204 protein-coding genes, 4 tRNA genes and 2 pseudogenes (2 of these 210 only partly in view) are annotated in these 224,425 nt (G+C 60.2%); 80 read left to right on the top strand and 130 right to left on the bottom strand.

The genetic code is table 11. The features are described 5' to 3' along the window. The 3 genes from ACN19L_RS18555 to ACN19L_RS18565 form a co-directional block, all read right to left on the bottom strand. Positions 1-494 carry the 5' end (the start) of a PQQ-dependent sugar dehydrogenase gene (locus ACN19L_RS18555; RefSeq protein ID WP_426490953.1) on the bottom strand. The gene continues 733 nt to the left of window position 1, outside the view, so only the first 494 of its 1,227 coding nucleotides appear in the window; it begins with the start codon at positions 492-494; the stop codon falls past the left edge of the window. A 74-nt stretch (positions 495-568) separates the two neighbouring features. After that, on the bottom strand, positions 569-1,129 hold the full coding sequence (locus tag ACN19L_RS18560) for a DUF3575 domain-containing protein (protein WP_426490954.1): 561 nt from the start codon (positions 1,127-1,129) through the stop codon (positions 569-571). A gap of 10 nt (positions 1,130-1,139) precedes the next feature. Next, the gene (locus ACN19L_RS18565) at positions 1,140-1,820 is read right to left on the bottom strand and encodes a hypothetical protein (RefSeq protein WP_426490955.1); all 681 of its coding nucleotides are present in this window, start codon (positions 1,818-1,820) and stop codon (positions 1,140-1,142) included. A 162-nt stretch (positions 1,821-1,982) separates the two neighbouring features. On the opposite strand from ACN19L_RS18565, the gene ACN19L_RS18570 reads away from it, so the two are divergent. Continuing rightward, complete coding sequence (locus ACN19L_RS18570) at positions 1,983-4,112, top strand: TonB-dependent receptor family protein (RefSeq protein ID WP_426490956.1); 2,130 nt, start codon at positions 1,983-1,985, stop codon at positions 4,110-4,112. Between the two features lie 228 nt (positions 4,113-4,340). Here the strand turns inward: ACN19L_RS18570 and ACN19L_RS18575 are convergent, their stop codons facing one another. From ACN19L_RS18575 to ACN19L_RS18590, 4 genes are all read right to left on the bottom strand, one after another. Further along, on the bottom strand, positions 4,341-5,498 hold the full coding sequence (locus ACN19L_RS18575; RefSeq protein ID WP_426490957.1) for a Gfo/Idh/MocA family protein: 1,158 nt from the start codon (positions 5,496-5,498) through the stop codon (positions 4,341-4,343). 193 nt (positions 5,499-5,691) lie between these two features. After that, the gene (locus ACN19L_RS18580) at positions 5,692-6,513 is read right to left on the bottom strand and encodes a universal stress protein (protein ID WP_426490958.1); all 822 of its coding nucleotides are present in this window, start codon (positions 6,511-6,513) and stop codon (positions 5,692-5,694) included. 140 nt (positions 6,514-6,653) lie between these two features. Then, positions 6,654-6,926, bottom strand: coding sequence for a hypothetical protein (locus ACN19L_RS18585; RefSeq protein ID WP_426490959.1), 273 nt, complete (start codon positions 6,924-6,926; stop codon positions 6,654-6,656). Between the two features lie 38 nt (positions 6,927-6,964). Further along, complete coding sequence (locus ACN19L_RS18590; RefSeq protein WP_426490960.1) at positions 6,965-7,423, bottom strand: hypothetical protein; 459 nt, start codon at positions 7,421-7,423, stop codon at positions 6,965-6,967. 134 nt (positions 7,424-7,557) lie between these two features. Between ACN19L_RS18590 and ACN19L_RS18595 the strand changes: the two genes are divergently transcribed. After that, entirely contained in the window at positions 7,558-7,854 is a 297-nt protein-coding gene (locus ACN19L_RS18595; RefSeq protein WP_426490961.1) for a GNAT family N-acetyltransferase, read from the top strand. Between the two features lie 130 nt (positions 7,855-7,984). Next, a complete protein-coding gene (locus ACN19L_RS18600; protein ID WP_426490962.1) occupies positions 7,985-8,884 on the top strand; it encodes a universal stress protein in 900 nt (299 codons plus the stop codon). Between the two features lie 206 nt (positions 8,885-9,090). Here the strand turns inward: ACN19L_RS18600 and ACN19L_RS18605 are convergent, their stop codons facing one another. The 3 genes from ACN19L_RS18605 to ACN19L_RS18615 form a co-directional block, all read right to left on the bottom strand. After that, entirely contained in the window at positions 9,091-11,418 is a 2,328-nt protein-coding gene (locus tag ACN19L_RS18605; RefSeq protein WP_426490963.1) for an endonuclease, read from the bottom strand. Between the two features lie 216 nt (positions 11,419-11,634). Beyond that, positions 11,635-12,117, bottom strand: a complete 483-nt coding sequence (locus ACN19L_RS18610) for a fasciclin domain-containing protein (protein WP_426493602.1) — start codon at positions 12,115-12,117, stop codon at positions 11,635-11,637. Positions 12,118-12,497: 380 nt separating this feature from the next. Then, positions 12,498-12,572 (bottom strand) — tRNA-Arg (locus ACN19L_RS18615). A gap of 150 nt (positions 12,573-12,722) precedes the next feature. Between ACN19L_RS18615 and ACN19L_RS18620 the strand changes: the two genes are divergently transcribed. Continuing rightward, entirely contained in the window at positions 12,723-13,214 is a 492-nt protein-coding gene (locus ACN19L_RS18620) for an Ohr family peroxiredoxin (protein ID WP_426490964.1), read from the top strand. An 86-nt stretch (positions 13,215-13,300) separates the two neighbouring features. On the opposite strand, the gene ACN19L_RS18625 is transcribed toward ACN19L_RS18620, so the two are convergent. Beyond that, positions 13,301-14,185, bottom strand: coding sequence for a transglutaminase-like domain-containing protein (locus ACN19L_RS18625; RefSeq protein WP_426490965.1), 885 nt, complete (start codon positions 14,183-14,185; stop codon positions 13,301-13,303). Between the two features lie 123 nt (positions 14,186-14,308). Next, on the bottom strand, positions 14,309-15,514 hold the full coding sequence (gene sucC, locus ACN19L_RS18630; protein WP_426490966.1) for an ADP-forming succinate--CoA ligase subunit beta: 1,206 nt from the start codon (positions 15,512-15,514) through the stop codon (positions 14,309-14,311). A gap of 275 nt (positions 15,515-15,789) precedes the next feature. Here sucC and ACN19L_RS18635 point away from each other — a divergent pair, with 275 nt between their 5' ends. The 12 genes from ACN19L_RS18635 (at position 15,790) to ACN19L_RS18690 (ending at position 31,448) form a co-directional block, all read left to right on the top strand. Beyond that, positions 15,790-16,446 carry an ABC transporter ATP-binding protein gene (locus ACN19L_RS18635; RefSeq protein ID WP_110979954.1) on the top strand — a complete coding sequence of 219 codons (657 nt, stop codon included), beginning with the start codon at positions 15,790-15,792 and terminating at the stop codon, positions 16,444-16,446. Positions 16,447-16,830: 384 nt separating this feature from the next. Further along, positions 16,831-17,622 (top strand): hypothetical protein, encoded by a 792-nt coding sequence (locus tag ACN19L_RS18640; protein WP_426490967.1) that lies wholly within the window; start codon positions 16,831-16,833, stop codon positions 17,620-17,622. 93 nt (positions 17,623-17,715) lie between these two features. Beyond that, the gene (locus ACN19L_RS18645) at positions 17,716-19,638 is read left to right on the top strand and encodes a RecQ family ATP-dependent DNA helicase (protein ID WP_426490968.1); all 1,923 of its coding nucleotides are present in this window, start codon (positions 17,716-17,718) and stop codon (positions 19,636-19,638) included. A gap of 15 nt (positions 19,639-19,653) precedes the next feature. Beyond that, positions 19,654-20,274 (top strand): DUF4304 domain-containing protein, encoded by a 621-nt coding sequence (locus ACN19L_RS18650; RefSeq protein ID WP_426490969.1) that lies wholly within the window; start codon positions 19,654-19,656, stop codon positions 20,272-20,274. 48 nt (positions 20,275-20,322) lie between these two features. Beyond that, positions 20,323-21,159, top strand: coding sequence for a glutamate racemase (murI, locus tag ACN19L_RS18655; RefSeq protein WP_426490970.1), 837 nt, complete (start codon positions 20,323-20,325; stop codon positions 21,157-21,159). Positions 21,160-21,732: 573 nt separating this feature from the next. Continuing rightward, on the top strand, positions 21,733-22,257 hold the full coding sequence (locus ACN19L_RS18660; protein WP_426490971.1) for a CsgE family curli-type amyloid fiber assembly protein: 525 nt from the start codon (positions 21,733-21,735) through the stop codon (positions 22,255-22,257). A 31-nt stretch (positions 22,258-22,288) separates the two neighbouring features. Beyond that, a complete protein-coding gene (locus tag ACN19L_RS18665; RefSeq protein WP_426490972.1) occupies positions 22,289-22,711 on the top strand; it encodes a curli production assembly/transport component CsgF in 423 nt (140 codons plus the stop codon). A gap of 63 nt (positions 22,712-22,774) precedes the next feature. Next, on the top strand, positions 22,775-24,157 hold the full coding sequence (locus tag ACN19L_RS18670; protein ID WP_426490973.1) for a CsgG/HfaB family protein: 1,383 nt from the start codon (positions 22,775-22,777) through the stop codon (positions 24,155-24,157). A 236-nt stretch (positions 24,158-24,393) separates the two neighbouring features. After that, complete coding sequence (locus ACN19L_RS18675) at positions 24,394-25,035, top strand: hypothetical protein (protein WP_426490974.1); 642 nt, start codon at positions 24,394-24,396, stop codon at positions 25,033-25,035. Between the two features lie 175 nt (positions 25,036-25,210). Beyond that, the gene (locus ACN19L_RS18680) at positions 25,211-25,768 is read left to right on the top strand and encodes a hypothetical protein (protein ID WP_426490975.1); all 558 of its coding nucleotides are present in this window, start codon (positions 25,211-25,213) and stop codon (positions 25,766-25,768) included. Between the two features lie 258 nt (positions 25,769-26,026). Next, positions 26,027-27,565, top strand: coding sequence for a carboxypeptidase-like regulatory domain-containing protein (locus tag ACN19L_RS18685; RefSeq protein WP_426490976.1), 1,539 nt, complete (start codon positions 26,027-26,029; stop codon positions 27,563-27,565). 547 nt (positions 27,566-28,112) lie between these two features. Further along, positions 28,113-31,448: a choice-of-anchor D domain-containing protein gene (locus ACN19L_RS18690; protein ID WP_426490977.1), complete on the top strand. Its 3,336-nt coding sequence runs from the start codon at positions 28,113-28,115 to the stop codon at positions 31,446-31,448. Between the two features lie 856 nt (positions 31,449-32,304). On the opposite strand, the gene ACN19L_RS18695 is transcribed toward ACN19L_RS18690, so the two are convergent. From ACN19L_RS18695 to ACN19L_RS18710, 4 genes are all read right to left on the bottom strand, one after another. Continuing rightward, complete coding sequence (locus ACN19L_RS18695; RefSeq protein ID WP_171589552.1) at positions 32,305-32,631, bottom strand: HesB/IscA family protein; 327 nt, start codon at positions 32,629-32,631, stop codon at positions 32,305-32,307. 94 nt (positions 32,632-32,725) lie between these two features. Further along, a complete protein-coding gene (locus tag ACN19L_RS18700; RefSeq protein ID WP_426490978.1) occupies positions 32,726-33,136 on the bottom strand; it encodes a hypothetical protein in 411 nt (136 codons plus the stop codon). 108 nt (positions 33,137-33,244) lie between these two features. Beyond that, complete coding sequence (iscU, locus tag ACN19L_RS18705) at positions 33,245-33,661, bottom strand: Fe-S cluster assembly scaffold IscU (RefSeq protein WP_188558280.1); 417 nt, start codon at positions 33,659-33,661, stop codon at positions 33,245-33,247. A gap of 105 nt (positions 33,662-33,766) precedes the next feature. Next, positions 33,767-34,981, bottom strand: a complete 1,215-nt coding sequence (locus tag ACN19L_RS18710) for an IscS subfamily cysteine desulfurase (RefSeq protein ID WP_426490979.1) — start codon at positions 34,979-34,981, stop codon at positions 33,767-33,769. Between the two features lie 154 nt (positions 34,982-35,135). On the opposite strand from ACN19L_RS18710, the gene mce reads away from it, so the two are divergent. The 4 genes from mce to ACN19L_RS18730 all read left to right on the top strand — a co-directional run bounded on the left by mce (position 35,136) and on the right by ACN19L_RS18730 (position 38,085). Next, complete coding sequence (gene mce, locus ACN19L_RS18715) at positions 35,136-35,540, top strand: methylmalonyl-CoA epimerase (protein WP_426490980.1); 405 nt, start codon at positions 35,136-35,138, stop codon at positions 35,538-35,540. Positions 35,541-35,561: 21 nt separating this feature from the next. Beyond that, positions 35,562-36,137, top strand: a complete 576-nt coding sequence (locus ACN19L_RS18720) for an L-threonylcarbamoyladenylate synthase (RefSeq protein ID WP_426490981.1) — start codon at positions 35,562-35,564, stop codon at positions 36,135-36,137. 136 nt (positions 36,138-36,273) lie between these two features. Beyond that, positions 36,274-36,555 carry a hypothetical protein gene (locus tag ACN19L_RS18725; RefSeq protein ID WP_426490982.1) on the top strand — a complete coding sequence of 94 codons (282 nt, stop codon included), beginning with the start codon at positions 36,274-36,276 and terminating at the stop codon, positions 36,553-36,555. 108 nt (positions 36,556-36,663) lie between these two features. Then, positions 36,664-38,085, top strand: coding sequence for a CCA tRNA nucleotidyltransferase (locus tag ACN19L_RS18730; RefSeq protein ID WP_426490983.1), 1,422 nt, complete (start codon positions 36,664-36,666; stop codon positions 38,083-38,085). 396 nt (positions 38,086-38,481) lie between these two features. On the opposite strand, the gene ACN19L_RS18735 is transcribed toward ACN19L_RS18730, so the two are convergent. Both ACN19L_RS18735 and ACN19L_RS18740 read right to left on the bottom strand, forming a co-directional pair. Then, positions 38,482-41,091 (bottom strand): PspC domain-containing protein, encoded by a 2,610-nt coding sequence (locus ACN19L_RS18735; protein WP_426490984.1) that lies wholly within the window; start codon positions 41,089-41,091, stop codon positions 38,482-38,484. Positions 41,092-41,142: 51 nt separating this feature from the next. Beyond that, positions 41,143-41,550, bottom strand: coding sequence for a PadR family transcriptional regulator (locus ACN19L_RS18740; RefSeq protein ID WP_426490985.1), 408 nt, complete (start codon positions 41,548-41,550; stop codon positions 41,143-41,145). Positions 41,551-41,820: 270 nt separating this feature from the next. Here ACN19L_RS18740 and ACN19L_RS18745 point away from each other — a divergent pair, with 270 nt between their 5' ends. Beyond that, positions 41,821-42,915 carry a PorV/PorQ family protein gene (locus ACN19L_RS18745; RefSeq protein ID WP_426490986.1) on the top strand — a complete coding sequence of 365 codons (1,095 nt, stop codon included), beginning with the start codon at positions 41,821-41,823 and terminating at the stop codon, positions 42,913-42,915. An 83-nt stretch (positions 42,916-42,998) separates the two neighbouring features. Further along, positions 42,999-47,576, top strand: coding sequence for a C25 family cysteine peptidase (locus ACN19L_RS18750; protein WP_426490987.1), 4,578 nt, complete (start codon positions 42,999-43,001; stop codon positions 47,574-47,576). A 219-nt stretch (positions 47,577-47,795) separates the two neighbouring features. Here ACN19L_RS18750 and ACN19L_RS18755 read toward each other — a convergent pair whose 3' ends face one another. The 3 genes from ACN19L_RS18755 to ACN19L_RS18765 all read right to left on the bottom strand — a co-directional run bounded on the left by ACN19L_RS18755 (position 47,796) and on the right by ACN19L_RS18765 (position 50,625). Continuing rightward, positions 47,796-48,281, bottom strand: a complete 486-nt coding sequence (locus ACN19L_RS18755; protein ID WP_426490988.1) for a dihydrofolate reductase — start codon at positions 48,279-48,281, stop codon at positions 47,796-47,798. After that, a complete protein-coding gene (gene fmt, locus ACN19L_RS18760) occupies positions 48,278-49,237 on the bottom strand; it encodes a methionyl-tRNA formyltransferase (RefSeq protein ID WP_426490989.1) in 960 nt (319 codons plus the stop codon). Before fmt ends, ACN19L_RS18755 begins: the two co-directional genes overlap by 4 nt. Before the next feature lie 125 nt (positions 49,238-49,362). Continuing rightward, complete coding sequence (locus ACN19L_RS18765) at positions 49,363-50,625, bottom strand: exo-beta-N-acetylmuramidase NamZ family protein (protein WP_426490990.1); 1,263 nt, start codon at positions 50,623-50,625, stop codon at positions 49,363-49,365. A 51-nt stretch (positions 50,626-50,676) separates the two neighbouring features. Between ACN19L_RS18765 and ACN19L_RS18770 the strand changes: the two genes are divergently transcribed. Next, a complete protein-coding gene (locus tag ACN19L_RS18770; RefSeq protein ID WP_426490991.1) occupies positions 50,677-51,891 on the top strand; it encodes an ABC transporter permease in 1,215 nt (404 codons plus the stop codon). Positions 51,892-52,011: 120 nt separating this feature from the next. Here ACN19L_RS18770 and ACN19L_RS18775 read toward each other — a convergent pair whose 3' ends face one another. Further along, positions 52,012-52,719, bottom strand: a complete 708-nt coding sequence (locus tag ACN19L_RS18775; RefSeq protein WP_426490992.1) for a peptidoglycan DD-metalloendopeptidase family protein — start codon at positions 52,717-52,719, stop codon at positions 52,012-52,014. A gap of 190 nt (positions 52,720-52,909) precedes the next feature. Between ACN19L_RS18775 and ACN19L_RS18780 the strand changes: the two genes are divergently transcribed. From ACN19L_RS18780 to asnA, 9 genes are all read left to right on the top strand, one after another. Next, positions 52,910-54,016, top strand: coding sequence for a 2Fe-2S iron-sulfur cluster-binding protein (locus tag ACN19L_RS18780; RefSeq protein ID WP_426490993.1), 1,107 nt, complete (start codon positions 52,910-52,912; stop codon positions 54,014-54,016). 234 nt (positions 54,017-54,250) lie between these two features. Further along, positions 54,251-55,990: a M3 family oligoendopeptidase gene (locus tag ACN19L_RS18785; RefSeq protein WP_426490994.1), complete on the top strand. Its 1,740-nt coding sequence runs from the start codon at positions 54,251-54,253 to the stop codon at positions 55,988-55,990. 336 nt (positions 55,991-56,326) lie between these two features. Continuing rightward, a tRNA-Lys gene (locus ACN19L_RS18790) sits at positions 56,327-56,402 on the top strand. A 168-nt stretch (positions 56,403-56,570) separates the two neighbouring features. Next, the gene (locus ACN19L_RS18795) at positions 56,571-57,389 is read left to right on the top strand and encodes an SDR family oxidoreductase (protein WP_426490995.1); all 819 of its coding nucleotides are present in this window, start codon (positions 56,571-56,573) and stop codon (positions 57,387-57,389) included. Between the two features lie 101 nt (positions 57,390-57,490). Further along, positions 57,491-60,136 (top strand): MGH1-like glycoside hydrolase domain-containing protein, encoded by a 2,646-nt coding sequence (locus tag ACN19L_RS18800; protein WP_426490996.1) that lies wholly within the window; start codon positions 57,491-57,493, stop codon positions 60,134-60,136. 96 nt (positions 60,137-60,232) lie between these two features. After that, positions 60,233-60,850 (top strand): cyclase family protein, encoded by a 618-nt coding sequence (locus ACN19L_RS18805; protein ID WP_426490997.1) that lies wholly within the window; start codon positions 60,233-60,235, stop codon positions 60,848-60,850. A gap of 104 nt (positions 60,851-60,954) precedes the next feature. Next, positions 60,955-61,950, top strand: coding sequence for an NADP(+)-dependent, decarboxylating phosphogluconate dehydrogenase (locus ACN19L_RS18810; RefSeq protein WP_426490998.1), 996 nt, complete (start codon positions 60,955-60,957; stop codon positions 61,948-61,950). Positions 61,951-62,105: 155 nt separating this feature from the next. Then, on the top strand, positions 62,106-62,822 hold the full coding sequence (locus ACN19L_RS18815; RefSeq protein ID WP_426490999.1) for a PD-(D/E)XK nuclease-like domain-containing protein: 717 nt from the start codon (positions 62,106-62,108) through the stop codon (positions 62,820-62,822). A gap of 448 nt (positions 62,823-63,270) precedes the next feature. Then, positions 63,271-64,278, top strand: a complete 1,008-nt coding sequence (asnA, locus tag ACN19L_RS18820) for an aspartate--ammonia ligase (protein ID WP_426491000.1) — start codon at positions 63,271-63,273, stop codon at positions 64,276-64,278. Positions 64,279-64,513: 235 nt separating this feature from the next. Here asnA and ACN19L_RS18825 read toward each other — a convergent pair whose 3' ends face one another. Beyond that, positions 64,514-65,830, bottom strand: a complete 1,317-nt coding sequence (locus tag ACN19L_RS18825; protein WP_426491001.1) for a flavin monoamine oxidase family protein — start codon at positions 65,828-65,830, stop codon at positions 64,514-64,516. A gap of 171 nt (positions 65,831-66,001) precedes the next feature. Between ACN19L_RS18825 and ACN19L_RS18830 the strand changes: the two genes are divergently transcribed. Further along, positions 66,002-66,352: a DUF3140 domain-containing protein gene (locus ACN19L_RS18830; RefSeq protein WP_426491002.1), complete on the top strand. Its 351-nt coding sequence runs from the start codon at positions 66,002-66,004 to the stop codon at positions 66,350-66,352. 19 nt (positions 66,353-66,371) lie between these two features. Here the strand turns inward: ACN19L_RS18830 and ACN19L_RS18835 are convergent, their stop codons facing one another. The 3 genes from ACN19L_RS18835 to ACN19L_RS18845 all read right to left on the bottom strand — a co-directional run bounded on the left by ACN19L_RS18835 (position 66,372) and on the right by ACN19L_RS18845 (position 68,855). Next, a complete protein-coding gene (locus ACN19L_RS18835; RefSeq protein WP_426491003.1) occupies positions 66,372-67,457 on the bottom strand; it encodes a fatty acid desaturase family protein in 1,086 nt (361 codons plus the stop codon). Between the two features lie 258 nt (positions 67,458-67,715). Further along, positions 67,716-67,838: a hypothetical protein gene (locus tag ACN19L_RS18840; RefSeq protein WP_426491004.1), complete on the bottom strand. Its 123-nt coding sequence runs from the start codon at positions 67,836-67,838 to the stop codon at positions 67,716-67,718. Between the two features lie 3 nt (positions 67,839-67,841). Further along, positions 67,842-68,855 (bottom strand): SMP-30/gluconolactonase/LRE family protein, encoded by a 1,014-nt coding sequence (locus ACN19L_RS18845; protein ID WP_426491005.1) that lies wholly within the window; start codon positions 68,853-68,855, stop codon positions 67,842-67,844. A 184-nt stretch (positions 68,856-69,039) separates the two neighbouring features. Here ACN19L_RS18845 and ACN19L_RS18850 point away from each other — a divergent pair, with 184 nt between their 5' ends. Together ACN19L_RS18850 and ACN19L_RS18855 are read left to right on the top strand one after the other, a co-directional pair. Then, the gene (locus ACN19L_RS18850; protein WP_426491006.1) at positions 69,040-70,089 is read left to right on the top strand and encodes an SMP-30/gluconolactonase/LRE family protein; all 1,050 of its coding nucleotides are present in this window, start codon (positions 69,040-69,042) and stop codon (positions 70,087-70,089) included. Positions 70,090-70,197: 108 nt separating this feature from the next. Then, a complete protein-coding gene (locus tag ACN19L_RS18855; protein WP_426491007.1) occupies positions 70,198-71,997 on the top strand; it encodes a peptidase in 1,800 nt (599 codons plus the stop codon). 88 nt (positions 71,998-72,085) lie between these two features. Here ACN19L_RS18855 and ACN19L_RS18860 read toward each other — a convergent pair whose 3' ends face one another. The 4 genes from ACN19L_RS18860 to ACN19L_RS18875 all read right to left on the bottom strand — a co-directional run bounded on the left by ACN19L_RS18860 (position 72,086) and on the right by ACN19L_RS18875 (position 77,743). Continuing rightward, entirely contained in the window at positions 72,086-74,338 is a 2,253-nt protein-coding gene (locus tag ACN19L_RS18860; protein ID WP_426491008.1) for a xanthine dehydrogenase family protein molybdopterin-binding subunit, read from the bottom strand. Positions 74,339-74,454: 116 nt separating this feature from the next. After that, on the bottom strand, positions 74,455-75,492 hold the full coding sequence (locus tag ACN19L_RS18865; protein ID WP_426491009.1) for an FAD binding domain-containing protein: 1,038 nt from the start codon (positions 75,490-75,492) through the stop codon (positions 74,455-74,457). A gap of 10 nt (positions 75,493-75,502) precedes the next feature. Then, entirely contained in the window at positions 75,503-76,534 is a 1,032-nt protein-coding gene (locus ACN19L_RS18870; protein ID WP_426491010.1) for a 2Fe-2S iron-sulfur cluster-binding protein, read from the bottom strand. A gap of 363 nt (positions 76,535-76,897) precedes the next feature. Next, a complete protein-coding gene (locus ACN19L_RS18875) occupies positions 76,898-77,743 on the bottom strand; it encodes a universal stress protein (protein WP_426491011.1) in 846 nt (281 codons plus the stop codon). A gap of 326 nt (positions 77,744-78,069) precedes the next feature. On the opposite strand from ACN19L_RS18875, the gene ACN19L_RS18880 reads away from it, so the two are divergent. Beyond that, complete coding sequence (locus tag ACN19L_RS18880; RefSeq protein ID WP_426491012.1) at positions 78,070-79,677, top strand: protein adenylyltransferase SelO; 1,608 nt, start codon at positions 78,070-78,072, stop codon at positions 79,675-79,677. An 83-nt stretch (positions 79,678-79,760) separates the two neighbouring features. Here ACN19L_RS18880 and ACN19L_RS18885 read toward each other — a convergent pair whose 3' ends face one another. Beyond that, a complete protein-coding gene (locus ACN19L_RS18885) occupies positions 79,761-80,153 on the bottom strand; it encodes a hypothetical protein (protein WP_426491013.1) in 393 nt (130 codons plus the stop codon). Positions 80,154-80,240: 87 nt separating this feature from the next. Between ACN19L_RS18885 and msrB the strand changes: the two genes are divergently transcribed. Then, positions 80,241-80,690: a peptide-methionine (R)-S-oxide reductase MsrB gene (gene msrB, locus ACN19L_RS18890; RefSeq protein ID WP_426491014.1), complete on the top strand. Its 450-nt coding sequence runs from the start codon at positions 80,241-80,243 to the stop codon at positions 80,688-80,690. 63 nt (positions 80,691-80,753) lie between these two features. Here msrB and ACN19L_RS18895 read toward each other — a convergent pair whose 3' ends face one another. Continuing rightward, positions 80,754-81,332 carry a hypothetical protein gene (locus ACN19L_RS18895; protein ID WP_426491015.1) on the bottom strand — a complete coding sequence of 193 codons (579 nt, stop codon included), beginning with the start codon at positions 81,330-81,332 and terminating at the stop codon, positions 80,754-80,756. A 20-nt stretch (positions 81,333-81,352) separates the two neighbouring features. Between ACN19L_RS18895 and ACN19L_RS18900 the strand changes: the two genes are divergently transcribed. The 5 genes from ACN19L_RS18900 to ACN19L_RS18920 all read left to right on the top strand — a co-directional run bounded on the left by ACN19L_RS18900 (position 81,353) and on the right by ACN19L_RS18920 (position 85,928). Continuing rightward, complete coding sequence (locus ACN19L_RS18900) at positions 81,353-81,964, top strand: hypothetical protein (protein ID WP_426491016.1); 612 nt, start codon at positions 81,353-81,355, stop codon at positions 81,962-81,964. A 240-nt stretch (positions 81,965-82,204) separates the two neighbouring features. Beyond that, positions 82,205-84,742: an excinuclease ABC subunit UvrA gene (uvrA, locus tag ACN19L_RS18905; protein WP_426491017.1), complete on the top strand. Its 2,538-nt coding sequence runs from the start codon at positions 82,205-82,207 to the stop codon at positions 84,740-84,742. Between the two features lie 223 nt (positions 84,743-84,965). Next, positions 84,966-85,232: a hypothetical protein gene (locus tag ACN19L_RS18910; RefSeq protein ID WP_426491018.1), complete on the top strand. Its 267-nt coding sequence runs from the start codon at positions 84,966-84,968 to the stop codon at positions 85,230-85,232. A gap of 29 nt (positions 85,233-85,261) precedes the next feature. Then, positions 85,262-85,603 carry a hypothetical protein gene (locus ACN19L_RS18915; protein WP_426491019.1) on the top strand — a complete coding sequence of 114 codons (342 nt, stop codon included), beginning with the start codon at positions 85,262-85,264 and terminating at the stop codon, positions 85,601-85,603. A gap of 49 nt (positions 85,604-85,652) precedes the next feature. Next, complete coding sequence (locus ACN19L_RS18920) at positions 85,653-85,928, top strand: hypothetical protein (protein WP_426491020.1); 276 nt, start codon at positions 85,653-85,655, stop codon at positions 85,926-85,928. Between the two features lie 133 nt (positions 85,929-86,061). Here ACN19L_RS18920 and purU read toward each other — a convergent pair whose 3' ends face one another. Both purU and ACN19L_RS18930 read right to left on the bottom strand, forming a co-directional pair. Next, a complete protein-coding gene (gene purU, locus ACN19L_RS18925; RefSeq protein ID WP_426491021.1) occupies positions 86,062-86,895 on the bottom strand; it encodes a formyltetrahydrofolate deformylase in 834 nt (277 codons plus the stop codon). A gap of 149 nt (positions 86,896-87,044) precedes the next feature. Further along, positions 87,045-87,923, bottom strand: a complete 879-nt coding sequence (locus ACN19L_RS18930; protein WP_426491022.1) for an SDR family oxidoreductase — start codon at positions 87,921-87,923, stop codon at positions 87,045-87,047. 45 nt (positions 87,924-87,968) lie between these two features. On the opposite strand from ACN19L_RS18930, the pseudogene ACN19L_RS18935 reads away from it, so the two are divergent. Continuing rightward, positions 87,969-88,789 (top strand): annotated as a pseudogene (locus ACN19L_RS18935) (IS5 family transposase). A 296-nt stretch (positions 88,790-89,085) separates the two neighbouring features. Here ACN19L_RS18935 and ACN19L_RS18940 read toward each other — a convergent pair. Continuing rightward, on the bottom strand, positions 89,086-89,511 hold the full coding sequence (locus tag ACN19L_RS18940; RefSeq protein WP_426491023.1) for a Fur family transcriptional regulator: 426 nt from the start codon (positions 89,509-89,511) through the stop codon (positions 89,086-89,088). 718 nt (positions 89,512-90,229) lie between these two features. On the opposite strand from ACN19L_RS18940, the gene ACN19L_RS18945 reads away from it, so the two are divergent. From ACN19L_RS18945 to ACN19L_RS18990, 10 genes are all read left to right on the top strand, one after another. After that, positions 90,230-91,633 (top strand): undecaprenyl-phosphate glucose phosphotransferase, encoded by a 1,404-nt coding sequence (locus ACN19L_RS18945; protein ID WP_426491024.1) that lies wholly within the window; start codon positions 90,230-90,232, stop codon positions 91,631-91,633. Positions 91,634-91,742: 109 nt separating this feature from the next. Next, positions 91,743-92,525: a WecB/TagA/CpsF family glycosyltransferase gene (locus ACN19L_RS18950; RefSeq protein ID WP_426491025.1), complete on the top strand. Its 783-nt coding sequence runs from the start codon at positions 91,743-91,745 to the stop codon at positions 92,523-92,525. 265 nt (positions 92,526-92,790) lie between these two features. Beyond that, entirely contained in the window at positions 92,791-93,684 is an 894-nt protein-coding gene (gene rfbF, locus ACN19L_RS18955; RefSeq protein ID WP_426491026.1) for a glucose-1-phosphate cytidylyltransferase, read from the top strand. Between the two features lie 121 nt (positions 93,685-93,805). After that, positions 93,806-94,897 carry an NAD-dependent epimerase/dehydratase family protein gene (locus tag ACN19L_RS18960; RefSeq protein WP_426491027.1) on the top strand — a complete coding sequence of 364 codons (1,092 nt, stop codon included), beginning with the start codon at positions 93,806-93,808 and terminating at the stop codon, positions 94,895-94,897. Between the two features lie 66 nt (positions 94,898-94,963). Beyond that, a complete protein-coding gene (rfbC, locus tag ACN19L_RS18965) occupies positions 94,964-95,524 on the top strand; it encodes a dTDP-4-dehydrorhamnose 3,5-epimerase (protein ID WP_426491028.1) in 561 nt (186 codons plus the stop codon). Positions 95,525-95,597: 73 nt separating this feature from the next. After that, positions 95,598-96,929: an NAD(P)H-dependent oxidoreductase gene (locus ACN19L_RS18970; RefSeq protein ID WP_426491029.1), complete on the top strand. Its 1,332-nt coding sequence runs from the start codon at positions 95,598-95,600 to the stop codon at positions 96,927-96,929. 66 nt (positions 96,930-96,995) lie between these two features. Continuing rightward, positions 96,996-98,339: a methyltransferase domain-containing protein gene (locus tag ACN19L_RS18975; protein WP_426491030.1), complete on the top strand. Its 1,344-nt coding sequence runs from the start codon at positions 96,996-96,998 to the stop codon at positions 98,337-98,339. Between the two features lie 57 nt (positions 98,340-98,396). Beyond that, positions 98,397-99,725, top strand: a complete 1,329-nt coding sequence (locus ACN19L_RS18980; protein ID WP_426491031.1) for a DUF4910 domain-containing protein — start codon at positions 98,397-98,399, stop codon at positions 99,723-99,725. 34 nt (positions 99,726-99,759) lie between these two features. Beyond that, positions 99,760-100,692: a hypothetical protein gene (locus ACN19L_RS18985; protein WP_426491032.1), complete on the top strand. Its 933-nt coding sequence runs from the start codon at positions 99,760-99,762 to the stop codon at positions 100,690-100,692. A gap of 1 nt (position 100,693) precedes the next feature. Next, positions 100,694-102,070 (top strand): glutamate-1-semialdehyde 2,1-aminomutase, encoded by a 1,377-nt coding sequence (locus ACN19L_RS18990; protein ID WP_426491033.1) that lies wholly within the window; start codon positions 100,694-100,696, stop codon positions 102,068-102,070. 219 nt (positions 102,071-102,289) lie between these two features. Here the strand turns inward: ACN19L_RS18990 and ACN19L_RS18995 are convergent, their stop codons facing one another. From ACN19L_RS18995 to ACN19L_RS19060, 14 genes are all read right to left on the bottom strand, one after another. After that, positions 102,290-104,251 carry a glycosyltransferase family 2 protein gene (locus tag ACN19L_RS18995; protein ID WP_426491034.1) on the bottom strand — a complete coding sequence of 654 codons (1,962 nt, stop codon included), beginning with the start codon at positions 104,249-104,251 and terminating at the stop codon, positions 102,290-102,292. Between the two features lie 32 nt (positions 104,252-104,283). Next, positions 104,284-105,513 (bottom strand): glycosyltransferase family 61 protein, encoded by a 1,230-nt coding sequence (locus ACN19L_RS19000; RefSeq protein WP_426491035.1) that lies wholly within the window; start codon positions 105,511-105,513, stop codon positions 104,284-104,286. A gap of 51 nt (positions 105,514-105,564) precedes the next feature. Beyond that, positions 105,565-106,521, bottom strand: coding sequence for a GDP-L-fucose synthase family protein (locus ACN19L_RS19005; RefSeq protein ID WP_426491036.1), 957 nt, complete (start codon positions 106,519-106,521; stop codon positions 105,565-105,567). A gap of 141 nt (positions 106,522-106,662) precedes the next feature. Continuing rightward, positions 106,663-107,775 carry a GDP-mannose 4,6-dehydratase gene (gmd, locus tag ACN19L_RS19010; protein WP_426491037.1) on the bottom strand — a complete coding sequence of 371 codons (1,113 nt, stop codon included), beginning with the start codon at positions 107,773-107,775 and terminating at the stop codon, positions 106,663-106,665. A 221-nt stretch (positions 107,776-107,996) separates the two neighbouring features. Continuing rightward, entirely contained in the window at positions 107,997-111,383 is a 3,387-nt protein-coding gene (locus ACN19L_RS19015) for an Ig-like domain-containing protein (RefSeq protein ID WP_426491038.1), read from the bottom strand. A 683-nt stretch (positions 111,384-112,066) separates the two neighbouring features. After that, positions 112,067-113,227 (bottom strand): hypothetical protein, encoded by a 1,161-nt coding sequence (locus ACN19L_RS19020; protein ID WP_426491039.1) that lies wholly within the window; start codon positions 113,225-113,227, stop codon positions 112,067-112,069. A 39-nt stretch (positions 113,228-113,266) separates the two neighbouring features. Continuing rightward, positions 113,267-114,106, bottom strand: coding sequence for a glycosyltransferase family 2 protein (locus ACN19L_RS19025; RefSeq protein ID WP_426491040.1), 840 nt, complete (start codon positions 114,104-114,106; stop codon positions 113,267-113,269). 6 nt (positions 114,107-114,112) lie between these two features. Next, positions 114,113-115,432: a glycosyltransferase family 4 protein gene (locus ACN19L_RS19030; RefSeq protein WP_426491041.1), complete on the bottom strand. Its 1,320-nt coding sequence runs from the start codon at positions 115,430-115,432 to the stop codon at positions 114,113-114,115. A gap of 129 nt (positions 115,433-115,561) precedes the next feature. Then, entirely contained in the window at positions 115,562-116,578 is a 1,017-nt protein-coding gene (locus ACN19L_RS19035) for a nucleotide-diphospho-sugar transferase (RefSeq protein WP_426491042.1), read from the bottom strand. A 32-nt stretch (positions 116,579-116,610) separates the two neighbouring features. After that, positions 116,611-117,906, bottom strand: a complete 1,296-nt coding sequence (locus ACN19L_RS19040) for an O-antigen ligase family protein (protein ID WP_426491043.1) — start codon at positions 117,904-117,906, stop codon at positions 116,611-116,613. Beyond that, positions 117,903-119,063, bottom strand: coding sequence for a glycosyltransferase family 4 protein (locus tag ACN19L_RS19045; protein ID WP_426491044.1), 1,161 nt, complete (start codon positions 119,061-119,063; stop codon positions 117,903-117,905). Before ACN19L_RS19045 ends, ACN19L_RS19040 begins: the two co-directional genes overlap by 4 nt. Next, a complete protein-coding gene (locus tag ACN19L_RS19050; RefSeq protein WP_426491045.1) occupies positions 119,063-120,679 on the bottom strand; it encodes a lipopolysaccharide biosynthesis protein in 1,617 nt (538 codons plus the stop codon). The genes ACN19L_RS19045 and ACN19L_RS19050 overlap by 1 nt, the downstream gene beginning before the upstream one ends. 97 nt (positions 120,680-120,776) lie before the next feature. After that, the gene (locus tag ACN19L_RS19055) at positions 120,777-123,173 is read right to left on the bottom strand and encodes a GumC family protein (protein WP_426491046.1); all 2,397 of its coding nucleotides are present in this window, start codon (positions 123,171-123,173) and stop codon (positions 120,777-120,779) included. A gap of 54 nt (positions 123,174-123,227) precedes the next feature. Beyond that, positions 123,228-124,016, bottom strand: coding sequence for a polysaccharide biosynthesis/export family protein (locus tag ACN19L_RS19060; RefSeq protein ID WP_426491047.1), 789 nt, complete (start codon positions 124,014-124,016; stop codon positions 123,228-123,230). 260 nt (positions 124,017-124,276) lie between these two features. Between ACN19L_RS19060 and ACN19L_RS19065 the strand changes: the two genes are divergently transcribed. The 4 genes from ACN19L_RS19065 (at position 124,277) to ACN19L_RS19080 (ending at position 129,911) form a co-directional block, all read left to right on the top strand. Further along, on the top strand, positions 124,277-124,954 hold the full coding sequence (locus ACN19L_RS19065) for a response regulator transcription factor (RefSeq protein ID WP_426491048.1): 678 nt from the start codon (positions 124,277-124,279) through the stop codon (positions 124,952-124,954). Positions 124,955-125,097: 143 nt separating this feature from the next. Further along, positions 125,098-126,498, top strand: coding sequence for a sensor histidine kinase (locus tag ACN19L_RS19070; RefSeq protein ID WP_426491049.1), 1,401 nt, complete (start codon positions 125,098-125,100; stop codon positions 126,496-126,498). A 188-nt stretch (positions 126,499-126,686) separates the two neighbouring features. Continuing rightward, positions 126,687-128,294, top strand: coding sequence for a SulP family inorganic anion transporter (locus ACN19L_RS19075; RefSeq protein ID WP_426491050.1), 1,608 nt, complete (start codon positions 126,687-126,689; stop codon positions 128,292-128,294). A 261-nt stretch (positions 128,295-128,555) separates the two neighbouring features. Then, entirely contained in the window at positions 128,556-129,911 is a 1,356-nt protein-coding gene (locus ACN19L_RS19080) for a hypothetical protein (protein WP_426491051.1), read from the top strand. Between the two features lie 32 nt (positions 129,912-129,943). On the opposite strand, the gene ACN19L_RS19085 is transcribed toward ACN19L_RS19080, so the two are convergent. From ACN19L_RS19085 to ACN19L_RS19120, 8 genes are all read right to left on the bottom strand, one after another. Further along, positions 129,944-130,963: a glycosyltransferase family 2 protein gene (locus tag ACN19L_RS19085; protein WP_426491052.1), complete on the bottom strand. Its 1,020-nt coding sequence runs from the start codon at positions 130,961-130,963 to the stop codon at positions 129,944-129,946. A gap of 300 nt (positions 130,964-131,263) precedes the next feature. Then, positions 131,264-131,842, bottom strand: a complete 579-nt coding sequence (locus ACN19L_RS19090; protein ID WP_426491053.1) for a hypothetical protein — start codon at positions 131,840-131,842, stop codon at positions 131,264-131,266. Further along, positions 131,839-132,033 carry a hypothetical protein gene (locus ACN19L_RS19095; protein ID WP_426491054.1) on the bottom strand — a complete coding sequence of 65 codons (195 nt, stop codon included), beginning with the start codon at positions 132,031-132,033 and terminating at the stop codon, positions 131,839-131,841. The genes ACN19L_RS19090 and ACN19L_RS19095 overlap by 4 nt, the downstream gene beginning before the upstream one ends. A 15-nt stretch (positions 132,034-132,048) precedes the next feature. Beyond that, entirely contained in the window at positions 132,049-132,522 is a 474-nt protein-coding gene (locus ACN19L_RS19100; RefSeq protein ID WP_426491055.1) for a hypothetical protein, read from the bottom strand. Between the two features lie 20 nt (positions 132,523-132,542). Further along, positions 132,543-132,965, bottom strand: a complete 423-nt coding sequence (locus ACN19L_RS19105) for a hypothetical protein (protein ID WP_426491056.1) — start codon at positions 132,963-132,965, stop codon at positions 132,543-132,545. Beyond that, positions 132,958-133,686 (bottom strand): hypothetical protein, encoded by a 729-nt coding sequence (locus ACN19L_RS19110; RefSeq protein WP_426491057.1) that lies wholly within the window; start codon positions 133,684-133,686, stop codon positions 132,958-132,960. Before ACN19L_RS19110 ends, ACN19L_RS19105 begins: the two co-directional genes overlap by 8 nt. 7 nt (positions 133,687-133,693) lie before the next feature. Next, on the bottom strand, positions 133,694-134,020 hold the full coding sequence (locus ACN19L_RS19115) for a hypothetical protein (protein WP_426491058.1): 327 nt from the start codon (positions 134,018-134,020) through the stop codon (positions 133,694-133,696). Between the two features lie 222 nt (positions 134,021-134,242). Next, positions 134,243-135,388 carry an acyltransferase family protein gene (locus tag ACN19L_RS19120; protein WP_426491059.1) on the bottom strand — a complete coding sequence of 382 codons (1,146 nt, stop codon included), beginning with the start codon at positions 135,386-135,388 and terminating at the stop codon, positions 134,243-134,245. Positions 135,389-135,497: 109 nt separating this feature from the next. Between ACN19L_RS19120 and ACN19L_RS19125 the strand changes: the two genes are divergently transcribed. Beyond that, a complete protein-coding gene (locus ACN19L_RS19125) occupies positions 135,498-135,758 on the top strand; it encodes a hypothetical protein (protein ID WP_426491060.1) in 261 nt (86 codons plus the stop codon). 133 nt (positions 135,759-135,891) lie between these two features. Here ACN19L_RS19125 and ACN19L_RS19130 read toward each other — a convergent pair whose 3' ends face one another. The 8 genes from ACN19L_RS19130 to ACN19L_RS19165 all read right to left on the bottom strand — a co-directional run bounded on the left by ACN19L_RS19130 (position 135,892) and on the right by ACN19L_RS19165 (position 148,465). Further along, positions 135,892-137,940 (bottom strand): fibronectin type III domain-containing protein, encoded by a 2,049-nt coding sequence (locus tag ACN19L_RS19130; protein ID WP_426491061.1) that lies wholly within the window; start codon positions 137,938-137,940, stop codon positions 135,892-135,894. 4 nt (positions 137,941-137,944) lie between these two features. After that, positions 137,945-138,805 carry a hypothetical protein gene (locus tag ACN19L_RS19135; protein ID WP_426491062.1) on the bottom strand — a complete coding sequence of 287 codons (861 nt, stop codon included), beginning with the start codon at positions 138,803-138,805 and terminating at the stop codon, positions 137,945-137,947. Between the two features lies 1 nt (position 138,806). Then, positions 138,807-140,621 carry a hypothetical protein gene (locus ACN19L_RS19140; protein WP_426491063.1) on the bottom strand — a complete coding sequence of 605 codons (1,815 nt, stop codon included), beginning with the start codon at positions 140,619-140,621 and terminating at the stop codon, positions 138,807-138,809. Then, positions 140,621-142,810, bottom strand: coding sequence for a hypothetical protein (locus tag ACN19L_RS19145; RefSeq protein WP_426491064.1), 2,190 nt, complete (start codon positions 142,808-142,810; stop codon positions 140,621-140,623). The genes ACN19L_RS19140 and ACN19L_RS19145 overlap by 1 nt, the downstream gene beginning before the upstream one ends. Before the next feature lie 74 nt (positions 142,811-142,884). After that, positions 142,885-143,148: a hypothetical protein gene (locus tag ACN19L_RS19150; protein WP_426491065.1), complete on the bottom strand. Its 264-nt coding sequence runs from the start codon at positions 143,146-143,148 to the stop codon at positions 142,885-142,887. Positions 143,149-143,206: 58 nt separating this feature from the next. Further along, positions 143,207-143,620 (bottom strand): hypothetical protein, encoded by a 414-nt coding sequence (locus ACN19L_RS19155; protein ID WP_426491066.1) that lies wholly within the window; start codon positions 143,618-143,620, stop codon positions 143,207-143,209. After that, complete coding sequence (locus tag ACN19L_RS19160) at positions 143,551-143,976, bottom strand: hypothetical protein (RefSeq protein WP_426491067.1); 426 nt, start codon at positions 143,974-143,976, stop codon at positions 143,551-143,553. Before ACN19L_RS19160 ends, ACN19L_RS19155 begins: the two co-directional genes overlap by 70 nt. A gap of 4 nt (positions 143,977-143,980) precedes the next feature. After that, complete coding sequence (locus ACN19L_RS19165; protein ID WP_426491068.1) at positions 143,981-148,465, bottom strand: phage tail tape measure protein; 4,485 nt, start codon at positions 148,463-148,465, stop codon at positions 143,981-143,983. A gap of 21 nt (positions 148,466-148,486) precedes the next feature. On the opposite strand from ACN19L_RS19165, the gene ACN19L_RS19170 reads away from it, so the two are divergent. Then, positions 148,487-148,660, top strand: a complete 174-nt coding sequence (locus tag ACN19L_RS19170) for a hypothetical protein (RefSeq protein ID WP_426491069.1) — start codon at positions 148,487-148,489, stop codon at positions 148,658-148,660. A 566-nt stretch (positions 148,661-149,226) separates the two neighbouring features. Here ACN19L_RS19170 and ACN19L_RS19175 read toward each other — a convergent pair. The 14 genes from ACN19L_RS19175 to ACN19L_RS19240 form a co-directional block, all read right to left on the bottom strand. Beyond that, positions 149,227-149,302 (bottom strand) — tRNA-Ala (locus tag ACN19L_RS19175). A 97-nt stretch (positions 149,303-149,399) separates the two neighbouring features. Further along, a tRNA-Met gene (locus ACN19L_RS19180) sits at positions 149,400-149,472 on the bottom strand. Positions 149,473-149,604: 132 nt separating this feature from the next. Next, on the bottom strand, positions 149,605-149,868 hold the full coding sequence (locus ACN19L_RS19185) for a hypothetical protein (RefSeq protein ID WP_426491070.1): 264 nt from the start codon (positions 149,866-149,868) through the stop codon (positions 149,605-149,607). Continuing rightward, positions 149,862-150,428 carry a hypothetical protein gene (locus ACN19L_RS19190; RefSeq protein ID WP_426491071.1) on the bottom strand — a complete coding sequence of 189 codons (567 nt, stop codon included), beginning with the start codon at positions 150,426-150,428 and terminating at the stop codon, positions 149,862-149,864. Before ACN19L_RS19190 ends, ACN19L_RS19185 begins: the two co-directional genes overlap by 7 nt. 4 nt (positions 150,429-150,432) lie before the next feature. After that, entirely contained in the window at positions 150,433-150,738 is a 306-nt protein-coding gene (locus ACN19L_RS19195) for a hypothetical protein (RefSeq protein ID WP_426491072.1), read from the bottom strand. Continuing rightward, complete coding sequence (locus ACN19L_RS19200) at positions 150,735-151,175, bottom strand: hypothetical protein (RefSeq protein WP_426491073.1); 441 nt, start codon at positions 151,173-151,175, stop codon at positions 150,735-150,737. The genes ACN19L_RS19195 and ACN19L_RS19200 overlap by 4 nt, the downstream gene beginning before the upstream one ends. Then, complete coding sequence (locus tag ACN19L_RS19205) at positions 151,172-151,486, bottom strand: DUF6527 family protein (RefSeq protein WP_426491074.1); 315 nt, start codon at positions 151,484-151,486, stop codon at positions 151,172-151,174. The genes ACN19L_RS19200 and ACN19L_RS19205 overlap by 4 nt, the downstream gene beginning before the upstream one ends. A gap of 1 nt (position 151,487) precedes the next feature. Next, positions 151,488-152,606, bottom strand: a complete 1,119-nt coding sequence (locus tag ACN19L_RS19210) for a hypothetical protein (protein WP_426491075.1) — start codon at positions 152,604-152,606, stop codon at positions 151,488-151,490. A 125-nt stretch (positions 152,607-152,731) separates the two neighbouring features. Then, positions 152,732-153,811, bottom strand: coding sequence for a hypothetical protein (locus ACN19L_RS19215; protein WP_426491076.1), 1,080 nt, complete (start codon positions 153,809-153,811; stop codon positions 152,732-152,734). Positions 153,812-153,948: 137 nt separating this feature from the next. Beyond that, positions 153,949-154,845 (bottom strand): hypothetical protein, encoded by an 897-nt coding sequence (locus tag ACN19L_RS19220; protein ID WP_426491077.1) that lies wholly within the window; start codon positions 154,843-154,845, stop codon positions 153,949-153,951. A 41-nt stretch (positions 154,846-154,886) separates the two neighbouring features. After that, a complete protein-coding gene (locus ACN19L_RS19225) occupies positions 154,887-155,303 on the bottom strand; it encodes a hypothetical protein (protein ID WP_426491078.1) in 417 nt (138 codons plus the stop codon). Between the two features lie 104 nt (positions 155,304-155,407). Next, entirely contained in the window at positions 155,408-156,076 is a 669-nt protein-coding gene (locus tag ACN19L_RS19230; RefSeq protein ID WP_426491079.1) for a hypothetical protein, read from the bottom strand. Beyond that, positions 156,003-157,820, bottom strand: a complete 1,818-nt coding sequence (locus ACN19L_RS19235; RefSeq protein ID WP_426491080.1) for a hypothetical protein — start codon at positions 157,818-157,820, stop codon at positions 156,003-156,005. Before ACN19L_RS19235 ends, ACN19L_RS19230 begins: the two co-directional genes overlap by 74 nt. Before the next feature lie 180 nt (positions 157,821-158,000). Beyond that, positions 158,001-158,639: a hypothetical protein gene (locus ACN19L_RS19240; RefSeq protein WP_426491081.1), complete on the bottom strand. Its 639-nt coding sequence runs from the start codon at positions 158,637-158,639 to the stop codon at positions 158,001-158,003. 109 nt (positions 158,640-158,748) lie between these two features. Between ACN19L_RS19240 and ACN19L_RS19245 the strand changes: the two genes are divergently transcribed. After that, on the top strand, positions 158,749-159,060 hold the full coding sequence (locus tag ACN19L_RS19245; RefSeq protein ID WP_426491082.1) for a hypothetical protein: 312 nt from the start codon (positions 158,749-158,751) through the stop codon (positions 159,058-159,060). Here the strand turns inward: ACN19L_RS19245 and ACN19L_RS19250 are convergent. From ACN19L_RS19250 to ACN19L_RS19265, 4 genes are all read right to left on the bottom strand, one after another. Continuing rightward, positions 159,057-160,577 (bottom strand): terminase large subunit domain-containing protein, encoded by a 1,521-nt coding sequence (locus ACN19L_RS19250; protein WP_426491083.1) that lies wholly within the window; start codon positions 160,575-160,577, stop codon positions 159,057-159,059. The two genes, ACN19L_RS19245 and ACN19L_RS19250, sit on opposite strands and share 4 nt — an antisense overlap. Further along, positions 160,574-160,813, bottom strand: coding sequence for a hypothetical protein (locus tag ACN19L_RS19255; protein WP_426491084.1), 240 nt, complete (start codon positions 160,811-160,813; stop codon positions 160,574-160,576). The genes ACN19L_RS19250 and ACN19L_RS19255 overlap by 4 nt, the downstream gene beginning before the upstream one ends. Continuing rightward, entirely contained in the window at positions 160,810-161,232 is a 423-nt protein-coding gene (locus tag ACN19L_RS19260; protein WP_426491085.1) for a hypothetical protein, read from the bottom strand. Before ACN19L_RS19260 ends, ACN19L_RS19255 begins: the two co-directional genes overlap by 4 nt. A 244-nt stretch (positions 161,233-161,476) precedes the next feature. Next, a complete protein-coding gene (locus ACN19L_RS19265; RefSeq protein WP_426491086.1) occupies positions 161,477-162,262 on the bottom strand; it encodes a terminase small subunit in 786 nt (261 codons plus the stop codon). 160 nt (positions 162,263-162,422) lie between these two features. Between ACN19L_RS19265 and ACN19L_RS19270 the strand changes: the two genes are divergently transcribed. Next, on the top strand, positions 162,423-162,905 hold the full coding sequence (locus ACN19L_RS19270; RefSeq protein WP_426491087.1) for a hypothetical protein: 483 nt from the start codon (positions 162,423-162,425) through the stop codon (positions 162,903-162,905). Between the two features lie 67 nt (positions 162,906-162,972). Here the strand turns inward: ACN19L_RS19270 and ACN19L_RS19275 are convergent, their stop codons facing one another. From ACN19L_RS19275 to ACN19L_RS19375, 21 genes are all read right to left on the bottom strand, one after another. Next, on the bottom strand, positions 162,973-163,401 hold the full coding sequence (locus tag ACN19L_RS19275; protein ID WP_426491088.1) for an HNH endonuclease: 429 nt from the start codon (positions 163,399-163,401) through the stop codon (positions 162,973-162,975). Beyond that, the gene (locus tag ACN19L_RS19280) at positions 163,398-164,285 is read right to left on the bottom strand and encodes a hypothetical protein (RefSeq protein ID WP_426491089.1); all 888 of its coding nucleotides are present in this window, start codon (positions 164,283-164,285) and stop codon (positions 163,398-163,400) included. The genes ACN19L_RS19275 and ACN19L_RS19280 overlap by 4 nt, the downstream gene beginning before the upstream one ends. Further along, positions 164,282-164,773 (bottom strand): VRR-NUC domain-containing protein, encoded by a 492-nt coding sequence (locus ACN19L_RS19285; RefSeq protein WP_426491090.1) that lies wholly within the window; start codon positions 164,771-164,773, stop codon positions 164,282-164,284. The genes ACN19L_RS19280 and ACN19L_RS19285 overlap by 4 nt, the downstream gene beginning before the upstream one ends. Next, positions 164,773-165,426, bottom strand: a complete 654-nt coding sequence (locus tag ACN19L_RS19290) for a hypothetical protein (RefSeq protein ID WP_426491091.1) — start codon at positions 165,424-165,426, stop codon at positions 164,773-164,775. The genes ACN19L_RS19285 and ACN19L_RS19290 overlap by 1 nt, the downstream gene beginning before the upstream one ends. Then, positions 165,423-165,866, bottom strand: coding sequence for a hypothetical protein (locus ACN19L_RS19295; RefSeq protein WP_426491092.1), 444 nt, complete (start codon positions 165,864-165,866; stop codon positions 165,423-165,425). The genes ACN19L_RS19290 and ACN19L_RS19295 overlap by 4 nt, the downstream gene beginning before the upstream one ends. A gap of 12 nt (positions 165,867-165,878) precedes the next feature. After that, on the bottom strand, positions 165,879-166,124 hold the full coding sequence (locus ACN19L_RS19300; protein ID WP_426491093.1) for a hypothetical protein: 246 nt from the start codon (positions 166,122-166,124) through the stop codon (positions 165,879-165,881). Beyond that, positions 166,121-166,300, bottom strand: a complete 180-nt coding sequence (locus ACN19L_RS19305) for a hypothetical protein (RefSeq protein WP_426491094.1) — start codon at positions 166,298-166,300, stop codon at positions 166,121-166,123. Before ACN19L_RS19305 ends, ACN19L_RS19300 begins: the two co-directional genes overlap by 4 nt. Continuing rightward, positions 166,297-167,394 (bottom strand): hypothetical protein, encoded by a 1,098-nt coding sequence (locus ACN19L_RS19310; protein ID WP_426491095.1) that lies wholly within the window; start codon positions 167,392-167,394, stop codon positions 166,297-166,299. Before ACN19L_RS19310 ends, ACN19L_RS19305 begins: the two co-directional genes overlap by 4 nt. After that, on the bottom strand, positions 167,303-168,364 hold the full coding sequence (locus tag ACN19L_RS19315; RefSeq protein ID WP_426491096.1) for a DUF1376 domain-containing protein: 1,062 nt from the start codon (positions 168,362-168,364) through the stop codon (positions 167,303-167,305). The genes ACN19L_RS19310 and ACN19L_RS19315 overlap by 92 nt, the downstream gene beginning before the upstream one ends. Then, positions 168,361-169,638 carry an SNF2-related protein gene (locus ACN19L_RS19320; protein ID WP_426491097.1) on the bottom strand — a complete coding sequence of 426 codons (1,278 nt, stop codon included), beginning with the start codon at positions 169,636-169,638 and terminating at the stop codon, positions 168,361-168,363. The genes ACN19L_RS19315 and ACN19L_RS19320 overlap by 4 nt, the downstream gene beginning before the upstream one ends. A 44-nt stretch (positions 169,639-169,682) precedes the next feature. After that, positions 169,683-170,123 (bottom strand): hypothetical protein, encoded by a 441-nt coding sequence (locus ACN19L_RS19325; protein WP_426491098.1) that lies wholly within the window; start codon positions 170,121-170,123, stop codon positions 169,683-169,685. A 28-nt stretch (positions 170,124-170,151) separates the two neighbouring features. Beyond that, on the bottom strand, positions 170,152-171,303 hold the full coding sequence (gene dnaN, locus ACN19L_RS19330; protein WP_426491099.1) for a DNA polymerase III subunit beta: 1,152 nt from the start codon (positions 171,301-171,303) through the stop codon (positions 170,152-170,154). Between the two features lie 12 nt (positions 171,304-171,315). Further along, a complete protein-coding gene (gene dnaN / locus ACN19L_RS19335) occupies positions 171,316-172,533 on the bottom strand; it encodes a DNA polymerase III subunit beta (RefSeq protein ID WP_426491100.1) in 1,218 nt (405 codons plus the stop codon). Between the two features lie 10 nt (positions 172,534-172,543). Further along, a complete protein-coding gene (locus ACN19L_RS19340; RefSeq protein ID WP_426491101.1) occupies positions 172,544-172,786 on the bottom strand; it encodes a hypothetical protein in 243 nt (80 codons plus the stop codon). Beyond that, complete coding sequence (locus ACN19L_RS19345; RefSeq protein WP_426491102.1) at positions 172,783-173,172, bottom strand: helix-turn-helix domain-containing protein; 390 nt, start codon at positions 173,170-173,172, stop codon at positions 172,783-172,785. Before ACN19L_RS19345 ends, ACN19L_RS19340 begins: the two co-directional genes overlap by 4 nt. A 3-nt stretch (positions 173,173-173,175) precedes the next feature. Next, the gene (locus ACN19L_RS19350; protein ID WP_426491103.1) at positions 173,176-173,850 is read right to left on the bottom strand and encodes a hypothetical protein; all 675 of its coding nucleotides are present in this window, start codon (positions 173,848-173,850) and stop codon (positions 173,176-173,178) included. A gap of 77 nt (positions 173,851-173,927) precedes the next feature. After that, the gene (locus ACN19L_RS19355; protein ID WP_426491104.1) at positions 173,928-174,074 is read right to left on the bottom strand and encodes a hypothetical protein; all 147 of its coding nucleotides are present in this window, start codon (positions 174,072-174,074) and stop codon (positions 173,928-173,930) included. Next, positions 174,074-174,325: a hypothetical protein gene (locus ACN19L_RS19360; RefSeq protein ID WP_426491105.1), complete on the bottom strand. Its 252-nt coding sequence runs from the start codon at positions 174,323-174,325 to the stop codon at positions 174,074-174,076. Before ACN19L_RS19360 ends, ACN19L_RS19355 begins: the two co-directional genes overlap by 1 nt. 55 nt (positions 174,326-174,380) lie before the next feature. Next, entirely contained in the window at positions 174,381-174,731 is a 351-nt protein-coding gene (locus tag ACN19L_RS19365) for a helix-turn-helix domain-containing protein (RefSeq protein WP_426491106.1), read from the bottom strand. Positions 174,732-174,733: 2 nt separating this feature from the next. Further along, positions 174,734-175,114, bottom strand: a complete 381-nt coding sequence (locus ACN19L_RS19370) for a hypothetical protein (protein WP_426491107.1) — start codon at positions 175,112-175,114, stop codon at positions 174,734-174,736. Positions 175,115-175,201: 87 nt separating this feature from the next. Continuing rightward, a complete protein-coding gene (locus tag ACN19L_RS19375; RefSeq protein ID WP_426491108.1) occupies positions 175,202-175,429 on the bottom strand; it encodes a hypothetical protein in 228 nt (75 codons plus the stop codon). Positions 175,430-175,532: 103 nt separating this feature from the next. Here ACN19L_RS19375 and ACN19L_RS19380 point away from each other — a divergent pair. From ACN19L_RS19380 to ACN19L_RS19405, 6 genes and pseudogenes are all read left to right on the top strand, one after another. Next, positions 175,533-175,745, top strand: a pseudogene (locus ACN19L_RS19380) (helix-turn-helix domain-containing protein); the annotation flags it as partial. A gap of 9 nt (positions 175,746-175,754) precedes the next feature. Then, a complete protein-coding gene (locus ACN19L_RS19385; protein ID WP_426493603.1) occupies positions 175,755-176,420 on the top strand; it encodes a S24 family peptidase in 666 nt (221 codons plus the stop codon). Between the two features lie 68 nt (positions 176,421-176,488). Next, positions 176,489-176,842 (top strand): superinfection immunity protein, encoded by a 354-nt coding sequence (locus ACN19L_RS19390; RefSeq protein WP_426491109.1) that lies wholly within the window; start codon positions 176,489-176,491, stop codon positions 176,840-176,842. Beyond that, complete coding sequence (locus ACN19L_RS19395; RefSeq protein ID WP_426491110.1) at positions 176,842-177,153, top strand: hypothetical protein; 312 nt, start codon at positions 176,842-176,844, stop codon at positions 177,151-177,153. Before ACN19L_RS19390 ends, ACN19L_RS19395 begins: the two co-directional genes overlap by 1 nt. A gap of 279 nt (positions 177,154-177,432) precedes the next feature. Then, the gene (locus ACN19L_RS19400) at positions 177,433-178,380 is read left to right on the top strand and encodes an NAD(P)-dependent alcohol dehydrogenase (protein ID WP_426491111.1); all 948 of its coding nucleotides are present in this window, start codon (positions 177,433-177,435) and stop codon (positions 178,378-178,380) included. A 122-nt stretch (positions 178,381-178,502) separates the two neighbouring features. Next, a complete protein-coding gene (locus ACN19L_RS19405) occupies positions 178,503-179,405 on the top strand; it encodes an NAD(P)/FAD-dependent oxidoreductase (protein ID WP_426491112.1) in 903 nt (300 codons plus the stop codon). 1 nt (position 179,406) lies between these two features. Here the strand turns inward: ACN19L_RS19405 and ACN19L_RS19410 are convergent, their stop codons facing one another. Next, entirely contained in the window at positions 179,407-179,835 is a 429-nt protein-coding gene (locus ACN19L_RS19410; RefSeq protein WP_426491113.1) for an EamA family transporter, read from the bottom strand. Between the two features lie 158 nt (positions 179,836-179,993). Here ACN19L_RS19410 and ACN19L_RS19415 point away from each other — a divergent pair, with 158 nt between their 5' ends. Continuing rightward, on the top strand, positions 179,994-180,956 hold the full coding sequence (locus tag ACN19L_RS19415; protein WP_426491114.1) for a formylglycine-generating enzyme family protein: 963 nt from the start codon (positions 179,994-179,996) through the stop codon (positions 180,954-180,956). A gap of 223 nt (positions 180,957-181,179) precedes the next feature. Here ACN19L_RS19415 and ACN19L_RS19420 read toward each other — a convergent pair whose 3' ends face one another. The 3 genes from ACN19L_RS19420 to ACN19L_RS19430 all read right to left on the bottom strand — a co-directional run bounded on the left by ACN19L_RS19420 (position 181,180) and on the right by ACN19L_RS19430 (position 185,696). Beyond that, on the bottom strand, positions 181,180-182,031 hold the full coding sequence (locus tag ACN19L_RS19420; protein ID WP_426491115.1) for a transporter: 852 nt from the start codon (positions 182,029-182,031) through the stop codon (positions 181,180-181,182). Positions 182,032-182,221: 190 nt separating this feature from the next. After that, entirely contained in the window at positions 182,222-184,690 is a 2,469-nt protein-coding gene (locus ACN19L_RS19425) for a M1 family aminopeptidase (protein ID WP_426491116.1), read from the bottom strand. A 109-nt stretch (positions 184,691-184,799) separates the two neighbouring features. Beyond that, positions 184,800-185,696 carry a DUF5996 family protein gene (locus ACN19L_RS19430; RefSeq protein ID WP_426491117.1) on the bottom strand — a complete coding sequence of 299 codons (897 nt, stop codon included), beginning with the start codon at positions 185,694-185,696 and terminating at the stop codon, positions 184,800-184,802. 163 nt (positions 185,697-185,859) lie between these two features. Between ACN19L_RS19430 and ACN19L_RS19435 the strand changes: the two genes are divergently transcribed. Beyond that, complete coding sequence (locus tag ACN19L_RS19435; RefSeq protein WP_426491118.1) at positions 185,860-186,732, top strand: alpha/beta hydrolase; 873 nt, start codon at positions 185,860-185,862, stop codon at positions 186,730-186,732. A 119-nt stretch (positions 186,733-186,851) separates the two neighbouring features. On the opposite strand, the gene ACN19L_RS19440 is transcribed toward ACN19L_RS19435, so the two are convergent. The 15 genes from ACN19L_RS19440 to ACN19L_RS19510 form a co-directional block, all read right to left on the bottom strand. Then, on the bottom strand, positions 186,852-190,013 hold the full coding sequence (locus tag ACN19L_RS19440; protein ID WP_426491119.1) for an efflux RND transporter permease subunit: 3,162 nt from the start codon (positions 190,011-190,013) through the stop codon (positions 186,852-186,854). Between the two features lie 220 nt (positions 190,014-190,233). Continuing rightward, complete coding sequence (locus tag ACN19L_RS19445) at positions 190,234-191,337, bottom strand: efflux RND transporter periplasmic adaptor subunit (RefSeq protein ID WP_426491120.1); 1,104 nt, start codon at positions 191,335-191,337, stop codon at positions 190,234-190,236. A 53-nt stretch (positions 191,338-191,390) separates the two neighbouring features. Continuing rightward, positions 191,391-192,677: a TolC family protein gene (locus ACN19L_RS19450; protein WP_426491121.1), complete on the bottom strand. Its 1,287-nt coding sequence runs from the start codon at positions 192,675-192,677 to the stop codon at positions 191,391-191,393. Between the two features lie 237 nt (positions 192,678-192,914). Then, entirely contained in the window at positions 192,915-193,685 is a 771-nt protein-coding gene (locus ACN19L_RS19455) for an enoyl-CoA hydratase/isomerase family protein (protein ID WP_426491122.1), read from the bottom strand. Between the two features lie 111 nt (positions 193,686-193,796). After that, complete coding sequence (gene paaZ, locus ACN19L_RS19460; protein ID WP_426491123.1) at positions 193,797-195,857, bottom strand: phenylacetic acid degradation bifunctional protein PaaZ; 2,061 nt, start codon at positions 195,855-195,857, stop codon at positions 193,797-193,799. 87 nt (positions 195,858-195,944) lie between these two features. Beyond that, a complete protein-coding gene (locus ACN19L_RS19465; RefSeq protein ID WP_426491124.1) occupies positions 195,945-196,334 on the bottom strand; it encodes a hypothetical protein in 390 nt (129 codons plus the stop codon). A 65-nt stretch (positions 196,335-196,399) separates the two neighbouring features. After that, on the bottom strand, positions 196,400-196,837 hold the full coding sequence (gene paaI, locus ACN19L_RS19470) for a hydroxyphenylacetyl-CoA thioesterase PaaI (RefSeq protein ID WP_426491125.1): 438 nt from the start codon (positions 196,835-196,837) through the stop codon (positions 196,400-196,402). Beyond that, positions 196,815-197,993: a 3-hydroxyacyl-CoA dehydrogenase NAD-binding domain-containing protein gene (locus tag ACN19L_RS19475; protein WP_426491126.1), complete on the bottom strand. Its 1,179-nt coding sequence runs from the start codon at positions 197,991-197,993 to the stop codon at positions 196,815-196,817. Before ACN19L_RS19475 ends, paaI begins: the two co-directional genes overlap by 23 nt. A gap of 103 nt (positions 197,994-198,096) precedes the next feature. Beyond that, positions 198,097-198,876 carry an enoyl-CoA hydratase-related protein gene (locus ACN19L_RS19480; protein ID WP_426491127.1) on the bottom strand — a complete coding sequence of 260 codons (780 nt, stop codon included), beginning with the start codon at positions 198,874-198,876 and terminating at the stop codon, positions 198,097-198,099. 172 nt (positions 198,877-199,048) lie between these two features. Continuing rightward, positions 199,049-199,552, bottom strand: coding sequence for a 1,2-phenylacetyl-CoA epoxidase subunit PaaD (paaD, locus tag ACN19L_RS19485; RefSeq protein WP_426491128.1), 504 nt, complete (start codon positions 199,550-199,552; stop codon positions 199,049-199,051). Further along, on the bottom strand, positions 199,546-200,343 hold the full coding sequence (gene paaC / locus ACN19L_RS19490; RefSeq protein WP_426491129.1) for a 1,2-phenylacetyl-CoA epoxidase subunit PaaC: 798 nt from the start codon (positions 200,341-200,343) through the stop codon (positions 199,546-199,548). The genes paaD and paaC overlap by 7 nt, the downstream gene beginning before the upstream one ends. A gap of 13 nt (positions 200,344-200,356) precedes the next feature. After that, positions 200,357-200,644: a 1,2-phenylacetyl-CoA epoxidase subunit PaaB gene (gene paaB / locus ACN19L_RS19495; RefSeq protein WP_125432697.1), complete on the bottom strand. Its 288-nt coding sequence runs from the start codon at positions 200,642-200,644 to the stop codon at positions 200,357-200,359. 180 nt (positions 200,645-200,824) lie between these two features. Next, positions 200,825-201,775, bottom strand: coding sequence for a 1,2-phenylacetyl-CoA epoxidase subunit PaaA (gene paaA / locus ACN19L_RS19500; protein ID WP_426491130.1), 951 nt, complete (start codon positions 201,773-201,775; stop codon positions 200,825-200,827). 143 nt (positions 201,776-201,918) lie between these two features. Beyond that, entirely contained in the window at positions 201,919-202,998 is a 1,080-nt protein-coding gene (gene paaE, locus ACN19L_RS19505) for a 1,2-phenylacetyl-CoA epoxidase subunit PaaE (RefSeq protein WP_426491131.1), read from the bottom strand. Between the two features lie 88 nt (positions 202,999-203,086). After that, positions 203,087-203,668 carry a TetR/AcrR family transcriptional regulator gene (locus tag ACN19L_RS19510; protein ID WP_426491132.1) on the bottom strand — a complete coding sequence of 194 codons (582 nt, stop codon included), beginning with the start codon at positions 203,666-203,668 and terminating at the stop codon, positions 203,087-203,089. A 480-nt stretch (positions 203,669-204,148) separates the two neighbouring features. Between ACN19L_RS19510 and ACN19L_RS19515 the strand changes: the two genes are divergently transcribed. From ACN19L_RS19515 to ACN19L_RS19545, 7 genes are all read left to right on the top strand, one after another. Continuing rightward, positions 204,149-204,787, top strand: a complete 639-nt coding sequence (locus ACN19L_RS19515; protein ID WP_125432705.1) for a (2Fe-2S)-binding protein — start codon at positions 204,149-204,151, stop codon at positions 204,785-204,787. Positions 204,788-204,882: 95 nt separating this feature from the next. Beyond that, complete coding sequence (locus ACN19L_RS19520; protein ID WP_426491133.1) at positions 204,883-205,863, top strand: FAD binding domain-containing protein; 981 nt, start codon at positions 204,883-204,885, stop codon at positions 205,861-205,863. Between the two features lie 19 nt (positions 205,864-205,882). After that, the gene (locus ACN19L_RS19525; protein WP_426491134.1) at positions 205,883-208,225 is read left to right on the top strand and encodes a xanthine dehydrogenase family protein molybdopterin-binding subunit; all 2,343 of its coding nucleotides are present in this window, start codon (positions 205,883-205,885) and stop codon (positions 208,223-208,225) included. A 130-nt stretch (positions 208,226-208,355) separates the two neighbouring features. Beyond that, positions 208,356-209,534 (top strand): XdhC family protein, encoded by a 1,179-nt coding sequence (locus ACN19L_RS19530; RefSeq protein WP_426491135.1) that lies wholly within the window; start codon positions 208,356-208,358, stop codon positions 209,532-209,534. 120 nt (positions 209,535-209,654) lie between these two features. Continuing rightward, positions 209,655-210,263 (top strand): nucleotidyltransferase family protein, encoded by a 609-nt coding sequence (locus tag ACN19L_RS19535; protein ID WP_426491136.1) that lies wholly within the window; start codon positions 209,655-209,657, stop codon positions 210,261-210,263. Positions 210,264-210,350: 87 nt separating this feature from the next. Further along, complete coding sequence (locus tag ACN19L_RS19540) at positions 210,351-211,757, top strand: MFS transporter (RefSeq protein ID WP_426491137.1); 1,407 nt, start codon at positions 210,351-210,353, stop codon at positions 211,755-211,757. A gap of 109 nt (positions 211,758-211,866) precedes the next feature. Beyond that, positions 211,867-212,382, top strand: a complete 516-nt coding sequence (locus tag ACN19L_RS19545; RefSeq protein WP_426491138.1) for a DinB family protein — start codon at positions 211,867-211,869, stop codon at positions 212,380-212,382. Positions 212,383-212,499: 117 nt separating this feature from the next. Here ACN19L_RS19545 and ACN19L_RS19550 read toward each other — a convergent pair whose 3' ends face one another. The 3 genes from ACN19L_RS19550 to ACN19L_RS19560 all read right to left on the bottom strand — a co-directional run bounded on the left by ACN19L_RS19550 (position 212,500) and on the right by ACN19L_RS19560 (position 215,502). Then, positions 212,500-214,182, bottom strand: coding sequence for an amidohydrolase (locus ACN19L_RS19550; protein ID WP_426491139.1), 1,683 nt, complete (start codon positions 214,180-214,182; stop codon positions 212,500-212,502). Positions 214,183-214,210: 28 nt separating this feature from the next. Further along, positions 214,211-214,654, bottom strand: coding sequence for a hypothetical protein (locus ACN19L_RS19555; protein ID WP_426491140.1), 444 nt, complete (start codon positions 214,652-214,654; stop codon positions 214,211-214,213). A 74-nt stretch (positions 214,655-214,728) separates the two neighbouring features. Continuing rightward, on the bottom strand, positions 214,729-215,502 hold the full coding sequence (locus ACN19L_RS19560) for an AMP nucleosidase (protein WP_226267404.1): 774 nt from the start codon (positions 215,500-215,502) through the stop codon (positions 214,729-214,731). 188 nt (positions 215,503-215,690) lie between these two features. On the opposite strand from ACN19L_RS19560, the gene ACN19L_RS19565 reads away from it, so the two are divergent. The 3 genes from ACN19L_RS19565 (at position 215,691) to ACN19L_RS19575 (ending at position 218,509) form a co-directional block, all read left to right on the top strand. Then, a complete protein-coding gene (locus tag ACN19L_RS19565) occupies positions 215,691-216,143 on the top strand; it encodes a type I restriction enzyme HsdR N-terminal domain-containing protein (protein WP_426491141.1) in 453 nt (150 codons plus the stop codon). Positions 216,144-216,258: 115 nt separating this feature from the next. After that, positions 216,259-218,091, top strand: coding sequence for a PAS domain-containing protein (locus ACN19L_RS19570; RefSeq protein ID WP_426491142.1), 1,833 nt, complete (start codon positions 216,259-216,261; stop codon positions 218,089-218,091). 4 nt (positions 218,092-218,095) lie between these two features. Beyond that, positions 218,096-218,509: a response regulator gene (locus tag ACN19L_RS19575; RefSeq protein WP_426491143.1), complete on the top strand. Its 414-nt coding sequence runs from the start codon at positions 218,096-218,098 to the stop codon at positions 218,507-218,509. On the opposite strand, the gene ACN19L_RS19580 is transcribed toward ACN19L_RS19575, so the two are convergent. The 4 genes from ACN19L_RS19580 to ACN19L_RS19595 all read right to left on the bottom strand — a co-directional run bounded on the left by ACN19L_RS19580 (position 218,510) and on the right by ACN19L_RS19595 (position 223,291). Beyond that, a complete protein-coding gene (locus tag ACN19L_RS19580; RefSeq protein WP_426491144.1) occupies positions 218,510-220,408 on the bottom strand; it encodes an LTA synthase family protein in 1,899 nt (632 codons plus the stop codon). Between the two features lie 73 nt (positions 220,409-220,481). After that, a complete protein-coding gene (locus ACN19L_RS19585) occupies positions 220,482-221,081 on the bottom strand; it encodes an SMI1/KNR4 family protein (RefSeq protein WP_426491145.1) in 600 nt (199 codons plus the stop codon). Between the two features lie 137 nt (positions 221,082-221,218). Continuing rightward, positions 221,219-222,346 carry an alanine dehydrogenase gene (gene ald / locus ACN19L_RS19590; RefSeq protein ID WP_426491146.1) on the bottom strand — a complete coding sequence of 376 codons (1,128 nt, stop codon included), beginning with the start codon at positions 222,344-222,346 and terminating at the stop codon, positions 221,219-221,221. Positions 222,347-222,517: 171 nt separating this feature from the next. Continuing rightward, the gene (locus ACN19L_RS19595) at positions 222,518-223,291 is read right to left on the bottom strand and encodes a DUF1573 domain-containing protein (protein WP_426491147.1); all 774 of its coding nucleotides are present in this window, start codon (positions 223,289-223,291) and stop codon (positions 222,518-222,520) included. Positions 223,292-223,552: 261 nt separating this feature from the next. Between ACN19L_RS19595 and ACN19L_RS19600 the strand changes: the two genes are divergently transcribed. Continuing rightward, on the top strand, positions 223,553-224,425 hold the 5' end (the start) of the coding sequence (locus ACN19L_RS19600) for a thiamine pyrophosphate-dependent enzyme (RefSeq protein WP_426491148.1). The gene runs 1,551 nt beyond the window's last position; 873 of the gene's 2,424 nt are visible here — the first part of the coding sequence; the start codon lies at positions 223,553-223,555; the stop codon falls past the right edge of the window.

The following is a 224,425-nucleotide window of genomic DNA, read 5'->3' on the forward strand; positions in this document are numbered from 1 at the left end:
GTGCGGTTGGCGTGCTGGCCGGCGTCGGGCAGATCTTTGTACAGGGGCTGAAGCTCGCCCAGGGTGCCGTCGGCCTTCACGTCGGCCACGTACACTTCCCGGATGGCGGCTATGTACAGCTTCCCGTCCTTAAGGGCCAACCCGTGCAGGTGGGGCTTCTGGGCCACCTGCTGGGTCGTTTCCACTTTCCCGTCCTTGTTGGCGTCGCGCAGCAGCGTAACGGTGCCCTTCACCCGGTTGCTAACGTAGGCGTCGCCGTTGGGGGCCACGGCCAGCATGCGGGGCATATCGAGGCCCTCGGCGTATTTGCTGATGGTGAAGCCGGCGGGTACTTGCAGGCTGGCCACCCGCTCGGGCGTAGCGGGCAGCTTGTTGGGCAGGTAGATGTTGCCCGTCATCTGGAACGGGGTGGCGGCCGGGGGCACGTTCTGGGCCGGGGCCGTGAAGCCCGCCAGCAACGCGGCGGCCAGGGGTAGCGTCAGTTTCGGAAGCATCGCGCAGGGAATAGGTTGCGCTGGGCTTAACTGCGTTTTTCCGCCCGGGGTTATGGTTTAGCTTGGTAAACTGCTCATTTGCGCAAGCGCAGACCAGCAGTAAAGCCAGCGCGCAACCATATAAAATAGTCGGTGTCGGGGTAAAGGCCTGAGGTGGTTTGGCGGCGGTAAGCCGGGCCGGCAAACCCTTCCAGCGTGAACCGGGAAAAGACTGCTTGGTATCCGAGCAAGACACCTGCTTCCTGCTCGTACCGGGTGCGTCTGACGGTTGAGTTGAGGTCGTCGCCCGTTCCTAGCCGAAGGCTGCCCGCCCCAATAAACGGACTGATAAAAAGCCCATCATTGGTCTGCGCAGGCTGAACATAGTACCTGTAGTCGAGGTAGAATTTAGAGCCAGTATCTGGCTCCTCATCCTGGTTGCGGAAGTGACGGTAGCTGCCGCTGAGTTGTAGTGCCGAATGAGGCGTAACCCCAACTTCCACGGCCAGCCCAGCCGCTAATGGTACCAATTCCTCTATCTGAACAATGGGGTTCACGCTCAGCTTGGCCGTAATAGTCTGGCCTAGGGCACGTGTGCCGGTACCCGTTAATACACCAGCCATCAGTAGAATACACAGTCGGGAAATAGAAGTCATACTGATTGAGTTAGTAGCGGTAAGCAGCCCGCCACTGCCGCCGCAGTTTCCAGGCGGACAGGGCGGTGAGGAGCAGCAGCAGGAGCCAAGTGTTGCGCCAGTCAACGGCTAGAAAATCGGCTTGGCGGTCAGTAAGCCAGCGTATAATGGTTTCGAAAGAAGTTGGGGCATATGAATAACCGCCGCAAACCCAATTGGAATAATTGGAAGGCTGATTTTCTATTGCATACAACGTGTAAGGTTGGTGCTGAAAATCCATCCAATACTTATGAATACCTAACTCCTGAAGCGTATTATGCAGGTAAACAAAAGAGGCGTACGTAGTAGCATTCTCCATACTGACGCACACGCCTCGCTTCCTCCTGGAATTCTGAAGATCTTTGCTGTAGTACCTCACCAGCCGGAGGGTATGATAATCAGCCCACTGATTGCCCGTCAGCGAGAACGTCTGCCAGGGCCGGAATTGGGCAACTTCCCGCTGGGAAGCATATACTAGGTACCACATCTGCTGTACCTCTTTTGAAGGATGGAGCGGTGGTATCAGAATCTGTAAGATTGTCTGCTTGGTTCTGGATAGTTCGGATGGCGGCACCGCTACGCACCCCAGCCACAGCAGCCCGGCCAGCGCCAGCAAACCCGGCGGGAAAAACAGCGCCCGATACCGGCGGCGAGGGTAGGGCAGGTATAGCATAAGCTCAAGCGTAACAGGAACGATATGAATGGAAGATAAACGGTTTTGCCCTGAAAGTTAGTCTGCGCCCAACCTGAGAGGCCGATTCGGGGTTAGCAGGTCCAGATCAGCGCTTCTTCGCCTCTCCGTTTTCACTTCTGACTTCTCAGTTCTACTACCAGAATGCCCTACCGCTACGCCGTGCCGCTGCTGTTGCTGCCCGCCCCGCTGATTGCCCAAACTGCCCCGCCCGATACCACCCGCGCCGTGCGCCTGCCCGAAGCCACCGTGACAGGCTACGGCCAGCAGCTGCCGCTGCGCCGCACTGCCGCTGCCGTCAGCACCCTCGCGGCCCGCGACTTCGAGCGGTTTCCGCAGAATGCCCTCACCCAGGCCGTAAACACGCTGCCCGGGGTGCGGCTGGAGGAGCGGGCCAGCGGCAGCTACCGCCTCAGCGTGCGGGGCAGCACGCTCCGCTCCCCGTTTGGGGTGCGCAATACCAAGGTGTACTACCAAGGCATCCCGTTCACCGAAGCCAGCGGCAGCACCCCCCTCAACCTGCTCGACCCCGCGCTGCTGGGCGGGCTGGAAGTAGTGAAAGGCCCCGCCGCCAGCGTGTACGGGGCTGGCACTGGCGGGGCCGTGCTGCTGAGTGGCCGCCGGCCCGCGCCCGGCAGCACGGCCGCCGAAGTGGGCTTCACGGCGGGTAGCTACGGGCTGCGGCGCTACGTGGCGAGTGTGGAAACCGGCTCCGCCACCGGCTACCTGCGGGCCACCTACGCCCGCCAAGGCCTCGACGGCTACCGCCAGCAAAGCGCCCTGCGCCGCGACGTGCTGGCCCTCGACGGCGAGTGGCAGCTCACCGAGCGGCAAACCGTGGGCCTGCACGCGCTGTACTCGGATATCAACTACCAATTGCCCGGCGGCCTCACCCGCGCCCAGTTCCGGGCTAACCCGCGCCAGGCCCGCCCCGGCACGGCCACCGCGCCCGGCACCGTGCAGCAGCGCACCTACTACGCCTCCCGCACCGCTTTGCTGGGGGCCACCCATGAGGCCCGCTTTACTGACCGGTTCAGCCTGCGTACCACGCTCTACCTGAGCGGCAGCCGCATCAATACACCGTATTTGATAGACTTCGAGCGTAACACGCTGCTGGGTGGGGGCGGGCGCACGGTGGCCAGCTACCGCACCGCCCTGGCCGGCCGCACCCTGCGCCTGCAAGTCGGGGCCGAGGGGCAGACCGGCTTCGAAAGCTCCCGCAACTACCAGAACCGCGCCGGCCAGCCCGGCGCGTTGCGCTACGACGACGAAATCCGGACGCTCACCGGCTTTGCCTTCGCCCAGGCCGATTACGAGCTGCCCGCCGGGCTGCTGCTCACGGCCGGAGCCAGCTACAACCGCCTCCGCTACCGCATCAGCCGCCTTTCCGATGCCGCCACCAACCCCGCGGGCTACGCGCTGGAGCGCAACTTCCGCCCCGAGGTGTCGCCCAGGGTAGCGCTGCTGCGGGAGTTTGGAACGGGGCTGACGGTGTACGGCAGCCTGAACACCGGCTTCTCGCCACCTACCGAGGAGGAAATCCGGCCTTCCGACGGCTCCATCAACCGGGCCTTACAGGCGGAACGAGGCACCAGCTACGAGCTGGGCCTGCGCGGTGCGGTGCTCCGGGAGCGGCTGCGCTACGACGTGGCCCTCTACGACCAGCGCCAGCGCCAGACCATCACCACCCGCACCACCGACCAGGGCACCCAGCTCTTCGCCAACGCTGGCAGCACCCGCCAGCGCGGCATTGAGGTAGCGTTGAGTGGCTACGTGTGGCAGCCGATGGCAAACGGCAGCATTGCACAGGCCGCTGGCAATGCTGTAACGCCTGTAACGCCAACGGGCCTCCGTGCCTTCGTCAGCTACGCTTACAACCACTACCGCTTCGGGAGCTACGAAAGCGGCGGGCAGGATTTCAGCGGTAACCGCCTCACCGGCACCGCCCCCCACACGCTCACCGCCGGCCTCGATGTAGTAGCTCCGCTGGGCTTTTACCTGAGCCCCACGGTAAACCACCAGGCCCGCATCTACCTCAACGACGCCAACACCGAGGCCGCCCCCGGCTACTGGACGTTTGGCACGCGCGGGGGCTGGCGGCGCAGCTTCGGCGGCTTCTTGGTGGACGTGTTCGGGGGCGGCGAAAATTTGACGGACCGCCGCTACTCCCTGGGCAACGACCTCAACGCCTTCGGGGGCCGCTACTTCCAGCCCGCCCCGGCCCGCAACTGGTACGCGGGGCTGAGCTTGAAGAAAGTCAGCGAAAAAAAGTAAACAATCAAAGCCCGCGTCAGTGCGAGCAGCGAGAAGCAACTCGTTCTTCCCTAGAGCACAAGCCCCGGCTGTCAGTGCGAGCAGCGCGAAGCAATCTGTCCTTTTATGAGCACAGAGCTTGAGATGTAGAAAGCCACTGACATCCGTGCTGACGTCAGGGGCTTTTGAGTAGGTCAAGGATTGATACCCTGTGAAGGATTGCGTCGCGCTGCTCGCACTGACGGGCGGCTACACCTTCACTTTCTTGCCGGTGCGGGCGGCTTCGTAGATGGCCATGATGAGGCGAATATCCTTGAGGCCCTCTTCGCCGGGCGTTTTGGGCGTCTTGTTCTGGAGCACGCACTCGGCCATGTGGTCCAGCTCGGCGGCAAACTGATTGCCTTCCTTGATCTTGGGCTGCTGCTGGCCGTCCTTGTCCCCGATGACCATTTTGTGCTCGTAGTAGTCGGTGGCAGGGTCGAGGTCGAGCCAAGCTTTCTGGCCGAACACGCGGTAGCGCTTCACCCCTTCGGTGCTGTAGGAACTGGTGCAGGTGGCCAGAATGCCGCTGGGGAAGCGCAGCGTGAAGTGAATCCGGTCCTCCACTTCCTTGAAGCGCGGGTCGGCTTGGTCGCTCATTTCCAGAGCGGTTACTTCCACGGGCTCCTCGCCGGTGAGGTAGCGGGTGGCGTTGAGCGAGTAGATGCCCAGATCCATCAGGGAGCCGCCGCCGGCCAGCTTCTTCTGCACCCGCCAAGTGTCGGCCTGGTCGCCGGTGGGGTCCACAATGCGGCCGTGGTCGGCGGTAATCTGCATCACCTTGCCCAACTCGCCCTTGCGGATGCGGGCAATGGCCTCTAGGTTGAATGGCTCGTACTGCGCCCGGTAGGCAATCATCAGCTTTTTACCAGCTTTCTGACAGGCCTCAATCATCTGCTGACATTCTTTTTCGGTGTTGGCCATGGGCTTCTCGCACAGCACATGCTTGCCCGCCTTGGCCGCCCGGATGGTATACTCGGCGTGCAGACCCACTGGTAGCACGATGTACACCACATCCACCGCCGGATTGTCCTTGATGGAATCGAAATTCTGGTAGTTGTAGATGTTTTTGGCGTCCACGCCATACTCGGCGGCCAGCTTTTTCGCCTTATCGGGCGAGCCGCTCACCAGAGCCGTAATGCGGGCATGTTTGCAGTCTTTGAAGGCGGGCATCATCTGCTCCTGGGCAAATTTGCCGAGACCCACGATGGCAAAGCCCAGCTTCTTCTGGTCGTCGTACTGCGTAGTGGAACTAATTTCGGCGAGCGGCAATGCGGCGGCCGGACCGGCTACGGCGGCTAGAGCAGCCCCCAGGCCAGCTTGGCGCAAAAAGTGTCGCCGTGAGTCGGTGGAGTTGTGTGGGTTCATAGTGGCAGATAACCTAGCGTGAACCCTGCTGAACGGCCAACTTCCCGCCATCGTTACTGAATGCCCGATTCTTCTACCACACCTGGCGGAAAACACTCAGCCGGATCATGGTGGAAACGCATCTGGGAACTTCAGGAAGAATGTGCGCCGCGTGGAACCGAAGCCGATAGTCGGCTGACTACCGCCCGTCGCCCTAATCCAGTGCCGGTAACAGCAGCATAGGCAGTCGGCCGTGTAAAATTACCTGAGATGTTACGCTGCGATTAAAGAGCTGCCCCAAAAAACTGCGCCGCCGGGCTACTAATACCAATAAATCGGCATGCGTTTCGTGAGCAGCCAGCAGAATGCCCTCCGGAACGCGGCGGTGTCGTACTCCGTGGCACTGCACGCGGTTTTCAATGCTCCCGAGCAACCCGCTGGCCGATACGGCCTCCAACGCCAACGCGCAGGTGTCACTGTTTTCCGGTTCGGCTACGTGCGCTACCGTCACGTGGGGCCGGAGCTGCCCCAGCAACCCCCGCATAGTCTCCGACTGCGTTTTCAGGCTGATGGGACTGTTATCGGCGGCTATGGTAACGTGCCGGGGCGGAACCTCCATTTGCCCCCCGATGGGAACTACCAGCAGCGGCGTGCGGGTGGCGCGCAGCAGCTTCAGCGAGGTGCTGCTCACCAACTCATCAGGAGTGGTTTCGGTGTCGGGCTTGCCCAGCACTACCAAACTAGCGCTGTGCCGGCGCACCGCATCCGCCACGGCCTCTTCCACCCCATCCACCGCTGATTCAACCACCACAGGTACCCCCAGTGGCTGGATGCGCTCCTGCAGGGCGGCGGCCACTTCTCCCTCACTCAGGTGCCGGATGCTGCCATTGAAAGCATCCGGATCCAGCAGCGTTTCACGGCGAATGTGTACCACTACCAAGGAGGCCTGCACGGCCGTGGCCAAAGCAGCCGCGTAGTGCAGTGCTTGGTCGGCAGCGGGAGTAAAATCGGTGAGGACGAGGAAGGGAGGAGTCATGGGAACAAACGGCTTGGGAGGTGGTGCAGGAAGGTTTATCACCTGAAGTATACGGTAAAAGCACTAGTCCGCTGCATTGGGATATACAAAAAAGGCTCCCACCGTAAGCGGGAGCCTTTTCGTTCCAAACTGCTTCAGGATTACCGGTTATTATCGTCGATGGGATTATTGAAACCGGGGTTCATCAGCTCATCCGTCATGCTGGAGTTATCCGGGTCGGGGCCGGTGGTAGCACTGTCAGTAGGAATGCCAGTGGTTTCTTCCTCCAAGCGGGCAGAAGTATCCAGTGTGCCTTCCTCATCGCGCTTGTAGCTATACAACTCCTCGCGGTGCTTGCGCTGCTCCTCTGTCAAATTCGCGCCTGATTTCGGATCGAGAGCGGCTGCGGGGTCTTGGTTTTTATGAGTAGCCATGTAACAGGTCGGTAAAAAAGCAGGAAAAATTCGACGAGCTATTTGCCTGAACCGGGAATGCCGCGTCCTTCATCGGGGCGGAAGGCACTGAACTCGTCGGGGTTGTCGTTTTTGCCCACATTGGGGTTTTTAGGATGCTCGTCGCCTTCAGGAGCCGGCTCGGTGGTCTGGTTGGCGGGCTCATTGGTGGCCCAGTTGCGGGTACCACCCGCGTAGCGTGGGTCATCAGCCGCCCAGCCTTCACGCTGCTCAAAATACTCAGAGTCTTCTACTTCCCGCACTGCCGAAGGGTCCAGGTTTTGGGGAGTACTGCCGCGCTGCTCGGGAAATGCCGTGGGCGGGGCAACAGCTCCGCCTTCAGTTACGCTATGCTCATTTTGCGCGTGTTGGTGAGCTTCGGCGGTGGTTTGCTTGCCGAACTCGCCGTACTGCGGCGTGTTGCTATTGGGGGTAGGCGAGTCGGGGGCCTGGTCGAAGGTATCGGGTGTAGTCTGCATCGGAAAAAAGGGGTTGGGAGGAGAGTTCAGCAATGGAAGAGGCCCACGTGGTGGCTGCTTCTGCTCTGCATACGTAAACTCCGCTCCGATGGTGAACATCCGTTCAGCATCTTCACCTCATAACAGCACCGCGTATGCCAGTAACCGTCATTCACCACGCTCAAAATCAGGAATTTACAATTGAACAGGAAGGTGGCTCGGCCGAGCTTGCCTATAGCAAGCCCGCGGCCGGCATCCTTGATTTCACGCATACGTATGTAGATGAGGCATTGCGAGGACGGGGGCTAGCGGAGGAGCTGGCGCGCACCGGACTGGCCTTTGCCCGGGAGCAGGGGCTGCGGGTGCGCACCAGTTGCCGCTTTATGCAGAAGTTTATGGATACTCACCCGCAGTACCAGCATTTGCGGGAAGCGCCCGCAGATACACAGTAGCTTACTGTGCGCTACGCTTCAGCTTACCCAAAGTCAAATCTTGTGGTATGTTGCTGATTTTTAATAGCGTCTTAATTTTTGGCGTTCGGTAATCTGATAACTTGGCTTACTGAACACTATCTGTACTGCTTTGCCCGGTTCCACCATCACGTTTCACGTCTTAACCGACTTCTCGGAAGTGGCCGCCAACGCGCTGCACTACGCAGTGGTGCTGGCTCGCCACACGGGCGGAAGCGTGCATCTGTGGCATCTGCTGCCATCTGCCGGCTCGGCGGAGGCAGACATGTTGCGCCGGAAAGGCTACGTGTGGTCGGCGGAGCAGGCCGGAGTGGCGTTGCGGGAGCAGGCGGCCATAGTGCAGGCCTCAGTACCGTGCGCGGCAACCCTGCTTACAGGGGAGGTCCTGCCGCAGTTGGCTGCCGGGTTAGGCCCTGGTCCCGGGCAGGTGGTGGTAGTAGGTAATGCCAATCCGGCAAAAAACATCCGCCACACAGACCATAGCTTCGCGCTCCACTTGGTTCAGACGCTGCTACATCCGCTACTGGTGGTGCCGGTTACGTACCGGGCGGGGGCATTGCCCCGGCGGATTGTGCTTGACACCGACCGACGAGCCGTGCGGCTGCCCGCCACAGCCGTCACCATTCCGCACCTGCTGGAGCAACTCACCTCTTCCCCCGAGCCGCTTACGCTGGGTGCCTCGGCCACTGCCGTGGACTATCTGCTGACGCGAGTTATTCCAGTGGTGGTGGGGCTGCACGTGTACACTACCCAGACTTCGCCTACGCTGAAAGAGGTTGCCTCCAGTATCCGACAGAATGGGCTGTTAGCCGGCATAGCGCACACAGTTACCGCCACCCGGCACCCTTCAATTGAAGAAGGTATCCGGCACGCTGCCACCCGGCATCAGGCCGATATTCTCTCATTCGTAACCCGGCAGCGGCTGTACCCGGGTCAGCATTTCCGCCACAGTGTTACGGCTGGGCTGCTGGCGCACAGCCGCATCCCGGTGCTCACCGTTCCTGAGTGTTAACCCCAAGTTTATTCCCGTAAGCAGATTGTTATTTTTTCCATGTGAGTTCGGGTCCGCACTGCAATGCGGGCCCGTTTGCATTCCGGGGGTAAACCAGCCGCCCACCCCCGAAACGGGCTCCAAAAAAAGCAGCCCCGGCTCTCCTACATGGAAGCCAGGGCTGCTTTTAAGGTTAGAAGCTGGTCAGACTAAGCTTATCAGCGGCTTTAGTGCTGCACCGCTACGCGGCGACTGTAGCGCACCCCATCCACGGTTACGCGCACTGTGTACAGGCCGTTGCTGAGTGTCTGTACGGGTATGCTCCCAGCATCAAGTGCCGAAACCGACTGGGTATGGTGGAAAACCTCCTGGCCCAGTGCATTGAACAGACTGATAGCAGCCTCATGCCGGCCCCGCAGCTCGGGCAGGCGTACCTGCACGCTACCGGTGGCCGGGTTCGGGAATACCTCGATACCAAAGTTCAGCGGGGCAGCTTTAGTAGTTGCCGTCGTAATGCAGCCGCTGGTGTGGCTGCCCACGCCCGAATACACATCGGTACCTACAAACTGCCACTCGCCGGCGGCTAGGCTCCAGCGCTTCTGGCCGGCATTCACGGTGGCTTTGCGCACCAGTGTAGCGTTGGTGGTAGTGCCGCCACCGGGCAGCTGCCAGCCCCCGCTGGGCTGCTGGCCAATTACGCCAATGATGTCCAGCGTATCGGTGCCATCCAGCAGCAAAATGGCGTCGTCGCCGTTGAAGAATCCCACGTTCGACTGCACATCAGCTTGCGCGGCTACGATGGGGGAAACTACGCCGCTATTGGCAATTACGTACACGTCGCCGGGGGCAATGGTGCCGGTGAGGGCCTGCGTGCTGGAAGGTGAAGTGGAGCCGTTGCCAAACAGGCGTACTTCAATGCCCGTAAGATTGATGGGGGCCGGTGAAGGATTATAGATTTCAATGGCCTTGGTGTTGCTGGCACTGCCCTCCACATACTCCGAGAAAAACAAATCGGTGCAGGGGGAGCCGGCCGGGGCCTGGTCATCGTTGGTGATGGTGAGCACGTGGGCTGAAGGTGCGCCCAGCACCGCGCCGCCCGTAGTAGGAGCACCCAGCACCAGACGCACCGTCTCGTTGGGCTCCGGCTGCGCATCACCCACTACCAAAACCGAGACGGGTACCGTCTGCGAAGCTTGGCCGGCCGCGAAGGTTACGGAGGTAGTGGTGAGCGTGTAGTCGGCTGGCGAGGTAGCCGTGGTACCGCTGGTGCTCACCGTTACCGGAATGGTGACGGCCGCCGTGGGAGCACTACCACTCAGGGTTACGTTCACGGTGTAGGTGCTGCTACCGGTGTTATCTTCCGTAACGGAGCCCGTGCCCGTTGCAAACCGAATGGTGGGTGCCGGGCCATCGTCGTTGGTGATGGTCAATTCCTGCGCCGCTGGTCCGCCCACTGCCCCCCCTGAGGAAGGGTTGCTGAGCGTGAGCACTACCGTTTCGTCAGCCTCCGGCTGGGTGTCCCCATTGATGGTGACGGTAACTGTTTGCGAGGACTGGCCGGCGGCGAAGGTTAGCGTCTGGGGCGAGGGGAAAGCAAAATCGGAGCCGCTGATAGCCGTAGAGTTGGCCGCATCCAGTGCCACCTGCACCGTGAGGGCGGAGGTAGGCACCGGTGTTACGTTAACGGTAGCCGTGTAGGTGCTGGTACCGGTGCTGCCCTCCGCACTGCTAGCCGTGGCGGCTGAGAATGAGAACGTAGGCAGCACCTGAAAACCCCAGGCCCGGGCTACCAGATCAGGGTAGGTAATGTAAGGGTTGAAATTGCCCTGGCTTTTGGCCGTGCGGCGGTTGCGCTCCGTTTCGCGGGCGTCCACCGGGTCGGCCATGTGCCATTGATAAAGGGTATTCAGGTCGGCGGCGGCGGTAATTACATCCTTGCCGGGGTCAAACTTTTGCCCCTGGTGCATGGTGTAGAAATAAAAGATGGCCCGGGCCAGGTTGCCCTTATGATCTTCGCGGGGTTCAAACTGAGAGTTCGTATCCTCGCTGTACTCGTCTATGTTGCTGGTCGGAATGGTAGCTTGGCTGGAGGTGCCACGCATCCATTTCTGCGTCTGCGCATCCGGAATTTCTGCAAACGGGTCTGAGCCCCGGTCCGAGTTCCAGGTGTCATAGGTCGGAAACAGATGATGAATGTCGGAGCGCATCCGCACTGCTTCATCAAACCACGACTGCGGCACGGTATGCTCACAATTGATGCGGTTCACCACGCCGGTGCTCGTGCTGCTGGAGTCCAGCCGTACATTCTCGGTATAGCCTGAATATACGCAAACCACACGGCCGTTCTGGTTGTCAATGTAATTGTACATTCTGCCGCGGGCGTCGTTGTAGCTTAGTACTACCCGCTTGCCATCGTACCAGTTTTGCCGCAACCAGTCTTTAAGGTTCTGGCCCTGTAGGTTGGCCGGAGGAGCGGCAGGCAGCGTCTGGGCCGTTGCACCCAGTGCGCTCAGGCTCAACGCAGCTCCCAGCATCCAGGAGAAAAAGTGTTTCATCAACAGGGGGGAAGGTGTGTGAAGAAAGAAAAGAAAACAAATGTCGGATTCTTTTGCCAGACCCAAACGATTGAGTTACAACCGGGTGAACAGCGTAACAAATTAGTAATTCTGCTCCCGAGGAAAGAAGCCAGCTTCTTGTTCGGCCGGTTGCTTAATAAGAAAGCCGGCCTCCTTGCGGAAGCCGGCTTTCTTGCCTGATACTAAACCAACTACTTATTTGGTGGGCATGAGTACCGTGTCGATTACGTGGGTAACGCCGTTTTTCGATACCACATCGGCAATGGTTACATTAGCCATACCACCTTTCGCATCGTGCAGCATTACCATGTTGCCGTTGCGGTGCACAGTCAGCATTTCGCCTTCTACGGTGGTCAGCGTCTGTCCATCACGCAGGTCAGCAGCCATCAGGCGGCCGGGTACCACGTGGTAGGTGAGGATGGTAGTGAGTTTCTGCTTGTTTTCGGGCATCACCAGCGTGTTTACCGTGCCGGCGGGCAACTTATCGAAAGCAGAGTTGGTAGGAGCAAAAACCGTGAATGGACCAGTACCTTTCAGGGTTTCAACCAAACCGGCGGCTTTTACGGCGGCTACCAGGGTGGTGTGGTCAGTCGAGTTTACCGCGTTGTCCACGATGTCCTTATCGGGTGTCATCATGGCACCACCAACCATAACCCCTGACATCTTCATGTTTTTCATGTCAGCACCTTCGCGGGGCTTGGTAGTGGCTTTGATTTTAGCACCGTTATCGGCTTTGCCTTTCACCTTGGTTTTGCCATCGTCGGCTACCTTGGTTTTGGTGCTCATGCCGTCTTCTTTGATTTTAGTTTTTTCGTCGTCCGACTTCATTTTGCCCTGGGCCACGGCCGAGCCAGTGGTGAGGGTAAAAGCCAGTGCCAGCGTCGAGAGCAGGTATTTGTTCATGGTGTAAGCAGGTTGGGGGTAGGGGACCCGATGAGAGAAATGTCCGCCTTGTACGCTACCGCCGTCCGAAAGGATATAGGCTGAACAGTAAATACCTGCCTGTACGCATACACACCTGATAATAAAAAAGCCCTTCAGCAACTGCTAAAGGGCTTTGGTGGTCGCGCTAGGAATCGAACCTAGATCAAGAGCTTCGGAGACTCCCATACTATCCGTTGTACTACGCGACCCGAATTATGAGTGGCAAAACTAGGTAGAAAACCTGCTGCCGCCAAATGATACGCGTGTTTTTCTGCAAAATCCTGCACCGGGTTTTAGTAACCTTCCGTGCGTCAGTACAGTTAGCATACCCATCTGTTCTCCCATTGAATCCATTTTATATGGCTACCACTGAAAAGAAGACTTTGTATACCGCCGATGCTACCGCCATAGGCGGTCGGAGCGGCCACGTTCGTTCCGCTACCGGCATCATCGACCTAGATATGTCGGTGCCTGAAGGGCTTGGCGGGAAAAAAGGGGCTACCAACCCCGAGGAACTGTTTGCTGCCGGCTATTCCTCCTGTTTTCAGCAGGCCCTGCTAGTAATTGCCCAACGGGCCGGCGACAAACTCGACCCTCAGACTGAAGTGAAATGCTCGGTGTCTTTGTTCCAGGAAGGGGAAGGGTATGGCCTCTCCGCCGTGCTGGATGTGGACCTGAAGTCATTTGATCGGGACAAAACCGTAGAAATGGTTCGTCAGGCTCACCGAATCTGTCCGTACTCGGTGGGTACCCGTGGGAACATGGAAGTAGAACTGCGCGTGCAGGGTGAAACTATTTCGGTGCAGGCGGAGGAAAACGCAGGTGTAGCCGAAAAAGGCGGCGTGCAATAGGTTCTGCTACCAGTTGCCGTAAACCTCGCCGCCCGGTTCTGACAGAGCCGGGCGGCGAGGTTTATGGCAACTGGTAGCAGAACCTACTACGGGGTGCTGATAGCCCCTGATTTAGCTGTCATAACAGCTGCGGGAACAGGCGTAGCATAGAACGTAGCCACTGAGTTGGTGTAGCGGATGTTGTGAATAGCTTCGGTGCGCTGAAAAATTACCGGCTTATGCGCGTTGGTGGGCACCAGCATTAACCCGGTGCGCGCCGATTTTACGCCGTAACGGTTGTCCATCACCGTATCGAAGTAAAATAAATACTGGTTTACCCAGTTGAAATAGGACCGGGCTTTGGCTCTGGTAGATGTCAGTACGGTCAGTTCCGGCCGGTCGGTGGCAAGAGCCTGCTGCAGTTCCACGGCGTTGAGCGGGGTAGTGCCCAGCATCGGGATGATATCAGCCTGGGCGTCCACCATTACCCATTTGCCTTGGTCGGGCAGCCAGGCTTCGGCCAACGCGTGGCCAGCGGCAGAGGAGCGGGTTTGTACGTCCTCGGCCTTGAGGTACAGCGGCCGGGCAGGAATACCCACAGCATTGAATGCCGCCGCCAGCACCAGGCCGTACTCCACGCATTGCACCTGCTGCCCGGCCTGGGCCGCTTTCAGAATGGCAAAAGGGTCCTGAGATTTAAACTGCTTGTGCCCATCATGCTCCAGCCGGAAATGCACCCACTGACATAGAGCCCGAGCCCGCCCCAAATCAGTTGTTTCCTGCGCTATTACCTCTTCCAGCCCAAACATTTCCCGAAACCGGGTGAGGTACTGGGAAGAGGCCGGACTAAACTGGAAAGGATAAGCTACCGGGTCGGCAGTGGTCTGGTACGGAAATTTTGGACTGCTCAGCAGCTCCGCGGCCGACTGCCCCAGGCAGGTAAGGCGGCACCCCAGGGCCAACAGGATCAGTGTAAACGTCTTACAGTGCATAGGCTCAGAGAAGTGAACTGCTCTAAACGAAGGCTATTCTTCTGAGGTTGAGGCAGCAGACAACAAAAAGCCCATCCGGTTTACCGGACGGGCTTTCAAATACGCTCTTTTTACGCAGCCGACCTAGGAAATGCCCTGTTCAGCCAGCACTTCTTTTACTTTTTGTGCGGCATCTTTCAGCAACACCGCCGAGTACACTTTCAGGCCACTCTCATCAATGATGCGGGCGCCCTCCTCCGCGTTGGTACCTTGCAGACGCACGATGATGGGTACTTTAATGTCGCCGATGTTCTTGTAGGCTTCTACTACCCCGTTGGCTACCCGGTCGCAACGCACGATGCCCCCGAAGATGTTAATGAGGATGGCTTTCACATTCGGGTCCTTCAGGATGATGCGGAAGCCAGCTTCCACGGTCTGGGCGTTGGCTCCACCCCCCACGTCGAGGAAGTTGGCCGGCTCGCCGCCGCTGAGCTTGATGATGTCCATAGTAGCCATGGCCAGGCCCGCGCCGTTTACCATGCAGCCCACGTTGCCGTCGAGCTTCACGTAGTTCAGGTTCGAGGCCGAAGCTTCTACTTCCAGTGGGTCTTCTTCGTTGGTATCACGCAGCTCCACGAAATCCTTATGGCGGTACAGGGCATTTTCGTCGAGGGTTACCTTGGCGTCAACGGCCAGAATCTTGTTGTCCGAGGTTTTCAACACGGGGTTGATTTCGAACATGGCCGAGTCGGTTTCGTCGTAGGCTTTATAGAGAGCCGTTACAAACTTCACCATCTCCTTCTGCGCGGCGCCGCTGAGGCCCAGGTTGAAGGCAATTTTGGCGGCCTGGAAGGGGCGCAGACCCACGCGGGGGTCCACGTGCTCACGGTGGATTTTCTCGGGATGCGCCTCGGCTACTTCCTCGATGTCCATGCCACCCTCCGTGGTATAGATGATAACGTTTTTACCGGACGTACGGTCCAGCAGCACGCTCATGTAGAACTCCTTGGTTTCTGATTCACCGGGGTAGTACACATCCTGGGCTACCAGTACTTTGTGCACCTTGCGGCCTTCCGGGCCGGTTTGCTTGGTCACCAGCTGCATGCCGATGATCTGGCCGGCAATTTCTTTTACCTGCTCCAGGTTTTTGGCGAGTTTCACCCCGCCCCCTTTCCCACGGCCGCCGGCGTGGATCTGCGCCTTAATTACGTGCCAGCCGGTGCCGGTTTCTTCGGTCAGTTTTTTGGCTGCTTCCACGGCTTCATCCGCCGTATCGGCCACGATGCCTTCCTGCACACGCACGCCGTAGCGCTTCAGAATGTCTTTGCCCTGATACTCGTGAATGTTCATAGAGTCAGTTGAGAGGGGTTTCGGGGTGGTTAACTAGGCGCGAAAGTAGGCAGTTTTCCGTTGTAAGCTGTCAGTACCCGGTTACCAAGCCAAGGATTTTTCATTTACGGGCCCAATCCTCGCCTGAAAAGCCGCTGCTCCTACCGGGTACACCCGCCTCCTGCCGCTGATACCTGGCCGCCGACAACTCACATCTGGCAACGCATAACCCGCGACGCCCTACATTGCGTAGATTTGTTTCCGATTCGCCGGCTCCACTTTATTCATAGCCTGTTTTGCTGCAAGCCATCAACGTCCGCAAAAAATACAACACGCTGGAAGTCCTTAAGGGCATTGACCTCACGATTGAGAAATCGGAAATCGTGTCCATCGTCGGCTCGTCGGGGGCTGGCAAAAGCACTTTGCTGCACATTCTGGGTACGTTGGATAATCCGGATTCGGGTGAAGTACTGTTCGACGGAGAGTCCGTCAGTTCGCTGGGCCGTTCCGACCTGGCCCGGTTCCGCAACCGCCACATCGGCTTTATCTTTCAGTTCCATAACCTTTTGCCTGAGTTTACGGCCCTCGAAAACGTGTGCCTGCCAGCCTACCTGGCGGGCCGCTCCGAAAAAGAAACCCGCGTGCGGGCCCGTGAATTGCTTGGCATGCTGAACCTGGAGCGCCGCGCCGACCACAAGCCCTCCGAAATGAGCGGTGGTGAGCAGCAGCGCACCGCCGTGGCCCGGGCCCTCATCAACTCTCCCGAAATAATCTTCGCTGATGAGCCCAGCGGTAACCTCGACTCCCAGAATGCGCAGGAGTTACACCAGATTTTCTTTCTGCTGCGCAAAGAGTTAGGGCAGACGTTCGTCATTGTTACCCACAACGATCAACTGGCCGAAATGGCCGACCGGAAGATTACGATGAAGGACGGTAATATCTGGGAAGGCTAGCTCGCCGCCGGATACGCAGGAACCAACTTTCATCAACCGGATGTTAATCAGACACCTGGGCTTCGGCTCAGGTGTTTTTTTGTGCCTCGGTCACGCGTCCGCACCGCTCCGGGCCGTGTTGCATAACCCGCTGCCGCGTTACCGGAACGAGGCAGCGGGTTTTCTGTTTTGAGGCTGGTAGCCTATCTGGTATGCCAGGAGGGATGGTTGGAAAAGCTAAAAAACGTGATTAGCTAAAAATTTTAGAATTATTATTTGCAAGTGGCTGATAATCAATACTAAAATTTAGTAAAAATCAGGCTGTTTTTTGCACCTTTTACGTTGGTGAGTCGTTATATTCACGTAAACAAATACGGTACTACAGGACACTAACGGAAAGACGCCATGAGCGAAGCAACTAAAGTCACCAAAGAGCAGGTTCGTAAAACCAAAGTGGAGAGCTACGACATCTCGCGCTCCGATGAAACATTGCATCTGGCGACGGACCTGGCCAAATTCATCAAGGACAATAAGCTCAGCACAACCGTGCAGGGCAAGGAGTTTGTGAACGTGGAAGGCTGGCAGTACGCTGGCTCCCGCCTGGGCATTGTGCCCATCGTGGACCACGTTATCAACGTGAGCAATGAGCAGGAAATAAAGTACCAAGCCAAGGTGACGCTGTTCGACATGCGTAGCGGCCACACGGTAGGGGCGGGCTTCGCCATTTGTTCAAATAAGGAACAGGGCAAGAAGTTCTACCAGGAGTTTGCCATCATGAGCATGGCCCAGACCCGGGCCATCGGTAAAGCTTACCGGAACATTCTGGCCTGGATTATCCGCGCTGCGGGTTACGAGCCTACCCCGGCTGAAGAAATGGAGTATGGTGGCAATACGCCAACTGTACAGCAGCCTGCTATGGCCGCTGTGTCGGCTGCTCCAACTCCTGAAGCTCCGGCTGCCATGAAGGCCATTGCGGCTGAACCGGCAGTGGCTGAGGTAGCCGCTCCCGCCTATGCCTCCGCTTCGCAGAAAGAGGAAATCATCCGGCTGCTGAATCACCCGCTCATCACCCGTCCGGAAAAAACCAAGATGTTGCTTAACATCAACCGTTTGGATGAGGAGCGCGCTACCCAGGCCATCTCTAAGCTGAAGAAGGCCATCGACGACCGGGAGAACGGTACGGCCGCTGCCGCTTAGGTTTGCCTTACTGCTACAAAAAAAGCCCGCCCTTTCAAAACGGCGGGCTTTTTTGTGGACTGATGCGCCGGCTTACCCGTACTTTTGCGGTTGATGTTACCCGCTACCGACGATATACTGCACGTACTGCGCCAGACCTGGGGGCACACGCAGTTCCGGCCGTTGCAGGAGGACATTATCCGCTCGGTGCTGGCCGGGCAGGATACGCTGGCGCTGCTGCCCACGGGCGGGGGCAAGAGCATTTGCTTTCAGGTGCCGGCCCTGGCCCGACCGGGGCTGTGCCTGGTAGTGTCGCCGCTGATTGCCCTGATGAAGGACCAGGTGGAAAACCTGCGTAAGCGGGGCATCAAAGCCGAAGCAGTGTACGCTGGCATGAGCCACCAGGAAATTGATCAGACGCTGGATAACTGCGTGTACGGGCCGGTGAAGTTTCTGTACGTAAGCCCCGAGCGGCTGCTCACGGACATATTCCGGGCCCGGGTGGGGAAGATGAAGGTGAGCCTGCTGGCAGTGGACGAAGCCCACTGCCTTTCCCAGTGGGGCTACGATTTCCGGCCGCCCTACCTGCAAATTCAGGAACTGCGGGAGCTGCTGCCCGGCGTGCCCTGCATTGCCCTCACGGCCACCGCCACCGAGCAGGTACGGCTGGATATTGTGGAGAAGCTGCGATTTGGGTCCTCGCACCGGGTTTTTCAGCAGAGTTTCGCCCGGCCCAACCTATCCTATTCGGTGCTGGCAACCGAAGACAAGCTGAAGCGTTTGCAAGAGGTGGTGCGCGGGGTAGGGGCCGGAAAAACCAGTATCGTGTATGCCCGCACCCGCCGCCAGACGGAGGATACGGCCGCCTACCTGCAGCAGCAGGGCGTGGCCGCCGCCGCCTACCATGCCGGCCTGCCCGCCGAGCAGCGCAGCCGGGTGCAGCAGGATTGGATGCAGAACCGGACAAACTGCATTGTGGCTACCAACGCCTTCGGTATGGGCATCGATAAGCCCGATGTGCGCCTAGTAGTGCACTTGGATGCGCCCGATAACCTGGAGGCCTACTACCAGGAGGCCGGCCGCGCCGGCCGCGACGAGAAATACGCCTTTGCTGTGGTGTTGCAGGGCCCCAACGATACCGATGAGCTGCGCCGCCGTACCCAACAAAGCTTTCCGCCGCTGGATACCGTGCGCCGCGTGTACCAGGCGCTGGCCAATTTTTCGCGCACGGCCGTGGGCGGGGGCGAGCTGGTAGCCTTCGACTTCGATCTGCAGCAGTTTGCCGAAACCTACCGCATCAAGGCCCTGGATGCGCACAACAGTCTGCGGATGCTGCAGCGGGAAGGTTTTGTGCAGCTGAACGAGGCCGTGAATAACCCCGCCCGGGTGCATATTCCCATCGACCACACCGATTTGTACCGGTTTCAGGTCGCCAACGCCCAGCATGATAAGCTCATCAAGAGTCTGCTGCGTTTTCACGGCGGGGAGTTATTTGCCGGTTTTCAGCGGATTTCGGAGAATAGTCTGGCCCAGCACCTGCGGTTGAGCGTGGTGGAACTGCGCCGGATGCTGCTGTTCCTGCACCGTTCGGGCATCATCCAGTACCAGCCCCGACACGAGTCGCCCCAGGCCCTCTTTACCACGCCCCGCTACGATGCCGACAAGCTACCCCTGGAACAGAAGCGCCTATTGCAGCAGCGTGACTTGGCTTTGCAAAAAACGGAATCGGTGATTCGCTACAAAGCGGGGGGGCGTTGCCGCCAGCAGTTGCTACTGGAGTACTTCGGGGAGCTGGACGCGCCGGCGTGTGGCGTCTGCGACTGGTGCCTGGCCCGCAAGAAAGCCGCCCAGCAACCTGTTGCGTCTGCCGAGCTGCGGCAGCAACTGCTGGCGTTAGTACAAACTACTGCGCAAACACCCCGGCAGGTAGTAACACACTTTGCCCCCCACCAGGCCGCCGCCGTAACCGCTTTACTGCGGGAACTGGTAGAATTGGGCCAGTTGCGCTACGCCGAGGATGGGCGGCTGATAGGGTAGGAGTAACAAAAACTAATGCTGCAATCCGACTTACAGCTTCGTTTCAAGCAATTGATTAGCCAAACGCTCTGGCCCGAGTTCCGGGCCATTGGATACACAAGGCAGGGACACAATTTCCGACAGTATTTTCCTGCGAATGGTTGGGGGCGTATTCTGAACGTACAGAAGAGTGCCTTTAATAACTCAGACTGTATACAATTCACCCTGAACGCGGGGCTGTACCTACTGGAAGCAGAACGGGTAAATAACAGGGGGCGCGTTTCAGCGGAGCGGTTTCTGGAGCCGGATTGCCTGGTACGCAAGCGCATTGGCCGGTTGAACAATACACTGCAGGATACATGGTACGAGCTAACGTCGGCTACGCCGCCCGAGGCAGTTGAGCAGCAGGTGCTGGCCGATGTGCACCGGTACGTGCTACCGTATTTGCAACGGGTGCAGTCGGGGCCGGAGCTACTGGCCCGGGTAGTGCATGAGCGGGACCCCAACAGCGCCGATGGCATCCGGGCGGCATTTGTGGGTGGTTGGCCGCAGCAGGCGCTGGCATGGCTGGATGAGGAAGTGGCCGCAACCATTTATCAATACAAAAAAGCAGAACTGCTGCAGCTGAAAGCGCAACTATTGGCCGGAGAGATGTGAGCCAGCGCCGCAGCGCCGTTGCCGCGCACTACGTACCTTCGGGGCACAATGGCTCCAACTTCTTCTGCATCCGACCCGGTCACCCGTCCCATTGGCGTTTTCGATAGTGGCATTGGCGGCCTTACCGTGGCCCGGGCCGTAAACCAAATGCTGCCCCACGAGCGGCTAGTGTACTTCGGCGATACGGCCCACTTACCTTACGGCGACAAAAGCACGGCCGCTATTCAGGCCTACAGCGTCAAAATCTGCGACGTGCTGCTGCGCCAGCAGTGCAAGGTGATTCTGATTGCCTGTAACTCGGCCTCCGCCGCGGCTTACGAGCTGGTGCGGGAGTACGTAGGCTCCAAAGCGCGGGTGCTGAACGTTATCGACCCCATTGTGGCGCATGTGGGGCAGCAGTATGCAGGCCGCACTGTGGGTCTCATTGGCACCAAGCAAACGGTGAATAGCAACGTGTACCGTAAGAAGATTGACGACCTAGACGCGGGCGTGGAGCTGCGTAGCCTGGCTACCCCGCTGCTGGCCCCCATGATTGAGGAAGGCTTTTTCGACAACAGTATTGCCGGCAACGTTATTGAGTCGTACCTCTCTAACCCGGCTCTCAATGACATCGAAGCCTTGGTGCTGGCTTGTACGCATTACCCGCTCATCAAAAAGCAGATTGCCGCTTTCTATCAGGGTCGCACGCAGGTGCTGGACGCTTCCGATGTAGTAGCTGCCCACGTGCGCCAGTATCTGGAAGCGCAGGGGCTGCTGTCCGCTGCTGGGCCGACTGTCCCTGCTCATCACTTTTACGTGTCTGATTTCACCCGTTCCTTTGAGGAAAGCACCCGAATCTTCTTCGGGCAGGAAGTGCATCTGGAGCACTACCCGCTGTGGGAGTAAGGAACTGGCATCTGCTCCAGGTTGTAGGGTAACCAAATGTGATACCCGTTGTGCAGCGCGATGCACCGCTTTCTACGTGCCGACGGCACCACAATAGCTTCGGGTACAGCCTTGGTTTAAGGGCGCTTAGAATAGTTAGACCCATTTTGGTACTTATCTGCGGGTGCATCACTTCTGGTGTAATGCACTGGTAAAGCTGCGTGTTTTTCCTTCATTTTTCCCACACACGGTGAGGCAGCCCTCTGCGTGCTTTGTTATGAGCGGTACGGAATAGTAAGAGTTGTTATCGGTATTATTCAGTTTGAAATAAAATTGATGCAAAAAAATGCAAGTTATTACTTGTACTATTCAATCAAATAATTACATTTATGCCGTCAAACTGTTAGGCGGCAGTGCCTGCAGTACTTCAGCTTCTTTTTTGAACTCTTGCCTCAGCTCCACCTTATGGGGCTGCTGACTCCGTATTGACTTATGCGTCCGTCATCCAAGCAAAATTCTGCCAAGAAACCTGCACCGCGCCCGGTGCTGTGGTGGCGGCCGTGGGTATGGGGCCTGAGTTCCGTGTTGCTTTCTATGTTGGTTCAGCCCGCGGCCCATGCCCAGGCTGAGCGCAAACGGCCCGTGCGGGCCGATGAGAACGGCAAAGCAGCCCAAGTGCCTACCCGGGAAGCCACGGCCGCCCCGCTTTCGGCCAAAAAGCTGGAAGAAGCCTTGCAGCTGCTGCTACGCGCAGACTCGGCCCGAACGCAGTCCGGGGGGAATCGTGGCCCCGAATCAAGCGGGTTAGTCGTCGATCAGACCATCACCAAAATCGGGCATGATTTCTACGACGTTTTTTACGCGCAGTGGGAGCCACCTGCAGGCCTGCAGGATTTTACCATTGTGATATCGGAGCGGCCGGCCCGGGGCAACAGCGCCATTGTGGCCGTGGCCGTGAATGACGCGGAACTGCTGGAAATGCCGCTTCAGCCTAAGTATGAGTTGATTGAGGAAGCCGCTGGTCAGGCCATTGAAGCGGCTTACGCTATGCTACAGGAGCAGCAAAACGTGAGCCGCCAGCTGGAGCGGGGAGAGCTGCGCGGGCTGGAGACCTACTAACTACCATTCTCACCCTTCATCGTAAGCGTTTATGAAACTGTTGTTTACTGTCTTCATCGGAATAGTTGTTGGCCTGATTAGCCATACCGCGCAGGCCCAGGATTTTGTGTATGAGCCTAAGAATCCGGCTTTCGGGGGCGGTAACAGCTTCAACTATGCCTGGCTGCTGAGTGCCGCCACCGCCCAGAATACCCAGGAAGACCCCGCCCGTTCTGCTCAGAATACAGTGGATCCGCTGGGTGATTTCTCCAACAACCTGAACCGACAGATTTTAGCGCAGCTTACCAACCGCTTCATCTCCTCTCAGTTCGGTGACGGACCGGTGCGGGAAGGCAGCTACACCATCGGGGCCTATCAGATTCAAGTAACCCCCGGGCCGAACGGAGTGGCAATTCAGGTAACGGACACCGGCACCGGCAATCAGACTACCGTGACAGTGCCTAATGTGCCTTAAGTAGTCGTTACCGCGTCTGGCCCTGGTTATAGCTGTCCGTTTCCCGCATTTTTCCTTTTCATTATGGTTGCCCGTTTTACATCCGCCGTCCTGCTGCTCTGCAGTGGGTTGCTGGCGCTGGCTGGTTGTGCCCCATACTTTCATCAGCCTTTCACTACCGAGCGGGCCCGTTTGGGGGCAGAAGTAAAAGGCGGGCAGGAGCTGCGGGCTTTGCCTCAGCCCCGGGAGCGGGTGGTAGTAGCCGTGTATAAATTCCGGGACCAGACGGGGCAATACAAACCTACGCTGAATGGCTCCAGCTTTTCCACTGCCGTAACGCAGGGAGCCACCAGCATTTTACTGCGCGCCCTGGAGGAGTCGCAGTGGTTTGAGCCCATTGAGCGGGAAAATCTGAGCAATCTGCTCAATGAGCGTAAAATCATCCGTTCCACCCGGGCCGAGTACAGTGAGCAAACCGGCCAGCGGCAGCCCCCGCTACCGCCTTTACTATTCGCGGGTATCATTCTGGAGGGCGGCATCATCTCCTATGATGCCAATATGCTGACGGGGGGGGCCGGGCTCCGGTACTTCGGGGCGGGGGCCTCGGGGCAGTACCGGCAGGATCGGGTAACGGTGTACCTGCGGGCTATCAGCACCAGTAATGGACGAATCCTCAAAACGGTGTACACATCCAAAACCATCCTGTCGCAGCAGGTAGATGCCAGCCTGTTCCGGTTCGTGAATTTTAAGCGGCTACTCGAAACAGAAACCGGCTTCACCTACAATGAGCCCAGCGAACTGGCCGTGAAAGAAGCCATCGAGAAATCGGTGCAGGCCCTGATTTACGAAGGGATGCAAGGTGGGCTCTGGACCCCGGCCAATGCGGCCGACGTGAAAGGCAGTGCCATGCAGGCCTACCAGCAGGAAAAACAAAATAACCTGCAGGTTGACGTACTCGGCCGCACGGTTATTGACCGGCCCAATGCCTGGTCGGTGGGCGTATCGGGCGCGGTTCAGCAATATTCCGGCGACTATGGCCACTCCCTGCTTCGGCCGGGGGCCGAGCTGTCGTTGCGCTACCAATGGGGGCAGGGGCGCTGGAATACGTTTGTGAACGTAGGTGGCGGGCAGCTGGCCGCCCGAAGGTTCTTCCAGGGAACTATCGGCTACGCCGAAACAGGCTTACAGCTGCGCATTTTACCCCACGATAAGTGGACCCCCTATCTGCTGGCAGGCGCGGGCGTAACGGCCCGCAGCACCTCCGGTATTTCCGGATTCGCCGGCGGCTTACCCCACGTTGTGGCCGGAGGCGGACTCGAATACCAGGTTTCCCGGCGCTTTGCGCTCAATCTGGGGGTAGACAATCACCTGTTCCTGTCCGATAAGCTGGATGAGCGGACGATTGGCAGCTACAATGATTTCTATTGGTCAGGGCGTGGCGGCGTGATCTTTTACCTCAGTCGGTAAGACCTCCAGTATCAGAAATCAATGACAATCAGCTGATTGCTATAAACTTAACTTTGTTCTAACTCAACTATAACTATTCCAAAAAAAAATTTTAACATTTTTTCTATATCAACTATTGACTTGTAAATATTCTCACTTATATTTGTACTGTTCTTCCGGAGAGAGCAAATAAATAACGGTTTAGTTAAGTAAAATTTCCCCATCATTCCTTCTCACATTTTCATTTCCCCAACTCCATGAAAAAGGTATTCGTTTTCGCCGCATTCGTTTTCGCCGCTGGTGCTGCTCAGGCTCAGGTTCCCGGTGCCCTGCTGAATCCCAATGGTACGGCCAATAGCGGCATCTCGATGTCGGGCCCCAGCTCCTCGCCCTCAGCCCTCGTTACTACCCGTCTGATTTCCGACAATGACTCTTACGTACGTCAGGTAGGCGACGGTAACTACGGTAACGTACGCCAAATCGGCCAGATTCACTCGGCTGACCTGCTGCAAAACGGCGACGGTAACGACGGCTGGCAAGAGCAGAAAGGCGAAGGCAGCGCCGTAGGTGTTCGCAACCGCGCTTTCACCCAGACCAACGGTGATAATAACGTATCGGCCCAGAAGCAGGAAGGCGACTACAACCGCGCCGAAATCATGCAGGACGGCGACCGTAACTACGCCATTCAGCACCAGGTTGGCGACAACAACCAGGCCCGTATCGACCAGGACAGCAACTTCAACTATGCTATCCAGAAGCAAGACGGCGACGGCAACTTTGCCGATACCTACCAGGGTGGCAGCGGCGTAGTAGGAGCTGGTACGCTCGGCGCGCAGTGGAGTGCTACCATCCAGCAGGGTGACAGCAACGCTGCCATCGTACACCAAGACCACAACTAGCCTGTCTGCGTACCAGCAGAAGCTACCAGCGCCTGCCGGATTTCCTCCCCTCAATGGGCTGCAGGAAATCCGGCATGGCCGCGTAGTAGCCGGTACGTGGCAGGTTTCATCTGTTTTTTGATGTACGGGTATGAACAGACTCTTTAAGGTACGATACGCATTGCCGGTCCTGTTGATGCTACTGGTTTCCACTGCCTTCGGGCAACGGCTGGAGGGTAGCACCAGCGAGGCGGCTACCGCTGAGCAGCGCCTGGCCGAAACAATCGGGGTTGAGCGGCTGCCCGTTGGCCCGGCTGCAGCTATTGCCGATACCCGCAACCTCGCAATACTGCTGCAGAACGGCAACGATAACCGGGCTACGGCCACGCAGTACAATACCGGCGGCGCGGTTAACCAGGCTTATATTGTGCAGGTTGGTAACTACAACTTGGCCGATGTGACCCAGGACGGTGCGGGCAACACAGCTACAGTGGGCCAGAATGGCAACCGCAATCAGGCCCGCCTCACGGTAGATGGCAACGATAACGCTATTGCCATTACACAGGAGGGAAACCGGAATGTGGTGCAGGGCACAGTTGAAGCAGATGCCCGCCGCTACCAGATTGCGCAGTACGGTAATGGTAATACTCTCACGCAGTTGGAAAATTCCACTGCCTCCCCGCAGGGTTATTCCATCGAAATGAGAGGTCAGGGTATCCGCCTGAGCGTAGAGCAGGGTAGGGTCAGCCCTTGATTTTTCAATGCTGTACTCCAGCACCATGCAAAGCCTCTGCAGCCACCAACGTTGCAGAGGCTTTTTGTTGGCTGATAGGAGAATAATCTAAACGTTTTTGTTGAATAAAATTTGATTTATTTGCACTAATTCGTTTTATTTGTGTAATATTCTACGTGGATTTTAGTGCCCCGAGTGCATATTATCACTCCTTCAAGCTTCGTTACTGCCTCAGCCTCCCTGTCCCGACATCACCCCTTTTCCCACCTTCTCCCTAATATGGCTATTCTGTATTTTGCCCGCACCATCAGTTGGTTGCGTACTGTATTTCTGGCCATTATAACCCTTGGTATGGTGGCCTGCGAAGAAAACAACGTGGATCCGGTAGTGTATGGACAAGTAGAGGGGGTTGTTTCGGACGCACGAACCGGATTGCCGCTGGCCAATGCATCTGTTAGCACTGCACCGGCTACGGGTGTATTCGTGACGGATGCTCAAGGCAAATTTCGGATTGACCAGGCACCCGAGGGCAAGCTGGCCCTCACAGTAAAGCGAGCCGATTATCGGCAGGAAATAGCTACTATCACGGTAACAGCGGAGCAACTCAGTGCCATCAGCGTGCTGTTGGAAAAAACCACCGGAGGGTCCTCGTTGCAGGCTCCGGTACTAGTAGCTCCCACCGATAAAGCCATCAATCAGCCCACTACCCTGCGCCTGAGCTGGCGGCCTCCGGTAGGCTCGACCCGCAGCGATTCGCTTCGCTACGATGTGGTACTGTACGAAAGCAATTCCTCCGACCGCCGACAACTCCTCACTAACTCCCGGGACACGACAGTGCAAGTAAGCGGACTCCGCTTTTCAACGACCTATTTTTGGCAGGTAAGTGTACGCAACGCCTTAAGCCAGACCGCCCGGGGGGATATCTGGAGCTTCCAGACGCGAACAGTACCAGACAACCGCTACCTGTTTACTCGCACTGAAAACGGGAATACGGATATTTTTTCTTCAGATGAAAGTGGTACCAACCTGCTGCGTCTGACAACTTCTGCTTTCATTGAGAATGCCCCGCAGCTAAGCCCTAATCGGGACCGGATTGCCTACACCTCCAATGCCACCGGGCAGTTCCAGATTTATACCATGAATCGGGACGGCTCTGACCAGCGGCAGGTGACGCTCTTGCCCGTTGATGGATATTTCAATACTGGCATTGGCTACCGTTGGTCACCGGATGGTTCCCAGCTTATTTATAGCAGCTACAATAAACTGTACCGCATCAACCGGGACGGCACAGGCCTTACACTATTGGCTACTGCCCCGGCCGACCGGCACTTCCGGGAGTGTGACTGGACGGCCATTGGCAATCGTATCGTAGTGCAAACAGTAGGCGTAAGCGTGTATGATGCGGAATTGTACCTGCTGAATGCCGATGGCTCGGGCCTGACGCAGATCATCGGAAATCTGCCCGGGCGGTTGGATTCGCCTTCTTTTAGCGTAGATGGCCGCCGACTTCTGTACACGCGTGATGTAGATGGGTTTAATGATGGTACCGGTCGACAACTTAATGCCCACATTTTCACGCAGAATCTTGATGGCACCGGACTTGTTGATGTTTCCGCTGGGCCTACTGGGGTAGCAGGGGTAGGCAAGCCATTGGGCTTCAACGACATTGTGCCCCGTTATTCACCCGATGGGGCCAAAATTATCTTTGTGCAGCAGAATAATGTAGCCCAGTCTGTGCCGGACGTATATGTCGTTGATCTTGACGGCCGCAATAGAACCCGGCTGTTTCAGAACGCAACGCAGCCTGACTGGAAATAGTAATATATTTGATTATTAATATATTTTCTGCTCCCCACTCCGTAGTATGCAGAGTGGGGTGTTTTATTTCGGCCGCTTCTGATTCAAAAAGGGACAAGGACACTATAAAAAGAAATAAACATAGAAAATATAAAATAAAAAATTTCTACGCTACTACGGTAACCTGACATTGGCAGCCATGCAGGCTTTACACTAGAAGATTGCCGGATAAGTATTGAACTATCGGAAGCGGTAAGTACCTTTGTGTGTGAATGCCATGCCAAAAACAATGTACGGTTTCAGAGAATGATTTATAACTATGCAAATTTTGCATTGTGTGTAAATGATATAAAATGTTGCAATCTCTCCCTTCTGGCACGGAATATGACAACTGGGCGTTGCACATACGTGTGTTTAATGAAAATTCAAATATTATGATTGCGTCTTGAAAAAATCCTCATCCTTTTTGAGGGTTATCCGTAAACCCCGGCAGATTGGTCAGCTAATAAGCAGCTGCTGACTCACACATATCTTTTTGTTTCAGAAACATTTCCTCTTTCACATAACTATGAAAAAACCTTACAGTGCAGTTGACAAGCCACAGCGCTGGCTTCAACTCTTCGTAGTGTGGATCCTGCTCTTACTGCCGGGACTGGGCTATTCCCAGACTTTCGTGGAAGCAATGGGTTCTACTGCCACCGAAGGGCAGTCCGTAGACTCTTATGAGTCGAACCTGGGTTTCGATAATGATAACGAAAAAGGCTTTTCGTATCAGGCAACTGGCTCCCCACTGCCAGTACTTTCGTTAGCTAATCCTAGTACTGGGTCGGCTGGCCCAAACATTTTGTTTGCTCCCACTTCGGGTACAAACTCAATCTTTTCTATTGCTTCCATCAGCACTGCTGGCTTTTCGTCAGCCTCACTGACGTTTCAACTGAACGCTCCTGCCGGAGCTTTTACTGGTACGGCGGTAACTGCCGGTAACCAGCGTTTCCGGGTGCAGCTGGGTATTGGCACAGTATCCAATACCAATGGTAACGTTTCGTATTCGTATACAAACCTGCCTTTCACGTACGCTCCCGGTTCGGCGGGCGGCTGGGGGCTGGCTACCGTAAACTTGCCTAGCAACGCCATTGGCAACCCTTACGTGGCTATCCGCTTCATCCGGATTAACAATACTTCCAACACCACGGGTGACTACCGGATTGACGATGTGACCCTGTCGGGTACTACTACCGGCGTGGTTACGGCTGTTCCTTCGGCTCTGGACTTTGGCGACGTGGCTGTTGGTACCAACAGCACCCAGCAGGTAGTTCGCGTAAGCGGCCAAGACCTGACGGGTAACGTATCATTGACGGCGCCGGCCGGCTACCAGATTCGGGTGTTCGGTTCCGGTTCTTATGTTCAGTCGCTGACCTTGGCCACCACGAACGGTATTCTTCCCAGTACCCGCATTCAGGTGCGGTTTGCACCCACTGCTGCCGGTCCGGCAGACGGTACCTTGGTGGTGAGCAGCCCTGGCGTGCCGTCGGCGGAAGTGGATCTGACGGGTAACGGCACGGTGCCGACTCTGGCTGCTACGCCTGCTTCACTGGATTTCGGTACTACTTTCGTAGGCCAGACTACAGCTTCGCAGACTGTAACTGTGACTGGTACTAACGTGGTAAGCAATGTAACTGTAACAGCTCCTACGGGCTTCCAGGTACGTCGTACTGCTTCGGATTCGTTTTCGCAGTCTATTGTGGTGACGCCTGCTGATGCAAATGCAGGTTTCACTTTTGAGGCAGTGTTCCAACCTACTACGGCCGGTTCATACTCATCTGCAATCAATATTACCACACCCAATGCGTCGACCTCAGTAGCTGTTACCGGTCAGGCGAATCCGGTGCCTACTGGTCCATTTATTGTAGTAAACCCATCCTCGCTTGATTTCGGAACAGTTTCGGCTACGGGCTCGGCCCAAACGTTGAGCTTCTCTGTTAATGCGGGAAACCTAACGGCTCCGCTGGTGCTGACGGGTTCCAACAACAACATAGTGTTCCGCGATGCTTCGGCTGGTGGCAGCTTTACTAACGGTCCGCTGACCATCAATCCTGTCAATGGTACTGTTTCTACCCGCACGATTGAGGTGCAGCTGACCGGCCCGATTGCCAGCGGCCCCTTTAATGGTTCGATTACTGCTTCGAGCACGGGTGCTCAAAATCAAGTAGTATCCATTACGGCCAACAGCACCGGTAACAACTCGGTAATTAACGCTTCAGGCACACTCAACCAGTTCTCGACTGTACCAGGTGTTCCTTCAGCTTCTCAATCGTATACCTTGTCAGGCTCTAACCTACTGCAGGATATTACGGTATCAGCTCCGCAGTACTTCCAGGTTTCGCAGGATCCTACGTTTGGAGGCAGCACGGTAACGGGTAACTCTATTGTAGTGGCTCGCAATTCGGGCTCGGATGTGACGGCCACTACTATTTACGTACGCTTCATCCCGCCGTCCGCACTCACTACGTCTTCGCTGATCCTGAACACCAGCAGCCCCGCAGTAGCTCAGGGTATTCCCGTCGCAGGTACCAGTGAGCCGTCAATTCAAATTATGAACGCCTTCCAGGAAGTACGTAACGTCGTAATCAATACGGTGTCGGCTTCTCAGTCGCTCATGATTAATGCTCAGCGCGTTTTGCAGCCAGTAACTATTTCTAAAGTACTGTCTACTAACCCGCTGAATCCTGGTAATACTCCTCAGTTTGAACTGTCACTCGATAACGTGACTTTCTCCAACTCGGTAGTATTGACGCCCAACTCGACGACTTACACCATCAACCAGCCGATTTACGTGCGTTACAAGCCCACTTATCTCGGTACAGCCCAGTCGACGCTACAATTCCAGAGCAATGACTTTGCTAATAAATCGGTGCAATCCTTTGGCGCGAATGACCAATTGGCAGGCCGTTCCATTGACACAGAGCCGACGTTGCGGAGCAATGCTACCGTAGTACGAAACGGCACTACAGCTACGGTAAGCTTTAACCTGCCGGCTAACTATGCGCAATTGGGGTATGGAGAAGGTCGTCTGATTGTGGCCAGCACCAATTCTGAACTGCCAGCGGCTAACCAGCCTTCAGATGGGGTATCGTACCAGACAGGCAATCAGACCTACGGCCAAGGCCCACAGATTGCTCCCGGCTATTACGCGGTGTACTCCGGCGCTAACCAGACGGTGGTAATTGACGGCTTGGACCTGGGTACGACTTACTACTTCTACACTTTCGAATACAATAACATTGACAATAGCTTCAATGTGAGCGTAATCGGAGCGGAGAATTACTTGTCGCCGCCTGTACCGAACACCATCCCTGGTATTGTTGCTCCTTCGCCCCTGCCAGTTACGCTAGTGTCCTTCTCGGCCAAAGTAAAAGGCAACCAAGTTGCTCTGAACTGGGTGACTGCTTCAGAATTGAACAATAAGCACTTTGAAGTACAGCGTAGCCGCGACGGCCGCACCTTCGAAACCATTCTGGTGCGGGAAGGTAAAGGCACTACCTCCACTTCCAGCACGTATGCCGAGCTTGATAGCAAGCCGTTGAATGGAGTATCATACTATCGCCTGAAGCAGGTAGATACGGACGGCAGCAGCAGCTTCAGCTCTACAGTAACGGTGAACTTCCTCAGCTCGGGTGATGTAACGATGTACCCAAACCCAGTGGAAGACCTGCTCACTGTTGATATGGGAGGCTCGGCCGCTGGCGTAAGCGCCGTAATTACTGACATGACCGGCCGTGTTATCAGCACGCAGCGGATCGGTAACGACAGTAAGCTAAATATGACGAGCCTGCAGCCAGGTACCTACATGGTGACGGTTGGTTCGGGTGAGGCAAAAGTTACCCGCCGCATCACGAAAAAGTAGGGTAGCTGATACCCCGCTATTTCTTCAAAAAAAGCGTTTCCTGCATTCAGGAAACGCTTTTTTGTTTATATCAACTGTTCAACTATTCAGAGGGCTTCGGAAGCAGAGCCAAATGATTGGTGGTGTGACTTTCTAGTATGCTATCCATTAACAGCTAATACAAGAACGCCAAAGTTTCAGATGCCAAATTTCAGTGCCACTTGCGCCTGTTTGCTTTGGATTTGACAGCCTTTAACAGGGCTTGGCTGACCGGTTTGAGCGTGCGGTTCAGTCAACAACCTCTACCTCTGTTTACGGCGGCGTTTGCAGCAGCTCTGCCCAGTACCAACGGACTTGCAAAGGGCCGTTGGACTGGACGAATCGGACTTCGGCCTGCGCTGGGTGCGGGGCAAACACGAGTGCGGAGCTAGGGAGAAACCACCGTGCTTGTTCAAGCGCGGCGGGTAGGTGTACACCAAATCATTTCAAATTGCCAGGAACAGTACAAGCCATTATTCGAGGCAAAATAGACGTGCCGGTGAAGGTAGATACCGATGGCCGGTGTGGCTATGACGGACTCGTGAACATGAGCTTTAACTGCCACTTTCGCGTCTGCTACGGTTAGGATGAGTTGATGCAGGGTGACTCCCGCATCAACGGTATCTAGCCCCTCTGAAGCCTTGTTAAAGCGCGCCTACAATCGTTTCATAGGGTGTGCTAGACAGCTGAAACATAAGGCTGCAGTAGAAGGTAATACAAGGAATGCCTTGCTACAATCTTGCCTGATAGGCATAGCTTCTTATTATGAAGCTCCGATAAACGACAAAGGCCGCACTGCATATGCAGTGCGGCCTTTGTTGAAATCTATGCCTTGGATTTATACCGAGAAGCTTTCCCCACAACCACAGGTGCGGGAAGCGTTTGGGTTATCAAAGTAAAATCCCTTGCCATTCAGCCCATCAGAAAAATCCAGCTGGGTGCCGGCTAAGTATAGAAAGCTCTTCATATCTACCACTACCTTCACGCCCTTATCCTCAAATTCCTGGTCCATGGGCTTCACTTCGTTGTCGAAGTCAAGCTTGTAGCTCAGGCCGGAGCAGCCGCCGCCCGCCACGGAGGCCCGCAAACGATAGGTAGAATCCAGCTCTGCATCGTGCATGAGCTTCTCAACTTTCTCCTTGGCTTTATCAGAAACGGTAATCATGGCGAAAAAAGGCTAATTCAGGCTGTTGAAACGAAGTCTGAAAGAAAATGTCATCTGTAGAACAGCAAAGATACGGTGCTTGTTCAGAAACATTCTAAGAACTTGGATTCAACACTACGCTAAAGACCGTAATGGTCGTCAGGTCGCGGCCGTAATAGAGCTTATCAAGGGCCTCATACACGTTATGCGCCCGGAAATAAGAAGTCTGCAATTCCTTGTCACCCCGGGTGCGCCACTGTATGGTGTAGGAGCTTTCCTCGTCACGGAACCGCTGTACATACGTCAACATCCGACGTAGTGCGTCCAGCTTGTCGCGGCCCATCTCGTAGCGAAACAGAAAGCTTTGGTGGTGACGAGGGTTCACCGTAATCAGGTCCAGGCGCGTCAGCCCATCCAGTTGCCGGAATTCAAACAGCAGATTGCCCGCACCCAATCCCAGATAGTCTTCTATCTGCCGCTGTATCCGCGCGCTTTCAACGTGTACGTCAGTAGGGGAGAGGTCCATGTTTGTAGAAGCTAGAAATAAGGAGATAAAAAAGGAGCTAGAAGATAGAGCGACTATCCACGAGGGAAAGACACTCTACCTTCTAGCTCCTTTCTTCTAACTACCGGATTAGTGGTGTGACTTGGGCATTTCCAACTCCGGCAGACCGTTTTTCACGCGGTAATCGTTGATAGCCGATTTAATAGCATCTTCAGCGAGTACCGAGCAGTGGATTTTTACGGGTGGCAGAGCCAGCTCTTCCACAATCTCCATGTTGTCGATGGCTAGGGCCTCATCCACCGTCTTGCCTTTCAGCCACTCCGTCGCCAACGACGATGAAGCAATGGCCGAGCCGCAGCCGAAGGTTTTGAATTTGGCGTCGGTGATGGTGTTGGTAGTCTCGTCCACCTCAATCTGCAGGCGCATCACGTCGCCGCACTCAGGTGCACCTACCAGCCCGGTCCCTACGTTCTTTTTGCTTTTGTCCAGCGTACCCACGTTGCGGGGGTTGCTGTAATGGTCGATTACTTTATCGGAGTAAGCCATGATTTTTGGAGGGTATGAGGTTGTGAGGGTAAGCGGGTAGGAGGGCTACGAGGCGAAAAGGTATCAAACGCATACCCTCACACCCTCCTGCCCTCATTCCCTCTATTAATGTTCCGCCCACTCAATGGAGTTCAGGTCGATGCCTTCTTTAAACATCTCCCACAGGGGCGACATTTCGCGCAGCTTGGTAACGGCTTCTTTTACGTGGTTGATGGCGTAGTCAATTTGCTCATCAGTAGTAAAGCGGCTCAAGCCGAAGCGCAAGGAGCTGTGAGCAAGGTCATCGCTGAGGCCCAGGGCTTTGAGTACGTAAGAGGGCTCCAGCGAAGCCGAGGTGCAAGCCGAGCCGGAAGATACGGCCAGGTCTTTCACACCCATCATCAGGCCTTCGCCTTCCACATACTTGAAGCTGATGTTAGCCACGTGGGGCAGGCGGTGTTCTACCGAGCCATTCACGTAGCTTTCTTCCAGGGTCAGCAGCTCTTTTTCCAGCCGGTCGCGCATGGCGCTCAGGCGGGCCGTATCGGCGGCCATTTCCTGCTTGGCCAGCTCGCAGGCTTTGCCCAGGCCCACAATGCCGGGTACGTTGAGCGTACCGGAGCGCATGCCCCGCTCGTGGCCGCCACCATCCATCTGGGCGGTAACTTTCACGCGGGGGTTCTTGCGACGCACGTACAAGGCACCAACGCCTTTGGGACCGTACATTTTGTGCGCCGTAAAGGCCATCAGGTCGATGCCATCGGCAATGACATCCACCGGAATTTTGCCGACGGCCTGGGTGCCGTCCGTCATAAACAACGCACCGTGCTTGTGGGCAATGGCGGCAATTTCACGGATGGGCTGGATGGTACCGGTTTCGTTGTTGCCGTACATGATGGTTACCAGAATGGTTTCCGGCGTCATGGCGGCTTCCAGCTCTTCCAGGCTGATGAGGCCTTCGGCATTAACGGGCAGATACGTCACGCGGCCGCCCAGCTTCTCAATGTGCTTGCAGGTATCGAGTACGGCTTTGTGCTCGGTGGTGGCGGTGATAATGTGGTTGCCCTTCTGGGAATACATTTCAAACACGCCTTTGATGCCGAGGTTGTCCGACTCAGTAGCGCCCGAGGTGAAGATAATTTCCTTCGGGTCGCAGTTAATCAGGCCGGCAATCTGTTCGCGGGCGTAATCCACGGCTTCCTCAGCGGCCCAGCCAAATGGGTGGTTACGCGAAGCCGCGTTGCCGAATACCTCGGTCAGGTACGGCATCATGGCCTCCAGAACACGCGGGTCGAGGGGCGTGGTGGCGTTGTTGTCGAGGTAAATAGGTAGCTTGAGCATGGCTCGGGGTATCTGGTTTCAGCGGAGAATCATTCGCAGGTAGAACACAAAAACTGATCAACAGGTTTTCTTTTCTTCCCACATTTGTACCTGCAAAAGTAGAACAAAACCAACGAAGCCGCGCTATGGCAGTTTCGTCCTTCTCGACTAACTAATGCTCACCAACCTTGAACATTTAGGCCTCGCCGTTAAAGATCTGGAAGCGGCTACCGCTTTGTACACGTCGCTGCTCGGCCAGAAGCCCTATAAAAAGGAGCACGTAGCCTCTGAGGCCGTGGATACGGTGTTTTTTCAGGTGGGCGGCTCCAAGATTGAGCTGCTGGCCGGCACCTCGCCCGACAGCGCCATTACCCGCTATCTTGACAAGAAGCCGGAAGGAATTCACCACGTGGCATTTGAGGTGGATGACATTCGGGCGGAAATGGCCCGGCTGCGGGCCGAGGGGTTTCAACTGCTCAACGAAGAACCCAAGCGTGGGGCCGATAACAAGCTGGTGTGTTTCGTGCACCCGAAATCAGCCAATGGCGTACTGGTAGAGCTTTGCCAGACTATTAAGTAATCGTATAGCAGAGAGTCAGTCATGAAATTCTTTCGTCAGGAAGTAGATGCGGCCGTGGACGCGTTGCTTATGCAACAGGTGATTCTATATCCTACCGACACGGTGTGGGGCCTGGGCTGCGACGCCGAACTGCCCCGGGCCGTGGAACAGGTGTATAAGCTCAAGAACCGGCCCGCCGAAAAAGCCTGCATTGTGCTGGTAGCTGATGAGCAGATGTTTGCCCGCTACGCCGAAGTGGTGCCACCTAATCTGTCGGAACTGCTGGCCCGGCAGGAGCGGCCCACTACCTACGTGGTGCCGGGCAGCCGCCAATTAGCCCAGAATCTGCTGGCACCGGACGGAACCATTGGCCTGCGTGTAGTGCAGCAGGATGAGTTTTGCCGCTTGGTTATCCGGCGTTTGGGCCACGGGTTAGTTTCAACCTCCGCCAATATCAGCGGGGAGCCCACGCCCACCGTGTTCAGTGAAGTCAACCCGGAACTGGTGCGGAAGGTGGATTACGTGGTGAACTGGCGGCAGGACGATGAGACCCGCTCGGCTCCCTCGCGGGTGGTGCGGGTGCTGCCCGATGGCGGATTGGAGGTGCTCCGGGGCTAAGTTGATATTCAAGGAAGGAAGTAGTTGACAGCAACCAACTCTGAATAAAAGCGACCTGGCGGCGGGTTACCTTTTGGGCCTGGCCGGAATGAATCCCCGAATTCAAGATCACCACCACATTAGTTGACTTTTTGCCATGAAATTCTCCTTCAAATCCCTGCTCGTTCTAGCCGCATTTGCTCCTTTCGCCCTGGCTTCGTGCTCGGAAAAGACCCAGGAAAACGCTGAGGCTACCGCCGAAAGCGCCGCCAACGATGCCGCCGCCACCGCTGAGAAAGCCGGCGACGCCGTTGAAAACGCTACCGACAAGGCTGCTGCCGAAGTAAAGGAGGAAACGACCCCCACCGCTGGTGATACGGCCGTAGTAGTGGAGAAAACTACCACTACGGTAGTTGAAGAAACTCCCGCCAAGCAGTAATTCTGCTTCACAGCAACTCTTGGAAAGCTCCTCCAGCATAAGCCTGGAGGAGCTTTTCGTTTTTGATGGCGGGGCGGGGCATCAGGTAGCTCGTGCTACCTTTGCAGTATGAATCAGCCCCAATTACCTAACCTCTCGTTATTTCGTACCATTGCCGATGCCGCCGGTGAGCTGGGCTACCCGGCCTACGTGATTGGGGGCTACGTGCGGGATTTGGTGCTGGGCCGGGAAAGCAAGGACGTGGACGTGGTGTGCGTGGGCGACGGGATTGAGTTGGCTCAGACGGTGGGACGCAAGCTGCCCGGCCGACCCCGCGTAACGGTGTTCCGAAACTTCGGGACGGCCATGTTGCCCACCCCCGAAATTGAAGTGGAATTTGTGGGTGCCCGCAAGGAAAGCTACCGGGCCGAGAGCCGAAAACCCGAAGTGGAAGCGGGCACCCTCGAAGACGACCTGGCCCGGCGTGACTTTACCATCAATGCCCTTGGGCTAAGCCTGAACCCCGATACCTACGGCCAGTTGGTGGACCGCTACGACGGGATGGGTGATTTGCAGCGCAAAATCATCCGTACGCCGCTGGACCCTGACATTACGTTCTCCGACGACCCGCTACGCATGCTGCGCGCCATCCGGTTTGCTACCCAGCTGAATTTCGATATCGACCCCGATACGTTTGACGCGCTGGCCCGCAATAAGGAGCGTATCCGGATTATTTCGCAGGAGCGCATTACCACTGAACTGAACAAGATTATTATGGCGCCGAAGCCCAGCTACGGCTTCAAGCTGCTGTTCAGCTGTGGACTGCTGCAACTCATCTTTCCCAAAATGGCCCAGTTGCAGGGCGTGGAGAAGGTGGGCCAGCACGCGCACAAAGACAACTTTTACCACACTCTGCAGGTGCTCGATAACGTGGTGGCCGCCGGCGGCGACCTGTGGCTGCGTTGGGCGGCCATTCTGCACGACATTGCCAAGCCCGCCACCAAGCGTTACAACAAGCGCGTGGGCTGGACCTTTCACGGCCACGAGGACAAAGGGGCACGCTGGGTGCCCGGCATCTTCACCGACCTGAAACTGCCGCTGGGCGAGGAAATGCGCCAGGTGCAGAAACTGGTGCGCCTGCACCTGCGGCCCATTGCCCTGGTGAAGGAAATTGTGACGGACTCGGCCGTGCGCCGCCTGCTGTTTGAGGCCGGCGACGACATTGACCGCCTCATGCTGCTCTGCCGCGCCGATATTACCAGCAAGGACCACCAGCGCGTGGCCCGCTACCTGCGCAACTTTGATGTGGTGGAGCAGAAGCTGAAGGAAGTGGAGGAGAAGGACCACCTGCGCAACTTTAAGCCCGTTATTACCGGCGAAGTCATTATGGAAACCTTCGGGCTCAAGCCCAGCCGGGAGGTGGGGGAGTTGAAGGAGGCATTGCTGGAAGCCATTCTGGAAGGGAAGGTGCGCAATGAGTATGAAGAGGCTTTTCCGCTACTGCTTGAACTGGGTCAGCGCAAGGGGCTGAGCGTCGTAGGAAGGGAGTAGTTCACGGGGCCAAAAAACCCAAAGCCGCTTGCCCTATACATAGGCAAGCGGCTTTTTTGTGATACAGAACCCACTGTTCAGAAGCATTGAAGGCAGCACCGGCCGTCCTGTTGCAGCAGGAGGGTAGGCCGGGGCTGCCTTCGGGTCTCACCTTTTCACTCACAAATGGACCCAGTAGTGCGGTTATGCTAGCTTAATCAGTAGATGCTGGAAATCAACCATTGGTTGTCTGAACAAGAACTGTTCCAGTAATATTCAGTTTCCAACATGTAAAACGCATGAAAAGCCACAGGGTTGCAGTTGGAAGCACGGTAACTGACGGAGTATCAGCCTGCCGCTACCTGTGGCGGTTTTTGGTTCGGCAGCTTTTTCGGGAGCCGCCGAACCATGGGCCGGTTACCGTTCCAGGGAGCGGATGCTGGCTGCTCCAATAGCTTCGCGCTGCACATTACGGGGACGGCCGCTGTACTCAATGAGGCTGGCTCCGATGGCATTGGCCTTCAGCTCCTCGGTTACCCGCAGGCGTACTTTGGTCGCGCCCACTGCGTCCACATCGGCTTCCCGCACGTTGAAATCCTCGGCGGCTACTTCGCAGGCGCCGGCTCCGCTGATGTTGAGGCGGTCGGCGTTGCCTTGCAGGGCAGCCTGGCAGCCCCCGGCCAGGTCCAGTTTCAGCTCCTGCAGGTTGCCCTGGAAGCGGAACTGGCTGCCCCCAGCCTGCTGCACCCGCAGGTCGCCGGTACCGAAGCCGCTTACCTCAGCGTGGGTGCCGCCTACCAGCTCCAGGTTGTTCAACTCGGGCATTTCAATGGTAAGCAGCACGTCATCCGTATCACCGCGGTCGGAGTCGAACAGGTCCCGATTCCGGGGTGCAATGGTCAGCTTGTCACCGTCGCGCTCTACTCTCAGGTCGCGGAGGGCCCGATCGGGGCCGGCGGCCCGCACGCTGAAAGTGCTGCCCTGGCGGATGAGGGCCCGGTAACCACCCACAATGGTCAGGTGGTCGAAGCCGGATTCGTTGAAGGTCTGGCGTTCCGAGCCGTAGGAATCTTCATCGGTATTAATGGGCTCGATGCTATCGAAGTTCAGTTTTACGTCCGAGTCAGAGCGGCCTTCCTCGTAGTCGTCCCGGTCGGAGCTGTCTGTGTCTTCGTCGCGGCCACGCAGGTCACTTTCCTGGCAGTTTACGCATTCCACCTTGTTGCCCTTCATACGGAATACGAAGTTTTCGGGGTGGTAAGGAGCCTGTCCGTTCACGTAATCTTCGTCGTTCAGCCAGTCGGCAAAGGTTTCCGTCATGCGGAACCGGCGGCCCTGGGGCAGCAGCAGGCGCAGCTGCATGTCCTGGTCCCGGAATTTGGCGCTGGGCTGAAAGGTAAAGTGGTCGTCGATGCTCAGTGTGGAATCATTGAGAATCCGCAGGGTGTGCTGGGTAGAGGTAGCGGCGTTGCGGCGGGCAATGGAGTCGGAAGAGCCTTTGGCCGAGATAATGCGCTCCAACCGCGGGGCCTGGGCACTATCAATACCCACTAAATCCAGATCAACCCATTCGCCGCTGTTCAGCTGCCGACGCTCCAGCACCAGAGTAGGCTTAGTGAGGCCGCCCAGCGTGGTAGTCTGCGTTACTTCTTCCACCCGCTGAAACTCCCGGCCAATCCGGATGCCTGCTACCGTGCTGCCAACTACACCCAGCAGCCACAAGCCCAGCAGGGTAAGCGAGGCCGTGCGGCTGAGAATCGAGCGGCGCAGCAGCAAACCTACACCCATCAGGAGTAGGGCCAGGGCAGGAATGGCCGTCACCAGGAAAAACGACAGTACGGCCCACACCGAAATATCATTGAAGAGCAGGAACGGCTGCAGGGGGCCAAAATCCAGGTCGTCGGAAGAGGAAATGATGCCCAGACCAACACCCAGGGCCATTACCACGGCCAGCAGCAGGCTAAAGCCGGTGAGGGTGAGGATGCCCCCGGCCACCACCCGAATGATGGAGCCGATGCCGTTGATAACCGGCCGCACGTTGCTGAAGGAGTCCTCCAGGAAAGTGCCCACCGGGCGGTTATTCACCGGGCCGGCCTCAGAACCGGCCGCGTAGGGGTTGTTGCGCAGGTTTTCATCCAGGGCTGACAGCGTTACGGCGTCGCCGCGCATGCGGAGCTTGTCGGAGGCGGTTTTCGCCTCCGGCAAGAGAATCCACAGTAATACGTAGAGCCAGAACCCAAGGCTGCCGGCAAACAGCAGGGCCAGGAACACCACCCGAATCACCACCACATCTACCCGGAAGTAGGCGGCCAGGCCAGCCGATACCCCCCCTACCTTGCCATTGTCGGTGTCGCGGTAGAGCTTCTTGAATACCGGGTCCTCATCGGAAGGGGTGGCATCGTACTTTTTGGGCAGCACAATCCACATCACAACGTAGGAGAGAAACGTAATGCCGGCAATCCGCTCGCTCACGCTGTTCAGAGGCGTGTTATCGAACACGGCGGGGATGACGAAGAACAGGAACAGGAAGCCCAGACGTAGCCAGATGGGGTTGATGGCAAAGTAGCGGGCCAGACCGGCAGCTACCCCGGCCACTTTGCGGTTGGCCATGTCCCGGTACAGGCGCTTGGGGCCGGCTTCCTCGGTAGCGTCGGCCGTTTCGTTGGCTGTGGTGCGGGTGCGGGCGCTACCGGCGTACGTGCCCTGAGCCGAGCCAGCGGCTACGGCCTCGGCCAGCAGTTCCTCGTCGTCCTCGGCGTCATCGGCCGACTGAAAGTCACGCACGCGGCCCATTTTGGCGGTCATGGCTTCCACGTCTTCCAGCGTGATGACCTGCTTGAGGCCGGAAAGGCGGGCGGCGAAGAGCTCGGCAATGCGGCTCTCAATGTCGGCCACAATTTCCTCGTGGCCGCGGTAGCCGCTGAAGTGGGCTTTCACTTCCGCCAGGTAGCGGCTAAGCACTTCGTAGCCGTCTTCCTCAATGTGGAAGATCATGCCCTGAAGGTTGATGCTGATGTTCTTTTTCATCTCAGTGCTGCAACTAGTCAAGAATAACTGGTAGGGGGCGGCTGCGCGGGGCTACAGCAGCGGGTCCGGGGCGGAGGGGGCATCCGGCGGAGCCACCTCGAGGCCAGCGGGCGAAACCGCATCCGGAGTGCGCGGCTTCTGGCGGATGATGCGGATGGAATCCTGGACTTCCTCCCAGGTCAGGCGCAGCTGGTGCAGAAATTCCTGGCCGTCGGCGGTGAGGGTGTAGTACTTGCGGGGCGGGCCGGAGGTCGACTCCTTCCAGGTGTAGTCCAGCAGACCGGCGTTTTTGAGGCGGGTCAGCAGCGGGTAGAGCGTGCCTTCCACCACAATCATGCGGGCAGAAGTCAACTCTTCGAGCATATCGGACGCGTACACCTCGCCGCGGGCAATGATTTCCAGAATGCAGAACTCCAGGATGCCCTTCCGCATCTGCACTTGGGTGTTCTCGACTTTCATGGGCTGAGGCAGATATCGGTGAAGAATGAGACAAATATAATAGAAGGTACTATGCAACGCAAGGTACCTGATGAAATATATTTTCAGCCGTGGATATTTCAGCCGTCTGCCAGGATCCGTTGGGGCACTTGAAGAAGGTAAACACACTGTTTCGCGGCCGTTACAGGCTTTTTGGGGAGAAGTTGCCGCCGCCTCGCACTATTAATGAGTATCTTGCGTTCCTGCCACATTCCTGGCCTTTTCCCCGATTTCTATCTGATTACACCCTCTATGCTCCACATTTCCCGTAGTGCGGCCCTGCTGATGGGCCTTGGCGCGAGTGTGCTGGCCGCTGCGCCTGCCCTGGCCCAGGATAAGACGCCCAAGTACAGCAACGAATTCCTCAACATCGGGGTAGGGGGCCGGGCCCTCGGGATGGGCAAAGTGCAGGTAAGTCTGGCCGACGATGCCACGGCGGGCTACTGGAACCCCGCCGGGCTGGTAAACCAGAAAACCAAGTACGACGGCGTGCTGATGCACTCGGAGTTGTTTTCCGGCATCGTGAAGAACGACTACGCTGGCTTCAGCATGAAGCTGGACGACAAAAGTGCCGTGGGCGTGAGCGTAGTGCGCCTGGGCGTGGACGACATTGCCGATACCCGCAACCTGGTAAACGAGTACGGCTACATCGATTACAACAACATCCGCTACTTCTCGGTGGCCGATTACGCCCTGCTGCTGTCCTACGCCCGCCAGATCGGGAACGTGGAAGGCCTGCAGGTGGGGGCCAACGCCAAGCTGATTTATCGCAACATCGGCTCCTTCGCCAACGCCGTGGGGTTTGGGGTAGATGCCGGCCTGCAGTACCGCCGCAACGACTGGCGCCTGGCCCTGATGGCCCGCGACATCACCACTACCTATAACTCCTGGACCATCAACAAGGAGGAGTTTGCGGGCCCGGCCTACGCGCTGGATACCATTCGGGGCGGTACCGAAATTACGTTGCCACTGTTTGTGCTGGGGGCCAGCCGCCGCTTCAAGCTGCCCGGCGAATTCACGGTGCAGCCCGCCCTTGACCTGGAAATCAGCACCGACGGGCAGCGCAACACGCTGGTATCGTCAAGCGTGGTGAACCTGGACCCGCGCGCCGGAGTGGAGGTAGGCTTTAAGGAACTGGTGTACCTGCGCGGGGGCGTGGGCAACCTGCAGCAGGTGCAGTCGTTCACGGGCAAGGAGGAATGGAAAATGCAGCCCAGCCTGGGCGTAGGACTGGCCCTGAGCGGTTTGCGCCTGGATATGGCCCTCACCCGTCTGGCCGTAGAAAAGCTGGGCCAACGCTCCCAGCCCACTTCCATCATCGTATCGTTGGGTTACGGTATTAAATGAGTTGCCAGTTGCGCGTTGTCAGTTGTCTGGACGATACTGGCACCTGGTAACGCTCAACTGGTAACCGATACAGCATATAGCATATGACACAGGCTTACCAGAAATTATGGTTGTTGGTGCTGCTCGTTGTGGCGAGTATTCCGGCGGCTTACGCCCAATCGGGCCCTTATGGCAACGAGTGGATTGTACCCGGGCAGCAGTACTATAAAATCAAAGTGGCCCGCGACGGGCTCTACCGCCTCGATTATCAATACCTGCAGCGGGCCGGCATCAGCGGCGTGAATCCGCAACGGCTGCAGTTGTGGCGGCGGGGTAAAGAGGTGGCCATTCACGTGGGCGGCAACGCGACGGCGCTGGATAACAGCACCTTCATTGAGTTCTTCGGCCAGCGCAATGATGCGGCCCTCGACAAGGGCATGCACCTGACGCCGGCCGACCAGGCCCAGCCCTACTACAGCCTGTTCACGGATACGGCTGCGTATTTCCTCACGTGGTCGAATGCGGCGGCGGGCAAGCGGATGGTGCAGAGCAACCCAGCTGCTACCGGCACGCCCCACGCCAGCCGCATCCGCAAGCCGCTGCAGGTACAGTCGTTCCGCTACAATGTCATCAACGACGAATTCAACACGTACCAGCCCTGGGCGGAACGCGGGGAAGGCTTTATGAGCAACACGTTTGGGGGTACGGATACTGGTTTCTTCATTGATTCTGTGTGGCGGGTAAATACCGCTGCTCAGGCCATGCGGGCCGATATTCAGGTAGTAGGAGCTTCCACGGGACAGCATAGTAGCCAAGTAAGCGTGGCTTTGCCCGGCGGCGGCTCTCGCGTATTGGGGACACTCACGTTTACCAATTTCGACTTTGTGCGTGGTTCTTATGCGCTTTTACCCACCGACCGGGCTGCCAACGGACGAATTACTATTTTGGTAAAGCAGTTACTGGGCACTACCTCCAACCAGTCGCGGGGTGACGTGGCGCGGGTAGCTTACCTGCGTATCTCGTACGCCGAGAACAGCTATTGGCCCCGGAACCGGACGCAACTGCTGTTCTCCAGCGACTCTACGCTGGCGGGCCCCGCCTACTATCAGCTGGATTCGGTGGCCACTGCCTTGCGTGGCTATGATGTGACGGATCCTTATAACGTGCAGCGGGTAGAAGGAACGGCCGGTGCTACTGCTTCGCAACGCCGCTTTGCTTTTACTACTGCCAACGGCCGCACCCGCACCCTGCTACTAGCCGATGCTGAGCGGGCCCTCGTACCAGCCGTGGCCAAACGGGTGTTGTTCCGCACCATCTCGCCGGCGGCGCACAACTTCATCATCGTTTCCAGCCGGGTGCTGATGAAGCCGGCTACCAGCAGCGGCGTAACCGTGCCGAATGCCGTCCGGGCCTACGCCGACTACCGCGCCTCGGCCCTGGGTGGCAAGTGGGATACGCTGGTTGTTACCTCCGAGCAGCTTTATGACCAGTTTCATTATGGAGAGAAATCTGCTTTGGGGATTCGGCAGTTCGCGCAATGGATGCTGGCTGGCAGCAGCCGGCCACAGTCGTTGCTGCTATTGGGCAAAGGCCTTGGCGTAAGCGAAGCTACTGCTTGTGATAAAGTTCTGGGTGGTGCAGCATACCACCGGCAATACCCCCAATTATATGGTGACTGCTCTGGTGCCAGTCCGGTACTGAATCTTGTACCGGCTAGCACCCGGGGCATATCGGATATCTTCTTCACCGCGAATTGGCAGTCGGGCGACTATCGGCCCCGAATGGTAACGGGCCGCATTGCGGCGCAAACTTCACAACAGGTACTGAACTATCTGAATAAATTAAAAGAACACGAAGCTCTGGGTTTTGAGCCTTGGCGGAAGAACGTGGTGCATATCGTTGGGAGCAAGCCATCCGATGTAAATGAGGATCGGGTATACACTGGCTACCTGAATACGTACGCTCAGTATGTACAAAGCCCTCCATTTGCAGGCAAGGTTGTAAAACTGTACCGTCGTATCACTTTCCCAGGAACTCTCCCTGCTGAAGCTACCTTGAATTTGGCTCCCGATTTCAATGCCGGTGTCAGCTTCATCTCATATTACGGGCACGGGGGGCCAAACAACCTGGAATTTAATATTCCAGATATTCGCCAAGCAACGACGGGTTTTATCAACAAGGGCAAATATCCGATATGGTATGTAAGTGGTTGTTCGGCGGGAAATGCTTTCACGGCAGCGGGCTCGTTTGGCGGAGAAAACTACCTCTTAGCTGAGGATAAAGGAATTATCGGCTTCTTAGCTGATTCTGACTTGGGCTTTCCCGCAGAACTACATGAACTGCACACCGAGGTAGTAAAACTGTTGTTTGCCGACAACGACTGGTATGGTAAACCAGTTGCTGAAGTGCAGCGCGAGGCTATTCGGCGTTTACAATCGGGTAATATATCCAACCGGCAGATTGCCAGTCTCATGAACACCATCTGGCAGGGCGACCCGGCTCTGAAGCTGTTCTCACCGCTGCAGCCGGATTTCCAGACGGCCGATGCCCGTCTGCAGATTTCGCCCGCGGTGGTGCCCGCCACGGCCGGGGCCCGCTTTGAGCTAAAAATCGGCGTGAGCAACCCCGGCCGCATTACTACCGGTCAGCTGGCCATCCGGGTAACACGCACGTTTGGCAGCACCACGCTCACCAGCAACTTTTCGGTGCGCCAGGCCCGGCAGGATACTACCTACACGCTCAGTCTCGCCAACCCCGCTACTGGCAGTGTGGCCGGGGCCAACATCTTCCAGGTTGACCTCGACCCCGATAACCTGATTGCCGAATCGGACGAAACCAACAACCGAGCGACGCTGAACTATAGCTTCCTGACGGGCGGGGTTACTACGCTCAGCCCACCGGAGTTTGCCATTGTGGGCAGCCGCGCCGTGCGCCTGGTGGCCCAGAGCAACGTACCTACTATTACCGCCCGCGACTACGACCTGGAAGCCGATACGGTTCAGACGTTTAACAGCCCGGTACTGCAGCGCACCAGGCTAAACGCCGTAATGGTGCCGGAGTGGCAGCCTACGCTGCCAGTATCTATTAGCAAGGATAGCGTGGTGTGGTACTGGCGCGTGCGCCTGAGTACGCCCCAGGGCGATGAAAGCGCCGACTGGGCTACTAGCTCTTTCCGCGTACTCAATGGCCGCACCCAAGGCGGCTGGTCACAGAGCCACCCTGGCCAGTTCCGCCGCAACGAGCGGAACGGGATTGAGGTAGCAGTGCCCGGTGGGCAGTGGACTTACAATGCCGGTACGCAGGAGGCCACCATCACCTCCACCCGCATCGGCCCAGCCCGGCGGTGGGAAACGCTATATCACACCATCCGCACCAGCGCTACCGCCGGCTACACGCTCCGTCTGCTGGGCGTTGATACGCTGGGCGCTACTGTAGTGCTCAATGCCAATGTTGTCAACCGCGCGCATTCGCTCAGCGGTATTTCGGCCAAGCAGTACCTGTATCTGCAACTGCAGGCGGTGCTGCGCGAGGCTACGCCGGGCGTTACGCCGCAGCTGGAACAGTGGCTAGTGACGTATCAGGGGGTGCCCGAGGGCGTGGTACGTCCGTCGGCCACGCCGCTTACGGCCGCTGCGCTGACTCAACAGGCCCAGCAAACCGGTGCTGTAACGGTGCCGGTCAGCTTCCAGAACGTAGCCGACTTCGACTTTACGGCGCCGCTGGTAGGCTACATCGTACTGCGTTCCACTACGGCTGGCGTGCTGCCCCGGGAGCGGTACTACCCGCTGACCGGAGCGGCCCTTACAGCGCATTCGCAACGTACCTACGAGGTGAAGATGGATGTGCGTGGGCTGACCGGCACCCTCTCGGGCGAGGTAGTGCTGAACCCGCGCCGCCAGCCTGAGCAGTACTACTTTAATAATGAGCTAAGCCTGCCGCCCTTTCAAGTATCCAATCAGGATACGCCCCCGGTGCTGGATGTAGCCTTCGACGGCCGCCACCTGCTCAATGGTGAAATTGTGTCGCCTCAGCCTACTATCAGCGTGCAGCTGCGGGATTTGGATAAGCTGCGGCCCATTCAGAACCGCTCCAACTTCATCCTGAGTCTGACCCCGCCCAAGAGCACCACGCCGGTTACCGTGAACCTGAACGCGGCTGGTATTGAGTTCGTGGCCGATTCGGCCAGGGGCACAGCCACGCTCACTTACCGCCCCGGCAACACTGCGCCGCTCCTGCCCGGGGTGTACACGCTGGAAGTACAGGGCAAGGATGGCGCGGGCAACCTGGCTGCTTCTGAGCCCTACCGCATTACCTTCGAAGTTATTGCGGAATCTTCCATTACCAACGTATTCCCATATCCAAACCCTGTCACCAGCAAAACGAAATTCGTGTTCACGCTCACCGGTGCTACACTGCCGCGCAACATGAAAATTCAGATTGTGAGCCTGACGGGCCGGGTAGTGAAGGAAATCATGATGGCCGACCTGGGCCCATTGCGTATCGGTAACAACATCACGGAATATGCCTGGGATGGTACGGATGACTACGGCGACCGGCTGGCCAACGGTACCTACCTCTACCGGGTCGTACTCGACGACCCCGACAACCAGTTCAAGCAGCGCGCCACCGGCGCCGACCGGGCCTTCAAAAAAGACTGGGGCAAGCTGGTATTGCTACGGTGAGTGAGTGAGTGAGTGAGTGAGTGAGTGTCATTGCGAGCGGAGCGAAGCAATCCGTCCTTCTCAAAACGCAAAACGCTGACCTAACAGAAAGCCCCTGACGTCCGAGTTGGCGTTAGGGGCTTTTTGCCATTCAGCGTTTTGCGCTTTGTAAAGGAAGGATTGCTTCGGCTCCGCCTCGCAATGACACGCCGTTCACTCACTCACTCACTCACTCACCGCCTACCGTCGTCTCAGCGTCACAAAACTGAAGGCATACGCGTGTTTCTCATCCGGCTCATGTCTTTCCCGGGCTTCCTCGCGCCAGTCGCTGGCCGTTAGCTCCGGGAAGGTCACGTCGCCCTCAAAGGCGTGATGCACTTCGGTCAGGTACACAACATCGGCGGCCGGTAGGGCCTGGCGGTAGATTTCACCGCCCCCGATTACGAATATCTGCTCATCGGAGGTGCGGGCCATTGCCAGGGCCTGGGGTACAGAAGCCGCCACTTCGCAGCCCGCGGCCTGCCAGTTGGCCTGGCGCGTCACTACAATGTTGCGGCGGTTGGGCAAAGGCCGGCTAATGCTCTCGTAGGTTTTGCGGCCCATGATGATGGGGTGTCCCTGAGTGAGCTGCTTGAAGTGCTTCAAATCCAGCGGCAGGTGCCAGAGCAGGCGGTTCTCGCCTCCAATAACGCCGTTATCAGCAACGGCTACGACAAGTGCGGTCATGCGGTGGCGGGAGGTGTTAGTAAATCCGTATTGAAGCCCCGCAGGAAGTCGCCGATGGCCATGCGTTTCTTGCCTTCCAGCTGCACGTCCAGCAAATCCAACAGGCCGTTGCCGGTTTGAATGCGCAGGTAGGTGCGGCCGTCGGTGAACCAGCGGCCCGCGCCGCCCTGGTCGGGGCCGCTGGCTTCCTCATCGTCGAGGGGCTGGGCCTTGAAGATTTTGAGCGTGCGGCCGTCGGGCAGCTGGGTGAAGGCCGTGGGAATGGGGGAGAGGCCCCGCACCCGATTGGCCAGCGCCGGCGCCGACTCGGTGAAATCAAGCCGGCCGGTTTCCTTGCTGAGCTTGGGGGCGGGCCGCAGCTCCGGCAGGTTTTGCTGCGGAACGCTGGGGGCCGTGCCGGCCGCAATGGCCTGCACCGAGCGCAGGGCCAGGGCCGCGCCGGCCGCTTTTAGCTTCTCGTACAGTGAGCCGAAATCATCCTCCGGGGCAATGTCCACGGCATCCTGGTAAATGAGGTTGCCGGTGTCAATTTCGTGCTGCAGGAAGAAGCTGGTTACGCCCGTCTGGGTGTCGCCGTGGATGAGGGCCCAGTTGATGGGCGCCGCCCCGCGGTACTGGGGTAGCAGCGAGGCGTGGATGTTGATGGAGCCCAGCCGCGGCATATTCCACACCGCCTCAGGCAGCATCCGGAAGGCCACTACTACCTGCAAATCGGCCGCGTAGCCCTTCAGCTCCGCCTGAAAAGCGGGGTCTTTCAGATTGGTGGGTTGCAGCACTGGCAGGCCGTGGGCCTCGGCGGCCTGCTTCACGGCTGAGCCCTGCAGCTGTCGGCCCCGGCCCGCAGGCTTGTCAGGAGCGGTCAGGACGGCTACCACCCGGCATCCTTCCCAGCCCAGCAGGGCTTCTAGTGTCGGCACCGCAAACTCAGGGGTGCCCATGAATATAATGTTCAACATGTCGTTCTTGAGTTGTTAGCCCGCAGAGGGCGCAGTGTTTTCGCAGAGGACGCAGAACTGTTCTGGAACGACTCTGCGTCCTCTGCGAAAAACACTGCGCCCTCTGCGGGCTAATATCAGTAAGGCTACTTGAAATCGGGGTACAGCAGGTACTTTTTGCGCATGGCCTTGTACGCCGTCAGCCCCGGCTCCCAGCCCTGGCGGATTTCGGCCTCCGACTTGCCGGCCATGATTTGCTGGCGCACGGTGGCGTTACCCATCAGCCGGTCGAAGCCCCGGTCGGAGAGGAAGAACTTCTCCTTGTTAGTGCTTTGCTGGTAGTAGTCGAGCAGGTATTTCAGGGTAAAGCCGATGTCGCCCACCTGGCGCAAATCCTGGCCATAGCAGAGCTTGCCGTTCTGGGGCGGGGAGGTGGAGCCGGGGTTAGGGCTGGGCGTGAAGCGGTAGGGGCGGGTACTGGGCTGGGTGGGCGCGCCAATCACCTCAAATGGCAACGCCGTGCCGCGGCCCACGCTCACGTCGGTTCCTTCAAACAGGCACAGGCTGGGGTACAAGGCCACCGAGTGGGCCGTGGGCAGGTTAGGGGAGGGGCGCACCGGCAGCTCGTAGCGGGTGCTGTGGGTGTAGCCGGCCACCGGAATCACCGTGAGCTTACACTGCTTGCCGCCGGCCAGCCACTTCTCACCGTTAATCATGCGGGCCAACTCGCCCACCGTGAGGCCGTGCACCACCGGAATGGGGTGCATACCCACGAAGGTTTTAAACGCCGGCTCCAGCACCGGCCCGTCCACGTACCAGCCGTTGGGGTTGGGGCGGTCCAGCACGATTACCTCCTTGCCTTGTTCGGCAGCGGCCTCCATCACGTAGTGCATGGTGCTGATGAAGGTGTAGAAGCGAGCCCCCACGTCCTGAATATCGAACACCAGTACGTCGATATCCTTGAGCATTTCGGGCGTCGGTTTTTTGGTGGCGCCGTATAAGCTCAGCGCGGGCAGGCCGCTACGGGCATCCTTGCCATCCTTGATGGTGGCTCCGTCGGCCGCTTCGCCCCGAAACCCGTGTTCCGGCCCGAAAATCACCTTTACTCCCACGCCTTTGGCCAGCAGCGTATCTACCAGAAACGACGAGCCCACCCGGGCCGTCTGGTTTACTACTACCCCCACCCGCTTGCCCTTCAGCAGCGGCAGATATTTGTCGAACTGGTCCGCGCCCATTTGGAGGGGGCTGGCGGCCGGCAGCAGCACCTGCGGCGGCGAGGCTACCGTTTGGTGCAACGGCGCATCCGCAGGCATGGAAGCAGCAGTTGTGGCGGCCGATTGGGGCGGCCGGGCACAGTCAGTAAGCAGCAATGACAGGCTGAGCAGGCCCGTAGGCAGGATGGAGTACATAGGCGGGCAGGAAGGATGGGAAACTACCGGGATTCATCTAGCTTTACGCCAGTGAACGTCTCGCAGTACATATCTAACAAGATTGACGGGGCCGATGCCGGGTCATTTACCTCGTCGGTGACAAAGATAGCCATCATCAGCATTGCCATGGGGCTGGCGGTGATGGTGGTATCATTTGCCATTTTGGAGGGATTCCGCAACGAAATCCAGAACAAGATCTTCTCGTTCGGCTCGCACTTGCAGATCAGCAAGTACGATACCAACAACTCGCTGGAGGTAGAGCCCATTGCCGGCCCGCGGCTGGTGCAGGAGCTGCGCCGCAACCCGCAGGTGCAGTCTATGCAGCCCTTCGCCCGCAAAACGGCCATCATCAAAACCAAGGATGAAGTGCTGGGCGTAGTGCTGAAAGGCATTGACGAAAAAGCGGGCAAGTCGCCGATGCGCCAGAACCTGGTGGCGGGCAAGTTCCTGACTTTCTCCGATACGGCCGCCAGCAACGACGTGCTGCTCTCGCGCAAAGTAGCCGACAAGCTGCGCCTCAAGCCCGGCGACAAAGCCCTGTTCTACTTCATCCAGAACCCGCCCCGGGTGCGGCAGTTCACCGTCAGCGGCATCTACCAGACCGGCCTCGACGAGTTCGACGAAGCCTACGTGATTGGCGACATTGGCCAGATCCGCCAGCTGAACGCTTGGCCCGATTCGCTGGTGGGCGGCATGGAGGTGACGCTGCGGAACTTCAACCGCCTCGACCCCGTGGCCGACAACATCTACGAGAACCTGCGCTACGACCTGAAGCTGGACAAGATTACCGACCAGTACGCCCAGCTGTTCGACTGGCTGCAGCTGCTGAACCGCAACGTGGTCATCTTCCTGATTCTGATCATCTTCGTGGCCACGTTTAACATGGTGGCTACTATTTTCATCATGATTCTGGAGCGCACCAACATGATTGGGGTGCTTAAGGCCATCGGGGCCACCGACAACCAGATCCGGAGCATGTTCTTCTTCCGGGGCCTAAGCCTCACCATGCGGGGCATGCTCTACGGCAACCTCATCGGCCTTGGGTTCTGCGCCATCCAGTACTTCTTCCACCCCATTCCGCTGGACCCCGAGAACTATTATATGGACCGGGTTCCGATTCACTGGGACCCCTTCATCATCGTGGTGCTCAACGCGGCTACCTTCCTCACCTCCCTGCTGGCCGTGCTCATTCCCACCTACCTGATTTCGCGCATCAAGCCGGTAGTGGCAATCAAGTTCGATTAGGAGTTCGGAGAGATTTTTAGCCCGCAGAGGACGCGGTGTTTAGCGCAGAGGGCGCAGAGTTGTTCCAGAACAACTCTGCGCCCTCTGCGCTAAACACCGCGTCCTCTGCGGGCTAACTTTTTACAGCCACTTACTCTGCAGAATCAAGTTCGGATCGGGGCAGAGGGCGGCCCAGTATGCTTGCTCTTCTACCAGCCCTACGCCGGGGAAGTCGCCGGAGCGGCCTTGCAGGTCGGCCATAATCTGAAAGTGCAGGTGCGGGGGCCAGTCGCCGTTTTCGGGGGCGGGGCCTATTTCGGTAAACGTGTCGCCGGCTTCCAGCGTCATGCCGGGGCGCAGCAGCAGGGTTTCGCGGCGGGTTAGGTGGCCGTAGAGGGTGTAGAACGTGGTGTCTTCGAGCTGGTGCTGCAGGATGACGGTGGGGCCGTAGTCGCCGAAGCCGGCGTTGTCCTGCACGCTGTGCACCACGGCCGGCAGCGGGGCCAGTACCGGGGTGCCGGCCCGCAGCCACACATCCACGCCCAGGTGCAACGAGCGGGCGGGCACGGCTGGGTTGCCGAACAGGCCCGGGCTGCGGCGGTAAATCACCCGGTTTTCGAGGTAGCCCCCCACGCCGATGTGCGCGTGCTGGGCTTCCAGCAGCCGGGCTACCAGTTCTTCAAAAGCAGGCGTATCGCGCAGGTCGGCATCCTGCAGCAAGGGGTTGGCGGCGGTGAAATCGAGGCGGGCTACGTCGGGGGCGTTTAGGTCGACGGGCAGTACGGGGTGAAACTCGTGCTGGTAACGCTCCAGCAGGGCGGCCAGCGGGGTAGGGGTGGGAGTAGGCATCAAAACCAGAAAAAGGGGGCGCAAACTGAATATCGGGTACAAATACGGGCCAACGCAGCCAGCCAGACAACCCCGCCGCCCGAAAAGCCCAAAAACCTGTACGACCACCGGGCAGCGGCCCACCCCGCAGAATCCCGTATTTTTGCGGCCTGTTTTGCCATATTCCCGATTCTAATTCTCTGCCCCCGATATGAGTAGCCCTTACCTGACGCTGAACGTAGTTGAGCTGACCCAGGAAACTTCCGACGCCGTTACCATTCACTTCGAGCGGCCCGACCGCCAGCCCGTGGCCAGTCAGCCCGGCCAGTTCCTGACCCTGATTCTGCCCTGCGGCCCCGGTGGCAAAAAGGAGCGCCGGGCCTACTCGCTCAGCAGTACCCCCGCCGAAGCCCCGCGCCTGGCCGTTACCGTCAAGCGCGTGCAGGGCGGCCTGGTGAGCAACTACCTGCTCGACACGGTGCGTGTGGGCCAGCAACTGGAGGTAATGGCGCCGCTGGGCAACTTCACACTCACGCCCCAGCCCGGCGCGGCCCGCTCCATTGTGCTGGTGGGGGCCGGCTCGGGCATTACCCCGCTCATGAGCATGCTGAAGGCGGTATTGCGCGAGGAGCCCCAAAGTCAGGTGCTGCTGGTGTACGGCAACCGCAACGAGGACTCGGTAATTTTTGCCCGGCAGCTGCAGCAGCTGGAGCAGCAGTACGCCGGCCGCCTGCAGGTGGAGCACGTGTTCAGCCAGCCGCTGCGCCCCTCCGCCGAGCACAAGCACACCGGCCGCCTCAACCGCACCACCCTGCTGCGCATTCTGGAGCAGCGCGGGGTGCCGGCAGCCCAGGCCGAGTACTACCTCTGCGGCCCTGATGGCATGATGACCGAAGCCCAGGCCGCCCTGGAACTGCTGGCCGTGCCCGCCGGCCGCATCCGCCGCGAGAGTTTCGTGGCCGCCGCCGACTCAGCCGAAACGGCCGCCGCCCAGCCCAACGGCCACGGCGACGTATCGGCCGCTGACGACGACGGCACCATCAAGACCCGCACCGTTACCATTCAGTACGAAGGCGCCGAGTACCAGTTTGCCGTGGAGCCCAGCCAGACCATTCTGGAGGCCGCCCTCAACCAGGACATCGACTTGCCCTATAGCTGCCAGGCTGGCCTGTGCACGGCCTGCCGGGGCAAGTGCCTCAGCGGCAAGGTGCACCTTGATGAGCGCGAAGGCCTGTCAGATGCTGAGATGAAACAGGGCTATGTGCTGATTTGTGTAGGCCATCCGCTCACCAGCGACGTGGTGATTGAGGTAGATTAGCCGGTAGGTTACTGTCGCCTGCCCTGTAAAAAGGCCGCCGATCTGCATAAGTACGGTGGCCTTTTGCTTTCTTGCGCGGTCTATGACTGTGTTCTGCTACTGGCAGCCATTTGGTCATCGGCAAAAAAGAGCGCGAAACAATCGGTATTTGCCGAACCTGCACCCGACGTTCCGGGTATTACTCTTTTGGCCTTGCTGCAAGGCTTCTTTATGTCGATTTCCTCTTTCCCGCCCATGACTTACTCCGCTCCCGCGGCCGACCTGGCAACTGATACGCAACGGCCGTCGCGGCACTACCTGCCCGAAGTATTTACCGTAACCGAATGGTCCGGCATTGAGCCCTATTTTCAGGAGCTGCAGCAACGGGAAATTCACTCGGCGGCGGAACTGGAGCGCTGGCTGCTGGACCGCTCGGAACTGGAAGCCGTGTTGAGCGAGGACTTGGCCTGGCGCTACATCCGCATGACCTGTGACACCCAGGACCAGGGCCGCAGCGAGGCGTTTCAGTACTTTGTGAGCGAGATTGAGCCCAACGTGGCCCCCTACGACCACGCCCTCAATGAGAAGATGATGGCCTCGGAGTTTCTGCCCAGCCTCGACCCGGCCCGCTACCGCGTGTTCATTCGCTCTGTTAGACAGGCGCTGGACATTTACCGGGCCGAGAATATCCCGCTCAAAACTGAAATCAGCACCCAGCAGCAGCAATACGCCGCCATTGTCGGCGCAATGACGGTAACCCTCGACGGCGAGGAAGTTACTCTGCCCCGTGCTGCCGACCGCCTCAAGAGTCCCGACCGCACCGTGCGTGAGGAAGCCTGGCGGGCCATTCAGGCGCGCCGTCTCCTCGATTCCCAGCCCCTGGATGAGCTATTCACCAGCCTCATCGGTCTGCGCCACCAAGTGGCCGTAAATGCCGGCTTCGCCAACTTTCGCGACTACATGTTTGCTGCCCTGGGCCGCTTCGACTATACCCCCCAGGACACCATGAACTTTCATCAGGCCATCCGGGAAACCGTAGTGCCCCTGATCGACGACCTGGACCTGGAACGCCGACAGGACCTGGGCCTGGCCGAGTTGCGCCCCTGGGACCTGGATGTGGACCCCTCCGGCGAGGCCCCGTTGCGCCCTTTCGAAACCGGCACCGAGTTGCTGGAAAAAACTATCACTGTTTTTGACCGCCTTGATCCTTTCCTGGGCCAGTGCCTGCGCACCATGCGCCAAATGGGCAACCTCGACCTGGAAAGCCGCAAAGGCAAAGCCCCCGGCGGTTATAACTATCCCTTGGATGAAACCGGCGTGCCGTTCATTTTTATGAACGCCACCAGCTCCCTGCGCGACGTGGTAACGATGCTACACGAGGGCGGCCACGCCGTGCACAGCTTCCTCACGCGCCGCCTGCCTCTGGGCGCCGATAAGCACCCACCATCCGAGGTAGCCGAGTTGGCCTCCATGAGCATGGAGCTCATCAGTATGGACCACTGGGACGTGTTCTTCCCCAATCCGGAGGAATTACGTCGGGCCAAGAAAACCCATTTGGAAAGCGTATTGGAAACCTTCCCCTGGGTGGCTACCATTGATAAGTTTCAGCATTGGGTATACGAAAACCCCACCCACACCGAGGAGCAGCGCCATCAGCGCTGGGTAGCTTTGTTCGATGAGTTTAACCAACGCACCGTGAGTTGGCAGGGGCTGGAGTTGATTAAGCCCTACCTATGGCAGAAGCAGCTACACCTCTACGAAGTGCCTTTCTACTACATTGAGTACGCCATGGCGCAGCTAGGGGCCATTGCCGTTTGGCGCAACTTTCGCCAAGATCCTCAAGCTGCTTTGCAGGGCTACCAGCGCGCACTGGCCCTGGGTTACACGGCCCCTATCGGCGAGATTTACGCCGCCGCCGGGATTCGCTTCGATTTCAGCACCCAATACCTACGCACCTTGGCCGACTTCGTGCGCGACGAAATGGCCAAGCTGTAAATAAATTCCCTATTAACTGATAAGCCACAAACGGCCACCCAGTTTTTCTGGGTGGCCGTTTCTATCTTATTATAGAGGGTAACAACCGGGCACCAATGAAAAACACAGGAATAGGGCAGTTGCTGGGATGATCCTGAATGGAGTACAATGGTTGCATTGATCATAAAACTTCGTTAGTATATAGTTGCGAACAAAAAAAATCCCTTGAAAATCAAGTAGCTAAAAGGCGGCATGAGTAGGTAGCTAAAATTTTTAATCAAGGGATTTGGAGTGAAAAAGGACTTTGTCTACTTTTGCACTCCCTTCCAGAAAGCAGCCGGCTAATGGATAGGAAATGATTCTGTAGCTCAGCTGGTAGAGCAATACACTTTTAATGTATGGGTCCTGGGTTCGAATCCCAGCGGGATCACCAAAAAGCCTCACCTCACGGTGAGGCTTTTTTATTTTTCACCTGTTATAAAGCAGGAATATGTGAAATATTTTTATTGTATAGCGTTGATTATCAGTGCTTCATTGAAAATTCATGTAACTAAAGCCGGACATTGGCAGTCTAGGAAAGCAGAACCTAGCCTATATCCGCATGCCAGACGTTGCATATTCCCGCCGATTACACAATCAAATTGCCCTGGTAACGGGTGGTAGCTCCGGCATCGGTTCCGGAGTAGCTGAGGCCCTGGCTGCCGAGGGTGCCATTGTCTTTGTGAACTACTCTCACAGCCCCGAGGGTGCGGCGGAAGTAGTGAAAAAGATTGAGCAGGCCGGCGGTACGGCCTATGCCGTGCACGCTGACGTGAGCAAGGAAGACGAGGTGCTGGCTATGTTCGATGAGATTCGGAAGCAGTGCGGCACGCTGCACATTCTTGTCAACAACTCCGGTATTCAAGACGACTCGCCGTTTCTGGAGATGACGCTGGAGAAGTGGCAGAACGTTATCAACGTGAACCTGACGGGGCAGTTTTTGTGCGCCCGGGAGGCGGCCCGGGAATTTGTGCGCAGGGGTCCGCAGCCGGAGATATCCAAGGCCACCGGCAAAATCATCTGCATGAGCTCGGTGCACGAGGTGATTCCGTGGGCGGGCCACGTAAACTACGCCACTAGCAAAGGGGGCATCATGCAGCTGATGAAAAGCATGGCCCAGGAGCTGGCCCCGCAGCGTATCCGGGTCAACAGCATCGGCCCGGGAGCCATTGCCACGCCCATCAACCTCACGGCCCGCGACACGCCCGAGGAGGAAAAAAACCTGCTCACGCTCATTCCCTACGGCCGCATTGGGGAGCCCGCCGACATTGGTAAGGTGGCCGTGTGGCTGGCCTCCGACGAATCGGATTACGTGACGGGTACTACCCTGTTTGCCGATGGCGGTATGACGCTATACCCCGGCTTCGCCGACAACGGGTGAGTTTCCGGTTGTCAGTTGCTGATTGTCAGTAGTCAGGAAAGCTCTGATAACTGACAACTGGCAACGGAATACTAAACAACTGATAACCGGCAACGCAGTACATGAACGAAGAACAACAACGGCAGCAGGAGGCCCGGGAAGGGAAGGCGGCCTGGCACCGGTTTGGCCCCTACGTGTCGGACCGGCAGTGGGGCACGGTGCGCGAGGACTACTCCGCCGATTCTCAGCCCTGGACCTACACCACCCACGACATGGCCCGCAGCTATGCCTACCGTTGGGGGGAGGAGGCCATGGGCGGCGTCTGCGACGAACGGCAGCTGTTGTGCCTGGCCCCGGCGTTCTGGAACGGGCAGGACGCCATTCTGAAAGAGCGGCTCTTTGGCCTCAGCGGCCCCGAGGGCAACCACGGCGAGGACGTGAAGGAGCTGTACTACTACCTCGACAACACGCCCACGCACAGCTACATGCGGATGCTGTACAAGTATCCGCAGCACGCGTTTCCGTACGATTGGCTGGTACAGGAAAACGCCCGCCGCGACCGGCAGAAGCCCGAATTTGAGCTGCTGGATACCTGTGTTTTCCGGGAAAACCGCTACTTCGATATTTTCCTGGACTATGCCAAAGCCGGCCCCGAAGACCTGCTGCTGCAGATAACGGTGCACAACCGCGCTGCCCAGGATGCGCCGCTGCACGTGCTGCCGCAGCTCTGGTTTCGCAATACCTGGGCCTGGGGCTACTCCAACGATAAACCGCGGCTAAGTGCGCCCGTGGATGGTTGCCTGGCGGTGGAGCACGCGAGTCTGCCCAAGCTGTGCCTGTACTACGAGCAGCCGGACGGCCAAACGGCGGAGTTGCTGTTCTGTGACAATGAAACCAACGCGCAGCGGCTGTATGGCACGGCCGGCGCGTCGGGCTTTCCCAAAGATGCTGTCAACGACTACCTGGTGCACGGGCAAACGGCCGCCATCAATCCTGCCCGGGAGGGCACCAAGGCGGCCGTGCATTATCAGTTGACCGTGCCGGCCGGTGAAAGCCGCACAGTGCGCGTACGGCTGGCGGCTCCCGGCCTCGTGGAGCCGTTTGCGGATTTTACGGCCATTCTCAATCAGCGCAAAGCCGAAGCCGACGCCTTCTATGCGGCCCTGCAAACCGGCATCGACAACCCCGATGCCCGCGCTGTGCAGCGGCAGGCCTTGGCTGGCATGCTCTGGAACAAGCAGTTTTACTACTACGACGTGGCCGAGTGGCTGCGCGGCGACCCCGCCCTGCCGCCCCCACCTGAGAGCCGCCTGCAAAGCCGCAACCACAACTGGACTCACCTCAACAACGCCGACGTTATCTCGATGCCGGATAAGTGGGAATACCCGTGGTACGCGGCCTGGGATTTGGCTTTTCACTGCATTCCGCTGGCGATGGTGGATGTGGATTTTGCCAAAAATCAGCTGCACCTGCTCTGCCGCGACTGGTATATGCACCCCAACGGGCAACTGCCGGCCTACGAGTGGAAGCTGGAAGACGTGAATCCGCCGGTGCACGCCTGGGCTACGTGGCGGGTGTACAAAATGGAGAAAAAGCAGCGCGGCCAGGGCGATACGAAGTTTCTGGAGGCCATCTTCCACCGCCTGCTCATCAACTTTACCTGGTGGGTAAACCGCAAAGACCGGCATAACCGCAACGTGTTCGAGGGCGGCTTCCTGGGGCTGGATAACATCGGCGTGTTCGATAGAAGCGCTCCGCTACCTACTGGCGGCCACATTGAGCAAGCCGATGGCACTGCCTGGATGGCCATGTTTGCCCTGAACATGATGCGTATTGCGCTGGAGCTGTCCCGGACCAATCCGGTGTACCAGGATATGGCCAGCAAGTTCTTCGAGCACTTTCTCTACATCGCCTCCGCCATGTCGAGTATGGGCGAGCAGAAGATTGATATGTGGGACGACGAGGACGGCTTCTACTACGACGTGCTGAACACGCCCGACAATGGCCGGTTTTCCCTGCGCATCCGCTCCATGGTGGGGCTGATTCCGCTGCTTGCCGTGGAAGTGCTGGATACCGATACCCTGCACGACGTTCCCCAGTTTATGCGCCGCCTCAACTGGTTTCTGGACCACCGGCCCGAGTTGGCGGCTCTGGTGAGCCGCTGGCAGGAGCCCGGCAAAGGCCAGACCCACCTGCTGAGCCTGCTGCGCGGCCACCGCATGAAGCTGCTGCTACGCCGGATGCTGGACGAGGCTGAATTCCTATCCGAGTATGGCGTGCGGGCGTTATCCAAATACCACTTGGCACATCCGTTTGTGTTTCAGCGCGACGGGGGAGCCAACGCCGTGGTTAATTACGAACCGGGCGAATCTACAACCAGCTTGTTTGGGGGCAACAGCAACTGGCGCGGCCCCATCTGGCTGCCCATGAATTTTCTGCTCATTGAGTCGCTGCAGCGGTTTTACCACTACTACGGGCCTGAGTTCAAGGTGGAATATCCTACCGGTACGGGCCGCTACTGCACGCTGCTGGAAGTTTCGCAGGCCCTGACAAACCGGCTCACCAGCCTGTTCCTGCGCACTGCGGAGGGGGAGCGGCCCTGCTTTGGCTCCGACAAGCAGCTGCAGAACGACCCGCACTTCCGGGACCATTTGCTCTTTCATGAGTACTTCCACGGCGACACGGGCGCCGGACTGGGGGCCAGTCACCAGACCGGCTGGACGGGCCTCATTGCCAAACTGATCCAACCCCGTCACCCCGACGAATAAGTTTCCAGTTATGGGGAGCTAGTTGCAAGTCAGGAATTACCAGCAACTGATACTCCACAACTGGCAATACCCAACTCACAACCGGAAACTGAACCTATGGCTTGGCTTGATTTCACCACCACCATTTCCGATGGCATGGCCTACTGGCCCGACAATGCGCCGGTACACATCAAAAAGACGCTGAGCATTGCCCGCGGCGAAGCTGCCAACGTGACGGAAATGAGCCTGAGCGTACACACGGCTACCCACGTAGATGCGCCACTCCACTTTTTGAAGGACGGAGATGATGTAACGCAACTGGACCTGACGACTCTGCTGGGGCCGGCGCTGCTGGTGGAAATTGAGCACGAGCAGTTCGTCACCAAGGCCGAAATTGAGCACCTGCCGCTGCGGCGCGGCAGCCGGGTGCTGTTTAAAACCCGTAACTCCCGGCAGGAGTGGGCCACTCAGCCCTTTAATCCCGATTTTGTGCGGGTGCGGGCCGATGCCGCCGAGTGGCTCCGTGACCAGGGGGTGGTGTGTGTGGGCGTGGATTACCTCTCCGTAGGCCCCGCCGACACCCACCACGTGCTACTGGAAGCCGGCATCAGCGTGATTGAAGGCCTGGCCCTGCACCACGCCGAACCGGGCGAGTACGAGCTGATTTGCCTGCCCCTGAAAATAGCCGGTGCCGATGGTGCCCCCGCCCGGGTTATTGCCCGCAAAATCGAGTAGCCAACCATCATGCAGAGGCACCGCCGAAGCTTGAGGTTCTGATAGTTCGCTCATAGGTACCCTGCTTTCCCGCATCCTTCCATCCCCTCAACAAACACAACGACATGAGTAAAACGCAGATTGGCGTCATCGGCCTGGGTAAAATGGGCGCTGGCCTGGCCCGGCAGGCCGCTGAAAAAGGCTACCCCGTGACTGGCATGGACTTGCACCCGCGCCCCGACCTGGAATCCGAAAACCTGCACGTGGTGAGCAGTATTGAGGAGTTGGTGCAGAAGCTGCACCGCCCGCGCAAGGTATTTCTCTACATTCCGGCCGGCGCGGCCGTTGATGGTCTGATTGAGCAGCTACAGCCCCACTTGGAAGAAGGCGACATCATCGTGGACGGGGGCAACTCTTACTGGGGCGACTCCATCCGTCGGGCGGCCCGGCTCAAGGGAGAGGGGTTGTATTTCATCGACTGCGGCACCAGTGGCGGCCCCGGCGGGGCCCGTACCGGCGCCTGCTACATGGTGGGCGGTGACGACGCGGCCGTGAATCAACTCAAAGACTTTTTTGTGGAAACGGCCGTGCCCGGCGGCTTTCTGCACACTGGTCCGGCGGGCACCGGCCACTACGTGAAGCTGGTGCACAACGGCATCGAGTTTGGGATGCTGCAGGCCATTGGCGAGGGGATGGGCATGCTCACCCACTTCCGCGAAAAGCTGGATATCAGCGCCATTCTGGGCCTGTGGAATAACGGCTCGGTAGTGCGCAGCTGGCTGGTGGAGCTCATGAAGAAGATGTACGACGAGGAAGCCGGTTTCAACGTGCCGAGCTACATTGAAGACACCGGCGAGGTAAACTGGCTGGTAGCTGACGCCCTGCACATGGAAGTGCCCATTCCGGTCATCACCCAGTCGGTGATGCAGCTTTTCACCTCCCGCGACAAAGACCCTACCTGGGCCAAGGCCATTGCCATGATGCGCCACGGCTTCGGCGGCCACCCTTACGGCGAGGATAAAGGCATTCAGCGGGAGCGGCAGTACGGCCGCGTGGGCGAATACCAAATGCCCGAAGAAACCGGGGAACGGGCCAACCAGGAACCCAGCAGTCCGCAGTAAATTGCCGGGAAGGCAGCGCCCAGCCTGTTTGGGCGCTGCCGCTGGGGCAGCAGGGCAATGCCCGGAGTTTCCGGAAAAAGCCGTATACTCCCCTATCCAAACCCGATCCTGCCTACTTTTCGGAGCCTTTTTCAGGTTTCCGCTGTTCTCTTTACGTGACTGAGCCAACTACTACCCCCGCCCGCCCCGATCTACTCCGGATTCCGTACGACGATTACCGCGCCCTGCCGGCCATTGCTAACTCCGACCTTTCCCGCCTTCGTGACGCTCTGAATGGTCGCCCGCCCCGCCCGCACAACAGCGTAGGGGGGGCCTTGGGCTTGGGTACGGCGTTTCACACGGCCCTGCTGGAACCCGATTTATACCAGCCCGGCGAGCCGGGCATCAACGATACGCTGGTGTGGTGGATGGTGGAAGGCGTGAAGCTCAACCCCGAGGTGAATGCGCTGCTGGAAGCCGGCACGCCCGAGCCCAGCTGCATTTTCACGGAGCCCGTAACGGACACGCTTTGCAAGCTGCGCGCCGATCTGGTGGTGGATCAGCCCGGCCAGCCCTACACCATCATCGACTTCAAAACCACCATGGCCCGCGACCATAACCACTTCGTGGAGCAATGCTCGCAGTACGACTACGACCGGCAGGCCGCTTTTTACGCTGATGCTCTGCAAGCCGACCGGTTTTTGCTGGTAGGGGTGCAAAAGGTGGAGCCATTTAAGGTGTTTGTGTACGAAGTGCCGCCGCTGCTGCGTAACGAGGGCCGGGCCAAATACCTGCGGCTGCTGCGCCTGCTCAAGCCCGACGCGCCGGTGCCTTTATCCGTAGTGCAGGCGGTACGTGACGTACGCGACGCCTTAACCGGCGAAGCTGAATAAATCCCGCATACGGTAGTGTATTGCTGGAAAATAGATTAATACGATTCAGATGCGTGAAAATAATAATGCGGTAATTTTTGGTATTTTAAATTAGGTTTTCTATACTTGCATACATCAGACGAAAAACTGACCCCAATCATGCGTCATTTCCGCAATAATCTCCAGGATAATAACTCGAATAATAATCTTATTCGGGACTGGAAGGCTATTGCTCCCTTGGAGAACTGAAAAATCACTAACTGATTTTCTTTTAAAGCCTTCCGCAGCCCGGAAGGCTTTTTTTGTGCCCGCAGGGTACCCCGGCGCGTGCAGCGGCCAGCAGTCAATCTCACTGGTTGCGCACAACCCATTTCCGAATTTCCGAAAAATAACTCCCGCAGGGGAAAAGGGTATTTGCATGCCTTTTCGAAAATAAAAATCATTTCAAAAACCACACATAATAATTGCCATGACTGCGCAGGAATTATTAAAAACAGAAGAAGCCATCGGCTTTGTAAAGGAAACCTTCGCCGAAGAACTCAGCACGCAGCTGCAGTTAAGCAAGGTGTCGTCGCCGATAGCCGTGCTGGATGGTACCGGCATCAACGACGACCTGAACGGCGTGGAGCGGCCCGTAGGCTTTCCGGTGAAGGCGCTGGATGAGCGCCGCGCCGTGGTGGTGCATTCCTTGGCCAAATGGAAGCGCGTGCGCCTGCAGGAGCTGGGCATTGAGGCCGGCCGGGGGCTGCTCACGGATATGCGCGCTTTGCGCCCCGATGAGGAGTACTCGCCCATTCATTCCATTTACGTGGACCAGTGGGACTGGGAAAAGCACATCCTGCCCGCGCAGCGCACCCCGGAGTTTCTGAAAGCTACCGTGGAGCGCATTTATGCGGCCCTGAAAACCACGGAAGCCCGCGTAGCTGCCGAGTACCCGGAAATTATACCGGTATTGCCCGATAAAATTACGTTCCTGCAGGCTGAAGACCTGCTGAAACAATTTCCTACGCTCACGCCAAAGGAGCGGGAGCACGAAGCCGTGAAGCAGTATGGCGCAGTATTCCTGATGGGCATTGGCGGAGAGCTGAGCCACGGGGAGCCCCACGACGGCCGCGCCCCCGACTACGACGACTGGAGTACCGAAACAGAGGGTGGCTACCGGGGCTTGAACGGCGACATTTTGCTGTGGCACCCAGTACTGCAAACTGCTTTTGAAGTATCCTCAATGGGCATCCGGGTGGATAAGCAGGCGCTGGTACGGCAACTGGCCCTGCGCGGCTGCGAGGACCGGCAGGAACTCTCCTTTCACTCCCGTTTGCTGCGTGATGAACTACCGCAGAGCATTGGGGGCGGTATTGGGCAAAGTCGGGTGTGCATGTTTATGCTGCGTAAGGGGCACATTGGGGAGGTGCAGGTAAGCATCTGGCCCGAGGCAGTGCGGGAAGAGCTGGCAGGGGCCGGAGTAGGGCTGCTGTAAGGCAATCGGAAAATGCTGCCCACGGCAGCGGGGCGGGGAAGCAGGTTTGGCGGCCGTAGCTTCCCCGCTTTTTCGGTGCCGGGTGAGGGCTTTAACTACGGTTACTCCACAAACCACCGCATAATGCCCGCTGAAAAGCTCATTGCAAGGCCCGGTACTGCTGTAAGCGTGACTAATATGCTCTCCTCCGGCACCAGCGGGTCTGTTCTCACCCGGGCAGAGAAACTGTTGGCAGTTACGAAATGGGGGCAGGCGTTTGCAGGATGCGCCGGGCTGCCGCCGCGCCTGTTACCAACGCCGCTTCTACAGTGCCAGTGTAGGGGCCCGAGTACACTCCCTCACCGGCCACAAACAGCGTGTCGGCAACCGGAGCGGAAAGCGTGGCCCTAAACTCCGCTGCACAAATGGTAGGGTAGGAATAGGCGCCTAGGGCCAGCGGGTCAGTGCCCCAGTTGAGTATCTGGTGTGCCTGCAGATGCTGGCGCAGGTAAGCTGGTGTAGTTTGCAGCAGGTATGCCAAGGAGTCCAGTGCTTCAGTGAGCAACTCGGAAGGGGTGAGATGCTGGCGGTGGGCCGCCGCAGGACCGGCTACCCAGCCGGTAAGCAAAGATTGGGAACTGGGTTGCTGACTCCACCAGGTCGGTACTGCAGCATCCGAAAACAGAAAACCCAACTCCGGCATGGCCTGCCCAATATCAGCCGAAACCTGTTCCCAGATGGGCTCCTCGAATTCCAGTAAGTACTTGATGACGGGGCCAAATCCCAGGGCCTGGGCAGCGGCGCGGTGCCCGGGCAGGTCGGGGTGAAGGGGGAGGTACCCGGGCCGACCTTCCGGCGCCTGCCACACGCCCAGCGGTACCGTGAGTAGCAGCTGGGGCGCTTGAAATACCCGCCCATCCTGACTCCTGACGGTTACCTGCCCGGGCTGCCACTCAATGAGGGTCACCTGCGTTCCTAGCATCAGGTGTGCGCCGGCCGCCTCCAGTTCCCGCATCAGGCCCTGCACCAGCCCCGCGTAGCCCCCTTCGGGCCGGGGCGAGTCTTCGGCACCGTTGCCGCTCCACTCCTCGCGGAGGGCAAAGGCGCTGACCCGTCGGGCATCAGCGGCATCGTAGCCTTCAGCAAAAGCAGTGGCCTGTCGGCGCAGCGCAGCGTATTCGGCTCCAGGAAAGTATTCCGTCAGAAAGTTGGCCAACGGCATGTCGTTGGAGAGTTGCTGGAGCGTTGACAGCAGCAGTGGCATTTCTTCCAGAAATGCTTCCGCCTTCCGGGCGTGGCCTTGGCTGACTTCGTAGGTGGTGCCAGCCGTATCATGCCACGGAATGCCGTAGGCTTGCAGCAACTCGCGGGTAAGCGGTACGTCACCGTGCAGGAACTCGGCGCCGGCTTCGGTGGGGGCGCTGAAGCCGGCCTCCGGACCCAGCGAGTATATGCGGCCTCCCGGGCGGGGGCGGGCTTCCAGAATGGTTACGCGTCGGCCGGCCTGGGCCAGGTTGCGGGCTGCCAACAAACCGGCTGCACCCGCACCAATAATCAGAATATCAGGTGACATGCAATGGGAAAACCAAAAGCTACGGCGGTTGTAGATCCGTTAAGAGCGAGCCGCCAATGAATATAAGTTGAGCTAGTGCTCCGGATACGACAACAGATTAAGTCGGGTATCGTTGAAAAACAGGCCGCCTATCAGCCTCACCCCCGCCAACCCCACCCCAACCGCAACCCCATGACGACTACAGCCCAGAATACCCCCGACGATAGTTACACCACGTTCAGGAAAGATGTGAACATGACGGCTGCTGAGCTGGAAAAATGGCTGAAAACGGAGGAGTCCAAATCAGTGGGCCAGGACAGTGGCAACGGCAGCAGCGTAGGTCATCAGTCGGGCGAAAAAATCGTACGGATTCTGCGCAAAAAGAAAGCCGACCTCACCGCCGCCGACCAGGAGCACATGCACAAGGTGCACAGCTACATCAGCCGCCATGCCGCCCAGGGCCCCGAGCATAAAAAAGATGTGGAAACCTCGCGCTGGCGCTACTCCCTCATGAACTGGGGCCACGACCCGCTGAAAAAATAATCCTCGCCGGTGCTGCTGGTTACGCCGCCGGCCGGCCCAGCTTGTGCAGCATACGGTAGTGGGAGCGAAGGGCCGCGACGAAAGTAGGATTTTCCAGGTAGGGCAACCCAAACTCCCGGGCCGTTTCCCGTACAATGCGGGAAAGGGCCGGGTAGTGCACGTGGCAAACGTTGGGAAACAGGTGATGCTCGATCTGCCGGTTCAGACCTCCGCACAGAAAACTGGCCATGGCGCTGCGAGGGGCAAAATTGGCCGTGGTGCGAAGCTGGTGCACGGCCCAGGCCTCCTGCATGTCGCCGCTGGCATCGGGCTGAGGAAAGGCGGTGCCTTCCACCACATGGGCCAGCTGAAACACGAGGCCCAGTACCAGCCCTTCCACAAAGTGCAGCGTCAGGAAGCCCAGCGCAAACTGCCACCAGGTAATATCCAGCACCAGCAGCGGCACTGCCATGAACAGGATATAGTACAGGGCCTTGTAGGCAAACAGATTGATGTACTCGCGGCGCGGGTGGGAGGGCGTGGGGTGTTCCCCGATTTTGCTCTGGAAAAACTTCACGTAATCCTTGCGCAGTACCCAGGAAAGCGACGCCAGTCCATACAGCGGAAAGGCATAGAACCGCTGGTAGCGCTGCCACGGCTTCAGCGGATCCTCGGTGGACAGCCGCACCAGCCCCGGCGCTACTTCAATATCCTCATCGTGGCCCGGAATGTTGGTGTAGGTATGGTGCACCACGTTGTGCGTGATGGTCCACACGTAGGGGTTGGCCCCAATCAGATTGAACAGCAGGCTGAACGCCCGGTTCACGCGCCGGTTGGAGGAAAAGGCATTGTGCAGGGCATCGTGGCAAATGTTGAACCCGATAAAAGCGCAGCAGGCCCCCAGCAGGCCAGCCAGCCCCAGCATCACCAGGGGGCTGAACGAGCCAAACAGGATCAGCAGATACAACGCCACAAAGCTGCCGATAAAGAACAGGGCCTTGCCCCACATGGCCCCGTTGGCGTGGCGGGAGAGCTGCCGGCTGGTGAAGTAGGCATCGGCCCGCTGCCGCACAGTAGCGAAGAACGTCGAACGGGCGACGTTGGTGAATTTGAGCGTGGTACGCATAAACGGAAGGGGAAAGGCTGCGCTAGAGCAGTCCGGACCGCTTCGGCTATGAAAAGGGGAAACGTAAACGTACGGCTTTTCGTCAAGGAGCAGCAGTAAAGGAGCCACAACCCCTCAAGCGTACAAGCCACGTTGCTTCCTCTTCAACCGGGTTGATTACTTATGCGTTCCGTTTGCGGGGCACCCGGCAGATATAAGGCCTGCTTATGGGTCGGGTAGTGCGGGTGTACCAGTACTGCGCTACCTCTCGAATCTTGCTTAAACACCCAGCATATCCAGCATCCGCAGGACCTGGCTGGCATCGGAGTGGCGGAGCTTGTCGCGGAAGGCGGCTGAAGGCAGGGGCGGCAGAAAAAGCGTAAGCCTATGGTTTGAGCGCATAAGCTACCGGCCGCCGGTGGTGCCTTGCACCAGGGTTTTGATGCGGCACACCATGGAGCCAGCCGTGAAGTAGAGGGTGCGCCCATCCTCGCCCCAGGCGCAGTTGGAAACGGGCGCGCCCACATCAAGCGTGCCCAGGTGCTGGCCTTGCGGTGAAACAACCACAAGTCCCCCGTGCCCGGCGGCCCATACATTGCCCGTCCGGTCCAGTTTCAGGCCGTCAGGCACTTCCTTGGCCCGGCGGGGCAGGGGCTGCATATCGAAAAACAGCCGGCCTGGACCGAGCTTCCCATTGCCGCGCACCGCGTACACCCAAATGAGAGGCCGGAGCGAATCGGACTGCGAAACGAACAGCTGACGACCATCAGCCGACAGGGCCAGGCCGTTAGGTGTGGTCAGGTCAGCAATTTCGGGGGTTACGGAGCCATTGGGGCTGCGGCGGTACACGTAGTTGCCGGGCTGCTCGCGCAGGGAACTGCGCGCCCGTTCGGGCAGGCCGTAGGGCGGGTCGCTGAAATATACTGAGCCGTTGGGGTGGGATACGACATCGTTGGGACTGTGGTAGCGGCGGCCCGCGAAGGCATCGGTGAGAGTGCGCTTGCCGCTGGGCTGGCTGAGCGGCAGCAGGGCCACGCGCCGGTCGCCGTGCTCGGCCAGCAGCAGGTTGCCCTGCGCATCCAGCGCGAGGCCGTTGGTGCCGGGCTCTTTGCCGTAGGGCATCCGGCCGGTGTAGCCGCTGCTTTCCAAAAACTTGCTGAGTCCCCGCTGCTCCGACCAGCGGTAAATCGTGCGGGTGGGGGAGTCGGAAAACAGCAGCATGGTGCTGTCGGACACCCACAGCGGGCCCTCGGCGTGACTAAAGCCGGAAGCTATAATTTCGATGGGCGTACCGGGGGCAACGAGTTGGTTGAACGCCGGTACCTGCGCCACTACGCGGCCGATGGTAGTGAACCGCGGAGTTTGAGCCGGAGCCAGCAGGGGCAGCAGCAGCGCGGCGGCGAGAACGGAAAAACGCATAAACAGAGAATGAAGGCCGGAGTCTACAGTACTGTACCGGTAGTTGGGCCGGGAGGTTATAGTAGCCGTTGCCAACCTGCCTGCGGAAGGCCGCGTAGGAACTGACTCACGCCCGCGGCCACACCCCGCGCCGCTCGCCATGAAAATCATCCGTGTTCTGTTGTTGCTAATTGTCTGCTTGTTCATGTCCGCTCCCGATGCTTCCGCCCAACTCACGCAGCCACTTTCCACCTTGGAGCCGGTGGCCGAGTTTGGCCGCCACCAGCCCATCGGGGTGGCCGTGTCCCAGCAGAACCGCATTTTCGTCACCTTCCCCAAGAAGCCGAAGGACTACGACTTCGGGCTGGCGGAAATCGTGAACGGGCAGCGCCGGCCCTTTCCCGATGCTCTGTGGAACCAGTGGGATTCCACGAAAGCCGCCGGCCGCTGGGTGAATGTGCAGGCCTTATTCGTGGACCGCAACGACCACCTGTGGGTACTCGACCCCGCCAACCCCGGCGACGAAGCGCCCCTGAAAGAAGGCGTGAAGCTGGTACATCTCAACCTGGCGACTAATAAAGTCGAGCGGATTTACCGGTTTGAGGATTTGCCCCGGGAACGGTCGGGCCTGAATGACGTGCGCGTGGATACCGAGCAGCAGGTGGCGTACCTCTCCGACCCCAAGCTGGCCGCGCTGGTGGTGCTGGATTTGCGCACTGGCCGCAGCCGGTTGGTGCTGCAGGGCCACAAATCGGTGCTGGCCGCCCCGGGCTTCGTGCTGCGAATTGATGGCAAGGAAGTGAAGGATAAGAACGGCAAGCCCTTCAGCAGCAACGTAAACGGCATTGCCCTCACCCACGATTTCCGCTACCTCTACTACCGCGCCATCAACCAGACCAAGCTCTACCGCATTGCCACCGAAGCCCTGCGCGACGCCAGCCTCAGCCCGGCCCAGGTGGCCGCGCAGGTGGAGGAAATAGGAGAGGTGGGCATCTCGCACGGTATGCTGGCCGATGCTGCCGGCAACGTGTACCTCACCGACTCGCCCCACAACGCCGTGCGCCGCGTAACGCCCGCCGGCCGCTTGGAAACCGTGGTGCAGGATGCGCGCCTGCTCTGGCCCGATTCGTTTGGGTTGGGCCCGGGTGGCTACCTCTACCTCACCGCCGCCCAGATTGAGCGCACGCCCAAGTGGAACAACGGTCAGGACCGGGTGGAGTACCCGTTCCGCTTGTTCCGGATGAAGCTGCCGTAGCCGCTTCCCAAAATCGGGTAATCTTTGCGGCCTGCGCGGCCCGGCTCCAACGCAACGGTTGGGGCCGGGCCGCGTCTGTTAGCGCACTTTTCACCCGTTATATCCTGCATGAATCCGATTTTCCGTTCGGCCGCCCTGGCCGCGTTGCTGGGCCTGGCCGCGCCGGCCCTGGCCAAAGGCCCCAAGGAGCTGACCTACACCGTGAGCATGGACCCGGCCACCAACAGCAACGCCTTTCAGGTGAAGCTGGAGCTGCCCAAGCTCAAGAAAGACCAGGCCATCTACCAGTTTGCGGCAACCGCGCCCGGCACCTACCAGGTCATGGACATGGGCCGCTTCGTGAGCAACTTCCAGGCCTTCGATGAGAAAGGCAAGGCGCTGGAAGTAAAGCAGCTCAACACGAACCAGTGGCAGCTCAGCCAGCCCGACAAAACCCGCGAAATCCGCTACACCATTGCCGAAACCTGGGACACCCCGGTGAAGGAGCACAATATCTACCGCATGTGCGGCTCCTCGCTGGAACTGGACCACGCCCTGCTCAACGGCCAGACGCTGCTGGGCTACCCCCAGGGCCTGCAGGCTGCCCCGCTGCGCCTGAAGCTGCAGTATCCCAGCGGCTGGAAGGCCGGCTCGGTCCTGCAGGCCGATAAGGACGGCTACTATCACCTGAAAAGCTACGACCACGCCGTGGATTCGCCCATTCTGCTGGGCCGCCTCACCGAGGCCAGCACCAAACTGGGCAACGCCGACGTGGCACTCTATTGCTACTCGGCCACCGACAAGGTGCAGGCCGAGCCGCTGCTGGGCTACATGCAGAAGATGCTGACGGCCGCCCAGAGCTTCTTCGGGGGCCAGCTGCCGGTGAACCGCTATGCCTTCCTCTACCACTTCGCCGACCGCTCGGCCGGGGCCTGGGAGCATTCCTACAGCTCCGAGTACGTGCTGCCCGAGCAGCCGCTCACGCCCGAGTCGGCGCAGGGCGTGGTGGACATTGCGGCCCACGAGTTCTTCCACGTGATGACCCCGCTCAACATCCATTCCGAGGTGATTGAGCAGTTCAACTTCGTGCAGCCCACCGGCTCCGAGCATTTGTGGCTCTACGAGGGTACCACCGAGTGGGCCTCGCACATGATGCAGCTGCGCGGCGGCCTGGTGCCCCTGGACGACTACCTGAGCATGCTGCACGACAAAGTGCAGTACGACCGCACCCGCGCCGATACCACGTACAGCCTCAGCCGCCTGGGGTTGAACTCGTTTTCGGATGAGGGCCAGCGCCAGTACGGCAATATCTACCAGCGCGGGGCCCTCACGGCCGGCCTGCTCGATCTGCGCCTGCTGGAGCTGAGCGGCGGCAAGCGCAGTCTGCGCGACGTACTGCTGCAGCTGGCCAAGCAGTACGGTCCCAACAAGCCCTTCAGCGAGAAAACCTTCTTCGAGGATTTCACCAAGCTCACCTACCCCGAAATCGGCGACTTCTTCAAGCGCTACGTGCAGAACGCCGAGCCGCTGCCCCTGGCCGAGTACTACGCCAAAGTGGGTATCACCTATCAACCCATTGTGCACACCGGCAAGCAGGTAGCCACGCTGGGGCCCGTGGGCCTGGCCCCGCGCGAAACCAACGTGTACTTCACCCGCGTAGGCGGTCCATTGCAAGCCGCCGGCGTGCAGGTGGGCGACCAATTGGTGGCCGTGGACGGGGTGCGCAATGACTTCACCGGCCTGCGCCGGGCTGGTAGCCGCGCCCCCGGCTCTGAGCTGCCGATTACCATTGTGCGTAACGGCCAGGAGCAAACGGTGCGCGTGAAGCTGGGCAGCACCGAGGAAGTGAAGCGCTACGTGTTCAGCCAGAACCCCAGCGCCACGCCCGCCCAGGTGGCCCTGCGCGAGGCGTGGATGAAAAACCTGTAGGTTTTTCGCACATTGAATGTTGGTAAAAAGCCCGCCCCGGCTATCCTTTGAGAACCGGGGCGGGCTTTTTACTGCGCGTGGCGCAAGACTACCCTTGCACGATTTTATCGGGGGTGAGGGGCAGGGAGCGGAAGCGGCGGCCGGTGGCGTGGTACACGGCGTTGGTGATGGCCGCCGGGGTGCCCACACAGCCAATTTCCCCGATGCCCCGGGCTCCCAGCTCACTGATGTGCGGGTCGGGGATGTTGAGCCACTCCACTTGGATGTCGGGCGTGTCGGCCATGCTGGGCACGTGGTAGTCGGCCAGGTTGCGGACTACGGCGCGGCCGTTGCGCGGGTCGTACTGAGTTTCTTCCATGAGGGCCGCACCCAGGCCCATGGCCACGCCCCCGATAATCTGGGAGTGGGCGGTGCGGGGGTTCATCAGCCGGCCCACGTCCAGCACGGCGCACAGCTTGTCTACTCGTACGGTGCCCGTCAGCTCATCTACCCGCACCTTCACAAATATGGCCCCAAACGAGTAGAGCGAGTAGTTCTCCCGTTCCTCGCCCGGTTTAGCCTCACCGCTGGCTTCCAAGGAAGGTAGCCCGGCCCGGCGCAGAATGGTACCGTAGTCCTCGGACTGAGCGGGGTTGGCCTTGCGCACCAGCCGTCCGCCGCGGGCCTCCAGGTCATCGGCCGCCGCCTTATACAGCGGCGACTTCGCATCCCGGATAGCCAGCTGTTTTAGGGCGCTCAGCACGTTGCGGCAGGCGGCCAGCGCAGCCGGCCCAATGGTGGCCGTGGTGGCCGAGCCGCCGCTGGTGGGGGCCGCCGGGAGGGCTGAGTCGCCCAACTCAAAACGTACCTGCTCCACCGGCAGTCCCAGTCCGTCGGCGCTGATCTGGCGGAAGATGGTATAGGCCCCGTTGCCCATTTCGTGGGTGGCACTCTGCACCAGCGCGCGGCCGTCGGCGAACAGGGTAGCTTTAGCCTGACCGGGGCGGCGGGCGGCGGGGTACATGGTGGTGGCCATGCCGTAGCCGATGAGGCTGTTGCCCTCGCGCATGGAGCGGGGCTTGGGGTTGCGCTTGCTCCAGCCAATGAGCTCCTGGCCGCGGGCGTAGCACTCGCGCAGGTGCTTGCTGCTCCAGGGCTTGCCGGTTTCGGGGTTTTTCTCGGCGTAGTTGCGCAGGCGCAGCTCCACGGGGTCCAGGTTCAGCTCGGCGGCCAGCTCATCCATGGCGCACTCCAAGGCCCAGCCGCCCACGGTTTCGCCGGGGCCGCGCATGGGGCAGGGGGAGGGCAGGTGCAGGTGGTGAAGCTGGTGGGCAAAGCCCAGGTTGGGCACCGCATACATCATCCTAGAAACCCGGGCGCAGGGCTCGGTAAAGCCGCTCGACTGGGAAGAATGGGTCTGGGTATCGTGTTGCAGGGCGGTGAGCCGGCCGTCGGGGGCGGCCCCGAGGCTGAGCGTCTGGCGGGTGGCGGCGCGTTGGCCGGCCACGGCAAACATGTCCTGTCGCCGCCACTCCATCTTCACCGGCCGCTTCACTACCCGGGCTGCCATGGCCGTGAGCACGGGCGGGGCAAACATCCAGCCCTTGGAGCCGAACGCACCGCCAATGAACGGGCAGACGATGTGCACATTGTCCTTGGGCAGGCTCAGCGAGCTGGATACCACTTCCTGCAGGTTTTCCACGCCGCGGGTGGTGTCGTAGAGGGTCAGGAACTCGGTGCCGTTGCGGGTTTCCCAGCGGGCAATGCTGGCCAGCTGCTCGATGGGGTTGTGGTGGGTGATGCCCGATTCGTACACTCGCGTCAGCTTTACGGGGGCGGCGGCCAGGGCGGTTTTGGGGTCGCCCACGGTTACCTGCAGCTTCTCGTCCTGGTTGCCGGTGAAGGTTTCGGGCAGTGTGCGGCGGGTGGAGGCTTCCAAGGTCAGCTCGGGCGGGCGCACGCCGTAGGTCACGCGCACCAGGCTGGCGGCGTGGCGGGCGCGTTCCAGCGTATCGGCCACCACCACGGCCAGGGGCTGGCCAGCGTACTCCACGGTGGCGTTCTGCAACGGCTGGCGAGTTTCCGTGATGCCGCCCTCGCCCCGGAACAACGAGCCGTTCACCTTCTCGGGCATGGGCTGAAGGCGGGGCGCGTTTTCGTGGGTGAGCACGGCCAGCACGCCGGGCGCGCGCAAAGCCGCCGCGCTGTCGATGGCGCGCACGAAGCCGTGGGCCACGCTGCTACTCACGGTGGCACCGTAGGCGAGGCCTGGCACGTCCCACTCGGCGCTGAAGCGCGCCGCCCCCATTACTTTCAGCCGCCCATCAACTCGTTCAAGCGGTTTGCCGGTTGCTTCTACCATCGTATTGAGCTGTTAGCTACCAGCGGTTGGCTGTTAGCTTTATTGTTGAAGTCTGTTTTTTAGTTGCTTGCCGAAGGAAGCCAACGGCTACTAGCCATTAGCTAACAGCGCAATTGTCATTCGCCGCTTACCCCGCCCACGCTGGCGGCGAAGGCCGTGCCGGCGGGGCCCTGCAAGGGCTGCAAGCCGCTGGTTTCCAGCAGAGCACGCACCAGCAGGTTGCGGCCCATCGGAATTTTGTAAGCGTTGTGCTCCAGCGGTTTGGCATCCGCAAAAGCCGCTTCGGCGGCGGCGCGGAACAGTTTTTCGGAGGGCTTCTTGCCGGCCAGCAGGGCCTCGGCCGCCGGCACCCGCCAGGGCTTGTGGGCCACGCCGCCCAGCGCCACCCGCGCCCGCCGGATCTTCTTGCCCTCCATTTCCAGGGCCACCGCGCACGATACCAGCGCAAAGGCGTAGCTGGCCCGCTCACGCACCTTCAGATAGTGGGAGCGGCCGGTAAAGGCGGGCAAATCAATGCTGGTAATCAGCTCACCGTGGGCTAGCGTAGTGTCCTGCTGGGGCGTGTCGCCGGGCAGGCGGTGCAAGTCGGGGAAGGCAATGGTGCGCGAGCCGGCGGGGCCGGTTACCTGCACCTGGGCATCGAGGGCGGCCAGGGCCACAGCCAGGTCGCTGGGGTGGGTGGCTACGCAGCTATTCGAGGCTCCAAACAGGGCGTGTACTTTGTTGATGCCTTGCAGCGCGGCGCAGCCCGAGCCCGGTTCCCGCTTGTTGCAGGCCTGGGCCGGGTCGCGGAAGTAGGGGCAGCGGGTGCGCTGCAACGGGTTGCCGCCCAGGCTGGCCATGTTCCGGATTTGGGTGGAAGCCCCCGCCAGCAAAGCCTCGCTCACGGCCGGGTAGCGGGCCGCCACCTCGGGGTGCAGCGCCGCCGCCGTGTTCGAGACGCCCGCGCCCAGCCGCAGTCCGCCGTTCAGCGCGCTGATGGTGGTGAGGGGCAGCGCCGTCACGTCCACCAGCAGGCTGGGACGCAGCACGTCTTCCTTCATTAAATCGAGCTGGGAGGTGCCGCCGGCCACAAAGGCCGCCCCGGGAGCCGGGGCCACGGCCGCTACGGCCTGGGCGGGCGTGGTGGCCCGCTGGTAGGTAAATGGGTGCATGGGCAGGCGGCTAGGCGGTTTGAATTTCCTGAATGGCGGCAATGATATTCGGGTAGGCCGCGCACCGGCACAGGTTGCCGCTCATGGCCTCCCGGATTTCGGCGGCCGAGCGGCGCTGCTTGTCCTGCACCAGCGCCGTGGCAGCCATAATCTGGCCCGGCGTGCAGTAGCCGCACTGGAAGGCGTCGTGCTTCACGAAGGCGGCCTGCATGGGGTGAAGCGTCTCACCCTGGGCCAGCCCTTCGATGGTGGTTATTTTCCGGCCCTCGCTCATCACCGCCAGCGTGAGGCAGGATAGCGCGCTGTGTCCGTCAATATGCACCGTGCAGGCTCCGCACTGGCCATGGTCGCAGCCCTTTTTGGTACCGGTGAGGTGCAGGTTTTCGCGCAGCGCATCCAGCAACATCACCCGGGGTTCCACTTCCAGCCGGTGCGCTTCGCCGTTGATGGTGAGGGTAATGGGTACGGTGGCCGCGGCGGGAACTGGCATGGGAGCGGGGGTTGAGGAAGTGGCTGCCGGCCCGGCGGCCTCCGCCACGCCAACAAGCAACAGCAACGCCGCAGTAGCCAGCGTAGCCGTTACGAAGGTGCGACGCGACAAGCCCCCGGTTGGGGCCAAAGCTGCCCCGGCAGCAGCCTCCCGGGTAGGGGCCGCGGGGCGCAATGCCTCCAGGGCAGCCAGTACCTGCCCCGTCCGCAGTTCCTGCCCGGGGCGGATGATAGTCTGCCAGCGTAACAGCCCCTGCTCGTCCAGCACCACCAGGGCCCGCTGACCTGCCAGGCCAAACTGCGCGGCTGCCGGCCCGTGGCAATTCAGGGAGTGCCAGCAGGAAACGGCATCGTCGGGGGCGGAGGTACCAGGGTCGAACGCGCGCAGCAGCTGCGTGAAAATGGTGCTCTGATGGGCTTGGGCCGGATTCCACTCCTCGGGGGCAAAGGCCAGCAGCACGGGCTGGCCGCGCAGCTCGTGCAGGGAACGGCCGTTGGGGAGCAGACAATCGGGGGCGGGCGCTCCAAGCGGAAATCTTGGTTCGTCGGACATACAACAGATCAGGTTCAGATCCGCATACGCGAAACGGCACGGAATGTGGCTGCCCCGTATCAGCCGGCAACAGCCGAAGCTACTGCGGATAGAAGGTTACAAGCCAGCAGTAACAGGCACCAAAAGGCCAGTGGAGCATCAGAAGTAAGTTTTTGGGGGCTCTTGTCATCTGCCGCTCATTGGGGCCCGCGGCATAATTCTGCACGGATAGGTCAGGCTGGAGCTCCGGAATTGGTAGCCCGGCAGCTCACAAAAATGCCCCGGTGGCCAAGACAACCGGGGCAATAGTTGGGCAACGCTCGGCGCTGGCTAGCTTTGCGGGGTGGTCATCACGCAAGCAGGTGTATTTCCCCGGCCTACGTTTCAGGCGTGTACCGTCATCACGGGTTGACGGGCATGCAAAGCCACGGCCTCGGAAGTGCTGCTCTGGAACAGGTGGCTGAGGGCAGAGCGGCCGTGGGTGAGCATTACTACCAAATCAGCGTGGGCCTGTTCGGCAAAGCGCGGAATGCCGGTACTCACGCGGGGGGCGTCAAACACCTCGGCCTCGTAGTGGGTGAGCTGATGACGGCGGGCAAAGTTTTCGATGGCGTGCAAGGCTGCCCCGTGGCGGTCGGCGGAGGGTGTCACGTCCAGCAGATGCAGGGTGGCTTCCGGAAACAGGGTCAGGAGCTGGCGCAGCCCCGGCACGGCCCGGTCGGCCTCCGCTGTAAAATCGGAGGCAAAAACCAAGTGCTGCACCGTGAAATTGGTAGCCGGATGCTTTACGGTAAGCACCGGACAGGAGGCCACCCGCAGTATACGCTCGGTGTACGAATCCAGGAAAAAACGCGTCCAGGAAGTGTGCTCGTGCGCGCCCATCACCACCAAATCAATGTGGTGTTCCCGGATGGTTTCCAGCACGGCCGGCTCAAATTCGGCCGTCAGTACCAAGTCGCGCACCGGTACATCGGGCATCAATTGATGAGCCTCTGCCATCCACTCGTGCATACGGCGCTTGGTGGCCTGCAGCAGCTTCAGCATGTACACGTTACTGAGCCCATCGCCGGGCACCTGGCCGCCCGAGGTAGCAATACCGGCGGCCGGGGGAGCATCCACCACGTGCAGCAGCGTAACGTGGCCGCCGCTCCGGTGGGCCAGTTGCAGGGCGGCCTCAAAGGCGTAGTGCGCCTCGCGGGAGAAATCGGTGGGAACGAGCAGATTTTTCATGATGCAGAAACCAGAAATGGGGTGCAGCGAAAAAAACAGGCAACCGCGTGGCCAGCAGGGGAGTGCACTGGAAAATATAGCACCTTTCTTGCTCAAATACAAATATTACTTGTTGAATTATTACAATCTGTAAACTGATTGGCTACAGACCAGCTCTGGCCTGTCCAACTGGGGCCTGCGGCTCCTACGCACACCTGCCGCCCCCGCCGCCCTGCCGTTCCGGCCCCAGGTGTCGGCCGGTGTATCTCGAAACAATCAAATAAGTTGCTGGTACATACCTTTCCGCTTATCCGGCATTATTCTTCCGGGCCTGCTGTTTACCGCGCATGACTTCACCCCTTCGCTCCCTCGACCAGACCACATTTACCAACTCCTTCGTGGAGGAACTGCTCGGCGACCCGTCCCGCGAGAACGTGCCGCGCCAGGTGCCTGGCTACCACTACTCGCCGGTGCAGCCCACGCCCGTAGCCGACCCGCGGCTGCTGGCCTGGTCGGAGGAACTGGCGGCTTTTCTGGGTGTGGTGCGCCCGCCTGAGCAGGGGCCGGCCGTGGAGCTGCTGGCCGGCAACCGGGTGGCCGCCACCATGCAGCCCTACGCCGCCCGCTACGGCGGCCACCAGTTTGGCAACTGGGCCGGGCAGCTGGGTGATGGGCGGGCCATTTCCTTGGGCGAGCTCCGGGCCACGGATGGCAGCTTCTGGGAGCTGCAATTGAAAGGGGCCGGCCCCACGCCCTATTCGCGCCGGGCCGATGGGCGGGCGGTGCTGCGCTCCTCCATCCGGGAGTTTCTGTGCTCCGAGGCCATGCACCACCTGGGCGTGCCCACTACCCGGGCCCTGAGTTTGGTGAGCACCGGCGACGAGGTGGTGCGCGACATGTTTTATAACGGCAACGCCCGCCCCGAGCCGGGGGCTGTGGTGTGCCGGGTGGCCCCGTCGTTCGTGCGCTTCGGCAACTTTCAGATTCTGCTGGCCCACCAGGAGCTGGACAACCTGCGCCAGCTGGCCGATTACGTAATTCGCCACCACTTCCCGGAACTGGGTGAGCCTTCGGAGGCGGTGTACGCGCAGTGGTTCACGGAAATCTGTCGGCGCACGGCCGTGATGGTGGCGCACTGGATGACGGTGGGCTTCGTGCACGGGGTGATGAACACCGACAACATGAGTATCCTGGGCCTGACCATCGACTACGGCCCTTACGGCTGGCTGGAGCCCTACGAGCCCGGCTGGACGCCCAACACCACCGATTTCAGTACCTACCGCTACGCTTTCGGGCAGCAGCCCCGCGTGGCCCTCTGGAATCTGATGCAGCTGGCTCAGGCCCTCTCGCCGCTGGTCCCGGACGCTACCGAAGCCCTGCGCCCCGCCCTCGACCTCTACGCCGCCACTTTCAACCAGACGCGCCAGGCCCTGCTGCTGCGCAAGCTCGGCCTCACGTCCCAGCCCGACGGCCGGCCGGATTACGCCCTCACCGAAGCCCTGCACACCGCTCTGGAAACCTCCGAAGTTGATATGACGGTGTTCTTCCGGCGGTTGTCGCACTTGGTGCCGGCGCTGCTGGCGGGGGCAGATGACCGGGCGACAGTTTTCCAGGCATTCATCGAAGAAGTCAGCTACAACCCGCTGGGTGCCGTGCACGCGCCGTTACTGGAGTGGCTGGCTCGCTACACCGAACGGCTGCGCCAGGAACCGGCCGCGCCCGAGGCCATCCGGGCCGGTATGCTGGCGGCTAACCCCAAGTACGTGCTGCGCAACTACCTGGCCCAACTAGCCATTGAAGCTGCCGAAGCCGGCGACCTGACCGATCTGGAACGGCTCTATCACGTCCTGAAAACGCCCTTCAACGAGCACCCCGCCTACGAGGACCTGGCCGCCAAACGCCCCGAATGGGCCCGCACCAAACCCGGCAGCGCCACCCTCTCGTGCAGCTCTTAGTGAATGCTGAGTTATGAGAGATGAATTATGAAATGAGTACATCCATTTCATAATTCATCTCTCATAACTCAGCATTCCTAATCTCACATTTGCCGGAGCAGCCAGGCGTAGGCGGCGGCTACATCGTCGAAGAGGAGCACGGTGGGGGCAGTGACGAAGCGCATGGCCGTTTCCATGGATTTGCGGGCGGGCCAGTAGGATGGACAAACCCAGGCCACGTGCCGGATACCTTGCCGGGCCAGCTGGTAGTAGTACTCCATACCTACCCAGCGGGCACCCTGTTCCCAGTCGCTGGTCACTTGGCTGTTATCGTTGAGCATTTTGTGGCAGGGACGCTGCGCTAGGTAATGTAGCACTTCCTCGCCTCCGGTCCGGGCTGAATGGGCATCGTGCGCGCCTCTCCATTCTACATAAAGCCAGGCGTGGGCCGGATCGTAAGAAATGGATAGGGAGGGCGTATCGAATAATTGCTCCATGATGGGGCGAAGAGGGGAGGGTCAGCAAAACCGCGTACTTGCTCAGTACCGGAAGATAAGCGAAAAGTACAACATCTACGAACCTATATGCTCCGTTGGATTGATATACTCACGTTTGCCCGTTATGGCAATCCAGAACCCCGGCAGTCCCTGCGGCTTTCGGAGGCGGAGTGGCAGCAGCGCCTCACGCCGCCGCAGTACGAGGTGCTGCGCCGCCAGGCTACCGAGCCGCCCTACCGCAACGCCTACTGCCGCAGCTACGCGCCCGGCCGCTACCACTGCGCCGGCTGCTACGCCCTCCTGTTCGATGCGGCCACCAAGTACCACGCCATTTCCGGCTGGCCCAGCTTCACCCAGCCCGCCACCCGCGGGGCCCTGCGCTACCACTTCGACGACAGCCACCACATGCAGCGCGTGGAAGTGCGCTGCAACCGCTGCGGCGGCCACCTCGGCCACGTCTTCCCCGATGGTCCCGCCCCGGCCGGCCTCCGCTACTGCATCAACTCTGTGAGCCTGCTGCACCAGGGTGAGCCGTAGCGCGAACCTTGTATTTCGCGCCATTGCTGGCAGACAAGCTGCCTTCTTGCCTAAGGTATGGTCTCAATGGGTCGATACTTCTAACTGTAGGTAACGCTCGTAGGGTGGGCGGCTGGCTACCGGAGCCGGTCGTTGCCAGGAACCGCGCCAGGGTTTGGCCCAGCAGGCAGCGGCCGGGGCCGCTGGGGAAAGAAGCTGGCCGGTTGGCTGATAGGTGGGAGCGGGCGGGAAACAGGTGAAATTGTCGCTGCCGGGCAGGGGCTCCAGTGCCACGAAAATGCCGTGTTCTGGTATCCGTAGCCGGTAGCTGCTCACATTAAACCAGTACCAGCCCTGCCAGCGCGAGGGGCAGATGCTGACGTTTTCCGCCAGTAAATCTTCGCCCGGAGTTTGGTCGGGGCCGGGGGCTGCGTAGAGATGCAACCGAACCGGGAGGTTAGGGGAGCCGGGTGAGCCGAAATAAACACGTACAGCACGTAGCTCAGCGGCGCGGGGTGATGCCACCCAGAATGCCAACTGCCAATCCGGTGCGGAATAGCCCGCGGCCTGCGTTGCCGCCGAAACCCGCTGCTGCGCGTGACCCGTCGCCGCCAACAGCAGGAGTGGCAAGCCAAGTAGCAGGCCGTGACGAAACTGAATCATAGTATTCGCTACTTTACAACATGATGTACGCGTGCCTTCTTACATGTCTAATAGCTGCTATTTTAAGGTGTAATGGTTCAGAAACAATACCCTTTACAGCCATATTAGCGGAGCAACAACAGGCTGCCAGAGCGTTTACAGAGATAACGCAAGCAGTAGGCGCAACCGCAACCGTAAAACCTGCAAAAGGCGGCGCGGCGGCATATCAACAGGCTACTTTCAGCCGGTTAAACTCTAAAATAAAGCAAACTACTACGGGCGTACAAATAGATTTGGACGATAATCGGCTGTTGGTGCTGCGGAATGACCGTGCTGAACAGGCAGAAACGGGTGTGCCTACCTACCGCTACCGGGGCACGGACCACCGGAATCAACTTGTCTGGATAACCAAGAATCTATATGAAGAAACCAGACAGCTGCTTATCAGTCAGGAAACTGGTCGGATAACTGAAATAGCCAATGAGCCCCAACTGAACCTAACCAATACCTTGGTATTCAATCAACAGAATGACTGCTATGGAATGTTTGACGACTGCTATCCAGGCTTTCAATTGTGGCGGATCAACAAGGGAACAGTGAAGCTTATTAAGGAAGTGCGCCTGAAAAACTATGTGGTGGTGAGTGGTGGTTGAATTTCAACTACCACCGTACGGGTGGCAATAGTAAGTCTGCCGGAAATGATGAGTGGAAAGAAAGTAGCCGATATGAAACGGCAGTTTTTTGATGTGACGGTGCGATAAGCATGAAAGTATCGGCCGCATAAGTGCAAACAGCTAAGCCGACTATCGGGAAAGTCTGCTGCCAACGGCTTCATTACTGTGCATTCTTTTTGGCCGCCGCCGTATACTGCCTCTCCCACCGGCCCGATCTGTATGCCTGATTCCTCTCCATTAACTACCAACCAAAATGGCTTCGTGCGGGTGCGCGGGGCGCGGGAGCACAACCTCAAAAACGTGGACGTGGACATTCCGCGCGACGCGCTGGTGGTGTTTACGGGCGTGTCGGGCTCGGGCAAGAGCAGCCTGGCCTTTGGCACCCTGTACGCCGAGGCCCAGCGCCGCTACCTGGAATCGGTGTCGCCGTACGCGCGGCGGCTGTTCCACCAGATGTCGGTGCCGCAGGTGCAGGCCATTGAGGGGCTGCCGCCGGCCGTGGCCCTGCAGCAGCAGCGGGGCACGCCCACCACGCGCTCCTCAGTGGGCTCCGTCACCACGCTCTCGAACCTGGTGCGCATGCTCTACTCCCGGGCCGGCGACTACCCGGCGGGGCAAAGTATCGTCTACGCCGAAGCGTTTTCGGCCAACACGCCCGAGGGCGCCTGCCCCACCTGCCACGGCCTGGGCCGCATCTACGAGGTAACCGAGCAAAGCATGGTGCCCGACCCCACGCTCACCATCCGGGAGCGGGCCATTGCCGCCTGGCCCCAGGCCTGGGGCGGCCAGAACCAGCGCGACATTCTGGTAACCCTGGGCTACAACGTGGATGTTCCGTGGCAGGACCTGCCCCAAAAGCAGCGCGACTGGATTCTGTTCACCGAGGAGCAGCCCGTGGTGCCGGTGTACCCCGGTTACTCGCCCCAGGAAACCCAGCGGGCCCTCAAGCGCCAGGAGCCGCCCAACTACATGGGCACCTTCAGCAGCGCCCGGCGGCACGTGCTGCACACCTTCGCCACCACCCAGAGCCCGCTCATGAAGAAACGGGCCCTGCAGTACATGCTGAGCACCGAGTGCCCCACCTGCCACGGCAAGCGCCTGCGCCGGGAGTCCTTGAGCGTGACATTTGCCGGGCTGGATATTGCCGACTTCTCGGCCCTGCCGCTTAAGCGGGTGGAAGCCCTCATCCGGCCCTTCGCCGAGGGCAAAGCCCGCCCCCAGGCCCACGACCAGGACCACCCCGAGCAGGCCGAGGTAGCCCGCCGCATCACCCAGGATTTGTGCGCCCGCCTCACGGTGCTGCTTGATCTGGGCCTGGGCTATCTGTCACTGGAGCGCAGCACGCCCACGTTGTCGCCGGGGGAGCTGCAGCGGCTGCGGCTGGCCACCCAGCTGTATTCCAACCTGTTCGGGGTGGTGTACGTGCTCGATGAGCCCTCGGCCGGCCTGCACCCCTCCGATACCCAGGCCCTGCTGAAAGCCCTGGCCGGACTGCGCCAGGCCGGCAACTCCCTGTTCGTGGTGGAGCACAACCTCGACGTGGTGCGCCAGGCCGACTGGCTGGTGGACGTAGGCCCCGCCGCCGGCGAGTTGGGCGGTCAAATCCTGTACAGCGGCCCGCCCGCAGGCTTGGCCGATGTGGAGGATTCCCAGACCCGCCGCTTCCTGCACCCGGCCGCTCGCTCAGGTGAGGCTCGCACGGTACGCCACCCGCAGGGCTGGCTGCAACTGGAAGGCGTGCATCGCAACAACCTGCACAACCTGAGCGTGCAGCTGCCGCTGGGCGTGCTCACCACCGTTACGGGCGTGTCAGGCTCGGGCAAGTCCAGCCTCATCAGCCAGGTGCTGGTGGAGCTGGTGGCCGGGCAGCTGGGCCAGGCGGTGGAAGCCGAAGAAGAAACCGAAACCGACCCGCTGGAACGCGCCGCCGCGCCCGAAACCGGTGGCCGCATCGTTGGTGGCCTGGAAACCATCAAGCGGCTGGTGCGCGTGGATCAGAAGCCCATCGGCCGCACGCCGCGCTCCAACATGGCCACTTACACCGGCTTGTTCGACCATGTGCGCAAGCTGTTTGCCGCCACTCCCGAGGCCCGCAAGCGCCGCTACGACGCCGGGCGCTTCAGCTTCAACGTAGCCAAGGGCCGCTGCGAGAACTGCCAGGGCGAAGGGTTTGTGATGGTGGAATTGCTGTTTCTGCCCTCCGTGTACGCGCCCTGCCCGGTGTGCCACGGAGCCCGCTACAACGCCAAAACCCTCGAAATCCAGTACCAGGACAAGAACATTGCCGAGGTGCTGAACCTGACGGTGGACGCGGCCTGGGAGTTTTTCCAGGGCGAAGCCGCCGTGCACCGCGCCCTTACGGTGCTGCGCGAAGTGGGCCTGGGTTACCTGCGCCTGGGCCAACCGGCCACCGAGTTGAGTGGGGGCGAGGCCCAGCGCATCAAGCTGGCCACCGAGCTGCAGCGCACCGGCCGCGGCAACTCCCTTTACGTGCTCGACGAGCCAACCACCGGTCTGCACCCCGCCGACGTGGAGCGCCTGCTGGTGCAGCTCCAGCGCCTCACCGACGCGGGCAACACCGTAGTAGTGGTGGAACACGACATGCGCGTGGTAGCCGCCTCCGACTGGGTGCTGGATATGGGCCCCGGGGCCGGCGACGAAGGTGGCCAGGTAGTAGCCCAGGGCCCGCCCGCCGAGGTGGCCCGGGCAAAAGCCAGCAAAACGGCTCCGTTCCTGCGGCGGTTTCTGGTGGAGTAGCCGGGTGGAGTCTGCCGGATCGGGGAGGAAGACGGGGTGCCGGAAGCCCGGTCCGGCGGTGCCGGGCAGAATTTGCGTATCTTTCAGAAACGGTGTTTTCTTACGGAAGCGCCTGATCCGCGTGCTGCCTGCAACCGGCCACGCGTTACTTGCCGAAGCCGGGTTCCAGGTTCGGTTTACCGCCCCGCCATCCGGTCCGGCGTCCCATTTACGGGTTTCTTCCATGTCCGCCTTCTATCAGCCAACCGCCGCGCTTTTGCGGTCATTTGGCTTCACGCAGTTTGCCTCCCCGGCGGGGCAAACCCGTTTCAGCCGCCCCAGTGAGTGCGGCCAGGAAACCATTGTGCTCTACTCGGATGATGAGCTGACGTTGCTGGAGGCCGTGAATGGGCAGCTATTGTATTGCTTTCAGGGGCGGATAGCGTCGGAAGCCGAGTTCCGGGTACTGCTGCGGCAGGTAAACTGGCCGGCTGAAGTACAGACTACCTGACTTCTATTCATTCTTTTTCATCGATTCACATGACCGATTCTTACCTGCGAAGCCTGGGCTTTGCCGCTACCGACAATGCCCCCAGTGCCCAACGCCCGCCATTTGCCCACGCTTGGCGCTACCAGCACGAAATTCTAGCCCAGGATGGGGCCCGGCTGTTCATTGAGCACCCGTTGGGTATTGAGGCCTGTCGGCTAAGTCTGCTGGCCGCGCCGCTGGCCGCGCAGGATATACTGGCTTCCGTCGGCCTGCACGACCGGCCTGGGCTGGAAGCCGCCGTGCAGGCCTTTTTTGCAGCGCACGGCGGCGTGGGGCAGCCGGCACCGTACGTGGCTCCCGGCATGTTTCGGCCCTACCGGCGGCAGGAGTAGCCAAGGGTTTAGGCTTTTTTCTGGTTTCTGATTTTTGCGTACCTGGTAGATGGATAAGGATTTGCAATTGAGTCTGGCAAATAATGCCAAGGAGTGGCTGGCACTTTCGCTTTCCATTTCATCCGCCGAAAAAGAGGCCTTTACAAAAGTGCACGACGGTTTTTTTGTTACGTATGGTGCCGCATTTATGGCCCACGTGTATCGCCTCACCTTTGAGCAGGCCCTGCAAAGCATGCCGGAGCAGGAGCGGAGTCGGTTGCTGGTCACGTTCCGGGAAGCTATGGGCCGGGCCATTGATGAGCATTACACGTCCACGCCATCGTAGCGGGCGTATCCGGGGGCGGTTGAGCCGGCCTGAAGTTGCCCGCTACTACAATGGCCCTTTTGGCAGCACTGCACAAGTGCTGCCAAAAGGGCCATTGTAGTAGCGGGCTGCGAATGAAGCGGAGCAGATTCGCCTATTCGAACACGATGGTTTTGTTGCGGTGCACGGCTACCTGCTCCCGGAATACCAGCGTGAGGGCCCGGGCCAAAGTCAGTTTCTCCACGTCGCGGCCGGCCTGGGCCATGTCGTGGGCGTTCTGGGTGTGGTCCGTGGGGATGACGCTCTGGGCAATGATGGGGCCTTGGTCGAGCTGGTCGGTAACGAAGTGCGCCGTGGCCCCGATGCTCTTTACGCCCCGGGCATAAGCCTGCGCATACGGACTGGCCCCGATGAAGGCCGGCAAAAAGCTGTGGTGAATGTTGATGAGCCGCTCGGGAAAATTCGCCACGAACTCCGGCGACAAAATGCGCATGTAGCGGGCCAGCACCACAAACTCCGGCTCGTAGTGCTGAATCTGCTGCAGCACGGCCGCCTCGTGCGCCTCCCGCGAAACGCCCTCGGCGCTGATGTGGTGGTAAGGCACATTCAGGCGCTCGGTCAGCCCGCGCAGGTTATCGTGGTTGCTGATGACAGCCAGGATTTCGGCGTGCAGTTGCCCAAAAAAGTGGCGCACCAGCAGCTCCGACAGGCAATGATGTTCCTTGGTGGCCAGTACCACAATGCGGCGGGGCTGGTCGTCGCGCAGCCGGATGCGGGCCGTGGTGGGCAGGGCCGCCCGCAAGTCGGACAGTAGCGCCTCCGGTTCGCAGGCTCCTTCAAACTCAGTGCGCATGAAGAAGTGGCTGTCCTCACGCTCCACAAACTCGCCGTTGCGCAGCACGTTGAGCCTGTGGCGGTACAATACCTCGGTCACGCGGTACACCAGCCCCGGTTCGTCGGGGCAGTCAATTAGTAGAAAATGCAGCATAAGAAAACGCAAAAACGGTGCGAAACCGCAAGATAGGGCCAACGCGCCAGCCACAGCAGCCCCGGGCTGGGGGCGGGCTGCACCTTAAACGCCAGTGGCCCCGCTACGCGCGGGGCCACTAGTAAGATTTCAGCCAGTGTACGCTGTGCTCAGCCGGCCTTGGGCATGCCGCCGGTTACTTCCAGCAGCGCGCCGGTAGCGTAGCTGCCATCCTGGGAGGCAAAATACACGTAGGCTGGGGCCAGTTCTTCGGGCTGGCCGGGGCGGCCCAGATGGGTGTCTTCCCCAAACTTCTTGAGGTCCTCTTTCAGCATGGTGCCCGGGATAAGGGGCGTCCAGATAGGGCCGGGGAGTACGGCATTTACCCGGATTTTTTTCTTGCCCAGGTACGCGGCCAGGCCTTTCGTGAAGGTGTGAATGGCACCCTTCGTGCTGGAGTAATCCAGCTGATGCGGGTGACCCAGCAGCCCCACAATGCTGCCGGTATTAATGATGTAGTCGCCTTCCTTCATGAAAGGTATGGCAGCCTGAGCCATGAAAAAGTAGCCCTTAATGTTGGTGTCGAAGGTGCGGTGAATATTTTCCTCCGGAATAGTTTCAAAGTTTTCGTAGCCCATCTGGTAGGCGGCGTTATTCACCAGAATATTGAAGCCGCCCAACTCGTGGTAGGTGCGGCGCACAGCCTCCCGGCACTCGGTGGCGGAGCGTACATCGCACTGAATAGCCAGAAATTTTCGGCCCTGCGCCTCCACCGCCTGGCCCACTACGGCGGCGTCCCCGGCGTTGGTCTGGTAGAGGATAGCTACATCGGCACCCTCCATGGCAAACGCCAGGGCCACCGCCCGCCCGATGCCGGAGTCGCCGCCAGTGATGAGAGCTACTTTGCCGCGCAGCTTATCTGCCGCCCGGTAATTCGACATATCCCAGTCGGGCTTCACCTCCATGCTCTCCTCGGCGGTGGGGTAGCTGGTGGGTTTAGGGTTGATTTCGTTATTAGTGGGCCGGGGTTCGTTCTGTTCCGTGTTCATACAGCCTAGGCTGTGTCTGAAAAGTGGTGTTGCTTAACTTAGAGTATGGCAGCACGATACGAGTTAACGGATGCGCAGTGGGTCGTGGTGGCAGCCGAGTTGCCACCGCAGCGCACGGGCCGGCCGCGGCGCGACGACCGGCCGCTGTGGAACGCGTTGTTGTGGATCCTGTGCACGGGTGCGGCGTGGCGGGACTTGCCGGCGCGCTACGGCCCGTGGCAAACGGCTTACGAGCGGTTCCGGCGCTGGTCCTCGGACGGCACCTTCGAGCGGGTGCTGGCCGCCTTGCGCTTACGCCTGGACCAAGATGGGCTGCTCGACCTGGACACGTGGCTGGTGGACTCGACCACGGTGCGCGCCACGAAAAGCGCGGCCGGCGGGGCGAAAAAAAAGCCCAGTGCCTCGGGCGCAGCCGCGGTGGTCTGACCACGAAGCTGCACGTGGTCTGCGACGGAGCGGGCACGCCACTGGCCCTGCAGCTCTCGGCCGGGCAGCGCCACGACGCGCCGCAGTTCGAGCCCTTGTGCGAGCAGGTACGCGCCCGCCGCCGACCGCGTCAGCTCATTGCCGACCGCGGCTACGACGCACAGCACATCCGCCGCTGGCTGCGCCGGCGCCGCATTCGCGCGGTCATTCCGCGGCGCCGGCCTGCCGCAGGCCAGCACTGCCGCCGACGCGGCCGCCCGCCGCGCATCGAGCCGCAACGGTATGCCTGCCGCAACGTCGTAGAGCGCTTTTTCGGTTCGCTCAAGGAGCACCGCCGCGTGGCTACTCGCTACGACAAACATGATGCACACTTCCTCAACATGGCCTTGTTGGCCTGTATTCGGCGCATTTTGCAACACCACTTTTCAGACACAGCCTAGTTAGTTGACTAACCAGTACGGCCTTCAGGCTGTAAGGACTGACGAGAGCAGAATATTGTGTGCATGTGGCTCAGGATGCGACAGGCGCACCGGGGGCTTCGCGCCGCTACCGAGGCAGCCGGCGAAGGAATAGCAGTGGCGCGATGTGCCGGAGAATCCCGGGTTGTGTTGCTCCCCACCCGGTCAGGAAGGTACGCTGGCGGGTTTCGTGCCCATGCGCCAGTTGCCCGGTTTGCCCGATTTTGTCAGACACGTAGGCGGGCAGCGGAGTAGGCAGATGAGGGGGCGGCAGACGCTTACGGCTGGCACTGCTGGCACACACCAGCCAGCAGATAGTCGCGGGTCTGAGCCTGAAAGCTGGGCGGCAGCGTCACGGCCGGAATAGCCACTTGGTTGAGGCAGAAGATGTGCTGGCAACTGGTGCATTTGAAATGCACGTGGTCGTCGAAGTGAGCCTGCGCGGTGCAGCCAACGGCGCAGGCCGCGTACCGCACCGTGTCGCTGGTATCAATTACCCGATGAATCAGCCCGCTTTCTTCAAAAGTTTTAAGGGTGCGGTACAGCGTGATTCGGTCTACGTCTTCGCGCAGCTGCTGTTCTACCTCGTGGCCCGATAAGGCAAACGGCGAGCCGGACAATACCTGCAGCACCGCCCGCCGCACGGGAGTGTGGCGCAGCTTGTGCCGGGTCAGAATCTGAGCAATAGAATCGGGAGCAGCCATGATAGCGCAAAGATACGAGGTAAGCAGCAGGCCGCAGTGCAGGTGCTGCTCAGGCCCGGCAATACCTGCAACGCGCCACCACAAAAAAGGCCCCAACTCGTCAGCTGGGGCCTTTGTGTTGCAATAGGAAGCTCTTGCCAGCAGACACACACCTGTAACTGACTGGCAGACGAAACTACGAAAAAGCTCGATAGAGCGTTATATATCCAAGTTGAAAAATAAGATATGTCTTCGTTTTGAATTGATAATGAGTGTTTTGTATCCTGAAAAGAAGGGTATTCAGCTTCTGGCAGACAGTTAAGCTGGCGAACAATCAGGGGGTAGCAGGGGAAATGCCCGGCATTGGGGCAGGGAAGGGGCCATCCCCTGTGCCAGGTGTGTGGAGTTGGCTGCGCTAGAGTCCCATCCCGGCTGTATTTATTCATGCAGAAGTTACCCGGCTTGCTGGTGGTAGCTTACCATAGGGTGCTGAGGTGGTTGGGTAAGAGGACAGGGCGCGCAGGGAACACTCGCGCACGACAAAATCAGTGCTTCAGCTGCCATGCGGATTTAATCAAATAAAGGATTTCTAGTCTTTATTTATAAAAAAGTAATAAAAATTATTGTTTAAAACATAAATATTGCTTCCTTTGTAGAAGTTCGAAGTTGCTTCGATTTGCTCTGTTCTGTTCCCACCATCCTGCTTGAGTCTATTGCGCACACCTCTCCTCTGCATCGCATGGAACGTTACCGGCACTACTCAGACGCTTCCCGCATCATTCTGCCCCTGGTAGATGTGCTGCTTATTTTCGGGGCTTTCCGGCTGGCAGGCTACCAGCACCTGGGGAGCTGGGAGTTTAACAGCTACTACCCGTTTTTCTACGCCATTTTTGCGCTGCTATGGTGGATTCTGTCGGGGCAGTTTGCTAACATCTACCGCACCGACCGGCTGATTACCTACCCGGAAAAACTCCTGTACCTGATGCGCACCTTCGTGTTGCACAGCGGGGTCGTGCTGCTGGCCATATTGCTGCTGGGCCTGTACTGGCCCCCGGCCGAGTACCTGTTTGCCGTGTACAGCTTTGCGGTAACGGGCGTGGTGGCCGGCCGCTTTCTGCTTACGTTTCTGTACCGGGCCTACCACCGGCATCTGGCCCATCCCAGTCGCCGCTTCGTGATTGTGGGGGCCGGGCCCAGCGGGCAGGAACTGTACCGTTTCCTGGAGTCGCATGACCCGATTGGAAACCAGTTTATGGGCTTTTTCACGGATGCGGCAGCAGCTTTGCCCGATGCTCTGCGGCCACTGGTGCAGGGCCGCCTGGCTGAGCTGAAAACCTATTGCCTGCACGAGCAGATCGACGAAATCTACTTTGCCATGCCCCTGGACCGGCGGCAACTGATTGAGGACCTGTCGCGCTTCGCCGACGACCACTTTCTGGCTTTTCGAATCGTACCTGATTTTCGCGGCACCGTCCGTAAAGATGTGAACGTGTACTTCTACGACCACCTGCCAATCCTTACCATCCGGCACGAGCCTCTGGGTATTCAGGCCAATCAGGTGCTGAAGCGGCTGTTTGATATTGCCTTTTCACTGGCCGTTATCCTGCTGCTGTTTCCGGTGGTCCTGTCCGTGCTGGCCATCATCATCAAACTGGATTCGCCAGGCCCGGTTTTCTTTAAACAGATGCGGCCCGGCAAGCGCAATCAGCTGTTTCCGTGCTACAAGCTGCGCACCATGCGCACCAACCACGGCCAGACGGAGCTGCAGGCCACCAAGGGCGACGCGCGCATCACCCGGGTCGGCCGCTACCTGCGCAAATACAACCTCGACGAACTGCCCCAGTTCTTCAATGTGCTGCTGGGCCACATGTCGGTGGTGGGGCCGCGCCCCAACATGATTTCGCAGCTGGAAGAATACAGTAAGCACATCCGCACCTATCAGATGCGCCACGCTGTTACGCCTGGCATTACCGGGTATGCGCAGGTGAACGGCTACCGGGGCGAAACCCGGGAGGCCGGCACCATGGAAAAGCGCGTGGAATACGACCTGAAATATGTGGAAAACTGGTCGTTCGGGCTGGATATGAAAATTATCTTCCTCACCGTATGGAATATGGTACGCGGTGAGAAGAATGCCTACTGAGCAACGAATGCGTAAAGGGGGGAATGCGTGAGCTTGCCATGCACGATACCCTCTTACCAGGTGTTTCGGGTCGTCAGAACTGCCAGCTCACTCATTCCCTCATTCACCGATGCTGCCCAAGCTATCCGTTCTGGATTCGTGGATTTCAACCGGTACTCCGGCTGAGTTCGTGGCCGCTATTCTCCGGCTCGGGGCCCAGCGTGTATCTGCTTACGTATGCTTTGCCAATGTGCATATGGTAGTGGAGGCGCAGCAGGACCCCGGCTTCCGGCAGATTCTGGACAATGCGGCCCTGGTAGCCCCCGACGGTAGCCCAGTGGCCGCCGCCCTGCACCGGCTGAACCCGGGTAGTACCCCCCAACCCCGGGTGGCCGGCATGGATTTGCTGCCGGCCCTGCTGGAAGCAGCGGCCCATAGCGGACAATCAGTGTATTTCTACGGTACTACTGAGGAGGTGCTGGCCGCCATTGTAGCCCGGGCCCGCCGCGAGCTGCCCACGCTACGCATTGCGGGCACCTGCTCGCCACCATTTCGCCCGCTTACGCCCGAGGAAGATGCCGCTGAGGTAGCTGCCATCAATGCCACGGACCCCGACTTGGTATTTGTGGCTTTGGGCTGCCCCCGGCAGGAACGTTGGATGGCCGCCCACCAAGGCCGTATCCGGGCGTGCATGTTGGGTGTAGGGCAGGCCTTTCCGGTGTATGCCGGGCTGGAGCGCCGCTTGCCGGTATGGGCGCGTAAGCTGTGGCTGGAATGGGCCTACCGGCTCTGGCTGGAACCCCGGCGCCTGTGGCGCCGCTACCTACTCACCAACTCCCGCTTTATGTATCTGGTGGCCCGGCGGGTTACTGCCCAACTGGTAGGTAGGCCGCTACCCCGACCGGTAGCGTAGGCCAGCGCCCCTCCGCTTGCGGCCCGATTTCACTGCGGCGTACTCGTGGCAGAACGGGTTGGGCAGGCGTATAGGATATACACAGGATAATAATGTGTTATAATTTACTTATTATTAAAAATAATAATAATTTTTATTGACAATATTATAATATATGGTATATTTCTGAAACCTTAGCCCAGCCTGATCAGGCGAGCAGAAGTGGTTAAGGGTCGTCTTGCTGACTTCTTTTCTGACATCCGTCTCCCTCTACTTCCCAACTCCTATGAAAGCAGTGATTCTGGCAGGTGGCTACGGCACCCGCATTAGCGAGGAAAGCGGCGTACGGCCCAAACCTATGGTGGAAATAGGGGGCAAGCCTATTCTGTGGCACATCATGAAGATTTATGCCTACCACGGCATCCGGGAGTTTGTGGTGTGCTGTGGCTATAAAGGCCATATGATCAAGCAGTATTTTTCTGATTATTTCCTGCATAACTCTGATGTGACGTTCCGCATGGACCGCAACGAGATGCAAATTCACCGCAACCACGCCGAGCCCTGGACCGTGACGCTGGTGGATACCGGCCAGGAAACCATGACCGGGGGGCGCTTACGCCGGGTGCGCGACTACCTTACGCCCGGGGAGCCGTTCTGCCTGACCTACGGCGACGGGGTGGGCGACGTGGACATTCGGGCGGCCGTGCGCTACCACCGGCAGCAGGGAGCCCTGGCCACCCTCACGGCCGTGCGGCAGCCGGGTCGCTTCGGGGTGTTTAATCTCTCGGAAGAAAGCAGCCGCGTGAGCAGCTTTACCGAGAAGCCCGAGGGCGGCGAAACGCCCTGGATCAACGGTGGCTTCTTCGTGCTGGAGCCGGAAGTGCTGAACTACATCACCGACGACGATACCGTGTGGGAAAAGGCCCCGCTGGAGCGCCTGGCCGCCGAGGGCCGGCTGGCTGCTTTCCGCCACACGGGCTTCTGGCAGCCCATGGATACTCTGCGCGACAAAAACATGCTGGAGGAAATGTGGCAGCAGGGCCGCGCCAAATGGAAAGTATGGGATAATGCCCCCGAGCCCATGGAACCCGACCCCGTGCTGGCCGATATCCTGGCCTCCCCGCTGGTAGCACCCCCCTCGGAACGCGTGGCCGCCCCCACCATCATGCCCGCCGACTAAGCGGTGAATTTGTGAAGTGGTGAAATGGTGAGTTTGTCGTCCTGTCGGATCAAACTGCGCTAAGTCATCACCGAACAGCAAACTCACCATTTCACCACTTCACAAATTCACCTTTCACCGTATGCAGCGCATTCTTATCACGGGTAATATGGGCTACGTGGGGCCCGGCGTAGTGCGCCACCTGCGTCAGCAGTTTCCGCAGGCCGAGCTGATTGGCTACGATATGGGCTACTTCGCGCACTGCCTCACCGGGGCCGCGCGCCTGCCCGAGACGCGGCTGGACCGGCAGGTTTTCGGGGACGTGCGCGCTCTGCCGCCGGGGCTGCTGGAGGGTGTAGATGCCGTGGTGAGCCTGGCCGCCATCAGCAACGACCCCATGGGCCAGACCTACGAGCAGGTGACGCTGGACGTGAACTACCACGCCACCATTGAGCTGGCCCGGCAGGCCAAGGCCGCCGGGGTGCGTAGCTTCGTGTTTGCCTCCTCGTGCAGTATGTACGGGGCCGGGGGCGAAGGCGCCAAAACCGAAAGCTCTCAGCTCAACCCGCTCACGGCTTACGCTCGCTCCAAAGTGCTGAGCGAGATAGAACTACGCCCCCTGGCCGACGACAACTTCCTGGTGACCTGCCTGCGCTTTGCTACGGCCTGCGGCTGGAGCGACCGGCTGCGGCTGGATTTGGTGGTGAACGACTTTGTGGCCGGGGCCGTGGCCGCCGGCGAAATCAGCATCCTGAGTGATGGCACGCCCTGGCGGCCCCTCATTCACGTGCAGGACATGGCCCGGGCCATTGAGTGGGCCCTTGGCCGCCCAACTGAAGTAGGGGGCACGTTCCTGGCCATCAATACCGGCTCCGACGAGTGGAACTACCAGGTGCGCGAGCTGGCCTACGCCGTAGCCGACGCCCTGCCCGGCACCCGCGTGAGCCTCAACGCCGACGCGCCCCCGGACAAACGCTCCTACCGCGTCGATTTTAGCCTGTACCGGGAGCTGGCCCCGGCCCACCAGCCCCGCCGCACGCTGGTAGATGCCATTGCCGAGCTGCGCGACGGATTGCTGGCCATGAACTTCCGGGATGCGGCCTTCCGGTCTTCGGAGCTGATGCGCCTGCGCGTGCTTACGGCCCTGCGCAATTCGCAGGAGCTGGGCGACGATCTGAACTGGGTGCGCGCCGGCAGTGCACGCCCGGTGCGGCAGGCGGTGCTGGTTAGCTAGCCGCCGGCCTGTTCCCGGCCACTCTCTTCTCCCACCGTTCTACCATCTACCCAAATCACCACTGCCATGATTTTTACTGAAACCGAGCTGGCCGGCGCCTTTATTATTGATGTGGACCGCATGGCGGATGAACGGGGCTTTTTTGCCCGATCCTGGTGCGAAGATGAGTTTGCCGCTCATGGCATTCTGATGCCGCCGCTGCAAGCCAACGTGTCCTCCAACCCCCAGAAAGGTACCCTGCGCGGGATGCACTACCAGCTGCCCCCCCACGAGGAAACCAAACTGGTGCGCTGCACCCGCGGTGCTATTTACGACGTGATTGTGGACCTGCGGGAGGAGTCGCCCACCTACGGGCAGTGGCTGGGCGTGGAGCTCACGGCCGACTCGTTCCGGATGCTGTTTGTGCCGGGGCGTTTCGCGCACGGCTTCATTACCCTACAGGATAATACTGACGTGTGCTACCAGGTATCGGCCAAGTACACGCCCGGCTCCGAGCGGGGCTTGCGCTGGAATGATCCGTCCATCGGCATTCAGTGGCCCGTTGCCCCCACGCTGATTTCCGAGAAGGACCAGCACCATCCTGATTTTCAGCTGCACCTGCCGGAGCTGGAAGAAGTAAAGGGCTAGGCGGCCTCAACCGGCCGGTCCGGACCATGGCCCCCATTCCGGCTTACATCCCCTCCTTTTTAAACTCAACCCCATGCTCATTATTGATACTGCCCTGCAGAAACGCCAGCGCGAAGGCCGTCCCATTCGGGTGGGAATGGTAGGAGCCGGGTTTATGGCCCGGGGAGTGGCCCGCCAGATTTGCCGCTACGTGCCCGGCATGGAGCTGGTGGCCATTGCCAACCGCACCCCCGAAAAGGCCCGCGCCGTGTACGCCGAAGCCGGCGTAACGGACGTGACCGAAGTAACTACGGTAGCGCAGCTGGAAGCCTGCCTGGAGCAGGGCCGCCAGGCTATTGCGGAGGATGCGCTGCTACTCAGCCGGGCCGCCGGCATTGAGGCCATTATTGAGGTAACCGGAGCCGTGGAGCACGGGGCGCACGTGGTGCTGGAAGCCATCCGGCACGGCAAGCACGTTATCCTGCTGAACGCCGAGCTGGATGGCACCGTGGGCCCCATTCTGAAGGTGTATGCCGACCGTGCCGGGGTAGTGTACACCGTGGCCGACGGCGACCAGCCCGGCGTGACGCTTAACCTGGCCCGCTTCGTGAAGGGGCTGGGGGTAACGCCCGTGCTCTGCGGCAACATCAAGGGCCTGCACGACCCCTACCGCAACCCGACCACTCAGGAAGGCTTTGCCCGTCAATGGGGCCAGAATCCCAGCATGGTGACCAGCTTTGCCGATGGCAGTAAAATCAGCTTTGAGCAGGCCGTAATTGCCAATGCCTTGGACATGCGGGTAGCCCGACGCGGGATGCTGGGCCCCACCGTGGAGCCGGGCACACCCATTACCAAAGCCGCCGAGTGGTACCCGCAGGAACTGCTGCTGAACGGCGGCCCCGGCTTAGTGGACTACGTAGTGGGGGCCGAACCCGGCCCCGGCGTATTCGTGCTGGGTACCCTCGACGACCCGGTGCAGCAGCACTATCTGAAGCTCTACAAGCTGGGGCCCGGGCCACTGTACTGCTTCTACACGCCCTACCACCTGTGTCACTTCGAAACGCCCACTACCGTGGCGCGGGCCGTGCTGTTCCAGGATGCGGCCCTGGCTCCGGCCGGTCCCATGTGCGTGGAAGTAGTAACAGCGGCTAAGGTGCCCCTGCACCCCGGGCAGATGCTCGATGGCATTGGGCACTACCACACGTATGGGCTGGCCGAGAATGCCGACGTAGCGCAGCGCGAAAACCTGCTGCCCCTGGGCGTAGCGGAAGGCTGCATCCTCCGCCACGATGTGCCCCAGGACCAGGTGCTGACCTACGACGACGTGCTGCTGCCCGAAGGCCGACTGATTGACCGGCTGCGGCGCGAACAGGAAGCCTACTTCCGGTCCGCCGCTGTCCTGACCCCCGCCCACTCCACCGTGTAAGTGTCTGCTGCTGCTTGGGCAGCTCTCCAGATTCTTCCGCCTATTATCCTTCCTCTTTATATGGCAATGGAACCACTACCCTCGTTCTCGCCCGTAGCAGCGCGCCCCGATACGGAGGCGCTAATAGTAGGCACTCTGGCAGCAGCAGAACTGCTGTCCAGTCCGGTTGAGCCCCCTGCCAGTCCCTGCCGGTTTTGCGGAGCCCCCCTGGATTTTACGTTCGTGAATCTAGGTACCTCACCGCTCTGTCAGGACCACGTGCGCCCCCACGAATTCAACCGGGCCGAGGCCTTCTATCCGCTGCACGCCCGGGTGTGCCGCGAGTGTTTTCTGGTGCAGCTGGATGAGTTTGTCACGTCGGAGGAGATTTTTCAGAACGACTACGCCTACTTCTCGTCTTACTCGGCCTCCTGGCTGAAGCATGCCCGCCGCTACACTGACCTGATGACCGAGCGGTTCGGGCTGGGGCGTAATAGCCTGGTGATTGAGGTAGCTTCCAACGATGGCTACCTGCTGCAGTACTTCGTGGAGAAGAATATTCCGGTGCTGGGCATTGAGCCGGCAACCAACGTGGCCAGCTACGCGCAGGCCAAGGGCATCAACACGCTGGTGCGCTTTTTCGGGTATGATACGGCCCGCTACGTGGCCGAGCTGAGCGGGCAGGCCGATTTGCTGCTGGGTAACAACGTGCTAGCGCATGTACCGGATATCAACGATTTTGTGGCTGGTATGCGCGTACTGCTTAAGCCGGGGGGAGTCATCACCATGGAATTTCCGCACCTGCTGCGGCTTATGGAAGGCAACCAGTTCGATACTATCTACCACGAACATTTCAGCTACCTCTCGTTCTACACGGTGGAGCAGATTTTCGCCTCCCACGGCCTCACGCTGTTTGATGTGGAAGAGCTGCCCACGCACGGTGGGTCCCTGCGCATCTATGCCCGGCACACGGCCGCCGACTGCCACCCCACAACGGCCCGGGTGGGGGAACTGCGGGAGCGGGAGCTGGCCGCCGGGGTAACGGACCTGGCTTACTATGCCAACTTCGAGGAAAACGCCAAAGAGACTAAGCGCAAGCTGCTGGAATTCCTGATTACTGCCAAGCGCGACGGTAAAACGGTGGTAGGCTACGGGGCCCCTGGCAAGGGGAATACGTTGCTGAACTACTGCGGTATCCGGACTGATTTTCTGGACTATACCGTGGATGTGAGCCCCCACAAGCAGGGCAACTTCCTGCCCGGCACGCGCATTCCCATCTGCCACCCCGACCGGATCCGCCAGACCCGTCCCGATTACGTGCTGATTCTGCCCTGGAACCTGCGCGAAGAAATCATGGAGCAGATGCAGGACATCCGGGAGTGGGGCGGCCGCTTTGTGGTGCCCATTCCGGAAGTACAGGTGTACGAATAATGCCTGCCCGCCATCCTGGCTATCTGGTAACCCTTCCTGTGCTCCTGCCTGTTGCTTATGCCTGCTGCTGCTTTGCCCGTTACGCCCACTGCCCTGGCACCTGCTACGCCCGGCGCAGCCATGCACGCGCTGCTGGAGCGGCTGTACCCCATCTGCCGCAGTCTCACGGGCAACGGCGTGCGCCAGACGCTGGCCATCCTGCGCGAGTATCTGCCGGAACTGCGCGTGCTGGAGGTGCCCAGCGGTACCCCGGCCCTGGACTGGACGGTACCCGCCGAGTGGAACATCCGGGACGCGTGGGTAAAGAATGCGGCCGGGGAGCGGGTTATCGATTTTCAGCAGCACAACCTGCACGTGGTGCAGTACAGCACCCCGGTGAGCGGCTGGTTTTCCCGGGCGGAGCTGGACCAGCACCTGTTCTCGCTGCCCGAGCAGCCCTACCTGATTCCGTACCGCACCAGCTACTACCAGCCTGATTGGGGCTTCTGCCTCAGCCACCAGCAGCGCCTGCAACTCCAGGATGAGTACTACGAGGTCTGCATCGACAGCACGCTGGACGAAGGCGGCTCCCTGACCTATGGGGAGCTGGTGCTGCCCGGAGCCTGCCCCGATGAGGTGCTGCTGTCCTGCCACTGCTGCCACCCTTCCCTGGCCAACGATAACCTGTCGGGGCTGGTGGTGGCGGCGTTTCTGCTGCGGGAACTGGCCCGCCGGCCCCGGCGCTACACCTACCGGCTGGTGGTTGGGCCGGGCACCATTGGCTCCATTGTGTGGCTCAGCCGGCACCCGGATACAGTGGGCCTGATCCGGCACGGGCTGGTGCTCACGCTGCTGGGCGGGCCGGGCCCCTTCACCTACAAACAGAGCCGCCAGGGCACCGCCGAAATTGACCGGGCGGCGGCCCAGGTGCTACGGCACAGCGGCCAGCCCCACGCGGTGCGGCCCTGGCTGCCTTACGGCTACGATGAGCGGCAATACTGCTCCCCCGGCTTCAATCTGCCGGTCGGGTGCCTTTCGCGCACCCCGTTCGGGGAGTTTCCGGAGTACCACACCTCCGCCGATAACCTGCAGTTTGTGCAGCCAGGGCAGCTTGCGGAGAGCCTGCAAGTAACCCTGAGCCTGTGCGAAGCGCTGGAAGCCAACCGTACCTACCGCAACCTTCAGCCCTACGGGGAGCCGCAGCTGGGCCGGCGGGGCTTGTACAAAGGCGTGGGTGGGGGAAGGGAGGGGGCTGAGTGGCAGCTGGCTCTGCTGTGGCTGCTTAACCTCTCCGACGGGCAGCACAGCCTTCTGGCCATTGCCGAACAGGCCGCGCTGCCCGTGCCGCTGCTGCACCGGGCGGCCGTGGCGCTGGAGGGTGTGGGGCTGCTGCAGCCATTCCCCTGACAGAATATGCTTCTTCCTTTCAAGTTTCGGCTGTATGAACACGCTCTTTATTAATCCTGCCCTTTCCGATGATGAGCGCCGGAAACGGCTGTTTGAAGGTCAGGTCTGCGTATATTCTCCGGGGCCCGCGGCACTGGCGCTGGTTGAGTTTGCCCGGCTGATGATTGAGGAAGCCTTCGGCGAGCTGGACCCCGTAACGGCCCAGCATCAGCTCACGGCCCCCGAGTACGAGGCCCTGCTCAACAGCTTCAAGCCGGCGTTCATCAACCATGCACGCTCCAAGGAGTTGGTACAGGCCATTTTGCTGGAAATGGGGTGCGACCCGGAGAAAACCTATTTCGATGTGCCCCGCATGCGCACGGCTACCAGCAACCAGTTTCTGAGCCGGGGTATTGCCTATTCGTTCGAGGCGCACCGCGACACCTGGTTTTCCGGACCCCTGTGCCAGGTGAACTGGTGGTTCCCGATTTACGAGCACGAATCGGGCAATACCATGGCCTTTCATCCCGAGTACTGGGCGCAACCCGTGCCCAACGGCTCTGAGGGCTACAACTGCCACGAGTGGTACACCGAAGGCGCCCGCCTGGCGCAGAACCCCGGCATACCCGACCGGCGGCAGCGGCCCCAGCCGGTGCAGGCGCTGCGCCTCGATCCGCAGCTGCGGGTAATTTCCCCGGTGGGCGGCATGACAGTCTTTTCGGCTGCCCAGATGCACTCCACCGTGCCCAACCACACCGGCAAAACCCGGTTCAGCATTGATTTCCGAACCGTGAACCTGGACGACCTGCTGGCCCACCGTGGCGCTCCCAACTACGACTCCGCCTGTACCGGCACCACCCTGGCCGACTACTACCGCCTCGCCGACCTCCGCCGGCTCCCGCCGGAGCTGATTGCGGAGTATGAGGCCGGCACACCGCTCGAATCAGTTACCTGCGCACCCCAAACGCTCCAGTCGGAGCCCCGCTGATATGCTGTACAACTCCACTGTTGCTCCTCTTGCTCCTCTTGACCCGGCCACCTCATTTGCGCATCAGCCCCGCAATTTTACCCGCTCCAATCTGCTGAAGCGCCGATTTAACGAGGTAATTCCGGGTGGGGGCCACACGTATGCCAAAGGCGACGACCAGTTTCCCGAGTTTATGGCCCCTTATATCGTGCGGGGCAAGGGTACCCACGTCTGGGACGTGGATGGCAACCAGTTTGTGGAGTTTAACGCCGGGTTACGTTCCGTTACGCTGGGCCACGCCTATGCCCCGGTGGTGGAGGCTGCCCAGCGGCAAATGGAGCTGGGCACCAACTTCGGGCGGCCGGCCCTGCTGGAGTTGGAGGTAGCCGAAGAGTTTCTGGCCTGCACCCAGGCCGGCGAAATGGTGAAATTTGCCAAAAACGGCTCCGATGTGACCAGTGCCGCCATCAAGCTGGCCCGCGCCTACACCGGCCGCGACCTGGTGGCCGTGTGCCAGGATCATCCGTTTTTCTCCGTCGATGACTGGTTTATGGGCACCACGCCCGTGCAGGGCGGCATTCCGGAGGCTACCAAGGCCCTGAGCCTGAAATTCCGCTACAACGACCTGCCAGGGCTGGAAGCCCTGCTGGCTACCCACGCGGGTAAGGTGGCCTGCGTGATTATGGAAGTAGAAAAAGACCAGGAACCGGCCCCCGGCTACCTGGCCGGTGTACAGGCGCTGTGCCGCCGGGAAGGGGTCATCCTGATTTTTGACGAAGTAATTACCGGTTTCCGGTGGGACAACCGCGGAGCCCAGTACCAGCACGGCATTCAGCCCGACTTATCTACCTTCGGCAAGGCCATTGCCAACGGATTCAGCCTGGCGGCCCTCACGGGGCGCCGCGAGCTGATGGAGCGGGGCGGCATCTACCACCCGCACGAGCGGGTATTTCTGCTCTCTACCACGTACGGGGCCGAAACCCACGCCCTGGCTGCCGCCCGCGCCGTCATGCAGATTTATCAGGAGGAGCCGGTGGTGGAAAAGCTACACGCGCTGGGGGAGCGGCTGGCGGTTGGTTTCCGGCAGGCCGTAGCGCAGTACGAGCTGCAGCCCTACGTGGAGCTGCTGGGCAAGCCCTGCTGCCTCACCTACGCCACCCGCGACCAGGATGGAATTCCTTCCCAGGCCATGCGGGCCCTGTTTCTGCAGGAAACCACCCGCCGCGGTATCCTGTGCCCGTCCTTCGTGACCAACTATTCCATGACCAACGACATCATCGACCAGACCATCGACAGCCTGTTTGAGGTGCTGGCCATTTACCGCCGGGCTCTGGATGAAGGAGTGGAGAACTACCTGACCGGCCGCCCGCTCAAAATTGTGTACCGGCGCTACAACTAGCGTCGCTTGCCCGGGAATCACCGGCAAGCAGAGGGCATGGTGCCTGCTGTGGTACTGAAGCGGAAACCGGCAACGGGTGCCGTAATAGGTAGCCCGGCCGCCCCTTCCTGTTGGCAATGCCAGGGAGGAGGGATGGCCGGGCTACGGTTGCTTCCGGGGTGGCCAACAGGCCGGTGCTACTGCCAGGCAGAGCGCCTGCTCATGGGCTTGTACACGGGCTTACAGGCTGGGCCGAAGCCAGGAAACAAGCCTGGGTGGGGTAGGAGGGCTCCATCTGACCAAGGTCAGCAGGTGAAGGCCCCAGCGCACGGGAAGCCAGCGCAGGGAAACCGGCAGGTGGCGCAGGGCGGGCAGCTGCAGCAATTGCAGCACCTTGCGCGCCCCGGCGGCATCGTGCTGGCGCAGGGCCCGGGAGGCGCCAGCCAGCACAAACTGATGGAAGAAGTGGGACTCGGCCTGCCGCAGGCGCGACTCAGGCAGCAGATTATGAGTACGAGCCTTCTGGAAAATGCGCAGCAGCAGCTGAATGTTCTGTTCCTGAAACATGCCGGTGGTCAGGGCCCCGTCGTGCACGGAGTACGCGGCCGTTACGGCTGGTACCTGGAGCAGGCCCCCGTAGGCAAATACCCGCAGCCACAGGTCCGTGTCGTCGGTGTCGCGCTGGGTGGGGTCGGGGCCGCCTGTGCGCAGGTAGGCCTCCCGGCTCACTACCAACGCCGGTATCCGCACCAGGGCTGAGTCGGTCAGCAGGGCCTCTACGGCCTGGGCAGGAGGCAAATACGCGGTGTGCCGGGGTACCTGACGCTGCAACTCCTGGCGGCGGCCATCCACTACGCGCACGCCAAACAGCACGGCATGATGCTGATTTTGAACGCGCCGCAGCGTTTGCAGCATCGTGTGCAGCCCGCCCGGCAGCAGGTAGTCATCATCGTGCAGCATCAGAATAAACCGACCCCGGGCCCGGGCCAGGCAGGCAGTCCAGTTGGTGGCCGCGTTGCCGCCCGGGGCATTCCGGTAATAATGCCAGCGGGGGGCAGGCTCCTCGGCCAGTACCTGGGCGGCTACCTGGGCGCTGAGGGCATTGGCGGTGGAGTTGTCGGAAATGATGACTTCCACCCCGGCCGGGAGCCGGCCGATGGAGCGCAGGGCGCGGGCCAGCAGCTCGGGCCGGTGGTAGGTGGGGACGCAGATACTGAGCAGGGGAGCCGGATCCTTCATCGGGATGGAAGGTTGCCAGGGCTGGCGGGCGCGCTGCTGCACCAGCTGGCGGGCGGCCCATACCTCCCGCCAGTGCTGCCACAGGTACCGCAGGGCCTGCAGCGAGCCGCGCTCCGCCACCAGCGCGTAGCCGACAATGGCCAGCTGGCGCGGAATGGCCCGGGCCAGTAACGCCAGGGCGCGGGTGCGGGGAGTGTTCTTGATAAGCAGCAGCCACTGGTTTTTTACGGCGTCCGTCTTGATGGCCCCGTTCAGGCGCCGGCGTAGCCGGAGGTTGGCCGGTTGGAATACGCGCGGGTGCAGGGCCCGGCAGGCGGGCTCGAACAGGGTGTGCCAGCCATACAGCTGCCCGCGCCAGGCAATGTCCCAGTCTTCCTTGTGGGCGAAAAAGCGGGAGTCGAAGAACTCGCCCTCCACCCGCAAATCGTCAATGAAGGCGCGGCGGTACAGGGGCAGAGCTCCATCGGCGCCGTCAACCAGCATAGGCCGCAGCGGAGCTACCTCGCTGAGGCGCTGGCCGTGCAGCCGCAGCCCGAAGCGTCCATCGGGAAGGGCCAGCATTCCGGCACTATCAATGCGCGGGTCGGGCTCGGTGCTTTGCAGCAGCAGGCCGCACACCGTCCCGATGCGCTCATCCTGCTGCATGGCCGCCAGGGCCCGCTGCAGGTAATCGGGCGCCATTTCGATGTCGGGGTTCACCAGCAGCACCATGGGCTGGTCGGTCCGGTCGATGGAAAAGTTGTGGCCCCCGCAAAACCCCCGGTTTTCGGGCAACTTGTGGAGCCGGATGCGCGGGTCCCGGGCGGCCAGCGCCGCCACCCGGGCGCAGGTATCATCCTGGGAAGCATTATCAACTACCCACAGCACAAAATCCGGAAACGTCTGGTGTAGTGCCGATTCCAGGCAGGCTTCAATGGTGGCAGCGCTATTCCAGGTAACCACGGAAAGCAGAACGGCAGGCATAAGCAGGCGGGCAAACAGGCTTCGAGGAAAAATCAGGTCAGGGCGGCCTGCCGGTGCAGGGCCGTTTCCACCAGGGCGCGCAACGCAGCCGGGTCCACGTGCAAATCGTCGCGCTGGGCGTTGAGGCGGCCGGTGCTCACGTGCGGGGAAGTACCCACCAGAAACTGGTAGCCAATGCCCAGGCGGGAAGTAAACTCCAGGTAGTCGGCCACTACAAAGCTGGGCGGAAACAGCTCAATAAGCTGCGCGCCGGGAGGCGAAACGACGAGGTTGGCCAGGCCCGCCCCCACGGAGGCCACTACCACCCGGGCCTGGGCAAACAGGGCAATCTTCTCGGCCTGGGAGTAAGGCGTGAGCACGTGGGTTTCAAAGCCGTATTCCTGCAGCATGGCTTCCAGCTCCGGCTCGTTCAGGATGTGCCGGCCCGGGGCATCCCGGCGGCTGATGTAGACTAACGGGCTGAAGGTGCGCTGCACCGGGGGCGGGGGCAGCAGCGCGCCGCGCAGAAAGGTGCAGGCCCACGCGGGTGTGTGGGTAAGCCGGCCGCGCACGGCCGAGGTAGCCAGCAGCTGCCGGGCCCGCAGGTGGGGCGTGGTGCGCACGTCCAGCAGTCGCTCGGGCCCAATGCCCAGGGCCGCCAGCGTATCCAGCACAAACTGCTTGCGGGCGTCGTATACCACAAAATAATCCACTGCATCGAGCAGGCCGGCCTCCCGCACTAGGTGCAGCCGGGGCAGCGAGTCAATCAGCCAGTGGTAGTAGTTGCCGCTGGCCGCGCCCCCGCCCGACAGCAGGCTGCACACGGTGCCCGCAATATCCCGGGGCTCCTCGAAATACCGCTGCTGAAAGATGTTGTTGTGCTCCGGCGGGGTGAGGTTCCACTCCCGGCTGCTGTACTGAAATGAGGCGTCGCCCACCAGTTGGTTGTCAGCCGTGATGATGGCTACGCTGTCGAAATTATCGGCGTACAGGCGGCCGTTGGTGAGGGTTACCACAAAAGCCGGCGGAATATCTTCCGTGGGGTGCGGCTTATCGTGCAGCCCCGCATACTCCGAAGCCAGGGCGTAGAATTCCGGCGGAATGCGCAGCTCCGAGGTGTAGGCCGGCACCACTTCCTGGTAAGCAACGCCGCTGCCCGGCTGGGCGGCCAGCTCCCGGCTGCTGTAGTGCACGCCGGTGGGGCGCTGGTGCAGGTTGTGGGGTACCCACTCCCGAAACAGACGACTTACTCTGCGCTGGGTCCGGATGACAAGGTCGTGCATGGGTGGACGGGTTGGGAGTGAGAAGGAAAGGCGGGGGCGTAGGCCGGCTACCTACGCCAGCTGGGGCTCCGGGTGCCGGGCGGCCCGTTTCCAGTCGGCCGACTGGAGTACAGCCTCAATGCCCTCGCGCAGCCCAATGGTGTGCTGCCAGCCCAGAGCCGAGAGTTTGCTCACATCCAGCAGCTTGCGGGGCGTACCATCGGGCTTGGCAAAATCGAAGAGGATTTCTCCGGCGTAGTTCGTCAGCTCCGACACCAGGTCGGCCAATTCCTGAATGCTGATGTCCCGGCCGGTTCCGATGTTAACGGGCTCGGCCCCATTGTAGTGCAGCAGCAGGTGCAGGCAGGCATCGGCCAGGTCGTCTACGTGCAGAAACTCCCGCCGGGGCGTGCCCGTGCCCCACACCTGCACCCGGGGCAGGCCCAGGGCCGCCGCCTCCGAAAATTTGCGCAGCAGGGCCGGCAGCACGTGCGAGTTCTGCAGGTCGTAGTTGTCGCCGGGTCCGTAGAGGTTGGTGGGCATTACCGAAATAAAGTTGCAGCCGTGCTGCTGCCGGTAGGCTTCGCAGAGCTTGAGGCCGGCAATTTTGGCAATGGCGTAGGGCTCATTGGTGGGCTCCAGAGGGCCGGTAAGCAGATATTCTTCTTTGATGGGCTGCGGGGCCAGTTTGGGGTAGATGCAGGACGAGCCCAGGAACAGCAGCTTCTTCACCCCGTGGCGCTGGCTCTGGCTGATGACGTTATTCTGAATCATCAGGTTGTCGTACAGAAAGTCGGCGCGGTACAGGTTGTTTGCCTGGATGCCGCCTACTTTGGCGGCGGCCAGCAGCACGTATTCGGGGCTTTCCAGGGCGAAGAAATCCTCCACGGCGGCCTGGTCGCGCAGGTCCAGCTCCTGGGAAGTGCGCGTTACGAGGTTGTGGTAACCGGCCCGCTGCAGGCGGCGCACCAAAGCCGCACCCACCATGCCCCGGTGGCCGGCCACGTAAATTTTGGCGTTGAGTTCCATAAGGGGGAGAGAATGCTTAGTGAAATGGGGAGGTGGTGAAATGGTGAGGTTGATGTTCTGGTGGTCATATCAGGGCAAGCTGCGCAAGTGGCGCAAACAGCCCGTCAAACTCACCATTTCACCACCCCACCATTTCACCGCCTACTCATCGTGGTACATGATCTGGTGGCCGGCTTCCAGCAGCACCGCGTCGCGGCGGAACAGGCGCAAATCGGCCTGCACCATGTCCTGCACCAAAGCTGGCAAATCATACTGCGGCTCCCAGCCCAGCTCGGTTTTGGCCCGCGTGGGGTCGCCAATGAGCAGCTCCACCTCGGTGGGCCGGAAATACGCCGGGTCCACGGCCACCACTTCCTGCCCGGTAGGCAGCTGGTAGTCGGGGTGGTGGCAGGCCGCCACAATGCCCCGCTCGTCCGCGCCCGAACCGCTGAAGCCAATTTCAATACCCAGCTCCGCAAAGGCCAGGCGCACGAATTCGCGCACGGTGGTAGTTACGCCGGTAGCCACCACGTAGTCGCGGGGGTGCTGCTGCTGGAGCATGCGCCACATAGCCTCCACGTAATCCTTGGCGTGGCCCCAGTCGCGCTTGGCGTCCAGGTTACCCAGGTACAGCTTCTCCTGCAGGCCCAGGGCAATGCGGGCGGCGGCGCGGGTAATTTTACGCGTCACAAAGGTTTCGCCGCGCTGGGGGCTTTCGTGGTTGAACAGGATGCCGTTGCAGGCGTACATGCCGTAGGCCTCGCGGTAGTTCACCGTAATCCAGAAGCCGTAGAGCTTGGCCACGGCGTAGGGTGAGCGGGGGTAGAAGGGCGTGGTTTCGCGCTGGGGTACTTCCTGCACCAAGCCATACAGCTCGGAGGTGCTGGCCTGGTAGATGCGCGTTTTGTGCGTCAGGCCCAGAATGCGCACCGCCTCCAGCAGCCGCAGCGTACCAATGCCGTCCACGTCGGCCGTGTACTCGGGCGTATCGAAGCTCACCTTCACGTGCGACATGGCCCCCAGGTTGTACACCTCATCGGGCTGCACTTCCTGCACAATCCGGATCAGATTGGTGGAGTCCGTCAGGTCGCCGTAGTGCAGCTTGAAGCGCACGTGGTCTTCGTGGGGGTCTTGGTAGAGGTGGTCAATCCGCTCGGTGTTGAACATGGAAGAGCGGCGCTTAATCCCGTGAACCTCGTAGCCCTTGCTCAGCAGCAACTCGGCCAGATAAGAGCCATCCTGACCAGTAATGCCTGTAATGAGTGCGCGCTTCATAGATGCGTAGTAAGGAGTGAAGAAGCAAATCAGCCAGATTAGCCCCAGTAGAACTATTACGACAAATAATTGTATTTAAAATCATATATCCAACCAATTCTATCAAAATATTTACGTTAATTATTGTTTAAGGTAAATTAAAGACAGCAGCCACTAAAAAACCCGACTCCTGCATAGGAGCCGGGTTTTCGTAAAGTTCCGGTTAGCTGTGGGCCAGAGCCTTAGCCGAGGCGGGGAGCAGTGCGCTGCCGCTGCGTAGCGGGCAGCGTACCCACCAGCTCCGGCCGCACTACCTGCGGACCCGCCGGCGTACCGGCGGTGGGCAGCAGCACGGTGGCCAGCGACGCGGCCTCGCGCTGGAATGGGTTCAGTACCTGAAAGGCCGTACCCGCCGACTTCTTCCACACTTCCACGCCTGAGAGGTTCAGGTCGCCGCCGGTGCTGGTGAGCGTGAGCGTACCGTTGGAAACGGTGGTCGTGAACGGGCCAATCTTCTTCCAGTTGCCGGCGTTGCCAGTGTTGAAGTTGCTTAGCACCGTCTGGCCGTTCAGGGCCAGCGTTACGGTTTGGGCGGCGTTGTCCTCCCACACGTAGGCGTACACATCGTAGGTACCGTTGGGCACGCTCGTCATTGAGAAGCTCAGGTTGCGGGCGTACACCGAGGACCGAATCATCTGCGAATACGCCGTGGTGGTAGCCGGATTCAGCGAGACGCCCTGGTTGGCAAACGGCGTACCGTTGGTGGTGTAATTAGCGGCGGTGCTGCCCTGCCAGGCGTTGCCGTCCAGGGTGGTAGCTGAGCCGTTCAGGTTAATGGCCCGGTAGAACGTGGCTGCAGCCACTGGGTTCACGGTAACGGCTACGGGGCTGGAGGTGGTGCTGGCTCCGGCGTTGTCGGTGGCTTTGGCCGTGAGCGACACGCTGCCGGCGGCCGTGGGCGTCCAGCTCAGCTGGAAGGGAGCCGACGTGTCCTCGCCCAGCTTGGTGGCGCCGCTGAAGAACTCGACTTTGGCAACCGAGCCGTCGGCGTCAGCGGCGGTGGCCGTCAGGGCCAGGGCCGTATTCACCGGCACAGAAGAGCTGGCCGCGGCCAGGCTCACCGTCGGGGCCTGGTTCTGGGTGGCCGTGTTGGCCTTCCAGATTTCGATACCCGACAGGTTGGGGTGGCCGCCCGAAGTGGCCAGTACAATGTTACCGTCGGTTACGTTGGCCGTGAACGGGCCCAGGCGCTTCCAGGTACCAGCCGAGCCAGTGTTGTAGTTGCTCTGCACCGTCTGGCCTTCCAGTACAATGTTAGTGGTTTCCGGGTTGTTATCCTCCCAGATATAGGCGTACACGCTGTACGTACCGCTCGGTACGTTGCCCACGGTTGCCCCCACGTTGGTACCCCCAATGGCGGTGGTCAGCATACCGGCGCGGGCCGCGTCGGCGCTGGGCTGCAGTGTGGTCGAGGAGTTGCTGAACACCATGCCGCTGAGCTGCACATTCGCCGCGCCTGCGGAGGCTTCCCAGTTATGGCCATCCAGCGTTACGGCCGAGCCGCCAATGTTGATGGCGCGGTAGAACGTGGCGTTAGCCGGCCCGCCAAACGTGGGCGAAGGCGTGGGCGAAGCAGCCGGATTCACGGTAACGGCTACGGCGGCGGAGGTGGTGCTGGCTCCGGCGTTGTCGGTGGCTTTGGCCGTGAGCGACACGCTGCCGGCGGCCGTGGGCGTCCAGCTCAGCTGGAAGGGAGCCGACGTGTCCTCGCCCAGCTTGGTGGCGCCGCTGAAGAACTCGACTTTGGCAACCGAGCCGTCGGCGTCAGCGGCGGTGGCCGTCAGGGCCAGGGCCGTATTCACCGGCACAGAAGAGCTGGCCGCGGCCAGGCTCACCGTCGGGACCTGGTTCTGGGCAGCGGTGCTCGGCTTCCAGAGCTCAAGACCCGAGAGGTTCACCGTGCCCCCAGTGGAAGTCAGGGTCAGGCTGCCATCCGCCACGTTGGCCGTGAACGGGCCCAGGCGCTTCCAGGTACCAGCCGGGCCGCTGTTGTAGTTGCTCTGCACCGTCTGGCCTTCCAGGGCCAAGCTAAAGGTTTCCGCGTTGTTATCTTCCCACACGTAGGCATATACCAGGTAGGTGCCGTTGGTAACTGCCAGGTTAGCCGTCAGGGAGTTGCTGTACGCCGAGGAGCGAATCATGCTGGCGCGGGCGGCGTCGGTGGCCGGGTTCAGGGTAACGCCCTGGTTCGCGAAAGTGGTACCGTTTACCTGGAAACCGGAAGCTGTGCTGCCGGCTTCCCAGCTGCGGCCGTCGATGGTGGCCGCCCCGCCGTTTACGTTAATGGCGCGCACAAACGTGGCATTGGTGGGGTCAACGGGAGCGGGAGCGGGAGCCGGCGTCGGAGCCGGGGCCGGGGCAGGAGCCGGCGAGGTGGTGGTACCGCCCGTGTTGGTGCCGCCTGCGCCAATGGTAATGCCGTTCTGCTGCAGTTTCTGCTGCCACCGGGTCATCTCATCAGCTTCCGTCTGGAGCGTGATGGGGTTAGGCAGGTGCGTGGTGCCTGAGCAGGTAGAGCAGGCCCCGGTACTCAGGTCGTGGCGGTTCGGAAACGGCACGTTATAGCCGTTCTTCACGAAACCGATGGTATTGTTCTGGATGCGGTTACCGTAGAAAACAGAGCCAGGCTGCTGGTAGGCGTTGAACATAGCCGTAGCCGCATAAGTAGCGTTCAGGGCCGAGCCGTCAGCCAGCTGGGCGCTGGTAATCATCCGGTTATCGTGGTAGTAGATGTCGTGGCCGGCGGCAATGTTCATGGCCGCGTTACAGGTGCTGATGAACTGGTTGTTGTAGGCTTCGATGAAGGCGGCCGTAGTAGAGGCCGAAGACCCGTCGCCGTCAGTTGTCATCCCCGTGCCGGTAAAGGTGCTGCCGTTGGCCGGGTAAGGGTAGGCTCCCTTCACAAAGTTATCGTGCACGCGGGCTACACTCTGCTGCACGCCCCCGGAGTTGTAGAAGTTGATGTTATCCTCCACCAAGCTCTGGTTGGGCTCATTGATTACCTGATTCCAGGCAATTTCAATGTTACCCACGTTGCGCACTTGGTTCAGGCCCATAAACTGCACGTACTGGCCCCCGCCGTTGCGGTAGCGGCCGTCAATGTTTTTGGCTTGGTTGTAGCGCACCGTCAGCGTCTGGGCAGCTGAGCCGTCACCGCTCCACTGGTAGGCGGCGATACCCGAAGTGTGCTCAAAATAGTTGTTTTCGATGCGCACCGAGCGGCCGGAGTTCACCTCCACGAAACGACCGTGGCGGCGGTTGTCCACGCTTTGCTGCGTGCCGTAGCCCTTGTTGTTGGTGATTACGAGGGTGGAGCCGCCATTTTTGGCGTCAATCAGGTCGCCGGCACCCACCAGCACGCAGCCGGTAATGGTAACGGGCTGGGTGGTCTGAATGCGGATGCAGGGCGTATTGGAATCGGTGCTGCGAAAGTTACCCGTGTACGTGCCACCCTGGGTGATGGTGATGGGGGCGGAGTACGTGATGTTGGTGGGAAACTGGCCTTGTGCCTGCGAAGTGGCGGGCTTGAGGCTGAACAAGGAAACTGCGGCTGCCAACAGGGGCAGCATGCGGGCGCCAGAGCGGGTGCTTTGAGTCATCAGGTGAAGTGTGGTTCTGAGGGCTTTTTGCATTCTGTGTGCCTTTACACAAGAAAAACTATATAGGAATGATTGACTAAATGCATTCCCCGTCCAATTTGTTCCAGTGGAACAGATAAAATTTGTGCTATTGCTGAGAAGCGCGGGGTTCAGACCTTTCTACGGGGCAAAGAGCACTGCGTACCGGCGTCAATCGGCACCTGATGCGCCTACGGAAGCGTTGCTGCCCAACTCCATATACTGAGCATGGAGTATCCCGAATAAGGCCTAACGTAATGTGGCAAACCATCTTATCACCTAGCACAATCCTGTCTGCTGCCACTCGGGGCCCTGCGTAAGAGCCCGGAACATTCGGTTCTCATTTCCATCCTATGCAAATCCGGGATTCCGGGAAATACAGGTGGTTCTGAAGAATCCTGACCAATTGTATTATTAAAATAATACTAAATTGGTGCCTGAGGTTCATTGCAAATGTATAAAACAAGCTGCATATAGACTCTTCCGGCGCAAGTTCCTGCTTTGTAGTATTTAAAGATGGAGTAGAAAGCAGAACCCCAAAAAAAGGCCCGCTGCTGCCGAGCGGGCCTTTTGTCATTTCCGGCGGATGCCAAAATTATATACCGATACGTGGCAATCGACTGCCACTGAATGGCTTATTCCAGCCGGGATGTCCGCCAGGTTTGCCGCTGGGCCTGCCATCGTAGCCGGGCTTGTTGCTCCGTTTGCAGCGTGATAGGGCCGGGCAGATGCCGAGTATCGGTGCAGGGCGAGCAGGCGTCGGTACTCAGGTCGTGGCGATTAGCGGAGGGGTGCTGCCGACCCCAGCTCACAAACCCGATAGTGTTGCGGTGCATCCGGTTGGCGTAAAAAACGGACGCGGGCTTCTCGTAGGCATTAAAGATGGCCGTGCCGGCGTACGTGGCGGTCAGGCGGCGGCCATCGGGTAGCAGTCCGCTGGTAACCAGGTGGTTGTTGTGGAAATAGTTGTGATGCCCGGCGGCAATGTTCATGGCCGCGTTGCAGGTGCTTACCACCGTATTGCGGTAGGCATCCACGTAGGCCGTCGTCGTCAGTCCCGAGGAGGCGTCGCCGTCGGTGGTGATGCCTGAGCCGGTGAACTTGGGGCTTGTGGCCGGTACCGGATAGGCGCCCTGGATAAAATTATCGTGCACCAGCAGCGGACTGGAGGCTGTACCCGAGGAGTTGTGCAGGTTGATGTTGTCCTCCACCATGCTCTGGTCGGGCTCATTTATTACCTCGTTCCAGCCAATGTCAATGCGCTCTACGCCGTGCACTTCGTTCAGCTGCAGAAAGCTGACTTTGGCCCCGCCCCCATTGCGGTAGCGTCCGTCGATGTTGCGCGCCCGGTTGCCGCGTATGGTGATGGTCTGGGTGGCCGAGCCGTCGCCCTGCCAGCGGTACACGAGCAGCCCACTGGTGTGTTCCAGATAATTGTCCTCCGCCAGCAGCCGCACCCCCTCGTTCAGCTCCAGAAACCGGCCCGAGGCCTGGTTATCAGTAGTAGGCAGCTCTCCAATGCCCCGACAGTTGCGAATGGTGAGGTGGGCTCCCCCCTCCCGGGCGTCTATCAGCAGGCCGGGCCCCCGCAGCTCGCAGTTCTCCAATACCACGGGTTCAGTAGTGGCAATCCGGATGCAGGCCTGGCGGGAACTGGTACTGTGGTAACGGCCGGTGTAGGTGCCGCCATGCCGGACTACCAGCACCGCCTCCGACTCGGACCGCAGGGCGCACGTTGCGCCGGCCAGCAACAGGCCAAGCAGGAGCAGCGTGCGGGGCAGGGCAGTCGGGAGCATGGGAAGGAGCCGGATAAAAGAGCGAAGAAGCCCGGGCAGCTAGTGCAGAAAATACCCTACCAGCCGGCGGGCGTAGCCATTGAGCAGGAAATAGGGGAGGTAGGGTCGGGGGCAGTTTTTCAGGCTGAACCAGGTAAAGTTGCGCAGGTTGCCGCCACCCCGAATGCCGAACAAGTGCTGGTAGTAGCCCCGGACGCTGCGGCGACGGCGGGTAATTTCCTGGCCGCTCTCCTCGGGGTAGGTGCTCAGGTGAGCATCATAGTTGCAGTACACCGGAAAGCCGTGGCGGCGGGCCACGCTGGTATAGTCAAAATCGGCGAGGTAGTGAGGGAGTCGCTTTTCATCGAACAGCCCGATGGTATCCAGTACCACCCGCGGAATCAGCAGGCCCCGGCCGGGCAGGTAGGTAACCGGGTGCAGGCCATAGCGGCGGTGCGTGGGCAGCTCGGCTAGCAAATCGTGGCGGGTATTGGTGCGCCAGTCCAGGGTTTCGCCCCCGTACACGGGCTGTCCGGTGGCAATGTCCAGTTCCAGTGCCCCAAGTACAGCCGTGGGATGTTGCGCTGATTTGGCCAGCATATCGGCCACAAAATCCGGAGCGGCTACCACGTCGTTGTTCAGCGTCATGATGAGGCTGGCCCCATCCTGCAGCGCCCGCCGGATACCTAGGTTCACACCCGCCGTCCAGAACAGGTTGCCGTCGCCCTGTTCCACCAGCACCTCCGCAAAATCCTCCCGCAGCATCTGGGCGGTACCGTCGGTGGAGCCATCATCCACTACCACCACCCGGAACGTGGTGAAAGTCTGGCGGCGCAACGACTGCAGGCAGGCGCGGGTAAACTCTTTGCGGTTGAAAACGGGAATAACAATGTACAGCATGAGGAGTCAGCGAGGATAGGTTGGGAGGGAGGGCCACGCCTGGGCCACGGGGGACTGCCGGGTAGTGGCCGGCGCAGCAACGGCCGGCTCCGCCGGCTGGGGCAGTATCCGGCGCAGCAACGCCTGAAGACGACGGGCCCGCAGTGCCCAGGTGTGGGTGGCGGCAAAGGCGAAGCCCGCCTGACCCGCCGCCACGCGCTCGGCGGGCTGCCGGTAATAGTGCTCCACAGCCCGGGCGAGGGCCTGGGCGGTAGCCTCCGGGGTGGTAACGGGCACTTTGCAGGCGGCAGTGGCCGGAATAAAGTCGTGTGCGCCCTGGTGGTCGAGGGTGATGATGGGCAGGCCGGTAGCCATGGCCTCCAGAAACTGGGAAGCAAAAGAGTCGCGCAGGCTCCCGAACAGGAAGGCATCGTGGGTTTGGTAAGCAGCCCGAACCTGCTGCCAGGGCACGGCCCCGCGCCACGTTACGCGGTTTTGCAGTCCGTAGCGGGCAATCTGGGCCGGCAGCGAATCGCGCAAAGGGCCATCCCCGATGATGGTGAGGTGAAACGGAATGCGCGGATCTACCTGTGACAGCGCTTCCAGTATCAGATACAGGCCCTTGCGCGGAAACAGCCGCCCCAGCCACAGCAGCCGTAGCTCCGGGGTTGCGGGGCGGGGCGGGTAAGCGGGCGGAAAAAAATCTTCGGGCAGGCCGGAATCCAGAAACAGCTCCACGCGCCGGGCCCCCAGCCGGCGGGCCAGAGTAGCCGTTTCAGAATTGGTAGCCAGTACCACCGAGGCGTGCCGCAGTGTCTGGCGCACGTTGGGGTCAAAGGTGACAAGCAGCCAGCCGATAACGTTGCGCATGGTTTCCGATTTAAACCAATCCGGAATAAACCGCCGGAACGCTGCCGGGGCCCGCTGTCCACCGCCCACCGGCCCAAACACCAGGGGCTTGCCCAGGCGCCACATCCAGGAGCCCATCTGCAGGCTGCCATAGGTGGCATGGTGCACGTAGTCGAACTCAACGGACTGGCTGAGCTGCCGGGCGGCCCGCCACGCCCGATACTGCCACACCCCGTAGTGCAGGTACACGCCAAACTGCCACCGGTGCAGAAACTGCACCCAGGCCGGTACATCCACGAAGAGAAACTGGAGCTGCCCGGGGTTCAGCTCCTGCCCGTGCCGGGCCATGAATTCCTCAATGCCCGCCCGTCCGCTGGGGTTGGTGATGCACCATACACGGTGCCCCTGACGGGCGGTTTGCCAGGTCCAGTTGAAGCCAAAGCCATCTTCGCCCCCGAACCGGGGGTTGCAGGCATAAGCGGAGAGCAGAACATTCATGGAGAAGCAGGTGAAGGCCGGAGCAGCCCCGGACCGGATAGAAAGTGAAAGAACGACGGTTGGCCAGGTCCCGGTCCGGGCCGGTAACGTGGGAAGCGTCTTCCGACGAGGGCGGTTGTGCCTGTGCTATCAGGCGTGGGTAGCTGAGGAAAACACGGGCGCGGGAGACTGGTACACGGAGGCCGGCCTGGTACTGGCCGCCACGGGCCGCCGCACGGCCAACTGCCGAAGCCGCGCCATCACGCGCCCCCACAGAAACTCCCGGAACCGACGGTTGTCGCGGCGGCGGTCGGCCAATACGGTGCCGGGGTGACACAGCGGAAAGCTGAGGTCGGTGGTGGGTACGTTGGCAAATTCGTCGTCGGGATTCAGCGTATGGGTGCCTTGTTCCCCAAACCCAATGTTGCCCACCAGATTAGTAGCCGGCACAATGCACAACCCTGAGTTGGCAACAATAGCAAAGTGCCACTGGTAGTCCCATACATCGGGAGGCTGGGGAAGGCGGAGCACGCTTTCTATCTTGCTGAGCCGGTACCGGTTTTCCAGCGGCGTGCCGTACAGCCCCTGCAACTTGCCCTGCTCGCGCAGCTCCTGAAACCGGCTGAGCTGGAAATCATACAGGTGCCAGGCCCGGCGCCAGCTGGCCCAGCCCCAGCTGTTCACCTGAGTAGAGAAATAGTACGACTCAGGTCCGGCCCGGTGCGGGCGGCGGGCCTCCCGGCTGAAATTATTGCCCCCAATGTGCATGACGCGGGTATCGTGGCGGTAGCGGAGCAGCAGCTCCTCGCAGAACCGGAAAAAGCTGGGGGCCGGCACGCAGTCGTCTTCCAGAATAATGCCTTCCTCTTCCTGCCGGAAAAACCAGTCGATGGCGGAGGCGGGCCCAACGCCGCAGTTCAGGTTGGTGGTGCGAAACAGCGTGAATACCTGGCAGGGCCAGTCGATGGCGGCCACCACGGCCCGGGCCGCCTGGCAGCGGGCGGGGTCGTCGGGGTGGGTGGCGCGGGGGCCGTCGGCGGCAATATAGAGGCGGGGAGGGCGAACTTGGCGTACAGCCTCAAACACCCGGCGCGTAGATTCGGGGCGGTTGAAGATCAGCAGCAGTACGGCCGTGCGTAAAGGTGTGTGGGCAGGTGCAGGTTGCATAGCGAAAGCATCAGCGCAGGTGAAGGCAGGAACTAAGCTGGCAGTGGCAGACCCGGACTACCCACCGCCGGGGGAAGCTTCGGGGCGGGCGAGGATACGGGGGGACGAATAGCGGCCGGTACCGGCACCGGGGCCACCACGGCCAGGGTGAGCCCGATGAGGCCGTAGAGGTAAGGCGGCCAGTCGTAGGAAACGCCGTAAAGCAGGGCGCAACTGCTAAAACAGAGCAGTGTGGCGGCTTCCGGCGACAAGGGTACCGGCTGCAACGCCCGCTTGAGCAGTTGCCAGAAGGGCACGGCAACTACCAGCAGCACTCCGAGAATACCAAAGTAAAATAGCCGGTCGAGGTAGAAGCTGTGGAAGTGGTGACCAGTGCGGTCGGCCCACACGGGATGGTCCCCGTCGCCATAGAACTGCATGGGCAATTCAAAACCCTCTAGCCGCATTCCAGCTATGGGATGCTCCTCTACAAAAGACTGGTAGGCTTCCCACTGCTTAAGACGCCAGTTGCCGGTGCCTTGCTTATCGGCGTGGGTAATGTCCTCCACATTGCTTTCAAGCTTGCGCAGCACCTGCGGGTCGTCCAGTACCAGGGCCGTGCCCCCCAGGCCCACTGCCAGCAGAGGCAGCACCAGCATCGGCAGCAGGCGGGGCATCGTCAGCCGGGCACCGGCCAGGCGGGTGGTCAGGCCCAGCAGGGCTATGAGGGCCAGGGCCAAGCCCGTAGTCAGCCACACAGTACGATGCTGCAGGAACACAATCAGGGCCAGCAATACAAAAAATACCCCGAGCCGCAGCAAGCCTCCCTGGGTTAGATACTGCGTGAGATAATACAGCGCCGGCAGCATCAGCAGGAAAGCAGACGTCACGTCGAAGCCTCGTTCGGTATCCAAAAAAGCACTGAGGCTGAGGGCGTCAGGGTGAAAGATGGCCAGGCTGCCGGCCAGCCCCGCCACCAGCAAACCCATCAGCAGGCCCATGGGCAAGGGATGCCGGCGGTAATAGGCATACAAGGCAAAAATGGGCAGCAGAGCCAGCAGCTTGGCAAATACGTGCAGGTACATGAAGGGCGTACCCCAGGTGTTGTACGATTCTAGGGCCAGAGCCCCAATACTGCCCCCAACCACCAGCAGCCAGCGCCGCATCACCGGGCTCAGGTAGCGAAAATACAGGGCCAGTAGCAGCAGGGAAAAGCCCGTAATGGCGTAGTTGTAGAGGCCCAGAGCCGGGTCGTCAGGTTCGGCTACCACAAACTCGGTGAAAGCCCTATCAGTGAGCAGCACCAGCAGGGCAGGCAGTACGTGGCGGAAGCGGAGGTTGACTTTCATAGCTCCAAAGCCGAAACGGTAGTTGTGGGAGCCGGGCGCACCGTCAGGTTGCCCTGGTGGGCGCAGGCAGCTTCGTACACGGCCCGGGTACGGCGGGCCGTGTTGTGCCAGGTAAAATCGAGTAGCCGCAGCTGGCCCAGGTGCACCAGTTCCCGGCGTAACCGGGCATCGGTCAGCAGGCGGGCCAGTTGCTCAGCCAGCACTGCGGGTTGGTCGGGCGGAAAATACAGGGCTGCCTCCCGGGCAATTTCCGGAAAACAGGATGCCTGGCTGAGCACCACCGGGCACTGCTGGCTAAAAGCCTCCAGAATGGGCAGCCCAAATCCCTCGTAGCAGGAGGGGAAGATGAACGCCCGTGCGTGCCGGTACAGGTGCGTAAGCTGCACATCGGAAACGGGGCCGAACTGGTGGGCGCGTTCGGCCCAGCCTGCTTGCCGAAGCAGGGCCTGCTCCTCGGCTGTAAATGAGCCGCCTCCGGCGCATACTAGGTGCATTCCCTGCGCAACGGTGGCCGGCAGCATGGCCAGCGCCTTAACCAGACAGCCGAAATTTTTGTACAATGCCCGGCTGCCGGTAAACAGCACGTACCGCTCCGGCAGAGGTAGAGCCGATGGTCCAGAGGCAGCCGCTGGCTCCGCGTAGCCATGATACACCACCGCTACCTTCTCGGAGGCTACGGGCAATAGCCGCAGCACATCGGCGCGGGTATGTTCCGAAACGGCAATGATACGGTCGGCGCGCTGGGCGATGCGTGCCAGTGTCTGATCGTCCCGGTCAGGATAATGAGCCGGGAACAGCGCCGGAATCATATCATGAATGGTAATAACCAAGGGCCGGCCCGGGGGCAGCAGGTCAAGAAAGTAGTCGTCGTCGGTGAGGGTGGGGTGAAATACGTCGTAAGCCGCCCGGCGCAACGCCCGCCGGGAGGCCCGGTCGTTGAAGAACTGGATAACCCGCCAGCGCGCCGGCAACGAAGAGTTGGGCAGAAACGTGCGGTAGCGGGGGTACTGCTGGTCGCGCAGGTAGAGGTTATTGCTCAACGCCACCGCCAGCTCCGATTGCCAACTGGCGTGGCGGAGCAACTCGTGGTGGTAGCGGGATACGCCCCCGAAATCCTGGAGCGTAAACGCCTGGTGGTCGTATAGAACGCGCATCATTACACCAGTTCAGTTTCGGGGTCGGGGAGCAGGGCCGGGTGAGGACGGGGTGGAGCAGTTGGCCGGGCCGGGCCGGGCCGCTCCCCGTCCAGGTACGCCAACCGAGCCGCAAAACTCCGCAGCAACTGCCGGGACCACCCGGCGGGGGAGCTGTCTTCCAGCAGGCGGTGCAGCAGGTGGCGCATTACCTGTCGCAGCCGCGCGGGAGGCAGACCCACGGCGAAAGCCAGTAGCAGGAAGCAGCCCGTTGCTATTTCCAGCAGCAGTAGGGAGGCCGGTGCCGGGCTGGCTGGTACCAGCCACCGCACCGCGGCGATGCCGGCCGCCACCAGCCCCCCGGCCAGCAGCCCCGGTACGTAGCTGCCCAGCACCGCCGCCGTCGTTACCTGTAGTACCCGCCGCATCAGCCAGAGGTAGAGGCCGGTCCGGATAATCTCCCCGGCTACTACGGCTGCGGCGACGCCCAGCAGCCCAAAGCGGCTAAGACCCATGAACAGGCCCGTAAGGAGTACCACGTACAGCAGATTCAGCCAGAGCTTGGGCGTGAGCGTGGCGGTAGCATCGCACACAACCCCGGCAAACATCGTGACCATGCTGAGGGCAAAAGCGGCGCATATTACCCGCAGCACAGGAATGGCTGCCGTCCAGCCCGTCCCTAACATTACGCGCACAATTTCCGGCGCTGCCACGGCGGCCCCCGCGCAAATAGGAATTACCAGGGCGGCAATCAGCGTGATGCTGCACAGGTACACGGTGCGCAGGCGAGGTCGGTCGGTCTGCACCTGGCTGAAAGAAGAAAACACCACCTTCGATATGCTGGTTGTGAGCAGGTACACGGGCAAGCCAATCAGCATCCAGCCGCGGCTATAGATGCCCAGGGCCGCAGCACCGAGCAGCCGCCCAATCAGCAGCGTATCCAGGGAGCCCGTCACAAACTCCAGAAAGCTGATGACGGACATGCGGCTGCCGTAGGCAACCAGAGGCCGGTAGGCTTCCCACTCAACTAGGGGCCGGATGTCGTGGCGCTCGGCCAGATAGCCCAGAATGGTTAGCAGCAGGTTCTGGCCCAGAGTAGCGGCCACTAAGCTCCACACCCCATAGCCCTGAAGCGCCAGCCCGATGCCCAGGCCGCCGTAGCTGAGCACGTAGGAAATTACCTCGATGCTGGCCAGGGTGCGAAAACGCATGTGGCGGCGCAGCAAGCTCAGGGCCGTAGCATTCAGCCCGGTGAGTACCAAACCGGCCGCCAGTACCCGCACCACGGGTATCACCTCGGGCTGGCGCACAACGCCGGCAGCCAGCGGAGCTGCTGCCACCAGTAGCCCGCCAAATACCAGACTTAATACCACCGAGGAGGTGAAGGCGGCCCGTACATCGGCTCGGGTGAGCGTGGCCTTCTGAATAATGGCCTGCTCCATGCCCATCTGGGCAAAGTAGGAGCCGAACCGCAGAATGACGCCCGCCAGTGCCACCAAGCCAAACGCAGCCGGACTCAGCAGCCGGGCCATAGTGGCCGTGTAGCCAATCTGCAGCAGGGCAGTGGTGATGGTGGCCCCGGTAGTCCATTTAATGCCGTGCACGGCGGCGGTAGTCAGGTTGTCGGTAGAAGATGCCATAGGTGCCATCCGAGTGAAAGGTGCAAGGGACGAAGAGCGGGCGGGAGTGCGGGGCAGGAGCAGGGATGAGCAGGGCCGTGGCCCGGCAGGCGGTACGCTAGTAGCCGTAGGTATAGGCTTTTTCCTTATAGCGGTACTCGTAGGTTTTAGTGAAGTGCATGTCGTTGATGATCATATAGATCTGCTTTACTTTCTGTTCCTCGTGCAGCTCATTGATCTGGCTGATCAGGCCTTTGTCAGTGTAATTCTGACGTACCACATACACGTTGGCATCCAGGTGGCGCAGCAGCATAAAAAATTCGGCCACGTAGCCCGTGGGCGGAGTGTCCACAATCACGTAGTCGTACTCCTGGCGCAGGCGGGCCATCAGTTCTTCCATGCGGGTGCCTTCCAGCAGCTCGGTGGGGTTCTGCGGAATAGGGCCGCAGCAGAGCACATCCAGGTTGGGCACCTGCGGGGCTGGGTGGCGGCATTCCTCAAAGGTGCTCAGCCCCATCAGGTAGCTGCTGAGTCCATGCTCGGCGCAGTCGGTTTGCAGGTTGAAGTAGCCGGCCACCGTGGGGCGGCGCAGGTCGCACTCCAGCAACAGCACCTTCCGGCCACTATGGGCCATTTCGGCGGCCAGGTTCACGGCGCAGAACGTCTTGCCCTCCCCCGGTACCGAGGACGTTACCCCAATCAGCTTCTTATCCAGGCCCGCCGAGAGGTACTGCAGGTTCACCCGGATAGAGCGGAACGACTCCGCAATGGGGCCTTTAGGACTGGAGAGCATTACCTCCTTATCCTGCCTGCTACCGTGGGCCACCACGCCCAGCAGCGGAATGTTGGTAATGCGTGAAAGGTCTTCCTTGCTCTGGATGCGGCGGTTGGCCTTATCAATCACCACCGAAATGCCCAGCGGTAGCACCAGGCCGGCTACCAGCGCAATGAGTAGTACCACACCCGGTTTGGGCACTACCGGCCCGTCGCCGTTCATGGCGGCTACGTCCACTACTTTTTTGTCGGTGGCATTGGTAGCCAGGGCAATGGCGGCTTCAGCCCGCTTCTCAATCAGGAACTGGTAGTTTTTGTCGTTGAAATCGGTCTTGCTTTTCAGGGTAGCCAACTGCCGCTCGTTTTCGGGAAGCTGACTCATCGTGCCACGCACCCGGCCCAGTTGGCTATCCAGGTCGCGCAGGGCAATATCGGCGGCGTGGGTCATGTTGGCCAGTGTCTGGCGCAGGCTTTCCTTGGCCACCCGAATCCGCTCGTCCAGAATAGTCACCATTGGGTTTTCCACCGAGGCATTCACGCCCAGTGCGGCCCGCTGCCCGTTCAGGTCAGTGAGCTGCAGAATCAGGTTGTTCACCACCGGGTCTTCAATGCCAATACTGCTGGGGGCCGCCAGCTGCCCCGCCTCCTGGTGGGAGTTGAGGTAGCTGAGCATGTTCTGGTAGTACTTGCGGTTGGTGGCCACTTTGGCCCGTAGCATTTCCAGCTCATTCTGCTGCTGAATACCAGTGGCTGACTGAGCCCCCACATCTACCACGCCCCGGGCGGCCCGGAAGGAACTGAGGGCTGCCGTGGAGCGCCGCAAGGAGTCGGCTAGGTGCCCGATTTCCTTGTCGAGGAAGGCCACGGTTTTCTGGCCCGTGAGGTTTTTGGTGCGCAGGTCATTTTCCACGTACACCCGCATCAGCGTATCCAGAAACTGGGTTTCCTTCTGGGGCACGGTGCCTTTGGTGGTCAGCTCGATAATGCGCGACTCCCGGTCGATGGGGCGCACTGTCAGCCGCTGCTGGTAGTCGCCCGTGAGGGTGCCTAGGTCGCGCAATTGCACAAAGTAGCGCTCTGTAAGGTTCTGGGGCGGATACCCCGGCTCGGCTTCCAGTACCGCCGTGAGGAGGGGCGTACGCAGGGTATCACCGGAGCGCACGGTTTCATTCAGGTGGGGGTTGAGCACCTCGCGTACCAGCTCGCCGGTGGGCAGGCTGTAGAGGCGGCCCTTGTCGGCATCGGCCTGCACCCGGAAGCGGCCGTCGCCCAGGGGCTCAACGTAAATCCGCACGCCCGTCAGCTGGGGCGCATCGGGCACCGGCCGCAGTCGGAAGGGTACGGCCCCGGCCGGCCGCTCCTGCAACTGAATGTCCCGGGTGGTATTCAGCCAGGTGGTGGGGGCTACGTAATAAGAGGTTTCGAACGGCAGGCGGGCCAGCGCTTGGTGCAGCATCTCGGCCGAGGTCAGCAGCCCGATTTCATCCTCCATCTTAGTGCCTTTCTCCTTTACCTCCAGAATCTTGAGCAGCTCCTGGGCCTGCTTGGAGCCTGTGCCCTGGTCGCCGAGCAGCATGGTGGAGCGAAAGGCATACACGGGTTGCTTTATCCGCAGGTAGAGAAATGCCGCCAGCCCCGCCAGGGCCAACGACACCAGAAACAGTGGCCAGCGGTTGCGCAACCGGAAAAATAACTCGTGCAGGTCAAGCTCATCGGCGGGGGAGTGTGGGCGTTGTTGCATTCCGGAAGGCAGGTAGAGGGTGAAGGGAAGGCGGGATAAGGCATGTTGGGGCGACTAGAGCACTTTCAGATAATTGAGAATGAGTACCAGCGCCGAAACCCCCGAAAACACCAGGGCCAGGTTGTTCACGTTGCCCCGGGTGTTGCGGGCCTGCATGGGCTCCACGTACAGCGCATCGTTGGGCAGCAGATAGAAGTAGGGCGAAGTGAGCAGGTTGGAGTCGGTGAGGTCCAGCAGCACCACCTCCGAGCCCTTGGCCGTCTGGCGGATGAGCTTGATGTTCTGCCGGTTCCCAAACTCAGTTAAGTCGCCGGCCAGTCCCAGGCCTTCCAACACCGTGCACTGGGCATTATACACGAAGTAGCGGCCGGGGCTACGCACCTCGCCCAGCACGGTAATCTTGAAGGAAAGTAGCTTCACCAGCACATTCGCATCGCGCACAAAGGCACTCACCTTCTGCTTCACGGCAGCCTGGGTTTCTTCCACCGTCAGGCCTTCTACTTTCACCACGCCCACCGTGGGCAGGGCAATGTTGCCCGCCTCGTCCACGGAGTAGCCGGTGAGGTAGAGGTTGCCCGGGTCGCCATTGAATACGGCCCGGGCATCCACTGTATTAAACATGTCATTGAGTTGGGGCTGCACACTTTGTACCCGGATACTGAGTACATCACCGGGCTGAATGCGGTATTGCTGCCGGATATTCTCCACCTTCACGGGCGTTCGGGTGGTATAGCTGCTACCCTGCAGGTACGGCAGATTCTTCTGCGCTACACACCCTCCCAGCCCCAGCACCAAGGGCAGCAGCAACAGCACACATAAACGGAAGCAGGTAACGTAGGGCATGTGGTAGGAGAGAGGAGAAAACAGACCATAGAAGCAACGTACTACCTGATAATTACCGACAGCGCAAAGTGCTGGTATTGAATATTTCCATAAACGTATTGGATTGAAAGTGTAAAGTCAAGTAAATTTTAAATTATTCTATTATTTTTTTGTATTAGCTATAGACAGCTTCTAGCAGGCTGTAAATGGCTTTGCGGCGGTGTTTCTCTGAATTCTCGCACTAGTCGTACTACCTTGCCAACAACCAACCTCCTGCACCTATGAAAATCCTGCTGGTTGAAGACGAACCGAAGGTGGCCGCCTTCCTGCACCAGGGCCTCACCGAGCAGCACCACACGGTGGACCTCGCTGCCGACGGTGTACTGGGCCTGCGGCTGGCGCAGTCCAATCCCTACGACCTCATCATTCTGGATACGCTGCTACCTGGGCTAAGCGGGCTGGAAGTGTGCCGGCAAGTGCGCACCCAAGACACGAGCGTGCCCATTCTCATGCTCACGGCGCTGGGCGAAACCGATGATAAAATCCGGGGGCTGGATGCCGGGGCCGATGACTATCTGGTGAAGCCCTTTGCCTTTCAGGAGCTGCTGGCCCGCATCCGGGCCCTTACCCGCCGCCGCCACGACTCGCCCTCCGCCGAATCCATTCTGCGCCTGGCCGACCTGACCCTCGACCCCGGCCGCAAGGTGGTACAGCGGGCCGGGCATACCATCCAGCTCACGGCCCGCGAGTTTGCCTTGCTGGAGTACCTGCTGCGCAACCAGAACCGGGTAGTATCGCGGGTGGATATTCTGGAGCACGTTTGGGAAACGTCCTTCGATACCGGCTCCAACGTCATCGACGTGTACATCAACTTCCTGCGTAAGAAGCTTGATAAGGACTTCACTCCCAAGCTCATTCACACGCTGGTAGGCATGGGCTACGTAATGAAGGAGGAGTAAGTGAGAGTTGAATTCTGAATGACGCGTTATGAGCTGGATGGATGGGTGAGGCAATGGTTCAGAACCCGCACGTTTGAAGTCCCTGCTCAGAAGCAACAGGATAATTCAGCTCTCATAACTCAACACTCATAATTCCCCCTCAGATGTCCATCCGTACCCGCCTGACGCTGCAGTTCGTGGCTATCCTGTTCGTCACGCTGCTGCTGTTTTCGGTGGTGATTTATTTCTTCACCTACCAATCGGGGCGGGAGGCCTTCAGTGAGAGCCTGTTTGCCCGGGCCCGCATTGTGGCCCACGTGTACCTGGATGGCACCCGCCGCAGCGACGAGGCCAGCCGGGCTTCTTACCGGCAGTACTTACGGCAGTTCTACCGCACCCTGCCCAACGAGGAAGTCCGGGTATTTGATGCCCGAAATCAGGTCGTGTTCAAGGAAGGGCTGACAGGCCAGGAGGCCGTGCCGGTGGAGCTGCTGCGCACCGTGCGCGCCAATGCCCGGGAGGTACAGCTGGAAGACAAGTACCGGCAGACCGTGGGCCTGCGCTACCGAGACGCCGTGCGCGGCGACTTCGTAGTGGTGGCGTCCTCCGTGGATACCGACAGCCAGGAAAAGCTGCACAACCTGCTCACGGTACTCACGTTCGGGCTGCTTATCTCCTTTGTAATTGTCGGAATCGGGGGGTGGTTTTTTGCCGGGCAGGCCCTCAAGCCCATGCAGCGCATCATTCAGGAAGTTGACAGCATCACGGCTTCCGACCTGCACCGCCGCCTCTCGCAGGCCGATGGGCAGGACGAGGTATCCTTGCTGGCCCAACGCTTCAATAGCCTGCTTAACCGCCTCGAAACGGCTTTTGCCGGGCAGCGCACTTTCGTGCGCGACGCCTCCCACGAGTTGCGTACCCCACTGGCGGCCATCATCGGGCAGCTGGAGGTGGCCCTGATTCAGCAGGAGCGCACCCAGCAGGAATACCGCCGGGTGCTGCAAAGCACCCTCGATGCGGCCCGTCTGCTCAAGGACCTCACCAACGGCCTGCTGCAGATTGCCCGCGCCTCCGACGACCCCTCGCAGGTGCCCCGCACTCTGGTGCGCCTCGATGAGTTGCTGCTGCAGGCACACGAGGAAGTACACCGCCGTCACCCCACCTGCCGCATCGACCTGGACTTTGCCGAGTCGCCGACGGCCCGGCAGGCGGTGCCGTATGCCGTGCTGGGCAATGAGGCGCTGCTATTGTCGGCGTTTCTGAACATCCTGGAAAACGCCTGCAAGTTCTCCGCTGGCTCTACCGAGGCTGTGCTGGCGACGCTGGCAACATCGCGCCGCCGGGTGCAGCTCACTGTGCGCGACCGGGGTATGGGTATGACGGAGGCTGACCGGCAGCAGGTGTTTGTTCCCTTTTTTCGGGCGGAGGCCGTGCGTACCGTACCCGGCCACGGTATCGGACTGCCGCTTACGGCGAAGATAATGGAGCTGCACGAGGGCGAAATCCGGGTGGAAAGCCAACTGGGCCAGGGCACCGCTGTAACCCTGGATTTGCCAGCCATGTAACGTCGGACAGCACTTTTTCGGGGCGTTGATCTATAGTTTTTTAGATCATTAAAAAGGGGTAAGTGGCTTTTTAACAGTATTTTAATTTGCTTTTAATTAGGTCTTAACGAGGGCAGCCTAGACTTGTGCTGAATCCTGGGGGAGTAATCCTGCAGCTTCATTGTCCGCACCTGCTTCCCCTCGTTTCTATGCCCCACGTTGCCCAGCCCACTGCAACACCCCCGGTCCGTACGCCGTCCGGTATCCCATCCTCCCCCTGGAAACACCTCAGCAGTGACCTGCCGGCCGGACTGGTCGTATTTCTGGTGGCATTGCCGCTGTGTCTGGGCATTTCGCTAGCCTCTGGGGCGCCCCTGCTGGCGGGCATCATTGCCGGTATCGTGGGGGGACTGGTGGTATCCTGGATGAGCAACTCGGCCCTCAGCGTAAGCGGCCCGGCGGCTGGCCTCACCAGCATTGTGCTGGCTTCGCTGCAGTCCTTGCAGTCATTTCAGGCTGTGCTGGCGGCCGTGGTAGTGGCCGGCGTTATTCAGGTGGTGATGGGGCTGCTGAAGGCCGGCATTGTGGGTATGTATTTTCCCACGTCGGTTATCCGGGGTATGCTGGCCGCCATTGGTCTCACGCTTATCCTCAAACAGATTCCGCACCTGGTAGGGGCTGATGCCAACTACTTTGAGGATATGACCTTCCTGCAGTTTGACGGGCAAACTACATTTTCGGCCATTGAGCGGGCTATGCAGGGCATTGGGGCCGGCTCCGCCCTGGTAGGGCTGGTATCCCTGAGCATTCTGCTGCTTTGGGACCAGCAGATAACCCGGCGCGTGCGTTTTCTGCGCCTGGTGCCAGGGGCACTGGTTGTGGTACTCGTATCCATCGGCCTGAACAATCTGCTGGACGTAGCAGCCCCCGTGCTGAAAATTCGCCCACAGCATTTGGTTAATCTACCTAACATCTCCTCCTGGCAGGACTTCGTTGCCTCATTCACCCGGCCCGACTGGTCGGCCCTGCAGAAACCTGGTTTTTTTGCAGTGGCCTTCACCTTTGCTGTTGTGGCCTCGCTGGAGTCGTTGCTGAGCGTGAAAGCCGTGGATAAGCTGGACCTACACAAGCGGGTAACGCCTACCAACCGGGAGCTGGTGGCGCAGGGCACGGGCAACATCATCAGCGGTTTGCTGGGCGGGCTGCCGCTCACGGCCGTTATCGTGCGCAGCTCGGCCAATATCAACGCCGGCGGGCAAACGCGCATGGCGGCCTTTTTCCACGGAATTCTGCTGCTGGTGAGCTTGTTGTTTCTGGAGTCGGTGCTGAACCAGGTGCCATACTCCGCACTGGCGGCCGTGCTGCTGGTGGTGGGCTACAAACTCACTAAGCCCGCGTTGTACCGCACGCAGTGGCAGCTGGGCTGGCAGCAGTTTCTGCCGTTCATCGTCACCATCGTAGCTATTCTGTTCACTGATTTGCTGAAGGGGGTTTCGGTAGGGCTGGCCGTGGGCGTTTTCTATATCCTGAAGGCCAACTACGAGTCGGCGTATTACTTGAGCAAGCCGGCCGCCATGCAGCCCGGCCCTATTCACCTCAAGCTGTCGGAGCAGGTTACCTTCCTGAATAAGGCCAGCATTGTGAAAGTGCTGGATGAGCTGCCCGACGACACGCAAGTACTGATTGACGGCTCCGACTCATCGTTTATTGATTACGACGTGCTGGAGGCAATTGAGAATTTTCGGCTGGCTGCCCCGGAGCGGGGTATCCGGCTGGAACTGCGGGCTATTCCGCAGGTGCAGGTGTTGGGCCATTAATAGAGTTGGCGCTGGCAATGAAAGGTAGAATACCATTCCATTAGCTTAAGTATTGCGCTATGGTCCCTGCATAGCGCGCAAACATCATCGGGCGTAGTCTGAGGGGAGTGCGCTTTCGATGTGTGGAACCGCCATTTCCATTGGAAATGGCGGTTTTTTGCGTATATGGGGCTATGAATTATGAAGCAATTGGAAGTGGATAGGTAAAAAGTATGACCAAAAGTATGACCAAAAAAGGCGTAGTACCTTCCCCGTCTCCTTATGCCAGTTCACGTTAGCTTCCAGAATAAAATCACCATCCGGGCCTATCTGCGGCGGCCCAACAAGGAAGGGTTCTGCCACGTCCGGCTGATTGCTCGCTTCCACGGCGACGAGCTCTGCCTCTCGCCGGGCGTGCTGATCCTGCCGGAGCAGAAGGCGGGCCGAAAGACCCTGCAGCTGTGGGAGCCCAAAACCCGGCGCGTAACCGACGAGCATCCGCAGGCGGCGGCCATCAACGCGGAACTGCTGCGCTGCGAAACCGAAATCACGACGGCCTTCCGCACCCTGGCCGGCCCGCTGGGCAAGCAGCAGGTTACCAGCGATGCGATGTGGCGGCTGCTGCTGGTGGAAGAAGAAGGGGCTGCCACCGTTGACCCGCTGCAGCAGACGGTGCTGGAGCATCACGCCCAGTGGGCAGCGGAGAATGAAGGTATCCTGTCCGCTTCCTACCTGAAACAGGCCAAGTACCTGAGTGGGCAGCTGTACGAGTGGAAGCCGAAGCTGCCGGTAGGGGAGCTGCTGACGGAAAAGATGGTCCGGGCCTGGCAGCAGCACCTGGTACGCGAGGAAGCCGCCGACGGCTCCATTGCCAACTCGTTCAAATGGCTGCGTACCCTGGCCGGCCGCATCGGGGTGAACCCGAAGCTGCCATGGCTCAAATACAAGGAGGTAAACGCGGTGCAGCTGGACCTGACCCGCGACGAGTTGCATGCGCTGCTGGCGGCCGACCTGGGGAAGGATGAGCGCCTGCTACAGGAGCGCGACCGGTGGGTGCTGCAGATGCTCACCGGCCGCCGCTACTCCGATCTGGCCGTGCTGCGGCCGGAGCAGGTAACCGAGCTGACGCTTGAAGATGGCCAGCGGGTACCGGCCCTGCGCCACCACCAGCAGAAGGTAACAGCTGAGGTGTTGCTCCCCTTACCGCCGCTGGCTATGTGGATCGGGGAGCGGTGGAACTGGCACCTGCCGGCCATGAGCAACCGGCAGCGCAACGTGCTGGTGAAGCAGGTGGCCCAGGCCGCCGGCATCACCCGCCTGTTCAACGATGCGAAAATCAGCGGGGGCAAGGTGACCGACAACTACCGGCCGGCCTGGGAAATCATCGGCACCCACACGGCGCGGCACACGGCCGGCTCCCTGCTGCTGGAGGTATCCGGCGGCGACGAGTCGCTGGCCGCCTACGTGCTGGGCCACGTTCAGGGCACTACCACCGGCATCTACGCCAAGGACAAGGCCCGGCGCATTGCCCCGCTGCTGCTGCAGGCCTGGCAGAAGGTGCTGGGGGAGTTCTACGATGCTGAACTGCCGGGCAGAATAGACGTGGAGGATGGCGGACCTTTCCAGGCAAAAGGATAAGGTAGGCAGTGCCCGATACCACGGGCTGGCGACTACGACAAAGCGGGCTTTGGCTTCCCCCGTAATACCTTATACAGTATTCCATCCCCCAAAATCTGGCGCAGCCCGCTGAGACGGTTCGCAAGCAGGATGTGCATCATCTCTTTCAAGCACACGGATCGGTAATTTGGCAGCGCTTCACGTAGTACGGCAAGGACTTTTCGCACCTTTGCAATCCTCATGTTATCATACAGCACTGCGTGAAAGCAGTCTCGCACTATCTGCTGGGCTCGATGCTCTTCGAAGCGAGGGCCTAGGGAAACGTGCCGGCGTAGCTGCTTGATCATCCTGGCTCCTTCCAGCAGAACAGTAACCGGTTTTGTTCTACTTCGCACGTTGGAGGCGTGCCGCCGGAAGAAATTCAGGGGCTTGGCAATGAAGGCTACATCGCAGCGTGCCAGTACCCGAATCCAGTACACCCAATCCCCTGCCAGCTTGAAGTTGGTTTCTGCTGGCCCCACCTCCTCTGTGATATTGCGCCGCAGTAGAACCGCGCTGGCGTTGGGAATAACGTTGCCGTTGCACAGATGCTCCTCAATGAATGCGTGGCCTGCGGCCGTAAAGCTATGCCGCCAATTCTCAACCTGAAATTCGGTGCCGGTGTTGGTATGAACGACTACGCGACGTCCTGATTCATCCACATGCCATGAATCGCAATAAGCCAAGCCAACAGAGGGGTTTTGTTCCAGTGCGGCACTCAACGTTTCCAGCAAGCGGGGGTCTGCAAAATCGTCGCTTTCAGCAATCCACACATATTCCCCGGTTGCCTGGGCCAACCCCTTGTTCCACTGAGCAAAGGTGTTTCCACTGTTCTGCTCATTGAGTATGACCCGTATGCGGGCATCCTGCTGAGCAAACCGAGCAATTACCTCCCGGCTGTTATCCGTAGAACAGTCATCGAGTACGATGATCTCCAGGTTTTGCTCCGTCTGCCCAAGGACGCTTTGAATGCGTTGTGACAGGTACTGCCCGTGATTATAATTCGGGATGATTACTGAGATTTTCGGAGTCATACTTCCACACGTTTCGCCAGAGAAATAGACGGAAAACCTTCGTCAGCGAGTCGCTACCATGGACGATATCCACACTTACCCTTCCCTTCTTCTGCCTTCCGTCTGCCTGTATAACGTAAGTTACCTATAGTTTATTATAAACGGCGGATATGCTCTGGCACGATCGGCCCTTTTGGCTGTTGCGGCAGTCCAATTGCCGCTGCAAAAAAATGAAGGCACGGGCTGGGGGTATCTACTTGATTCAAAAGTGAATGGGGGTAGGATCCTGCCTGCTGATCCTTTCTGCTGAACCCCCAGGTATCACCGGAAAGGATTCATACTTCCGCTTAGCCAAACCCACATGCCGATACCTGCAAGGGCGAGCAGATACGCCACGCAGCCGTTTACCAGCAGGTTCCTTAACAACCGCTGGAGCATCGGGCCGGCTACGGCTACTACCTGCTGATCCTCATAGCCTGGCGGCGTCGTTACATCCGGGGCCCGAACCTGCTCCCAGGCGCGGCGCCACACGTACCGGTCGGGGAAATAGGCAGCGTTGGGATTCCAGCTGACGTGGTACTTGCCGACGTAGGGCAGGACCCGGGCCACGTTTAGCCGCGGGTTGAAGTCATACACCCAGTAGGCGGCCTGCAACATCAGTAGCCCGGCCATACTTAGGCCGAATGGCAGCCAGTAGCCCCAGGCGGGCAGGCTGGCCAGCACCGCAATCAGCACCATCACGATACCCCGCACGGTGGCCCGTTGGCGGTGGAAGGTTCGGAGCAACGTATCGACGGCCCCGGCCTTCACGAACCGGCGCACATCGAGCCGTACCCAGATGCGCGGGTGCAGCCACGTCAGCAGCCAGGCCAGCGGGTGGGTGAGCAGCAGCCAGCTCATTTGCGGGCTTTGTCGTTCAGCGACTCGCGCCAGATGCTGCCGTAGCGCACCTTGTTATAAATAGCCGGGCCAACCAGCAGCGCCCCGAACAGGCCCACACCCCAACCCATTTTAGAGCCGGGCGCGTCGAAAAGGAGGAAAGCCAGGCACAGCAGCAGCCCGACCAACATAGCGGCGAAGTAGAATTTCATGACAGAAAAAATGAGTTAGTAAAGCCAGTTGGCGGCGGCGTGAAACTCCCAGGATGCTCTGAGCAGCAGGTGTACCCCGGCCCCGTCCCGGCCGCCGCCGGTGCCGGTGTTGCCTTCGTTGGTGTACCAGCCCCGCACGTTGCCGCGGCGGGGCACCCGGGACGGGCTGACGGTGCGGGCAATGTGGCCGATGCGCTTCAGGTTGGCGTAGTAAAAGCCGACCTGGTGCCCGGGCCGGATGCTGTCGATGGAGCCCCGCACGCCTTTCAGATAGTAGGTGCGGCGGGCGTCCTTGAACCAGTTGTAGGAGCCGCCGGCCCCGGCCGGGAACTTCAGGCCGCAGGCTTTCTGCCCGCCGGCCTGGTAGGAACCGCACCACGCATCCCCCCGGCTGTTGCCGGTCAGGCGTTGCCAGCCTTCAATTTCGGGGCCGTCGTTGCGGCCGGTGGCTTCGCGTACAGTGAGCTTCGACGACGACCAGGCCAGCACGCAGGCGGCCCGGCTCTTTTCTAAGCTACCAGACTGGCTCCAACCCAGATAAGGGCAAAAAAGAAGAGCGAGCCCAGCCAGAAGGCGGTAAACAGCGCGAGTTGCCATGCGGAGGGGAGTGCGTAGAAAGAAGTTTTGAACTCGGCTTTGGCCCAGCGGTGCAGCGCGGGCTGAAACAGGCGCATGCCCAGCCACATAAAGCCGTAGCCCAGCGCGGCTACGGCCAGCGTCAGCATAATCTTACTGAGCGGGTTGCCCAGCGGCAGCCAGGGCGACACAGCTCGGGCAGCAACTACGTCGCCGGTATAGAGCTGTTGGAAGTCTACCAGTAGCCGCTGGCCAACAGGCCAGAGCAGCAGCAAGGCAATGGCTAGCAGCCAGCCGGCACGGCGGCGCAGCCACTTGGCGGCGCGGTACTGAAAAGCGGGGACGTTCTCAGGCATTGGAGGTAGGGGGTAAGGAGGTGAAATAGAACTTATGGGGCCGCACCAGCAGCCGCACGATAAAGACGGTAGCACCCACCAGCAGCACCAGCAGCAGCCAGCTCTGCCAGTGTTTCCAGAATGGCTTTTCAGTGTGCACGATGCGCTGGTGCACCACTTCGCGCACCTCCACGGGGTAGGTTACCTGCTGACCATCAGCAATCAGGTCGAACTTGTATTGGTTCTGACTGATGCGGCGCACCTTCAGCGTCTGGCCTTTTTCGGGAAAGTGCACCACCGTGTCGGGCAGGCAGCCGCGGCGGTTCAGGGCCTGAAGCAGCGACGATTTGAGCCGGGCCACCTCTGCCTTCACCTCCGAATCGGCCCGCTCGGTAGCGGTCAGCCGGGTGAGTTCGGCAAGCAGGCTGTCCCGCTCGCGCACGTTGCGCGCCACGTCGGGCCGTACCGGTAGCGTGGTTTCCGACGCCCGCGACGGTACCGTAATGGTTTCAGTGCGGATAACGGTGCGCTCATTCACCTTGCCCGGATATTTGCGGAGCAATCCATCCAGTACGTCTAACTCGGTGCCGGGCCCGTAGCGGCCGGTTGTATCGGGGCGGACCGGGGTAGCGGATTGGAGGTCGTCGGCGTAGCGGCGCAGCTGGCGCTGGAGCCGGCGCTCGGACGAGCAGGACGGCGCCAGCAGCAGGGCGGCGAAGAAGAAAGCAGTGAGGCGTTGCATGGTGCGGTTAGCGTTTGGTTGGAGGCAGTTCCTGCAGGCGCTCGGCAATGGCTTCCAGTCGGGCCATTTTCTGCGCCCGCTCCCGCTCAAAGTCGGCCACCTTGGCTTCTGCCTCGGCAGCCCGGCGGGCCTTATCGGCTTCGTAGGCAGCCTTTAGATCGGCGGTGGCCTTCGTATTGGCGTCCAGCTGCTTTTGCATGCTTACCAGCTCTTGCTCGCGGGCCCCATCCTGTCGAGAGTAAGTGGCTAGGGTGGTTCCCAGCGACACGATGAGCGCCACTAGGGCCACCCACCAGGGCGGAAGCGACGGTTTAGGTTGTTCAGCGGTGGACATGGAAGGCAGCGGCGGAAATATGCTGATAGTATTGTATGTAAAATACATACAATAAGTTGAGGAAAACAAAATGGCTGGGTGTAACCTAGCTTTTCGTGGGTGAATAAATTACTGTGTAGGTTTTGCCAAGCGGCGGGTTATGTTGCACAGCCGGGGAATCCGGGCACGAAAAAGCCCCGCCGGGTGGGGCGGGGCTTTGGAAGCAGGGGGATAATTGGCAACTTATCTGGTCACCTTATGATTTGCGTCTCCCTTTCTTGATGGGATATTCAACTTAACAAAACGCCGTAGGTGCGTGGTTGGTACTTCAAAATACTTGTAAGACAAAGTTGCCAATGTAAGTGAGCCAACCCAGAATATGACTAGTGCAATAAGCTGCTGTGACAAGGCTGACCCTGGCAGCTTTGGCATGGAAGGAATAAGAAAAGCATTAAGCAATAAAGAGAAGTGCAAAAGGTAAAGCGAATAAGAGATTAGACTGATGTGTGTAATTGATGCTGCTATAGGGCCTCTCGCAGTTTGCCACTGGCTTAGAAATGGTAGTAACAGTGCTGAACCAAGGCCAACTTGTGTAAAGTAAAACACGCTGATATACAGGGACGATGGTGGCAATACCTTAAAAATACTAACGCTTGCCAGCAACATGCCTATTCCGATAATAAGCAGTAGTAGCGATTTCTTGCGCCATAAAGTCGGAAAGTAGTGAGAAATATATGCCGCAAGTACGCCATACATTAACGTATCTAGCCGGGTTAAAACTTGCTTACGCAGACTATAGTCCCAATCATCAAGCGTTACTGGTACAGCATGCTGAAATTTGATATACCGGTAAAACGTGCAGCCTACCAGAATAATTACGGCTACTGCTAATACAGCTTTTTTAGGTGAGACACGCGTTGCCAACAAGAAAATAGAGGATGCGCTGATTAAATAGAACCATTCCTCTATAGCCAGAGACCAACTCTCGGGAAAAAACGCAGGGTGGGGCCAGTTGAAATTTTGAAAAAACACAAAGTAGTAGGCCTTATCTCTGATAATGAAGCCTGGAACAGTCAACTTATACACGACTAGTAGTAACACTAGCGCCAATAGATAAGGTGGTACTGTTCTAAACCATCTCTTTATCCAAAAATCAAGCAACACCAAACCCGAAGCTGGACGGGTTTCTAATGTTTTGATCAGAATACCCCCTATAAGAAACCCGCTTAGAACGAAAAACATACTCACGCCATCCGTGATCAGGGGCTCTATAAAGGGGAGCACTGCAGATGGAATCAATTCAAATGTGTGTCCTACCAGCACGGTCATGATAGCAACCGCGCGTAGTACATCTAATCCGAATACTCGATTGCTGGTAGCTGCGGGCAAGTGCAGTATCTTGGGAAGTTGCATTGATTATTGTATTGAACCCCAAAGATAGCACCCTTATCACGGAACCGATGTTCCGCATTAAATGCATGCGAGGTATATTGCCCGCATGCTTCTTCTTTTATACCTACGCGCTGGATTAATGATTACAGCGTTTTACTTGGTGGTTGATATGCTGGCCGGCGCGACAATTCAGCAGGCCATTGTAGTGCAGGGTGTGCGTTGTGAGCTACGAAAACTGCCTCTTGTCATTACCGCTTTGCTGATGCTTATGGTATGGCCAGTCGGAGTTGTATATTCACTTAGAATTGTACTAGGGCTACTACCCCGCAAATCATTTGATGAACTATATGAAGAAGGTACTCAATAAGCTGTTTCTCGCAGTAAATGCGTGGCTGAATCAGCCAGCATGGCAAATTTCTAACGAGGAAGATGCCCGCGCTTGGTAAACAATAAAGCCCCAGCCTAAATACAGGCTGGGGCTTTCTGTTCATAAAACTATGCTATGCCGTGGTCAGGACGGTCGGTTTGTACAGGCCCGCTACCGCATAGCCGGCAACCTTCACGATGGGATACAGCGCCCCGCTATACTGGTAGATAGCGGCCTGAAGCAGCGTGAACGACCCGCCCGGCAGCTTTCGATAGAGGTCAATGTTGGTCGTGTCAGGAACTGTGTCGGTATCGACCCGCAGTTCGTAGCTGGTGCCCGTTGGTACGTCAGTGTCTGTGTCTACTGTGCTGACCAGATTGCCCTGCACTATCCGCAGCCTGAACTTGGTGGCGTCACTGGGCGATTCAGAAATGAACAGTCCCCAGGTCATGTCAAACCCGCCCGCCACGGCGGTGGAGGTATTGAAGCCAATGACGGATGCGAGGGAATTTTTCGTGTTGTCTACCGTGAAGCCCATCCCGGCCAGCGTACCGGGGGCGGTAGTACCGGCGGGTTTTACGTAGTCCCACTGCTCATTGCGCAGCGACGTAACGAACGACTCGTTCTGGTAGGACATACTTGGCCCCGACTCGGCGGCCACCATCGTAGAGCGGGTGTAACCGTCTCCGGTAGCTGGCAGCCCGTTGAGCAGAATGTCCTTGATGCGGTTCTTTATTTTGATGTGCCCGCCGGGGTTGGGGTGTACCGTATCCGCCAGGTCAGCTTCCCCGATCCAGTCGCCCGTTTCTACCAGCTTCACCCACGGCCGGGCGGCGGCAATCTGCCGCATCCCCTCGCGGATGCTGTCGGTGGCCGTGTTGTTCTGCCGGTAGAACGGCACCTGTCCGAAGATTTCAATGGTTGAGTCTAGCCCGTGCAGGAAGTCGAACTTAGCCCCGACTTCGGAGGCGTAGGATTCCGCTGATTGCCCCGTGTTGTTCGTGCCCAGCTCCCACCACACGACTTTGCGTGTCGCTCCGGCCAGATAATCCTTGGCCTGTTGTAGTTCGGTGTTCCCGATTACGTTTGCCAGCGAACCAGCCGAGCCCATGCTGGCGTGTTCCCAGGTCGGCATATCCAGCCGCAGCAGCGGGTTGTAACCGTCCCGGCCAGTGATGGGAGTGCCTGCCCCCACGCTGATAGAATCCCCCATGTGCACTACCCGCAGGGCCTTGCGGGCGGGCGTGAAGAGGGTGGCGGAGCTGCCGCCCTTGTACTCCACTTTCGTAATGTCGAAGCCCTGCACGGGCACGCTGTTGAGTTGAGCAGTAGCCCCCTGCCGGATGATTACCTTTTTCGTGCCCGCTGGCAGCGAGGCGGTAGCCACAGTATATTCCTGCCCGGCTATTCCATCCAGGATAGCGTAAGGGGTGGCGCTGATAGCGTCGATGTAGACGCATACCGATACATAATCCCCCGTGTAGGATAGGTTGCGCATCGTGACTTCTACGCTGGTGGCATCGGTGGTGTGGGACACTTCCGCGAATGCCGAACGTCCCCGGTAGCCCGTGCGGGCGAAGTCGTGAATATTGCTGGAAAACGCGGCGCTGCTGGTCGTGTAGTCGAAGGCAATGGGTGTGCCGGGATTGCTTGGGGCCGCTGGCGTAGCCGTTACCACCGCCCCCGCCGCGCTGGTGCCCGCTGAGTTCGTAGCGAAGGCCCGGAACTGGTAGCTGGTGCCATTGGTCAGGCCCGTAACGGGGTAGCTCTGGTTGGCCGTGGTGCCGGCTACCAGCCAGTTGCCGGACGTACCCTGCCGGTACTCATACCGGTAGCTCTGAATAGCCGCGCCGCCGTCTGCTGGTGGTTCCACCGTAACGGTTACCTGTGCGTTACCGGCCGTGGTATCAAGCTGCGTTACGGGGCCAGGAGCAGTAGGCGTAGTGCCTGCGTTTGCAACTGTTACTGGCCCGGGCCAAGTAGCCTCGATAGCCGGTGCGCTACCTGCTAACCGCGCTTTCAAGTTGCTGTAGTTGCCGGCAGGAATGCCGGTGAATACGACGCGAAACGAACCATCCGACTGCTGAATACCTGCTTGCCAGGTACCCGTGGCAGGATTCAAGAACTCGATAGCCTTCGTTGTATTCGCCCGCGACGCGGACATGGTAAGGGTGTTGCCCATAGCGCTAAGAAGCCGTTACAGTGAAAGTTGAGATGGAATCGGAGCCCTGCACATCCTGAAATGTGATAGTGCCAGCTTCCGCAACCGGTCCGGTGAAGGCTACCACGTTACTCACGCTGGCCCCGGCGGGACGGCTGCCGCTGGCCACCACGCGGCTGCGGACGGTGCCCACGGCGTGCGGCCCGGTGATGCCTGGGAAATACACCCGCCCGTTCTGCACGTAGGCATCGGTGCGCAGGGAGTAGCCGGCGGCCTCCGCCGACTTCTCCAGTTCGTAATCGGATGCCGACGGAAAGCCCGTCACTAACGCGTGCGAGAAGCTGTTGCTCACATCATCGGTCTGCGGGTTGCGTGGTGCTTCAGGTGCTGGCTGAGACGTGGCCGAAATCACCAGTTTATCATTCACCACTGCCAGCGTGATGCCGCTGCCCTGCTGTGTAATAGTAGCCAGCAGGGCCGCCGTCAACGCCTCGCCACTACCGCCCAGCACGGTATCGGTGTCGCTGGCCAGATCGTAGCCAACGCCTGTTACCGAGCCGTTCGACTCCAGACGGGTGCCGATGGCGGCCAGCTGGGTGCGGCTTACCGCGGCTACCACTACCGGCAGCTTGCCCACGCCCCGGCCGGTTACCTGGTACTGCGTGCCGGGGGTGAGCTTACTAGCGGCGGCGGCGGCCAGCAGGTCGGTACGTGAGGCAGCTACCTGCAGCGGGGCCGCCTGCGAACCGGCAGTAGCCGGCAGCGGCAGCTGCGACTGCTCAATGCGGTACTCTTTGCCGCCAACGCTCACCATAAACAGGGTGCCGCCCGGCAACGGGGTTGCCAGCGGCCATGGGTCGAGCGTGTCCAGATACTTATTGGCCATCTTAGTGAAGTTTTAGGAAGCCACCTTGACGCAGCTCCAATAGGTTGTCATCTGTGGCTGGTAGCCCGCCATTGTCTGTGCCATTGCCAGTGCCGAATCCCTCGAGCAGTTCCAGCGTCACTGCGCCGGCCGAGAGGGGATAGGTGCGCAGCTCGGTGGCCTCGTAGGCGTCGGGGGCCAGCACGGCCCGGCCCTGCACCCGCACGCTGTCGAGGCGGAACACCACCGCCAGCTGCTCGTGCAGCCAGTCGGGCAGCCCGGCCGTCTCCAGCACCACCTGCCGCCGGACCGACGAGGAAAGCAGCGTTGGCATGCCGCTGCTGGAGCGGTGCAGGGTAGCCTCGCCCGCCGGTTTGCGGCGGAAGAAGGTGCCGGCCACCCGTAGGCGTGGGGTAATGCCGGTGGTCCACACCATGCCGAAGGCGTTGTCGCGGTTGCGGTACTCCACCACAATGGTGTTGGCGTGCTCGCTGGCCAGGTGCAGCGGCTCGGACACGGCCACGACGTCGGCTTCCGTCACGTCGGTACCGCGCAGTCGCACCTGGTAGTCGCCGGCCGGCAGCCCGCCGAGGTTCAGCGCTACCTCCCAGACGTTGAAGTTCACGATGTCCAGCTGCCAGCGCGCCTGGATGTCGCCGGCCGCCGCCGCCCACGGCCGCGTCAGCACGAGCACCTGCTCGCCATCCAGCCAGGCCACCTCCCGCACCCGGTAGGTACCGGTAGTGGCCCCGCTGAGCGTGAGGCGGGCGGCCCGGCGCAGGGACGGGGGGAGCGCGCCGGCCTCGGCTACCAGCGCTGTCAGCCCGCCGGTGAACTCCCGCACCGATACCGGCAGCGGATCAGATAGGCCGGTAAGGCGCTGCCGGAGGGTGGCCGCCTGGGTGCGCACTACCTGCCCGTCCAGCTGCCGTACGATTTCCGCCTGCACACTAGTAAAGTCGGTGTGCACCTGCAGGGTCAGCTGGTCGCAGAACTGCACCGGCTGCCGGTAGAGGGGGCGCAGCTGCTGGCCGGGCCGGTGCTGCTGGCAGAACAACACGTTGTCCAGGCCTTCGAATACGCTGCAGTTATCGGTGTCCTGTTCCAGCACAAACCGCAGCGGGTTCAGGCGGGGCACGCGGAAAACGGGGGTGCGCACCGGCGGGGCGTACGTGCAGCTGCCGTCGTCGAGCCGGGCCAGCGGGTTGAAGTTCGTGGCGGCCCGGTCGGTGCAGCCGCCGACAACAGCGGCGGCAATGGTGATGTTCTGGTTGATGTACTGGGCCGGAACGCCGCTGTCGTAGGCCGTCAGCAGGTAGCTGCCCGGGGCCAGCCCGGTCAGTTCCGCCCAGCCGTCCTGGTCCAGCTCCACAATAGGCCCGACGTAGCCCACGCCCACGGCCTGCACGTAGCGGGGCGCAATGCCGCCGATGGTATCAACCTGCACCCGGCCGGTGGTCTGGCCCGGGGCGGGGGCGTAGGGCGTTACCCGTTCCCATTTCAGCTCGCCGAAGCCGCACTCGGTGGAGTTGGGCGTGTCTTGCGGGGTGATGATGCCGCCGCCGACGTGCAGGTAAGCCCGGCGCGTGGTGCCGATGCACTCGGTGTGCACCTCGCCCAGCGTCTCCTCGTCCTGCGGAATCGGGTCGGTGCCCCCTTCGCCGGTGAACCGGTCGAACGGTGGGTTACGGGAGCTGTCCCGGTACAGCACGCCACGCGTCACCGTGTCGAAATCCCAGGTTTCCACCAGGTAGATTTCACCCCGGACACGCGGATCGGTTGAATCCTCGTAATACCGGTCAAACGTGTAGACGGTCTTAAAGCGTTTGTAGGCCATTACGCGGAAAGGGTATGGCAGCGCAGCAGCGTGAAGCTGGCCTCTGCGCGGCTGAGCGTGTGTTTGAAATCCAGAATCCAGCCTTCCTGCCATTGCCCGCGCTGGTCCTGGAAGCGCACCCGGCCCCGCGGGTTGGCCAGCACGGCCGCCGCCTGCTGCCAGGTGCAGGGCGCGGTAAACTCCCAGCTCTGGGCGCGCCACAGCGGCGTGCCCAGTTCCGTTACCAGCACGTCGGCCCCTTCCACTACCGCGGCCTCGCCCGGCAGGCGGGTGCTCAGCGCGTTGTTGCCCTCGCCGAAGCTGAAGCGCACCCGACGGCCCTGCTGGAAGCGCAGCCCGGCGGCCAGCGCGGGCCCGTGGCGCCGCAGCAGGCGGGCGGGGGAGAGGCGCAGGTTGTAGGCCGTATCAGGCGAGTACAGCCCGGTAACGTCACTGAACAGCTGGTTGCGCTCGGTCTGGAAGCCGCCGCCGGGGGCGCGCAGCAGGCAGATCAGGAAGTTGTCGTTATCGGCCCGGTCGTCGGTGGTGGCCGTGGCGTCGTAGCGCTGGCGGCGCGTACTTTCCAGGTAGAAGCCGGCCGTGATGTACTGGCCCACGGCGTCGTAGCTGGCCTGGGGCTGCACCAGGGGCAGGGCCCACTCGCGGGTAGCGTTGAACTCGTCCAGGCCGTTCAGGCTCTGGGTTTGCCACTTCTGCCAGCCGGCCTTGGCCGTGATGTAGGTACGGTCGGGCAGCTCTTTGAGCAGCAGGTTGCTGATGAGCGTGCCGGCGGTATCGGGCAGGTAGTCCTGCACGGGGGCGGCCAGCGTCAGCACCACTTCATTGGCGTAGAAGTAGCTGGCCTGCTCTACCCGCAGCACCTCGGTGCCGTTGGCGAGCCGTTCGGTGCCGTAGCCCAGCCAGTGGGCAGCGTTGAGCGAATCGAACAGGTCTTTCCAGGTGGCATACACCGATTTGAGCGTAAGTGGAAACCCGCGCACCTGGAAGCCGCCGGTTACCATCGTCAGGCTGCCCGGGCCATCGGCAGGATAGGCCGGGCGGGTATCGGTACGGCCGTAGAACGCACTGCGCAGCGCCACCGGCTGATCGGTCAGGGCCTGCGCGAGGCGGTCCAGCGCTTCGTACGCCAGCAGCCCGGTCACCGGCGTCGGATCGGTCTGGGTATCGGCCTGCATGCGGAAGTAGGAGCCGGTTTGCATCTCCAGCAGCACCGTGAACTGGTACGGTCCGATGGCGGGTCCGTTGATGTCGTAGACGTGCAGGCGGCCGTACAGGTAGATTCGGTCGCCGATGTTCAGGTTGCGGGTGATGCGGTACGCGGCCGTCAGTTGCTTGCGGAACTCGCCGGCAATGCCCGAACTGCGGAAGTCGAATAGCTTGACCGGCTGCTCGCCGTTGATGCGGAAGTAGATTTCCCCGTCGGCCTTATCGAAGTCGCCTTTGCCGTTCTGCCGCTGAATCCGCAGCAAGCACTGGATGTTGAAGTCGATGCTGAACAGGCCCTTCTCCTTGGTCACATAGACCGGAACCTCGGGATTGGTGTCGGGCATCGTGACTGTACCCCCGCCGACTTCCTGCACGCCGAACTCATCGACCGTAGCCGGGCCAAACCCGAAGTACATAATCTTGAACCGACTGTTGCCGTCGGTCACGTAGTCCGGAAACGCGGGCAGCGGGTTGTGCGGGGTTACCGCTTCGTAGCGCTGGCTAATGGCCTTGCTGTGCAGTTCCACCGTGGTAGGCGAAAACGCGGGCAGTGCATTGCCGCCTACCGACTCGCGGCCCAACAGGTCTACGGTGGTATCCAGCCGGTTCAAAAACTTGATGGTAAAGCCCGTTTTCTCCGCCGTGCATCGGAACTCGGTAGCGGTCTGCGTCGCGTTACTCAGATCCAGCGGGCCCTGATAGCAGGTTTCCCAGTAGAACGTGTTGGGGTCGTACACCTCCACCATGAGGGTAACGGGCGCTTCCACGCCGGCCACCTCCAGCAGCTGCGCCAGGTAGGCGCGGCCTTCTTTCACGAAGCCCAGCTCCACGGTGTATTCCGTAGTCATGCCGTGGTACTTGCCGTCGCGGTGGAGCTGTACGCCCATATCCTCCCAGCCGATGGGGTCCACATTCTGCCGTTGCGGACCCAGCAACTCGCTCAGTAGGGTAAAGCGCAAAAGGGTCTGGTTCTGGTCTGTCATTATTATGTGTAAAATACATACAATAAGCTGAGGAAAGCAAAAGCCCCGATCTGTTGGGACCGGGGCTGTTGGGTTTACGAATTGAAGTAGGTGCTAGGTAGCAAGTCTTTCATTGTAAGTCCATCAAGCTGTACAGGCTTTTTAGGAGTTACTTTAAGCATTGCCTTTCCAGAAATACGGGTTGGGTTTGCTGTATCGACCAACGCTTGAACAATCTTATCGACCTTATTTGGGTCAACGTTGTGAGAGCTTAAAAAGGCTTTCAGCCTATTTTTGAGGTCGTTTTCGATAAGGACTCGCAACTGGTCCTGAGTCTGGGGTGTTTGGGGTTTCTTCATGCCGACAAGGACTGTAATTGACGTGACGCTTTGCCGACATTCCAGAAAAATATTTTTCCTACTCCTGATGCTTTGCCTCCATCTTCTTCTGTAGCCAGCCCAACCGGGCATGAAACTGGAACAGAGGCAGACTGCCAGCATCCGGGGTGCCATGGGCAGCCAGAATAGCGCACAGGTTTTCGAAGCTGCGGTGCAGGTGGGTAATGATGTTGTCCGGGTCGCCTTCGCTGAACTGGTCGGGGCGGGCCAGCTCCAGCAACCACGCGTCCACTTCCCGCACGGTGCGCAGATGAGCCTCATCCTGCGTCAGCAGGTAGTCCAGTAGGGCCAGCGAACGGCGTTTCTGCTGGCTGGCCAGCGCGAGCTGCTCACCTTCCTGCTGCCGCTCCGGAAACAGGGCGGTCAGTTCAGCTGACAGTTTTTTTTTACGTCCGAGACTTCCGCCTCCACCATACCCGCGCTCAGGCCCCACCCGCTGAGCTGCTCCAGCAGCCGCGTCAGGGCGTCGGGGGAAAAGTCGGCTACTGGCTGCCCATCCACGGCCGCCACCAGCACCCCGAAGGACTGCTGGGTAGGGGAGAACTGGGAAAGAGCGAAGTGGAAGGCATAGTGCAGGTTCTCAAACTCGGTAATAGCTTCCGCCGTTTTGCCGGCCGCCAGCAGTTGCCCGACCCGGCCGAATCGGTCGTTAATGTCCTGTGGGGTGTTGCCGATGCCGCCGGCCTGCACCAGCAGGGCGTTGAAGTGCAGGTGCCGGCGGGCGGGCAGCTCGTGCACGGTTTGAAACAGGTCGATGGTGTGCCCGGCGGGTAGGGAAAGGGTACGCATGCAGTTAGCTGTTACGCCGGTAGCGGCGGGTCGTGTGCTGGGTGGTATGCTCGCCGCGGCGGGTGAAGGTTTCCAGCCCCCGTTCGGTGAGCCGCTGTTCGGGCCGGTCGTGCCAGGCCGAAATCAGCCGGTCGGTGTCGCGGCGGTTGGCCTCTGCCAGCCGGGCTACCGGGTCGGGGGCGGGCTTGCCGGGCCGCTCAATGGCTTGGGTACGCTGGTACAGCTCATCCTGGTAACGGCGGGTGATAAGGCGGTTTTCTACGAAGCGGTTGTCGCGCAAAATGTCGCGGGTCTGGGCGGCGGTATGCACGTCGGCACCCTGTGGCAGATAGGTAATGGTGGGCTTGCTGAACAACTGCGCGCCGCCGCTACGGCCGCTTACCAGTTCGGGGCCGGCTTCCCCTACCAACGCCCATTCGGCGGGGCCGCCGGTGCGGCCTTTGGCGTACTGAGGCAGGGGCCGGGACAGTACGGCGGCGGCCTGCGCCAGACCCTGCCCGATAACCAGCGCGGTCAGAATCCCGGCGGAGATACCGAAGTCGGCGTAGCGGGTACCGCCGCCGGTGCTCAGCACCGACGTAACCGCCATGCCCGTATTCAGCGCAATATTGAACAACGCCTGGTTGCGGTCAGCTTTGGCCTGCTTTTGCCGGATGGCCAACTCCCGACGGCGGTAATTTTCCTCAATCTGAGCTTTCAGTTCCTCATTTTCACCAGCTACCCGCAACTCCGCATCCTTTTTCATGGTCACGTCCTGCAGCTCCTGCGCCCGGCGGTTGGCCCCTATTTCGTAGAACGAATCGGACAGCTGCTGCACGTTCTGCAAGCCTTCCTGAATCAGTTCGCCCCGCAGCCGCTGATGCTCGCGCTCATCCTCCAGCTTCTGCTGGTTTTTGCGGCGGGCAATTTCCAACTCCAGCTGCGCGGCTTCTCGCTGCTTGGTGCTGTCCTTTTGCAGGTTGCCCAGCTTGGTATCCAGATACTCGTTTTCGAGCCGTATCAGCTCTTTCTGGTAGCCCCGCTCGCCCACCAGGCCGGCGGCCCGGCGGCGTTCCAGCGCGAGCTGCTGCCGCTCATAGCCTTTCAGCGCGTCCTCGTTGGCAAATTCGGCATTGAATGGCTTCGGCTGGCGCAACGCTTCCGCGCGCTTTTTCTCCAGTTCCTGCTGGATTTTCAACAACTGCTGGGCGTTACCCTGGGCGGCGCGCACCTGAGCCTGGCCTTCCAGTTCGATGATTTCCAGCCGGCGGGCAGCGGCGGCCAGCGCTGCATTCTGCCGTTCCTGGTAGGACCGACCCTCATCCTGCGCAATCAGGTCCAGCGTTTCGATTTCCTGTTCTAACTGCAGCTGATCGATTTCCCCGAGCTTATCCAGCAGGGCGTTGCGGATAGCCAGTTCCTCTTTGCTCAGGTCGCGGTCGATGGTGAGCAGCTGGGCACTGAAGGATTCCTGCAGGCGCACGCGGGCTACGCCCAACGCCCGCTGGCCGTTCACCTGGTCCTGATAGGTCTGGGCGGCTTCTCGAATCAGCTCATCCCGCTCCAGCCGGGCCAGCTCACGCCGCACCCCGGCCGCTTTCTGGGCCGCCCGCAGCCGCACGGCTTCGCCGTTGGCCGGGTTTTCCTGCTGCCGCTGGAAGTCCTTCAACTGCTCTTCCAGCCGCTGCTTAGCCAGGTCGTATTCGGCTTTGGCAACGTCGGCAACCGCTTTTTTCTTCTCCTTGTCCTTGTCGATGCTGTCGTCGGTGGCGGCGGTACCGTCGTCGGTGGCCTTGATCAGCAGGGCATAGGCAGATGTCGCATCCAACCCGATGCGCTTCAACTGGTCCAACACTTTGGCCCGGCCCTGCTCTGCCAGGGTAGCGCGAATCTGCGCCTGCTGGGCTTTCTGGGTCAGGTCTACGTACTCGGTGTAGGCTTTCAGGATTTCGGGTTTGATAGCGCCCTGACCCTGGTAGGAATCATATTTCTGCGGGTCGCGCTGCCGTTGCCGCACGTTGTAGCGCAGCACCTCATCAAAGTTTTCGCCTTTCGGAATCTTCGTGTTGGCTTTCACCAGCTGCTCGCGCGCGTTGGCTTCTTCCAGAATAGCGGTAGCCAACGACTGAGCACCAGCCGCTTCCTTATCCAGCTGCTCCAGGCGTTTGGCCAGGTTGGTGGCGTCGGTGAGGTACTTGCTGCGGGCCGCGGCGGTGTTGCGCTGCACCGCTGCCGTGTTCAGGTCGTACTGGCCGGTCTGCTGGTTAAGCACTACGGCGGTTTCCCCGAGCCGGTCTTTCAAGGCCAGCACGGTAGCGCGTAGCTGCTGCTGCTGCTGAATGGTAGGGTTGGTAATGCTGCTCAGGCGGGTGAAGCGGGCCAGCATGGAATCGGTACCATCGGCAAACTTGCGCTGCTGCAGGGCCGAATCGGCCAACGACTTGCCATAGTCATCGACCTGCTTTTTAGCCAGGCCCAGAATCCGGCCGTCGAACAGGGCACCGAAGCCGTCCTTAAAATTCAGCGCGGCGCGGGTCGAATCCACCAACCACTTTAGGGCCTGGTTGGCTGTGCCGCTGGTGAAGAAGTCGCCGACGTCCTTTTTAAGTTTGGCCCAGCTGCCGGCCAGGTTGTCGTTTTTGATGGCCGCCTCGGCAGCCAGCGAGGTGCCCTCGCGCAGCTGCTCGTTGGCGGTCTGCTGCTTTTGAGCCAACAACTCGGTGTTTTTGGCCAGCGTGGTAATAGCGTTTTTGGCCTCGCCGCTCTGTAGCTTGAGGGTGGCCATGAGGGAGTTGAACTTCGTAGTCGAGGTGCCGCCGGTGTTGAGGCCTCGTAGAAACAGGCTGATGGCTCCCTGAAAATCGTTGTTGACCAGGTTCTTGAACTGCTTCAGCGTCAGGTTGGCATCCGCCAGGCGGGCAATCTTGAAGCTTTCCTTGGTGCGGGTGCTGAGCGTGGAAAACAGGCGGTTCAGGGCGGTGCCGCTGACTTCCGCCGTCGAGCCGGTTTCCTGCAGCACGGTGGCGTAGGCCAGCACGTCTTTCAGGCCCAGCCGGGCGTTGGCGGCCGACGCGCCGACCCGTAACGCTACCTCGGCCAAAAACGGGGCGGTGGCGGCCCCTTCCGCGCCGAGCTGGTTGATGGCCGAACCGATGTTGATGAGGTTCTGATTCTGATCCTCGCCCAGCGTTTTGCGGAAAACCAGTTCAATCTTACCCAGCTCAGTGGCAATCTGCTCCGCGCCGCCGCTGAAATCATCTTCCAGAGCCTGCACGGCAATATCAATGGCTTTGGTGAAGCCCTCGATTTCGGCTTTGGTTTTGCCCAGCTGCCCGCCCACTTTGGCAATATCCAGCTGCCCCGCCAGCGAGGTGCGGGTATCTACCTTTTTCAGCGCGTCGGCAAGCTGCTCAAATTCCTCGGCGCTTTGGCCCGTGGCTTTCCGAACGTCGGCGGCCTGGTCAGAGTAGGCGACGTTTCGCTCGAAGATTTCCTGCAAGCCGTTGGCCAGGCCCTGCAGTCCGTAGTACGCGCCGAAAAACGCCTGTCCCATGCCACCGATGCCTTTTTGCACCGTGGTGGTAATGCCATTGGCCTGCCCGGCCCGCACCCCATAGGTTTTCAGCTGGCCATTGACTTTTTCCAGCTCATTTTCCGTCTCGCGGATTTCTTTCTGCAGCTTATCCTGCTGCTCAGCAGTGAGGCCCGTGGCCCGGCGCTGCTGCTGGAGCGCGAACAGGTTGTCCTGCAGCGCGCCTTTCTGCGAGTTGAGAGCGGTAACGGCCTCGATGATGCCCTTGGCGTAGGAGCCGACCTCGCGGAAGTTCTGATTCAGTTCCCGGTCAAAGTCCTTGAGCCGCTGGGTATTCTCGTAGAACTGCTTTTTCAGGGCTTGGGCGGCCGTGTCGGTAGCATCGAAGCCGCCGGGCAGGGCGCGTAGCTGCTCTCCGAGCCGCTTGGTATCCAGCGCGAGGCGGTTATAGGAGCCGGATACGGCGGTCAGGTCGGAGTTGGCCCCGCGCAGGGTTTTGCTGAGCTCATCCGTCTGCCGTTTCAGGCTCAGGATGTTCAGGGCCGCTTTCTGAGCCCCTTCAATGTTGCGTTCAGAATAGGCTTTGCGTAGGGCGTCCTGCTGCTCACGCAGGCTTTTATTCAGTTCATCAGTGGCCTGTTTAGTGACGCGGCGCACCTGGGCCTGCCCAGCAAGGGCAGCTTTGTAGCTGTTCTGCTCTTTGGCCAGCTTGCTGACCTCGGCGGTCAGGTCGCTGATCTGCTTGCGTTGCTGGCTGTTGCCTACGCCCGTGGTGTTGAGCGCGTCCCGCACGCCGGCCAGGGCTGCCTGAATGGTGGCCAGGCCGGCGTTGATGCGCTGGGCGTCGCCGTCGAGGTTTTTGGCGAAGGCTTTGTAGTTGCGGTTCAGGCCCTGCACCGACTTGGTGAAGTCCAGCAGCTCCTGCGAGCCAAGGCCCAAGCCGTCAAATAAATCGGAATACTGAACCGGTCCACTCATGTATGTAAAATACATACAATAATGCCGGAAAGACAAACGGCTTACCTATCCGGCGCACGTTTGTATATTCCGGTTATGTATGATGATGACTACTACGGCGGCGGCTGGGGCCGCAACAAGATGAAATGGTATGGAATCCTGCTGGTAGTAGCTGTAGCAGCCCGCTTGCTATGGGAGTGGTTGTTTGAAAAATAAGGCAACAAAAAACCCCAGTATCCGGCCGGTCTGGGGTTTCAGTGGTTCACCATCTAGTTTCCTTAGTCTCGCGCCTCTTGTTATTACCGCACGCAGCGCGTGTTACCCGGGCATATATGCGAGCATTTCGCGGCCTGCCATTCCGCTAAAGGTTATAAGGGGAAGAGAGGTTGTCGGTTTAGCACTGGTCGGGCGGCTCAAGGCCACTTTCAACCGGATACGCATCCTGACTCGCTTTTCAGCTGCTAATGATGTGTATTCGCCCTATTTCATCTCCACTTAGTCAAACCGGACAAAAGTGCGGAGCTCTCAGAGTGTGAACCTCTCTTCATAATGGGAAAACAGGACGGGGTGTTAGATCTTCGAGTTCGGTTCCTGCCTTTGCGGCAACGTCCGATTCACTGCGTCCACTTAGTGCAAAAACACCAAAGTCATTGGGTGGCTTCGAGCGGTGCACGTCCTGTTTTCTTACCTGTGAAACGGCCGATTGCCGATTCAGTACCGGGGGCAGAGCCTGCTTGCAGGATACCCTAAAAACCTAGTCGCTTCGATAGCTTTCGGTTGTGTGGACCGGGCAGGATTCGAACCTGCAACCTCCGCTTTGCAAAAGCGGCGCTCTAGCCAGTTAGGAGCTAACAGCCCAAGGTGCCCCGGTTAAAAACCGGGGACTTTGGCGCGGCCTGAGCTTCACCGCATGGGCGGTGGCAGGTCGCTAACACGGCCGTTTGCCGAGTTTTCGTGGCGCGGGTAGGATTCGAACCTACGGCCTCAAGATCATGAGTCTTGCGAGCTGACCACTGCTCTACCGCACTCTGTATGAGGTTAGCCGAATCCCTCTTAGCTTAACTCAGGTCGGAACCAAGCGGCGGCACGTTGCTTCGGTTTCCTAGGCCCGCCCTACGTGTTGCAGAGCAAATATAATAAAGTATGTTAAGTACATACAATTACCGCAAAGAAAATACGAACCGGCACAACGCCGCCGCCGGCAGTGCCCCGCTCACCCACCACCACGGCAGCCCCAGCACCGGCACAGCCAAAACTAACAGCTCAAGCGACAACCAGAACCCGGCGCAGAATTCGCATCTGGGAAACCAGCGCGGGCCCCAGACCTCCCAGACCCGCAGCCAGCCCCACTTCTCGAAGCACACCAGCAGGCAAGCTGCGGTGAGGGCTACCAGCACCACCAACGAAAGCAGCTCACTCAGCATAATACGTTAGCTACTTGCAGTTCCAGTTGAATCCGGAAGCCGGCGTACGGGTGCTGAAGCACCGGGCCTTTCACCAAGTCGGTAGTGAAGCCTTTGAATACCTCATCGGGGGAGGTGTACACCCGTTGCACCAAGATGCCGGCGCTGGCCAGCACGCGCAGCACGTCACGTAGTAGCTCCGCCTCGAAGCGGTCCAGCCGGGTATCGTCTATGCGTTGCAGGTTGCCCCAAAATACCCAGTCTACTACCTGCGACATCGGCAGCGTGCCGAAGGTAGGCTCACGCAGGTCGGAGGTGGCCGGGTCGCGCGGTAGAAAGAAGCCCTGGGCCTGCACGTTGTCGTTGGGCAGTACGTCGCGGTACTCGCCGGCCAAGTCGTACACTTTGGGCAGGTACACGATTTTACCCTCGCGCCGCTCACTGTACCGGAAAGCTTTGCCATAGCTCACCTGTAGCCAGGTGAGCCGCTGGGCCAGCAGCAGCTGCACGCGTTGGATTTCGGCGTCTAGGCCTACCGGGTTGGGCAGGGTGGGGGCAACGGGAATAGCGTAGGAAACCATCAGGCTAATTAGCTAAGAGGCGGAGATACTGGCCACCGTAACGCTGCTTATAGCGCAGGTAGGCCGCTTTGACGTCCCGAAATTCGGCACGGATATTCAGATGGTCACCTTGCCAGAGCACGGAGCACATCGGGTATTGCTCAGCCGGGAAAAGTGGCGGTTCTACGGCACTGAGCACGGCGCTGGCCTGTGCCCATCCCCACACACCGATGCAGGAGGCTACCAGTCCCTTATCATCGATCCAGATCTGTTGGGCCATGAACTCGGTACCGTTATTCAGTTCCCGGAAGGCGGGGGTATCATTGCTCATAAGCCGAGTGTGTCGCGGGTTTTCTGCTGGAGGTCGGGCTTCACGTAGTCCTGGCGAAATTCCTCCAATGCAGGGTCGGGTAAGCCGATGATGTCGGGCCCATACTTCTCTTCCAACTCTGCCGTTTTCGGGTCGGTTCCTACCAAATCGAATTGCTTGCCGGATAATTTAGCAACGATACCAGAGTAAAAGTCGCCCTCATCCCGCAGCGTTACCCGGTCGGTGGGCTGGCCTTTAATCTGCTTCAGGGCAATGGTGAGGTCGGTGTATTCCGGGCCGATATCAGCACCAGTGGCGTCCTTGCCCTGGGCCAGCTGGGCCGTATTGGCATCTTCCAGAAAGGCCGTGTTGTCGCGCACGGTATCTTCTACCTGTTGCTCCAGGGCCCGGGGCAGCCGTTGCAGTGCCCGGGCCAATGCGTCGAGTCGGTCACTCATAGAGCGGGGAGGGGCACGGTTTGCCCAGCCAGATGATGAGTACAATCAGTGAGGAACTGTATCTGCCCATTTCGAACAAATGAATGACAGACACCTACCTTATCCACCCGCGCTACTTGGTCATAGTAGCCACCTCGTACCAAAATAGAGGGCGAAATAGTAGGTTGTTCAGGCGGCCCGGAAAGAATCCATAACGGTCGGCCATTGGCAGCATTGGTATTGATACCATGCTCAGAGTTACATCCCGGGCAATGGAAGTAATAGTTGAACGGCGTACCGTTCTCAATAGGCATGATTACAGGCTCGTTCATCTTACCCAATCGTTTTGAACTTCACTGCCCCCGGTTTGGGCGCGCACGGCAGGCAGGTAGCCGATACGCCCGAAATATCCACGTCCAGCACCTTCAGCGTGCGGGCCAACTGCGTAAGCAGGCCCGGCTGCCCGTCGGTGCGGTTGTTCAGCTCCATCAGGGCAAGGGCCTTCGTTTTATCGGTAATGCCGTTGTCGCGGGTGGAGTAGGCCATCAGGCTAAGCAGATTCACCGCGAGCTGCTGACGAACCGCCGTTTCGAAGGCGGGGAGTTGGCCGGCGAGCCGCTGGGTCAGGTCGCAGCTGGCTTCCAGCCGCAGGTTCAGGCCCCAGTTGGTATTGCTCTGATACGTAACGTCATCAGCGCCGGGGTTCTGGGAAAACGGCAGTACCTGCACGTACGGGCTCCACTTGTCGTATTGCACGTAGGCATTGCCGCAGCACTGGCCCGGGCGCTGCTGCAGGTTCTGATCCAGCCGGATAGCCTGCCCGCTCAGATCATCCTCATAGTAGCCGAAATACCAGGTGCCGTTGGGCTTGCTGGCCAGGTCGATGGGCGTGGTGAGCTGGCTCCATTCGAAATACACCCGGTCGGCGCGGGGCAGCGGAATTTCGGCCACGGGCGTAGCCATATCGGAACTATGCAGCACTACCAGCTGGAAATCCGGCTCGCGCTCGGTGAACTGGGTGCCCACGGCCGTTACCCGCACGCCGATATCCTGCATACCCGGCCGCATTTTGAGTGCTAGGCCCACAAACCGGCCCTGCCGGATAATCTTGTCCCGGTACGCCCCGCTGGCCTCGGTAAGCGGCAAATCCTGGAGCAGCCGCTTGCCGGTGCCGGTGAGCTGCTTCGTATCGCGGAACGACTGCAATACTTTGGTAGCAGCAGTTACGCGGGCCGCTTTCAGAAACTCCAGAAAGGCCGTGTTGGGCATCTGCGGGGCCGCCTGCTGAATGTTACGCAGGGTAAGCAGCGGGTGCACGTCCTGCACCGCGAGCTGGCCATCGGGGGCCATCAGCTCTTCGGGCAGGGAGGCGGGCTCATCGGGCGAGCCCGCTACGGGGCGGTAGCCGACGGTGGCCGCGAGCAGGGCCGCCAAAGTGAGGGTATTGAACATGGCTGAAAATGAAAGGCCAGAAAAAGAAATGGAAAAGAAAACGCCCGTCCCGGCGTGGGACGGGCGTTTTTGCCTTTTTCAGATGCGCTTAGCAACTGAAGGACATTGATGTCCCTTAGTTGGCGTTAGGCAGCCGTTTTCTGCTCCACCTTGATGATGGGGAAGAAGCGGCCGGCTTGGTTGGAGTTGTAGGCTTTGATGAAGAATACATCAATGCTCCACTCGAACGATTCTACCGACGTGCGGGTGAGACCCTGCAGGTTCTGCGCAGCCAGTAGTGCCGACTGATCAGAGCAATCCGCCCGGTAGTACAGACCCATAGTGCCGATGCCGGGCACGTCCTGGGTAGTCCACTCGCGCACGGGGTTTTCGCTGCCACCGTGCTGCACACCGTTTTCGCAGTCGGGGTCGATGCGCGTTACCATGCCCACCGCATTAGCACCTACCAGGTACATAGCGGCCCGGTTGCCGGGGCCGGCCACTACCCGGTTGGATTCGAAGAAGCTGCCCGTGCTGTCCAGCACGTACGACAGGTCGCCGTTGAGGGTAGCACCCGCTCCGATGATGGTGCGAATGTCGCCCATTGCCAGCGGGTTCGTTACCACGTCGGGGTTGCCCGTCAGGTCCATGGTGCTCAGGATGGAGCGGATCTGGTTGTAGAACTCAATCCGGGTATCCTTGTCGCCGGGCACCTGCAGCGCGTCGTTGGCCTCGGGGTAGTATTGCAGAATCTCCGTGGGGAAATGCTGGTTTTTGTTGTCGTCGAGGTGGTCAACGGCCCACGTATCCAGCAGCTCCATAGCAGCCAGACGGCGCGCTTCGAACATGCGGAAGAAGTAATCGGCCTCGCTGATGGAGTTGTTTTTGAACTGCGAGCGGATCATCGGAAAACCGAAGGTCATGGTCACAGCGGTAAACTCTACCAGCTTGGTGGTGAGGCCGCCCACCTGCACTTCGCAGGTACGCACGTTGCCGATGGTGGGATTGATCCAGTCGATTACCGGCACCTGCACCGTGTTGCCGAAGCTGTCTTCCAGCTTCGTCTTTAGGTCGTTGTCGACAATGCCGGTGGGCGAAGCGGTTTGCTTCTTGTAGAGGTTCAGGGCACCGTAGTTGGAGCCACGCAGCTCCAGGGAATCCAGGCCGCCGGGCCCGCGACGATACTGGGTGCGGACGGCCTGTTTAAGGGTTTGAACGATGGACATCGTACTAGCAGAAATAAGGTGAAAAATGAAAACAGGGCCTGCCAGGTCGTCCCGTAACCAGATAGCAGAAGGGTAAGCGGTAAGCGTGTTATCAGGGCCGGCCGGCGTCCCGTGTCAGCCGTCCCTGATGGTATATACTAGCGCAGGGGGAGGTTTGCGCTGAACTTGTCGAAGGCGTCATCAAACTCTTTCGAGCCTTCCTTCAGACCGAGTTCTTTGAGATGAATGATGAGCTGGCTCTGGTTTTTGACCGTAGCCGGAATAGAGTTGGGCACGGTGCCGGGGCGGTTGGCGGGCGGGTTGCCGGATGGCCCTGCGCCCCCGCCGGTGCCCTGGTGGCCGGCGTCTACTACGTCCTTCAGCATATCGGCCAGGATATAGGCGGCATCGGCGGGCTGGTTTTTATCATTCAGCAGGGTTTTACCGTCGCGGATATACACCACAGAGGTAGAACCATCGGCGTTCTGCTGCTGCTTGGCCATGTTGATAATGGCCGTGGTGGCATTATCAACTAGCACTTTTACCACCGATTCCTTCACCGTAGGATCGAACTTGATATTGCGGATACCGTCGCGGATATCAAGCTTCACGTCTTTCTGAAACAGGGCGGTATCCTTCTCAGTCAGCTGTTCCTGGTACTTGGTTTCCTTCGCTTGCAACGCTTCCAGCTGGGTAACTAAGGTTTCGTTGCCGTTGCCGTCCTTGATCTGCTTTTCCAGCTCGGCAATCTTGGTTTGCAGCGGCGTAGTGGCCTCGGTAACGCTCGTTTTGAGTCCACCGATAACGCGCTTGGTGTAGTCGTACGACTTCTCGGTGGGGTTGCGCGCAATACCAGAGGTATCAAACACGTCCTGGTCATACCGGTCGTGAATTTCCTTGGTTTTGGTGCCGATAAAAGCGTTTTCTTCATCGGCGGTGCGCACGATGTGCCCGCTGGTTTTCACCGCGCCAACCAAGTGCGCTTGCAGCGCGGGGTTGGCCGCTACGGCGGCGGTCAATTCTTCGGGGGTAAACGTGTTGTCGGTGATGGCCATCTGAGTCCCGTTCAGTGGGTCGTTATGGGTGGGAAAATGAATTATGCTTCGTGTTGCTGGTAGGCAAGGATTGCCTCACGAATGCGTGTGAGCAGCTGTTCGCCGCGCTTCTGCTCAATTTCATCCATCTGATCCGAGAATAGGAACACGCGCACGCCCAGCGTACCCAGTTCCTCTACCAGATTCATCTGGAGGTGTGTTTCTTCCGGTAGCTCACCGGCTTCTGCTGGCGCGGCAGCCTCTATCCAGATAGGCGGTTGGGTTACACCCGACACGACACCGACTACCACGGAGTGCGTCAGGTTGACGCTTACCATTTCTTCCGGCGTTAGCTTCCAGACGCTAATGCACTGCCCGTCTTTGCGCATAATCGGCAGCGGGCGGCACTGCTCGTCGGTCATGTTGGCCGGCTTTTGCAGCACGGCCGTTTGTTCGGGAAATTCGACTGGATAAGCCATGCGAGTGGGGGAAATGGCAATAATTGATGGACACTATGCGGGCGGGAAGGAAGGGCCGGCCCCGGTTGATCCCACCCGCGTGGAACCGGCCCCAGGATGCTTACTTAAGCGTCCTTTCCCAGATTGTCGAGCCGCTCTTCCTCAGCTTCTACCAAAGTCTTGAGGTCGGCAAAGCTTTTATCGGCCGGGGCCTCTACCCGGAAGGCGGCCAGGTACCGTTCCTTGGCTTCGGCCAGTGAGCGGATAGCCTTGCGCGGGGCGGGCGTTTCGTCAGCTTCGTCGTCGGCGTCCGGCTCGGCCAGCTTTGCATCAATCAACTCAACCAGCGCGGCGTACGACACGGCCGGGGCGTTGTGGCCGTACAGCTCCTTGTAGCGCAGCTGGGCGTCCTGCAGCGTGGGCAGGCCTTCCGACGGCTCCCAGGGCTTATTGCCGGTAACGGCCGGCTGGGTAGCAGGGCGGCGCGGATCGTGCAGCAGCTCTACCTTATCGTAGCTCTGGGTATTGAAGTAGCCCGACTTGTCCATGCGGGTGAACTGCGCCGGGGCGTATTTCTTGGTTACCGATTCTTCCACGTACTGCTTCAGCACCGGGTCGTTGACCTTTTTGGTGAGGCGCACATGCACGTAGGCGGCTTCGTGAGCGGGGAAGCTATAGGAGCTGTCCACGTTGCCGGTGGCCTGCGGAATTTCTTCGCCGTTAAGTTGCCGGGACTGGAGCGTTTTCAGGTCCAGCTTTTGGGGCGGGGCGGTTTTGTTGAGTGTCTGGGACATAAGACAAAAGAATTTGAGTGATGAGGGCAAGCTTGACGTGGTAAGGCTGAAGCGAGGCGAAGCGCCGCACATCGAGCTGCTCCGATTCAAAGCGGGTGAGGTAGCGGCCGAAATCCACCTTCAGCCGCATCATTCGCTCGTCGAAGAGGCCGGCGACCATCGGTGAGGTGCCGGCGGTGGCCAGCATGTTCAGAATCTGCTCCACCGAGTATTCGGGGTAGGGTTCCAGGTCGGAAAGTATCCGCATCCGGTCCAGCTGGGCCGGGTTGTGGCGGTACTCGGTCTGGTAGCGGAACTCGCGCTGCTGGCTCAACTCGTACACGGGCCGGCCGGATTTGCGGGCCTCCGCTTCCTCAATAGCCAATTGCTCCGGCGTTTTGAGGTAGAACCGCTCGCCCATGTTGACGATGGTAGCGCGGTACAGGGCACCGTAGCGCAGGCGGCCTTTGGTAGTGAGCTCCCAGGCGCGGGCCTGTTCCAGCGGCTTTTTGAACTCGACCAGGACATCCTGCTTGATTTCGAAGCCGGATTGTACCTGCTTTTGGTTCTTGGCCTGCTCGTTGCTGGGCTCCCCACCACCGCCGAGCACCGAGCGCAGCAGGGCTTCCCGGCGCTGCTCTTGTTTGCGTTCTACATGCTCCAGGACCTGCACATCCGGCGATACCATGCCGATGGGGTCACGGGTGTCAGGCATATCCTTGGATGGTGCCGGTACCTCCACGTACACGCCCGGGCCCAGTAGCTCTTTCGCAGCGCAGGACGGGCACTTAATGGTCTGGTAGCGGGGCGTCTGCTCGCCGTTGGGCAGTGTGTCGTAGCCGTAGATTTTGTTCACCACGCCACCCTGGCACTGCTGCCCATCGGGCGACTGGTAGTCGCACCCTGACTCGAAGCCCCAGATGATGGGGAAGGTGCCGTACTGCCGGTAATACTCAATAGCGGCATCCCACCACACGAAGCGGTCCAGCGAGCCGAGTACGGCCGTGAGCGGGGCCCGGCGGGGCAGGTCGGTGGCCTGGTCCAGCGGTTCCGACCACAACACGCGGGCCGGGCAGGTGCCCAACTGGTGCGGATTATTCACAACCTCTGCCCACTGCTGCTCACCTTCCGGCTTTTCCCAGATAGCGTAGGCCGCATCATCGTAGACATGCAGCCGCTCAATGGTGCGGCCGGCGGCGTCCTTGTAGCTGGGCTGCGTGAACATGACGTACTCGCAGCTGCCATCCGCTTTTAGGCGCACATCGAAGATATCTTCCAGGTGTACCAGCAGCGTGTACGGCTCCGGGTAACGGGTGCGCTGCTCGGCAGGCATATCTATTACCAGCAGCGAGTGCGGGCGGCTGCCCAACGCCGAAAACGCGGTTTTCTCCCAGAAATCCGTTTCGCGCTGAGCGGTGCGGAACTGCTCGAAGTCGGTTTCCAGCTCGGGCGTGGCCAGCTCGCAGCTGATAAGCCCATCCTGCGCTTCAAACACGCGCTTCAGGCCGGTGAAAATATCCTCTACGATGTCGGTAGTAGGCAGCGGGGCCGGTACGCACTGTTCCCACTTGGTAAAGCGGTCAGCCGGCAGCATACCCTGGGCCCAGTCGCGCAGATACAGCCAACCGGCGGGCCGGCGGCTGGTATCCACGTGCGGCACCGCGTGCAGCCGCAGCCGCTGCTCATGCCGCAGACACTCCGCTATGGCCAGGCCGTTGGCGGGGTTTTCGAGAAGAGCGCGTACGTCTTGGGGCTGGAGAATCATCGGCCGCAGGGGCGGTAGTAGCGTTGGGGTCGGGCACCTGGTGCCAGTCGGGGCGGCCTTGGTTTTTCTCCAAAGCCAGGAGGCGCTGGGCGTGGCCGGGGGAGAACGGCCGCACATCACCCAGCGACTCAGAGCGCAGCCACACTACATCGGGCTGCGCTCCGGTCGCGGCGGTGGCCATTAGCCGACAGCCGGTTCAGGGTAGAGGTTGAGCAGGTCGAAAGCAGCCTGCGCAATGGCTACATCTTCATCCCACTTGCCATCCAGTGACAGGCCGAACGTGTTTGTGTTAAGGCCTTTGAAGCCAGTGGAGCCCGCCGACTGCAGATAGAAGTTGGAAAAAGGAATACCAGCGGGCTTCGCGTCGAGTTCGTTGTAGATGATGCGGTTATCGGGGGTGATAAGCATCATTTCCACCGGGTCTACGCCCAGCTCGGCGCGACTCTCATTCTCAATCTTTGCCAAATCCTTCTTCACGGCGCTGGGCAGACCGATAAAGTCGGCGGTGTACTTCACCGCGTTGTAGCCGGTCAGGATACCCTTGCCGTTCACGCTGGTATTGTCGTTCTCACCGAGGAACTGGGCCTCCGACTGCGGAATCTGCGGGTTGACGTAGATAGGCGTGAGGATGATTTTATCATCTCCACCGGCCGTAATAGCCGCATTCCAGGCAGCCTGAGTAGCCAGGGCAGCCGCAGTTGCGAAAGCTGCAGCGAAAGCGCCGCGGCGGCCAATGGCCATGCGGACGGTTTGGCCGAAGTGCACAGCGCAGTCCACTTTGGCGGGGGCGGTAAGAGAAGCAGGGCGTACGCAGTCCATGGTGAGCAGCTTTGATGAGGTTGAATTATTGTATGTAAAATACATACAATAATTTCAGAACTGCAACAATGCGCGCGTTGATAACTTTGCAGCCCCAACCTGCGACCCTATGAGTTCCAAGAAACTGAGCACCCCGGATGATCTGAACGCCTACGCCAGCAACCGGGCGTTCATCCGCATTTTCAAGTACAAGCCGCTCAATCAGTATGACCACCTGATCTGCATCGACGGTGACCGTGGTCAGGGCACCACGGGCGAGGTGGCGTACCTCATCATCAGTGAAGCGGCATACAATGCCATTGCGGAGCTGCATCCGATTGCGCAGCGGGAAGCCGGGCTGAATAGGAGCGAGCTGTTTGAGGTGGGCAGCATCATCGACCTTGTGAAGGCCCTCACACCGGCACCTGCTACGGAGGGCTAGTTCTTCCGCTTCATAAACCCTTTCTGGAATACCGGCCGCAGCTCAAACCACTCGCGGAAGCTGAAGGTATCGGCGAAGTCGGGAGAACGGCCGCCCAGCAGGATCTTCTGCTCTTCCTTGTCGTTGATGGTTTTCTTACCCTCGGCGGTATCCTTGCCTCGTTTGATGGCTTTGAGGTCCTGTTTAATCACGTCCCGGATATCAACGACAACCCCGCCCACCTTCATTTTGGTAGTGCGCACATCATCAATCAAACAGCTGTCGGTGGTCACTTCAATGCGCACCTCGCCGCGGTTCACCCGGCCGGCCATGCGGTAGTAGCACTGAGTTTTGAGGTTCTTGTAGGCTTCCTTTACCCCGGTTTCGGGGTCGGGCAGCACCGGGCCGCCGCCGCTGAAGCCCTGGTATCCACCCAGCGCCACCGCCCCACCGCCTACGCCATCCTGGTCGATAAGCGTATCGGACTGGGCCACGTTGTAGCGGCGGCGTAGCGGCTCAATGGCATTCATGATGTCTCGCGAGCCGGTCTTACTGATAACGGTGATGGCAACCACCGTCCAGCCGATCCAGACTTTGATGACGCACTTATCCTGGCCATATCCGGCGGCGTCGCAGGTGATGCAGCGGCGCGGCTGGGCCTCTACCACCGGGTAGTTGGTCCAGAGGTCGTTGATACGGGTCGGCTCGAACAAGGCCAGGCCGTCCACCTTTACCTTCCAGTTGCCTTCCAGCAGCTGGGCTTTGGTTTCGGCATCCTGAGCCATCAGGCCGGCCAGGTACTCCGGGTTTACCGCCAGTAGCTTCTTGTTCTCATAGATGCTGCCCGGAATGAAGGTGAGCGACTTGGGGCGGGTCGCGGCCAGCTCCGCCTGAAACAGGTGCGGAGCTTTGGCTACGACTTCTTCGGGCGTATCACCCCACACCATCGTTTCCCCGTCGCGGGTGAAGTAGCGCAGCACGCCGGCTCGCTCCGGAATGGGGAAGCCATCTTCGCCGATCCACCACGAAATCAGCTCCGCTACCCAGCTGTCGGGGTCGGGGTTACAGCTGCAGCGCACGTAGGGCCGCACCCCGCACATGGAGCGGTTGCGGGTGAGCATGTACCAGAACTGCTTACTGGTGAAGTGGGTGAGCTCGTCGAATACAATCAGCGGTATCTGGGTGCCCTGCCAGTCGAACATGTTTTTTTCGTGCTGCATGTGGGCAAACGAGACGCGGGCCCCGCTGGGGAACTTCCATTCCAGGTCGCCCTGCTTGGCACCCACCATCGGGTACAGGTCCTTGCTGGTATCCCAGAGGCCGCCCTCGTTGGTAACCATAGCGTAGGTGCGGCGGAAGATGACGGCCCCGAAATCCTTGTTAAAACGGTGGCGCGAGGCCTCAATCAGCAGGGCGTACGTCTTACCGCCGCCGGCCCCACCGCCGATGATGGCAATGTCGGCCGGGGTGCTCAGGGCTGCCATCTGGAAGCCGGGCTGCGGGGTGATGATGCGGGCCTCGGTGGCTACTGCGGTCATACGATCAACGCATAGGGCTGCTCAGAAAACCAGAGGTTGAGCAAATGCAACTGCTCGAACAGCTTTCCACAGTTCAAGGGATAGGCGCTTTTGAAGTTGATGCGCTGGTGAAGATTGAGTTGCTTTACCCATTCTCGCTTATTGTGGGCAATGGTTTTGATCTTCATTGTCCGATTCTTGGGCAACGAAAAATCTATATAATACACGGTAATGCCTTTGGTTTTCAGGATGCTCATAAGTCAGATATCCAGATTTGCAGCATGCTGGTGACGCGACAATCCGCATAGGCCAGCTGCCAGTTTTTGAAGGAATAGTGGTCGCCGCTGGCCACGTCATACACACGGCCCTGGTTGTAGCCCAGCGCCCACCATTTGCCTTTCCAGCCCCAGTGCTCTGGCACCTGCACCCGCAGGATGCAGGGCCACGGGGTAGCCGGATCGAACTTCACGAAGCGGGGCGTGGTGTTGTAGCCCAGCAGCCGGGCCACCTGTGGGAAGCTGCTGCCACGCCAGCCACCGCCGCCGCTCAGATCCTGGGGCAGCTTCTCGCGTATCTCGGCTTTGGGCAGGCCGGTGATGGTGGCCAGCAGCGCCTCGTAGTAGTCGGTATCGGTTTCGCTGGCTACCAGTTCGATTTCGTAGGGCTGGGCGCTCATATCCAACTCACTTTCAACCCATCCGCTACCCATTCCGTATCGTAGCCCCGCGCTTTAAAGCACGCCTCAAAGCGGACATTGAAGTGACGTGCGTTTTCGAGCACAACGAACATTCGGCCGGCCTTTATCGCCTGTAACACCGGCGTGGCCAGCTCTAATGGCACATCTGAGCAAGGCTGGTGAACAGCGGCGGCTTGTGTATGTGCTTCAACTCGGGTGGGTAGGGTTACCATAAGAAAGTAAATTAGTCTCGCCCATTGTCGGGCATCATGATGTTGGAACCGGGCAGGTCGTTGCCGTTGGTGGTGTGGTCTACCTTGACGGGAGCAAAGGCGCCGTGAATCTTGAGCATGGTGTTCACCGCGTCCTTCGCATCGTGCAGCTCCACAGAGGTACCGTAGCGGGTGGGCGTCACCTTCTTAATCAGGTGGCCGGCCTTATGCTGCTTCACCTTCACCATGTCGATTCTGGCCACCTTACGGGTAACTTTTGGCCCATCTACCTCGCGCATGGCCTCCGGCTCTCGCTCCAGCTCCAGTAGCATCCGCTCGTGCTTAATGAGTCGCTGCAGGTGTAGCTCCTGCTGCTGGTTGCGGTACTTCTTCTGCGCCTTCCTGTCAGTGAACAGCGCCTCTACCCGGATAGCCAGCTCCTGCTCGAATTGAATCTTGGCGTAATTCTCGGCTACGATGTCGCGTAGGGGCTTTTGGATGGTCGAGGTGTATTCCTCATCCTCCAGCGTCATCACGTCGTCGAGCGACACCCGGCCCCACTCCGACATACGCACCTGCGCTTCCTCCACCGACATGCCCCGCAGGGCCGCTTCAGCCTTTACCGCTTCTACGATGCGCTCATCCTTGAGCATCTGGCTGGCCTGCTGCTTGGCCGAATTGGCACTGTAGCCGGCTTCGCGGGCGGCGCGGGCCCCCTTCCAGTATTTGGCATACAGCCGGGCAAACTCCAGCTGCTGCGGATTCAATTCAGGGCCCGTGGTGGACGGGGTAGGTGCGTCTGGCTGTCCCGTGGCCATAGCGAAAATGAAAAACGGTAAAGAAAGGTAATGGCGTATTTGTATGTAAAGTACATACAAATACGCCAAATAATTGCTGTAGTGTTGCGGTGCTCCATGACTATTGTAGAGTACAAAGCATGTAGTTTTGCCAGAACATTCACTACTTATTCTTTGCGCTATGCCTCGATTTGTACAGGTAATAATGATGGTGTTCCTTGCTCTGGGCTTGAGCGGTGCGCTGACTTCATGTGATAAGAATGATGATGGCCCATATAAGGTGCAGGTTCGTTACACGGCAGCCACGACATTTACCGATTACAACAGCTGGGATACAGGAGCCGTTATTGGCTTCCTGCTGACGGACGAAACAGGGAAAACTGTAAAGGGCAACGTGGGCCACACGATGAGTGGCAATGAGCAAAAGTCGGGTGACACGGGTGAGGTCAACATGGCGAAGAATGACATCATCGAAGTTGATATGCGCTTCCCCAATGTGGATACGCCACAAAAGTTGCAGGCGATGCCAACCACCACGTTCATCAAGACCGAAATCCTGGTAAATGGTAAGGTGAAAAAGACGCTGTTACTGGATAAAAACACCCCATTGGGTACTTCCACCATACCCAGTATCCAGGAAAAATTGAAAGTGGGCGACTTGTAGAAGCCCGCTGTCTACATGGTAAAGCCCCGTATGCTTCGGCATGCGGGGCTTTTTGATGGCAGGGCAATCAGGCTGCCAGATCGTAGGGCATCTTATCGGCCTTGGCCTGGTTGCAGTGCTGGCACAGGCACTGCAGGTTCTCGCGGTGCCAGCCGCCGCCCCGGCTCAGGGGGATGATGTGGTCGAGGGTGAGGTGCCGACGGATGGCGTGGCCGCAGGCCTGGCAGCGCCACCGGGCGGCCTGGAACACTTCGTTTTTCAGCCGGGCGCGTTCCTCCGGCTCGATGTCGGGGGTGCGGGTGTGGAACAGGGGACGGGGCGGGCAGTCCTGGTAGTGCTCCCGTTTGCGGCGCTTCCGGCGGGCGCGCTGGCCCTTGGTGGGGCCGCGGGTGATGACGCCGGCGCGAACCAGCTCCCGGTCGGTGTAGCCGGCGCGGAAGTGGCGCACGTCGCCGGTTTCCGGGTCGATGTCGCGGGTGATGTGGCGGATTTTCATGCGGCTTGCTTGTGATACTTTTCCATCAGCGCCAACCGCTTGCGTAGGGCGGGCAGGCTCAGGCTGTTGAGCAGGTCGAGCTGCTTCTGCTTTTCTTCCGGAATCCGGCCTTTTTTGAGCCGACGAACGGCGAAATCTTCAGGTGTCGGGTCGAAGAGGTGAGAGGCTGAAACGCACTCGCACGAGGTGGGATGCAGAATAACATACCACTGGCTGTTGAGGTACCAATACACCACACCCCGACGTAGCCGGCCGTCGAAATCCCGGTAATACTTTACCTGGCCACACAGAATCTGCTTTTTGTCGCGGTCCGCGCTATTATGCGTCAGGTCGTAGCTTTTGAGCTGCCCCTGGACATCCGCCAGCGTTTGTACGCCATGGTGGTGCCAGCTTTCTTCGTACTTCTGCAACAAGGCTTGTTCAGCAACCTTCGGTGCGTCGATCTGCTGGACAACGAGCCCTGGTACTTCCTGGGTGAGCAGCTGCTGGAGACGACGGACGGTGTAATGAAAGCGCTTCTGGCAGAGATAGGGCATCTTCGCGTACTTGTCGAAGTCGTACTTGCCGCCGTTGGGGTTAGTGAAGTTGACGTTCTGGTAAAACTCGAATTTGATACCCTTCCAGCTGATTTCAATACCTACCTCTAACTCCCGCCATTTGCCGTATCGGTGGCACTGCGACAACCGAGGGAAGTGCTTCTCATAGTATGGGTCTTTCGTAACCTTGAATCCGATTTCCCGCAACAGGCGCACGCATTTACTGTGCAGCCCTAAGTGTTTCCAGGTGGCCTTTTTGAAGCTGTCGCCAACGGGGGGAATGTTGAATTGAAGCCAGCAGTAGTACTGAGACAGGCGGATGTGTGGGGTTTCTTCGGAGATTTTCATGCTGCTTGATTGAATTGGTTGAGTGATTGTTTCCACTGGTCGAACTCGCGCTGCACCTGCTCCAGCGCGCGGCCCTCGCAGGCGAAGCCGCCGGCGGCCCGGACTTCGGCCAGGAACTCGCGTTGCTCATCGGAGAGGGTGTCCCGGCCTACCTTCACTTCCACGGCCAGCACCCGGCCGGTGGGGCGGTGGTAGCCCATCACGTCACTGATGCCTTCCACAGTGCTGCCTTTGCGGAAGCAACCGCGGGCCGGGTCGTACACCGGGGCGTTGTTCTGGCGCCAGGCCTTGCACCGCTGCAGCTGTAGCCACTCTATGATGGCCGTGGTGAGGGAGTTGGTCGGGCTGGTGTTGCGCGTTTTCTTCGGCTTGGCGGGCACATCGGGTGCCGGCGCGGGTGATGGGCCCGGCGGCGGGGCGCGGTTGGCTGGGCGGGTATCCTGCACGATGCGCTTTTCCAGGTGCGGAGGGAGGGTGAATCGGGCCATTACGCAGCTTCTTTCAGGTACAATTGCCCGCTATCCAAGCGGAGCGAAGTGATGATGCCGGAGCGGATATAGCGGGAAATGCAGCCGACAGCGGAAGGCTCATTGCTGTAGTGGTGCCGAATCGACTTCACTGCTTCCCGGAGCTTGACGCCCGGATGAAGCCGGACGGTGTGCTCCAATTGCCGAACTGTGTGCTTGAAATCAGTCCAATGCCCACCGGTGCTGGAGCCGGCAGCACACTCGGTCCGTTGTTGCTCCCACAGCTTGATCGGGCCCGGCTTGCGGTTTAGGCGTCCTTCTGAGTAGCGCGTGAAACCCGCATCTACGCGGCGGCCCTGCTCAAAAATGCAGAGTACACCGAAGCCGAATAGCGTGCCACACTCCGCGGCAAACTTCCACGAAGGACCGAACTGGCCCCGAGCCGGGCGGGGAACGGCTATGCTGCTGAAGTGAAACCACATCTGGTTGCGCCGGGCCTGTTCCATTACAGCCAGGTTCATGGATGTTTTCACTTCAATAGCCCAGCGTATCGGGCCCCGAACAGCTACGATATCCACCCGGCCGCCGGGAATTTCAACTTCCTGGTACACTTGCCAGCCGGCCAGCTTTAGTTGTTCCACAACAATAGCGGCCCATGTCTGCTCGGTATTCATGAGGCGAAGCCGTGGTCGGCCGCAGCCTGGTTGTGGCCCTGCGCGTCAGGCTGGCCGTAGGGGGCCGGCGGCGTGCTGGTGCAGTTGCCGCAGCCGGTGCAGCCGTGGGCGATGTAGATCAGGCCGGTGGCCGGGGCCGCGCGGGCGGGCTCGGTGCCGGTGAGGCGGCCGTAGGCAGTGCGAAACGCTTCTTTGGCCGCGGCGAGGGAGCCGGCATCCATCAGTTCCAGGCCACCCTGCACCCACAACCCGGCTTCACGCATTTGCTCGGTGGGCTCGGGGTGGGCGAGTGGGGCCGGGAGCGGCTGGGCGTCGCAGATTGGGGTAAGTAGCTGCCATTTCTCGCCCAACTCCTGCAGGAAGCGCAGGGCGGTGGCGTCGGTGCTGAATTGCTGTTCAGAAATACGGCCGTCGGCGCGCTGGTACTGGTAGGTTTTCATGGGAATAGAAGCTTAAAAAGGCGGATAATAGCCATCTGGACCTGGTTGGGGCGTGTGGTGTGGCAGGGGAGTGGTGGTAGCCGGGGCCATCAGGAAAGCACGACCTTTGAGCTGCTCGCGGGTGATGGATTCGGGCGAATATTCCTCTACTGGCAGGGCCAGGGCGGCTTCGGCGACTTGCACCAGCTCATCGTAGGTAAAGGGGCCAGGATGGGCGGGCGTAATGCCCAAGCTGGCCAGTGCGTCGGTGGCGGTCATAGGTTGAGTTTTGACGGGCGAATGATGGTGCGGGCCCGGCCGGTGCGGGCCCGGTAATGCAGGCGGTAGCTCAGATGCTGAATTTCGGCCCAGTCGGTGCGGTGCGGCTCGCCTACCTGCTGCCAGAACTCGGCGGCCACCAACGCATCGAGCAGGGCACGTTCCAGGGCAGTCATTGCCGGCGGCTTTCTCCCAGTAGCGGGATGATGTTGCAGAGTTCATGCAGCCGGTCAATGGCCCGGTCCCCGTACAGTTCCTCCCAACTGGGCATGTCGCGCGGGGTAGTAGTTGTGCGGTACAGCGGGTTGTTGCTGCTCAGGTGAGTAGCCCACCGCGGCAGCAACCCCTGCTGGTACCGGTCGTACCGCTCCAGAATGACGCGAGCCATCGGGTTTTCCTGGTTGCCGTAGTCCTTCACCTTGGTTTCCTCGGTGCATACATCATCCACGCACAACGCCCGCCCGCCTTTGCCGCAAAACACATCCTGCTGCCGCTGATTATCCTCACCTGATTGGAAGGATAACTGTACCTTTTTAGCCGTTACCATGCCGTAGGGGCGGTTCGGATTCTGCTGGAACGCCCGCAGTAGCAAGGTTTTGCCAGTGCCTTTGGGGCCCAGCAGGGCAATGCCTTTGTGCAGGCTGGGATGCTCGATACCGAGCTGCTCAGCTACTTCCAGGAATTTGCCCTCGTTACCGGCGAAATACCAGACCAGCAGGTTGAATACGGGCTCCGATTCGGGAGTGAGAGAGAACGGCCGGGGCGGTGTCATCTGCCCCAGCAGGTGGCAGCCGCGGCCCCAGGCGGCATCGGCTACCTGCCGGGCGGTGGCCAGCACTGGCACCTGCTGCTGTCGCTGGGCATCCTGCTGCCGGCGCACGGCGGCTACGTAGCGGGCGTTCCATTCTCCCCACATCCGGTCCTGCATCTGCCGCAACGCCTCATCGGTTTCGACCGGTGTCAGCGGTACGTCGGTTTCCTGAGTCGGGCAGTCCGGCGGTACCAGGTTCAGGTACGATTCCCGTAGTACGTACTGCCAGAGGTCGGTATCCTCATCGTACATCAGCTCGCAGTGCAGCTGCTGCCAGGTGGTGAGTTCCCGTTTGAGCACGCCCCATTTCCGGAGCCGGGCCAAGCGCAGCGCGTGCTCTATCTGAGCGGGCTGCAGATCGATTTCGTCAGGCAGCTGCGGCGGAGGCAGCAGGTCGGCGGCCGGAGTAGGATTCTCGGTCGAGAGTCGTGGCCCGGCCGGCGGACGCAGCTGGGCCACCGCTGATGCGATGTTGAGAGCTTGCATGATATTTCGGGTCTGTGCGGGCGGTGGCCAAAGCCTCTACCCAGTTGGTTTTAAGCCAGCCCGCTTCCGCGTTCTGGTATTTGGCCGATTCCTTGCCGATAAAGCTGTCCCATTCGTGGCGCCGCTCGCCGGTAAGCTCTTTGTAGGCGCGGTAGGCCTGAAACTGCTGCTGAATAACCGGGCCGTGGCCACCTTCGAACAGCACCCGGCAAAAGCGGGTCAGGGCCATGCGGGGCTGCTGCTGGTACTCTGCCAGGCCCCAGTAAGCAATCATCTGCTCAGCCAGCAGCCGCATCGGAGCCGCCCATTCCGGTTCCGACCGGAATTCGATATGTGTAGCTACATCGGCCGCCGCGCCCCCGGTGTGCGAAGCCGACGCGGGCGAGACTTCAGTTGGTAACTTTTCGGTCTCAACACCGCCCTCATTTTTTTTTGAGAGCACACACCCCTCGGGGGTAGGGGGTGTTTCTTTTATAGAAGATGAAATAGAAGATGAAGAGTGAAGAGCTTTTTTTGGGTTATGGGTTGGGTTTTGATTTAAAAGCCGTGGGTTTTCTGTGAAAAGCGGTGGGTTTATTTGGCTTTCGGTTGGGTTTTTTCGGGGCCTGCCACCCTTCGCGCCGTTGGCAGCCTGCTTCTCCCGATTAACCCGTTGCTTTTCGACTTCGGCAACCAGGCGCGGGTTGTAGCGGGTAGCACCGTCCGGGGCTTCCGGAAACTTGCTGAGCAGGATTTCGCGGCTTACCTGCCACTGCTCCACACTCAGACGGGAGAGCCGGCGCAGCTTATCCTCGCTGTTGGGCAGGTGGCCGGGCAGGTCGGTCTGCCAGGCGTTGAACAGAAGTAAGCAGTAGGCCCCGACCTCCGCCGCGTCCATCATCTGGACATCGGGCGAAGAGAGGAAGTCGCCTGCATAGAGCTGGAAGGCGGGGGCTTTATTCATTGAACAGGTGATTTAAGGAAGTCGAACACTGGCCATACTGAACCGTTGGCATAGGTCGTATCCTGCATTACATCGGCGGTCGGCTCTTCACCAGTCCACTTGTCTGGCCAGGTGTTGGCTGCTATCAGCTCTTCGATGCGCGCTACTTCTTCCGGATTCAGAATGTCTACCAGCGGCCGGCCCTGCTGGGTAGCAGCGGCGTTGCACTCTGCCTGAATAGCCAGCACCTGCTGCATGCCCCAGCGGCGGGCGTCCATGGTGAGCGGGCCTTTACGCTGCTGGCGTTTCACCAGCTTGCCTTTTGCGTCCCGCTCACCTCCGAGCTTGCGCTTGCGGAATGAAGGTTCTGAGCGAAGCCGCTCAAACACCTCCCGCAACCGGAGCAGCGGGCTCAAGTATGCCCACTGAGGGCGCACTACGATGTTTTCCAACGCCACATCCTTACTGGCCACCGGGCAGCCCATGCAGCCGGTGCGGGCGTTTTTCTCCTCGGCTTCGTCGCCACCGTAGGCTTCGGCAAGTAGCTTCGTACTCCAGTCGCCGAACTCGGCTTGGGGGGCCCAGCTGCTCACCCACAGCCAGAAGTCGGCTTCGTGGTGGGCGTGCAGGGTGAGGTTGCCGGCTTTCTGGGAGTCGCGCTTAAACCAGCGGGTCAGGGCCTGGCCACGGTCCATCACGCCCAGGAACTGCGCGTAGTTCAGCAGTTCGGTGTACTGGTTGGGCGCCGGCGTGGCCGTGAATACAAAGCGGTACGCCACCGGGGACAGCAGGTCGGCAAACGTCTGGTGCGTTTTGGTGCCCAGGCTACGCAGCACCGAGCCTTCGTCGAGCGTTACCGCCGTCAGGCTGCTCAGGAACTCGGCGGAAAAATGCCCGTCGCGCACCCGCTCATAGTTAGTAATGAGGTAACGGGTATCCGCGTGCAAAGCTTCCGCGTCGTTACGCACGTACGCAACCTGCATACCCAGCGCGGGGCCATCTTCTTCCGTGAACTGGTGCTTCACGCCCAGCGGGCAGATGATTAGGGCGCGGTTATCGGCTGGCCAATTCTCTTCATCACGCTCAATGATGCTACGCAGCAGTTCCAGCTGGGTGCGAGTCTTGCCCAGTCCGAAGCTCGAGCCTACCAGGGCGCGGCCTTTGCGGGCGGCCCAGAGGATGGAATCTACTTGGTGCGGCTTCAGGCTGGAGTGCAGCGTTTCGGCGGCTACCTCTAAGCCAGCATCCGGGGCCAGCTTGATTTTGTTGTTCAGAAATTCGTTGTACTTATCCATAGAAAATACGTCCGGCCGCCCGGCGTGGGCGGCCGGCTCAGGATTTAGGCTGCGTTGGAGTAGAGGTAAAGCTGGCTGGTGCCCGCGCCGCTGGTGCAGCTGACCAGCCCCAGTTGCTGGGCGGCCGAATCCAGGCCCATGGTATTCAGCCATTCTTGCAGCTTTTCAGCGGCAATCAGGTCCGAAGGGTGGCCCAGCGACTTTACATCCAGCTGGATAATGCCAGGGGGCATAACCTTCTTGGCAATGGTTTCTTTGGTGGAAGTGTGGGCTGTTTTCAGCCAGCCCATTACCGTTTCCAGCTTGTCGATTTCCGACAACTTATCGAAGGACTCCGACTTTTCGTCCTCATCTTCCGCATCCTTCAACCGATCCAGAATGGCCAGCAGATGGGTAGGGTTGATGGTGAAAGGGGCGGCCTTTTGTTCGGAGGCCTGCGCGGCAGTCCGGATGTTCAGCAGTAATTCAGCAGTTATAGCACTCATGGGAGTAGGCAGAAAAGAGGGTGAGAAACTAGGCGGCCAACGCGGGCACGCCGTTCAGGATGACGGGCATAATCATCATGTTCAGCCGGGGCTGCTCAGGGACTGGCACGGCCGGCAGCAGCAGGGCCGCCCGGTTGGGGGTAGACAGTTCAAAGCGCACCGGGCCTTCGGGCAGCAGCTGTAGAGATTCCAGCAGAAACTTGCCGTTGAAGCCCATCACCATTTCTTCGCCCCGGTATTCGGCCGCTACTTCCTCGGTGGCTTCGGTGCCGACTTCAATAGATTCGGACCAGATGCGCAGGGAGCTGGTTTCACTCAGCCGCATACCGACCTGCTGGGTTTTTTCAGCCGCGTACGCCAGCACCCGGCGGATACAGCCCATCAGCTCCTGCTTATCCAGCACCAGGGAGCTAGGGCAGGATTGGGGTATCACGTTTTCATATTCCGGATACCGCTCATCCAGCAGCCGGCACCGCAGCTGCCAGCCCGGCCCCTCTACCCGCAGCCATTCGCCCAGGTGCACCGTAAGCGGACCCGCCTTTTCGGTGAGGGCAGCCAGCAGGCGGGCCGGGGCCGCCGGCAGCAGGAACTGGCCGGTTTCATTGGCCTGAGCAAGTTCTTCCGGAACGACGGTCCAGCTCATCCGGTGGCCGTCGGTAGCCACCGTGCGCAGCTCTGAAGCGCGCAGGTCCAGCAGCACAGCCATCATCGACGGGCGGCTGATGTCGTTGGCAATAACGAAGGGCACGGCTTGCCGGAGCGCGTAGGAGAGTGTAGCCCCGGGAATCTGCACCTGCACGGGGGCGGTAGTGTCGCTGGGCTTAGGCCAGTCTACTGGGTTTTCACCGGGTAGCCGGTAGCGGCCTTTGCCGGCCCGCAGCGTTACCGCGTAGGTGTCGCTGTCCAGGTGCAGGGTAATGGCTTGGGAGGGCAGGTTCTGCAGCGTCGTCAGCAACAGCTTAGCCGGCAGGCAGATGTCGAAGTCGGCGGTGGCGTCGCTCAACTCCGTTTCAGTAGCCAGGTCGGCTTCCAGGTTGGAGGCGGCGAGTTGGAGCGTGGTACCCACGGCCAGCAGGCGCAGGTTTTCCAGAATAGGTACTACCGGGTTGTTGGGTACCAGGGGCATCAGCAGCTTCACGGCCGTGAGCATGGCGGTGGAATTGATGGAAATGGCAGGCATCGGAAGAAGTCGTTAGTAGTTGTTGAGCATGACGGGCATCAGCAGGCAAAGCAGCCCATCCTCGGCATCGGCGGATTGCAGCACCACGGCCCGGTTGGGGTTGGACATGCGCAGTTGCACGTTCTGGCAGGGCATGGCCGCCAGAAAACCAGCCAGAAACCGACTGTTAAGCCCGATAGTCATTGCCTCGCCCGCGAAGGTGCCCGGTACTGATTCGGTCGCTAGGTTGTCGAAATCCTTATCCTCGCCGATGATTTCGCAGGTGCTTTCATTCAGGCGCAGCACCAGCTGATAGGTGATTTTATTGGCGAACAGCTCGCACCGCTTCACGCCGGCCAACAACTCCAGCCGGTGGGCCGTCAACACATTGGGCAGGTCTTTGGGCAGTACATTTTCGTAGTCGGGGTACTTCTCATCCAGCAGGCGGATTCGTAGCTGACCCTGCTGCATTTTCACGAACAGGTCGTTACCGAGCAGCACCAGCTCTACGTTTTCCCGGCGGTCCAACAGCTTTACCAACACTTCGGCCGCGCGGCGCGGAATAATGCAGGAAACCGCCGGACCGTCCAGTACGTGTTGATCATCTTTGGTGAAGCGCACCAGCCGGTGGCCGTCGGTGCCTACCAGTCGAAAGAATGACTTGGTAATTTCTACGTACACGCCAGTCATGGCCGGGCGTAAATCGTCGCGGCTGAGTACCGGCAACACAGTAGCCAGGCCCGCCAGCAACAGGTGAGCAGGTACATGCACAATGGAAGTAGGCAGGCCTAGCGCAACATTGCGGACAAAGTCGCTGCCCGGTTCGCCAGCCAGCGCGTACTTGGCCCGGCCGGTTCCCAGCGGCAGCAGCGAATGGGGCACTGCCGCCTGTACGTGCAGATAGGGCAGTGGGCCGCTATCATCCACGCGCAACGTCAGGGGCTGCGCATTCAGGCTGCGCAACAGATCAGTGAGCTGCTTGGCAGGCACGCATACCGATGTAGCGGTGGTAGTGCCCAGCCCCTCAATCAGCAGGCTTTTGGAGGTAAAGAAATGCTCCAGGTCGCAGGAGCATACCTGCAAACTACCGTTGCCGTTTTTGGCCGGTTCAATCCGCAGCAGCAGGTTTTCCAGAATCGGTACTACGGGGTTGTGCTTCACCAGCAAGCCGGCGAACTGGGCCGATTTAAGCAAGGCTGCCGAACTAATCAGAAACGACGTGGTGAAGGAGGTGAGAACAGAAGTAGACATGGCAAAGGACCTAGCAGGTGGTAGAAGCGGGCCGCGACAGCGCGTAAACGGCCTCATCATGGGCAAGGGGAATGCTCAGCAGCAGCAGGGATTCCAGGGCGGCTACTTCGCGGGCCACGTACAGAAAGCGGCGCACGTAGAAAAGGAGGTCGGGCCGGCGCATCATCCGGCGGCGGGCCCGGGCCAGCAGTCCATTCAACCGGCGCAATTCTCGCAGAATGGCAGTTTCGGGGGCAGCAGTTACCTGTTTCATGCTGCTTTGCGGCCGTTACCGTGGCCTCGTTTGCGCCGGTCCGGGAAGCGGTAGGTTACTTCCATCTGCGGCTCCGCTGTCACTTTGGTCACCTCTGTATGGGAGCGGTGGCGCTTTTTCCATTCTTCAATGGACGAGAGCGGAATCCGGTAGCCCCAGGCAGTATCGGTACACCGCACGTAGGGCAGGTGCCGTTTATCTTCCACCGGCAACTTCATGTAGGAGCGGACGGTAGACACGTCAATCTTCAGCAGCTTGGCTACTTCATCAGCCGTGTACAGTGGATCAGGGGCCGGCAACGAGTGGTAGTATTCCCGGGCCTGCTGGTTGAAGGCGTTATCCATCATTGACTTGAGGGCGGCCTCATCAAATTGCACCAGTGCCATAGGTCAGGATGCTTTCGCGTAAGTAGTAGGACCATCGTAAGCGTCGATGGTGGCGTTCAGGTGCTCAATCGTTTCGGTAGCCTTGTCCTGACTGATGCGGTTGATGTTGAGCAGCACCTTCGTTTTTTCCGGACGCGCAATAGCCGGGTGGTTCAGCAGTCGGATGATTTCCGTTTTCTGCTCTAACGTTGCGTAGTCGCTATTTGCGGCGGCAGTAACGGGGGTGGCCGGGAGTGCCAAATCCGGTGCGCTGACCAAGGGAGCGTCTGACTGGGGCTTTGCCAGCAGCTCACCGATCAGCTCCGACAAGCGCAGCGTCAGCCCGGCCAGCTTCAAACATTCGGTCTGCGCAGAGGCCAGATTACCATCGGTGGTAAACTGATTGGCCCGCTGCTGGGTGCGAAAGATCTGGTCCATCAGCTCCGCGTGGGAATAGGAGCGCGCTTCGGTTTCGGCTTTGTAAAGGGCGCGGAAGCTGCCGTTTTTAGCCATCCGCTCGATGGTCTGAGCTGCCGTTGACATCAGACCGATTTCCCGGTCCATTTGGTCCTGGGTTATCTTACCGGCTGCTACTTGGCCGGGGTACACGCCCTTGCGCATCCGTACCTCGCGGTATAGGCACTGCACCTGCTCAGGCAGCGTAAAAATGGGTTGTTGAATTTCCTGTATCTTTGCCATGTGAATCGGCCTTGAAAGAGGTTGAGAAATAGAAGGGGCTCGCCAGGTGTTACCGCACTCGGCGGGCCCACTGTGTTTTAAAGCAGGGCGAGCAGGCCGCCTACCAACAGTGTCAGGCCGGCGAGGGCTTCGTAGTACCACGGGCCCCGGGCGGGGCGTTGCTGCTGCATCCAGCAGGGGCGGGGCAGGTCGGCGCCCGGCACATGCTTGTCGAAAAAGTCCATCAGGCGGCCGGATTGATGAGTTCGTTGGCCTGCTGCACCAGCTGGTCTTTCTGGATTTCGTCGGTGAGTAGCTCTAGCATGTGCGTGGTAACGACCATCACATCGTAGTAATTAACCCCGTGTAAGGCCAGCACGCGGGCATCTATTTCAAGGCCTGCCCGGTCGCCGGCAAACAGGATAACCCGCTCGCACGTCAGGGCAAACCAGGCATAGCGGAGGCGGAGCTGAAGCCGCAGAAATAGCTTTTTCATAAGCTTGTCGGTTGAATCGGTGGAGGAAAACCGGGAGAAACTTTGCGGCGGCGCATCAGGGCCAGGTGACGAATGGGCGGTTGGAAGAGGGAGCGGGAACGGCGGGCTCCGGGTGCCGCCGCATCCGGAAGTGGACCGGCGCGGCCGTTACCAGTGGGGCTGTCGGGCATTTTTCAGCAGCCAAGTCAACGGCCGGGTCGTAGCCCAGCAGCGCGTCAAGCGTAGTTTCCAGCAGCCGGGCAATGCGAAACAGCACGGGGTAGGGCGGGGCCGCCCGCTTTTCTTCGTAGGCGGCGTAGGACGGCCGCTTCACCTGAAGCGTATCGGCCATCTGCTGCTGGGACAGGTGCTTGCGGTGGCGGTAGGCGCGCAGCTGCTGGGCGAGGTGAAATAAAGGCGTATTCATACTCAGGCCGCAATCCGCATGGAGGATGATACACTCATCAGGGCCGGGGCCGCCAACGGAATCGGGAAGTAGAGCAGGGCACCGGCGGCGTACTCATCCAGGCGGAACTCACGCAGGGTATCGGGTACCCGGTTGGCGAAGAACTGTTCTTCTTCGCAGCCATCTTCCAGCGCGAGCCGGAACAGGGAGCTTTCGGGGCCGGCGGTGTACACCGACAACTGACCTTCCAGGTCGCGGGCCCAGCCGATGATGGGCTGCGGCATCGTGTAGCGGCCGGATTCTTCCAGTACGGCCAGCGAGTCGCCGGCCACGGGCTGCGAGATGCGCGCCGGCCCATCGGGCGTGCGCAGCGTGTAAAGCGGTGTTTGTGTGGCAATCATCATAAAAGGTTGTGAAATAGAAGTGGGGAGGTTTTGAAGGGAAAAGCAGCCCCGGCGAGGTTACCGCCCCGCCGGGGCCGGGTTGATTAATTAGGCAGCATGGGCGTGCAGGGCTTCTTTCCAGCGGTCAAAGCCGGTCGGATCAGTTTCGCGGGCCAGCGCCTCAATAGCCGGCCACTCGCGGGCCGTGCAGGGTCCTTCCATTGATACAAGGCCACTGAGACGGGAGGCGGATTTGCAGCCGGTGCGGCGGGCCAGCTCCTTGATAAAGCCGGCCGGCATCAGCTCGCGCAGGGTGGGGGCGGTCAGGGCGTCCATAGGCATCCGGAACAGTTGGTTATATTTGTTCTTCTTCTTCTTCACAAACATCTGAAGATAACTTGGGAAATCCAAGAAAGCTTCAAATAAAATCTAAGATTTCTTGGAAGCCGATAGCCATACAGCAGGAATTGGGGAGCGGTACCGACAGCTTAGGGCCCGATTATCCCTGAGTAAAGAGAAATTGGGAGCACTGATAGGCGTCTCTGGGACAACTGTTGCCAATACTGAGGAAGGGAAGCACACCCCGAAAGCCGACGTTATAGCGGCTCTTTCAAGAAATCTTGGGGTGAACCTAAACTGGTTGCTGCTAGGTGAGGGTGCAATGCTGGTTTCGGACCTCGCTTATGTCGATGAGCCGGAACAGATGATGCATCCGGTAGCCATGCAGAAGATGATAGCGGCCGTGAAAGCACTGGAGCCGGAAATCAAACCGAAACCTATCGGGGTGCCAATGGTGACGGTGGACTCGGAGAATCGGGAGAATATCAGCCTGGTATCTTCGAAAGCGGCGGCCAGCTACCCTACGCGTTACCTGGAGCCGGAATTCTACCAGGATATACCCGCCTTTTCCATTCCACTGCCGCAGTTCCGCAACGCCACGTTTCGGGCCTTTGAGGTTATTGGCGACAGTATGAGCCCGACGCTCTACGCCGGTGGCTGGGTGCTGGCCCGCTACGTGGATTTTGCCCGTGAAACCTTACAGGAAGGGTATATCCACGTTGTAGTCACCCGTGAAGCGTTGGTAGTGAAGCGCGTGCTGGACCGGATTGAGCAGCGCGGCACCCTGGCTTTGCAGTCGGATAACGAGGAATTTCAGACCTATGAAGTGCAGATTGAAGATGTGCAGGAGGTCTGGCGAGTGGTAGCAGATATCGGTTTCAAGTTCCCCAACGTGCGCTTTGACACGCGCCGCCGGGTAGCTGGCCTGGAAGCGGATCTGCAGAATGTATTGGCCAGGCTGGAAAAGGTGGAAAAGCGGATAGACTGAGAATTGTACAAAGTCCGGTGCCGGTAAATGCGGCCTTTTTTCTTCAACATCTTCTTATTCTGCTATTCATGCTGCTTTCTCTACTATTGAATTTTTACGGGGCCGGCTACCTCATCGGCCGCTTCCTGGGTATCGTGCTGGTTGGCATCCTGTATTTCCTGCCAACTATCCTGGCCCGCAACAAGCGCAAGTCCACGCAGATTTTCCTGCTGAACCTGCTGACGGGCTGGACCGGGCTGGGCTGGATTGGCGCGCTGGTATGGGCCCTGTCCAGTGATTCGCAGCCGGTTCCCGTGCGGGTAGTCGGCACTGCTTCGGTGGCTGATGAGCTGACTAAGCTGCAGGCGTTGCGCGAAGGTGGCGGCCTGAGCGAAGAGGAGTTCAATCAGCAGCGTCAACGCCTGCTTAACCAGCCCGCGTAATGGCGCTTCCCGACTTTTCTTTCGCGCAGCTCGACCTGCGCTTTCTGGCAGAGGCAGACCGCCTGCTGAAAGCCGGGGCCGTGGCTTCGTACCGGGAACTAGCCGAAATGCTGGCTATCCACCCCAATACCTTCTCGCAGATCGAAGCTGGTAAGTACCACTGCAACGCGAAGATGCTCTACCTGCTGCGGTCCTTCTTCCCTGATGAAGCTGACGTGGACTGGGTGCTGTATGGGGAGGCTTTTACCGGCCGGCCGGAGCCGACGGGGGCCCCCAAGCGGGAGCGGGGCCGACCTGTTCGAACGCCCTAATCTGTCTGTTTTCTGACCAAAAGTATGACCAAGTATTATGTAATAATTGGTAATGTCTTGAAAATAAAATGAATAAGCGCAATGGGTAATAGTCTGAGGGGAGTGCGCTTTCGATGTGTGGAACCACCATTTCCTTTGGAGATGGTGGTTTTTTGCGTCTTGCCCGGTCTTTCGCAGATTTGCGCTCCGCTGCCGTTCCCGAGAAAATCGGCTCGAAACCGGCCCCGAACCCTGATTCTGCGTAGGCAGAAGCTCCCTCACCAACTGAGTTTATAGCGTATGAATGCCATTTATTTCACTGAATACGGCCCGGCTGATGTACTGCGCTACGGCGAACAGCCGACGCCAATACCCAAATCCGACCAGATTCTGGTGCGGGTGCGGGCCAGCAGCATCAACCCCATCGACTGGAAAGTGCGCAACGGCGACATGAAGCTGATTACCGGCCAGCGTTTCCCCAAAATTCCGGGCCGGGATGTGGCCGGGGAGGTGGCCGCCGTGGGCAACCACGTAACCCGCTTTAAAGTAGGCGACCGGGTGTACGGTATGCCCAATGATGGCGTAGGCAGTGCCAACGCGGAGTACGCCCTGCTGGCCGAATCGGTAGCGGCGTTTATTCCGGAGAAGATTTCCTTTGAAGAGGCCGGAGCGGTGCCGCTGGCGGCCCTTACGGCTCTGCAGGCCCTGCACGACCATGGCCAGCTGCTTTCCGGCGACCGAGTGCTGGTGAACGGGGCGTCGGGCGGCGTGGGCACCTTTGCCGTGCAGATTGCCAAAGCCCTGGGTGCCGGGGAGGTAACCGGCGTGTGCGGCCCCGATAATGCAGAGTTGGTCCGCAGCCTGGGTGCCGATAAAGTGCTGAACCATGAGGAGCAGGACTTCACCAAAAACCGCAGTCACTACGATATTGTGTTCGATGCCGTGGGCAAGAGCAGCTTCACGGCCTGCCAGCACGCTTTGCGCCGCAACGGCCGCTACGTGACCACCACACCCGAGCCCAGTGTGCTGATTACCGATAAACTGGCCGCCGCGCTCAGCACCAAATCGGCCCATATGTTCTTCGCTAAAGAGCGGGGCACCGACCTGGCCCTGATTTCAGCCTGGCTCCAGGCCGGCACCATCCGCGTCATCATTGATAAAACCTTCCCGCTGCAGGAAACTGCCGAAGCGCACCGCTACAGCGAAACCGGCCGCGCCGCTGGCAAAATTGTGCTGACGGTAGAGTAGAGGAAGAGCAAGCAAAAAAAAAGCTACACAAATGCAACTAAGTTGCATTTGTGTAGCTTTGTGCGTTTCATAACCCCGTCCTCGCAGCTGTTTCTGCAGGATACTCTACTCAGCCAGCAACTATGACGCATGCACAGGAAACCGAAGTGTTAATTATTGGGGGTAGCTACGCCGGGCTGGCTGCAGCCCTGGCTCTTGGGCGGGCGTTGCGCCGCGTGGTAGTGCTGGATAGTGGCCGGCCCTGCAACCGCCAAACGCCCCATTCGCATAATTTCCTGACGCAGGATGGCGAAACGCCCGCGGCCATCCGGACGCGGGCGCTGGAGCAGGTGCTACGGTACCCCACGGTGCAGATAATAGCCGCCGAAGCCATAACGGCCAAAGCCACGCCGTCGGGCTTTGCTGTTGGTACTATTGATGGCCAGCAGTTTGTGTCTCAGAAAATGATTTTGGCCACGGGCATTGAGGATTTGCTGCCGGAGTTACCGGGGCTGGCCGAATGCTGGGGAATTTCGGTGCTGCACTGCCCGTACTGCCACGGCTACGAGGTGCATGGCCAGCCGCTGGGTGTGCTCAACAACGGCGAAGCCGGCTTTATGCAGGCTCGCCTCATTCGCAACTGGACGCCGAACCTTACGCTGTTCACGAATGGGCCTGCCTCCCTCACTGAAGCGCAGGTTCAGCAGGTACAGCAGCAAAATATTGCCATTGAAGAAGCTCCTGTGCTGGCCGTGCAGCATGCGCATGGGTTCATGCGCGGCCTGAAATTGGCCAATGGCACGGAGTTTCCCTTAACGGCCCTGTTCACGCACGTACCTTTCCGGCAGCACAGCACGCTGTCGGCGCAATTAGGCTGTCAGGTAACGTCAGCCGGTCACCTAGAGGTAGATGACTGGCAGAAAACTTCCGTGCCGGGGGTGTATGCCGCTGGTGATGCCACTACTCCCATGCGCTCAGTGGCCAATGCCGTGGCCGCGGGCACCCGGGCGGGGGCTTTCGTCAATCATGAGCTGCTGAGGTTGTAGCCTAAGTGCTTTCCCGGGAAAAGGCAATGAGTACGGCTCCGCCCGCCATCAGGGTAGCGCCCAGAATAACCTGCCAGGTGATTTTCTCCTTCAGAAAGAATATGGCCAGCAGAATGGAAAAAACCAGCGAAATCTTGTCGAATGACGAAGTGCGCGAGGCCTGCCCCAGCTTAAGCGCCTGGAAAGAGAACAGGGAGGAAAGGCAGGTGATGATGCCGGCGACTATCAGAAATACCCAGGTGCGCCGGTCAATTTCGGCAACCTGCCCCAGGTGACCCTGCCAGGCTACCACGCTCCACGCTACCGCCACAATCAGCACCGATTGGATGGCGAAGGCTACGCTGGATTCGGTATTCTTGACGCCCACTTTGGAAAGCGTGACCACAATTGCGGCCGACAGGGCGGCCAGTAATGAAAATACTACCCACATACGAGCTACGAAACAAGTGCCTCACGGACAGTACGTGCGGCGCGTAATTTTCGCCGGAATATGATAGTTCTCTGGGCCAGCCGGCTCGTACTGCCGGAAAGCCCGGCGAGTGGTATCTTGCGGAAGCTGCCCACGGTGGCGTGGCTCAGGCGTAGCGTATGAACATTGTTTTTCTGATTGGCGGCCTGGTGGCCGCTGCCCTGTATCCGGCGGAGCTGATGGCGCAAACTGCCGCGGGTGGTAATCCGGCACTACCAGAGCCCCCCGGCACGGCACGGGTAGGGGCTAACCTGTTTATGGATGAAACCGAGGTGGCCAATATTCATTGGCTGGAGTACCTGCACTTCATCCGCCGCGACTCTACACTGGCGCACTACCGGGCCCAACTGCCCGACTCCACCGGCTGGCAGCCCGTACCCGACCCCGAGCAGGCCACCACGCCCCAGTCATATTTCCGGGCCCCGGCCTACCGCTACCACCCGGCCACCGGGGTTAGCTATGAGCAGGCCCGGGCCTACTGCCGCTGGCGCAGCGCAGTGGTTAACCGCAGCTACTTCCAGGGTGCCGAGTTCCGGAAGCAACACCCTGAACTCCGCGACTACGATGTGACGGTGGAGTACCGCCTACCTACGGAGGCGGAATGGGAGCAAGCCGCCGCGGGAGGCTTACCGGCGGGGCCACGGCCGTTTGAGCTGGTGCAAACCCGCTCGGTGCGTAAGCCCAAACCCATGAAGCTCAATGAATCGGAGGATCTGGTGGCTTGCCTGGATGCCCAGCAGCTGGCGCACCCGGCCACTGAAACTGCCTACGAGCTACCCTACAATCTGCGGGAAAACTACTTTCTGGCCGGTAGCAACCAGGTATTCAGCTGCCCGCCACCCAAGCGTGAGTTTCCGCTGCAGGCCATTACCATTGGCCCGCCCAACGGCTTCGGGTTGCAGAACGTGGTGGGCAATGTGGCCGAAATGACGGCCACCCGGGGTGTGGCCAAAGGGGGGGCGTTTAAAACATCTGTGCAGGGCCTCTCGCTCAACGACCGGCAACCCTACCAACGGCCGGAAAACTGGCTGGGCTTCCGGTGCATCGCCACCGTGCGCATGACGCGCAAAGCCGGTAGATAACCAAAGCGCCGACCAATTCACTGCGGAACGGGTCGGCGCTCTGGTTATGGGCGCTGGTCAGACAATGAGTCGTTCTAGAAGTAGCCGCCTGCTACTAGAACGTCCTACTGAGCTTGTCGAAGCATCTCTACCGCTTCGTTGCAATGTTAGTTGATTAGCCAGAGGTAGAGATGCTTCGGCTACGCTCAGCATGACGTGCCGTAATTTGGTGAGAAAGTAATGCCTACTTGCCGAAGCGGAAGGCGAGGCCGGCGCCTACGTTGAAGCCCCCGGCGGCGGCGGTGAGGCCGTGGCCGGCCGTCACGTCGAGGCGCAGGCCGGGAGCGGGGCGGTAGTAGAGGCCCGTGGTGAGGCCCGGCCGCCAGCCCTGCTGCCGCTGCCAGGTGGCGTAGGTTTCGGCCAGGAAGCCCAGGTGTGAGCCTGCGCCCAGCGGGCCGTTCAGGGCCAGCGTGGTCAGGTACTGGCCCTGCTTGGTGCCCTCGGCCTTAAAGCCGCGCTGCCGGAAGCCAAAGTTGCCCTCCAGCCCGAACCGCTGCCCCAGCTGCTGCGACACCAGCAGGCGCGCGCCAGGCTCAAACTGCTTGTCGGGGAAGCTGGCGTCGCCGTTACGCAGGTTCATATCGAACAGGACTACCACCTGGGAGCGGGCATTCTGCACGGTGGAGGCCAGAAACTTGGCCCCCACATTCAGCGGGGCAAACCCGGCGGGGCCGGTGTAAGCGGCCGGAGTTCCTTCTATCGAGGCAGGCCGTGCTGCCGGTGTGAGCAGGTAGTTCTGAGTGGCGCGCAGCTCAATGTGGTTGAAGAAACCCACCCGCAGGGTGCTGCCCCAGGCCGAGCGGCCGGCGTAGCCCACACTGCTGCCCGCATCGTAGCGGGTGAGGCCGGTTTCCAGCTGAAACTGGCCCGGATACAGCATGTTGGTGGTGATGGTCTGCCCCGGGCGGTCCGGGCGAATCAGCCGCACAAACGGCGACTCGCCGTTGTTCAGGTTGGGGTCGGTGGTCTGGGCCAGGGTGCGGGCCGGGCCGGCAAGCAGCAGGGCTCCGGCGGTCAGCAGAGTGGTCGTACGCATATCTTATCGACGCCCAGCTTCTTTTAAAAGTTCGATTTTTTGAAGAAGATGTAACCCTATTGGGTAAAATGCGTTGTTCAATTTTCTGCTGAATAGGGCCTTAGCCACCACATTTGAGGAAACTATGAGGCACAAAAAAAGACCGAAGCACGCTTCGGTCTTTTTTTGCTTTTGGCGGGAAAGTGCTATTCTATTCTGCTTTCTTGATAGCCTCCATAGCGGCATCCAGCACAGCCTGCTGTTCGGAGGGCTTACCCTGCTTGGCCTTGGTCAGCATTTGCAGAATGGGCTCATCCACGCCGTAGCGCTTGTACTGCACGCCCAGCTTCTGGAGGCGCTCAGCCCCTTCGCGCACCACGGTGGCATCGGAGAGGCGAGCCATGAAGCCGGCAATGCTTTCCAGCATCTGAAACTTGCCCTGGGGGCCAGCCGCGTCAAACTGCTGGCGCACGAAAGGCCAGTTGCTGGCATCGCCCTGCTCGGCGTACACGCTGGCCACGGCGGCGGCCACGGTGCCGTTCTGGGTCGTTTCCAGGGCCTTGGCGCGGGTTAGCGCAGCTTTCGGCTGCACGGCGGCCAGACCTTCCAGGGCGGCCCCTTCTACCGCGTACGACTGGCTTTCGAGCGACCTGAGGAACAGCTTTTCGTCCTTTTTATCCTCTACCCTCGCCAGCGCGCTTAGTAAGGCAGCCTGCACGTTAGTGTTTTTCTCCTGAGCCAGCTGCTTGCGCAGGGCTGGGGTGGCGGCTTTCTGCACGGCCTTGTCATCCAGCTTCAGCGCGGCAATAGAGGCCATGCGGATACCCGTGGCCTTGTCGGTGAGGCCAGCCAGCAGCACCTGGCGGGCGGCGGCATCGGTGGGGGGCAGGGCCGCGGCGGCGGCCACGGCCTCGCGCCGGTCAACGTAGCGGGGGGCGTTCTTGAACTGGTAGGCGAAATCGGCAAACGGCTTGTTGTCGGTTTTCTGCCACAGCAGCACCTTTTCGGCGTCCACGTTCACCAGGCTGGGCTTGCTGGCGGCCGCAAAGCGGAAGGTTTCGGCACGCTCGCGCATCCATACCTGGTGGCGCTCCGGCTTGCCGTTTACGTACACATCCACCGCAATGGGCAGCTGGAACACAGTGCCGGGCTGGGTTTGCTTGATGGTAACGGTCTGCTGCCTGGCGGCGGCATCGTAGCCGTAGTCGATGGTGACCACAGGATGACCCGCGCCGAAGTACCACTGGTTGAAAAACCAGTTCAGGTCTTGCCCCGATACGGCCTCCATGGCCAGGCGCAGCTGGTGGGCCTCGCCGTTGCCGAACTTGTTATCAGTGAGGTACTTTTTCAGGCCGGCGAAGAACACGTCGTCGGTGAGGTAGCTGCGCAGCATGTTCAGAATCTGGCCGCCCTTCTGGTAGCTCACCAGGTCAAACATGTCCTCCTTATCGGCGTAGTGGAAGCGCACGAGCTGCTTCTGGGCGTCGCGGGGGCTGCGCAGGTAGTTGCGCATGTTCTGGTAGGCGTGGGCGTCGCCGGCGTCCTGGCCGTACTTGTACTCGGCCCACAGCGCCTCCGAGAAGTCGGCAAACGACTCGTTTACCGTCAGGTTGCTCCAGCTCTCGGCCGTTACCAGGTCGCCGAACCACTGGTGGAACAGCTCGTGGGCAATAACCGACTCGCCGTTGGCGTACTCAGCATCGAGAGCTTCGCGCGGGTCCTTCTGCACAAACTCGCCGTGCAAAGTGGCCGAGGTATTTTCCATGGCCCCGCTCACGTAGTCGCGCACCACCACCTGGGCGTACTTGTTCCAGGCATAGTCCACGCCCAGACGGCGCGAGAAGAACTCCATCATTTCGGGCGTGTTGCCGAAAATCTGCTTGGCGTAGGGCGCGTATTTGGGCTCCAGGTAGTAGCTCACTTCTTTGCCGCGCCACGTGTCCTTCGTGATTTTGAAGTCGCCCACGGCCATCATGAACAGGTAGGGCGAGTGGGGCAGCTCCTGCTTCCAGGTGTCGGTGCGGGTGCCGTCGGCGTTGTTTTTCTGGCTGGTGAGGGCCCCGTTGCTCAGCGTTACGTAGCGAGCGGGCACCGTCATGCTGATTTCGGCGGTGGTTTTCTGGTTGGGCTTGTCGATGGTGGGAAACCAGGCCGACGACGCCTCCGTCTCGCCCTGCGTCCAGATCTGGCGGGGCTTGCCGGCCTCGGTGCTGTCGGGGTTGATGAAGTACAGGCCCTTGGCGTCGTTGATGGCGGCCGAGCCTTTTACTTTCAGCTCGTCGGGCTTGGCCACGTACTCCAGGTACACGGTGTACTGCTGGCCGGGCAGGTAGGCTTTGTCGAGGTCAATATCCAGCTGCTGGTTGTCGTAGCGGTACTTCAACGTCTTGGTGCTGGTGCCGTCCACCAAGGTCACCGATTTAATATCCATGCCCTTGGCGTCGAGGCGCAGCGAGTCGGTGGCGTAGCCCACGGGCTGCAGCGTCACCCATTCCTTGCCCAGGAGCTGGCGCTTGGCGTAGTCAAAGCGCACATCGAGCTTGGTGTGTACCAGGGCGTTGATTTTGCGGGCCGATTCGCGGTATAGCTTGAGGGCGGCCGTATCGGCGGGGGCGGCTTGCTGGGCCAGGGCGGGGGCGGCGGCCAGCAGGCCCAGGCTCAGCAGGAAAGCTTTGGTCATAGCGGAAAAAAGGGAGAGTGAAATCAGGCTGCTAGTTGCAAACTTTTCAGCACAGATGCGGCCGGGTACGGTAGAGTTGCTTTTGCGGGCCCGATTTCCGGTCGGCGCGTTACCGTTCCAGCGCTGCCCGGTCCCAGCCGGCCAGGGTGGCGCCGGCGGCGTAGGTGCTGTCGAGGAATTCGCGCAGGGCGGCCGCGGGGTCGGGGGCGGTGCGCACGGCTTCGTAGGGCAGCAGGAATTCGCCCAGTTCCGCACTGTAGAAGGCGGCGGCCGGCTGCACCGGGGCCTCGGCGAAGCCAGCCGGGGCGGGGGCGGTGTAGGCGTAGAAGGCGGCTTCCTGTCCGTTGCCGCCGGGCCAGAAACCGTGGCTGATGACCTCGTGGGAGTAGGCTTCGCGGGTGATGCCGTCGGCCCCGGGGCAGGCTGGGGCCAGGCGGCCGGAAAAGCGCGTCACGGCCAGGTCAAACGAGCCCCAGAAGAAATGGACCGGGCTGCACTTGCCGATGAACCCGGCCCGGAATTGCTCCAGCACCGGCGTAATGAGGGTGAGGACCCGCCAGAACCGCTGGGCCGCCTCGGGGTCGTAGCTGGCGTGCTGCTCGTCTTCGGCAAACGGAATCGGGTGTTCGATTTCCACCGGTACCGGCCAGATGCGCACCTTAATGCCTAGCTCGGCCAGCATTCGTTGCACCTCGTGGTAGAAGGCGGCCACGGAGCGGGGCTGCAGGGCCAGGCGCTGTTCGGCCCCGTCGCTGCACCGGATGATGAGTTGATGGTTGAGGAAATCGAAGTCCATCTGGAAGCTGCGGCCTTCGTAGGGCATGGCCGAGGTGGTGAGGCCTCGGGCCGAAACGTAGAGCGGCACGTTCCAGAAATGGTTGACGAGTGGGGTAGTAGCCAGCCGGATTTTGCCCACGACCTGCGAGTACAGGTGCAGGGTGGCGAGGGTATCGGCCCAGGCGGCCAGGGGCAGGGCGGGCCAGGAGGTGGCGGAGGCGGTAGGCATGGCAGGCGGGGTAGCAGGTGAAACGTGCTGATAAAGACGCAACTTAGGGCAGGCGCGTTGGGAAAAGGCCGCTGGTATTTTGGGGCCTCTTGCTTCGGGCCGGCCAGCCTCCGCAACGGGCCGCTACAAATCTGCGTCTGTACCCCGTATCCATTCCTCTCCTATGAAAAACTGTTTCCGTCTGCTGCTGCTGCTGTTGCTGGGTCCCGCCGCCCACGCCGCCACCGTCGATACCGTGGCCATTGCCAGCGCCGCCATGCAGCGCACCTACAAGGCGGCCGTGGCGGTGCCGGCCTCCTACGCCAAAAATAAAAAGGCCCGCTACCCAGTGCTGTACCTGCTGCACGGGGCCTACGGGCACTTCGCCGACTGGAGCAGCAAAACGCCCGACAAAACCCTCATCCACCGCCTCGCCGACCAGTACAACCTCATCATCGTGATGCCCGAGGGCGAGACGTTCAGCTTCTACCTCGATTCGCCGGTGAACCCCGGCAGCCAGTTCGAAACCTACATTACCCGGGACGTCATCGGGGCCATCGACCAGCGGTACCGCACCGTGGCGCGCAAGGAAGGCCGGGTTATTTCGGGCCTCTCGATGGGCGGGCACGGGGCGCTGTACCTCTCGGGGCGGCATCCGGAGCTGTTTGCCGCGGCCGGCAGCATGAGCGGGGCCCTGGATTTGAGCATCACCAACCGCAAGCTCAACCCCCAGGAAGCCCAGCAGCGCCAGAGCCTGTTCAACCCCATCCTCGGCCCCGAAACGCCCGCGCCCAGCCCGTACAGCGCCAACTCGGTGGTGAACATGGCCGACAAGCTGTACACCAACGGTCTGCCCCTCATCATCGACTGCGGGGTGGACGATTTCCTTATCGACATCAACCGCGAAGTGCACCGCCGCCTCGTGTACAACCACACCCCCCACGACTACACCGAGCGGCCCGGCGCCCACACTTGGGAGTACTGGCAAAACGCGCTGCCCTACCACGTGCAGTTCTTTCAGCAGGTGCTGGAAAAGGGCGGGGTAGCGGTGAAGTAGAAATGCAATAGGTACGTCTCGCGGCGTGCTGATTTGACAGGCGCAAGAGCAGTTGCGTCTCTACACCGTTTTACACAAACAAAACGCCCGGTCAATGACCGGGCGTTTTATGTTTCAACCTAATGCGCCAGCACGGCTTGCTGCCGCTCGGGGTGCAACTGCGGGTCGTCGCCGTAGTGGGTGTGCTCGGCGCGGTAGGCCCGCTCGAAAATCAGGGGGAAGATGAACAGGGTGAGGACGGTGCCGGTGATGAGGCCGCCAATTACCACAATGGCCAGGGGCTTGCTGGTTTCACTACCGATGCCGGTGCTGATGGCGGCGGGCATCAGGCCGATGGTCGCCATCAGAGCCGTCATGACCACGGGGCGGACGCGGCTGGTGACGCCCTCGTGGATGCTGCGGTCCAGGCTGAGTTTACGCACCATGTTCTGCTTGAACACCGATATCAGAATCACCCCGTTCTGGATGCAGATACCGAACAGGGCAATGAAGCCGATACCGGCCGAGATGCTGAAGTTGGTGTGCGTGATGAGCAACGCCGCAATTCCGCCGATGATGGCAAACGGCACGTTCAGGAGCACCAGCCCGGCATCTTTTAGGTTGCCGAACAGGATAAACAGGATGAAGAAGATGAGGGCCAACGACACCGGCACCACCTGCGTGAGGCGCTGGGTGGCGCGGCGCTGGTTTTCGAAGTCGCCGGTCCACTTCATGCTGTAGCCTTTGGGCAGGCTTACCACGGCGTTTACCTTTTTCTGGGCCTCCTCGACGGTGCTGCCCATGTCGCGGCCCCGGATGCTGAACTTCACGGCGGCGAAGCGCTGGTTATCGTCGCGGTAGATGAGCGAGGGGCCGTTGACGTCGCCGATGGTGGCAATTTCGGAGAGGGGAATGGTGGTACCGTTCTGGGTGGGCACCATGAGGGCGGCAATTTCCTCGGGCGTCTGGCGGAACTGCTCCTGGTAGCGCACCCGGATGGGGAACTTCCGCTCGCCCTCGTACATCTGCGAGGCCTGCTTGCCGCCCACGGCCATTTCCAGCACCGCGTTGGCGTCGGCTTTGCTCACGCCGTACTGGGCCATGCGCTGCTCATCCAAATCCACGTGCAGCTCGGGCTGACCAATGTTGCGGAGCACGCCCAGGTCATCGATACCTTTTACCTTTTTGAGGATACCGTACACCTGGCGGGCTTTTTCCTCCATCAGCTTCAGGTCGGTGCCGTAAATCCTCACCGCAATGGAGCCTTTCACGCCCGAGGCGGCTTCCTCCACGTTGTCGGTGATGGGCTGGGAGAAGTTGAAATCCACGCCGGGGAAGCGGTTTAGCTTCTCTTTCATGTGCTCAATCAGGGCTTCGCGCTTGTCTTTGTGCTTCATTTCGGCTTCCACCGCGGGGGTGTGCTTCAGCTGCACCAGAAACTCGTTGTTGTAGAAGCCGGTGGGGTCGGTGCCGTCGTTGGGGCGGCCGGTCTGGCTCACTACGTCGCCCACCTCGGGGAACGACAGGAACACGCGGCGCATCTCGTTGCAAAGCTTGTTCGATTCATCGAGGCTGATGCTCAGGGGCAGTTGGGCCCGCACGTAGATGGAGCCTTCGTTCAGCTCGGGCAGGAACTCGGAACCCAGGAAGTGGAACGCGCCCATGCCCAGCACTACGGCCACGGTGGCTACCAGCAGACTGGCGGTTTTGCGGGCGTAGGTGAAGCGGAAGAACCGCTCGGCCCCACGGTTGATGCCCCGCACGAAGAAGTTATCCTTCTCCACCACGTTCTTTTTGAGCAGCAGCGAGGTGAGCACCGGCACCAGCGTGAGCGTGAAAATCAGGGCCCCCAGCAGGGCAAAACCTAGCGTCCAGGCCAGCGGCGAGAACACCTTGCCTTCCACCTTTTCGAAGGAGAAAATGGGTAGCAACGCGGTGATGATGATGGCTTTGGAGAAGAAAATGGCCTTGCCCATGTCGCGGCCGGTTTTCTTGATGAGGCCCAGCTTAGCCAGCTTGTTGAAGCGCTCCATACCCATCTTATGGGCCTTGTGGTCGAGGGCCACGAAGAGCCCTTCCACCATCACCACGGCCCCGTCGATGATAATGCCGAAGTCGATGGCGCCCATGCTGAGCAGGTTGGCCGACATACCCTTCAGCCGCAGGCAGATAAACGCAAACAGCAAGGCCAGCGGAATAATCACCGACACGATGATGGTAGTGCGCCAGTCGGCCATGAACACGAACACAATAACCGTCACCAGAATAATGCCCTCCAGCAAGTTGTGAATCACGGTTTCGGTGGAGAAGTCGATGAGCTGCTGCCGGTCGTAGAAGGTTTGAATCTTCACGTCGGAGGGCAGAATCTTCTCGTTGAGGTCGGCTACTTTGTCTTTGACGCGGGCAATGACTTCGGAGGGGTTTTCGCCCTTGCGCATCACCACAATTCCTTCCAGCACGTCGTCGTTCAGGCCCCGGCCCACCTTGCCCAGCTTCGGCAACGCTGATTCGTGCACGATGGCCACGTCCTTCACCAGGATGGGGGCCCCGTTCACGTTCTTGATGACGGTGTTGTTGATGTCGTTGATGTTGTTGAGCAGGCCAATGCCGCGTACCACGTAGTTCTGCTGGCCCTCGTTTATCACGTCGCCGCCCACGTTGATGTTGCTGCGCTGGATGGCGTTGTAGAGGTCCAGGGGGGTGAGGCCCAGGTCCTGGAGCTTGCCGGGGTTCACGCTGATTTCGTAGTCCTTCACCTCGCCGCCGAAGCTGTTCACGTCGGCCACGCCGGGCACGGCTTTCAGGTTGCGCTCCACCACCCAGTCCTGCAGGGTTTTCAGCTCGCGGGTGGTTTTGTCCTTGCTCTTAAGGGTGTAGCGGAAAATCTCGCCGGTGGGGCCGTAGGGCGGCTGCACGTCGGGGTCGGCACCCTCGGGCAGGTCGGCCTGGCTGAGCAGGTTGTTCACCTGCACCCGGGCAAAGGCATCGTCCACGCCATCATCGAAAATCACCTTCACCACCGACAGCCCGAACAGGGTGGTACTGCGGATGCTGGTTTTCTTCTGCACCGGGTTCAAGGCAATTTCAATGGGCGCCGTGACGAACTTCTCAATCTCCTCGGCCGAGCGGCCGGGCCACTGCGTGATGATGGTAATTTCGGTGTTGGTGACGTCCGGAAAGGCCTCAATAGGCGTATTCCGGTAGCTCATCACCCCGGCCACAATGACCACAAAGGTCATCAGAAACACGAAGCCCCGGTTTTTGAGCGAAAAGGCAATAATGCCCTGGATGAATTTGTTCATGGATTTTGGAGAAGCTGGAAGGCGGTAACTAGAGCTAGAAAAAGGCAGTGCTAGCCTAGCTCCCCTCCTCAGATGAGGAGGGGCTGGGGGTGGTTGATAAGCGGTTGGATAGTTTTTAGCACTAGCTCTAGATGACGGGCTGGCGCTCCGGTCAACCACCCCCAACCCCTCCTTGCTTGATGCGCAACATCATCTGAGGAGGGGAGCTAGCTTTCTAGCTCTAGTCGTTCAGCTCGTCGTAGACCAGCAGCTGGTTTTGGGCGATGATGTGCTCCCCGTCCTTCAGGCCTGATTGCACGTAGCTCACGTCGCCCACGGTTTTGAAGAGTTGAACCTCCCGGGTTTCCACGTGGTGCCGGTCTTTGAACACCATCACGAAGTTGCGGTCCTTATCAAATACCACGCACTTGGCGGGCACGGCCAGCATCTGCTGATTTTCGGTGTTGAGGACCTTGATTTGGGCGTACATCTCGGGCTTGAGCTGATAACCGGGGTTGTTGAGCTTCACCCGCACCTTCATCACCTTGCTTTCCGGGTCGAGCACGTTGAACACCTTGTCGATGCGGCCCTGGAAGTGCTTGTCAGGGTAGGAGAGGGTAGTTACGTCGGCCTGGTAGCCCTCCTGCACCTTGCTGATGTCCGACTCAAACACGTTGGCCATGATCCACACGTCGTCGAGGTTGCTCACCGTGAACAGGTTGCCCACGTTGTCGGCGTTGAACTGCATGTGGTCGGTCACGTTCTTCTCGGTGATGAAGCCCGAAATGGGGGCCCGCAACGTGTAGGTGCCGTCGGCCGATACGCCGTACACGCCCAGCTGCTTGTTGGTTTTGCCCACGTTGCTCTGGGCCTTGCGCAGCTCCTGGCGGGCCAGCGTCACGTCGCGCTCCGAAGCCAGGCCGGCTTTGTACTGGTCTTCCAGCACCGAGAGGTTTTTGCGGGCAATATCCAGGTCGGTGCCGGCGGTGCTGTTCTGGTTCTGCAGGTCGGCAATTTCGCCGCTCTTGATGACGGCCAGCACCTGGCCCTTGGTCACATGGTCGCCCAGCTCCACGCTCAACTGCTCCACCACGCCGCCCACCAGCGGGTACACCTTCACGGTTTTGTCGCCGTCGGTGGCAATCTGGCCCGAGAGGTTCAGCTCGTCGCGCACGGGCTCCTGGCGCACCGTGTCAATCTTCAGCTCCCGCAGCATCTGGTCCGACATCGAGAAGCCGGCTTCGGCCTTCTGCGGGGCGTCGGTTTCTTCGGATTTCGAGCAGCCCGCCAATCCCAGGGCGAGCGGGAGGGCCAAGGAAGTGGCCAGAGTGGCAAAGCGGGTCATTGGGAAAGGGCGTTTGAGGGGAGAAAGAGAAGGTTGAGAAGTCGGCAGCATGATTATTCGGCGTTGAACACCGGGCGGCCCACGGCGTAGTTGAGTTGTTCGAAGGCGCGCACCCGGTTGGCGCGCAGGTTGTTGAGCTGCACCAGGTTGTTCTTGTAGCTCTCGTAGAAATCCAGAAACTCCACGACGGTGAGGTTGCGCTTGGCGTAGCTCTCGTCAATGCCCTTCATCAGGCGGTCGAAGTCGGAGGTTTCCCGGTCGGTGCCCTGGTAGAGCTGGTCGTTCTGGCGGGCCAGGCGCCAGGCTTCCTGCACGTCGTTCTGCACCTGCAGCTGCTGCTGACCCAGCTGGGCCTTGCTCACCTCCATCTGGTTTTGCGCCGTGCGAATGTTGCCCTGGTTGCGGTTGAAGATGGGCACGGCCACGCCCAGCGTGAGGGCGTTGTAGTTCTGGATGTAGTTGCCGGCCCGGTCGTACACGTAGCCCACGGCCAGGTCGGGGGTGGCCAAAGCGCGCTGCAGGCGCAGGTTCTGGGTTTGCTGCTGCACGGCGGCCTGGCGGGCTTTCAGGTCGGCGCGGTTCACCTGGGCCGAGTCGATGAGCTGCGCCTCGGTGCGGCCAGTCAGGCTCAGGGCTTTCAGGCGGTTCTGGTCGGCCTGGGGCAGGTAGTAGGCCCCGGTGGTGTCGCGCATCAGGGTGCGCAGCTCGGCTTGCTCCGAGGCTATGTCGTTGAGCAGGGCCTGCCGCTCGTTGCGGAGCTGAAACAGGAAGGCTTTCAGCCGAATCACCTCTTTCAGGGCAATGTTGCCCTTGTCGTACTGGCCCTGGTACAGGCTCACGGTGCGCTGGAAGCTGGCTACTTCCTTGTCATACACACCCACGCTCTGCTGCTTAAAATACAGGTCGTAGAAAGTGCTACGGAGCTGGTAGCGCAGGGTACGCAGCAAATCCTGGAGGGTGAACTGCTCCACCAAAGCATTCTGCTGGGCCACGCTGGCGGCGGCTTTGCGGCGGCCAGCCAGGGCAAACAGCTGCTGCACCTGCACGGCGGTGTTGCCGGTGCGCGTTACGTCGAGGGTTTTGTGGGTGAGCTGGTTGTAGGCGTTCTGCTCCAGCGAGATGGTGGGGTTGTCCCAGAGCTTGGCCTGCAGAATCTGAGCCTCTGCGGCCGACACGTTGTAACGCTGAGCCAGCAGGTTCAGGTTATACTGCACGAACCGTTGTTCGGCGTCGGAGAGGGAGAGCCGCACCGTGTCGCCGGCGAGGGGAGCAGCCGCGGCGGGGCGGGTAAGAAGGCTGAGCAGCAGGGCCGCCATCAGCACGAAAACAGAGCGTTGCATAACCGGATTCGGTGGTTGGTTATGCAAGAGTACGCCCCCTGTATTAGGGCTGAATTAGAGGTAGATTAGAAACGGATTAGAGGGTAATATTTTCTGGTGAAAGCCCGTTTGAAGCTAATAGGAGCCTTTTTGGCAGATGGACAAGCTGAAAAAAGCCGGTACCGGAAGCTGCTCCTGGTAACTTCCGGTACCGGCTTTCGCTGAGCCCGATACGTTTTTCTTGTCAGCTACAGCGGGTTAGCTTTTAAACCGCTGCAGGGCCTGCCGGGTGAAGTCGGACAGTACCAATCGGCCGCTGATGCCGGCGCGCTCCACCAGCAGCTGGTCCCAGTGCTCGGTGCCCTGCCAGAGTACCCGTTTCAGCTCGGTGAGGGCCTCGGGATTGTAGGCAGCCAGCTTGCCGGCAAAGGCGGTTACGGCCTCGTCGAGGTGGCGGATGGTGTCGTGCACTTCGGCGTACAGGCCGTGGTTGCAGGCCCAGGTAGCCGTGCGAAACTCGGCGGCATCCAGGGCCAGCTGGGCAAAGGCGGCCTTGCCGATTTTGCGCTCTACGGCCGGACCCACCACAAACGGACCAATGCCCACCACCAGCTCGCTGAGCTTCACCCAGGCCTGCTGGGTGGCGAAGCAGTAATCGGTAGCCGCGGCCACGCCCACGCCGCCGCCAATGGCTTTGCCCTGCACCCGGCCGATGATGATTTTGGGGCAGGTGCGGCAGGCGTTAATCACCTTGGCAAAACCCGAAAAGAAAGTCTGGCCCTGGGCTTCATCTTCAATGGCCATCAGCTCATCGAAGGAGGCCCCGGCGCAGAAGGTTTTGTCTCCCTCACTGCGCAGGATGATAACCTTAGTGGCGGCTTCCTGGCCTACGCGGGTGATGGTTTCGGCCAGCTCCGTGAGCAGGGCCCCCGGTAGGGAGTTGTGGCTGGGGTGGAAGAAGCTGATGGTAGCCACGCCCCGGTCATCGGTGGTGGTTTCTACTTTGCCAGCGGTAAGAATGTCGTTCATGGGGAAGGTTCGCGCAGTGTCTCGGGGTGGGAAGGCGCAGGGTCTCGCGGTGGCCGGGCGGCAGTGCACTGCGAAACCCTGCGCCTTCCACCGCGAAACACTGCGGGAAATCTATTCCTGGTTCTTCTTTTTCACCATCGTGAGGATGGTGGCTACGGCCACGGTTTCGCCGGTCTGGTCGGTTACTTCTACCAGCCAGCGCACGATGCCCTTGGCTACGTCGGTTTCGTCGCGTTTCTCCTGGCCGATTTTCTCCTTCACCGTCAGCGTGACGCCGATGGTGGTGCCGGGGTACACGGGCTTGGTGAAGCGGCACTCGTCGAGGCCGTAATTGAGCAGCACCGGGCCCTTGCGCGGGTCCACAAACATGCCGGCGGCCTTGCTCAGGATGTAGTAGCCGTGGGCCACGCGGCCGGTGAAGAGCGTGCCTTCCAGCGAGGTTTCATCCACGTGGGCGTAGAAATTGTCGCCCGATACCTGCGCGAAGTTGGTAATATCGGCTTCCGTGACGGTGTGCTTGTGCGTCACGTAGGCCTGCCCGATTTCCAGCTCCTCGAAGTAGTGCTGGAAGGGGTGTTTGTCCTTCTCGATTTGCTTGGCCTTGGGCTGGTACACCTGGGTAATGGCCGTAATCATGCTGGGTGAGCCTTGCAGGGCCACGCGCTGCATGAAGTGCTCCACCCCCCGGATGCCGCCCATTTCCTGCCCGCCGCCCGCGCGGCCGGGGCCGCCGTGAATGAGCTGGGGCAGCGGGGAGCCGTGGCCGGTGCTTTCCTTGGCCATTTCCTCGTTGAGCACCAGAATACGGCCGTGGTGCGTAGCTGCGCCCAGCACAAACTCCTGCGCCACCTCGGCGCTGTTGGTGGCAATGCTGGTTACCAGCGAGCCGCGGCCCATGTTGGTCAGGCGCACGGCTTCGGCGGTGTCTTTATAGGGCATCAGCGTGGCCACCGGCCCGAAGGCTTCCACCTCGTGCGAGTCGAGGTGCTCGAAGGGCCGCTCATTCAGCAGCAGGATGGGGGAGATGAACGCGCCCTTGGCGGCATCGGCCCCGCGCTCCTGGCCCAGGATGTTCACCGTGTCCAGGTCGCCGTACACGATGGGGGTGCGCTCGGCCAGGCGGCGCACTTTGTCGCGCAGAATGGCGGCCTGCTCGCGGCCGGCCAGCGCGCCCATGCGCACGCCTTCGGCCAGCGGGTGCCCCACAGTGGTTTGGCTCAGGGCCTTGCCCAGGGCAATCTGCACGTCTTCCAGCAGGTTTTCGGGCACGATGATGCGGCGGATGGCGGTGCACTTCTGCCCGCACTTGGCCGTCATTTCCTTGCGCACCTCCTTCACAAACAGGTCGAACTCCGGGGTGCCGGGCTGGGCATCGAGGCCCAGCACGGCGGCGTTCAGCGAGTCGGCCTCCATGGTGAAGGGCACGGCTTCCTCCACGATGCGCGGGTGGGCGCGCAGCTTACGGCCGGTGGCGGCCGAGCCGGTGAAGGTTACCACGTCCTGGTAGGTCACGTGGTCGAGAATACCCTGGCCCGAGCCCACCACCAGCTGCAGCGCGCCCTCAGGCAGAATACCGGATTTGATGATTTCGCGCACCACGGCCTCGGTGAGGTAGGCGGTGGGCACGGCGGGCTTCACCACGGCGGGCATGCCGGCCAGCAGGTTCACCGCAATTTTCTCCAGCATCCCCCAGATGGGGAAGTTGTAGGCGTTGATGTGCACGGCCACGCCCTCGCGGGGTACCAGCAGGTGCTGGGCCATGAAGGTGCCGCCCTTGCTCAGGCCCACCGGCTCGCCCTCCACGTAAAACGGCTTGTCGGGGAATTTGCGGCGCAAAGAGGCGTTGGCAAACAGGTTGCCGATGCCGCCCTCGATGTCAATCCAGGAATCAGCGCGGGTGGCGCCGCTGCGGTAGCTCAGCTCGTAGAACTGCTCCTTGCGCTCCTGCAGGTAAAACGCCAGGGCCTTGAGCATGCGCCCCCGCTCGTGGAAGGTGAGCTTGCGCAGCGCGGGGTTGCCCACGCGGCGGCCGTAGTCGAGGATAGAGGCAAAGTCGTAGCCCTCGGGGTGGGCCAGGGCAATGACTTCGCCGGTGGAGGCGTCGTAGAGTTCCTGCTGGTCGCCGGAGCCGGCGTGCCAGCGGCCGAGGGTGTAGTTTTCGAGAGTGGTCATATGGTCGGGTGGTGAGTAGGTTATAAATAGAACGTCATGCTGAGCTTGTCGAAGCATCTCTACTGCTTCCTTGGAGCTACAGCGCGGTTATTCGACATCTTCATCGTCAGTTACCCATTCTGACTCGTCGTTTACTGGCTGAGGTAATCTGCCTTCAAGCCATTCTTTCATATCGGCAGGCTTAAAATCCGGGTGTTTGTTTTCAAGCACCCAGGACAGAAATTCTAGTGGTCCGCCATTGCTATAAGGAGGGGGAGAAACTGGGTAGAAGGCCGTCGGCAGCCGCTCGTTCACAGATAAGCAGTTGGCCACGTGTCCTAATTCTTGCACCACGTGCCAAGCCAGAGGATGTTGAATGTCGATTCTAAACTTAACTGACCACATTCCCGCTTCATTAGTTTCTACACCAGCTACATGCACTATAGATGGTATCTGTTCCAGAAAGCGTTGCAGGGCATCGGACGTGTTGTTATGCATCAGTAATCAACATTCAAATGAAGCAGTAGAGAAGCTTCGGAAAGCTCAGCATGACGGCCTAATTTTTACAATACTTCCGTACTGGTGCGGTAGGCGGTGCCTTTGAACAGGGCCAGCAGGGTGCCGTGCTGGTTGGTGAGGCGCAGGTGGTACACGCCCACTTTGTGGCGGAGGCTTTCCTCGCGGGCTTCCACCGTAATCAGGTCATCGGGGCGGCCGGGCTCCAGGTAGTCGATGGTGACGCTCAGGGCCACGCTCTGGCGGCCGTGGCTGTTGCAGGCGAAGGCAAAAGCCGAATCGGCGGCGGCAAAGGCCACGCCCCCGTGCAGAATGCCGAAACCGTTGAGCATCTCGGGCCGCACCCGAAACTGCAGGCGGCAGTAGCCGGGGGCCATGTCCGTCACCTCCAGCCCCAGCCAGTGGCTAAAGGCGTCATGCTCCAGCATCCGGTTTTTCACGGCCTCGGCGCGGGCCACCAGCTCAGCGGGCGTCGGCTGGCTCATGCTGCAGGAAGGGTTGATGGGCTTTTACCAGCCGGCGCAGCAGCGGGCTGGCGCGGTACCGGTCTTCGTGGTATTCCTCGTACAGCGCGTCGAGGGTGGCCAGCACGGTGGCGGGGCCCAGCTCATCGGCCCACTGCAGCAGGCCCTTGGGGTAGTTTACGCCCTTGGTCATGGCCAGCTCCAGGTCGGGAGCCGAGGCGACGCGCAGGTGCAGGGCGTCGGCGGCTTCGTTGATGAGCATGGCCAGCACGCGCTGCACAATGCGGCGGCCCAGCACCTCGTCGCGGGTGGGTTCGGGCAGGGTGGCCCCGTCCCGGTAGTCGTAAAAGCCGCGGCCCGATTTGCGGCCGTAGTAGCCGGCCTCAAACAGGCGCTTCTGGGTGAAGCTGGGCTTGTAGCGCGGGTCGAAGAAAAACGAAGTGAACACCGATTCCGTGACCCGGTAGTTCACGTCGTGCCCAATGAAATCCATCAACTGAAAAGGCCCCATGCGGAAGCCGCCCAGCTCGGTGAGGGCCCAGTCGATGGTGGCGGCGTCGGCCACGCCTTCCTCCAGCAGCCGGATGGCCTCGCCATAGAAGGGCCGGGCAATGCGGTTCACAATGAAGCCCGGCGTGTCTTTGCACAGCACCGGCAGCTTGCCCCAGCGCTGTACCAGCTGGCGGATTTCCTCGGCCAGTCCGGCGCGCGTCTGCACCGCCGGAATCACCTCCACCAGCTGCATCAGCGGGGCGGGGTTGAAGAAGTGGATGCCAATAAACCGCTCGGGCCGCTGGCAGGCCGCCGCAATGCTGGCAATGGACAGCGACGACGTGTTGGACGCCAGCACGCAGTCGGCCGCAACCACCAGCTCTACTTCCCGGAACAGCTGCTGCTTCACGCCCAGATCTTCCACAATGGCTTCCAGCACCAGCCCGCAGTCGGCAAACTGGCCGAGCTCGGTGGTGGGCTGCACGCGGGCGGCGGCGGCGGCGGCCGCTTCCGGGGTGAGTTTGCCTTTCTCCGCCAACTTCTGGAGGCCACTGCGGATGCCGGCCACGGCCCGGTCCAAGGCAGCCGTGTTCTGGTCGAGCAGGCGCACCGGGTGCCTGGCTTGGGCTACCACCTGCGCAATACCCGCCCCCATAGCCCCGCTGCCAATAATTCCGATAGTCATGTGTTGGATGGTTAGGTGGTTGGGTGGTTAGGTGGTTGGGTAGTTAGCCGCTCTACATAGTTATTGAACTGCCAACCACCTGACTACCCAACCACCCAATCATTTAATTCCCCGTGAACGTGGGCTGGCGTTTTTCAAGGAAGGCGGCTACGCCTTCTTTGTAGTCGGCGGTGCTGCCGGCGCGGAGCTGGTAGTCGCCCTCGGCGCGGAGCTGGCGGGTGAGGTCGTTGCCGAAGCTCTGGTTGAGCAGCTGCTTGGTGTAGGCTAGGCCCTTGGTGGGCATGGCGGCCAGCTTGCGGGCCAGGGCATCGGCTTCCTGCTCGAAGGTATCGTCGGGGAAGGTTTTGTAGATCATGCCCATCTGCACGGCTTCCTGGGCCGATACCTTGTCGCCGGTCATCATTAGGGCCGAAGCGCGCTGCATACCAATGAGACGGGGCAGAAAGTAAGTGCCGGCGCTGTCCGGAATCAGCCCGATTTTGCTGAACGCCTGAATAAACGAGGCCGACTCCTTCGCCACCACCACATCACAGGCCAGGGCCAGGTTGGCCCCCGCGCCGGCGGCCACACCATTCACGGCCGCTACCACCGGCTTGTCCAAGGCCCGAATCAGCTCCACGATGGGGTTGTAATGCTTCTCCACGATGTCGGCTACCTCGGGGGCGTTGGGACCGGTAATTTCGGCCAGGTCCTGGCCGGCGCAGAAGGCTTTGCCGGTGCCGGTGAGCAGCACGGCGCGCACTTCAGGGTTCTGCTGGCACTCGCGCAACTGCTGCTGCAGGGCCAGCGCCACGTCCTTATTCACGCTGTTGAATACCTGCGGCCGGTTGAAGCGGATGGCGGCCACACCGCCATCGAGGGAGAAATGGAGAGAGTCGGTCATATGTGGGAAAGGGTGGGAAAAGGCGTAAACTAGGTCTAATTCCCCTCCTCAGATGAGGAGGGGCTAGGGGTGGTTGAAAGATTAGAAGTAGAAACTAGAACTAGATGATGTTCAACGGTTGTCAACCACCCCTAGCCCCTCCTCATCTGAGGAGGGGAATTAGTTCTAGTGCTCAATGGCATTTGAAGTAGTCAAAGGGCTCTAGGCAGTCGTTGCACTGGTAATGCGCTTTGCAGGCGGTGGAGCCGAACTGGCTAACAAGCCGGGTGTTGGTGGATTTGCAGTGCGGGCAGCGCAGCACGGGCTCCTGCCCGAAGAGGTTGAGCACGTGGCCGGTGGCGTCCTGGGGCGGAGCAATGCCGTAGGCTTCCAGCTTCTGTTTGCCGGCCTCCGACATCCACGCCGTCGTCCAGGCTGGGCTGAGCTGGTTGTGGATGTGGAGTTTGGTGATACCCTCGGCCAGCAGCCGCAACCGAATATCGGTGGCAATGGTATTCATGGCCGGGCAGCCCGAGTAGGTGGGCGTGATAGTCACGTGCACCTCGTCGCCGCGCAGCTCTACCCCGCGCACAATGCCCAGGTCCAGAATACTGAGCACCGGCACCTCGGGGTCAGAAACTTCTTCCAGCAGCTGCCAGATGCGCTCCTCGGTGGGTGCCGTTGCGTGCTCTACCATTGCAAGCCGGGGTAAGTACGTTGCAGGTACTGCAGCTCCGCCAGCAGGTAGCCCAGGTGCTCGGAGTGGCGGCCGATTTTGCCGCCCTTCTGCATAAATACGCCCTGCGGAACCGGCAACGTAGCCTCGACAAATACCCGCTCCACGTGCTGATCAATCTGCTGCTGAATGGCGGCGTGGTCGGGCAGGAAACCGGCGGCCTGCAAGACCTGTTCGGTAGCCGAAGGCGTAGTCAACTCACCCGAATAGCGCCAGAGGGCGTTGATGGCGGCTTCCACGCGGCGGCGGCTCTCCTCGGTGCCATCACCCAGGCGGATAACCCACTCAGCGCTCCACTTCACGTGGTAGGCCGCTTCCTTTACCGATTTTTCGGCAATGGCGGCCAGCTGCTTATCGGGGCCGGTTTGCAGGTGCAGCAGCAGGTGGTAGTGGAACGCATCATAGATAAACTGCCGCACAATGGTGTGGGCGAAGTCGCCGTTGGGCTGCTCAGCCAGCAGCACGTTGCGGTACTCCACCGCATTGCGCAGATAGGCCAAATCGTCCTCGGTGCGGCCCCGGCCTTCCAGCTCGGCCGCGTACTGGTAGTAGCTGCGCGCCTCGCCCAACAGGTCGAGGGAAATGTTGGCCATGGCCAGGTCCTGCTCCAGAATGGGGCCGTGCCCGCACCACTCGCTCAGGCGGTGGGCCAGAATGAGGCTGGTATCGGCCAACTGTAGCACATACTCAAATAGCTGCTGCCGCAGCTCGGGCGTCACGTCGGGCACTACAATGGTGTGGGAATCTTGCATAGCGGCCCGCCGGTTACATGTGCTTGATGGAGTCCGGCACCGTGTAGAACGTGGGGTGGCGGTAAATTTTGTCGTTGGCCGGCTCGTAGAAAGCAGCCGAGTCATCGGGGTTGGAGGCGTGCACGTGCTTGCTTTCCACCACCCAGATGCTCACGCCTTCGAGGCGGCGGGTGTACACGTCGCGGGCGTTCTGGATGGCCATTTCGGCGTCGGCGGCGTGCAAAGAGCCCACATGCTTATGGTCGAGACCTTGCTTGCTGCGGATGAATACTTCCCACAGCGGCCATTCTTTCTGAGACATACGAGGAACCTCACCCCCTAGCCCCCTCTCCGTAGGGAGAGGGGGGACTAGCTCTAGTTTTTAATTCTAGAAACTGTCCTTGCCAGTGAGCGGAAGCGTTAAGAGGTTAGGAGAGAAGAAGCTAAAACTAAAAGCTAGTTCCCCCTCTCCCTACGGAGAGGGGGCTAGGGGGTGAGGTCACTACGCGGCGGCCTCGGCGCGCTGCTTGCGCTTCTCGGCGTGGGCCAGGGCGGCTTCGCGTACCCAGGCACCCTGGTCCCAGGCATCCACGCGGGCCTGCAGCCGCTCTCGGGAGCAGGGGCCGTTGCCTTTTACCACGTCCCAGAATTCGGCCCAGTCCACGTCGCCGAAGTCGTAGCCCTGCTTGGCTTCGTTCCACTTGAGCTTATCGTCGGGCACGGTAAGGCCCAGGAACTCGGCCTGCGGTACCATCATGTCCACGAATTTCTGGCGCAGCTCATCGTTGGTGAAGCGCTTGATACGCCACTTCATGCTCTGCTCGGTGTTGGGCGAGTCGGCGTCTTTGGGGCCGAACATCATCAGCGTGGGCCACCACCAGCGGTTGAGGGCTTCCTGGGCCATGGCCTTCTGCTCGGGCGCACCCTCACACAGGGTTTGCATGATTTCGAAGCCCTGGCGCTGGTGGAAGCTTTCCTCTTTGCACACGCGCACCATGGCGCGGGCGTAAGGGCCGTAGCTGGTGCGGCACAGCGGCACCTGGTTCAGAATGGCCGCGCCATCTACCAGCCAGCCAATGGTGCCCATATCGGCCCAACTCAGGGTGGGGTAGTTGAAGATGCTGCTGTACTTGGCCTTACCCGAGTGCAGGTCGGCCAGCATTTGGTCGCGGGAGGCACCCAGGGTTTCGGCGGCCGAGTAAAGGTAGAGGCCGTGGCCGGCTTCATCCTGCACCTTGGCCAGCAGAATGGATTTGCGCTTGAGCGAAGGGGCGCGGGTAATCCAGTTGCCCTCGGGCAACATCCCAACCAGCTCGGAGTGCGCGTGCTGCGAAATCTGCCGGATCAGGGTTTTGCGGTAGGCTTCCGGCATCCAGTCCTTGGGCTCAATGCGGATGTCCTCGTCAATGCGGGCCTGAAACTGTTCTTCCTGGGTAAGTTCTAGCGTTTCCATGCTTCTTCAACAAAGAGTAACTAACAATCGTTAGTTAAATGTAGGAAATTTTCGTGGCACATGCTTTAGCTTGTGCCATACCGGGCAAAACCGGTCTGTCGGGCAGTTCCGGCACAAGCTAAAGCATGTGCCACGAGGGCGTATTACTGGTCAAAATCCACCGAAACCTTCTCGGAAGTGGGGCGGGCCTGGCAGCTGAGCACGTAGCCTTTGGCCACCTCTTTTTCGGAGAGCGAGTAGTTAACGTCCATTTCCACCGAGCCTTCCGTTACGCGGCAGCGGCAGGTGCTGCACATGCCATTTTTGCAGGAGTAGGGGGCATCCACGCCGCGCTCCAGCAGGGCATCCAGAATCGTGTCGCCGTAGTACGACATGGGCAGCGGGTACTTGGTGCCTTCCAGCTGTACGGTTACTACGCTCTGCTTGTCGTCCTCACCGCTGGGGCGCTGGGCCTGGCGCTCGGCTTTGCGTTTGGCACCCTCAGCGGAGGTGAACATTTCGAAATGCACCTTCTCGGGGGCCACGCCGGCTTCCGTCAGTGCTTCCTTCACGCCCAGAATCATTTCCTCGGGCCCGCAGATAAAGGCCTCATCAATTTCCTGGGGCGGAATGATTTTCTGCAGAAACTGCTGAGCCTTCTGCTTATCGATGCGGCCGAAAAACAAATCGGCCTCCCCGTGCTCACGACTCAGGATGTGGTACACGCTCAGGCGGTCCACAAACCGGTTTTTCAGGGCCTCGATCTGCTCCTTAAAGATGATGGAGTTGCGGCCCCGGTTGCCGTATACCAAGTACACCTGGCTGCCGGGCTCGGTGAGCAGAATAGTCTTGACAATGGACATCACCGGTGTAATACCTGAGCCGGCCGCAAACGCCACGTACAGCTTCTGGTTGTCAGCGTGCAGCGGAGTGGTGAAATGACCCATCGGCGGCATCACCTCCAGTTCCTCACCCACGCGCAGCTGCTGCACGGCGTGGGTGGAAAACCGGCCTTCCGGCACCTGCTTGATGGCCACGCGCCACTCATTGTCCAGGGGGCTGCTGCAGATGGAGTAGGAGCGGCGCACTTCCTCCCCGTTCAGATGGCGGCGGAAGGTAAGGTACTGCCCCTGCGTGAACCGGAACGTTTCCCGCAGTTCGGCGGGCACGTCCAGGGCCACGCTCACGCAGTCCGGCGTTTCGCGGGTGATGCTCTTAACTTTAACAGTGTGAAAACGACTCATGTGTTTTGAATTGCTTGGTGCCTAGTGCCTAGTGCTTAGTTTGTGCTGGCGTTGAACGGCCTGCGCACTAAGCACCAACAACTAAGTACTACTTGGCCAGGCCGGTGAGCAGCATGGTGATGATGTGGTCTTCGAGCTCTTCGGCCGACAGCTCCCGGCCGGGGCGGTACCAGAGCTCTACCCAGCGCACCGCCGAGAGAATGGTAAACAGGGCCACCGATACGTTTACGGGTTGAAACTCGCCGGCCGCAATGCCTTTCTCAATCAACTGCGCGAAGCCTTTTTCGTAGTCTTTGCGGGCCTGCTTGAACTCCGTGAGCTGGGGCTCGGGCAGGTATTTCCAATCGTGGTTGGCCACGGATACGGCCGCGCCGTCCTCAATCATCAGTCGGATGTGCAGCCGGATCAGAGCCTTTACCTTGTCGGCGTAGCTGGCGTCGGTCTGCTCAATGTCGGCCAGCTGGGAAATGTAGGTGTGGGCAATGCGGGTACAGATCAGGTCCAGGATTTCGTCCTTGCTCTTGATGTGGTTGTACATGCTGGCCGCTTCCATACCCACTTCCCGGGCCAGGTCGCGCATGGAAGTGCCGCCAAACCCCTTCTGCTTGAATAGCTTGGCGGCTTCGTCGAGGATGAGTTGCCGACGGTTGGTTTTGCGAGTGGTCAGCATAGCAGGATGATCAATTAGCAGGTGCTAATGTAAGCAGAAATTACCTGCAAACTAATGTTTGTTAGTAGTTGCCGCAGATCAGCCCAGCAGAGTTGACCCAACCCGCGCCTCCCCAGGCGTACATGCGCCGCAGAGCCGCAACGTGTCACGTCTCTGCCGTGAATGGCATTTGTGAAGCGGCCCGTGGGGAAAACACGAAGTGGTGCATTCCTGCACCGGGCAGGAACCTGTTGTAACAGGGCTGAGAATAGGCATCAGCGTTGCTTCGGCTGTTTGAGCATGGCTATATAGCCATGCGCGGCGCAAAAGCGTGTACCTACCTCAACAATGCTGACACACCGCCGTACACCAAGGTATAACGCTGCTGTCAGCTACTAAACCAGGATGGTGTGTTCCGGCCAAACCCGTTGGTCTGCCCGCGAATAGTTATTTGGAGTAGAGGCGGATATGTGGTGCAGACTTTTACTTCAACTCCCGGTTATGGCAACAGCATCTTCTCCTGAATCTTTGGATGGGCCGCAGCCCACGCCCCGCCCCGAGGACGGTACCCGTCGCTCGTTTATGAAACAGGCGGGTGGCATTTTGGGCCTGGCCCTGGCTCCACCCATCGTATCGCAGGCCGAGCGGCTGGCGGCGTATTCCAAAACGGTAGAGGGCGTCAGCACGCTACGGCTGAACGTGAACGGGGCCGTCCGCACCGTGCAGGCTGAGCCCCGGGTAACGCTGCTCGACGCGCTGCGCGAGTACCTGGACCTGACCGGCACCAAGAAAGGCTGCGACCATGGCCAGTGCGGGGCCTGCACCGTGCTGGTAGATGGCAAGCGCATCAACAGCTGCCTCACGCTGGCCGTGATGCACCAGGGCAAGCAAATTACCACCATTGAGGGCCTGGCTCAGGGTGATAAGCTGCACCCCATGCAGGAAGCCTTTCTCAAGCACGACGGCTTCCAGTGCGGCTACTGCACCCCCGGCCAGATACTAAGCGGGGTAGCCTGCGTGCAGGAAGGCCACGCCACCACCGACGAGCAGTGCCGGGAGTGGATGAGCGGCAACCTCTGCCGCTGCGGGGCCTACCCCAACATTGTGGCCGCCGTGCGGGAAGTAGCCGGGAAGAGTTGAATGATGCGTGCTGAATTAGGAATTGCCCATGGGCAATTCCTGATTCAGCCAAACGCAATTCATAACTCATCATTCAACTCTCAACACTCAACAAAGTGAACAACTTCAGCTATACCCAGGCCAGTACGGCCAAGGAAGCTACCGGCATCCGCAAGGACCAGCCGGCTGCTGCCTACATTGCCGGCGGCACCACGCTGCTGGACCTGATGAAAGCCAACTTAGAGGAGCATCCGCAGCTGGTAGACATCAATATGCTGCCCTTCAAGGGCATTGAGCAGACCAAGGACGGACTGCGCATTGGGGCCATGGAACGCATGAGCGACGTGGGTGAACACCCGCTGGTGAAGGAGCAGTTTCCGGCCGTGTCGGAGTCGCTCTTGCTGGCGGCCTCGCCCCAGCTGCGCAACATGGCCAGCATCGGGGGCAATATTCTGCAGCGCACCCGTTGCGGCTACTTCCGCGACGCGGCGTTTCCCTGCAACAAGCGCGTGCCCGGTTCAGGCTGCTCCGCCCTGCAGGGCGACAACCACAACCTGGCTATCCTGGGAACCTCCGAGTCCTGCATTGCCACGGCCTACCCCGGCGACTTGTCGGTGGCCCTGGCGGCCCTGGATGCCGTGCTGACGCTGGAAAACGCCAAGGGCAAGCAGCGCCGGGTACCCGTTACGGAGTTCTACCTGCTGCCGGGCAACACCCCCCAGAAGGAAACGGTGCTGGAGCCCGGGGAACTGATTGTCTCGGTGCTGATTCCGGCTACTGCCCACGCCCGCCGCTCCACCTACCTGAAGGTGCGGGAGCGGGCCAGCTACGCCTACGCCCTGGCCTCGGCCGCCGTGGGGCTGGAGGTGCAGGGCGGCACCATCCGCGCGGCCCGGGTGGCCCTGGGCGGGGTAGGAACCACGCCCTGGCGCAGTCCGGAGGCGGAAAAAGCCCTAGTAGGGCAGCCGGCCACGGAAGCCACTTTCCAGGCCGCCGCCGCGGCCGCATTACGTGGTGCCCAGCCCCGCGAGCATAACGGCTTCAAGGTGGAGCTGGCCCAGAACACCCTGGTGCAGGCCCTGCTGAAAGTAGCCTAACCACTGACGTCTTGCAACCATGGATTTTACAGAACCAAGCTTCTTCGAGACCAACCCCCAGGCCGGGTCGGTAGGGCAACCCCTGGACCGGGTAGATGGCCGGGCCAAAGTAACCGGCCAGGCCCGCTATTCTGCCGAATTCAACAACCTGCCTGGGCTCTGCCACGCCGTACTGCGCACCAGCGACGTGGCCAAGGGCCGCATCCAGAGCATCGACGCCAGCATGGCCCTGAAGCAGCCGGGCGTGCTGGCCGTGCTCACGCACCAGAACCTGCCCAAGCTGGCCAAAACCCCCAACGACCCCGAGGGTAAAAAAGCCATTGGGGCCCCCATGGGCTTTATGCCGCTCACCTCGGATGTAGTTCACTACGCCGGCCAGCCAGTGGCCCTGGTGGTGGCCGATACGCTGGAGCGCGCCCAGCACGCGGCGGCGCTGCTGAAAATTCAGGTGACGGCCGAGGCTCCCATTGCTTCCTACGAGGATAAGAAGGCCCAGCTCTTCGACCCCGAAAAGGTACAGGACGGCAAAACCAAGGCCCGCACCGTGCGCGGCAACCCCCAGCAGGCCTTTGCCGCCGCGCCAGTGCAGCTCACGCACACCTACGACCACGCCATCAACCACCACAACCCCATGGAGCCCGGGGCCACCACTGCCCACTGGGAAGCCCCCGACCGCCTCACCGTGTACGATGCCACCCAGGGTGTAACGCGCACCCAGAAGGCCCTCAGTACGATGCTGGGGCTGTCGGCCGAGCAGGTGCGGGTCGTGACCAAGTACCTCGGAGGCGGCTTCGGCTGCAAGGGTTCCAGCTGGCCCCACACCGTACTCACGGTGCAGGCCGCCCGGGCGGTAGGCCGGCCGGTGAAGCTGGCCCTCACGCGCCCCCAGATGTTTACCAGCATGGGCCACCGCGAAGACCAGACCCAGACCCTGAAACTTGGGGCCACCCGGGAGGGGAAGCTCACGGCCCTGATTCACGAAAAAACCTCCACCACCTCGCCCTGGGACAACTACGCGGAGCCCAACAGCAAGATCATCAACATCCTTTACGAGTGCCCTAACTTCGAGGCGACCTACCAGCTGGCCCGGGCTAACGTGATGACCTCCACGTTTACGCGGGCCCCCGGCGAAGCCCCGGGCTCGTTCGCCCTCGAGTGCTCAATGGACGACCTGGCCTACCAGCTGGGCCTCGATCCGCTGGAAATCCGGCTGCGCAACTACGCCGAGAAGGACCCCAGCACCGGCCAGGCCTGGAGCAGCAAAAGCCTGAAGCAGTGCTACCAGCGCGGCGCTGAGCTGTTTGGCTGGAGCAAGCGCAACCCCAAAGCCGGCCAGACCCGCGACGGCCGCCTGCTGGTGGGCTGGGGCATGGCAACGGCCAGCTATCCGGTGCACAACAACCAGGGTACGGCCCGGGTGCGCCTTTACGCCGACGGCCACGCCCTGGTGCAAACCGGGGCCACCGACCTGGGCACCGGCACGTACACCGTAATGACCCAGGTAGCCGCCGACTCGCTCTGGATTGCGCCCGACAAGGTGCGCTTCGAGCTGGGCGACACCAAGCTGCCCACGGCTCCCAACTCGGGCGGCTCAGTGGCGGCGGGCACGGTGTCCTCGTCCATCTACATGGCGGCGCAGGATGTGTGGCAGAAGCTGATTAAAGTAGCGGTGCTGGATAAAAAGTCGCCGCTGTACCGGGCCAAGGCCGCCGACGTGGAAGTGAAGCAGGGCCGCTTGCAGCTGAAATCGAACCCGCAGAAGGGTGAGAGCTACGCCGACCTGATGAAGCGGGCCGAAATGTCGGACGTGGAGGGTAACGGGCAGGGCCGCTACGGCAGCGGCTACGAAGATGCCCAGGCCGCCGCCAACGCCGACCCCACCAAAAAGGACGAGGCCGGCAACCACTCCATGCACTCCTTCGGGGCCCACTTCTGCGAGGTCAAAGTCGACCCCGACCTGGGCACCGTGCGCGTCACGCGCTGGGTGAGCGTGCACGGGGCCGGCCGCATCCTCAACGCCAAAACTGCCCGCTCCCAGATTATCGGGGGCAGCATCTTCGGCATCGGCTCGGCCCTGATGGAGAAAACCGTGCGCGACCCCAACATGGCCCGCTACACCAACGCCTCCCTGGCCGACTACCACATCCCCGTCAACGCGGATATTCCGGACATGACGGTGGAGTTCATCGACGAGAAAGACCCCTACATCAACGCCATGGGCGTGAAGGGTATCGGGGAAATTTCGATGGTGGGTGTGGCCGCCGCCGTGGCCAATGCCTTGTTCCACGCCACCGGCAAGCGTATCCGCAGCCTGCCCATTACGCCGGATAAAGTGCTGGCCACGAAACCCATGCAGGTGTAGCAAACCTGTCATGCCGGGTGAAGCGGAAAACCTGGGTCAGCCGGTAAGTGCTAAATCCAGATTCTCCGCTTCGCTCGGCATAACAGCTTTTTGCCAACGCTACCAATTTGCTGTCGTATCTCTTTGCACCATGACTGAACTTCAACGCCTGCTGACTGCCTATGATGCGCACCGCGCCGCGGGCCGGGCCTGTGCCCTGGCCTCGGTGGTGGATGTGGCCGGCTCGGCCTACCGCCGGCCCGGGGCCCGGATGCTCGTGACGGATGAAGGCCAGCTGACCGGGGCCATCAGCGGGGGGTGCCTGGAAGGCGACGCCCGCCAGCGGGCCCGCCGCACCATTCAGCAGGGCCGCCCCACGGTAGTTACCTACGACTCTACGGACCCCGACGACGACCTGCAATTCGGGGCCGCCCTGGGCTGCCAGGGCATCGTGCAGATATTGCTGGAACCCCTGGACTTTCAGGACCCCAACAACCCCATGGAGCTGTTGCGCCGCTGGGCGGCGCAGGCAACCTCACCAGCCGTGATTGCCACCGTGTTTGCCACCGCCGGGCCGGCCTCCGCAGTAGTGGTGGGCCAGCGGCTGGCCTTACTGCCCGACGGTACCTTCAACGGAACCGTATCCTCACAGGCGGGATTGTATCCGCAGTTGTTGGCGGCGTGCCGGGATACGTTGGCGGCCGGCCAACCGGCTACGCATCATTACGATGCCGTTCGGGTGAGTCTGGAAATACTGCGCCCTCCGGTACGCCTTACGGTGTATGGCGCCGGCAACGACGTGCAGCCGCTGGTACGCCTGGCGGCCGGCCTCGGCTGGCAGGTGCGGGTGGCCGATGGCCGCCCCGCCCAGGCCCAGCCTGCCCGCTTCCCCGAGGCCACAACCGTAGAAGTCCTGACGCTGGCGCAAGTGAAGGAGCAGCCGTACGACGGAAGCCTGACGCTGCTCATGACCCACAACTACTACTACGACCTGGAAGTGCTCCGCCATTTGCTGCCGGACGCTTCTACGCGCTACATCGGGCTATTAGGTCCCCGCAAAAAGTACGAGCGGCTGCTGGAAGACCTTCACCAGGAAACTCCCGACGCCGCCGCGCAGCTGCAGGGCCGCATCTACAGCCCGGTGGGACTGAACCTGGGAGGCGAAACACCGGAGGAAATTGCCCTATCTATCATTGCTGAAATTCAGGCGGTGCTGACGGGCCGCCCGGCCGGCTTCCTCCGCGACTCGCCCCACCCGATTCACCCGCCTCTGCGCGCCACCGCACCGCTGGTGCCGGAGGGTAGGGTAGATGCCGTGTGCGGCCTATAGCGCGAGGCACCTGCTCTGCGTAGCAACACGTGCGGCCCGGCCGGCATCAGGTTGGCTTCCTTACTCTGTAGTACTGCCTGCAGCACGTGAAGCAAACACTTCACGCCATAAGTCCTCGTCATGTCCGACGCCATTATCCTGCTTGCCGCTGGTTCCTCTACCCGCCTCGGCCGGCCTAAGCAGTTGCTGCCCTACCAGGGCCGGACGCTGCTGCGCCGCGCCGCCGAAACGGCCGCAGCGGCGGCGTCCGGGGGGGCGGTAGTGGTAGTAACGGGCGCGCTGCACACCGAGCTATTGCCGGAACTGGCGGGCCTGCCGGTGCAGGCGGTGCACAACCCCAACTGGACCGCTGGTATGGGAGCTTCCATCCAAACTGGCCTCAACTTTCTTGAAACCCGGCCGCAACCTCCCACGGCCGTAACGATACTACTCTGCGACCAGCCTTTCGTAACGTCCGGGCTGCTGGCGGAGCTGCGCGCTACGCACCACCGCACCGGCCAGCCCATTGTGGCTTCGGCCTACGCCAATACCCAGGGGGTGCCGGTGTACTTTGCCGCCGGGGCGCTGCCGCTGCTGCAGGCGCTGCCGGCCGAAGCCGGAGCGGGGCAGCTGCTGCGCCGGCACGCCGCCCTGGTAGCAGCTGTGCCGTTTCCGCTGGGTGCCGTGGATGTGGATACGCCCGAGCAGTACGTGGCCCTGCTGGCAACTTCCCAGGCAGCCACGCACTAGCTTACCCCGCCACAGTCTGGAAACCCGGCAACGGCCGCGCCGGATTTGCGTTATCTTGCTCGCACTCTACCTCAATCCCCTCCTTGTATGAGCGACGCCACCGCCGCCGTAACCCCGCCCGAAGTGGGCTTCGAAAATATTCCCAAGGATGACAAGCGCATTACGCGCGGCTGGACCTTTTACGACTGGGCCAACTCGGTGTATCCCTTGGTGATTACCAGTTCCATCTTTCCCATTTACTGGGGCGCCATGGTGAAGCAGGTAACGGGCACGGACAGTGGCAAAAGTCCAGTGGATTTCCTGGGCTTCCAGGTGCCGGGTTCCTCACTGCTGACCTACGCCATATCGGTTGCCTTCCTGCTCATTGCCCTGATTAGCCCTTTCCTCACGTCGTTGGCTGATTTCTCGGGTCGCAAGAAGCTGTTCATGCAGATTTTCTGCTACCTCGGGGCGGCCTCCTGCGCTGCGCTGTTTTTCTTCACTCCCGATACCTTCACGGCCAGCACCTTTATCTTCATTTCCGCCACGGTAGGCTTCTCCGGCTCCATCGTGTTCTACAACTCCTATTTGCCGCTCATTGCTTCCGAGGAAAAGTACGATTCATTGTCGGCGCGGGGCTTCTCTATGGGCTATGTTGGCTCGGTGCTGCTGCTGGTTATTTGCCTGGGGCTGATTATGGGACACGATAAAATCGGGCTGGAAGAGGGGTTCGCCACCCGGTTGGCGTTCCTGCTTACGGGCCTGTGGTGGGCCGGTTTTGCGCAGATTCCCTTTTTCACGCTACCTACCGACCCCGGCCGCCCCGCTGGTGCCGCCGACGACTCGGGGTGGCTGCTGAATGGCTTTCGGGAACTGGGCAAGGTTTGGGACCAACTTAAGCATCTGCCCAACCTCAAGCGGTTCCTGCTGGCCTACTTCACCTACAATATGGGCGTACAAACGGTAATGTACGTGGCTACCATCTTCGGCGACGAGGAGCTGAAGCTGGAAAGCTCGGCCCTGATCCTGACGATTTTGCTATTGCAGCTGGTTGGTATTCTGGGTGCCTACCTCTTTGCCAAACTCTCGGAGCGCATCGGTAATACCCGCGCCCTAAGTTGGTCGGTATTTATCTGGATGCTGATTTGCGTGGCGGGCTACTACGTGCAGGCGGGCTGGAGCTTCTATGCCCTGGCCTCAGTTATCGGCCTCACCATGGGGGCTATCCAGAGCCTTTCCCGTAGCACGTATTCCAAGATTATCCCGGAAAACACGCCCAATACGGCCGCTTTTTTCAGCTTTTTCGATGTAACCGAGAAGTTGAGTATCGTAATTGGAACAGCGGTGTTTGGCGTTATTGCCCAGATAACGGGTTCTATGCGCAACAGCATTTTGTCGCTGATTGTCTTTTTCGTGCTAGGGTTGATTTTTCTGCTTACGCTACGCGGGAAAAAGCTGCGCGACGAGGTGCACGGAGCCGATTCAAAGCTGGCCGAAGGACTTAGCGGGAATTAACGGCTGCCAGGTGCCGCTGGCAGCTAGCCATAAATTTCAGTACTTGCCCACGAGCACCGGCTGCCCCGGTGCTCGTGAGTTTTTCTATCCTACCTAACCCCAGCTGCGCATGCACACTTCCTCCCTTCAGCAAAACATTCTCGCTGAACTTGACCACGAGCTGGCTACCACCCGCAAGCTCCTGGAGCGGGTGCCCTATGAGAAGGCCGACTTCCAGCCCCACCCCAAAAGCATGAAGCTTTGGCAGCTGGCTACGCATATTGTGAATCTGCTGGCGTTCAAGCAGCTGTTCGTGCAGCACGCCTCCCGCGACTTCCTTGACCCCAACGGCCCCAAACCGGGCCCCACACCCACCAGCCCGGAGGAGCTGCTGCAGCGCTTCGACCAGTACAGCGCGAGCCTGCGCCAAGCCCTGCAGGATTCTGACGATGAGCAGCTAACCGGCAGCTTCCGCCTGCACCGCGGCGAGCAGACACTACTGGAACGCCCCAAGGCCACCGCCATCCGCATCATGGGCCTCAACCACAGCATCCACCACCGGGGGCAGCTGTCGGTGTACCTGCGCCTGCTGGATATTCCGCTGCCCGCCATGTACGGCCCCAGCGCCGATGAGCAGGGCTGGTAATTTTAGAGAACTGAGATACTAGAAACGAGAAGTGAGACTTTCGTTCTGATGGCCTAGTTAGGCTCCGGAACGAAAGTCTCACTTCTCATTTCTAGTATCTCTACTCCATTTCGCTTCTCAGTTCTTAAGTAGAAACACCCGTTCTCCGGCTATCCAGGTTTGCTGTACCTGGGCAGTACGGAGGGTTTCTTTGGGGGCTTTCAGCAAGTCGATGGGGAGCAGCACGAAATCGGCCACCATGCCGGGGCGGATGCTGCCTTTCTGCTGGTCCTCGAAGGCGGCGTGGGCGGCCCAGGTGGTCATGCCCCGGAGCGCATCTTCACGGGTCAGGGCGTTTTCCATCTGAAAGCCGCCGGCCGGGTAGTTCTTGGCATCCTGCCGGGCCACGGCCGAGTGAAAGCCGAACAACGGATTGATGTCTTCCACCGGGAAGTCGGAGCCCAGGGCTACTTGGCCGTACTGCTGGCGCAGGTCGTTGTAGGCGTAGGCCGTTTTGAGCCGCTCCGCGCCCAGCCGCTCGCCGGCCCAGTACATATCGGAGGTGGCGTGGGTGGGCTGCACCGAGGGCACGATGCCGTACTGGCCGAATTTAGGCACATCCGCTTTGCTGACCACCTGGGCGTGCTCAATGCGCCAGCGCCGGTCCTTCTGGCCCTTCAGGGCTTCGCCGTAGATATCTAGCAGCAGGCGGTTGGAAGAATCCCCGATGGCGTGGGTATTCATCTGAAACTTGCTGGCCGCCAGCTCTTTGGCCAGGTTCCGGAAATCGGCCTCCGATGAGAGCAAAAAGCCGGTTTCCCGGGGCCGGTCGGAATAGGGGTGAATCAGGCAGGCTCCCCGAGAACCCAGGGCGCCATCGGCGTACACCTTAAAGGAGCACACCGTGAGGCGGTCCTTGAAGACGGGGCCGTTCCGGAGGTAGAAGTCCTTGTTTTCCTGGGTGGGGGCCAGCATGGCGTACAGGCGTACTTTCAGCTTACCCTGCTGCTGTAAGGCGTCGAGCCGGTCCACGTTGGCTTTTTCCAGGCCGGCGTCGGCCATACTGGTGAGGCCCACGGCCACGCACCGCTTCTGGGCTTCCAGCAGCGCCGTTTCGGCCTCGGCTGCGGTGGGCTCCGGAATTTTGCCAGCCACTAAGCGCACGGCATTGTCCACCAGCAAACCCGTGAGGCGGCCGTTGGCATCCTTGGTAATAGTGCCGCCGCTGATGGGAGTACGGGCCGTAACACCAGCCAAATCCAATGCTTTCTGGTTTACCAGCGCCGCGTGTCCATCTACCCGGATAATGAAGACGGGCGTGTTCGGGAACAGTGCGTCCAGCGTGTCCTTGGTGGGAAACTGCTTGCCGGGCCAGTCGTTTTGGTCCCAGCCCCGGCCCGTAAGCCAGGCGGCCTGCGGATACTGCTGGCGCTGCTGCTGGAGTTTCCGGACCACTTCCTGCCAGGAGCCGGTGCCCACCAGATCGGCGTCGCGCAGGCCCAGGGCGTAACGGTAGAAATGGCAGTGCGCATCGTAGAAGCCAGGGTAGATAAACTGCCCGTTGGCGTCCACTTCCTGCTTGGCCTGGTATTTTGCCCTGATTTCCTCGGCCGTGCCCACGGCCACGAATTTGCCGTCTTTCACCGCAAAAGCCTGGGCCGTACTAAACACCGAATCGACGGTGTACACGGTGGCGTTGTACACCAGCAGGTCGGCAGATTGGCGGGAGGAGCTTTGGCAGGCGCTGAGTAGCGTGGCGGCCGCCAGCACCGGCAGCATGCCAGCCGTGGCTGGCCGCAAAAACGAGTAGGAAGGCATCATGCCACGAATGTACGTAGCCCGTTGCCAGTTACCGCACCCGCTGCGCCCGGGCTTTGCGGGCACATTTGCGCAGCCATAGCCGGGCGGCAGCTTCATCGGTAAACCGCTGCAGATAGTACGGCAGGTCCTGGCCGGCGGGCAGAGGCGGAATTGCCGGCGTAGCCAGCACGCCCGCCAGCTGGTTAGGAGCCATCAGAAAAGCCAGGTAGGCAGTGCCACCGAGGCGGGGGGCCAGTTGCGGAAAAAATACGTCCAGCATCCAGAACACGTCGGCCGCGTCGATGCCGGCGGCGCGCCGGGTGGTATCAATCAGCCAGTAACGGCACTGGTACTGGTGCGCGGCATCCAGCAGGCAGGCGTAGCCCTGGTGCATCTCAAACGGCATGACGGAACGCTGCCACTGGCCCAGCAGTGTGCGGCGGCGGCCTTCGTAATTGATGTGCAAATAGGCAGGGGAGGCAACCAGGGGCATAGATGGGGAGGCCGAAAAAGAGCGGGGCCTGCGCTATGCTCAGCGCAGGCCCCGCAAATAGCAGTTTTTTTCGGTTATTCGAAGCGCATGTGCTTTACCGACTCGCCGGAGTTTTTCAGCTCCAGCAACGAATCGATGCCGATTTGCAGGTGCGCCTTCACGAAGTCAGCGGTTACCTTCTTGTCGCTTTCCGAGGTTTTCACGCCTTCCGGCGTCATCGGGTTATCCGATACCAGCAGCAGGGCACCGTGGGGAATTTCGTTCACGAAGCCCACCGTGAAGATGGTAGCCGTTTCCATATCCACGGCCATGGCCCGGATCTGGCGCAGGTACTCCTTGAAGTTCTCATCATGCTCCCACACGCGGCGGTTGGTGGTGTACACCGTGCCGGTCCAGTAGTCTTTCTCGTGCTTCTTGATCATGCTGCTCACGGCCCGCTGCAGGCGGAAGGAGGGCAGGGCCGGAATTTCGGCCGGCAGGTAGTCATCAGAAGTACCCTCGCCCCGGATGGCGGCAATGGGCAGGATCAGGTCGCCGAGCTTGGTTTTGTTTTTCAGGCCGCCGCACTTGCCCAGGAACAGGGCCGCTTTGGGCTTTATGGCCGAGAGCAAATCCATAACGGTAGCGGCCATGGGGGAGCCCATGCCGAAGTTGATGATGGTAATGCCGCCCGCCGTGGCCGTTTGCATGGGTTTGTCGAGGCCGCGCACTTCAGTCCCGAACTGCTCGGCAAACATGTGCACGTAATTGATAAAGTTGGTCAGCAGAATGTACTGGCCAAACTCGTTCAGGGCCACGCCGGTGTAGCGGGGCAACCAGTTCTCGACGATGTCGGATTTAGTCTTCATAAGCGAAATATAGGGTTGTTGCTTGGTGAAAGGCTGCGTGCTGGCCGGTTACGGCCAATTGCCGTAACCCCGAGCCCTCAGCCGGAAAATTTCAGGTACAAAAAAACCGTCGGAACCCAGCGGATGGGGTGCGACGGTACGGGGCGAAAAGCGGGAGTTGAGTACCCAGGGCCGTACCTTTGGAGGTGATGCAAGAGCTGAACCTGCCGCCTTTCGACTGCAAAGTTATACAATCCGGCGAAAATTTGCTAATCTGGGACGTGCTGCGCCGACGACATGTGGTGCTTACGCCCGAGGAATGGGTGCGCCAGCACGTGGTGCACTACCTGATAGCGCATCGTGGCTACCCCAAAGGCCTGCTGAGCCTGGAGCGGGGGCACCGCTACAACCAGCGCCAGAAACGCACCGACCTGATTGCCCTGGATGCCACGGGGCAGCCGCTGCTGCTGGTGGAGTGCAAACGGCCCACCGTGCCCATCACGGCCGCCGTGGCCATGCAGGCCGCCACCTACAACCAAACCATTGGGGCTCCGTTACTGCTGCTGACGAATGGGCTGCAGCATTTTTGCTGGCGGGTCAACTTCGAAACGCGTTCCAATGTGCAGCTAACGGAAGTTCCCTGGTATTCAGGCAATAGTTAATAGGAAAATACCTATTCTCTTTGTGGGCATGGAGTTGCGGTAATTTGCTTTCTTTAGGCTTTGTTCTACCCGCCAGACCCACTGCCCGGAGCAACCTACTGGTGTTTCCCCTCCCATGCTACCCACTGCCACGATACCTGAGCAAGTTCAGTTTCTGACAAATCCGCGGGCCGTGGTGGTGCTGGATGCCGCTGGTAACCTGGTACGGGTGACGGCCGGCTTTGCCGGGCTGCTGCAGCGGCCTGCCGCCGAGCTGTTGGGTACCAGCCTGACCGAACTGCTCCCCGGCCCCGAAGCCAGCATCCTGCCTCATCTGCTGCAGCAGGCCCTGGCTGGTCGTCCCGTCGATTTTACCGCTGAACTGCCGCGGCAACGCGGTGCTGTTACTATGCTGCTACTGCCTTTACCGGCCGCGCCGGGGGAGCCAGCTTGGTTTTACGGCGTGGCGCAGCTAACAGAACCGCAGGCGGCTACCCAGCTTTTGCTGGAGCGGCAACGGCAGTTGACTACCATTCTGGATACCACTGCGGATGTGGTATTTGTGCTGGGGGTAGAGCAGGGCCAGTACCGGTTTCTGTACGTGAACAAGTCCTTTGAAACCACCACCGGCCTACCCACCGGACAGGTAGTGGGGCGGCTGACGACGGAAATCATACCCGAGCCCTCCCTGAGCGAGGTGCTGCAGCATTACCAGCGGGCCATTACTACCCGGCAGGCCGTCACCTGGCAGGAAACCTCGGAGTACCCCACCGGTCGTAAAACGGGCGAAGTAACCGTTACGCCCGTTTTTGGAGCCGATGGGAGCTGCCAGCTGGTGGGTACCGTACACGACCTGACCCGGCAGAAAGAAGCCGAAGCCCGGCTGGAAGCCAGCAACGAGCGGTTTCATTATGCCCTCAAAGCCACCACGGATGCCGTGTATGACTGGAATATTGCGGCTGATACTCTGTACTGGGGCGAGGGATTTGAGGCGCTGTTTGGTCATCAGCTGGCTCAAAACCCTGCGCCCTTCCACAAATGGGGTGATTTTGTGGCACCCGCCGAATATTCCCGCGTAGTGGCCGGGCTGCGGCACGCGGCCTTCGAAACCGCCAACGTGTTCTGGCAGGAGCGTTACTGCTTTCAGCGGGCCGATGGCTCCTGGGCTGCCGTGTTCGACAGGGGCTACATCTTACGGGATGAGCAGGGCCGGGCCTTCCGCATGATTGGGGCTATGCAGGACGTATCGGCGCAGAAGGAGGCCGAGGAGCAGCAGCAGCTTTTGCTGAAGCGGCTGGAAAAACAGAATGCCGACCTGCAGCAGTTTACTTATATCGTGTCGCATAACCTGCGGGCGCCGCTGGCCAACTCCCTCGGGTACGCTACGCTGTTGGGAAAAGTAGATAAAAACTCGGCCGTGTTCGAAGAGTCGCTGCGGCACCTGCACACCAGCCTGCAACTGCTGGACGCGGTAGTGGCCGATGTAAGCAGCATATTATCGGTACGCGACCAGCAGGGTAGCCTGCGGCCCGAGCCGGTAGCATTGGCCGAAGTGTGCCAACAGGCCCTGCAAAGCCTGGAAACCCAACTGGCGGCTTGCGGCGGGCAGGTGCTGTGTCGTATTCCCACGCACCTGGCCGTGATGGGTAGCCGGGCGTATTTTCACAGCATTTTTCATAATCTGCTCTCCAACGCCATCAAGTACCGCGCCGACACCCGCCCCCTGCGTGTTACCATTGAAGCCCGGCAGCGGCCCGATGGGCGAGTGGAGTTGCTGGTGGTGGACAACGGGCAGGGCTTTGATACGGAGCAGGGCGACGTGTTTCAACTGTACCGGCGCTTTCACCCTAATATGCCCGGCCGCGGTATCGGCCTCTACCTCGTGAAAGCCCACGTAGAATCTATGAACGGGCACATCAGCGTCCGGAGTGCGGTGGATGCCGGTACTCAGTTCACGCTTCTGTTCTAGCTTTATGTCCGTGACAACCTATCTCATCGACGATGATACGCTCAGCGTCTACCTGACCGAGCAACTGCTGCGGGCGGAGGGGTTCTCCAACTCCATCAGCACGTTTCACTCAGCGCAGCAGGCGCTGGGCCGGCTGGTGCAGGACACGGCCGGTACCCCGCCGCAGGTAGTATTTCTGGACCTGAATATGCCTGTAATGAACGGCTGGCAGTTTCTGGAGGCGCTGCAGCCCTACCGGCAGGGGTTGCTGGGGCGCTGCCACATCTACATTCTCACCTCCTCGCTCGCCCTCACCGACCTGGAAAAAGCCCGGAACTATGACTTGGTCGCGGGCCTGATTCATAAGCCCATTGACACGGAGGAAATCCGGGCCATTCAGGCCAGCCTGGAAAGTCCGGACGTGCCCGAACCGTTGTAGCTAGCGGTACAGCCGGTTGTCGAGCAGACCATCGGTGAAGTATTGAGCGGCTGCTTTCAGTTCGTTGCCATACTGTCGGAGCAGGCGCGGGTCGGGAGCCGGCAAAGCAGCTTCAGGCATCTGATGGGTGCGGTAGGGGTAGAGGCGCACGGTATTATCGGCCGTCAGCTCGGTCACGAAATCCTGATGCACCAGAAACAAAGAGCCCCCGCTCAGAAACAGCGCCCGGCCCGACGTGCGGGAGTCAAACACCGAATACCCGAACGGCAGCAGCTGCCGTCCGGCGGGCACGTTCAGGAAGTCGAGCACGGTGGCCGGCACATCGGCCTGCTGGGTGATGCGGTGCACGTTGGCCGGGGGCAAAGGCCGGCCCGGGTGAAACAGCAGCAGCGGCGTTTTGTAGGCACCCAGTGTGTTCTGGTAGTCCGGCCGGTCTGACTGGGAGGTGTGGTCGGCCAGCAGAATGAACAGCGTGTGGCGGTACCAGGGCTGGCGGCGGGCCGTTTTGAAGAACTGCCGCAGCGCAAAATCAGTGTACCCGATTACCCGGTGAATGGGCTGCGTACCCGCCGGAAACCGGCCGGCGTACGGCCGGGGCACCTCAAACGGCTCGTGGGAGCTGAGCGTGAACAGGGTGCTGAAAAACGGCTGCCGCTGCTGGCTCAGCTGCCGCGCGAAGTACTGCAGGTAGGGCTCATCAGCAATGCCCCAGTGCCCATCGAAATCGGGGCTTTTCTCGGCACCGGGGTATTCGTTCAGCCCGAAATACTGCTGGACCCCGGCAATGCCGCTAAAGGTGTTGAAGCCCATGGTACCATTCTGCGCGCCATGAAATAGGGAAGTAGCATAGCCCTCCCGGCCCAGAATTTCGCCCAGCCCGTGCAGCTCATCCGTCTGGAAGGGGGAGGTGATGAAGGGGTGCTCGTTCAGGGAAGGCAACCCCGCCAGCACGGCTGGCAGCGCCTCAATGGAGCGGCGGCCGTTGGCGTAATGCTCCCGAAAGAACAGCCCTTGGGTGGCCAGCGAGTCGAAAAAAGGTGTGTAGCCCTGGCCATTGTTCTCAATGCCGGTGTATTCGGAGGCGAAGCTTTCCAGCAGCAGCACCACCACATTGTCGCGAGGGGCACTGGGCCGGGGTTGGGGCGGCAGCGGGGCCAGGGCCTGCTGCACCGAATCGGGGGAAGTGAAAAACTCCCGCCGCTCCAGTGTTTGGGCCCCCAGGCTTTTGAGGAAAGTAAACGTGCTGTTCAGGGCCACGTGGCCCAGCACCGGGGGCGTCTGCATAAAGGCGTGGCCGGTGCGCAGAGGTTTGAGCTGCACCCCGCCCCGAATGCCCAGTACCACCAGCCCGCCCAGTACCAGCACCTGCCCCAGGTAGCGGAGCACCACGGCGCGGCGGCTGGCCGGCACCGTTGGTACAGCCGCTGGGGTGGCCGGCCGGGGCATGGGGTACAGGTACCACAGCGCCGCCAGCACCAGCCCAAATGGCACCAGCAGAAACCAGTATTGCAGCAGCAGCTGGCCGGCCTGCCGGCGCACATCGTCGCCAATGGTAAACAATTCGTTGCTGGTGCGCCGCCCGATAAACCGGAAATACTCCACGTCAATCAGGTTGAGCGCCACACCCAGGCTGTTGAGCAGCAGCCACATCACCCGCAGCATGCGCTGCCACACCAGATGGCGGCTAGGCACCAGGCTCAGCACCAGCCACGGCAGATTCAGCAAGAGCAGGCCCGCAATGTCAAACCGGAAGCCGTGCCAGAAGGCCAGCGCCACCTGGGCGGGCGCGGCCTGAAAGGCGGCCTGGTTGAACAGATAGAAGCCCAGGCGCAGGAGCAGGTACACACCCAACAACAGGGAAAACCGACGAACCAGCAGGCGCAGAAACTCGGAAGGCATACGTCAGACACAAGAGGCAACGCCCCCAACAGATGCAAAGCGGGTGAGAAAAGCGGCGGAAAGACGCGGCCGGCTACAAAGGTTGCAGCCGAACCTGCTGTCCGTCGGGCAGGTCCTTGATCTGCCGGTGAAACTCGGCCAGCCACGCCAGCCGCTCCGTTACGGATACGGCTTTGGCGCTGGGTTTGGATTGGCCCTGGGTGGCAATGCACAGGGGCGGATACAGGCTTAGCAGCTGCCCGGGTTGCAGCACACCGCCCGCCTGCTGAAACGCCCGTAGCGGCTCCATGCCCAGGGCATCGAGCGGAAATTTCTCCACCCCAAACAGGAAGTGCTTGAAGTCCACTTCCAGGTCGGCCAGCTCCCCGGTTTCAGTGTCCAGCCATAGCACGGCATCCCCGCGCAGCAGAAACTGATTGCCGGCGCAGTCCTGCGCAAACGGAATGTCGGCTTTCTGCACCTCGGCGTAGGTGCGCCATAAGGCCCGCTCGCCCTGCCACACGCTGGCCAGGGAGTGCCAGTTGGGGGCCGATACGCAGCCCCGGATGTGCAGCCCGCCAAAGTAGGCCACCACGCCGTTCTGCTCCCGCAAAAATGCCTGCAGGTAGCCCGGCAGCTTGGCAAACGTCACTAAGTCCGTCAGCTCGCCGCCGGTATAAAGGATGCCTTTCATGGTCAGATCAGTAAACGGCAAGTAAAAATTGAGCGCCTGCGGGCGCCCTTGGAAGAAGTAAAGTAAAAATTGAGCGTCCTAACGACAACGAGGCCGTCAGAACGCTCAATTTCTACTGTTGAAACGGCAAGAGTTACTTACGCAACAGCCGTTTCCATTACCGATTCAACCGATTCCAGGGGCAGGCCCCAGGCGTCGGCTACGCCTTTATACACCACTTTGCCGTGCACCACGTTCAGGCCGAGGCGCAGGGCCTCGTCGCGGCGGCAGGCTTCCTGCCAGCCCAGGTTGGCCAGCTTCACGGCGTAGGGCAGCGTCGCGTTGGTTAGGGCCAGGGTAGAGGTATAAGGCACGGCACCCGGCATGTTGGCCACGCAGTAGTGCACGATGTCGTCGATGATGAAGGTGGGATTTTCGTGGGTGGTGGGCTTGCAGGTTTCAATGCAGCCACCCTGGTCCACGGCCACGTCCACCAGCACGGTGCCGGGGCGCATGGTCTTGAGCATGTCGCGGGTGATGAGGTGGGGAGCCTTGGCACCCGGAATCAGTACGGCGCCGATGATGAGGTCGGCGGTTTTGATGGCTTCGCGGATGTTGTACTCGTTGGAGTACTGCGTTACCACGTTCTTGGGCATGAAGTCGTCCAGCTCGCGCAGGCGGTTCAGGCTGATGTCCATTACGGTTACCTTGGCACCCAGACCAGCGGCAATTTTGGCCGCCTGCGTGCCCACGATGCCGGCACCCAGTACCAGCACTTCGGCGGGCTTCACGCCGGGTACGCCGCCCAGCAGAATGCCGCGGCCTTTCAGAGGTTTCTCCAGGTATTTGGCACCTTCCTGCGGAGCCATGCGGCCGGCTACTTCGCTCATCGGAATGAGCAGGGGCAGGGCGCGGGTAGGCAGCTCCACGGTTTCGTAGGCCAGGCACACCGCTTTGCGCTCAATCATGGCGTGGGTCAGCTCCTCGCCCGAGGCAAAGTGGAAGTAGGTGAACAGCAGCTGGTTTTCCTTGATGAGGGGATATTCCGAGGCAATCGGCTCCTTCACCTTCACAATCATTTCCGCCTTGGCGTACACGTCCTCGATGGTGGGCAGCACCGTGGCGCCCGCCTGCTCGTACTCGGCGTCCGAGAAGCCGCTGCCGTTACCGGCCGTGGCCTGCACGTACACCTCGTGGCCGTGCTTACGGAATTCAGCTACGCCGGCCGGGGTCAGGCCAACGCGGTTTTCGTTGTTCTTAATTTCTTTCGGTACGCCGATTAGCATGGCTCGAAGCGGGTGTGAAAATGGGGTGGATGAGGATTGCCCGGGTAAGGCGGGGCAAAGATAAGGCGAAGAAGTGAGTGAAAGCGGATGAGGTGCTGAAGTAAAGAGCCAAAGCGCGGGCGGCCCCCAACAGGACCGCCCGCGCTTTGGCTCTTTACTTCTCCCATTACCTTATTTAAACGGTACCGAAGCGCCGCTTTCCTTCACCATACTGTTGGCGTTCAGGTCCTGCACTACTAAGGCCTTCAGCGTCAGCTTGGCGTCGCCGGTAATGTCGTTGCTGGTAATTACCACGGACTCACTCTGGTTGCCCAGTTTGCGCTGGCTGTACACCAGTTCCACCACGGCGCTCTGGCCGGGCTTGATGGGCGAGGGCACGTTTTTGTAGCCTACGCAGTAGCACTGCGAGGTAATGGCCCCCAGCACCAGATCCTGCTTGCCGGTATTCTTCACCGTGAACTTGGCCGCTACCGTCTGGCCGGCTTCTATCTTGCCGAAATTATGCACGGTGCGGTCCAGCGTCATGCGCGGCGACTGGGCCAGCTGGGCCGGCGTGAGCGAGGATTTCAGCTGCTCCTTGTTCAGCACGTTGCCTTTGATGGTGAGTACCGTGCTGGGCGTGCTGGCGTTGCTGGTTACCGTAACGGTTTTGTTGAAGATGCCGGGGCGGCCGGCGCTGCTGTACACGGCCTTCACAATACCGGTTTTGCCGGGCAGTACCGGCGTCTTGGTCCAGTCGGGAGTAGTGCAGCCGCAGCTGGCCTGCACGTTGGCAATGATGATGGGCTGGTTGCCGGTGTTCTTGAAGCGAAACTCGTGGGTAGCCATAGTCCCCTCAGGTACGCTGCCGAAGTCGTGCAGCTCTTTTTCGAAGGTGAGTGCCCCTTGGGCCTGGGCTGCCACGGTTACCAGCGCGGTCAGCAGAAGAGAGAAAAGGTATTTCATAAAAAGTGGAGTTATGAATGCTGAGAGCTGAGTTATGAGTGATGGAATCAGGTGAATGAATGTAATGGGCCAGACGAACCAGCTAATTCATCATTCATAACTCCACTCTCATAACTCACCAAAGATAGCCACAAACCGGCTACCACCGCATCGGCGGCAAATCCGTACTTTTGGGAGCCCGTTAACCGGTTGGGCGGCTTTCCCACCTTTTTCTGTACTACCGGTTCCACCCACCACCCGCTACCACTCCGCATTCTATCTATGTCCACTGCCGAAACCGCCGCCGACGTGCAGACCAGCGTCGCCTCCCTCAGCAAAGAAGACCTGCTCCGCGACTACCGCCTGGGCTGGGAAAGCCGCCACGCCTCCCTGGCCGGCCGCAAGGAAGTATTCATGGGTAAGGCCAAGTTTGGCATCTTCGGTGATGGCAAGGAAGTGCCCCAGCTGGCCATGGCCCGCGCTTTCCGGGCCGGCGACTGGCGCGCGGGCTACTACCGCGACCAGACGTTTATGCTGGCCATTGGGGAGCTGACACTGCAGCAATATTTCGCCCAGCTCTACGCCCACGCCGATGTGGAAGCCGAGCCCAGCACTGCCGGCCGCGCCATGAACGGCCACTTCGGCACCCGCCACCTGGATGAGGACGGGAACTTCCGGAACCTGGCCGAAAGCAAAAACTCCTCCGCTGATATCTCGCCCACCGGCGGCCAGATGCCCCGCCTCGTGGGCCTGGCCTACGCCTCCAAACTCTACCGTCAGAACCCTGAGCTGCACCAGTTTTCCCAGTTTTCGGTAAACGGCAACGAGGTGGCCTTCGGAACCATCGGCAACGCCAGTACCTCGGAGGGTATGTTCTTTGAGGCCATCAATGCCGCCGGCGTGCTGCAGATTCCGCTGCTCATCAGCGTGTGGGATGACCACTACGGCATTTCGGTGCCCGCCGAGTACCAGACCACCAAGCAGAGTATTTCGGAGATTCTGAAAGGCTTCCAGCGCGAAGGCGAAGGCCAGGATGGCTTCGAAATTTTCCGGGTGCGCGGCTGGGACTACCCGGCCCTGGTTGATACGTACCAGCGCGCCGCCGAGGTGTGCCGCACCCAGCACGTGCCCGTGCTGATTCACGTGCAGGAAGTA

Origin of the sequence: Hymenobacter sp. 102, from assembly GCF_049949205.1 — a bacterium.
Taxonomy (GTDB): Bacteria; Bacteroidota; Bacteroidia; order Cytophagales; family Hymenobacteraceae; genus Hymenobacter.

What these genes read in the sequence shown, in the direction of transcription:
- ACN19L_RS18560 (WP_426490954.1), bottom strand. Translation starts at nt 1,129, where the DNA reads ATGACTTCTATTTCCCGACTGTGTATTCTACTGATGGCTGGTGTATTA.
- ACN19L_RS18565 (WP_426490955.1), bottom strand. Translation starts at nt 1,820, where the DNA reads ATGCTATACCTGCCCTACCCTCGCCGCCGGTATCGGGCGCTGTTTTTC.
- ACN19L_RS18570 (WP_426490956.1), top strand. Translation starts at nt 1,983, where the DNA reads ATGCCCTACCGCTACGCCGTGCCGCTGCTGTTGCTGCCCGCCCCGCTG.
- ACN19L_RS18575 (WP_426490957.1), bottom strand. Translation starts at nt 5,498, where the DNA reads ATGAACCCACACAACTCCACCGACTCACGGCGACACTTTTTGCGCCAA.
- ACN19L_RS18580 (WP_426490958.1), bottom strand. Translation starts at nt 6,513, where the DNA reads ATGACTCCTCCCTTCCTCGTCCTCACCGATTTTACTCCCGCTGCCGAC.
- ACN19L_RS18585 (WP_426490959.1), bottom strand. Translation starts at nt 6,926, where the DNA reads ATGGCTACTCATAAAAACCAAGACCCCGCAGCCGCTCTCGATCCGAAA.
- ACN19L_RS18590 (WP_426490960.1), bottom strand. Translation starts at nt 7,423, where the DNA reads ATGCAGACTACACCCGATACCTTCGACCAGGCCCCCGACTCGCCTACC.
- ACN19L_RS18595 (WP_426490961.1), top strand. Translation starts at nt 7,558, where the DNA reads ATGCCAGTAACCGTCATTCACCACGCTCAAAATCAGGAATTTACAATT.
- ACN19L_RS18605 (WP_426490963.1), bottom strand. Translation starts at nt 11,418, where the DNA reads ATGAAACACTTTTTCTCCTGGATGCTGGGAGCTGCGTTGAGCCTGAGC.
- ACN19L_RS18610 (WP_426493602.1), bottom strand. Translation starts at nt 12,117, where the DNA reads ATGAAAAACATGAAGATGTCAGGGGTTATGGTTGGTGGTGCCATGATG.
- ACN19L_RS18620 (WP_426490964.1), top strand. Translation starts at nt 12,723, where the DNA reads ATGGCTACCACTGAAAAGAAGACTTTGTATACCGCCGATGCTACCGCC.
- ACN19L_RS18625 (WP_426490965.1), bottom strand. Translation starts at nt 14,185, where the DNA reads ATGCACTGTAAGACGTTTACACTGATCCTGTTGGCCCTGGGGTGCCGC.
- sucC (WP_426490966.1), bottom strand. Translation starts at nt 15,514, where the DNA reads ATGAACATTCACGAGTATCAGGGCAAAGACATTCTGAAGCGCTACGGC.
- ACN19L_RS18640 (WP_426490967.1), top strand. Translation starts at nt 16,831, where the DNA reads ATGAGCGAAGCAACTAAAGTCACCAAAGAGCAGGTTCGTAAAACCAAA.
- ACN19L_RS18645 (WP_426490968.1), top strand. Translation starts at nt 17,716, where the DNA reads ATGTTACCCGCTACCGACGATATACTGCACGTACTGCGCCAGACCTGG.
- ACN19L_RS18650 (WP_426490969.1), top strand. Translation starts at nt 19,654, where the DNA reads ATGCTGCAATCCGACTTACAGCTTCGTTTCAAGCAATTGATTAGCCAA.
- murI (WP_426490970.1), top strand. Translation starts at nt 20,323, where the DNA reads ATGGCTCCAACTTCTTCTGCATCCGACCCGGTCACCCGTCCCATTGGC.
- ACN19L_RS18660 (WP_426490971.1), top strand. Translation starts at nt 21,733, where the DNA reads ATGTTGGTTCAGCCCGCGGCCCATGCCCAGGCTGAGCGCAAACGGCCC.
- ACN19L_RS18665 (WP_426490972.1), top strand. Translation starts at nt 22,289, where the DNA reads ATGAAACTGTTGTTTACTGTCTTCATCGGAATAGTTGTTGGCCTGATT.
- ACN19L_RS18670 (WP_426490973.1), top strand. Translation starts at nt 22,775, where the DNA reads ATGGTTGCCCGTTTTACATCCGCCGTCCTGCTGCTCTGCAGTGGGTTG.
- ACN19L_RS18675 (WP_426490974.1), top strand. Translation starts at nt 24,394, where the DNA reads ATGAAAAAGGTATTCGTTTTCGCCGCATTCGTTTTCGCCGCTGGTGCT.
- ACN19L_RS18680 (WP_426490975.1), top strand. Translation starts at nt 25,211, where the DNA reads ATGCTACTGGTTTCCACTGCCTTCGGGCAACGGCTGGAGGGTAGCACC.
- ACN19L_RS18685 (WP_426490976.1), top strand. Translation starts at nt 26,027, where the DNA reads ATGGCTATTCTGTATTTTGCCCGCACCATCAGTTGGTTGCGTACTGTA.
- ACN19L_RS18690 (WP_426490977.1), top strand. Translation starts at nt 28,113, where the DNA reads ATGAAAAAACCTTACAGTGCAGTTGACAAGCCACAGCGCTGGCTTCAA.
- ACN19L_RS18695 (WP_171589552.1), bottom strand. Translation starts at nt 32,631, where the DNA reads ATGATTACCGTTTCTGATAAAGCCAAGGAGAAAGTTGAGAAGCTCATG.
- ACN19L_RS18700 (WP_426490978.1), bottom strand. Translation starts at nt 33,136, where the DNA reads ATGGACCTCTCCCCTACTGACGTACACGTTGAAAGCGCGCGGATACAG.
- iscU (WP_188558280.1), bottom strand. Translation starts at nt 33,661, where the DNA reads ATGGCTTACTCCGATAAAGTAATCGACCATTACAGCAACCCCCGCAAC.
- ACN19L_RS18710 (WP_426490979.1), bottom strand. Translation starts at nt 34,981, where the DNA reads ATGCTCAAGCTACCTATTTACCTCGACAACAACGCCACCACGCCCCTC.
- mce (WP_426490980.1), top strand. Translation starts at nt 35,136, where the DNA reads ATGCTCACCAACCTTGAACATTTAGGCCTCGCCGTTAAAGATCTGGAA.
- ACN19L_RS18720 (WP_426490981.1), top strand. Translation starts at nt 35,562, where the DNA reads ATGAAATTCTTTCGTCAGGAAGTAGATGCGGCCGTGGACGCGTTGCTT.
- ACN19L_RS18725 (WP_426490982.1), top strand. Translation starts at nt 36,274, where the DNA reads ATGAAATTCTCCTTCAAATCCCTGCTCGTTCTAGCCGCATTTGCTCCT.
- ACN19L_RS18730 (WP_426490983.1), top strand. Translation starts at nt 36,664, where the DNA reads ATGAATCAGCCCCAATTACCTAACCTCTCGTTATTTCGTACCATTGCC.
- ACN19L_RS18735 (WP_426490984.1), bottom strand. Translation starts at nt 41,091, where the DNA reads ATGAAAAAGAACATCAGCATCAACCTTCAGGGCATGATCTTCCACATT.
- ACN19L_RS18740 (WP_426490985.1), bottom strand. Translation starts at nt 41,550, where the DNA reads ATGAAAGTCGAGAACACCCAAGTGCAGATGCGGAAGGGCATCCTGGAG.
- ACN19L_RS18745 (WP_426490986.1), top strand. Translation starts at nt 41,821, where the DNA reads ATGCTCCACATTTCCCGTAGTGCGGCCCTGCTGATGGGCCTTGGCGCG.
- ACN19L_RS18750 (WP_426490987.1), top strand. Translation starts at nt 42,999, where the DNA reads ATGACACAGGCTTACCAGAAATTATGGTTGTTGGTGCTGCTCGTTGTG.
- ACN19L_RS18755 (WP_426490988.1), bottom strand. Translation starts at nt 48,281, where the DNA reads ATGACCGCACTTGTCGTAGCCGTTGCTGATAACGGCGTTATTGGAGGC.
- fmt (WP_426490989.1), bottom strand. Translation starts at nt 49,237, where the DNA reads ATGTTGAACATTATATTCATGGGCACCCCTGAGTTTGCGGTGCCGACA.
- ACN19L_RS18765 (WP_426490990.1), bottom strand. Translation starts at nt 50,625, where the DNA reads ATGTACTCCATCCTGCCTACGGGCCTGCTCAGCCTGTCATTGCTGCTT.
- ACN19L_RS18775 (WP_426490992.1), bottom strand. Translation starts at nt 52,719, where the DNA reads ATGCCTACTCCCACCCCTACCCCGCTGGCCGCCCTGCTGGAGCGTTAC.
- ACN19L_RS18780 (WP_426490993.1), top strand. Translation starts at nt 52,910, where the DNA reads ATGAGTAGCCCTTACCTGACGCTGAACGTAGTTGAGCTGACCCAGGAA.
- ACN19L_RS18785 (WP_426490994.1), top strand. Translation starts at nt 54,251, where the DNA reads ATGACTTACTCCGCTCCCGCGGCCGACCTGGCAACTGATACGCAACGG.
- ACN19L_RS18795 (WP_426490995.1), top strand. Translation starts at nt 56,571, where the DNA reads ATGCCAGACGTTGCATATTCCCGCCGATTACACAATCAAATTGCCCTG.
- ACN19L_RS18800 (WP_426490996.1), top strand. Translation starts at nt 57,491, where the DNA reads ATGAACGAAGAACAACAACGGCAGCAGGAGGCCCGGGAAGGGAAGGCG.
- ACN19L_RS18805 (WP_426490997.1), top strand. Translation starts at nt 60,233, where the DNA reads ATGGCTTGGCTTGATTTCACCACCACCATTTCCGATGGCATGGCCTAC.
- ACN19L_RS18810 (WP_426490998.1), top strand. Translation starts at nt 60,955, where the DNA reads ATGAGTAAAACGCAGATTGGCGTCATCGGCCTGGGTAAAATGGGCGCT.
- asnA (WP_426491000.1), top strand. Translation starts at nt 63,271, where the DNA reads ATGACTGCGCAGGAATTATTAAAAACAGAAGAAGCCATCGGCTTTGTA.
- ACN19L_RS18825 (WP_426491001.1), bottom strand. Translation starts at nt 65,830, where the DNA reads ATGTCACCTGATATTCTGATTATTGGTGCGGGTGCAGCCGGTTTGTTG.
- ACN19L_RS18830 (WP_426491002.1), top strand. Translation starts at nt 66,002, where the DNA reads ATGACGACTACAGCCCAGAATACCCCCGACGATAGTTACACCACGTTC.
- ACN19L_RS18835 (WP_426491003.1), bottom strand. Translation starts at nt 67,457, where the DNA reads ATGCGTACCACGCTCAAATTCACCAACGTCGCCCGTTCGACGTTCTTC.
- ACN19L_RS18840 (WP_426491004.1), bottom strand. Translation starts at nt 67,838, where the DNA reads ATGCGCTCAAACCATAGGCTTACGCTTTTTCTGCCGCCCCTGCCTTCA.
- ACN19L_RS18845 (WP_426491005.1), bottom strand. Translation starts at nt 68,855, where the DNA reads ATGCGTTTTTCCGTTCTCGCCGCCGCGCTGCTGCTGCCCCTGCTGGCT.
- ACN19L_RS18850 (WP_426491006.1), top strand. Translation starts at nt 69,040, where the DNA reads ATGTCCGCTCCCGATGCTTCCGCCCAACTCACGCAGCCACTTTCCACC.
- ACN19L_RS18855 (WP_426491007.1), top strand. Translation starts at nt 70,198, where the DNA reads ATGAATCCGATTTTCCGTTCGGCCGCCCTGGCCGCGTTGCTGGGCCTG.
- ACN19L_RS18860 (WP_426491008.1), bottom strand. Translation starts at nt 74,338, where the DNA reads ATGGTAGAAGCAACCGGCAAACCGCTTGAACGAGTTGATGGGCGGCTG.
- ACN19L_RS18865 (WP_426491009.1), bottom strand. Translation starts at nt 75,492, where the DNA reads ATGCACCCATTTACCTACCAGCGGGCCACCACGCCCGCCCAGGCCGTA.
- ACN19L_RS18870 (WP_426491010.1), bottom strand. Translation starts at nt 76,534, where the DNA reads ATGTCCGACGAACCAAGATTTCCGCTTGGAGCGCCCGCCCCCGATTGT.
- ACN19L_RS18875 (WP_426491011.1), bottom strand. Translation starts at nt 77,743, where the DNA reads ATGAAAAATCTGCTCGTTCCCACCGATTTCTCCCGCGAGGCGCACTAC.
- ACN19L_RS18880 (WP_426491012.1), top strand. Translation starts at nt 78,070, where the DNA reads ATGACTTCACCCCTTCGCTCCCTCGACCAGACCACATTTACCAACTCC.
- ACN19L_RS18885 (WP_426491013.1), bottom strand. Translation starts at nt 80,153, where the DNA reads ATGGAGCAATTATTCGATACGCCCTCCCTATCCATTTCTTACGATCCG.
- msrB (WP_426491014.1), top strand. Translation starts at nt 80,241, where the DNA reads ATGCTCCGTTGGATTGATATACTCACGTTTGCCCGTTATGGCAATCCA.
- ACN19L_RS18895 (WP_426491015.1), bottom strand. Translation starts at nt 81,332, where the DNA reads ATGATTCAGTTTCGTCACGGCCTGCTACTTGGCTTGCCACTCCTGCTG.
- ACN19L_RS18900 (WP_426491016.1), top strand. Translation starts at nt 81,353, where the DNA reads ATGATGTACGCGTGCCTTCTTACATGTCTAATAGCTGCTATTTTAAGG.
- uvrA (WP_426491017.1), top strand. Translation starts at nt 82,205, where the DNA reads ATGCCTGATTCCTCTCCATTAACTACCAACCAAAATGGCTTCGTGCGG.
- ACN19L_RS18910 (WP_426491018.1), top strand. Translation starts at nt 84,966, where the DNA reads ATGTCCGCCTTCTATCAGCCAACCGCCGCGCTTTTGCGGTCATTTGGC.
- ACN19L_RS18915 (WP_426491019.1), top strand. Translation starts at nt 85,262, where the DNA reads ATGACCGATTCTTACCTGCGAAGCCTGGGCTTTGCCGCTACCGACAAT.
- ACN19L_RS18920 (WP_426491020.1), top strand. Translation starts at nt 85,653, where the DNA reads ATGGATAAGGATTTGCAATTGAGTCTGGCAAATAATGCCAAGGAGTGG.
- purU (WP_426491021.1), bottom strand. Translation starts at nt 86,895, where the DNA reads ATGCTGCATTTTCTACTAATTGACTGCCCCGACGAACCGGGGCTGGTG.
- ACN19L_RS18930 (WP_426491022.1), bottom strand. Translation starts at nt 87,923, where the DNA reads ATGAACACGGAACAGAACGAACCCCGGCCCACTAATAACGAAATCAAC.
- ACN19L_RS18940 (WP_426491023.1), bottom strand. Translation starts at nt 89,511, where the DNA reads ATGGCTGCTCCCGATTCTATTGCTCAGATTCTGACCCGGCACAAGCTG.
- ACN19L_RS18945 (WP_426491024.1), top strand. Translation starts at nt 90,230, where the DNA reads ATGGAACGTTACCGGCACTACTCAGACGCTTCCCGCATCATTCTGCCC.
- ACN19L_RS18950 (WP_426491025.1), top strand. Translation starts at nt 91,743, where the DNA reads ATGCTGCCCAAGCTATCCGTTCTGGATTCGTGGATTTCAACCGGTACT.
- rfbF (WP_426491026.1), top strand. Translation starts at nt 92,791, where the DNA reads ATGAAAGCAGTGATTCTGGCAGGTGGCTACGGCACCCGCATTAGCGAG.
- ACN19L_RS18960 (WP_426491027.1), top strand. Translation starts at nt 93,806, where the DNA reads ATGCAGCGCATTCTTATCACGGGTAATATGGGCTACGTGGGGCCCGGC.
- rfbC (WP_426491028.1), top strand. Translation starts at nt 94,964, where the DNA reads ATGATTTTTACTGAAACCGAGCTGGCCGGCGCCTTTATTATTGATGTG.
- ACN19L_RS18970 (WP_426491029.1), top strand. Translation starts at nt 95,598, where the DNA reads ATGCTCATTATTGATACTGCCCTGCAGAAACGCCAGCGCGAAGGCCGT.
- ACN19L_RS18975 (WP_426491030.1), top strand. Translation starts at nt 96,996, where the DNA reads ATGGAACCACTACCCTCGTTCTCGCCCGTAGCAGCGCGCCCCGATACG.
- ACN19L_RS18980 (WP_426491031.1), top strand. Translation starts at nt 98,397, where the DNA reads ATGCCTGCTGCTGCTTTGCCCGTTACGCCCACTGCCCTGGCACCTGCT.
- ACN19L_RS18985 (WP_426491032.1), top strand. Translation starts at nt 99,760, where the DNA reads ATGAACACGCTCTTTATTAATCCTGCCCTTTCCGATGATGAGCGCCGG.
- ACN19L_RS18990 (WP_426491033.1), top strand. Translation starts at nt 100,694, where the DNA reads ATGCTGTACAACTCCACTGTTGCTCCTCTTGCTCCTCTTGACCCGGCC.
- ACN19L_RS18995 (WP_426491034.1), bottom strand. Translation starts at nt 104,251, where the DNA reads ATGCCTGCCGTTCTGCTTTCCGTGGTTACCTGGAATAGCGCTGCCACC.
- ACN19L_RS19000 (WP_426491035.1), bottom strand. Translation starts at nt 105,513, where the DNA reads ATGCACGACCTTGTCATCCGGACCCAGCGCAGAGTAAGTCGTCTGTTT.
- ACN19L_RS19005 (WP_426491036.1), bottom strand. Translation starts at nt 106,521, where the DNA reads ATGGAACTCAACGCCAAAATTTACGTGGCCGGCCACCGGGGCATGGTG.
- gmd (WP_426491037.1), bottom strand. Translation starts at nt 107,775, where the DNA reads ATGAAGCGCGCACTCATTACAGGCATTACTGGTCAGGATGGCTCTTAT.
- ACN19L_RS19015 (WP_426491038.1), bottom strand. Translation starts at nt 111,383, where the DNA reads ATGCTGCCCCTGTTGGCAGCCGCAGTTTCCTTGTTCAGCCTCAAGCCC.
- ACN19L_RS19020 (WP_426491039.1), bottom strand. Translation starts at nt 113,227, where the DNA reads ATGCTCCCGACTGCCCTGCCCCGCACGCTGCTCCTGCTTGGCCTGTTG.
- ACN19L_RS19025 (WP_426491040.1), bottom strand. Translation starts at nt 114,106, where the DNA reads ATGCTGTACATTGTTATTCCCGTTTTCAACCGCAAAGAGTTTACCCGC.
- ACN19L_RS19030 (WP_426491041.1), bottom strand. Translation starts at nt 115,432, where the DNA reads ATGAATGTTCTGCTCTCCGCTTATGCCTGCAACCCCCGGTTCGGGGGC.
- ACN19L_RS19035 (WP_426491042.1), bottom strand. Translation starts at nt 116,578, where the DNA reads ATGCAACCTGCACCTGCCCACACACCTTTACGCACGGCCGTACTGCTG.
- ACN19L_RS19040 (WP_426491043.1), bottom strand. Translation starts at nt 117,906, where the DNA reads ATGAAAGTCAACCTCCGCTTCCGCCACGTACTGCCTGCCCTGCTGGTG.
- ACN19L_RS19045 (WP_426491044.1), bottom strand. Translation starts at nt 119,063, where the DNA reads ATGATGCGCGTTCTATACGACCACCAGGCGTTTACGCTCCAGGATTTC.
- ACN19L_RS19050 (WP_426491045.1), bottom strand. Translation starts at nt 120,679, where the DNA reads ATGGCATCTTCTACCGACAACCTGACTACCGCCGCCGTGCACGGCATT.
- ACN19L_RS19055 (WP_426491046.1), bottom strand. Translation starts at nt 123,173, where the DNA reads ATGCAACAACGCCCACACTCCCCCGCCGATGAGCTTGACCTGCACGAG.
- ACN19L_RS19060 (WP_426491047.1), bottom strand. Translation starts at nt 124,016, where the DNA reads ATGCCCTACGTTACCTGCTTCCGTTTATGTGTGCTGTTGCTGCTGCCC.
- ACN19L_RS19065 (WP_426491048.1), top strand. Translation starts at nt 124,277, where the DNA reads ATGAAAATCCTGCTGGTTGAAGACGAACCGAAGGTGGCCGCCTTCCTG.
- ACN19L_RS19070 (WP_426491049.1), top strand. Translation starts at nt 125,098, where the DNA reads ATGTCCATCCGTACCCGCCTGACGCTGCAGTTCGTGGCTATCCTGTTC.
- ACN19L_RS19075 (WP_426491050.1), top strand. Translation starts at nt 126,687, where the DNA reads ATGCCCCACGTTGCCCAGCCCACTGCAACACCCCCGGTCCGTACGCCG.
- ACN19L_RS19080 (WP_426491051.1), top strand. Translation starts at nt 128,556, where the DNA reads ATGCCAGTTCACGTTAGCTTCCAGAATAAAATCACCATCCGGGCCTAT.
- ACN19L_RS19085 (WP_426491052.1), bottom strand. Translation starts at nt 130,963, where the DNA reads ATGACTCCGAAAATCTCAGTAATCATCCCGAATTATAATCACGGGCAG.
- ACN19L_RS19090 (WP_426491053.1), bottom strand. Translation starts at nt 131,842, where the DNA reads ATGAGCTGGCTGCTGCTCACCCACCCGCTGGCCTGGCTGCTGACGTGG.
- ACN19L_RS19095 (WP_426491054.1), bottom strand. Translation starts at nt 132,033, where the DNA reads ATGAAATTCTACTTCGCCGCTATGTTGGTCGGGCTGCTGCTGTGCCTG.
- ACN19L_RS19105 (WP_426491056.1), bottom strand. Translation starts at nt 132,965, where the DNA reads ATGCCTGAGAACGTCCCCGCTTTTCAGTACCGCGCCGCCAAGTGGCTG.
- ACN19L_RS19110 (WP_426491057.1), bottom strand. Translation starts at nt 133,686, where the DNA reads ATGCAACGCCTCACTGCTTTCTTCTTCGCCGCCCTGCTGCTGGCGCCG.
- ACN19L_RS19115 (WP_426491058.1), bottom strand. Translation starts at nt 134,020, where the DNA reads ATGTCCACCGCTGAACAACCTAAACCGTCGCTTCCGCCCTGGTGGGTG.
- ACN19L_RS19125 (WP_426491060.1), top strand. Translation starts at nt 135,498, where the DNA reads ATGCTTCTTCTTTTATACCTACGCGCTGGATTAATGATTACAGCGTTT.
- ACN19L_RS19130 (WP_426491061.1), bottom strand. Translation starts at nt 137,940, where the DNA reads ATGGGCAACACCCTTACCATGTCCGCGTCGCGGGCGAATACAACGAAG.
- ACN19L_RS19135 (WP_426491062.1), bottom strand. Translation starts at nt 138,805, where the DNA reads ATGGCCAATAAGTATCTGGACACGCTCGACCCATGGCCGCTGGCAACC.
- ACN19L_RS19140 (WP_426491063.1), bottom strand. Translation starts at nt 140,621, where the DNA reads ATGGCCTACAAACGCTTTAAGACCGTCTACACGTTTGACCGGTATTAC.
- ACN19L_RS19145 (WP_426491064.1), bottom strand. Translation starts at nt 142,810, where the DNA reads ATGACAGACCAGAACCAGACCCTTTTGCGCTTTACCCTACTGAGCGAG.
- ACN19L_RS19150 (WP_426491065.1), bottom strand. Translation starts at nt 143,148, where the DNA reads ATGAAGAAACCCCAAACACCCCAGACTCAGGACCAGTTGCGAGTCCTT.
- ACN19L_RS19160 (WP_426491067.1), bottom strand. Translation starts at nt 143,976, where the DNA reads ATGCGTACCCTTTCCCTACCCGCCGGGCACACCATCGACCTGTTTCAA.
- ACN19L_RS19165 (WP_426491068.1), bottom strand. Translation starts at nt 148,465, where the DNA reads ATGAGTGGACCGGTTCAGTATTCCGATTTATTTGACGGCTTGGGCCTT.
- ACN19L_RS19170 (WP_426491069.1), top strand. Translation starts at nt 148,487, where the DNA reads ATGCCGGAAAGACAAACGGCTTACCTATCCGGCGCACGTTTGTATATT.
- ACN19L_RS19185 (WP_426491070.1), bottom strand. Translation starts at nt 149,868, where the DNA reads ATGCTGAGTGAGCTGCTTTCGTTGGTGGTGCTGGTAGCCCTCACCGCA.
- ACN19L_RS19190 (WP_426491071.1), bottom strand. Translation starts at nt 150,428, where the DNA reads ATGGTTTCCTACGCTATTCCCGTTGCCCCCACCCTGCCCAACCCGGTA.
- ACN19L_RS19195 (WP_426491072.1), bottom strand. Translation starts at nt 150,738, where the DNA reads ATGAGCAATGATACCCCCGCCTTCCGGGAACTGAATAACGGTACCGAG.
- ACN19L_RS19200 (WP_426491073.1), bottom strand. Translation starts at nt 151,175, where the DNA reads ATGAGTGACCGACTCGACGCATTGGCCCGGGCACTGCAACGGCTGCCC.
- ACN19L_RS19205 (WP_426491074.1), bottom strand. Translation starts at nt 151,486, where the DNA reads ATGAACGAGCCTGTAATCATGCCTATTGAGAACGGTACGCCGTTCAAC.
- ACN19L_RS19210 (WP_426491075.1), bottom strand. Translation starts at nt 152,606, where the DNA reads ATGTTCAATACCCTCACTTTGGCGGCCCTGCTCGCGGCCACCGTCGGC.
- ACN19L_RS19215 (WP_426491076.1), bottom strand. Translation starts at nt 153,811, where the DNA reads ATGTCCATCGTTCAAACCCTTAAACAGGCCGTCCGCACCCAGTATCGT.
- ACN19L_RS19220 (WP_426491077.1), bottom strand. Translation starts at nt 154,845, where the DNA reads ATGGCCATCACCGACAACACGTTTACCCCCGAAGAATTGACCGCCGCC.
- ACN19L_RS19225 (WP_426491078.1), bottom strand. Translation starts at nt 155,303, where the DNA reads ATGGCTTATCCAGTCGAATTTCCCGAACAAACGGCCGTGCTGCAAAAG.
- ACN19L_RS19230 (WP_426491079.1), bottom strand. Translation starts at nt 156,076, where the DNA reads ATGTCCCAGACACTCAACAAAACCGCCCCGCCCCAAAAGCTGGACCTG.
- ACN19L_RS19235 (WP_426491080.1), bottom strand. Translation starts at nt 157,820, where the DNA reads ATGATTCTCCAGCCCCAAGACGTACGCGCTCTTCTCGAAAACCCCGCC.
- ACN19L_RS19240 (WP_426491081.1), bottom strand. Translation starts at nt 158,639, where the DNA reads ATGGACTGCGTACGCCCTGCTTCTCTTACCGCCCCCGCCAAAGTGGAC.
- ACN19L_RS19245 (WP_426491082.1), top strand. Translation starts at nt 158,749, where the DNA reads ATGAGTTCCAAGAAACTGAGCACCCCGGATGATCTGAACGCCTACGCC.
- ACN19L_RS19250 (WP_426491083.1), bottom strand. Translation starts at nt 160,577, where the DNA reads ATGACCGCAGTAGCCACCGAGGCCCGCATCATCACCCCGCAGCCCGGC.
- ACN19L_RS19255 (WP_426491084.1), bottom strand. Translation starts at nt 160,813, where the DNA reads ATGAGCATCCTGAAAACCAAAGGCATTACCGTGTATTATATAGATTTT.
- ACN19L_RS19260 (WP_426491085.1), bottom strand. Translation starts at nt 161,232, where the DNA reads ATGAGCGCCCAGCCCTACGAAATCGAACTGGTAGCCAGCGAAACCGAT.
- ACN19L_RS19265 (WP_426491086.1), bottom strand. Translation starts at nt 162,262, where the DNA reads ATGGCCACGGGACAGCCAGACGCACCTACCCCGTCCACCACGGGCCCT.
- ACN19L_RS19270 (WP_426491087.1), top strand. Translation starts at nt 162,423, where the DNA reads ATGCCTCGATTTGTACAGGTAATAATGATGGTGTTCCTTGCTCTGGGC.
- ACN19L_RS19275 (WP_426491088.1), bottom strand. Translation starts at nt 163,401, where the DNA reads ATGAAAATCCGCCACATCACCCGCGACATCGACCCGGAAACCGGCGAC.
- ACN19L_RS19280 (WP_426491089.1), bottom strand. Translation starts at nt 164,285, where the DNA reads ATGAAAATCTCCGAAGAAACCCCACACATCCGCCTGTCTCAGTACTAC.
- ACN19L_RS19285 (WP_426491090.1), bottom strand. Translation starts at nt 164,773, where the DNA reads ATGGCCCGATTCACCCTCCCTCCGCACCTGGAAAAGCGCATCGTGCAG.
- ACN19L_RS19290 (WP_426491091.1), bottom strand. Translation starts at nt 165,426, where the DNA reads ATGAATACCGAGCAGACATGGGCCGCTATTGTTGTGGAACAACTAAAG.
- ACN19L_RS19295 (WP_426491092.1), bottom strand. Translation starts at nt 165,866, where the DNA reads ATGAAAACCTACCAGTACCAGCGCGCCGACGGCCGTATTTCTGAACAG.
- ACN19L_RS19300 (WP_426491093.1), bottom strand. Translation starts at nt 166,124, where the DNA reads ATGACCGCCACCGACGCACTGGCCAGCTTGGGCATTACGCCCGCCCAT.
- ACN19L_RS19305 (WP_426491094.1), bottom strand. Translation starts at nt 166,300, where the DNA reads ATGACTGCCCTGGAACGTGCCCTGCTCGATGCGTTGGTGGCCGCCGAG.
- ACN19L_RS19315 (WP_426491096.1), bottom strand. Translation starts at nt 168,364, where the DNA reads ATGAATAAAGCCCCCGCCTTCCAGCTCTATGCAGGCGACTTCCTCTCT.
- ACN19L_RS19320 (WP_426491097.1), bottom strand. Translation starts at nt 169,638, where the DNA reads ATGGATAAGTACAACGAATTTCTGAACAACAAAATCAAGCTGGCCCCG.
- ACN19L_RS19325 (WP_426491098.1), bottom strand. Translation starts at nt 170,123, where the DNA reads ATGAGTGCTATAACTGCTGAATTACTGCTGAACATCCGGACTGCCGCG.
- dnaN (WP_426491099.1), bottom strand. Translation starts at nt 171,303, where the DNA reads ATGCCTGCCATTTCCATCAATTCCACCGCCATGCTCACGGCCGTGAAG.
- dnaN (WP_426491100.1), bottom strand. Translation starts at nt 172,533, where the DNA reads ATGTCTACTTCTGTTCTCACCTCCTTCACCACGTCGTTTCTGATTAGT.
- ACN19L_RS19340 (WP_426491101.1), bottom strand. Translation starts at nt 172,786, where the DNA reads ATGAAACAGGTAACTGCTGCCCCCGAAACTGCCATTCTGCGAGAATTG.
- ACN19L_RS19345 (WP_426491102.1), bottom strand. Translation starts at nt 173,172, where the DNA reads ATGGCACTGGTGCAATTTGATGAGGCCGCCCTCAAGTCAATGATGGAT.
- ACN19L_RS19350 (WP_426491103.1), bottom strand. Translation starts at nt 173,850, where the DNA reads ATGGCAAAGATACAGGAAATTCAACAACCCATTTTTACGCTGCCTGAG.
- ACN19L_RS19355 (WP_426491104.1), bottom strand. Translation starts at nt 174,074, where the DNA reads ATGGACTTTTTCGACAAGCATGTGCCGGGCGCCGACCTGCCCCGCCCC.
- ACN19L_RS19360 (WP_426491105.1), bottom strand. Translation starts at nt 174,325, where the DNA reads ATGAAAAAGCTATTTCTGCGGCTTCAGCTCCGCCTCCGCTATGCCTGG.
- ACN19L_RS19365 (WP_426491106.1), bottom strand. Translation starts at nt 174,731, where the DNA reads ATGAATACGCCTTTATTTCACCTCGCCCAGCAGCTGCGCGCCTACCGC.
- ACN19L_RS19370 (WP_426491107.1), bottom strand. Translation starts at nt 175,114, where the DNA reads ATGATGATTGCCACACAAACACCGCTTTACACGCTGCGCACGCCCGAT.
- ACN19L_RS19375 (WP_426491108.1), bottom strand. Translation starts at nt 175,429, where the DNA reads ATGGACGCCCTGACCGCCCCCACCCTGCGCGAGCTGATGCCGGCCGGC.
- ACN19L_RS19385 (WP_426493603.1), top strand. Translation starts at nt 175,755, where the DNA reads ATGCTGGTTTCGGACCTCGCTTATGTCGATGAGCCGGAACAGATGATG.
- ACN19L_RS19390 (WP_426491109.1), top strand. Translation starts at nt 176,489, where the DNA reads ATGCTGCTTTCTCTACTATTGAATTTTTACGGGGCCGGCTACCTCATC.
- ACN19L_RS19395 (WP_426491110.1), top strand. Translation starts at nt 176,842, where the DNA reads ATGGCGCTTCCCGACTTTTCTTTCGCGCAGCTCGACCTGCGCTTTCTG.
- ACN19L_RS19400 (WP_426491111.1), top strand. Translation starts at nt 177,433, where the DNA reads ATGAATGCCATTTATTTCACTGAATACGGCCCGGCTGATGTACTGCGC.
- ACN19L_RS19405 (WP_426491112.1), top strand. Translation starts at nt 178,503, where the DNA reads ATGACGCATGCACAGGAAACCGAAGTGTTAATTATTGGGGGTAGCTAC.
- ACN19L_RS19410 (WP_426491113.1), bottom strand. Translation starts at nt 179,835, where the DNA reads ATGTGGGTAGTATTTTCATTACTGGCCGCCCTGTCGGCCGCAATTGTG.
- ACN19L_RS19415 (WP_426491114.1), top strand. Translation starts at nt 179,994, where the DNA reads ATGAACATTGTTTTTCTGATTGGCGGCCTGGTGGCCGCTGCCCTGTAT.
- ACN19L_RS19420 (WP_426491115.1), bottom strand. Translation starts at nt 182,031, where the DNA reads ATGCGTACGACCACTCTGCTGACCGCCGGAGCCCTGCTGCTTGCCGGC.
- ACN19L_RS19425 (WP_426491116.1), bottom strand. Translation starts at nt 184,690, where the DNA reads ATGACCAAAGCTTTCCTGCTGAGCCTGGGCCTGCTGGCCGCCGCCCCC.
- ACN19L_RS19430 (WP_426491117.1), bottom strand. Translation starts at nt 185,696, where the DNA reads ATGCCTACCGCCTCCGCCACCTCCTGGCCCGCCCTGCCCCTGGCCGCC.
- ACN19L_RS19435 (WP_426491118.1), top strand. Translation starts at nt 185,860, where the DNA reads ATGAAAAACTGTTTCCGTCTGCTGCTGCTGCTGTTGCTGGGTCCCGCC.
- ACN19L_RS19440 (WP_426491119.1), bottom strand. Translation starts at nt 190,013, where the DNA reads ATGAACAAATTCATCCAGGGCATTATTGCCTTTTCGCTCAAAAACCGG.
- ACN19L_RS19445 (WP_426491120.1), bottom strand. Translation starts at nt 191,337, where the DNA reads ATGACCCGCTTTGCCACTCTGGCCACTTCCTTGGCCCTCCCGCTCGCC.
- ACN19L_RS19450 (WP_426491121.1), bottom strand. Translation starts at nt 192,677, where the DNA reads ATGCAACGCTCTGTTTTCGTGCTGATGGCGGCCCTGCTGCTCAGCCTT.
- ACN19L_RS19455 (WP_426491122.1), bottom strand. Translation starts at nt 193,685, where the DNA reads ATGAACGACATTCTTACCGCTGGCAAAGTAGAAACCACCACCGATGAC.
- paaZ (WP_426491123.1), bottom strand. Translation starts at nt 195,857, where the DNA reads ATGACCACTCTCGAAAACTACACCCTCGGCCGCTGGCACGCCGGCTCC.
- ACN19L_RS19465 (WP_426491124.1), bottom strand. Translation starts at nt 196,334, where the DNA reads ATGCATAACAACACGTCCGATGCCCTGCAACGCTTTCTGGAACAGATA.
- paaI (WP_426491125.1), bottom strand. Translation starts at nt 196,837, where the DNA reads ATGAGCCAGCCGACGCCCGCTGAGCTGGTGGCCCGCGCCGAGGCCGTG.
- ACN19L_RS19475 (WP_426491126.1), bottom strand. Translation starts at nt 197,993, where the DNA reads ATGACTATCGGAATTATTGGCAGCGGGGCTATGGGGGCGGGTATTGCG.
- ACN19L_RS19480 (WP_426491127.1), bottom strand. Translation starts at nt 198,876, where the DNA reads ATGACCGACTCTCTCCATTTCTCCCTCGATGGCGGTGTGGCCGCCATC.
- paaD (WP_426491128.1), bottom strand. Translation starts at nt 199,552, where the DNA reads ATGGTAGAGCACGCAACGGCACCCACCGAGGAGCGCATCTGGCAGCTG.
- paaC (WP_426491129.1), bottom strand. Translation starts at nt 200,343, where the DNA reads ATGCAAGATTCCCACACCATTGTAGTGCCCGACGTGACGCCCGAGCTG.
- paaB (WP_125432697.1), bottom strand. Translation starts at nt 200,644, where the DNA reads ATGTCTCAGAAAGAATGGCCGCTGTGGGAAGTATTCATCCGCAGCAAG.
- paaA (WP_426491130.1), bottom strand. Translation starts at nt 201,775, where the DNA reads ATGGAAACGCTAGAACTTACCCAGGAAGAACAGTTTCAGGCCCGCATT.
- paaE (WP_426491131.1), bottom strand. Translation starts at nt 202,998, where the DNA reads ATGAGTCGTTTTCACACTGTTAAAGTTAAGAGCATCACCCGCGAAACG.
- ACN19L_RS19510 (WP_426491132.1), bottom strand. Translation starts at nt 203,668, where the DNA reads ATGCTGACCACTCGCAAAACCAACCGTCGGCAACTCATCCTCGACGAA.
- ACN19L_RS19515 (WP_125432705.1), top strand. Translation starts at nt 204,149, where the DNA reads ATGGCAACAGCATCTTCTCCTGAATCTTTGGATGGGCCGCAGCCCACG.
- ACN19L_RS19525 (WP_426491134.1), top strand. Translation starts at nt 205,883, where the DNA reads ATGGATTTTACAGAACCAAGCTTCTTCGAGACCAACCCCCAGGCCGGG.
- ACN19L_RS19530 (WP_426491135.1), top strand. Translation starts at nt 208,356, where the DNA reads ATGACTGAACTTCAACGCCTGCTGACTGCCTATGATGCGCACCGCGCC.
- ACN19L_RS19535 (WP_426491136.1), top strand. Translation starts at nt 209,655, where the DNA reads ATGTCCGACGCCATTATCCTGCTTGCCGCTGGTTCCTCTACCCGCCTC.
- ACN19L_RS19540 (WP_426491137.1), top strand. Translation starts at nt 210,351, where the DNA reads ATGAGCGACGCCACCGCCGCCGTAACCCCGCCCGAAGTGGGCTTCGAA.
- ACN19L_RS19545 (WP_426491138.1), top strand. Translation starts at nt 211,867, where the DNA reads ATGCACACTTCCTCCCTTCAGCAAAACATTCTCGCTGAACTTGACCAC.
- ACN19L_RS19550 (WP_426491139.1), bottom strand. Translation starts at nt 214,182, where the DNA reads ATGATGCCTTCCTACTCGTTTTTGCGGCCAGCCACGGCTGGCATGCTG.
- ACN19L_RS19555 (WP_426491140.1), bottom strand. Translation starts at nt 214,654, where the DNA reads ATGCCCCTGGTTGCCTCCCCTGCCTATTTGCACATCAATTACGAAGGC.
- ACN19L_RS19560 (WP_226267404.1), bottom strand. Translation starts at nt 215,502, where the DNA reads ATGAAGACTAAATCCGACATCGTCGAGAACTGGTTGCCCCGCTACACC.
- ACN19L_RS19565 (WP_426491141.1), top strand. Translation starts at nt 215,691, where the DNA reads ATGCAAGAGCTGAACCTGCCGCCTTTCGACTGCAAAGTTATACAATCC.
- ACN19L_RS19570 (WP_426491142.1), top strand. Translation starts at nt 216,259, where the DNA reads ATGCTACCCACTGCCACGATACCTGAGCAAGTTCAGTTTCTGACAAAT.
- ACN19L_RS19575 (WP_426491143.1), top strand. Translation starts at nt 218,096, where the DNA reads ATGTCCGTGACAACCTATCTCATCGACGATGATACGCTCAGCGTCTAC.
- ACN19L_RS19580 (WP_426491144.1), bottom strand. Translation starts at nt 220,408, where the DNA reads ATGCCTTCCGAGTTTCTGCGCCTGCTGGTTCGTCGGTTTTCCCTGTTG.
- ACN19L_RS19585 (WP_426491145.1), bottom strand. Translation starts at nt 221,081, where the DNA reads ATGAAAGGCATCCTTTATACCGGCGGCGAGCTGACGGACTTAGTGACG.
- ald (WP_426491146.1), bottom strand. Translation starts at nt 222,346, where the DNA reads ATGCTAATCGGCGTACCGAAAGAAATTAAGAACAACGAAAACCGCGTT.
- ACN19L_RS19595 (WP_426491147.1), bottom strand. Translation starts at nt 223,291, where the DNA reads ATGAAATACCTTTTCTCTCTTCTGCTGACCGCGCTGGTAACCGTGGCA.